Here is a 224,071-nt window from a genome sequence, read left to right as displayed (position 1 = left end):
CATCTTCTTCGAAGCCATGCTCATCCCGATGTACTTCCTCATCGGCGGCTTCGGGGACCGGGCCGACGGCCAGGGCGCGACGGAGAGCGCGGCCCGGCGTTCGTCCGCCGCGGTGAAGTTCCTGCTGTACAACCTCGCCGGCGGTCTGATCATGCTGGCCGCGGTGATCGGCCTGTACGCCGTCACCGCCGACCAGATCGGCACGGGCACCTTCTCGCTCCAGCAGATCGTCGAGGCCCGCGCGGCCGGCGAGCTGACCATGGGCGCGACCACGGAGCGGCTGCTCTTCCTCGGCTTCTTCTTCGCCTTCGCGGTGAAGGCGCCGCTGTGGCCGCTGCACACCTGGCTGCCGGGCGCCATGGGCGAGTCCACCGCACCGGTCGCCGTGCTGATCACCGCGGTGGTCGACAAGGTCGGCACGTTCGCGATGCTCCGCTTCTGCCTCCAGCTCTTCCCCGAGGCCAGCAAGTGGGCGACGCCGGTGATCCTCGTACTGGCGCTGGTCAGCATTCTGTACGGCGCGCTGCTCGCGGTCGCCCAGAAGGACATCAAGCGCCTGGTCGCGTACGCCTCCATCTCCCATTTCGGCTTCATCATCCTGGGCATCTTCGCGATGACGAGCCAGGGCCAGGGCGGCGCGACGCTCTACATGGTCAACCACGGCATCTCCACCGCCGCGCTGATGCTGGTCGCCGGCTTCCTGATCTCCCGCCGCGGCTCCCGGATCATCGGTGACTACGGCGGTGTGCAGAAGGTCGCCCCGGTGCTGGCCGGCACGTTCCTGATCGGCGGCCTCGCCACCCTCTCGCTGCCCGGCCTCGCGCCGTTCGTCAGCGAGTTCCTGGTCCTGGTCGGCACGTTCAGCCGGTATCCCGTCATCGGCATCATCGCCACGGCGGGCATCGTGCTGGCCGCGCTGTACGTCCTCGTGCTCTACCAGCGCACGATGACCGGGCCGGTCAAGGCCGAGGTGCGGGGCATGCCCGACCTCAAGGCCCGGGAACTGGTGGTGGTGGCGCCGCTGATCGCGCTGCTGCTCTTCCTCGGCGTCTACCCGAAGCCGCTGACCGACCTGGTGAACCCCGCGGTGGACCACACCCTGTCCGTCGTGGACCAGCAGGACCCCAAGCCCGACGTCCGGGTCAACGCCGAGCCGCGTGAGGCCGGTACCGATCGAGATGCGGAGGCCGCGAAGTGACATCCGTGGCAGCGGTCCACAGTCTGTGGACGATGGCGGAAGGGGCGGCCGGCTCCCCCTTCGCCCCCGACGGCCCGGGGCGGATCCCGGCGCCGCACATCGAGTACGCCCAGCTGGCGCCCACCCTCATCGTGCTCGGCGCGGCGGTGCTCGGCGTGGTGATCGAGGCATTCTGGGCGCGCCGCGGCCGGTACCACGCGCAGGTGCTGCTGACGGTGGTGGCGCTGGCCGCCGCGTTCGCCGCGGTCATCGGCCTCGCGGCGGGCGGCTTCGGCACGACGAAGGCACATGTCGCCGCGATGGGCGCGCTCGCGGTGGACGGCCCGGCACTCTTCCTGCAGGGCACGATCCTGCTGGTCTCGCTGGTCGCGGTCTTCACCTTCGCCGAGCGCCGGCTCGACCCCGCGGCGCACGGCCGGCCGGTGGACTCCTTCGCGCCCCAGGGCGCGGCGGTGCCCGGCGGCGAGGCCGAGAAGGCGGCCATGAAGGCCGGGTTCACCACGACCGAGGTCTTCCCGCTCGCCCTCTTCGCGATCGGCGGCATGCTGGTCTTCCCGTCGGCCAACGACCTGCTGACGCTCTTCATCGCGCTGGAGGTCTTCTCCCTCCCGCTGTACATCCTGTGCGCGCTGGCCCGCCGCCAGCGGCTGCTCTCGCAGGAGTCGGCGGTGAAGTACTTCCTGCTCGGCGCGTTCTCCTCGGCGTTCCTGCTGTTCGGCGTCGCCCTGCTGTACGGCTACGCGGGCACGGTGACGTACGCGGGCATCGCCGAGGTGGTCAGCGACGGCGCCAAGCAGATCGACCCGGCGCTCGCCGACACCATGGGCAACGACGCGCTGCTGCTGATCGGCGGCGCGCTGGTGGTCATGGGCCTGCTGTTCAAGGTCGGCGCCGTGCCGTTCCACATGTGGACGCCGGACGTGTACCAGGGCGCGCCCACTCCGGTGACCGGCTTCATGGCCGCCGCCACGAAGGTCGCCGCGTTCGGCGCGCTGCTGCGGCTGCTGTACGTCGCGCTGCCGGGCCTGCGCTGGGACTGGCGCCCGGTGATGTGGGGCGTGGCGATCCTGACGATGCTGGCCGGTGCGGTGATCGCGGTCACCCAGACCGATGTGAAGCGGCTGCTGGCGTACTCCTCCATCGCGCATGCCGGGTTCATCCTGGCCGGTGTGATCGCCGCCAGCGAGGACGGCATCTCCTCGGTCCTCTTCTACCTGCTCGCGTACTCCTTCGTGACGCTCGGCGCGTTCGCGGTGGTCACGCTGGTGCGGGACGCGGGCGGCGAGGCGACCCAGCTGGCCAAGTGGGCGGGGCTGGGCCGGCGGTCGCCGCTGGTGGCCGCGGTCTTCGCGGTGTTCCTGCTGGCCTTCGCCGGTATCCCGCTGACCTCGGGTTTCGCGGGCAAGTTCGCGGTGTTCAAGGCGGCGGCGGAGAGCGGCGCTGGCTGGCTGGTCGTGATCGGCGTGCTCTCGTCCGCGATCGCCGCGTTCTTCTACATCCGGGTGATCGTCCTGATGTTCTTCAACGAGCCGAAGGCGGACGGCCCGACGGTGGCGGTGCCCAGCCCGCTGACCATGACGGCCATCGCGGTCGGCGTGGTCGTGACCCTGGTGCTGGGGCTGGCGCCGCAGTACTTCCTCGACCTGGCGGGGCAGGCGGGCGTGTTCGTCCGCTGACGGCCGGTTCCGGTACGTACGCCGCTGCCCGGCGCTCCCGTGAGGAGGGCCGGGCAGCGGCGTACGTATGCAGGACGGCAGGGCAGGTCAGCTGTTCTGCCGGAAGCCGTCGAGCGACGAGGGATCGATGGACGGGAGGTCCGTCGTGCCTTCGGTACGGATGAAGACGTCCTCCTTGCCGGAGGTCCAGGTGACGGTGAGCTTCTTGCCCGTCAGGCTCTTCACCGTGCCCCCGGTGTGCTCGGAGTCGCCGTCCGCGCACTGGAAGGCGAGCTTCAGCGGCGTGCCGTCGACGACCTTGCCGCCGCAGGACTCCTTGCCGATCAGCACCGCCTTGTGGCCCGAGATGGACAGGATCATCAGGCCCTTGTCGGCGTGCGACGCGTCGGTGGTCCAGCCGCCCTCCAGGGCCGCCACGGTGACCCCGCCATCCTCGCCGCCGGGCGTCGGAGCGGCTGACGAGGCGGACGGCGACGGCGACTCCGTACCCTTCCCGCCACCGCCGTCGTCGCTGCCGCCGCATCCGGCGAGCAGTACCGCGGCCACCGCGGCCGCCGCTGCGGACTGAATGCCCTTGCGCACGTTGATCTCCTCGGGGAAGACGCTCAGTTGGCGCCGGTCGGCAGGTCCGGCTTCGGGATCTCCACCTTGCCCTCGGCCTTGGTGAACTCCTCCGTGGGGCCGTTCTCCCAGCTGACGGTCAGCTTCTCACCGTTCTGCTGCACGTTGCCCATCGAACGGGTGTCGTCGCCGTCGCTGCACTTCAGCGCGAGCATGGTGGTGCCCATGTCCTGGACCTTGCCCTGGCAGGCGGTCCGGCCGGCGGACAGGGTCGCCGACTCGCCGATGATGGCGAGGGTGGTGACCGTGCCGTTCGCGGACTTCGCCTGCCAGGCACCGTCGATGCCGGTCGCGGCCTTGTCCGCGCCGCCCGCCGATGCCGACGGGCTCGGCGTGCTCTCCTTGCCGCCCCCGCTGCTGCCGCAACCGCTGAGCAACAGCGCGGCGATGGCGGCCGCCCCGGCGATCTGCGCTGCCTTGCGCACGTACGTCTCCTCCGTTGTGGGACAGGATTCGAGAGGCTAGCAGTCACGCGCATGACAACCGCCCCAGCGGCCCCGCGGTATGCCTCCGGTCCACCCCGCCACACGTACCCATTTGGCACCACCTTTCCGAGACGTACCTAAAGAGTTGGCAATGTCCGGAAATGGATTGGCGGGCTGCCCACTGGGGTTCTAGCGTCCTTACGAGGCGCGGCCGGGGTGGGGCTGTGGCCGTAGGGGGGACACGTGGCTCATGCCAGCACGCGGTTCACGGTCGACCGGACCGTGCCAGGGCTGATTGTGAAAATCGGTGATTATCCGCTGCACCACGGCGGGGTGGGGGCGATCCGCAGCCTGGGACGGCTGGGCGTGCCCATGTACGCGATCACGGAGGACAGATACACGCCGGCGGCGGCGTCGCGGTACCTCCACGGCCGGTTCGTCTGGCCGACCACCGGCCGGGAGAACCCGGAGCGGCTGGTCGACGGCCTGCTGCGGATCGGCCGCCGGATCGGCCGGCCGGCCGTCCTCGTGCCGACCGACGAGGAGGCCGCCGTACTGATCGCCGAGCACGCCGGCGTCCTGGGCGACCGCTTCCTCTTCCCGCGCACGCCCCCCGGGCTGTCCCGCAGAGTGGCCAGCAAGCAGGGCCTGCACGAGCTGTGCACCGAACACGGCATCCCGTCCCCCCGGGCGGTCTTCCCGCAGACACAGGCGGACATCGAGGACTTCGCCGAGCACGCCCGCTTCCCGGTCGTCGCCAAGAACCGCGAGGCCTTCCAGCGCCGCAGCCGGCCCGCCGTGAACGGCACCACGCGCATCGCGGACGCCGCTCACCTCCGGCACCTCGCCAAGGACTGGGGCCCGCGCCCCGGCGTGATCCTCCAGGAGTACCTCCCGCGCGAGGACGCCGAGGACTGGATCGTGCACGCGTACTTCGACGCGGACAGCGCGGCACTGACGATGTTCACCGGGGTGAAGGTCCGCTCCTGGCCGCCGCACGCCGGGATGACCGCCTGCGCGTACGTCGTGGGCAACCCCGAACTCGCCGAGATGTCGGCGCAGTTCGTCAAGCGCATCGGCTTCAGCGGCATCGTCGACCTGGACTGGCGCTACGACCGCCGGGACCGCCGCTACAAGCTGCTGGACTTCAATCCGCGGATGGGCGCGCAGTTCCGGCTCTTCGAGAACGAGGCCGGGGTGGACGTGGTCCGCGCCCAGCACCTGGACCTGACCGGACGCGCGGTGCCCGAGGCCGAACAGCGCGACGGCCACCGCTTCGTCGTGGAGAACATCGACCTGCCCGCCTGGCTGGCCTACCGCCGCAGCGGCTACACCACGCCGCACGTGCCGGACCGCCCGGCGAGCACGGAGCTGGCCTGGCTGGCCGCGGACGACATGAAGCCGTTCTTCACGATGCTCGCGCGGTTCGTCCGCCCGGGCGCCAAGCACCTCTGGCAGATGTGGCGCGGCCGGGCGGGCCGGCACCACGACCGCTGACGCCCCGCGGCGCCCCGCCGGACCGCAGGGCCGCCGCTCCGATTCCACCGCACACGGCTGCCGGGCAGCGCGGCCCCGGGCCGTGTCCGGCACGCAGTACACAGCACGACGCATCAGCAGCACCCTGGGGAGGGAAACCCGAGTGAACACTCCGGTAGCAGTCATCGGTGCAGGCCCCTTCGGCCTGTCCACCGCCGCTCATCTCCGCGCACGCGGCATACCCGTACGGACCTTCGGCCGCCCGATGGTGAGCTGGAGCGAGCACATGCCGGCCGGGATGCTGCTCAAGTCCACGCCGGCGGCGTCCAGCATCGACACCCCGCAGCCCGGCCACACGCTCGTCGACTACTGCGCGGCCGCGGGGGAGCGGCGGTACGAGTCGGACTGGGACATCATCCCGGTGGAGACCTTCGTACGGTACGGGCAGTGGTTCCAGCAGCGGCTGGTGCCGGACCTGGAGGAGGTCCGGGTGGTCTCCGTCGACCGGCAGCGCGACGGCTTCGAGCTGAAGCTGGACAGCGGCGAGCAGTTCAGCGCCCGTGCGGTGGTCGTGGCCACGGGACTCACCGGCTTCGCACACGTCCCCGCGGAGCTGGCCGACGCGGTACCGGATGGACCGTCCCCCACTGGGCCCATCTCGCACAGCTCACAGCACGCCGACCTGTCCGGCTTCGCCGGCCGGGAGGTCGTGGTCGTGGGCGCCGGGCAGTCGGCGCTGGAGAGCGCGGTGCTGCTCGCGGAGGCCGGCGCCTCGGTGCGGGTGCTGGCCCGGGGCCGGCAGGCCGTCGGCTTCGGCGCGCCGCCGGACCGGCAGCCGAAGCTGCGCCCCGAGACCCCGTTCGGCAACGCCTGGTCGCTGTACGCCTTCTCGTACCACGCGGACGGCTTCCGCCATCTGCCGGCGCCGGCCCGAAAGTTCCTGGTCAAGCGGGTGCTGGGGCCGCTGGGCGCATGGTGGCTGCGGGACCGGTTCGTGGGCCGGGTGCAGGTGAGCGCCGGGCGGCGGATCGTGCGGGCCCGGGTGGAGGACGGCCGCCCCGTGCTGTCGCTGCGCGGCGACGACGGGTACGGCGGTGAGCTGGCCGCCGACCACGTGCTGGCGGCCACCGGCTACCGCGTCGACCTGGGCGCGCTGGACTTCCTGGGGCAGGGGCTGCGGACGGAGCTGGCGGTGGGCGCGGGCGGGCCGCGGCTGGGTGCCGGTTTCGAGTCGTCCGTGCCGGGCCTGTACTTCACGGGGCTGCCGGCGGCGGCCAGCTACGGCCCGGTGATGCGCTTCGTGTGCGGCACGGAGTTCGCCTCCCCGCGGTTGGCCGCCTCGCTGGCCGGCAAGCGGTAACGCTCCGCCGGGGCGGCTTCCGTGGGGCGGCTTCCATGAGCCGGCGGCTGCGGGCCGCAGGTGGCTGGTCGCGCGGTTCCCCGCGCCCCTGAGCGGGCGGGCCTCGTACGGCACTTGCTGCCGTACGAGGCCCGCCCGCTCTTCGGGCTCACACCGCCGTGCGGGGAATGCGGCGCTCCCAGCTGCGGCGGAAGATCTCTTCCTCGCCGTCGTGGCACACGACCTCGTTGCGCGTGACGAAGTCGCCGCCGTCCGTGGTGATCTCCGAGCGGGTCTCGACGCGGGCGTCCCAGCCGAGCTCCGGCCGGTGCAGCCGGATCGACCAGTCCGACCGGGTCGCCGCGCTCTCCGGGTCGGCGCTGTCGATGCGGTACGTCTCCAGCGCGTCCTCGGTGAACTCCAGCCCGTCCGGGTAGATCCGGGTGCCGCCGTACCGGGGGTCCACCTCCAGCGTCCAGGTGCCCGCCGCGACGTCCCGGATCACCTTGCGCTCGGGGCGCTGGTCGCCGCCGTCGGGGAAGACCACGCCCAGCGGCTCGGACTGTTCGGGCTCCGCGAAGGTGATCTCCGGTTCGTCGGCGCGCGGGGTGCGGACCGGCAGTTCGACCGTGCTGGCGGCCGGGTCGACGGTCCAGCCCGCCTCGCTGCCCGCGTGCGGCCAGATCCACGGCCAGTACGCGGAGGAGAGCGCGACGCGGATGCGGTGCCCGGCGGGGAAGGCGTGTCCGATGCCGTTCAGCTCGAAGGTCACGTCCTCCGTCGTGCCCGGCATCCACTCCACGGCCCGGTCCCGGCCGTGCCGCGTGAGCAGGTTGAGCACGCCGCGGGTGACCAGCGTGGACGAGCCGTCGGGGGCCACGTCGCAGATGCGGGCGATGACCTGGCCGCGCGGCACCTCGGAGGTCAGCCGCAGGGTCACCCGGGGGCGGCCCAGGATCTCCACCCGCTCGGTCAGCTCCGGCAGGTCGAAGCAGACCGAGCGGCCGTCCTCCTCACGCTGGTCCGGCGGCAGGTCGGCGTCGTTGCCGAACGGGAAGTAGCGGCCCGCGTCGACGCCGGTGTGCTGCGGGGAGCGGACCAGCAGCGGCCGGTCGCCGGGCAGGGCGTACGCCGTCGGCGTCACGTGCGGGGACGGCCAGGCCGGATCGGCGACCCAGCGGCCCGGCAGCTCGTCGTAGACGGTGGCCGGCGGGTGCGACTCGCTGATCCAGGAGCGCAGCAGCGGGTCGTCCTCGACGCCGGTGTCCTCGCCCTTGAGGTAGTGGTCCCACCAGCGCAGGGTCTCCTGGAGGAAGCCGATCGCGGGGCCGGGCGGCAGGCCGCGGTCGGGGTACTGGTGCGACCAGGGCCCGATGAGACCGCGTACGGGCGCGTCGAGGTGTTCGACCAGCCGCAGGACGGTGTCGCGGTACGGGTCGTGCCAGCCGCCGACGGCGAGCACCGCCGCCTTGATCGCCGAGTAGTCCTCGCAGACGCTGCCGTGCCGCCAGTACGCGTCCCGGGACTGATGGCCCAGCCAGGTGTGGAGGAACGGGTCGACCGCTTCGAGGCGGTCCGTCCACTGCTTGCGCCAGCCGTCGCCGACCTGCGCCGGGTCCGGCGGCCGGGAGACGAAGGCGAGCATCGTGGCGGCCCAGGCATGCATGTCGACGGCGAGCAGCGACCCGCCGGTGTAGTGCACGTCGTTGTCGAACCGGTCGTCGGCCGAGCAGACCGTGACGATCGCCTTCAGCGCCTCGGGTGCGCGCGCCGCGAGCTGGAGGCTGTTGAAGCCGCCCCAGGAGATGCCGAACATGCCGACCTTCCCGGAGCACCAGGGCTGCGAGGCCAGCCACTCGATGACGGCGACGCCGTCGGCGAGCTCGGTCTCGGAGTACTCGTCGGTCGGCAGCCCCTCGGAGTTGCCGTGGCCGCGGACGTCGACGCGTACGGAGGCGTAGCCGTGGCCCGCGTAGTACGGGTGGCGCTGGGCGTCGCGCGGCGCGGTCCAGTCGCTGAGCCGGTAGGGCAGGTATTCGAGCAGGGCGGGGACGGGCTCCGTGCCGTACGGGCGCCAGATGCGGGCGTAGAGCTGGGTGCCGTCCGGGAGGGGGATGCGGACGTCCTCCTGGAACGTCCGGTGCGGGAGGTCGGTCCGGATGTGCATGGGGGCAGGTCCAATGAGCGTTAGTGGACGGGGTGCATGGTGCGGCGCAGCCACGGGCCCGCGGCGATCACCGCGAGGCCCACGACGACCGCGAAGGCGCCGTTGAGACCGAAGTACAGGTCGTTGGGGATCTCGCCGAAGAACTTCACGGCCTGCGCCTGGATGCCGTTGGCCAGGGCGAGCGAGAGGAACCACAGGGTCATCGTCTGGCTGGCGAAGGCGGCGGGCGCCAGCTTGGTCGTCGCGGACATGCCGGTGGTCTCCAGCAGGATGTCGCCGAGGCCGAGCAGCACGTAGGAGAGCAGGATCCACCAGGCGGCCATCTTCCAGTCGCCGCTCTGCCCGTGCGTGGCGGGGACCATGACGAGGAAGGACAGGCCGCCCAGGAGCACGCCGTACGCGATCTTGTGGGAGGCGTGCGGCTGGCGCCTGCCGAGCTTGACCCAGACGGCCGCGACGACCGGCGCGAGCAGCACCTCGGCACCGCCGAGCACCGAGTTGTACCAGGTGGAAGGGAACTCCCAGCCGAGGATCGCGGTGTCCGCATGGCTGGCGGCCAACAGCGTCATGGTCGAGTACGACTGGAAGAGGACGAAGTTGAAGACCACCGACGCGGCGAAGAGCACGAGGTACGGGCGGAGCCGGCCGCGCTCCTCGGTACCGACCCGCGGGCTGCGGAACATCACCACGAAGTAGGCGACGGGCGCGAGCACCGAGAGCACCGTCAGGACGTCCACGGTGCGGTCCAGGGTCAGCCACCCGGTCGGCGTGAGGGCCGTGGCGACGACGGCGACCAGCACGCAGCCGCCGGCGATCAGCCAGGTCGCGCGGCGCATCGCCGCCTGCGGCAGGGCGTACTCGGCGCTGTGCTTGCGGCCCGCGAGCCCCTTGCGCCCCGCGACGTACTGGATCAGGCCCAGCGTCATGCCGACCGCGGCGGCGGAGAAGCCCCAGTGCCAGCCCTGCTTCTGGCCCAGCCAGCCGATGACCAGCGGCGCGAGGAAGGCGCCGATGTTGATGCCCATGTAGTACAGCGCGAAGCCGGCGTCCCGGCGCTCGTCCTCGGTGGCGTAGAGCTTGCCGACCATGGTCGAGACGTTCGGCTTCAGCAGGCCCGTACCGGCGATGATCAGGCCCAGGCCCACCCACGTCATGGCCGCGGTGGGCACGGCCATGCAGTAGTGGCCGCAGGCGATGAGGACGCCGCCCCACAGGACGGCGCGGTAGGAGCCGAGCATCCGGTCCGCGAGCCAGCCGCCGGCGACCGAGACGAGGTAGACCAGGGTGCCGTAGGCGGCGGTGACGGACGCCGCGGTGTTCTCGGCCATGCCCAGACCGCCGTGCGCGACCTGATCGGCGAAGTACAGGACCAGGATGGCCTGCATGCCGAGGAAGGAGAACCGTTCCCAGACCTCCAGGCCCGAGAGCGTCAGCAGTCCTCGTGGGTGGCCGAGGAAGGAACGGTCGTCGCTGGGGTGCGGTGGTCCGGACACGAGTGTGGCTCCTGGGGCCGGCGGGAATCAACTTGCTTCTGCTGTCCGTTCCTCCGAGTGCAAAACCCATGACGTCGGGTGATCAAGAACATACCGGGCCGGGTGCGGGGCGGCCCGTCGGCCGCCGGGACGGGGGAGACGGGCAGGCGCTCACGGTGATCGAACTGGGACCGGATACGCTGGCCAATGGTGGAGACAGCGACAGATCGACAATCCGTTTGATCGTCAGCAGACAGGAGTAACCCTCGTGACCGTCGTCGGGCCCTTCGGGCTGAGCGTGCGGGACCAGGCTCTTGAGGCCGATGTCCAGGCCGGGTTGGCGGCTGTCGAGGAGGGCCTGCTGGAGGCCACCAAGAGCGACGTGCCGTTCATCACCGACGCCGCACAGCACCTCGTCCGCGCAGGTGGCAAGCGCTTCCGGCCGCTGCTGGTGACGCTGGCGGCCCAGTTCGGCGACCCGCACGCGCCCGGCATCATCCCCTCGGCCGTGGTCGTGGAGCTGACGCACCTGGCGACGCTGTACCACGACGACGTCATGGACGAGGCCGACGTACGCCGCGGGGTGGCCAGCGCGAACGCCCGCTGGGGCAACTCCGTCGCCGTCCTGACCGGTGACTTCCTCTTCGCGCGCGCCTCGCACATCCTGGCCGACCTGGGCCCGGAGGCGGTCCGCATCCAGGCCGAGGCGTTCGAACGCCTGGTCACCGGCCAGATCCTGGAGACCGCGGGGCCGCGCGACGGCCGCGACCCGATCGAGCATTACCTCGACGTGATCGCGGGCAAGACCGGCTCGCTGATCGCCGTCGCGGGCCGCTTCGGCGCGATGATGTCCGGCGCCGACGAGGCCACCGTCGACATCCTCACGCAGTACGGCGAACGCCTGGGCACCGCCTTCCAGCTCGCCGACGACGTACTGGACATCGCCAGCGACTCCCACGAGTCCGGCAAGACCCCCGGCACCGACCTGCGCGAAGGCATCCCGACACTGCCGGTCCTGCACCTCCGGGCGCTCGCCGCCTCGGACACCGCGACCGACGCCGACCGCGCGCTGGCCGACCTCCTGGCGCAGGACCTCACCGACGACGCCCGGCACGCCGAGGCGCTGGCCGGACTGCGTGCCCACCCCGCCCTCGAACAGGCCCGGCGCGACACGGTCCGGTACGCCCAGGAGGCCCGCGCGACGCTGGCGCCGCTGCCGGAGTGCACGGCGAAGACGGCGCTGCAGGAGCTGTGCGACGCGGTGGTGCACCGGGCGGGCTGAGGGCCCGTTGTCCGAGCCGGCCGGGCGGCCCTCCTCAGGGGCGGTCTCATCCTTCAGCAGTACACGGTTCCAGCCCCCGGGCTGACGCTTCGCGATGGCGGATTTGGTGGCATTGACACCACCACGCCACGGCGGACCGGGCCACAATGAGCCCGAGGTGTGGACGAGTGCGTTGCGTTGAGACCGCCGCCGACGACGGAGGTAGAGCACATGCCACGGAACGAATCGACACGGATCACCGGCGAATGGGACGACGAAGGAAAGCGGTCAGGACGGCGCAAGGCTGTCCGGTACGGCGTTCCGGTCGTGGTGGCGGGGGTGGCGGCGGCGACGATCGGGCTGGTCCCGGCGTTCGCCGGCCCCGGTGATCCCGACCTGCCCGGGATATCCGCCCAGGACCTGATCGCGAAGGTGGCCGCGTCGGACGTGCGGCAGCTGTCCGGCACGGTGCGGATCAGCACCGACCTCGGCCTGCCGGAGCTGCCCGGCGGCATGAGCGCCGACGCGTTCGGCGGCTCGGGCCGGGGCGAGGACGGCGGAGCCGCCGATCCCAAGGACAAGCTCATGGAGCTGGCCTCCGGCACGCACACGCTGCGGGTGGCCGCCGACGGCGCCGACCGGCAGCGGGTGTCCGTCATCGACAAGGCCGCCGAGTACAGCCTGGTCCGCAACGGCGACAAGGTATGGGCGTACGACAGCGGCAGCAACACCGCCTTCCGCGCCACCGGCCCGGAGGCCGGGAAGCACGCGGCGCCTCGGTCGATGGGGGACATGACCCCGCAGACCCTTGCCGAGCGGGCGCTCGAGGCGGCCGGTGACACCACGTCGGTCACCGTCGACGGCACCGCGAAGATCGCCGGGCGGGACGCCTACCAGCTGCTGGTCAAGCCCAAGCAGGCCGGCTCGACCGTCGGTTCCGTCCGTATCGCGGTGGACGCGGAGAACGGCGTGCCGCTGCGGTTCACGCTGACGCCGAAGAGCGGTGGCGCCCCGGCCGTCGAGGCGGCCTTCGCCTCGGTCGACTTCGACAAGCCGGAGGCGAGCACGTTCGCCTTCACCCCGCCGAAGGGCGCGAAGATCATCGACGGCGACGAGGTCCGTACGCAGCACGAGGGCAAGCCCGGTGAATTCCCGAAGAAGCTGCCCGGCGGGCTGCCGCAGGAACTGAACGAGGCACGGTCCGGGGACGCGGGCGGCATGGACGTCATCGGCCACGGCTGGACCGCGATCGCGAAGATCGACGGCGGCGGCGAGGGGCTGGACGGGAAGGCGGCCGAGGGGCGGAAGCCGGGCGCTCCCGAGGCCGCGAAGTTCCTGGACTCGATGGGCGAGAAGGTGACCGGCAGCTTCGGCTCCGGGCACGTCTTCAGCACGCGCCTGGTCAACGCCCTGATGACGGACGACGGCACGGTCTACGTCGGCGCCGTCGACCGGCAGACCCTGATCAGGACGGCGAACACGGCGAAGTGATCAATTGATCGCGGCGAGGTGACCGAGGCGCAGTGACTGCGGCGAAAGTGACTGCGGCGAAGTGACCGTGGTGGTGGCGCCCGGCCGCCGTCACCGGCGATCTCGGCAGACGGCCGACCGGGCGCGGTCGCCGCTTCGCGCGCGCCGCGCCCGCGGCCCGGCTCACAGTGGGGGAATGCATGGCGCCACCGTCGTCGGACGGGGATCGTGGAGCAGGCCTCGAAGGCGGCGCGGCCGGTCCGCCCGTCATCGAGACGCGCGGGCTGACCAAGTCGTACGGGAGCGGACGGCCGGCCGTCCAAGGGCTCGACCTGTCCGTACCGCCCGGCAGCGTCTTCGGCTTCCTCGGCCCCAACGGCTCCGGCAAGACCACCACCATCCGCATGCTGATGGGGCTGATCCGGCCGACGGCGGGCGGCGCCCGGCTGCTCGGCGAGCCGATGCCCGCCGCCGCGCGCCGGGTGCTGCCCCGGGTCGGCGCGCTCATCGAGGGCCCGGCTCTCTACGGCTTCCTCACCGGGCGGGCCAACCTGCTGCGGTACGACGCCGCCGACCCGACCGCCGACCCCCGCACCCGGTCCGCACGGGTCGCCGCCGCGCTGGACCGGGTGGGCCTGGCCGCGGCCGCCGGCAAGAAGGCACGCGCGTACTCACTCGGCATGAAGCAGCGGCTCGGGCTGGCCGCCACCCTGCTGCGCCCCCGTGACCTGCTGATCCTGGACGAACCGACCAACGGCCTGGACCCGCAGGGCATGCGCGAGATCCGCGGCCTGGTGCGCGAACTGGCCGCCGACGGCACGACCGTCTTCCTCTCCTCCCATCTCCTGGACGAGATCGAACAGGTCTGTACGCACGCCGCCGTGATGTCCCGCGGCCGGCTGATCACGCAGGGCACGGTCGCCGGGCTCGCGGCCGGGACGCGCGGCCGGCTGGCCGTCACCACGCCGGACACCGCGGACGCGGCCCGGGTGCTCAAGGAACACGGCCTGTCCGATCTCGTGGTCGCCGAGGACCGGGTGACGGGAGAGCTGCCGGAGGGCCCGGATCCGGCCGTACTGAACGCCGCGCTCGTCACGGCCGGCGTACGCGTCCGCGGCTTCGGGACCGAACGGGCCTCCCTGGAGGACGTCTTCGTGGCACTGACGGGAGAGGGCTTCGATGTCGCGGACTGAGACGGCGGCGCAGGCGCGGCAGCGGGCGCAGGCGCGTACGGCGGACGGCGCGCCGGACGTACGCTCCCCGAACCCCCTGTGGACGCTCGGCCTGCTGCGCAACGAGATCGGTACGACGTTCCGGCGCCGCCGCACCCTCGTCCTGCTCGCCGTGCTGGCCTGCGTACCGGTACTGGTCGGGATCGCCGTACGCGTCCAGACCTCGGACGGCGGCGGGCACGGCCCGGCCTTCATCTCGCTGGTGACCAACAACGGGCTGTTCCTGGTCTTCACCTCCCTCGCGGCCACCCTCCCGGTGTTCCTGCCGATGGCGCTGGGGGTGGTCGCCGGGGACGCGATCGCGGGCGAGGCGGGCGCCGGGACGCTGCGGTACCTGCTGGTCGTCCCCGCGGGCCGGACCCGTCTGCTGCTCGTCAAATACGTCACCGCGCTGGTGTTCTCCCTGGTGGCGACCCTGGTGGTGGCGGCCTCCGCGCTGGCCGTCGGCGCGCTGCTGTTCCGGCTGGGGGAGGTCACGCTGCTGTCGGGGACGACCGTGCCGTTCACCGAGGGCCTGCTGCGGGCGCTGGCGGTCGCGGGTGTGGTCGCGCTCTCGCTCACCGGCGTGGCGGCGCTGGGGCTGTTCGTCTCCACGCTCACCGGGAGCGGCATCGCGGCGATGGCGGCGACGGTCGGACTGGTGATCACCGCCCAGATCCTGGACACGATCCCGCAGCTGGCGGCCGTGCAGCCGTACCTCTTCCCGCACTACTGGCTGAGCTTCGCCGATCTGCTGCGGGACCCGGTCTACTGGGACGACATCCGCACCAACCTCGGCCTCCAGGTGGTCTACGCACTGGTCTTCGGCTCGGCGGCCTGGGCCCGCTTCACGACACGGGACATCACGGCCTGAGGCGCGGGGCCCGGGCGCACGGGCCGGTCAGGAATGCAGGTGGCCGGTCACGGCTTGGCCGACGTGGCGGCCGGTCCGGTGGTGGGTCCGGCGGGCTCGGGTGCGGGGCCGGCGGCCTCCGCCACGGTCTCCGGTCCGGCGCCCTCCGCCACCGCCTCGGCGGCGGAGGCGCGGGCGGCGGCCAGCGCGGCCCGGGACGACCGCGCCGTACGCAGCGCGTCCCAGGTCAGCACGGCCAGAGCCAGCCACACGAGGACGAAGCCCGCCCAGCGCTCGGGCGGCATGGCCTCGTGGAAGACGGTGAGACCCAGCACGAACTGGAAGGTCGGCGCGAGGTACTGGAGCATGCCGAGCACCGACAGCGGCAGCCGGACCGCGGCAGCGCCGAAGGCGATCAGCGGCAGGGCGGTCGCGAGGCCGCTGCCCGCGAGCAGCAGGGCCTGGCCGGTGCCGCCGTCGAGGAAGCCGGACTCGCCCCGGACGCCGAGCAGGACGAGACAGGCCAGCGCGGGCAGGAACTGGACCACCGTCTCCATGCCGAAGCCCTCGACACCGCCGAGCTTGATGCCCTTCTTGACCAGGCTGTACGTCGCGAAGGAGAAGGCGAGCGCGAGGGCGACCCACGGCACCCGGCCGTAGGCGACGGCCATGACCAGCACCGCCAGCGTGCCGACGCCCACCGCGGTCCACTGCAGCGGTCGCAGCCGCTCGCGCAGGAAGATCACGCCGAAGGCGATGCTGACCAGCGGGTTGATGAAGTAGCCGAGGGACGCCTCCAGCACATGGCCGGCGTTGACCGCCCAGATGTAGAGGTACCAGTTGACCGAGATGACGGCGGCCGCGACCACGACCAGGCCGAGCCGCCTGGGCTGCCGCAGCAGCGGACGTATCCAGGACCAGCGGCGCAGCGCGGCCAGCATGAGGAAGGCCACCGGCAGTGACCAGGCCATGCGGCTGGCCAGGATCTCGGTGGGGGAGGCGGCGGACAGCAGGTGCCAGTAGAGGGGGAGGAAGCCCCACAGGCCGTACGCGGCGAAGCCGAAGGCCAGGCCGGTGCGCTGCTCGGACGGGGATGACACGGGTTCCTCCTGGGCGGGACGGACGCGGCGGGGGCGCGCGGCTCTCCGAAGGTAACGCCGCTCGTCCCGCCTGTCATGCCCGTATCTTGAGCACGGTCGTTACAGATCCGGATTCGGGCAGACGCGCCGCGGGTGGGGGCGGGGGCCGGTGGGGGCACACGCACGGCTGCCCGGGACCGGATCACGGGCCGGTCCCGGGCAGCCGGGCGGAAAGCGGCGGCCGACGGCCGCCCGGGGCGTCAGCCGACGACCGTCCAGGTGTCGTTGCCGGCGAGCAGGGTGGCGAGGTCGCCCTTGCCCTTCTGCTCGATGGCGGCGTCCAGCTGGTCGCTCATCTCCGTGTCGTAGACCGGCCGGTCCACGCTGCGCAGCACGCCGATGGGGGTGTGGTGCAGGGTGTCCGCGTCGGCGAGCCGGGAGAGGGCGAAGGCCGTGGTGGGGGAGGGGCTGTGCGCGTCGTGCACGAGCACGCCGGCGGTGCCCTCCTGGGTGACGTCGATGACCCGCAGATCACCGGTGGCCGGGTCGCGGACGACGCCCTTGGAGCCGAGGCCGTCCTCTGCGGGGGCGCCGAACCGGATCGGCTGCCCGTGCTCCAGCCGGATCACGGCCTCCTCGGCCTTCTCCTTGTCCTTGAGCACCTCGAACGCGCCGTCGTTGAAGATGTTGCAGTTCTGGTAGATCTCCACCAGTGCCGTGCCGGGGTGGGCCGCGGCCTGGCGGAGCACCGAGGTGAGGTGCTTGCGGTCGGAGTCGACGGTGCGCGCGACGAAGGACGCCTCGGCGCCGATTGCGAGGGAGACCGGGTTGAAGGGCGCGTCCAGGGAGCCCATCGGCGTCGACTTGGTGATCTTGCCGACCTCGGAGGTGGGCGAGTACTGGCCCTTGGTCAGGCCGTAGATCCGGTTGTTGAACAGCAGGATCTTGAGGTTGACGTTCCGTCGCAGGGCGTGGATGAGGTGGTTGCCGCCGATGGAGAGCGCGTCGCCGTCACCGGTGACCACCCACACCGACAGGTCCCGCCGGGAGGAGGCCAGGCCCGTGGCGATGGCCGGGGCGCGGCCGTGGATGGAGTGCATCCCGTAGGTGTTCATGTAGTACGGGAAGCGGGAGGAGCAGCCGATGCCGGAGACGAAGACGATGTTCTCCTTCGCCAGGCCGAGCTCGGGCATGAAGCCCTGCACGGCGGCGAGGATGGCGTAGTCGCCGCAGCCGGGGCACCAGCGCACTTCCTGATCGGACTTGAAGTCCTTCATGGACTGCTTGGCCTCGGCCTTGGGCACCAGGGAAAGCGCCTCGATCTGAGCCGCTCCCTCCGAGATCGTCTCAGTCATTGATGGCCTCCTTCGGGCCCTGCTTCATTACCTCTGTGAGGTGGGCGGCGAGCTGCTCTGCCTTGAAGGGCATCCCGCTGACCTGGGTGTGCGACTGCGCGTCCACGAGGAACTTCGCCCGCAGCAGCGTGGCGAGCTGGCCGAGGTTCATCTCGGGGACCACTACCTTGTCGTAACGCCCCAGCACCGCACCGAGATTCCCCGGGAAGGGGTTGAGGTGGCGCAGATGCGCCTGGGCGATCTGCCCGCCCGCGCGGCGCACCCGGCGCACCGCCGCGGTGATCGGGCCGTACGTCGAACCCCAGCCGATGACCAGGGTGTCGGCGTCGCCTGAGGGGTCGTCGACCTCCACGTCCGGCACCTCGATGCCGTCGATCTTGGCCTGCCGGGTGCGGACCATGAAGTCGTGGTTGGCCGGGTCGTAGGAGATGTTGCCCGTGCCGTCCTGCTTCTCGATGCCGCCGATGCGGTGCTCCAGGCCCGGGGTGCCGGGCACCGCCCAGGGGCGGGCCAGGGTCTGCGGGTCGCGCTTGTACGGCCAGAAGACCTCGGTGCCGTCCGCCAGCTCGTGGTTGGCCGAGGTGGCGAACTGCACCCGCAGGTCGGGCAGTTCATCGACCTCCGGGATGCGCCAGGGCTCGGAGCCGTTGGCCAGGTAGCCGTCGGAGAGCAGGAACACCGGGGTGCGGTAGGTCAGCGCGATCCGGGCCGCGTCCAGCGCCGCATCGAAGCAGTCCGCCGGCGTGCGCGGCGCCACGATCGGCACCGGCGCCTCGCCGTTGCGCCCGTACATCGCCTGCAGCAGGTCGGCCTGCTCGGTCTTGGTCGGCAGCCCCGTCGAGGGGCCGCCGCGCTGGATGTCCACGATCAGCAGCGGCAGCTCCAGGGAGACCGCCAGGCCGATCGTCTCCGACTTCAGCGCGACACCGGGGCCGGAGGTGGTGGTCACCGCCAGCGAGCCGCCGAACGCCGCGCCCAGCGCCGCGCCGATGCCCGCGATCTCGTCCTCCGCCTGGAACGTCCGCACGCCGAAGTTCTTGTGCTTGGACAGCTCGTGCAGGATGTCGGAGGCCGGGGTGATCGGGTACGAGCCGAGGTAGAGCGGCAGATCCGCCTGGCGGCCCGCGGCGACCAGGCCGTAGGACAGCGCCAGATTGCCGGAGATGTTCCGGTACGTGCCCGTCGGGAACGCCTTCGTCGCCGGCGCGACCTCGTAGGAGACCGCGAAGTCCTCGGTGGTCTCACCGAAGTTCCAGCCCGCCCGGAACGCGGCGACGTTGGCCTCCGCGATCTCCGGCTTCTTGGCGAACTTCTGCCGCAGGAACGCCTCGGTGGACTCCGTCGGCCGGTGGTACATCCACGACAGCAGGCCCAGCGCGAACATGTTCTTGCTCCGCTCGGCCTCCTTCCGGGACAGGCCGAAGTCCTTCAGCGCCTCGATCGTCAGCGTCGTCAGCGGCACCGGATGGACGTTCCACGCCTCCAGCGAGCCGTCCTCCAGCGGACTGGTGGCATACCCCACCTTCGCCATCGGGCGCTTGGTGAACTCATCGGTGTTCACGATGATGTCCGCGCCGCGCGGCACGTCCGCGAGGTTGGCCTTCAGCGCCGCCGGGTTCATCGCGACCAGGACGTTCGGCGCGTCACCGGGCGTGAGGATGTCGTGATCGGCGAAGTGCAGCTGGAAGCTGGACACGCCCGGCAGCGTGCCGGCGGGTGCCCGGATCTCGGCGGGGAAGTTCGGCAGGGTCGACAGGTCGTTGCCGAACGAGGCCGTCTCGGAAGTGAACCGGTCGCCCGTGAGCTGCATACCGTCACCGGAGTCGCCCGCGAACCGGATGATCACCCGGTCCAGCCGGCGGACCTCCTTACCGGCGCCGTTCTCCGTCGCGGGGGTACACGACTCCCCCGCAAGTGCACCGTCGGTCTTGTCGGCTGGGCTACTGACCTGGCTGGTCACTGCTTCGGACCTCCCTCGGGGCCTGGGGTGTCCCCGCCGTGGGCGGGAAATCCGGGACGCAACGTGCGGACCTGTCGTCCCATGGCCATCGTACGTGGGTAAGGGTCGCCTTCCCTGAGGCGATCACATGCTGGACGTGAATATGAGACGCCGCGCTCACATGCTGGACGCGCGAGCATGGTGCCACTCTGTCGTAATTCGCCATGAATCATCCGCCCCCCGCGGCTCTTTCTGTAGGACGCTCCGTGCTTCAACGCTGGTTCAGCGCTCCGTACTCCGCGCCGGAGTGACGCCCCGCACCGGCGTCCTCGGCTGAAAGGGTGTCAGGTGATCAGGAGTTGAGGTAGGTGAGCACTGCAAGTACACGTCGGTGATCCCCGTCACTCGGGGCCAGGCCGAGCTTCAGAAAGATGTTGCTGACGTGCTTCTCCACCGCACCGTCGCTCACCACCAGCTGCCGGGCTATCGCGGAGTTCGTCCGACCCTCGGCCATCAGTCCCAGCACCTCACGCTCCCGCGGCGTGAGACCGGCCAGCACGTCCTGCTTACGGCTGCGGCCCAGCAGCTGGGCGACGACCTCCGGGTCGAGCGCCGTGCCGCCCTCCGCCACCCGCACCACCGCGTCGACGAACTCACGCACTTCTGCTACCCGGTCCTTGAGCAGATAGCCGACGCCTCGGCTCGAACCGGCCAGCAGCTCCGTCGCGTACTGCTCCTCGACGTACTGCGACAGCACCAGCACGCCCAGATCCGGATGGTCCCGGCGGAGCCGGATCGCGGCGCGCACCCCCTCGTCCGTGTGCGTCGGCGGCATCCGGACGTCCGCCACGACCACGTCCGGCAGCGCCCCGTCGTCCGCCAGCTCCCCGATGACCTTGATCAATGCCTCCGCGTCGCCCACCCCCGCGACGACCTCATGCCCCCGGTCGGTCAGCAGCCGCGTCAGACCCTCTCTCAGCAGCACCGAATCCTCGGCGATGACCACCCGCACGCTGTTTCCCACGATCTTCGGCTCCCCCACCCGTTCTCGGCTCGACGCTCTTCAGCATCCCAGGATTCGGACGCGCGCGTCGGATCACCGTGCGGGTTGTGGATAACTCGGAATGGCCGGTTGTGGACGGCCGCGCGAACGGGCGGGGAGCCGTACGATCACCGGCTCGCGAGCGCGGTACGCCGGACGGCGGAGGCGCGCGTGGCCACGCCTCCGCCGTCCGGTCCGCGCTGCGTCGACCACCGTCACGCCGGCTCCTGCGCCGGTCCTCCCGGCGCACCGGTCTCCCACCGCGCCGGGCCCGCGCCGGGCGGCGTGCTTCTGCCGGGCCTCGTGCTTCTGCCGTACCGGCCCCGCGCCGTGCGGCATGCTTCCGCCGTGCCGGACTCCCGGCGCATCGGCCCCCCGCCGAGGCCTCGTGCTTCCGCCGTACCGGCCCCGCGCCGTGCGGCATGCTTCCGTCGTGCCGGTCTCTCGCCGCGCCGGGCCCCGGTCGGGCCGCGTGCTTCCGCCGCGCCGACCCCGCGCCGGGCCGCGTGCTTCCGCCGCGCCGACCCCGCGCCGGGCCATGTGCTTCTGCCGCGCCGCATGGTCCCGCCGGGCGGCATGCTTCCGCCGTGCCGAACGGCGCCCGCCGGGTGTCAGTCGCGCCAGGGCAGCTCCGCCGTGACCGCCGTCGGGCCGCCTGCCGGCGAGTCGACGACCAGCAGCCCGTCCACCGCGTCCAGCCGCTCGGCCAGCCCCGACAGGCCGCTGCCCGTCCCGGTGTGGGCACCGCCCCGGCCGTCATCGGTGACCAGCACCATCAGCCGGTCCTCGGCCCGCCACACGTCGACCGAGGCGCCGGTCGCGCCGGAGTGCTTGGAGACGTTCTGCAGCAGCTCGGAGACCGTGAAGTACGCGATGCCCTCGATCGCCGCCGCGGGGCGCGACATCATATCCACGTCGAGCTGCACCGGCACCGTGCACCGTGCGGCGAGCGCCGAGAGCGCGGGGCCCAGGCCGCGGTCGGTGAGGATCGCCGGGTGGATGCCGCGGGCCAGGTCGCGCAGCTCCTGCAGCGCGGTCTTCACCTCGCCGTGCGCCTCGTCCACCATGCGGGCCGCGGCCTCCGGGTCCTCCTGCAGCTTCTCCTTGGCCAGCCCGAGGTCCATGGCGAGCGCCACGAGGCGGGCCTGCGCCCCGTCGTGCAGGTCGCGCTCGATGCGCCGCAGGTCGGCCGCCGCGGTCTCGGACACCGCCGTACGGTCCGACTCCAGCTCCGTCACCCGGTCGGCCAGCCGGGACGGACCGAGCAGCCCGTGCACCAGCAGCCGGTCCACCTGGGACAGGCCGCGCACCGTCCCGCCCCAGACCAGCACGAGCAGCAGGCCCACGGCGCTGGCCACGGCGATCTCGAAGGGGGTGTCCAGGTAGATGCCGTGCGTCCCGTCGCCGTACAGCTGGATGCCGTCCTGGCCGAGGTACATCGGGAAGGTCCAGCGCCACAGCGGGTACGTGAGCAGGCCCCAGCCGGCCGACCACAGCGCCACCGAGAGGGAGAAGGCGAAGACGGCCCACGGGAAGTGCAGCAGGCAGTAGAGGAAGTGCCGCCAGGACGCGCCGCTCTTCAGTACGCCGCCCACCCAGCCCATCAGGCCCGGCCTGGCGGTCCGCACGGGCTCGGGGGCGCGCACCTCCAGGCCGAGCAGGGCGTGCGCCCGTACCCGCTCCAGCGCGCCGAAGCCGCGGCAGCCGACGAGGCCGGCGGCCAGCACCGGTATGCCGAGGAAGGTGATCAGCAGCCCCGCACCGAGCGACAGCATCGTGACGGCGTAGGTGAACATCACGACGGCGAGCGGCAGCCCGAGCAGGAGATGGAGGAACTCCCGCCAGGTACGGCCGGAGAAGGGGGCGCGCAGCGCGATGGGGATGCGGGCCGGGCCGCGCCCTCCGGGGGCGTGCGGCGCGTGGGATGACGGACCGTATGCGGTGTCCATGGCGTCTCGTCCTTCTGCGGGTGCGGAGCGCTACCGGATGCCGCGGGGCGGGCGGCGCTCGCTTCGAGGGCGCCGGGCGCTTCGGTTGGTCACGTACGTCCAGCCTGTCCCTTTCCGGCCGGCCGCGACATGGAGCCGGTCGGCGTCTTGGGCCTCGGGTTTTCCCCACCCTCCCCGGGTGGAGCGCCCGCTACGGCGCGCTGCGCCACGGCAGCTCGGCCGTGACCAGCGTCGGCCCGCCCGCCGGCGAGTCGAGGACGAACAGCCCGTCGACCGAGCCGAGCCGCTCGGCCAGCCCGGCCAGCCCGCTCCCGCCGTCCGGCCGCGCGCCTCCGCGCCCGTCGTCGCGCACCTGGAGCAGCAGCCGGTCCTCGGCCCGCCACACCTCCACCGAGGCGCCGGTCGCGCCGGAGTGCTTGGAGACGTTCTGCAGCAGCTCGGAGACCGTGAAGTACGCGATGCCCTCGATGGCCGGCGCGGGCCGCGTCCCGATGTCCACCGAGACGGTGACCGGCACCGTGCAGCGCGCGGCGAGCGCCGAGAGGGCCGGGCCCAGGCCGCGGTCGGTGAGGATCGCCGGGTGGATGCCGCGGGCCAGGTCGCGCAGCTCCTGAAGGGCCAGCTTCACCTCACCGTGCGCCTCGTCCACCATGCGCGCCGCCGCGTCCGGGTCCTCCAGCAGCTTCTCCTTGGCCAGACCCAGCCCCATGGCCAGCGCCACGAGGCGGGCCTGCGCCCCGTCGTGCAGGTCCCGCTCGATGCGCCGCAGGTCGGCCGCCGCGGTGTCCACGACCACGCCCCGGCCCGACTCCAGCTCCGCGATCCGCCGCTCCAGTTCGTCCGAGGGCGACAGCAGCCCCCGTACCAGCGCCCGGTCCACGTTCGTCAGCCAGCGCGCCAGCCACGGCAGTGCCGGCCACACCACGAACAGCGACACGAAGGCGAGCGCGAAGGTGAGGACGCCCCAGGGCAGCCGCACGAAGACGTAGAGCGCGTGGCGCCAGCCGACCGGGTCCTTCAGGCGCGCCCACAGCCAGGGGAAGAAGCCCGGCTCCCGGGCGAACGGCGGACTCGGTTCGTCGACGCGCACCCCGAGGAGCGCGCGTGCCCTCGCCCGCTCCAGCTTCCCGTACCACCGGCAGCCCGACAGCACCAGGGCGAGCAGCGGCAGCCCGACGACCGTGACCGACAGCCCCAGGCCTGCCGCGAGGCAGGACACCAGCAGCCCGAAGGACACCAGTGCCAGCGGGAGGTTGCCCAGCAGGTGCGCGATCTCACGCCAGGTGCCCGCGCTCAGCGGCGCGCGGGGCGGGGGCGGAACCGGGGCGGAATCGTCACCGCCACCGTCGGGGAAGCGCGTGCCCGGGTCGTAAGTCACCGTCATACGGGCCAGCTTGCCGGGCAGCGCGCCCCGGTGCCATGGGGTGGATAGGTGGGGCGAAGTGGGGATATCCCCACCTTCCCGCAGATGGGACTGCTCGCCCCGACCCGCGCAGGGCCTAGACTCCCGTGCGTACAGATCGTCGAAAATTTTCGTCGAAAGCGGTTGCAGGGGAGTGGCCCGGCGCCTACGGCGCACAAGAGGCGGCCCGCTGCACACGAGCAGTCAGGGAGCGAGGGGCGGACGTGCCGGACACGACCGTACGCACCATCAGCGCCGCGGACTACTTCCAGGGCTATTCGGCCGTCGGGCTCATCGCCGTGATCGGTGTGCTCTTCGTGGCCGTCGCCTTCGGGGCGGGCCGGCTGATGCGTCCAGTGGTGCCCACACCCGAGAAACTGCTCACGTACGAATGCGGAGTGGACCCCGTGGGGGAGGGCTGGGCGCACACCCAGGTCCGCTATTACGTGTACGCGTTCCTGTACGTCATCTTCGCCGTCGACTCGATCTTCCTGTTCCCCTGGGCGACGGTCTTCGCCGCACCTGGTTTCGGCGGCATCACGCTGGTGGAGATGTTCATCTTCCTCGGCTTCCTCGCTGTCGGCCTGCTCTACGCATGGAAGAAGGGCGTCCTGGAATGGACGTGACCCCCGCCTCCGCGGCCAACGGAGCCTCGCCGGGCCCCGAGCTCCTGCCCGAGCCGCGCCGCCTCGGCCCGCTGGCCCGCCTCGCCCCCGAACCGATGAAGGTGGTCCTGAACTGGGGCCGCCGCTACAGCCTGTGGGTCTTCAACTTCGGGCTCGCCTGCTGCGCGATCGAGTTCATCGCCGCCTCCATGGCGCGCCATGACTTCATCCGGCTCGGCGTGATCCCCTTCGCGCCCGGCCCGCGCCAGGCCGACCTGATGGTCGTGTCGGGCACGGTCACGGACAAGATGGCGCCCGCGGTCAAGCGGCTCTACGAACAGATGCCCGAGCCGAAGTACGTGATCTCCTTCGGGGCCTGCTCCAACTGCGGCGGCCCGTACTGGGACTCGTACTCCGTCACGAAGGGCGTCGACCAGATCATCCCGGTGGACGTGTACGTACCGGGCTGCCCGCCGCGCCCCGAAGCGCTGCTCCAGGGCATCCTCAAGCTCCAGGAGAAGATCGCCCGGGAGTCGCTGGACGAGCGTTACGGCCCCAGCGGCAAGGCCGGCGGGGCCGGCAAGGGCGCGGGCCGGCCGTCCGCCGACGCGCTGCGCAGCGGGCTGGTGGCCCCGCCGGCACCGCCCGCCGCGTCCGGTCGGCCGTCGGGCGGGCAACCGCCCACCGAACAGCCGACCACCGGCCGGCCGGCCACCACCGAGCAGTCGCCGTCCGAGAAGACCGGGGAGGACACCCGATGACGGCCCAGCCGCCGACGCCGGGTACGCCCGAGGAGCCCACGGGCGCGGCACCCGAGAAGGCGAAGAGCGCGGCCCCTGAGGGGGCGTCGGGCGCGGCGTCTGAGGGGGCGAAGAGCGCGGCCCCTGAAGGCGCGACGGGCGCGGCCCCTGAAGGGGCGGCCGCGGAGGCCGCGCAGGGTACGGAGACCGCCGAGGCCCCGCCCGCGGCCCCCGTGGGGTGGCTGCCGGAGCCGGCCGAGCGGATCTTCGGGGCCGGGGCCACGGCCGAGGAGGCGTACGGCCTGCTCACCGTCGACGTACCGGCCACCGCCTGGACCGACGCGCTGACCGCCGCCCGGGACGTCCTGGGCTGTACGTTTTTCGACTGGCTGAGCGCCGTCGACGAACCCGGCACCGGCTTCCGCGTCTGCGCGCACGTCGCCGACGTGACCCGTCCGGGGGACGTGCGGCGGCTCCTCGTACGGACGACCGTGCCGCACGAGAAGGCCGTGCTGCCCACGGCCGTCGCCGTGTACGCGGGCGCCGGCTGGCACGAGCGCGAGACGCACGAGATGTTCGGCGTGGAGTTCACCGGTCACCCGGGCCTCACGCCGCTGCTGCTGCCCGAGGGTTTCGAAGGGCACCCCCTGCGCAAGGACTTCGTCCTGGCCGCGCGGGTCGCCAAGGCGTGGCCGGGTGCGAAGGAGCCGGGCGAGTCCGAGCACGGCGGCCCCAAGCGCCGCCAGATGCTGCCGCCCGGCGTGCCCGACCCGAACGAATGGGGCCCGCTCAAGGGCCAGCTGCCGCCCGCTCCGGCCCGTCCGGCGCGCGGGGCCGCCCGGGGCGCCCGAGCGGCCGGTGCGGCGGGACGTGCCGCCGGTGCCGGCCGGGCGGCCGGTGCGGGCCGGGACGCAGCGGCTGGAGCGGCGGGCGCGGCCGGGGAGCGTCCGGCCCGCCGGACGCGCAGCGCGAGCGCCGGTTCGGCGAGCCAGCAGGCCGCCGCGGCCACCGAGAAGCCCGAGTCCAAGGGCGTCGAGCCGCCGAAGGACACGGAGGCCCCGAAGGCCGCCGACGCCGCCAAGGAAGCGGCGGCGGACCCGGCTCGTACGAAGGAGACCGGTACGCCCGCGTCCGCCCCGCGGACCGCCGCACGCTCCTCGGACGCGCCGTGGCACCATGCGCGTCCCGCGTTCGACGGCGAACCGTCACCGGAGGGCTCCGGGGACAAGCCGTCCCCCGAGCCCGCCCCGGAAGCCGAGGACGGCGCCCGTAGGGACGCACCGGCCGACGGCACGGGAGGTACCGACGGCGCCGACCGTCCCCGCGACACCGACCGTCCCCGCGACACCGACCACACCGACGACGAGACAGGAGGCGGCACCGCATGAGTGACACGCTCGCGATCGTCCTCCGCGTCCTCGCCGTCTTCGTGATCTTCCTGGTCTTCCCGCTCGTCATCGGGCAGACCGAGCACAAGGTCATGGCGCACATGCAGGGCCGCCTCGGCCCGATGTACGCGGGCGGCTTCCACGGGTGGGCGCAGCTGGTCGCCGACGGTGTGAAGTTCGCGCAGAAGGAGGACGTCGTCCCGGCCGGCGCCGACCGGCGGATCTTCCAGCTCGCGCCGGCCGTCGCCCTGCTGCCGTACCTCCTCGTCCTGATCGCCATCCCGGTCGGCCCCGGCAACGCGGTCGGCCAGGCACTCGACGCGGGCGTCTTCTTCGTACTCGCGGTGATGGGCGTCGGCGTCCTCGGCTCCCTGATGGCGGGCTGGGCCTCGGCGAACAAGTTCTCGCTGCTCGGTGGTCTCCGTACGGCCGCGCAGCTGCTGTCGTACGAACTGCCGATGCTGCTCGCCGCCGCGTCCGTCGCGATGGCCGCCGGCACGCTCTCGCTGCCCGGCATCCTCGACGCCTTCCACTGGTGGTGGGTGCCGTGGCAGATCGTCGGCGGGCTGGTGTTCTTCACGGCCGGACTCGCCGAGCTCCAGCGGCCGCCGTTCGACATGCCGGTGGCCGACTCGGAGATCATCTTCGGTGCGTACACCGAGTACACCGGACTGCGCTTCGCGCTGTTCCTGCTCGCGGAGTACGCCGGCATCGTGGTCCTCTGCGCGCTGACCGCGGTCCTCTTCCTGGGCGGCTGGCACGGTCCCTTCGGTGCCGACGGCCTCGGCTGGCTCTGGATGCTGCTGAAGACCGTCGTCCTGGCCTTCGGCGTCATCTGGCTGCGGGTCACCTATCCCCGGCTCCGTGAGGACCAGCTGCAGAAGCTCGCCTGGACCTGCCTCATCCCGCTCGCTCTCGCCCAGATCGCCCTCACCGGCGTCGTCAAGGTGGTGATCCAGTAATGGGCATCCCCGGCAGTGGCCTCGCCAAGGGCCTCGCCGTGACCCTCCGCACGATGACCAAGCGCACGGTCACCGAGCAGTACCCCGACGTCCAGCCCGAGCTGGCGCCGCGCACCCGTGGTGTCATCGGGCTGTTCGAGGAGAACTGCACGGTCTGCATGCTGTGCGCCCGTGAGTGCCCGGACTGGTGCATCTACATCGACTCCCACAAGGAGACGGTGCCGCCGGCCGCCCCCGGAGGCCGCGAGCGCAGCCGTAACGTGCTGGACCGCTTCGCCATCGACTTCTCGCTGTGCATGTACTGCGGTATCTGCATCGAGGTGTGTCCGTTCGACGCCCTCTTCTGGTCGCCGGAGTTCGAGTACGCCGAGACCGACATCCATGACCTGACCCACGAGCGCGACAAGCTGCGCGAGTGGATGTGGACCGTGCCCGAGCCGCCCGCGCTCGATCCGGGCGCGGAGCAGCCCAAGGAGATCGCCGCCGCACAGAAGGCCGCCGACAAGCTGGCCGCACAGCAGGCCAAGGAGGCCGAAGAGGCCGAGGCCGCCCGCCAGGCCGAAGCAGCGCAGGCCGCCGCGGCGGACCAGCAGGCCGAGGACGCAGGGGAGGAAGCGTGACGCTCGCCGCCGCAAGCCACGGCTTCCTGACGACCAGCGGCGTGGAGATCGCGTTCCTCCTCGTCGGCCTGGTCACGCTCGGCGCGGCCGTGGTCACCGTCACCACCAAGCAGCTGGTGCACGCCGCCCTGTGGCTGGTGGTCGCCCTCGGCGGGATCGCCGTGGAGTACCTCCTGCTCACCGCGGAGTTCATCGCCTGGGTGCAGGTGCTCATCTACGTCGGTTCCGTGGTCGTCCTCCTCCTCTTCGGACTGATGCTGACCAAGGCGCCCATCGGCCGGTCCCCGGACGCCGACTCCGGCAACCGCTGGGCCGCGCTCCTGGTGGCCGTGGCCTCCGCCGCGGTCCTCGTCTGGGTCGTCGTGGACGCCTTCCGGGCGTCCTGGATCGACCTCGACGGCGCCGTCCAGGGCTCCACCGAAGTCTCCGGGCGCAGCCTCTTCCAGCACTGGGTGCTGCCCTTCGAGGCGCTGTCCGTCCTTCTGCTGGCCGCCCTCGTCGGTGCGATCGTCCTCTCCCGCAAGCACGGGGAGGACGCGCCGACCGGCCGGGCCGTACCGGACGCCGCCGCGGGCACCGTCCCCGACTCCGCACGCCGAGAGGGACAGCGCTGATGCATCTCGCCTACCCCGCCGTCCTCGCCGTCCTCCTCTTCTGCGTCGGCCTCTACGGCGTCCTCGCCCGGCGCAACGCGATCCTGGTCCTGATGTCCGTCGAGCTGATGCTCAACGCCGTCAACCTCAACCTCGTCGCCTTCGACGTCTGGCTGCGCGACGCCCTGCACGCCGGCCAGGCGCTGACCCTCTTCACGATCGCCATCGCCGCCGCCGAGATCGGCATCGGCCTCGCGATCGTCCTGCTCGTCTACCGCAACCGCGGCAGCTCCGACGTCGACAAGCTCACCGACCTCGCCGAGCGCCCCGCCGGGGACGGCGCGGACGAGCACGCGCACCACCAGCCCGACCAGCAGGCGGAGGCCGCCGCGTGACGACCACGACCACCGCCGTCCTCGTCCCCCTCCTGCCCTTCCTCGGCGCCGCCTTCGGCCTCCTCCTGGGACGGCGCGCGCCCGGATTCGTCCGGCCGCTGGCCGTCCTGCCGACCCTCGCCGCGGCCGTGCTGGCCGTCGTCGTGGCCGCCCGGCAGGGCGGGGGAGCGGCCGTCGACGCCGCGACGGAGCTGACCCCGACCGGCTCGGTCCCCATCGAGCTGGCCCTGCACATCGACGGCTTCGCCGCCCTGGTGGCGGTACTCGTCGGCGTCGTCGCCACGTGCGTGCAGATCTACTCCACCGGCTACCTGCGCGACGACCCGCGCTACGCCTCCTACGCCGCGCTGGTCTCCCTCTTCACCTCCGCGATGCTGCTCGTCGTCTACTCCGGCGACCTGATGGTGCTGCTGGTCGGCTGGGAGATCATGGGCATCTGCTCGTACTTCCTCGTCGGCCACTACTGGGAGACCGAGGCCGCCCGGTCCGCCTCCCTCAAGGCCTTCCTGGTCACCAAGCTCGGCGACGTCCCCTTCCTGTTCGGTCTCTTCGCGCTCGCCGCGGACGCCGGCACCTTCCGCATCACCGGCGTCCTGAACGCCGTCACCAGCGGCGACCTGCACCACCCGACGCTGATCGCGCTGCTGCTGCTCGCCGGTGTCGCGGGCAAGTCCGCGCAGTTCCCGCTGCACACCTGGCTGCCCGACGCGATGGCCGGCCCGACGCCGGTCTCCGCGCTCATCCACGCCGCCACGATGGTCGCGGCCGGTGTCTACTTCATCGCCCGGCTCCTCCCGGTCTTCGCGGCCTCCGCCGCCGCGCTGGTCGTGCTCGCGGTCATGGCCGCCGTGACCATGGTCGGCTCGGCGCTCGCGGCCCTCGCCCAGGACGACATCAAGCGCGTCCTGGCGTACTCCACGGTCGGCCAGCTCGGTTACATGACCGGCGCGCTGGCCGTCGGCGACCGCGGCGCGGCCGTCTTCCACCTCCTCTCGCACGGCGCCTTCAAGGCGCTCCTCTTCCTCGGCGCCGGCGTGATCATCCACGCCGCCGGCACCAACTCGCTCGCCGCCATGTCGCGGATGCGCGGCCTGTCCAAGCGCATCCCCGACGCCTTCTGGACGGTGACCGTGGCGCTGCTCGCGCTCGCCGCGATCCCGCCCTTCGCGGGCTTCTTCTCCAAGGAAGCCGTCCTCGGCGCCGCCGAGCACGCCGCCGTCGGCGAGGCCCACCTCACCCTCGGCGGAGCCCACGGCGACCTCGGCTCCGTGCCGGCCGCCGCCGGCTGGACCGTCCTGATCGCCGGCCTGCTCACCGCCCTCCTCACGGCCGCCTACGCGACCCGCCTGTGGCTGCTCGCCTTCTTCGGCCGCGGCCCCCAGGAGGCCCCCGACCACGGCAAGCAGCCGCTCGTCATGAACGCCGTGCTGTGGGTGCTCTTCGTCCCCACCGCCGCGTTCGGCATCGCCGCGCCCGTCCTCCCGGACTGGTTCGACGGCAACGAACTGACGCCGACCCTGGTCACCTCCGTCCTCGGCACCGGCCTCGCCCTGGCCGGCGCGCTGATCATGTACGGCGCCTGGCGCCATACGACGGCCGTCGCGGCCCGCCGCCCGATCGGCGCCGTCGCGGTGGACCCGGAGGCCGCCCCCGCGGTCTCCGAGGAGGAGGCCATCGCCACGCACGCCGCGGCCTACGGCGACAACGCCGGAGCACCGGACCCGGCCGACCCGGGCCGCCTTCTGCTCGGCCCGCTGCACGCCCCCGCGACCTGCGGCTTCCACCTCGACGCCGGGTACACCGCGCTCTTCGTCCGGCCCGTACGCGCCGCCGCCCGGCTCGTCCGCTTCCTCGACCGCGAGGTCGTCGACACGTACGTGCACGGCGCCGGCACCGGAGCCCGCTGGCTGGGCTCGGCCGTCCGCCGGGCGCAGACCGGCAACGTGCAGACCTATCTCGGCGCGCTGCTCGCGGGCTCACTCGTGCTGGCCGTCGCCGCCGTCCTCGTCGCTACGGGCACGGGAGCCTGACCGATGAATCACACCGTCATGCAGATCCTTCTCGCGGGCGTCGTCGTACTCCCGCTGATCGGCGCTCTCGCGGCGCTGCTCCCGGCCCCGCCCGGCCTGAAGGGACGCAACCCGGACCAGGCCGTGCTGCGGCACGGCGTGACCGTCACCGGTGTCGTCCTGGCCGCGTCCGTCGCGCTCGCGGCCGGCTTCGACCACGGGCACCCCGCCCGGATGCAGGCTCAGACGGATATCAGCTGGATCCCGGCGCTGGGCATCCGTATCCACCTCGGCATCGACGGCATCTCGCTCCCCCTCCTGGTCCTGACCGCGCTGCTGACCTTCCTCTGCGCGCTCTACAGCTACTTCAAGATGCCTGCGGGCCCGTCTCCCAAGGCATTCGTCGCGCTGATCCTCGTGCTGGAGTCCGGCACCCTGGCGACCTTCGCCGTGCTGGACCTGATGCTCTTCTTCCTCGCCTTCGAGATGGTCCTCATCCCGATGTACTTCCTGATCAACCGCTGGGGCGGCGAGAACAGGGCGTACGCGGCCTGGAAGTTCATCCTCTACACGCTGCTCGGCTCGGTCGTGATGCTGCTGGGCCTCCTCCTCGTCGGCCTGAAGTCCGGCACGTTCGACATGGTGGCACTCGCCACTGACAACGGCCCGAAATCCCAGCTCAGCCACACCGTTCAGCTGCTGGCCGTGCTCGCGATCGGCATCGGCCTGGCGGTCAAGGCGCCGATGTGGCCGCTGCACAGCTGGCTGCCCGACGCCCACACCGCCGCCCCCACCGTCGGCTCGGTCCTGCTGGCCGGCGTGCTGCTGAAGATGGGTACGTACGGGTTCGTCCGTATCGCGCTGCCGATCGCGCCGGACGGCATGCACACCTTCGCGCCGTACCTCGCCGCCTTCGCCGCGGTCGGGATCGTCTACGGCTCCCTCGCCTGCCTGGCACTGGCCCGCCGCGGCGCGAAGGGCGACCTCAAGCGCCTGATCGCGTACAGCTCGGTCGGCCACATGGGCTTCGTCCTGCTCGGCATCGCCTCCATGACGCCCACCGGGATCAACGGCGCGCTCTTCGCCAACATCGCCCACGGCCTCATCACCGGCCTCCTCTTCTTCCTGGTCGGCGCGCTCAAGGACCGGTACGGGACCACCGACCTGGACCGGCTCGCGGGCCGCACCGGCGCCGCGCTCTACGGCCGCGCGCCCCGCTTCGGCGGGCTGCTCGCCTTCGGCGCGATCGCCTCGCTCGGCCTGCCGGGCCTGGCCGGCTTCTGGGGCGAGATGCTCGCGATGTTCGGCGCGTTCGAGCCCGCCGACGGGCTCAGCCGCCCCGCCTTCCTCACCTTCATGGCCCTGGCGGGCCTGGGCACCCTGCTCACCGCCGCGTACCTGCTGATCGTCGTCCGCCGGGTCTGCATGGGCAGCAAGGAGACCGCCGAGCAGGAGGCGCTGGCCGCCGCCACCGGCGAGGGCGCGACCGCCGGAGTCACCCCGGGCCCGGCCGGCGCGACCACCGCCGCCACGGCCCCCACCGCGGTCAAGGAGAAGGCCCCGGCCGTCCCCGACGTCGCCCCCTACGAGTACGTGGCCTGGACCCCGCTGGCCGCCCTCACCGTCCTCGCCGGTCTCTGGCCCGCGGCCCTGCTGGGCCTCACCGACCCGGCCGTGCAGAACCTCCTCGGAGGCGGTAGCTGATGATGACTGTCCTCGCCGCGAGCGCCGGGGGCGCAGCAGCCGACGGGACCGCCGCGCAGGCCGCGGGCGGCGTCGCGAGCCTCGTCCAGTCCGTCGACTGGCTCGCCATCGCCCCGCCGACCCTGACCGCCCTCTTCGCGCTGATCGTGCTCGTCGCCGATCTCTTCCTTCCCGAGCGCCGCAAGCCGGTCCTCGGCTGGATCAGCGTCGTCGGCCTGGTCCTGGCCGGGCTGTCGCTGCTGCCGCTCCTCAAGGGCGACCGCACCACCTTCTGCCTGACCGGGCGCCCGGAGGTGTGCTCCTACGCCGCCGACCACTTCGCGATCGTCATCCAGCTGCTCGTCCTGGGCGGCGCCCTGCTCACCGCCCTGCTGTCGGTCAACCAGGTGAAGGACCAGAAGCTGCCCGGCGGTGAGTTCTGGTTCCTGCTGCTGTCCTCCGCGGCCGGCGCGGCCCTGCTCCCGGCCTCCCGGGACCTCGCCACGCTGGTCATCGCCCTCGAAGTGGCCTCGCTCCCCGCGTTCGCCCTCGTGGGCATCAGGCGCGACGACCGGCTCTCCTCCGAGGCGGCGCTGAAGTTCTTCCTCTCCTCGGTCACCGCCACCGCCGTCATGCTGCTCGGCGTCAGCTTCGTGTACGCCGCCACCGGCAGCCTGCACCTCGCCCAGGTGGCGGAGGCCCTCACGCATCCGGACCCGCAGCTGGACGTGCTGGCCAAGGCCGGCGTCGCGCTCACCCTCGTGGGCTTCGCCTTCAAGACGGCCGCCGCACCCTTCCACTTCTGGGTGCCCGACACCTACGTGGGCGCGCCGCTCCCGGTCGCCGCGTACCTCTCCGTGGTCGGCAAGGCCGTGGGCTTCTCCGGTCTGATCGTCGTCACCGTCGAGGCGTTCCCCTCGTACGGCGACGTGTGGGGCCCCGTCCTCGCCGTACTGGCCGCGCTCACGATGACGGTCGGCAACGTGGCCGCGCTGCGCCAGCGCCCCGAGCGTGCGCACAGCGCCGTACGCCTGCTCGCCTGGTCCTCCGTGGGCCAGGCGGGGTACCTCCTGGTGCCGATCGCGTCCGCCGCGTACGCCGACGACGCCGCACACGCCGTCGGCTCGACGGTGGCGTACGCCCTGATGTACGCGGCGGTGAACCTCGGGGCCTTCGCGGTGGCCGCCCTCGTGGCCCGTACGCACCCGCGGAACCGCATCGCCGACTACCGGGGGCTGTACCACGCCCGCCCCGTGTACGCCCTCGCCCTCGGCTTCTTCCTGCTGTGCCTGGCGGGACTGCCGCCAGGCATCATCGGGCTGTTCGCCAAGGTCACGGTCTTCTCCGCGGCCGTGGACGCGGGCCTGGCCTGGCTGGCCGTCGTGATGGCCGTCAACGTCGTGATCGCGCTCTACTACTACCTGCAGTGGACCGCCGTCCTCTTCCGTGCGCCGGAGGAGGCCCCCGAGGGCGAGGCGGCACCCACTGCCCGGCCGCGCATCCCGGCCCCGCTCGCCACCGCCGTCGGCCTCACCGCGGTCGTCGGCATCGCGCTCTCCGGGGCGCCGCAGCTCGTCCTGCGCTTCGCCTCAGGGGCGCTGCTCTGACGCCCTGAGGAGGCGCCCCCCGAACGGACGAACGCCCTCTCCAGGGGTGCAGGGAACCACGCTCCGCCGTCTGGCGTTGACCAGAAACGGAGGGTCCACTGAAAAGTGGACACGTAATCGCAAAGGGTTCCCCTGCCGCACCACCTGGAGGGCGTACCGTGCACCGCCGGCACAACGGGCTCAGGACCGCAGTTCTCCTCGGGGGACTGTCCGCGCTCATCATCGTCATCGGCAGTATGTTCGGCCGCATGGGCCTGGTCGTCGCGGTCCTCGTCGCGCTGGGTACCAACGCGTACGCGTACTGGAACAGCGACAAGCTCGCCCTGCGCGCCATGCGGGCCCGCCCCGTCAGCGAGTTCCAGGCGCCCCAGCTGTACCGCATGGTCCGCGAGCTCTCCACGGCCGCCCGCCAGCCCATGCCGCGCCTGTACATCTCGCCCACGCAGGCCCCCAACGCCTTCGCCACGGGGCGCAACCCCCGCAACGCCGCGGTCTGCTGCACCGAGGGCATCCTGCAGCTGCTGGACGAGCGCGAGCTGCGCGGCGTCATCGGACACGAGCTCAGCCACGTCTACAACCGCGACATCCTGATCTCCTCGGTCGCCGGCGCGCTCGCCTCCGTGGTGATGTTCCTGGTGAACTTCGCCTGGCTGATCCCGATCGGCAGGTCCGACGACGACGAGGGCCCAGGGCTGTTCGGCATGCTGCTGATCATGATCCTCGGGCCGGTCGCCGCGTCCCTCATCCAGCTCGCCGTCAGCCGCTCCAGGGAGTACGAGGCGGACGCCTCGGGCGCCCGGCTGACCGGCGACCCGCTCGCCCTCGCCTCGGCCCTGCGGAAGCTGGAGTACGGCACCCAGCAGCTTCCGCTGCCGCCCGAGCCGCGGCTGGAGACCGCGAGTCACATGATGATCGCCAACCCGTTCCGGGCCGGTGAAGGGCTCTCCAAGCTCTTCTCGACACACCCGCCCATGCGGGAGCGCATCAGCCGTCTGGAGGAACTGGCAGGGTACCGACCGTGAAAACCATCCTGAACGTCATCTGGCTCGTCCTCTCCGGCTTCTGGCTGTTCCTCGGGTACGCCCTGGCCGGCGTGATCATGTGCATCCTGATCGTCACGATCCCCTGGGGCATAGCCTCCTTCCGGATCGGCGTGTACGCCCTCTGGCCGTTCGGCCGCACGACGGTCGACCGGCGCGACGCGGGTGCCGCCTCCTGCCTGGGCAACGGCGTCTGGCTGCTGCTCGCGGGCTGGTGGCTGGCCCTCGGGCACATCGTCACCGGCATCGCCCTGTGCGTGACGATCATCGGCATCCCCTTCGGGATCGCCAACTTCAAGCTGATCCCGGTCTCCCTGCTGCCCCTGGGCCGCGAGATCGTCCCCACGGACCAGCCCTTCGCCGCGCGCTGAGGCGGCCCGGACGGTGCGCCGCCGGGCTCAGTGCCCGGCGGGCCGCCGTCCCGCCCACGTACGCCGAGGGGGCGGCACGCCGTGTGCGTGCCGCCCCGTCCGGTGCGTCCGTCGCCCGTAGGCGCAGTGCCTACCGGTAGTTCACGAACTGGAGGGCGAAGTCCAGGTCCTTGCCCTTCAGGAGCTGCTGGACGGCCTGGAGGTCGTCGCGGCTCTTGGAGGAGACGCGCAGCTCGTCACCCTGGACCTGGGCCTTGACGCCCTTGGGGCCCTCATCGCGGATGATCTTGGCGACCTTCTTCGCGTTCTCCTGGGAGATGCCTTCCTGGAGCGAGGCGAAGATCTTGTACTCCTTGCCGGAGGGCTGGGGCTCGCCCGCGTCCAGCGCCTTCAGCGAGATCCCGCGCTTGACCAGCTTGGACTGGAAGATGTCGAGGACAGCCTTCACCCGCTCCTCGGCGTTGGCGCGCATCTCGATCTTCTCGCCGGACCAGGCGATCGAAGCGTCGACGCCCTTGAAGTCGTACCGCTGCGAGATCTCCTTGGCGGCCTGGTTGAGGGCGTTGTCGACCTCCTGCCGCTCGACCTTCGAGACGATGTCGAAACTGGAGTCGGCCATGTTGAGTTGGCTCCTCGTACGTAGATCCTTCAGGGACACGGCCCGTCCCGGACCGTCCCGCAAGCCTAGCTACCTGGGCGGCGGGCCCGGCCATGATCAGGGCGCGCGGAACCGAGTGGCGGACCACCCCCCGCCATCAGGTATGGTTTACGTCGTTGCCACGGAGCACCGCCCAGGCGGGACTCCCGGCAGCGATCCCAGGCGGTGTGCCCGAGCGGCCAAAGGGAGCAGACTGTAAATCTGCCGGCTCAGCCTTCCCAGGTTCGAATCCTGGCGCCGCCACAGGAGAGCGAAAGGCCCCCACGAGAGTGGGGGCCTTTCGCGTTCCCTAGCGACACGGCTCGGTACGGCGTCAGTGCGGCCTGGTGCGGCCGTGGAGGCCTCCGGCGGGTGGCCGCCGGAGGGGCCGGCCGGGTCAGGCCTCCGCAGCGTTCCGTACGGCCTCCTCGACCGGGGTGTCGCCGCCGATCAGCTCCAGCGTCCGGCCGGCCGTCCGCGGCTCGTCCAGCAGGGCCGCCAGCACCGCCGCCACGTCGTCCCGGGTGACGTCGCTCCGCCCCGTCGACACGTCCAGCGTCACCCGGCCCGTGCCCGGGTCGTCGGTCAGCCGCCCCGGGCGCAGGATCGTCCAGTCCAGGCTCTTCCGGGCCCGTACGTCCGCGTCGGCCGCCCCCTTCGCCCGCAGGTAGGCGGCGAACACCGGGTCCGTGCCGGGCGGCGGCTCGCGGTCGGCGCCCATGGACGAGACCACCAGGAACCGCCGTACGCCGACCGCCTCGGCCGCGTTCGCGAAGAGCGTGGCGGCACCCCGGTCCACGGTCTCCTTGCGGTCCTCGCCGCTGCCGGGGCCGGCGCCCGCGGCGAAGACCGCGGCGTCCGCGCCCTCCAGATGCCGCGCGACCTCGTCGACCGAGGCCTTCTCCAGGTCGCACACGACCGGTTCGGCGCCGGCGGCCAGCAGATCCCCGGCCTGCTCGGGCCGCCGGATGATGCCCGCTACCTCGTCCCCGCGCGCGGCGAGCAGACGCTCCAGCCGCAGCGCGATCTGACCATGTCCTCCTGCGATGACAATGCGCATGATCCCGACCGTACGCCCGCGCGCCACGTGCCGGGCGCCGGAGCCGCGCACACGCCGTCGGGCGAGTGCGTTCCACGCCATCCGGCGCACAGCGGGCCCCTGGCACATGGCCGGACACCGAGGTCCGGCGGCGTCTCCGTACGCGCCGTACGCCCGCTCTCAGCGCTGCGACTGCCGCGGCAGCTCCAGTGCCACGGTCGCCTCCGAGTCGCAGTACTCACGGACCGCGCTCGTACGGGCCACCACCCGCCCCCGGTGGACCACGATCCGGCTGTACGCCAGGGACAGCGCGGCCGCTACAGAGGTGCCGCGCACGGCCAGCAGTTCGGCCGGGAAACCCGCCTCCACCCGCACCTCAGGGAGGCCCAGCGTCTCCCGCGCCGCCGCGCTCACCGCGTCGTACGCGCCGTCGGGGCCCGCCTCGCCGCGCGCCGCCAGCAGGTAGGCGGCCTCCAGCGGGTCGCCCCGGCCGACCGGGTTCGCCGCGTCCCGGAGCGCGCCGCTGCCCGCCGTGACCCGCACCCCGGCCGCCCGCAGCAGCCGCACCGGCGCGGGACCCGTCACCTGCGAGGAGGGCCGCTCCAGGCCCGCGCAGTCGCCCTGCGGCAGACAGACGACCGTGACACCGGCCGCCGCGAGCTGTTCGGCGGCGCGCGCGGCCACCCGCCACGGCATCCGGCCCAGCCCCGCGCACGGACCGATCGCCACGCCGGGCCGCAGCCCGCCGGCCATCGCGGCCAGCCGCCCCAGCCGGGCCGGGTCGTCGCCGTCGGTGTGCAGGTCGACGGCGCAGCCGTGTTCGGCGGCCAGGTCCAGGACCGTTTCCGCGTAGCCCGCCGGATCGGGGTCCAGGTCGGGGCAGCCGCCGAGGACGGTGGCGCCCGTCTTCACCGCGTCCCGCAGCATCGCCAGCCCGTCCGCGCCCGCGGCGCCGGTCAGCAGCCGAGGCACGGCCACCGCGGTGAGGTCCACGAGGCCGTGCAGCGTCCTGCGGGCCTGCAGGACGGCCTCCAGGGAGCGCAGCCCGGAGACGTCACCGATCCGTACGTGCGTGCGCAGCGCCGTCGAGCCGTGCCCGAGGTGCAGCAGCGCCGACTCCGTGGTGCGGCGCTGCACGTCGTCCGGGTCGTCGGAGGCGGGGCCGCCGCAGTCGGCGGTCAGCGCCGTGTCGCAGTGCGCGTGCGGTTCGGCCGGGGCCGGCAGCAGCAGGTAGCCGTGCAGGTCGATGCGGGGCCCCCGGGTGTCGAGCCGGCCGGCCGTGCCGACCGCCTCGATGCGCCCGCCGCCGAGCCGCACGTCCACCGTCCGGCCGTCCGCCAGCCGGGCGCCGCACAGCGTCAGAGAGCCCGCCTCGGCCCGCTCGGAACGGCCGGCCCCGTGCGGCTTCCCCGGATTCGGCTGCTGACTGCTGTCGGCCATCGCGCTCCTAGGGGCGTGTCCGATGGGTCTCCGCGGCGTCGCGACGCCTGGCACGCACGCTCGCGGCGTTGTCGTCAGTCACCGACTCCCCCAAGGCCTTAAGGGCCAGGGAGGCACCCCCTCGCGTCGGCTCCCTCCTCCGCCTTGCGATCGCACGCACCGGACGCCGCTCCTGTCTCCACGGCGTCCCGTCGGACGCGCCCTGGAGGGTGCAAGATCACGCAGCGTGGTCCGAGCCTAGGCCGCGGTACGGGCGCCTTCGAGCAGGCGCGGAATAGTCGTACCGGTGTGGTGCACGAGGCAGATGTGGCGACGAGCCGATACGGATTTCACGTTTGGCTGTCGGCCGTGTAATGTCTTCATCGCTCGCCCCAATAGCTCAGTCGGCAGAGCGTCTCCATGGTAAGGAGAAGGTCAACGGTTCGATTCCGTTTTGGGGCTCTGGTGTGTGAGGTACTCACCTTCGGGTGAGTCCCACATGCATCACAGCGGTGTAGCTCAGTCGGTAGAGCAAGCGGCTCATAATCGCTGTGTCACCGGTTCAAGTCCGGTCACCGCTACACACAGTAGCCGATTGTGGGGTCGGTCCTCCGATCGGCTACTCTTTATGCGTTAATCCGTCCATCTTGTTCGTCAAGGAGCACTCACGTGGCTGCCACCGACGTCCGCCCGAAGATCACGCTGGCCTGCGTGGAGTGCAAGGAGCGGAACTACATCACCAAGAAGAACCGGCGTAACAACCCGGACCGTCTTGAGATGAAGAAGCACTGCCCGCGTTGCAACTCGCACACCGCGCACCGCGAGACGCGATAACGAAGGCACTGCACTGAAGCAGTAACTACGAGGCCGCCCCCACACCCGGGGGCGGCCTCGTAGCGTTGGAGCCTGCGTGACACCCCAGGAGGTTGCGAGCCATGGCGCTCGACCAGTCCTTTGTCGGACGGACCTATCCGCCCACCGAGCCGTACGAAGTGGGCCGCGAGAAGATCCGGGAATTCGCCGAGGCGATCGGTGACCCGAACCCGGTCTACACGGACACCGAAGCCGCCAAGGCGCTCGGTCACCCCGATGTGATCGCCCCGCCGACTTTTGTGTTCGCGATCACTTTCAAGGCCGCGGGACAGGTGGTCGAGGACCCGCAGCTGGGTCTGGATTACAGCCGGGTGGTGCACGGCGACCAGAAATTCACGTACACCCGTCCGGTGCGCGCCGGTGACCGGCTCACCGTCACCTCCACCATCGAGACGATCAAATCCCTCGCGGGCAACGACATCCTCGATGTCCGCGGCGAGGTGTACGACGAAGCCGGCGAGCACGTGGTGACGGCCGTCACCAAGCTGGTGGCCCGCGCGGCCGACGAGGAGGCCTGACAGCGATGACGGCGAAGATCTCTTACGACGACGTCGAGGTCGGCACCGAACTGCCCGCGCAGTCCTTCCCCGTGACGCGCGCCACGCTCGTCCGGTACGCGGGCGCCTCCGGCGACTTCAATCCGATCCACTGGAACGAGAAGTTCGCCAAGGAGGTGGGCCTCCCGGACGTCATCGCGCACGGCATGTTCACCATGGCCGAGGCGGCCCGTGTGGTGACCGACTGGGCGGGCGACCCGGCCGCGGTGGCCGAGTACGGCGTGCGCTTCACCAAGCCGGTGGTCGTGCCCAACGACGACCAGGGCGCGGTGATCGAGGTGTCCGGGAAGGTCGCGGCGAAGCTGGACGACGAGGCGCGGACGGTGCGGGTCGACCTGACCGCGACGAGCGCCGGCCAGAAGGTGCTCGGCATGTCGCGGGCGGTCGTACGGCTCGCCTGAGGCGCCCGGTACGCGAGGGGGCGCTCCCGGCCGGTGCTGGGGACGCCCCCGTACTCTTGAGGGGTGCAGGAACTTCACGACGCCCCTCTCGCCCCCCTGACCACCTTCCGGCTCGGAGGGCCCGCCGCGCGGCTCGTCACGGCCACGACCGACGACGAGGTGATCGCCGCCGTCCGCGCGGCCGACGCGAGCGGCACGCCGCTGCTGCTCATCGGCGGCGGCTCCAATCTGGTGATCGGCGACAAGGGCTTCGAGGGCACCGCGCTGCGCATCGCGACCCGCGGCTTCGAGCTGGACGGCACGGCGCTGACCCTCGCGGCCGGCGAGAACTGGTCCGAGGCCGTGGCCCGTACGGTCGAGGCGGGCCTGGCGGGCGTCGAGTGCCTGGCCGGCATCCCCGGCTCGGCGGGCGCCACGCCCATCCAGAACGTGGGCGCGTACGGCCAGGAGGTGTCGTCCACCATCACCGAAGTGATCGCGTTCGACCGCCAGGCGGACGAGACGGTGACGCTGACGAACGCCGAGTGCGACTTCTCGTACCGGCACAGCCGCTTCAAGGAGCACCCCGACCGGTACGTCGTGCTGCGCGTCCGCTTCGCCCTGGAGGACGCCGGCGGCCTGTCCGCGCCCATCAAGTACCCCGAGACCGCCCGCGTGCTCGGCGTCGAGGCCGGGGACCGGGTGCCCGCCGCGGCCGCCCGCGAGACGGTGCTCAAGCTGCGCGCCGGCAAGGGCATGGTCCTGGACCCGGAAGACCACGACACCTGGTCGGCGGGTTCGTTCTTCACCAACCCGGTCCTCTCGGCGGAGGAGTACAAGGAGTTCGTCACCAAGGTGCACGAACGTCTCGGCGACGACGTCATGCCGCCCGCCTTCCCCACCGAGGACGGGCGCACCAAGACCTCGGCCGCCTGGGTCATCGACAAGGCCGGCTTCACCAAGGGTTACGGCGACGGGCCGGCCCGCATCTCCACCAAGCACACGCTCGCGCTCACCAATCGGGGGGCGGCGACGACGGAGGACCTGCTCTCCCTGGCGCGCGAGGTGCGCGACGGGGTGCGCGCGGCCTTCGGAGTGACGCTGGTGAACGAGCCGGTGATGGTGGGTGTCGGGCTCTGAGGAGAGCCGCGTGGCCTGAGGGCGCCCGCGTGACCTAGTAGGCCACGCCCACGCCCCGCTTCACGGTGGTCGGGTCGCCGATCATCGCGAGCATCGCGTGGGCCACGTCGGCACGGGAGACGGTGCGGCCGCTGCGCGGCCCGGTGCCGACCGCCGTACGGTACGTGCCGGTCAGCGGGCCGTCGGTCAGCTTCGGCGGGCGTACGGCGGTCCAGTCCGTCGCGGAGCGGGCCAGCTCGGCCTCCATGGCGGTGAGGTCGGTGTAGACGTCCTTCAGGAGCGCGCTGATCACCGCCCGTACGGCGCGGTCGAGGAGCGGATCGCCCTCGGGGGCCGGGCCCACGGGTGCCGCGCTCACCACCAGGAGGCGCCGCACACCCTCCGCCTCCATGGCGCGCAGTACGGGAACCGTCACCCGGGTGGCGGCCCCCGCCACCGCCTCCTTACGGGAGCGCGCGCCCAGCCCGGAGAGGACCGCGTCCCGCCCCGCCACCGCCGGGCGCAGCGTCTCCGGGTCCGCGAGGTCCGCCCGGAACACCTCCAGACCGGGCCCCGAGGCCGTCAGCCGCGCGGGGTCGCGCACCACGGCCGTCACTTCGTGACCCGCCGCCAGGCCCTGCTTGACGATCTCCTGTCCGATGCCGCCGGTCGCGCCGAAGACCGTGAGCCGAAGTGTCATGACGTACCTCCTGAGGCAGGTGGGTAAGTACTCACTCACCCTTAGGGTGAGTGAATGCCCACCCCGAAGTCAACGCCCGCCAGGATCCTCGACGCGGCCCACGAACTCCTGCGCACCGCCGGGCTCGCCCGCACCACGACCAAAGAGATCGCGCGCGCCGCCGGCTGCTCCGAGGCCGCGCTCTACAAGCACTTCGCGAACAAGGAAGAGATTTTCGTGCGGGTGCTGAAGGAACGGCTCCCGAGTGTCGGCCCGCTCCTGGAGGAGCTCACCGCCGACCCGGGGGAGCGAACCGTCGAGGAGTGCCTGACCGCCGTCGCCCGCCGGGCCCTGGACCTGTATACGCAGACCCTGCCGATCGCCGGCTCACTCTTCGCCGAACCCGCGCTGCTGCGGCGGCACCAGGAAGGCCTGGCGGAGCTCGGCACGGGGCCGCGCGAACCACGCGACCAGCTCGCCCGTTACCTGCGCCGCGAACGGGACCGCGGCCGCATCCGCGCCGACGCCGACCCCGAGGCCGCCGCCGCGCTGCTGCTCGGCGCCTGCTTCCAGCGCGTCTTCTTCACGGCCTTCGCGCAGGCGGAAGCGGGCGCGGGCGAGGAGGCGGGCGACTTCGCGGCGGAAGTGGCCCGTACGGTCCTCACGGGCATCGGCTGAAGGCCCGTACGCCGGGGGCCGGCGGGGTGCGCGGCGCTCAGGCCGCCAGCCAGGCGTCGATGTCCGCCAGCATCCGCCGCTGCTCGTCCAGCGGCGCGCGGGAGCCGCGTACCGACTGCCGGGCCAGCTCGGCCAGTTCGGCGTCCGAGAAGCCGTGGTGCTCGCGGGCGATCTCGTACTGCGCCGCCAGCCGGGCCCCGAACAGCAGCGGGTCGTCCGCGCCCAGCGCCATCGGCACGCCCGCGTCGAAGAGCGTCCGCAGGGGCACGTCCTCGGGCTTCTCGTACACGCCCAGCGCCACGTTCGAGGCCGGGCACACCTCACAGGTCACGCCGGAGTCCGCCAGCCGCTTCACCAGGTACGGGTCCTCGGCGGCCCGTACGCCGTGCCCGACCCGGCCGGCGTGCAGGTCGTCCAGGCAGTCCCGGACGCTGGCGGGGCCCGACAGCTCACCGCCGTGCGGCGCGGCCAGCAGCCCGCCGTGCCGGGCGATCGCGAACGCCCGGTCGAAGTCGCGCGCGAAACCGCGCCGTTCGTCGTTGGAGAGGCCGAAACCCACCACCCCGTGGTCGGCGTAGCGCACCGCGAGCCGGGCCAGCGTGCGGGCGTCCAGGGGGTGCTTCATGCGGTTCGCGGCGACCAGGACGCGCATCCCGAGGCCGGTCTCGCGGGAGGCGTCCGCCACCGCGTCGAGGATGATCTCCAGCGCCGGGATCAGTCCGCCCAGCCGGGGCGCGTACGAGGTGGGATCGACCTGGATCTCCAGCCAGCGGGAGCCGTCCCGGACGTCCTCCTCGGCCGTCTCGCGCACCAGCCGCCGGATGTCCTCGGGCGATCTCAGACAGGACCGCGCGATGTCGTACAGCCGCTGGAATCTGAACCAGCCGCGCTCGTCGGTCGCCCGCAGCTTCGGCGGCTCACCCCCGCTCAGCGCCTCCGGCAGGTGGACGCCGTACTTCTCGGCGAGCTCCAGCAGGGTCGAGGACCGCATCGAGCCGGTGAAGTGCAGATGCAGATGGGCCTTGGGCAGCAGACGGAGATCTCGGACACGCTCCATTCCAGGATCTTGCCGCACACAACCGCCGATCCGGTAGGCCTCTCCCCGAACGGAGGGTTCCGAGAACAAGCGAGCGGCGGATCCCGGACAACTTCGGGATCCGCCGCCTCACGAGCCCGCCCAGGAACGTTCCTAGGCGCGTCTCACAGGTCACCTACGGTTGTCCGTAGGTGAGGATTCACTCCGCCTCGGCCAGCAGCTTCTGGATGCGCGACACGCCCTCGACGAGGTCCTCGTCACCCAGCGCGTACGAGAGGCGCAGGTAGCCCGGCGTACCGAAGGCCTCGCCCGGGACGACCGCGACCTCGGCCTCCTCCAGGATGACCTCGGCCAGCTCCACGCTGGTCTCCGGCCGCTTGCCCCGGATCTCCTTGCCGAGCAGCCCCTTCACCGAGGGGTACGCGTAGAACGCGCCCTCGGGCTCGGGGCACACGATGCCGTCGATCTCGTTGAGCATCTGGACGATCTTCTTGCGGCGGCGGTCGAAGGCGACCTTCATCTCGTCGACGGCCTTCAGGTCGCCGGAGACGGCCGCGATGGCGGCGGCCTGCGCGACGTTGGAGACGTTCGACGTGGCGTGCGACTGCAGGTTGGTCGCGGCCTTGATGACGTCCTTCGGGCCGATGACCCAGCCCACCCGCCAGCCGGTCATGGCGTACGTCTTGGCGACGCCGTTGACGACGATGCACTTCTCGCGCAGCTCCGGGACGACGACCGGCAGCGAGGAGAACTCCGCGTCGCCGTAGACGAGGTGCTCGTAGATCTCGTCCGTCATGACCCACAGGCCGTGCTCGGCGGCCCAGCGGCCGATCGCCTCGACCTGCTCGCGGCTGTAGACCGCGCCGGTCGGGTTGGACGGCGACACGAAGAGCACCATCTTGGTGTTCTCCGTACGGGCCGCCTCCAGCTGCTCCACGCTCACGCGGTAACCGGTGGTCTCGTCGGCCACGACCGGGACCGGGACACCGCCCGCGAGCTGGATCGACTCGGGGTAGGTGGTCCAGTACGGGGCCGGGACGATGACCTCGTCGCCCGGGTCGAGGACGGCCGCGAACGCCTCGTAGATGGCCTGCTTGCCGCCGTTGGTCACCAGGATGTTGGCGGCCTCGACCTCGTACCCCGAGTCGCGCAGCGTCTTCGCGGCGATCGCGGACTTCAGCTCCGGGAGGCCGCCGGCCGGCGTGTAGCGGTGGAACTTGGGGTTGCGGCAGGCTTCGACGGCGGCCTCGACGATGTAGTCGGGGGTCGGGAAGTCGGGCTCACCGGCGCCGAAGCCGATCACCGGGCGCCCGGCGGCCTTGAGGGCCTTCGCCTTGGCGTCCACGGCCAGCGTGGCGGACTCGGAGATCGCGCCGACACGGGCCGACACACGACGCTCGGTAGGGGACTGTGCGGGAGGAGTAGCAGCACTCATACCTGCATCGTCGCAGACCGGCCAGGCACCCGGTACACGGGTTTGTCCGGGCCGCCCCGGGGGTTTCCGTTCGACGCCCGGCCGCGGAACACGTACACTCGACCACCGTTGGCTCCCCGACGGGTCGTCGTCGGCCGCGCACACAGTGCACCGGTCGCATGCTGTAGGTTGGGGGAACCACAAAGGGTCGTAGCTCAATTGGTAGAGCACTGGTCTCCAAAACCAGCGGTTGGGGGTTCAAGTCCCTCCGGCCCTGCTACACGCACTTCATCACCAGGGTGCGTGCACGCGTACGTAAGGCAATGCACCGCCGTGCGGGCTCTACCGGGCGCGGCACGGCCACGACCCGGATTCAGGTGAGGACGAGTGACGGACGCCCTGGGCTCCATCGACATGCCTGAGCGTGGCCGTTCGGACGACGACGCGACCGAGTCGAAGAAGAAGCCCCGCCGCGGCGGCAAGCGCGGCAAGAAGGGCCCTCTCGCCCGGCTCGCACTGTTCTACCGCCAGATCATCGCGGAGCTCCGCAAGGTCGTCTGGCCGACGCGGAACCAGCTTTCGACGTACACCACCGTGGTGATCGTCTTCGTAGTCATCGTCATCGGTCTCGTAACCGTGATTGACTTGGGAATCAAGGAAGTCGTCGATTACGTCTTCGCCTGATCCCGCGATGGGCGCCTGAAGCGGGCGCCCGTTCGCATGTTCAACCCCTTGTAGCCAGGAAGAAGCAGCCACAGTGTCTGACCCGAACCTGAACGAGCCCGCCGAGCCCGTCGCGGCGGCAGCGGCCGACGTCGACGCGGCGGCTACGGCCGAGGTCGAGGGCGACGACACCCCGCAGGAGATCGTCGAGGGCGCCGACGCCGTCGACGAGCTCGACGCGGAGGACGCTGCCGCCGGCGAGCCGGCCGAGGAAGCCGCGGTGCGCACCGAGGACGACGAGGCCACCGCCGAGGCCGCCGAGGACGCGGCCGAGGAGGAGCCCGTCGACCCGATCGCGGCGCTCCGCGAGGAGCTGCGCGGCCTGCCCGGCGAGTGGTACGTCATCCACACCTACGCGGGCTACGAGAAGCGCGTGAAGGCCAACCTGGAGCAGCGCGCCGTCTCGCTCAACGTCGAGGACTTCATCTACCAGGCCGAGGTCCCCGAGGAAGAGATCGTCCAGATCAAGAACGGCGAGCGGAAGAACGTCCGTCAGAACAAGCTCCCGGGCTACGTGCTCGTGCGCATGGACCTGACGAACGAGTCCTGGGGCGTCGTCCGCAACACGCCGGGTGTCACCGGATTCGTCGGCAACGCCTACGACCCGTACCCGCTCACGCTCGACGAGATCGTCAAGATGCTCGCCCCGGAGGCCGAGGAGAAGGCCGCCAAGGAGGCCGCCGAGGCCGAGGGCAAGCCGGCGCCGCAGCGCAAGGTCGAGGTCCAGGTGCTGGACTTCGAGGTGGGCGACTCGGTCACCGTTACCGACGGTCCGTTCGCCACGCTGCAGGCCACGATCAACGAGATCAACGCCGACTCGAAGAAGGTCAAGGGCCTCGTCGAGATCTTCGGCCGCGAGACCCCGGTCGAGCTGAGCTTCGACCAGATCCAGAAGAACTGACCCCTTCTGGAACACGCACTTCCGAGCAGGTCAGGCGGGTCATCGCGACCGGCCTGACCTGCTCGGTTTTTGGCCGCACCTCTATACCCGTTATCGTTGTGCGGTATGCCTCCATCCGGATGACCGGATGGTGGCGAAACACCTCTCACATGCCGCGTGAGCCGAAGGTCGACGCAGGATTCGAGCGGCCGGACGCGAGCGCGGGTTAACAGGACCCGGAGAGAGCATGCCTCCCAAGAAGAAGAAGGTCACGGGGCTCATCAAGCTCCAGATCCAGGCCGGTGCCGCGAACCCGGCCCCGCCGGTCGGCCCCGCGCTGGGTCAGCACGGCGTGAACATCATGGAGTTCTGCAAGGCCTACAACGCCGCGACCGAGTCGCAGCGCGGTTGGGTCATCCCGGTGGAGATCACGGTCTACGAGGACCGTTCCTTCACCTTCATCACGAAGACCCCGCCGGCCTCCAAGATGATCCTGAAGGCCGCGGGCGTGGAGAAGGGCTCCGGCGAGCCGCACAAGACCAAGGTCGCCAAGATCACGGCTGACCAGGTCCGCGAGATCGCCACCACCAAGATGCCCGACCTGAACGCCAACGACCTGGACGCCGCGTCGAAGATCATCGCCGGCACCGCCCGTTCCATGGGCATCACGGTCGAAGGCTGATCGAGCCTCGTCGCACCAACGTGGCAGGGCCAGGCGCTGGCCCGGACCACGACTCCACCTGCCAGGCGGCACGAGCCGCATGGCGTAACTGCATTCAGGAGCAGCAGTGAAGCGCAGCAAGACTCTTCGCAACGCGGACGCGAAGATCGACAAGGAGCGTCTGTACGCCCCCCTCGAGGCCGTCCGTCTCGCCAAGGACACCTCGTCCGTCAAGTTCGACGCGACCGTCGAGGTCGCCATGCGTCTGGGTGTCGACCCGCGCAAGGCCGACCAGATGGTCCGTGGCACCGTGAACCTCCCGCACGGCACCGGTAAGACCGCCCGGGTCCTGGTCTTCGCGACCGGTGACCGTGCTGCGGCCGCGGAAGCCGCCGGCGCCGACATCGTCGGCGCGGACGAGCTGATCGACGAGGTCTCCAAGGGCCGCCTGGACTTCGACGCCGTCGTCGCCACCCCGGACCTCATGGGCAAGGTCGGCCGCCTCGGCCGCGTGCTCGGTCCCCGTGGCCTGATGCCGAACCCGAAGACCGGCACCGTCACCCCGGATGTCGCCAAGGCTGTCACCGACATCAAGGGCGGCAAGATCGAGTTCCGCGTGGACAAGCACGCGAACCTCCACTTCATCATCGGCAAGGTGTCCTTCGACGACGCCAAGCTGGTGGAGAACTACGCCGCGGCGCTCGAGGAGATCAACCGCCTCAAGCCGTCCGCCGCCAAGGGCCGCTACATCAAGAAGGCCACCATCACCACCACGATGGGCCCCGGCGTTCCGGTGGACGCCAACCGCACCCGTAACCTCCTCGTCGAGGAGGACCCGGCCGCGGTCTGAGCCGTTTGCGCGCGTAGCGCGTTTGTGCCTTGTGGCCGGGCCTCGCACCGTTCGTCGGTGCGGGGCCCGGCCCTTTTGCGCACCGGCGGCGGTACGGCGCTGTACAGGCCTGTGGGAGCACTTCCGAGGGCGCGTCGGGCCTGGGGCTTCGTTGTCCGGCTGACGCCGGTGGTCGTCCGCTGTGCCAGCCCGTCCCGCGGGGTGCGGGCCGGATTTGCTATGGCCTAGGCCGTTCGCGTACCGTACTGGGGAAGCCAAAGACCGCTGGTTGTCCCTGTGCGCCCATTCGGGTGTGCGGTGGCCGAAGGATCCGCTAGCTGCGGACGGCCTGCGCAGGTGACGAAGGAAGAACTCCCGGATACGTATGTCTCCGGTCGAGTCTGCCCCGTGCGCCTGCGCCGGGGCGTTTGTTTTGCCCAGCCCCTTCTGCGCGGTCCTCATCACCCGGAAGGAGGCCGAGGCTCATGGCAAGTCCTGACAAGGTCGATGCTGTCGAGGAGATCACGGACAAGTTCCGTAACTCCAACGCCGCAGTCGTCACCGCGTACACCGGACTTTCTGTCGCGCAGCTCAAGCAGCTGCGTCGTTCGCTCGGTGACAACGCTCAGTACCGTGTGGTGAAGAACACGCTGACCAAGATCGCGGCCCAGGAGGCCGGGATCTCCGTGCTGGACGAGCACCTCGTGGGCTCGACGGCCGTCGCCTTCGTGACCGGTGACCCGGTCGAGGCGGCGAAGGGTCTTCGTGACTTCGCCAAGGAGAACCAGAACCTCGTCATCAAGGGCGGTGTCTTCGAAGGGAAGGCACTCTCCGCTGACGACATCAAGAAGCTTGCGGACCTCGAGTCCCGCGAGGTTCTGCTCGCCAAGCTGGCGGGTGGCATGAAGGCGTCCATGGCCAAGGCCGCGGCGACCTTCCAGGCCCCGCTCACGAAGTTCGCCCGCACCGCGGACGCGCTTCGCAGCAAGGCCGAGCAGGGCGGTGCCGAGTAATTCGGCTCGCACATTGACCGCTGCCTGAAGGCAGTGGTCACAGCGGGCCAGACGTACGCCCGCCGACATGTACATCCGGCACCAGCCGATTTAGTGGAAGGACCGCCACCATGGCGAAGCTCAGCCAGGAAGACCTGCTCGCGCAGTTCGAGGAGATGACCCTCATCGAGCTCTCCGAGTTCGTGAAGGCGTTCGAGGAGAAGTTCGACGTCGAGGCCGCCGCCCCGGCCGCCGTCGTTGCCGCTGCCCCGGGTCAGGGTGGTGGCGAAGCCGCCGCCGCCGAGGAGCAGGACGAGTTCGACGTCATCCTCACCGGTGCGGGCGACAAGAAGATCCAGGTCATCAAGGTCGTGCGTGAACTGACCTCCCTGGGTCTGAAGGAGGCCAAGGACCTCGTGGACGGCACCCCGAAGCCGGTCCTCGAGAAGGTCGCCAAGGACGCCGCCGACAAGGCCAAGGAGGCCCTCGAGGGCGCCGGCGCCTCCGTCGAGGTCAAGTGACCTCTGTCAGTCGCTGACTGAACACCTCCGGGATCCGGGTTCTCGCCTGGTCCCGTGCCAAGGGCGATCACCCATCAGGGTGGTCGCCCTTCGGCGTTCCGATGTCCTTGCCGGGTTGCCGCGCACTCCCGTGCGAGTATGGTGATCTTCGTTGTCCGGCCCGTGCGTCCCGTGACGATCTCGCAGGGGTGGGGGGCCTTGACGAACAGCACGCGGCGCGCAATTCTCAGGGACGCGACGTCGGAAGCGATCCGGAGTCCGAGGCATGGATCGCCGACGAAGAGGGCAGTATCGATGTGCGCCCAGGGGCGCACGGTATGCAGCAGGCGCTGAGCGTGAAGAACTACAACGAGGGGTATCCCTCTTAGAGGGAGTCACCTTCCGGAGGAGAGATTGGGTGCAGAGCCGGTCTCCGAAAACCCGGGCTGGACATCAGTGTGGTCAGTGGCTACACTGACCCTTTGCGCTGCCTGTTAGCTGCTCCCTGCCCGTCACCAGGGGCATACCCACATCTCAGCACTGCGGTTCAGACCTCCCTGACCAGGGATTTCTTCCCGCTTGTGCGGACGTGGGACCGGTACGCGCGTAGTGAGTCCGAGCCCTCGGAAGGACCCCCTCTTGGCCGCCTCGCGCAACGCCTCGACTGCCAATACGAACAACGGCGACAGCACCGCCCCGCTGCGCATCTCTTTTGCGAAGATCAAGGAGCCCCTCGGGGTTCCGAACCTCCTTGCGCTGCAGACCGAAAGCTTCGACTGGCTGCTCGGCAACGCCGCATGGAAGGGTCGCGTCGAGGCTGCGCTGGAGTCCGGTCAGGACGTCCCCACCAAGTCCGGTCTGGAGGAGATCTTCGAAGAGATCTCCCCGATCGAGGACTTCTCCGGGTCGATGTCGCTGACGTTCCGCGACCACCGCTTCGAGCCCCCGAAGAACAGCATCGACGAGTGCAAGGAGCGCGACTTCACGTACGCGGCTCCGCTCTTCGTCACCGCCGAATTCACCAACAACGAGACCGGCGAGATCAAGTCCCAGACGGTCTTCATGGGCGACTTTCCGCTCATGACCAACAAGGGCACCTTCTGCATCAACGGCACCGAGCGTGTCGTCGTCTCGCAGCTGGTCCGCTCGCCGGGCGTCTACTTCGACAGCCAGATCGACAAGACGTCCGACAAGGACATCTTCTCCGCCAAGATCATCCCGTCCCGGGGTGCCTGGCTGGAGATGGAGATCGACAAGCGCGACATGGTCGGCGTGCGCATCGACCGCAAGCGCAAGCAGTCGGTGACCGTCCTCCTCAAGGCCCTCGGCTGGACGACCGAGCAGATCCTGGAGGAGTTCGGCGAGTACGAGTCGATGCGCGCCACCCTGGAGAAGGACCACACCCAGGGCCAGGACGACGCGCTGCTCGACATCTACCGCAAGCTGCGTCCGGGCGAGCCGCCGACGCGTGAGGCCGCGCAGACGCTGCTGGAGAACCTCTACTTCAACCCGAAGCGCTACGACCTCGCCAAGGTCGGCCGCTACAAGGTCAACAAGAAGCTCGGCGGCGACGAGCCGCTGGACGCCGGCGTCCTCACCACCGACGACATCATCGCCACGATCAAGTACCTGGTGAAGCTGCACGCCGGTGAGACCGAGACGATCGGTGAGAACGGCACGGAGATCGTCGTCGAGACCGACGACATCGACCACTTCGGCAACCGCCGTCTGCGCAACGTCGGCGAGCTGATCCAGAACCAGGTCCGTACGGGTCTCGCCCGTATGGAGCGCGTCGTGCGCGAGCGCATGACCACCCAGGACGTCGAGGCGATCACGCCGCAGACCCTGATCAACATCCGGCCGGTCGTCGCCTCCATCAAGGAGTTCTTCGGCACCAGCCAGCTGTCCCAGTTCATGGACCAGACCAACCCGCTGTCGGGTCTGACCCACAAGCGTCGTCTCTCGGCGCTGGGCCCGGGTGGTCTCTCCCGTGAGCGGGCCGGCCTGGACGTCCGTGACGTGCACCCGTCGCACTACGGCCGTATGTGCCCGATCGAGACCCCTGAGGGTCCCAACATCGGTCTGATCGGTTCGCTCGCGTCCTACGGCCGGGTCAACGTCTTCGGCTTCATCGAGACCCCGTACCGCAAGGTCATCGACGGTCAGGTCACCGAAGAGGTCAAGTACCTCACGGCCGACGAGGAAGACCGCTACATCATCGCCCAGGCGAACGCCCCGCTGACCGAGGACATGCGCTTCGCCGAGCAGCGTGTGCTGGTCCGCCGGCGCGGCGGCGAGGCGGACCTCGTCAACGCCGAAGAGGTCGACTTCATGGACGTCTCGCCGCGCCAGATGGTGTCGGCCGCGACCGCCATGATCCCGTTCCTCGAGCACGACGACGCCAACCGCGCGCTCATGGGCTCGAACATGATGCGCCAGGCCGTACCGCTGATCAAGGCCGAGGCGCCGCTGGTCGGTACCGGCATGGAGTACCGCTGCGCGGTCGACGCCGGCGACGTCATCAAGGCCGAGAAGGACGGTGTGGTCCAGGAGGTCTCCGCGGACTACATCACCGTCGCCAACGACGACGGCACGTACACCACGTACCGCGTCGCCAAGTTCACCCGCTCGAACCAGGGCACGTCCTTCAACCAGAAGGTCGTCGTGGACGAGGGCGCGCGGGTCATCGAGGGCCAGGTCCTCGCCGACGGTCCGTCCACGGACGAGGGCGAGATGGCGCTCGGCAAGAACCTGCTCGTGGCGTTCATGCCGTGGGAGGGTCACAACTACGAGGACGCGATCATCCTGTCGCAGCGCCTCGTGCAGGACGACGTCCTCTCCTCGATCCACATCGAGGAGCACGAGGTCGACGCCCGTGACACCAAGCTGGGCCCCGAGGAGATCACCCGGGACATCCCGAACGTCTCCGAGGAGGTCCTCGCCGACCTCGACGAGCGCGGCATCATCCGCATCGGTGCCGAGGTCGTCGCCGGCGACATCCTGGTCGGCAAGGTCACCCCGAAGGGTGAGACCGAGCTGACCCCGGAGGAGCGCCTGCTCCGCGCGATCTTCGGTGAGAAGGCCCGTGAGGTCCGTGACACCTCGCTGAAGGTGCCGCACGGTGAGACCGGCAAGGTCATCGGCGTGCGCGTCTTCGACCGCGAGGAGGGCGACGAGCTGCCCCCGGGCGTGAACCAGCTGGTCCGCGTCTACGTCGCGCAGAAGCGCAAGATCACCGACGGTGACAAGCTCGCCGGCCGCCACGGCAACAAGGGCGTCATCTCGAAGATCCTGCCGGTCGAGGACATGCCGTTCCTGGAGGACGGCACCCCGGTCGACATCATCCTCAACCCGCTGGGTGTCCCGTCCCGAATGAACCCGGGACAGGTCCTGGAGATCCACCTCGGCTGGCTCGCCAGCCAGGGCTGGAAGGTCGAGGGTTCCGAGGAGTGGCAGCAGCGGCTGCAGGCCATCGGCGCCGACGACGTCGCGCCGCGGACCAACGTCGCCACGCCGGTCTTCGACGGTGCGCGCCAGGACGAGCTGCAGGGTCTGTTCGACTCCACGCTCCCCAACCGCGACGGCGAGCGCATGGTGAAGAGCTCCGGCAAGGCCCGGCTCTTCGACGGCCGCTCCGGCGAGCCGTTCCCGGACCCGATCTCGGTCGGGTACATGTACATCCTCAAGCTGCACCACCTGGTCGACGACAAGCTCCACGCCCGCTCGACCGGTCCGTACTCGATGATCACCCAGCAGCCGCTGGGTGGTAAGGCCCAGTTCGGTGGCCAGCGCTTCGGTGAGATGGAGGTGTGGGCGCTGGAGGCGTACGGCGCCGCTTACGCACTCCAGGAGCTGCTGACGATCAAGTCCGACGACGTGACCGGCCGCGTGAAGGTCTACGAGGCCATCGTCAAGGGCGAGAACATCCCCGAGCCCGGCATTCCCGAGTCCTTCAAGGTGCTCATCAAGGAAATGCAGTCGCTGTGCCTGAACGTGGAGGTGCTGTCCTCGGACGGCATGTCCATCGAGATGCGCGACACCGACGAGGACGTCTTCCGCGCGGCGGAGGAGCTCGGTATCGACCTGTCCCGGCGCGAGCCGAGCAGCGTCGAAGAGGTCTGACGGGTCTGGCCGGGGCCTCCCAGCGAGGTCCCGGCCCCACCCCGGACCCCCTCAGACCATGATTGAGACTCGACCCTGAAAGAGGGATTGACGACAGTGCTCGACGTCAACTTCTTCGACGAGCTGCGGATCGGCCTCGCCACCGCTGACGACATCCGTCAGTGGTCCCACGGCGAGGTCAAGAAGCCGGAGACCATCAACTACCGCACCCTCAAGCCCGAGAAGGACGGCCTCTTCTGCGAGAAGATCTTCGGCCCCACCCGGGACTGGGAGTGCTACTGCGGTAAGTACAAGCGCGTCCGCTTCAAGGGCATCATCTGCGAGCGCTGCGGCGTGGAGGTCACCCGCGCCAAGGTGCGCCGTGAGCGGATGGGCCACATCGAGCTGGCCGCCCCCGTCACGCACATCTGGTACTTCAAGGGCGTCCCGAGCCGGCTGGGATACCTGCTCGACCTGGCCCCGAAGGACCTCGAGAAGGTCATCTACTTCGCCGCCTACATGATCACGTGGGTGGACGAGGAGCGCCGTACGCGCGACCTGCCCTCGCTGGAGGCGCACGTCTCCGTCGAGCGCCAGCAGATCGAGCAGCGCCGCGACGCCGACCTGGAGGCCCGCGCCAAGAAGCTCGAGACCGACCTGGCCGAGCTGGAGGCCGAGGGTGCCAAGGCCGACGTGCGCCGCAAGGTGCGCGAGGGTGCCGAGCGTGAGATGAAGCAGCTGCGCGACCGCGCGCAGCGCGAGATCGACCGCCTGGACGAGGTCTGGAACCGCTTCAAGAACCTCAAGGTCCAGGACCTCGAGGGCGACGAGCTGCTCTACCGCGAGCTGCGTGACCGCTTCGGCACGTACTTCATGGGCGGCATGGGTGCCGCGGCGCTGCAGAAGCGCCTGGAGTCCTTCGACCTCGACGAGGAGGCCGAGAAGCTCCGCGAGATCATCCGGACCGGCAAGGGCCAGAAGAAGACCCGTGCGCTGAAGCGCCTGAAGGTCGTCTCCGCGTTCCTGCAGACCCGCAACAGCCCCAACGGCATGGTGCTGGACTGCATCCCGGTCATCCCGCCGGACCTGCGTCCGATGGTGCAGCTGGACGGTGGCCGCTTCGCGACCTCCGACCTGAACGACCTGTACCGCCGTGTGATCAACCGCAACAACCGCCTCAAGCGTCTCCTTGACCTCGGTGCCCCCGAGATCATCGTGAACAACGAGAAGCGGATGCTGCAGGAGGCCGTCGACGCGCTGTTCGACAACGGCCGCCGCGGTCGCCCGGTCACCGGTCCCGGTAACCGCCCGCTGAAGTCCCTCAGCGACATGCTGAAGGGTAAGCAGGGCCGGTTCCGTCAGAACCTGCTCGGTAAGCGTGTGGACTACTCCGCGCGTTCCGTCATCGTCGTCGGCCCGCAGCTCAAGCTGCACCAGTGCGGTCTGCCGAAGGCCATGGCGCTGGAGCTCTTCAAGCCGTTCGTGATGAAGCGCCTGGTCGACCTGAACCACGCGCAGAACATCAAGTCGGCGAAGCGGATGGTCGAGCGCGGCCGCACGGTCGTGTACGACGTCCTCGAAGAGGTCATCGCCGAGCACCCGGTTCTGCTGAACCGTGCGCCCACGCTGCACCGCCTCGGTATCCAGGCGTTCGAGCCGCAGCTGGTCGAGGGCAAGGCCATTCAGATCCACCCGCTCGTCTGCACCGCGTTCAACGCGGACTTCGACGGTGACCAGATGGCCGTCCACCTGCCGCTCTCCGCGGAGGCGCAGGCCGAGGCCCGCATCCTGATGCTGTCCTCGAACAACATCCTCAAGCCGGCCGACGGCCGTCCGGTCACCATGCCGACCCAGGACATGGTGCTGGGCCTGTTCTTCCTCACCACCGACGAGGAGGAGCGCAAGGTCATCGGTGAGGGCCGGGCCTTCGGCTCGGTCGCCGAGGCGATCATGGCGTTCGACGCCAAGGAGCTCTCGCTCCAGGCGAAGGTCGACATCCGCTTCCCGATCGGCACGGTTCCGCCCCGCGGCTGGACCCCGCCGGCTCCGGAGGAGGGCGAGCCCGAGTGGCAGCCCGGTGACAGCTTCCGCCTGCGGACCACCCTGGGCCGCGCGCTCTTCAACGAGCTGCTGCCCGAGGACTACCCGTTCGTCGACTACTCGGTGGGCAAGAAGCAGCTCTCCGCGATCGTCAACGACCTGGCCGAGCGGTACCCGAAGGTCATCGTCGCGGCGACCCTGGACAACCTGAAGGCGGCCGGTTTCCACTGGGCCACCCGCTCCGGTGTCACCGTCGCCGTCTCCGACATCGTCGTGCCGGAGGCCAAGAAGGAGATCGTCGCGGGCTACGAGGCCCAGGACGAGAAGGTCCAGAAGCAGTACGAGCGCGGTCTGATCACCAAGGACGAGCGCACTCAGGAACTGATCAACATCTGGACCAAGGCGACCAACGAGGTCGCCGAGGCGATGAACGACAACTTCCCCAAGACCAACCCCATCTTCATGATGGTTGACTCGGGTGCCCGAGGAAACATGATGCAGATGCGGCAGATCGCCGGTATGCGTGGTCTGGTGTCGAACGCGAAGAACGAGACCATCCCGCGACCCATCAAGGCGTCGTTCCGCGAGGGTCTCTCCGTGCTGGAGTACTTCATCTCCACGCACGGTGCCCGTAAGGGTCTCGCCGACACCGCCCTCCGTACCGCCGACTCGGGTTACCTCACCCGTCGTCTCGTGGACGTCTCCCAGGACGTCATCATCCGCGAGGAGGACTGCGGCACCGAGCGCGGCCTCAAGCTGCGGATCGCGAGCAAGGGCGCGGACGGCGTCCTGCGCAAGGCGGACGACGTCGAGTCCTCCGTGTACGCGCGGATGCTCGCCGAGGACGTCGTGGTGGACGGCAAGGTCATCGCGTCGGCCAACGTCGACCTCGGTGACGTGCTCATCGACCAGCTGGTCGCGCACGGCGTCGAGGAGGTCAAGACCCGCTCGGTCCTGACCTGTGAGTCCGCGGTCGGCACCTGCGCCTACTGCTACGGCCGTTCGCTGGCCACCGGCAAGCTGGTCGACATCGGTGAGGCCGTCGGCATCATCGCCGCCCAGTCCATCGGTGAGCCCGGTACCCAGCTGACGATGCGTACCTTCCACACCGGTGGTGTGGCCGGTGACGACATCACCCTGGGTCTGCCGCGAGTCGTCGAGCTCTTCGAGGCCCGTACGCCCAAGGGTGTCGCCCCGATCTCCGAGGCCGCCGGCCGCGTGCGGATCGAGGAGACCGAGAAGACCAAGAAGGTCGTCGTCACGCCGGACGACGGCAGCGACGAGACGTCCTACGGCGTCTCCAAGCGTGCCCGTCTGCTGGTGAGCGAGGGCGACCACGTCACGGTCGGCCAGCCGCTGACCGTCGGTGCGATCAACCCGCACGACGTGCTGCGCATCCTCGGCCAGCGTGCGGTCCAGGTCCACCTGGTCGGCGAGGTCCAGAAGGTCTACAACAGCCAGGGCGTGGCGATCCACGACAAGCACATCGAGATCATCATCCGGCAGATGCTGCGCCGCGTGACGATCATCGAGTCCGGCGACGCGGAGCTGCTGCCGGGCGAGCTGGTGGAGCGCTCGAAGTTCGAGGGCGAGAACCGTCGCGTCGTGGCGGAGGGTGGCCACCCGGCCTCCGGCCGTCCGCAGCTGATGGGTATCACCAAGGCCTCGCTGGCGACGGAGTCCTGGCTGTCGGCCGCCTCCTTCCAGGAGACGACCCGAGTCCTGACGGACGCGGCGATCAACGCCAAGTCCGACAGCCTCATCGGCCTCAAGGAGAACGTCATCATCGGTAAGCTCATCCCGGCCGGTACGGGCCTGTCCCGCTACCGCAACATCCGGGTCGAGCCGACCGAGGAGGCCAAGGCCGCGATGTACTCGGCCGTCGGCTACGACGACATCGACTACTCGCCGTTCGGCACCGGCTCCGGCCAGGCCGTCCCGCTGGAGGACTACGACTACGGTCCGTACAACCAGTAAGCGGTACGGCGGCGGCCGGCTCCGCACGGGCACAACACGAGAACGCAGCCACAGGGCGGTCATCCTCATGTCGGGTGACCGCCCTGCGGTGTCTGGGGGATGATGGAGCGGTCAGCGCTCCGGCCGGGGGGAGGTCTCAGAGGTGGCGTTCGAACCGTGGCAGGGTGGCCGGCCGGCCTACCCGCCTCGTCAGGTGCCCGCCATGCGTGCTTCGCACGCGGACCGGGAGCGGGCGGTCGATGTGCTGAAGGCGGGATTCGCCGAGGGGCGGCTCTCGCAGGACGAGTACGAGCAGCGGGTGGCGCGTGCCTACCAGTCGCTGACCTACGCCGATCTGCAGTTACTGGTCGGGGACCTGCCGCAGGGGCCGGTGCCGCAGCAGCCGATGGTGCTGCCGCCGATGGTCCCGCCGACGTTCCTGCCGGTGCCGCCGCAGCGGACCAATCCGTCCGCGACCGGGGCCATGGTCTGTGGTCTGCTCACCCCGCTGACCTGGGGCGTCACCGCGGTTCCCGCGGTGATCCTGGGGCACAAGGCACGGACGGAGATCCGCCGGACGGGCGAGCGGGGCGACGGCATGGCGCTGACCGGGGTGGTGCTCGGCTGGCTGGCGATCGGGGGCTGGTGCCTGGTGATGCTGGTCACGCTGCTGGCGCTGCTCCCGAAGACCTGAGCGGGCCGCGGGCGGGCGCCCGGGCCTGTCGCAGCGGGGCCGGAGACGTCCTTCCGTAGGCCGCGTGAGCCCACTACGGTGGCGGCAGCGCCGTAGGAGTCCGGCGTGTCCTACGCGTGTGCATTTGTTTTGACCGCAGCCCATGCGGTAGGTACGCTCTGACCTTGTGCCTGGGGTGTCCCTGGCCTGCCGTGCGCGCATCTCCTCAGCCTCCGGGCGAGCGGTGCCGGTGCGTACGAAGCCGGGTCTCGACACCGTAATCCGCCGCTCCTCGTTCCAGCGAGGAAATCTGCGGTATTCGACACACCCGACCTCGTGGGTCGGCGAAGTTCCAGGTTAGCTTTACCGAGACTGGCACACAGAAACCGGAGAAACGGTGCCTACGATCCAGCAGCTGGTCCGCAAGGGCCGGCAGGACAAGGTCGAGAAGAACAAGACGCCCGCACTCGAGGGTTCGCCCCAGCGTCGCGGCGTCTGCACGCGTGTTTTCACCACCACCCCGAAGAAGCCGAACTCGGCCCTGCGTAAGGTCGCGCGTGTGCGTCTGACCAGCGGCATCGAGGTCACCGCTTACATTCCGGGTGAGGGCCACAACCTGCAGGAGCACTCGATCGTGCTCGTGCGTGGCGGTCGTGTGAAGGACCTGCCGGGTGTTCGGTACAAGATCATCCGCGGCTCCCTCGACACGCAGGGCGTCAAGAACCGCAAGCAGGCTCGCAGCCGCTACGGCGCCAAGAAGGAGAAGTAAGAATGCCTCGTAAGGGCCCCGCCCCGAAGCGCCCGGTCATCATCGACCCGGTCTACAACTCTCCTCTGGTGACCTCCCTCATCAACAAGGTGCTGCTGAACGGCAAGCGCTCCACCGCCGAGCGCATCGTCTACGGCGCCATGGAGGGCCTGCGTGAGAAGACCGGCAACGACCCGGTCATCACGCTGAAGCGCGCGCTGGAGAACATCAAGCCGACCCTCGAGGTCAAGTCCCGCCGTGTCGGTGGCGCGACCTACCAGGTTCCAGTCGAGGTCAAGCCGGGTCGCGCGTCGACCCTGGCGCTGCGCTGGCTCGTCGGTTACTCGCGCGCCCGCCGCGAGAAGACCATGACCGAGCGCCTCATGAACGAGCTGCTGGACGCCTCGAACGGCCTCGGCGCTTCGGTCAAGAAGCGCGAGGACACGCACAAGATGGCCGAGTCCAACAAGGCCTTCGCGCACTACCGCTGGTAGTCGCTACCCACATCGAGACCGAGAGAAGACGAAAGCCTTATGGCTACCACTTCACTTGACCTGGCCAAGGTCCGCAATATCGGGATCATGGCCCACATCGACGCGGGCAAGACGACGACCACCGAGCGGATCCTGTTCTACACCGGTGTTTCGTACAAGATCGGTGAGGTCCACGACGGCGCTGCCACCATGGACTGGATGGAGCAGGAGCAGGAGCGTGGCATCACGATCACCTCTGCTGCCACCACCTGCCACTGGCCGCTGGAGAACGTCGACCACACCATCAACATCATCGACACCCCGGGTCACGTCGACTTCACCGTCGAGGTGGAGCGCTCGCTGCGCGTGCTCGACGGTGCCGTGACGGTGTTCGACGGCGTTGCCGGCGTTGAGCCCCAGTCCGAGACGGTGTGGCGTCAGGCGGACCGCTACGGCGTTCCCCGTATCTGCTTCGTCAACAAGCTCGACCGCACCGGCGCCGAGTTCCACCGCTGCGTCGACATGATCACGGAGCGCCTCGGCGCGACCCCGATCGTGATGCAGCTGCCGATCGGCACCGAGGCGGACTTCAAGGGCGTCGTCGACCTCGTCAGCATGAAGGCCCTGCTGTGGTCCGCCGAGGCCGCCAAGGGCGAGATGTACGACACCGTCGACATCCCGGACACCCACATCGAGGCTGCCGAGGAATGGCGCGGCAAGCTCCTCGAGACGGTCGCCGAGAACGACGAAGAGCTCATGGAGCTGTACCTGGAGGGCCAGGAGCCCACCGTGGAGCAGCTGTACGCGGCCATCCGCCGTATCACCATCAGCTCCGGCAAGGCGGAGAACACCACCGTCACGCCCGTGTTCTGCGGCACCGCCTTCAAGAACAAGGGTGTCCAGCCGCTGCTGGACGCGGTCGTGCGCTACCTGCCGTCGCCGCTGGACGTCGAGGCGATCGAGGGCCACGCGGTCAACGACCCCGACGAGGTCATCAAGCGCCGCCCCTCCGAGGAGGAGCCGCTGGCCGCGCTCGCGTTCAAGATCGCGAGCGACCCGCACCTCGGCAAGCTCACCTTCATCCGGGTCTACTCGGGTCGCCTGGAGTCCGGCACGCAGGTGCTGAACTCCGTCAAGGGCAAGAAGGAGCGCATCGGCAAGATCTACCGCATGCACGCGAACAAGCGTGAGGAGATCGAGTCGGTGGGCGCCGGTGACATCGTCGCCGTCATGGGTCTGAAGCAGACCACCACCGGTGAGACCCTGTGTGACTCCTCCAACCAGGTGATCCTGGAGTCGATGGAGTTCCCGGCCCCGGTCATCCAGGTCGCCATCGAGCCCAAGTCCAAGGGCGACCAGGAGAAGCTGGGTGTCGCCATCCAGCGCCTCGCCGAGGAGGACCCGAGCTTCCAGGTCCACACCGACGAGGAGACCGGCCAGACCATCATCGCGGGTATGGGCGAGCTGCACCTCGACGTGCTGGTCGACCGTATGAAGCGTGAGTTCCGGGTCGAGGCCAACGTCGGTAAGCCGCAGGTCGCGTACCGCGAGACGCTGCGGAAGGCCGTCGAGCGCGTCGACTACACGCACAAGAAGCAGACTGGTGGTTCCGGCCAGTTCGCGAAGGTGCAGATCGGGGTCGAGCCCCTCGAGGGCGACGGCTACGAGTTCGAGAACAAGGTCACCGGTGGCCGCATCCCGCGGGAGTACATCCCGTCCGTGGACGCCGGTTGCCAGGAGGCCATGGAGTTCGGTGTTCTCGCCGGCTACCCGCTGACCGGCGTCAGGGTGACGCTGTTCGACGGCGCCTTCCACGAGGTCGACTCCTCCGAGATGGCCTTCAAGATCGCCGGTTCGATGGCCTTCAAGGAGGCCGCGCGCAAGGCCTCCCCGGCCCTGCTCGAGCCGATGATGAAGGTCGAGGTCACCACGCCCGAGGACTACATGGGCGACGTGATCGGCGACATCAACTCCCGCCGTGGACAGATCCAGTCCATGGAGGACCGCCACGGTGCCAAGCTCGTCACGGGCCTGGTTCCGCTCTCGGAGATGTTCGGCTACGTCGGAGACCTCCGCAGCAAGACGTCGGGTCGCGCGAGCTACTCGATGCAGTTCGACTCCTACGCCGAGGTTCCGCGGAACGTCGCCGAGGAGATCATCGCGAAGGCCAAGGGCGAGTAAGACCCGTCTCGTCAGAGTCGGACCCCGACACGCTTTAGGCTTGACACCGACTGACGGGGCAATCCCCGCGTTCCGTGAGGATTGCCCCCGTCAGCCGGCACCCCAGCAAAGATCACCTGGCGCCGATGAGTAAGGCGTACAGAACCACTCCACAGGAGGACCCCAGTGGCGAAGGCGAAGTTCGAGCGGACTAAGCCGCACGTCAACATCGGCACCATCGGTCACATCGACCACGGTAAGACGACCCTTACCGCGGCGATCACCAAGGTGCTGCACGACGCGTTCCCGGACCTGAACGAGGCCTCGGCCTTCGAGAACATCGACAAGGCTCCTGAGGAGCGCCAGCGCGGTATCACCATCTCCATCGCGCACGTCGAGTACCAGACGGAGAACCGTCACTACGCCCACGTCGACTGCCCGGGTCACGCGGACTACATCAAGAACATGATCACCGGTGCCGCCCAGATGGACGGCGCGATCCTCGTGGTCGCCGCGACCGACGGTCCGATGCCGCAGACCAAGGAGCACGTGCTCCTGGCCCGCCAGGTCGGCGTTCCCTACATCGTTGTCGCCCTGAACAAGGCCGACATGGTGGACGACGAGGAGATCCTGGAGCTCGTCGAGCTCGAGGTCCGTGAGCTCCTCTCCGAGTACGAGTTCCCCGGCGACGAGGTTCCGGTCGTCAAGGTCTCGGCGCTCAAGGCGCTCGAGGGCGACAAGGAGTGGGGCGACTCCGTCCTCAAGCTCATGGCCGCCGTCGACGAGGCGATCCCGGAGCCGGAGCGCGACACCGACAAGCCGTTCCTGATGCCGATCGAGGACGTCTTCACGATCACCGGTCGTGGCACCGTCGTCACCGGCCGCATCGAGCGTGGTGTCCTGAAGGTCAACGAGAACGTTGACATCATCGGCATCAAGCAGGAGAAGACCTCCACCACGGTTACCGGCATCGAGATGTTCCGGAAGCTGCTGGACGAGGGTCAGGCCGGTGAGAACGTCGGTCTGCTGCTCCGCGGCATCAAGCGCGAGGACGTCGAGCGCGGCCAGGTCATCATCAAGCCGGGCTCGGTCACCCCGCACACCGAGTTCGAGGCCCAGGCCTACATCCTGTCGAAGGACGAGGGTGGCCGCCACACCCCGTTCTTCAACAACTACCGCCCGCAGTTCTACTTCCGTACCACGGACGTGACCGGCGTCGTGACCCTCCCCGAGGGCACCGAGATGGTCATGCCGGGCGACAACACCTCCATGTCCGTCCAGCTGATCCAGCCGGTCGCCATGGAGGAGGGCCTGAAGTTCGCCATCCGTGAGGGTGGCCGGACCGTCGGCGCCGGCCAGGTCACCAAGATCGTCAAGTAAGACCTCTTACTGACGGTCGGGGAGACCCGGCGCTCCTAGGAGCACCGAGCCTCGGCTCATGAGAAGTGCCCGTACGACTTCGGTCGTACGGGCACTTCTGCGTTGTCCGGGGTACCGGGCGGGGACGGCTAGTGCGCAGCGGCCTCGTCGGTGAAGAGGACCTGCGCGCTGGACGCGGTGACCGCACGGTCGAACCAGCGGTCGAGGACGTCCGGGACGGCGCACCCCGTGATCCGCTCCCTGGCGGCTTCCGGTACGGGGACGCCGCGCGCGGCCAGCAGGCTCAGGACCGCGTGCGCCTTGGCCTTGGCGATCCCTTCGGCGACGCCGGCGGCATGGCCCACGGCCCTGCCCTCCAGCCGGCCTTCCGCCCGCCCCTCCGCCCGTCCGGCGGCCTTCCCCTCAAGGAACTTCTCCTCGACGAGAGTCCCGCGACCGGGGAAGAAGGAACCGTTCACCGTCATCATTTCCCTCCAGACGGACCGGGCCGGGGTGTCGCCGAGGCCGATGTCCAGCAGTTCGGTGCAGTAATCGGCGGCTTCGGGGGCCGCCGGTCCCAGAGCCGACGCCAGCGCTTCCAGCGCGGGGGCGACGTCGTGGCTCCGGGAGTGGGTGAGGGCGCTCAACGCGGCCATCGCGGGGTCCTGGCCGGCCTCGGCCGTGTCGGTGACGACCGGGACGTTGTGCGGCCCCAGGACGAGTGGGTGCATCGTGAGGCCCGTCCAGCCGGTGACGCCGGTCGTGAAGGGCCCCGCTGCCCAGGTCGCCGTCGCTTCGTCCGGGCAGACGACCAGCAGCAGGACCGGGCAGCCGTGCTCCGCGCGCAGCCGTGCGAGGTAGTACATCCAGCGCGCCGCCTTCGCCGGGTCGCGCCGGCCCTGGGCCTCGACGGCGAGCAGGAAGGCCTCGCCTTCGGCCGGAACGACGCGCAGCACGCTGTCCACGCAGCGCCCCGACGGCCGCGACCCGGTGTCGCCGGTGTCGTCCACGGAGAGCACCTCGACGGACACCTTGTCCGGCAGCGGCACGCCGAGCACCCGGAACACCGGCGCCAGCAGCGCCGGCCGTTCTCGGAGGGCCTGGTGCGCGGCTTCATGCGATGAAGTGACCATGTGCGCGAACGTAGGGCCGCGGTGACCCGGGTGAACGTTCCTGTGGCATATGACCACCCGATCGAGTGGGGGTGCCCGAGCCGGTGTCAGCCGTGTCGTCAACGACGGACAGGCGTTCCCATCCTTTCGGGCGGTGCCGGGGCCGGGAGGGCCACTACCGTGGGTACACGGTCCAGGATCTCGTCCATGGGAGGAATCATGACCGCCGAACCGCAGCACACCTGGCCGGTGCCGCCGCCGGACGGCTACACCGTGGACGACCTGTTCGCTCTGCCCGATCTCCCGCCGCACACCGAGTTGATCGACGGGAGCCTGGTCTTCGTGAGTCCGCAGCGGATGTTTCACATGGCGACGCTGTATCTGCTCGAGAGTGGCCTGCGGCGGATGGCGCCGGATCATTACCTGGTCGGCCGGGAGATGACCGTAGTGCTGGGGCCGCGGAACGCTCCGGAGCCGGATCTCTTCGTCGTCCGCAGAGAGGCCAAGCGGGATCAGCGCCAGACCCGTTTCGACGCCGCCGACGTCGTGCTCGCCGTCGAGGTGGTCTCGCCGGATTCCGAGGCGCGGGACCGGGACACCAAGCCCCGGCGGTACGCGGAGGCCGGTATCGAGCACTTCTGGCTGGTCGAGATGGCGGGGGAGAAGGACCACCCGGCGGTGCACACGTACGAGCTGGACCCGGTCACCAAGGCGTACGGGCTCACGGGCATCCACCACGAGCGGCTGAAGCTGACCGTGCCGTTCACGATCGACATCGACCTCACCGAGGTCGACCACCTCTAGTGAGGTGCGCCTCACCCTTTGCCGCCCCGGCGGCGCCGCCTAGCATGGCCGCGTCGGCGCGCACCTCGTCCAGAGGGCGCGACCTTTTCCCATGGGAGTGACGCCATGCTGCGCACCATGTTCAAGTCCAAGATCCACCGGGCCACCGTGACCCAGGCCGACCTGCACTACGTGGGATCGGTGACGGTCGACGCGGAGCTGATGGAGGCGGCCGATCTGCTGCCCGGCGAGCTGGTCCACATCGTCGACATCGACAACGGGGCCCGGCTGGAGACGTACGTGATCGAGGGGGAGCGGGGGAGCGGCGTCATCGGGATCAACGGTGCGGCGGCGCATCTCGTACACCCCGGTGACCTTGTGATTCTCATCAGTTACGCGCAGGTCGAGGACGCCGAGGCGCGGTCCCTGAAGCCCAGGGTCGTCCATGTGGACGCCGGGAACCGGATCGTGGCGCTGGGGGCCGACGCCTCCGCTCCCGTGCCGGGGAGCGGGCAGGAGCGCAGCCCGCAGGCGGTCGTACCGGCCGGCTGAGGAGGGTCCGCCGGGCCCGTTCGGTGGCGTTTCGGGCGGGCCCGAGGATTCGCGCGGTGTGGCGTGGGGTACTCTCTCCCCTTCGGTTGGCCAGCCGTGTGCCCCATATGGCACACTAGCCAAGTTGCTCGGTTGAGTGCCGATGCTGCGCGCCTCCCGCCGGGAGGACCGGAAGCGAGTCCTAGGTATTCGTCGCCTCTCATCAGGGGCGGAAGTACGGGAATCTTCCGGGAAGCGTCAGCGGGGTGCCTCAGCCAGGCGCCCGGTGGGTGTCCACGACCCCACGTTCTCCTTCTCGAAGGATCTCCCCTGCGGAGATGTGCGGGAAGGGATGCGACACGCCCGACCGCGTGGGTCGGACGGGGAGCGGGACGTGACCGTGGGCGCGTGTCTCCGACAGGCACAAGCGCACCGGGTCCCAGAGCGTTACGAGAGACAGGACTACGAAGTAGCCATGGCGGGACAGAAGATCCGCATCCGGCTCAAGGCCTACGACCACGAGGTCATCGACAGCTCGGCGAAGAAGATCGTCGAGACGGTGACCCGCACTGGTGCGTCGGTCGCGGGCCCGGTGCCGCTGCCCACTGAAAAGAACGTGTACTGCGTCATCAAGTCGCCGCACAAGTACAAGGACTCGCGCGAGCACTTCGAGATGCGGACGCACAAGCGCCTGATCGACATTCTCGACCCGACGCCGAAGACCGTTGACTCCCTGATGCGACTCGACCTTCCGGCCGGTGTCGACATCGAGATCAAGCTCTGAGGCGGGTGATCTGAGAATGGCTAAGCAGATCAAGGGCCTCCTGGGCGAGAAGCTCGGCATGACCCAGGTCTGGGACGACAACAACCGCGTTGTCCCGGTCACCGTGGTCAAGGCCGGCCCCTGTGTCGTTACCCAGGTGCGCACCGCAGACCAGGACGGCTACGACTCCGTCCAGATCGCCTTCGGCGAGATCGACCCGCGCAAGGTGAACAAGCCCCTCAAGGGCCACTTCGCCAAGGCCGACGTCACCCCCCGCCGTCACCTCGTCGAGGTCCGTACCGCCGACGCCGGCGAGTACACCCTCGGCCAGGAGATCAACGCCGAGGTCTTCGACTCCGGCGTCAAGGTGGACGTGACCGGCAAGACCAAGGGCAAGGGCACCGCCGGTGTCATGAAGCGTCACGGCTTCCACGGCGGCAAGGCCTCCCACGGTGCGCACCGCGTGCACCGCAAGCCGGGCTCCATCGGTGGCTGCGCCACCCCGGGCCGCGTGTTCAAGGGCATGCGGATGGCCGGCCGTATGGGCAACGAGCGGGTCACCACCCAGAACCTGACCGTCCACGCCGTTGACGCGGAGAAGGGTCTGCTGCTCATCAAGGGCGCAGTTCCTGGTCCGAACGGCGGCCTCGTCCTGGTCCGTACCGCGGCCAAGGGGGCCTGAGGTAACCGATGAGCACCATTGACATCCTTTCGCCGGCAGGCGACAAGGCCGGGACCGTCGAGCTCCCCGCGGAGATCTTCGACGCGAAGGTCAGCGTTCCGCTGATCCACCAGGTCGTCGTCGCACAGCTGGCCGCGGCCCGTCAGGGCACGCACAAGACCAAGACCCGTGGCGAGGTCCGCGGCGGTGGCAAGAAGCCGTACCGCCAGAAGGGCACCGGCCGCGCGCGTCAGGGTTCGACCCGTGCGCCGCAGTTCGCCGGCGGTGGCATCGTCCACGGCCCCGTGCCGCGTGACTACTCGCAGCGGACCCCGAAGAAGATGAAGGCCGCCGCCCTGCGCGGTGCCCTCACCGACCGGGCCCGCAACTCCCGTGTCCACGTCGTTTCCGGCGTGGTCGAGGGTGCGATCTCCACCAAGGCCGCCAAGGCTCTCCTCGGCAAGATCAGCGAGCGCAAGAACGTGCTCCTGGTCGCCGAGCGCAGCGACGAGGCCGCGTGGCTGTCCGCCCGCAACCTGCCCCAGGTTCACATCCTGGAGCCGGGCCAGCTGAACACGTACGACGTGCTCGTCTCCGACGACGTGGTCTTCACCAAGGCCGCTCTCGAGTCCTTCGTGTCTGGCCCCAAGGCCGTTGAGACCGAAGGGAGCGACGCCTGATGAGTGAGGCCGTCGTCACCAGCAAGACCTTCACGGACCCCCGCGACGTGCTCGTGAAGCCCGTCGTCTCCGAGAAGAGCTACGCGCTGCTGGACGAGAACAAGTACACGTTCATCGTCGACCCGCGTGCCAACAAGACCCAGATCAAGCAGGCCGTCGAGGCGGTCTTCTCGGTCAAGGTCACCGGGGTGAACACGATCAACCGGCAGGGCAAGCGCAAGCGCACCCGCACCGGTTTCGGCAAGCGCGCTGACACCAAGCGCGCCATCGTGACCCTCGCCGAGGGCGACCGCATCGACATCTTCGGCGGTCCGACCGCCTAAGGGCGGTCTGGATCGTCCGGAATCGGACGAGGACTGAGAAATGGGTATCCGCAAGTACAAGCCGACGACCCCGGGCCGTCGTGGCTCCAGCGTCGCCGACTTTGTCGAGATCACGCGGTCCACGCCGGAGAAGTCGCTGGTTCGCCCGCTGCACAGCAAGGGCGGCCGTAACAACGCCGGTCGTGTGACCGTTCGCCACCAGGGCGGTGGCCACAAGCGCGCCTACCGCGTGATCGACTTCCGTCGTCACGACAAGGACGGCGTGCCGGCCAAGGTCGCGCACATCGAGTACGACCCGAACCGCACCGCGCGCATCGCGCTCCTGCACTACGCGGACGGCGAGAAGCGCTACATCATCGCCCCCCGCGGTCTGTCGCAGGGCGACCGGGTCGAGAACGGCCCGGGCGCGGACATCAAGCCGGGCAACAACCTGGCGCTGCGCAACATCCCGGTGGGTACGACCATCCACGCCATCGAGCTGCGGCCCGGCGGCGGCGCGAAGTTCGCCCGCTCCGCGGGTGCCTCCGTGCAGCTGCTGGCGAAGGAGGGCACCATGGCCCACCTTCGTATGCCGTCCGGTGAGATCCGCCTGGTCGACGTCCGCTGCCGCGCCACCATCGGCGAGGTCGGCAACGCCGAGCAGTCGAACATCAACTGGGGCAAGGCCGGCCGCATGCGCTGGAAGGGCGTCCGCCCGACCGTGCGTGGTGTCGTGATGAACCCCGTCGACCACCCGCACGGTGGTGGTGAGGGCAAGACCTCCGGTGGTCGCCACCCGGTCTCGCCGTGGGGTCAGAAGGAGGGTCGTACGCGTTCGCCGAAGAAGGCTTCGAACAAGTACATCGTCCGCCGCCGCAAGACGAACAAGAAGCGCTAGGAGCGGGTTTAGATGCCGCGCAGTCTCAAGAAGGGGCCCTTCGTCGACGACCACCTGATCAAGAAGGTGGACGCCCAGAACGAAGCCGGCACCAAGAACGTCATCAAGACCTGGTCCCGTCGCTCCATGATCGTGCCGGCCATGCTCGGCCACACGCTGGCGGTGCACAACGGCAAGACCCACGTCCCGGTGTTCGTCACCGAGTCGATGGTCGGCCACAAGCTCGGCGAGTTTGCGCCGACCCGCACCTTCCGCGGCCACGAGAAGGACGACCGCAAGTCGCGTCGTCGCTGATCTGCGGAATAGCGAAGACCAATGACTGACACCGAAGGGACAACCATGGAAGCCAGGGCCCAGGCGCGCTACGTGCGTGTCACGCCCATGAAGGCCCGCCGCGTGGTGGACCTTGTCCGTGGCATGGATGCCACGGAGGCTCAGGCGGTCCTGCGTTTCGCCCCGCAGGCCGCGAGCGTGCCGGTGGGCAAGGTGCTGGACAGCGCCATTGCCAACGCCGCGCACAACTACGACCACACGGACGCCTCCCAGCTGTTCATCAGCGAGGCGTACGTCGACGAGGGCCCGACCCTGAAGCGCTTCCGTCCGCGCGCTCAGGGCCGTGCCTACCGGATCCGCAAGCGGACCAGCCACATCACTGTGGTCGTCAGCAGCAAGGAAGGAACCCGGTAATGGGCCAGAAGGTAAACCCGCACGGGTTCCGGCTCGGCATCACCACCGACTTCAAGTCGCGCTGGTACGCCGACAAGCTGTACAAGGACTACGTCAAGGAAGACGTCGCCATTCGTCGCATGATGACGAAGGGCATGGAGCGCGCCGGTATCTCCAAGGTGGAGATCGAGCGCACCCGTGAGCGCGTCCGCGTTGACATCCACACCGCCCGTCCGGGCATCGTCATCGGCCGCCGCGGCGCCGAGGCCGACCGCATCCGCGGTGAGCTGGAGAAGCTCACCGGCAAGCAGGTCCAGCTGAACATCCTCGAGGTCAAGAACCCCGAGACGGATGCCCAGCTGGTCGCGCAGGCCGTCGCGGAGCAGCTGTCCTCGCGCGTCTCCTTCCGTCGCGCCATGCGTAAGAGCATGCAGTCGACGATGAAGGCCGGCGCCAAGGGCATCAAGATCCAGTGCGGCGGTCGTCTCGGCGGCGCCGAGATGTCCCGCTCGGAGTTCTACCGCGAGGGCCGTGTGCCCCTGCACACGCTCCGGGCCAACGTCGACTACGGCTTCTTCGAGGCCCGTACGACCTTCGGCCGCATCGGCGTGAAGGTCTGGATCTACAAGGGCGACGTCAAGAACATCGCCGAGGTTCGCGCCGAGAACGCCGCTGCCCGTGCGGGTAACCGCCCGGCCCGCGGCGGGAACGACCGTCCGCGCCGCGGTGGCGAGCGTGGCGGCCGTGGCCGCAAGCCGCAGCAGCAGGCTCCCTCCGCCGAGGCCGCGAAGGCCGAGGCTCCGGCCGGTGCCGCCGCTGAGCCCAGCGCTGCCGGAAAGGAGAGCTGACCCATGCTGATCCCTCGTAGGGTCAAGCACCGCAAGCAGCACCACCCCAAGCGGAACGGCATGGCCAAGGGTGGCACCGAGCTGGCGTTCGGTGAGTACGGCATCCAGGCCGTCACCCCGGCCTACGTGACGAACCGGCAGATCGAGTCCGCTCGTATCGCCATGACCCGTCACATCAAGCGTGGCGGCAAGGTGTGGATCAACATCTACCCCGACCGTCCGCTGACGAAGAAGCCGGCCGAGACCCGCATGGGTTCCGGTAAGGGTTCTCCGGAGTGGTGGGTCGCGAACGTCAAGCCCGGCCGGGTGATGTTCGAGCTGTCCTTCCCGAACGAAAAGGTTGCCAAGGAGGCGCTGACCCGCGCCGCCCACAAGCTTCCGATGAAGTGCCGCATCGTGCGGCGCGAGGCAGGTGAGTCGTGATGGCGGCCGGTACCAAGGCGACCGAGCTGCGCGAGCTGAACAACGAGGACCTCGTTGCCAAGCTTCGTGAGGCCAAGGAGGAGCTGTTCAACCTCCGCTTCCAGGCGGCGACCGGACAGCTTGAGAACCACGGCCGGCTGAAGGCCGTCCGCAAGGACATCGCCCGGATCTACACCCTGATGCGCGAGCGCGAGCTCGGCATCGAGACGGTGGAGAGCGCCTGATGAGCGAGACGAATGTGACTGAGAAGAAGCAGGAGCGCGGCTTCCGCAAGACCCGCGAGGGTCTGGTCGTCAGCGACAAGATGGACAAGACCGTCGTCGTCGCCGTCGAGGACCGCGTCAAGCACGCGCTGTACGGCAAGGTCATCCGTCGTACCAACAAGCTCAAGGCGCACGACGAGCAGAACGCCGCGGGTGTCGGCGACCGCGTCCTCCTCATGGAGACCCGGCCGCAGTCCGCGACGAAGCGCTGGCGCGTCGTCGAGATCCTCGAGAAGGCCAAGTAATTCCCTGCCGGGAATTCAACGGCAAGCACATCCCCCCGAGGGGGATTCCCTCGGAAAAGTTCCGCCAGGCTCGGCAGGGACGCCCCAGTAGGCGCGTCCCTGCCGGGAACCGGCAGACGATCAGGAGATAGACGTGATCCAGCAGGAGTCTCGGCTTCGCGTCGCCGACAACACGGGTGCGAAGGAAATCCTCACCATCCGTGTTCTCGGTGGCTCGGGCCGACGCTACGCGGGCATCGGTGACGTCATCGTCGCCACCGTGAAGGATGCGATCCCCGGTGGCAACGTGAAGAAGGGTGACGTCGTCAAGGCGGTCATCGTGCGCACCGTGAAGGAGCGCCGCCGTCCCGACGGTTCGTACATCCGCTTCGACGAGAACGCGGCCGTCATCCTCAAGAACGATGGCGACCCCCGCGGCACCCGTATCTTCGGCCCCGTGGGCCGTGAGCTGCGCGAGAAGAAGTTCATGAAGATCATCTCGCTCGCGCCGGAGGTGCTGTAACCGATGAAGATCAAGAAGGGCGACCTGGTCCAGGTCATCACCGGTAAGGACAAGGGCAAGCAGGGCAAGGTCATCCAGGCCTTCCCCCGCGAGGACCGTGTCCTGGTCGAGGGTGTCAACCGGGTCAAGAAGCACACCAAGGCCGGCCAGACCGCTCGTGGTTCGAAGACCGGCGGCATCGTGACGACCGAGGCCCCGATCCACGTGAGCAACGTGCAGCTCGTGGTGGAGAAGGACGGCCAGAAGGTCGTCACCCGCGTCGGGTACCGCTTCGACGACGAGGGCAACAAGATCCGCGTTGCCAAGCGGACCGGTGAGGACATCTGATGACTGCCACCACCAACGCACCGCGCCTCAAGCAGCGGTACCGCGAAGAGATCGCCGGGAAGCTGAAGGACGAGTTCTCGTACGAGAACGTCATGCAGATCCCCGGCCTGACCAAGATCGTGGTCAACATGGGTGTGGGCGACGCCGCCCGCGACTCCAAGCTGATCGAGGGCGCCATCCGCGACCTCACCACGATCACCGGCCAGAAGCCGGCCGTGACCAAGGCCCGGAAGTCCATCGCGCAGTTCAAGCTGCGTGAGGGCCAGCCGATCGGTGCCCACGTCACCCTCCGCGGTGACCGCATGTGGGAGTTCCTGGACCGCCTGCTGTCGCTGGCGCTGCCGCGCATCCGCGACTTCCGCGGTCTGTCGCCGAAGCAGTTCGACGGCCGGGGCAACTACACCTTCGGTCTCACGGAGCAGGTCATGTTCCACGAGATCGACCAGGACAAGATCGACCGTACCCGGGGTATGGACATCACCGTGGTCACCACGGCGACCAACGACGACGAGGGCCGCGCCCTCCTCCGTCACCTCGGCTTCCCGTTCAAGGAGGCGTGAGCGAGATGGCGAAGAAGGCTCTCATCGCGAAGGCTGCTCGCAAGCCCAAGTTCGGCGTGCGCGCGTACACCCGCTGCCAGCGCTGCGGTCGTCCGCACTCCGTCTACCGCAAGTTCGGCCTGTGCCGCGTGTGCCTCCGTGAGATGGCTCACCGTGGCGAGCTGCCGGGCGTGACCAAGAGCTCCTGGTAGTTCCCCACTTGGGAATTACCGGAGGCTCTCGGTAAGCGTTCGGTCGGCGGGGGCCCGGTCCTTCATCACCTAGAGTGGAAGGGTTGGGCGCCCGCCGCCTGAGACCGACCGCGGGCCACCGTGCCCGCTCAAAGTCGCTTACTACGCCGTAGGTCCCCGTGCCGCACCCGTCCCGCCAAGGAGTGGGGAGAGGGATGGCGCATATAGGAAACCCCGGCGAGAGAGGCCGAAGGCCAATTCATGACCATGACTGACCCCATCGCAGACATGCTGACCCGTCTGCGGAACGCGAACTCGGCATACCACGACACCGTGTCGATGCCGCACAGCAAGATCAAGTCGCACATCGCGGAGATCCTCCAGCAGGAGGGTTACATCACCGGCTGGAAGGTCGAGGACGCGGAGGTCGGCAAGAACCTCGTCCTGGAGCTGAAGTTCGGCCCGAACCGCGAGCGCTCGATCGCCGGCATCAAGCGGATTTCGAAGCCGGGCCTGCGGGTCTACGCAAAGTCCACCAACCTGCCGAAGGTCCTCGGCGGCCTGGGCGTGGCGATCATCTCCACGTCCCACGGTCTCCTGACCGGTCAGCAGGCCAGCAAGAAGGGTGTAGGCGGAGAAGTTCTCGCCTACGTCTGGTAACCAGGGAACGGAGGAATAGCTAATGTCGCGCATTGGCAAGCTGCCCATCCAGGTTCCCGCTGGTGTGGACGTCACCATCGATGGCCGGACGGTCTCCGTGAAGGGCCCCAAGGGTTCCCTTCAGCACACCGTCGCCGCGCCCATCGAGGTCGCCAAGGGTGAGGACGGCGCCATCAGCGTCACCCGCCCGAACGACGAGCGTCAGAACAAGGCCCTGCACGGCCTGTCCCGCACGCTGGTGGCGAACATGATCACCGGCGTGACCCAGGGCTACAGCAAGGCGCTCGAGATCAGCGGTGTGGGTTACCGCGTCCAGGCGAAGGGCTCCAACCTGGAGTTCTCGCTGGGCTACAGCCACCCGATCCTGGTCGAGGCCCCCGAGGGCATCTCGTTCAAGGTCGAGTCCCCGACCAAGCTCAGCGTCGAGGGCATCGACAAGCAGAAGGTCGGCGAGGTCGCCGCGAACATCCGCAAGCTGCGTAAGCCCGACCCGTACAAGGCCAAGGGCGTCAAGTACGCCGGCGAGGTCATCCGCCGCAAGGTCGGAAAGGCTGGTAAGTAAGCCATGGCATACGGTGTGAAGATCGCTAAGGGCGACGCCTACAAGCGCGCCGCTGCGAAGCGTCGCCACATCCGCATCCGTAAGCGGATTTCGGGTACCCCGGAGCGTCCTCGTCTGGTCGTGACGCGGTCCAACCGTGGCATCACCGCCCAGGTCATCGACGACATCAAGGGCCACACCCTGGCCTCCGCTTCGACGCTGGACGCGTCGATCCGCGGTGGCGAGGGCGACAAGAGCGCGCAGGCGAAGCAGGTCGGCGCGCTGGTCGCCGAGCGTGCCAAGGCTGCCGGTGTCGAGGCCGTCGTGTTCGACCGTGGTGGCAAGCAGTACGCCGGGCGGATTGCCGCTCTGGCCGACGCCGCCCGCGAAGCCGGGCTGAAGTTCTGAGCCCCGGTTCCGTAGCTAGCGGACGTAACAGAGAGAGGTAATTCCAATGGCTGGACCCCAGCGCCGCGGTGGCGGCGCCGGTGGCGGCGAGCGGCGGGACCGTAAGGACCGGCGGGACGGCGGCGCAGCTGCCGAGAAGACCGCCTACGTCGAGCGTGTTGTCGCCATCAACCGTGTCGCCAAGGTTGTGAAGGGTGGTCGTCGCTTCAGCTTCACCGCGCTGGTCGTGGTGGGCGACGGTGACGGCACCGTGGGTGTCGGTTACGGCAAGGCCAAGGAGGTGCCGGCCGCCATCGCCAAGGGTGTTGAGGAGGCCAAGAAGCACTTCTTCAAGGTCCCCCGTATCGCCGGCACCATCCCGCACCCCATCCAGGGCGAGAAGGCCGCGGGCGTCGTCCTGCTCAAGCCTGCTTCCCCCGGTACCGGTGTGATCGCCGGTGGCCCGGTGCGCGCCGTGCTCGAGTGCGCCGGCATTCACGACGTGCTGAGCAAGTCGCTCGGTTCGTCGAACCCGATCAACATCGTGCACGCCACGGTGGAGGCGCTTCAGGGCCTGCAGCGGCCCGAGGAGATCGCCGCCCGTCGTGGTCTGCCGCTGGAGGACGTTGCTCCCGCCGCTCTGCTGCGGGCGCGTGCCGGGGTGAATGCGTAATGCGCATCAAGATCACCCAGACCAAGTCCTACATCGGTAGCAAGCAGAACCACCGTGACACGCTCCGTACGCTCGGCCTGAAGAAGCTGAACGACAGCGTCGTCCGGGAGGCCCGTCCCGAGGTCGTCGGCATGGTGCACACCGTGCGTCACCTCGTGACGGTCGAGGAGGTCGACTGACATGGCGGAGAACAACCCGCTGAAGGTCCACAACCTCCGTCCTGCCCCGGGTGCCAAGACCGCCAAGACCCGTGTCGGTCGTGGTGAGGCGTCCAAGGGTAAGACCGCTGGTCGTGGTACCAAGGGCACCAAGGCCCGTTACCAGGTTCCGGAGCGCTTCGAGGGTGGGCAGATGCCCCTCCACATGCGTCTCCCGAAGCTGAAGGGCTTCAAGAACCCCGCCCACAAGCAGTTCCAGGTCGTGAACCTGGAGAAGCTGGCCGCGCTGTACCCCGAGGGTGGCGAGGTCACGGTGGCCGACCTGGTCGCCAAGGGCGCGGTGCGCAACAACGAGCTCGTCAAGGTCCTGGGCCAGGGCGAGATCTCCGTGGCGCTGCAGGTGACGGTCGACGCCGTCTCCGGCTCCGCCAAGGAGAAGATCACTGCCGCCGGCGGCAGCGTCACCGAGCTGCTCTGACGCCGCTCTGACGCCGCTCCCGAGCGAGTGAATCAACTGACCGGGGATGCCCACGAATTGGGGCATCCCCGGTTGGTCGTTCCAAGGGGGGCATGGTCGCCGGTAAGGTGGCGTGCACTATTGCTGTACTTTCGCCGGGGGCTGTCGCATCAGGTGACTGATGTGACAGCCCGCGGAGGATACGCCGCGTGGCCGGGGGCCACGCGGTTTTCGGCCGCTCAGTATTCGTAGATCCTCAAGACCGTCACCTCTCGCCCACGAGGCGGGAGGCGCAGGAGGCACCGTGCTCACCGCGTTCGCCCGAGCGTTCAAGACGCCCGACCTGCGCAAGAAGCTGCTGTTCACGCTGGGCATCGTGCTGGTCTATCGGCTCGGGGCGCACGTACCGGTTCCGGGAGTGAACTACTCCAACGTCGAAGCCTGTATGAAGCAGGCCGGCTCCGGTAGTGGGCTTTTCGGCCTGGTGAACATGTTCAGCGGCGGCGCGCTGCTCAAGATCACCCTCTTCGCGCTGGGGATCATGCCGTACATCACGGCGAGCATCATCCTTCAGCTGCTCACCGTGGTGATCCCACGGCTGGAGGCCCTGAAGAAGGAGGGCCAGTCCGGGCAGGCGAAGATCACGCAGTACACCCGGTATCTCACCGTGGCGCTCGCGATCCTGCAGGGCACCGGCCTGGTGGCCACCGCCCGCAGCGGCGCGCTGTTCAGCACCTGCACCCTGCGCAACGAGATCATTCCCGACCCCGCGATCTTCACGACCATCACCATGGTCATCGTCATGACCGCCGGCACCGGCGTCGTCATGTGGCTCGGTGAGCTCATCACCGACCGTGGCATCGGCAACGGCATGTCGATCCTGATGTTCATCTCGATCGCCTCCGGCTTCCCGGCCGCGCTGTGGCAGATCAAGGTCTCCGGCAAGCTGGCCGACGGCTGGATCGAATTCGGTTCCGTCATCGCCATCGGGCTCGTGATGATCGCGCTGGTGGTCTTCGTCGAGCAGGCCCAGCGCCGTATTCCCGTGCAGTACGCCAAGCGGATGATCGGGCGTCGTTCCTACGGAGGAACGTCCACCTATATCCCGCTCAAGGTGAACCAGGCAGGTGTGATTCCTGTCATTTTCGCGTCGTCGCTGCTCTACATTCCTGCGCTGATCGCGCAGTTCAGCGGCTCGAAGGCGGGCTGGGCCACGTGGCTTCAGACACACTTCCAGCGTGGAGATGGCCCGGTTTACATCGTTACGTACTTCCTGCTGATCGTCTTCTTCGCGTTCTTCTACGTCGCCATCTCCTTCAACCCCGAAGAAGTTGCCGACAACATGAAGAAGTATGGTGGCTTCATCCCGGGTATCCGGGCTGGTCGCCCGACGGCCGAGTACCTCAGCTACGTGCTCAACCGGATCACGTGGCCGGGCTCGCTGTACCTGGGTCTCATCGCGCTGGTGCCAACGGTGGCTCTGGTGCTCTTCAACGCGGACCAGAACTTCCCGTTCGGCGGGACGAGCATCCTGATCATCGTGGGTGTGGGTCTGGAGACCGTGAAGCAGATCGAGAGCCAGCTTCAGCAGCGTAACTACGAAGGGTTCCTCCGCTGATGCGAATCGTCCTCGTCGGTCCTCCTGGGGCAGGCAAGGGTACGCAGGCTGCGTACCTCGCCGAGAACCTCGCGATCCCGCACATCTCCACGGGCGACCTGTTCCGAGCCAACATCAGCCAGGGCACGCCCCTCGGGCTCGAGGCCAAGTCGTACATGGACGCGGGGAACCTGGTGCCCGACGAGGTCACCATCGGGATGGCACGCGACCGGATGAACCAGCCCGACGCCGCGAACGGCTTCCTGCTGGACGGCTTCCCGCGGAACGTCTCGCAGGCCGAGGCGCTGGACGAGGCCCTCAAGGACGACAGCGTGCAGCTGGACGCCGTCCTGGACCTGGAGGTCCCCGAGGACGAGGTGGTCAAGCGCATCGCCGGCCGCCGCATCTGCCGCAAGGACTCCGGCCATGTCTTCCACGTGGCCTACAACCCGCCGAAGCAGGAGGGCGTCTGCGACGTCTGCGGCGGCGAGCTGTACCAGCGCGACGACGACCGTGAGGACACCGTCCGCAACCGGCTCGAGGTCTACCACACGCAGACCGAGCCGATCATCGACTACTACCGCGCGCAGGGCCTCGTGACCACCATCTCGGCGATGGGCAAGGTCCAGGACGTCACCGCGCGTGCGATGGCGGCGCTGGACCGCGAGGCCGCGTAACAGCGCACGCACTCTCCGATACGGCCGTGGTCCCCGGCAGGGGCGCCACGGCCGTATCGTATACGGCGGCCTGCCGGGCCGCCATATGTTCGAACGTCGTCGGTTCAGGAAGGCGCAGGCCACCATGGTGGAGATCAAGACCCCCGAGCAGATCGCGAAGATGCGCGAGGCGGGGCTGGTCGTCGCCGCGATCCACGCCGCGACCCGCGAGGTGGCGGTCCCCGGCGCCACCACCAAGGATCTGGACGACGCCGCGCGCAAGGTGCTGGCCGAGCACGGCGCCAAGTCGAACTTCCTCGGCTACGGCGGCTTCCCCGCGACGATCTGCACGTCGGTGAACGACGTGGTCGTGCACGGCATCCCCTCCGCCGACACCGTCCTGCAGAACGGCGACATCATCTCCATCGACTGCGGCGCGATCGTCGACGGCTGGCACGGTGACGCCGCGTACACGGCGTTCGTCGGGTCCGGTCACTCCGCGGAGCTGATCGAGCTCAGCCGGGTGACCGAGGAGTCGATGTGGGCCGGTATCGCCGCGGTCCGCAAGGGCAACCGCCTGGTCGACATCTCCAAGGCCATCGAGGGCTACATCAAGCGCCAGCCGCGCCCCTCGTCCGGCAAGTACGGCATCGTCGAGGACTACGGCGGCCACGGCATCGGGTCGCAGATGCACATGGACCCGCACCTGCTGAACTACGTCGACCGCAAGCGCGGCCGCGGCCCCAAGCTCGTCCCCGGCTTCTGCATCGCCATCGAGCCGATGGTCAACCTCGGCACCGCCAAGACCCACGTCCTCGAGGACGACTGGACCGTGAAGTCGAACGACGGCGGCTGGTCCTCCCACTGGGAGCACTCCGTCGCCCTGACCGAGCAGGGCCCGCTGGTCCTGACCTGCCCCGACGGCGGCAAGGCCAAGCTCGCCGAGTACGGCATCGAGGCCGCGCCGGATCCGCTGGCGTGAGTGCGGTGAAGAGGGGGTGGGTATCGAAACCGTCCCCGCCCCGGCTGCGTAACGATCTACGAGGCTGGGCAATAATCGTGGATTCGTCTTTTCGTGTGCACTGACGTAGACTGACGCGTCGGCTCTCGTGCATCCGCATGCCTGCGTCCCCGGACGTGGGAATCGGGTGAACCCGACGAGAGTTGATCAAGGTAGCCGATTCGAAGGGCGAAGCGTGGCCAAGAAGCAAGGTGCCATCGAGATCGAGGGCACCGTGATCGAGTCCCTGCCGAACGCGATGTTCAAGGTGGAGCTTCAGAACGGTCACCAGGTCCTCGCGCACATCAGCGGAAAGATGCGGATGCACTACATCCGTATCCTCCCGGATGACCGGGTCGTCGTGGAGCTTTCCCCGTACGACCTGACGCGTGGGCGGATCGTCTACCGCTACAAGTAGATCTTGCCGCTGCCCCGCTCCCGTGGGGCTTACGGCACTGACCCGGAGAACCTCACATCCCATGAAGGTCAAGCCGAGCGTCAAGAAGATCTGCGACAAGTGCAAGGTGATCCGCCGCCACGGCCGGGTCATGGTCATCTGCGACAACCTGCGCCACAAGCAGCGCCAGGGCTGACGCACGCCACCTGCATTTCCGCAGTTCTTCGCGCGACGCGAGCAACAGTTCATACGCAGAGCCCGTCCGGCCATGACGGCTGACGACACCTCCGGCGGGGGCCGGAGACCTGGCCGTACCACTGCTCCTCCGGGAGTGGTCGGCGGTCACGGAGCGGTTCTGTGGAAGACCCCCGATTCAACACAGGAGCCATTCGATGGCACGCGTTTCAGGTGTTGACATCCCGCGCGAAAAGCGCGTGGAGGTCGCCCTCACCTACGTCTTCGGCATCGGCCGCACGCTGGCGAAGCAGACCCTCGCCGCTGCCGGTGTCGACCCGAACACCCGCGTTCGTGACCTTCCCGAAGAGGACCTGGTCAAGATCCGCGAGTACGTGGACGCCAACCTCCAGACCGAGGGTGACCTCCGTCGCGAGATCCAGGCCGACATCCGCCGCAAGGTCGAGATCGGCTGCTACCAGGGTCTCCGTCACCGTCGCGGTCTGCCCGTCCACGGTCAGCGCACCAGCACGAACGCTCGCACCCGCAAGGGCCCGCGTCGCGCGATCGCCGGCAAGAAGAAGCCGGGCAAGAAGTAGTCCTCAGCGGACGCACTGCGGCTGACCGGGGGCGACTCCGGAAATCCGCAGAAGTTAGCGGTCTTCGCTGTAGGACCGACCACCTCCACGGGAGTAATTCATGCCTCCGAAGGGCCGTACGGCCGGCGCCAAGAAGGTGCGCCGCAAGGAGAAGAAGAACGTCGCCCACGGGCACGCTCACATCAAGAGCACGTTCAACAACACGATCGTTTCGATCACCGACCCCACCGGCAACGTGATTTCCTGGGCCTCGGCCGGTCACGTGGGCTTCAAGGGCTCGCGTAAGTCGACGCCGTTCGCCGCGCAGATGGCCGCCGAGTCGGCTGCCCGTCGCGCGCAGGAGCACGGCATGCGCAAGGTCGACGTCTTCGTCAAGGGTCCCGGCTCCGGCCGTGAGACCGCGATCCGCTCCCTCCAGGCCACCGGCCTCGAGGTCGGCTCGATCCAGGACGTCACGCCGACCCCGCACAACGGCTGCCGCCCGCCGAAGCGCCGCCGCGTCTGACGATCAGCTGAACTAGGAGACAACTAGACAATGGCGCGTTACACCGGGGCCGACTGCAAGCGTTGCCGTCGGGAGAAGCAGAAGCTCTTCCTCAAGGGGAGCAAGTGCGAGAGCGCGAAGTGCCCGATCGAGATCCGTCCTTACCCCCCGGGTGAGCACGGTCGCGGGCGCACCAAGGACAGCGAGTACCTGCTGCAGCTGCGGGAGAAGCAGAAGTGCAGCCGTATCTACGGTGTCCTTGAGAAGCAGTTCCTCGGGTACTACAAGGAAGCGAACCAGAAGACCGGCAAGACCGGTGAGAACCTGCTTCGCATCCTTGAGACCCGTCTGGACAACGTGGTCTACCGCGCGGGCTTCGCGAAGTCCCGCGACCACGCACGTCAGCTGGTCCGTCACGGACACATCAACGTGAACGGCCGCAAGACCGACATCCCGTCGGCCCGCGTCGCCGTGAACGACATCATCGAGGTCCGCGAGGGCTCCCGGAACCTGACCCCCTTCCAGGTGGCTCAGGCCGAGGCCGGCGAGAAGACCGTCCCGGCGTGGCTGGAGGCGATCCCCTCGAAGCTGCGGATCCTCGTGCACTCGCTGCCCGAGCGCCCGGTCATCGACACCCAGGTGCAGGAGCAGCTGATCGTCGAGCTCTACTCCAAGTAAGAGCTCGCCGCGGCCGGGTCCCCGTGGCCCGGCCCAGGGTGCTGTGGGCCGTACGACATGCGATTCCCTCGGATTCGTGGTCGTACGGCCCGTACCCTTGTCAGTACCGCGGGCGTCAAATAGCGGGCGCCCCAAACTGAAGGAACGAACACATGCTGATCGCTCAGCGTCCCTCGTTGACCGAAGAGGTCGTCGACGAGTACCGCTCCCGGTTCGTCATCGAGCCGCTGGAGCCGGGCTTCGGCTACACCCTCGGCAACTCCCTGCGTCGTACGCTCCTCTCCTCGATCCCGGGTGCGGCGGTCACGTCCATCCGCATCGACGGTGTCCTGCACGAGTTCACCACCGTGCCGGGCGTCAAGGAGGACGTCACCGACCTCATCCTGAACATCAAGCAGCTGGTCGTCTCCTCGGAGCACGACGAGCCGGTCGTGATGTACCTGCGCAAGCAGGGCCCCGGCCTGGTCACCGCCGCGGACATCGCGCCGCCGGCCGGTGTCGAGGTGCACAACCCCGACCTGGTCCTCGCCACGCTGAACGGCAAGGGCAAGCTGGAGATGGAGCTGACCGTCGAGCGCGGTCGCGGCTACGTCTCCGCGGTGCAGAACAAGCAGGTGGGCCAGGAGATCGGCCGTATCCCGGTCGACTCCATCTACAGCCCCGTGCTCAAGGTCACCTACAAGGTCGAGGCGACCCGTGTCGAGCAGCGCACCGACTTCGACAAGCTGATCGTCGACGTCGAGACCAAGCAGGCCATGCGCCCGCGCGACGCCATGGCGTCCGCCGGCAAGACCCTGGTCGAGCTGTTCGGTCTGGCCCGTGAGCTCAACATCGACGCCGAGGGCATCGACATGGGCCCGTCCCCGACGGACGCCGCCCTGGCCGCCGACCTGGCGCTGCCGATCGAGGAGCTGGAGCTCACGGTCCGCTCCTACAACTGCCTCAAGCGCGAGGGCATCCACTCCGTGGGTGAGCTCGTCGCCCGCTCCGAGGCCGACCTGCTCGACATCCGCAACTTCGGTGCGAAGTCGATCGACGAGGTCAAGGCGAAGCTGGCCGGCATGGGCCTGGCCCTGAAGGACTCGCCCCCCGGGTTCGACCCGACCGCCGCGGCGGACGCCTTCGGCGCCGACGACGACGCGGACGCCGGGTTCGTCGAGACCGAGCAGTACTGAGCCGACCGGCTCAGCGACACTTCCGGCGGGCGTCCGCTCGTCGGTAACTGACACCGGTACCTGACACGGCCGGTGCAGACAGAAGGAGAAACACCATGCCGCGTCCCGCCAAGGGAGCCCGTCTGGGCGGCAGCGCTTCGCACGAGCGTCTGATGCTGGCGAACCTCGCGACCGCGCTCTTCGAGCACGGCCGCATCACCACGACCGAGGCCAAGGCCCGCCGCCTGCGCCCGGTCGCGGAGAAGCTGGTCACCAAGGCGAAGAAGGGCGACCTTCACAACCGCCGTCTGGTGCTCCAGACCATCCGTGACAAGAGCGTCGTGCACACGCTCTTCACGGAGATCGCGCCGCGCTTCGCGGAGCGTCCGGGTGGCTACACCCGCATCACCAAGATCGGCAACCGTCGTGGCGACAACGCCCCGATGGCGGTCATCGAGCTGGTCGAGGGCGAGATCGCCAAGAAGGCCACCGTTGCCGAGGCCGAGGCCGCGACCAAGCGCGCGGTGAAGGAGGCCGACGAGGCCGCCAAGGCCGAGGACACCAAGGACGAGGCCGCCGAGGCCCCGGCCGAGGAGTCCAAGGACGCCTGAGCCTGACCAAGGCCGTTGAACGGGCCCGTTCCCCTCGGGGAGCGGGCCCGTTCTCCTTGAGAGGATGGTCGCGTGAGCGATGAGGTGGAGCCCGGGTACGTACGGGTGCGGCTGGATCTTTCGTACGACGGAAAAGACTTCTCCGGGTGGGCCAAGCAGCGGGAGCGGCGGACGGTCCAGGGGGAGATCGAGGACGCGCTGCGGACGGTGATGCGCGCTTCGGAGACGTACGAGCTGACCGTGGCCGGCCGGACGGACGCCGGGGTGCATGCCCGGGGCCAGGTGGCCCATGTCGACCTGCCGCAGGAGCTGTGGGCCGAGCACGGCGACAAGCTGCGGCGGCGGCTCGCCGGGCGGCTGCCGAAGGACGTACGCGTCTGGCGCGTGAGCGAGGCGCCCGCAGGCTTCAACGCGCGGTTCTCGGCGATCTGGCGCCGGTACGCGTACCGGGTCACCGACCACCCCGGCGGCGTCGACCCGCTGCTGCGCGGGCACGTGCTCTGGCACGACTGGGACCTGGACGTCGCGGCGATGAACGCGGCGTCGGAGCCGCTGCTGGGCGAGCACGACTTCGCGGCGTACTGCAAGCGGCGCGAGGGCGCGACGACCATCCGTACGCTGCAGGAGCTGAGCTGGGAGCGGGGCGCCGACGGGATCGTCACGGCGACCGTGCGCGCCGACGCGTTCTGCCACAACATGGTGCGGTCGCTGGTGGGCGCGCTGCTGTTCGTCGGGGACGGGCACCGGCCCGTGGAGTGGCCGGGCAAGGTGCTCGCGGCGGGGGTGCGGGACTCGGCGGTGCACGTCGTACGGCCGCACGGGCTGACCCTGGAGGAGGTCGGCTACCCGGCCGACGAACTGCTGGCCGCCCGCAACAAGGAGGCACGCAACAGGCGGACCCTGCCGGGCGCCGGCTGCTGCTGAGACGCGGCGGGAAGCGGGCGGGGCCGGGCGCCCCGCCCGCCGCCGCTCAGTTCTGCAGCTGCTTCTTCGCGGCCGCGTCGGCCTGGTCGCGGCCGCGCTGCATGATGCGGCCCCAGGCGTAGGCGGCGCCGTCCCGGCCGGCCTGGAGGGCCTGGGTCTCGCTCGTGGTGACGGCCTTGCCGTTGAGGTAGCCGGAGATCGTGAAGTACGCGTACCGGCCGGTCGCGTTGACCGAGGTCCGGCAGGCGGTGGCCTGGCAGAACGGGGCGACCTTGCCGCCGGCGAGCGCCGCGAGGTTGGGCTTGTACTCCTCCTTCACCGCGGCCGCGGCGGCCTTGGTGTCGAACCGGGCGACGCCGACGGTCACCGCCACGCCGTCCCGGGAGAAGGTGGCGCGCAGCAGTTTCTCGCAACCGTGCTTCTTCAGCACCGGGCCGAGGCCGCCCTGGGCGACGCTCGTGCAGCTGTCGGTGGAGCTGGTCGTGGCCTTCGGGTAGGTCCGGCCGCCGGCCGTCAGCTGCTTATCGGGGAAGAGCGAGGCGGCGGTGAGCGGCGCGGTGTCCTTCTTGGCGTCGCTGATGTACTCCATCGGGTCCGGCGGCGGCGGGACCGAGACGTCGGAGAAGGTCGGCTTGGGGTCGGCCGGTTCGTCGGGGAGCTTCTCGGGCGAGGGCAGCGCGGACGGTGTGCCGCTGCCGTTACTGGTGATCACCGCGGTGGCGACGATGCCGGCCACCGCGAGGGTGGCCAGGGCGCCACCGCCGATCAGGAGCCAGCGCTTGCGCTTGCTGCGCGCCTCGCTCTCTTCCGCCAGCGCGGCCCAGTCCGGAGTGGACGACGGACCGGATCCCCCGGGGCCGTACGGCCCCCCATCCCCAAAGCTCATGGCGCGCATCCTAGTGCGCACAGGTCACAGAAGGACTTCGGGTGCCGGGCCGGGCGGTGCCCGGGAAACCCGTTTGTCCCGTGTGGTGCCGCGGGCCGAGAATTTCCCGCATGGGACATGTGGAGGCGGGACATCTGGAGTACTACCTGCCCGACGGGCGGGTGCTGCTGGGCGATGTGTCCTTCCGGGTGGGGGAAGGCGCCACGGTCGCGCTGGTCGGGGCGAACGGGGCGGGCAAGACGACGCTGCTGCGGCTGATCGCGGGCGAGCTGAAGCCCGACGGGGGATCGGTCACGGTCGGTGGCGGCCTCGGTGTGATGCCGCAGTTCGTGGGCTCGGTGCGGGACGAGCGGACGGTCCGGGACCTGCTGGTGTCGGTGGCCCGGCCCGAGATCCGTACCGCCGCCGAGGCCGTGGACCGGGCCGAGCTGGCGGTCATGGAGCGGGACGACGAGGCGGCGCAGCTCCAGTACGCGCAGGCGCTCTCCGACTGGGCCGAGGTGCGGGGGTACGAGGCCGAGACGCTCTGGGACATGTGCACCATGGCCGCGCTGGGCGTGCCGTACGAGAAGGCGCAGTGGCGCCAGGTGCGGACCCTCTCGGGCGGCGAGCAGAAGCGGCTCGTGCTGGAGTCGCTGCTCCGGGGCACCGACGAGGTGCTGCTGCTGGACGAGCCGGACAACTACCTGGACGTGCCCGGCAAGCGCTGGCTGGAGGAGCAGCTGCGCGAGACGAAGAAGACGGTGCTGTTCATCTCGCACGACCGGGAGCTGCTGGCCCGTTCGGCGGAGAAGATCGTCAGCGTCGAGCCGGGGGTCGCCGGGAGCGACGTGTGGGTGCACGGCGGGGGCTTCGCGACGTACCACGAGGCCCGCAAGGAGCGGTTCGCGCGCTTCGAGGAGCTGCGGCGGCGCTGGGACGAGGAGCTCGCCAAGCTCAAGCGGCTGGTGCACATGTACAAACAGAAGGCGGCCTTCAACTCCGACATGGCCTCCCGGCTCCAGGCGGCCAGGACGCGGCTGCAGAAGTTCGAGGAGGCGGGCCCGCCGATGGAGCCGCCGCGCGAGCAGGACATCCGGATGCGGCTGCGCGGCGGGCGTACCGGCGTACGGGCCGTGACCTGCGAAAACCTTGAGCTGACCGGTCTGATGAAGCCCTTCTCGCTGGAGGTCTTCTACGGCGAGCGGGTGGCGGTACTGGGCTCCAACGGCTCGGGCAAGTCGCACTTCCTGCGGCTGCTGGCGGGGGACTCCGAGAAGCCCGTGGCGCACACGGGCACGTGGAAGCTGGGCGCCCGCGTCGTCCCCGGCCACTTCGCGCAGAACCATGCGCACCCGGAGCTGGAGGGCCGCACGCTCCTGGACATCCTGTGGAAGGAGCACGCCAAGGACCGCGGGCAGGCGATGAGCGCGCTGCGCCGGTACGAGCTGGAGCGCCAGGCCGAGCAGCGCTTCGACCGGCTCTCCGGCGGCCAGCAGGCCCGCCTGCAGATCCTGCTGCTGGAGCTGGCGGGCGCGACGGCGCTGCTGCTGGACGAGCCGACGGACAACCTGGACCTGGAGAGCGCGGAGGCGCTGCAGGAGGGGCTGGAGGCGTACGAGGGGACGGTGCTGGCGGTGACGCACGACCGCTGGTTCGCCCGCTCCTTCGACCGGTACCTGGTCTTCGGCGCGGACGGCCGGGTACGGGAGACGGCGGAGCCGGTGTGGGACGAGCGGCGGGTCGAGCGGAAGCGGTGACCCGGGGGTTCTAGGGTGGCCGCGTGGCAGCGGCGGACGAAGCGGGGCGAACGGGACAGTCACCCCGGGTGGCGTGGCTGCTGCGGCCCGCTCCCTGGCCGCTGCGGGCCGTCGCCGCCGGGCTGACGGCCGCGGTGGTCGTGGCGACCGTCCGGCGCGGCGGCCACCTCGGCATGGACAACGCCTTCGCGGTGAAGGCGGCGCGGGCGCTGCTGGACGGCGGTGCTCCGTACGCCGACGAGCGGTTCCTCTACCTGCCGGGTGCGGTGCTCGCCGCGGTGCCCGAGGCGCTGCTGCCCGGGCGGTGGCTGCCGTGGCTGGTGCCGGCGGCCGGGGTCGGCCTCGTCCTGCTGGGCTGGGTCCTGAGCCTGCGGCTCTTCGGCGTCCGGGCGGACAGCCGGCTCGCGGTGCTGGCCGTGGCCGCGCTGCCGTTCTTCCAGCCGTTCCGCAATCTCGTGACGCTGGGTAACTGGACGCTCTCCTCCGTGGTCGCGCTGCCCCTCGCGCTGCTGCTGGTCCGCCGTGCGCGGTGGGCGGCGGCGGGTGCGGTCATCGGGTGCGCGCTGGCCGTGAAGCCGATGCTGCTGCCCGTCCTGCTGCTGTTCGTCCTCGCCCGCCGCTGGGGCGCGCTGGCCGCCGCGCTCGCCGTGCCGCTGGCCGCCTCCGTGGCGGCGGCGCTGATGATGCCGCGGCCCGGCATGTTCCTCACCCGTACGCTGCCGTTCCTCCTCCGCGGCCAGGACGCCTTCGCGCGGCCGTACGACGCCTCGCTCGGGGCGGTGCTGACCAGGCTCGGCGTGCCGGCCGCCACGGCCTTCGGGCTGGCGGCGGTGGCGGCCGCCGCCGGTGCGGTCTGCGCGTACCTGCGCTGGCGGCGCGGGGACGACGGGCCGCTCCGGCTCGTCGAGACCGCGGCGATGCTGCTGCTCGCGGCCTTCCTGGTGTCCCGGCCGGCCTTCGACCACTACCTGCTGGTGGTGCTGGGGCCGCTGCTCGCCTCGGCCGTGCTGCCCGGCTCCGTGCCCCGTACGGTGTGGTTCTGGGCCGCTCTCGTGCCGCAGGTCGCCGGGCTGGACTGGCCGTACCTGGAGGACGTCCGGCGGCGGGCCTTCAAGGACGCGGCGATGCTGTGGACGCTCGCCGCCGTGGTCGCCTCTGCCTGTCTGCGCCGTCCGGGCGGGCGTGGCGCGGACCGGTCCCCGGTGCCCGGCGCGTTTTGACCCGCCTGGGGGAGGCCCGGTATTCTGCCAGTTCGTTATGCGTATTGGTCTGCTCTATCTCACGTGAGGGGCCCTTACGCCGGTCCACCGGGCCGATGACCGGCGGCGTGCTCCGGGTTGCGTCACCCGTGAAGCGTCCATGCCGGTCCGTCGACCGTGGTGGCCTTGTACAAGGACCCGTCTCCCTGTGCCCTCGCGGGCCCGGGGTGACCCACGACTGAAGAAGCGAAGGCTAAGACGTGCGTACGTTCAGCCCCAAGCCCGGCGACGTCCAGCGCCAGTGGCACATCATTGACGCGCAGGACGTTGTCCTGGGCCGTCTGGCATCTCAGGCCGCGTCCCTCCTGCGGGGCAAGCACAAGCCGGTCTACGCCCCTCACGTTGACACCGGTGACTTCGTCATCATCATCAACGCCGACAAGGTGCACCTGTCCGGCAACAAGCGCTCGCAGAAGATGGCGTACCGCCACTCCGGCTTCCCGGGTGGTCTGCGCTCCGTCCGCTACGACGAGCTGCTCGACAAGAACCCCGAGAAGGCTGTCGAGAAGGCCATCAAGGGCATGCTCCCCAAGAACACCCTGGGCCGTCAGATGCTCTCGAAGCTGAAGGTCTACGCGGGCGCCGAGCACCCGCACGCTGCTCAGCAGCCGGTCCCGTTCGAGATCACCCAGGTCGCGCAGTAAGTCCGGCCACCCCCTAAGACGAAGAGAATCTGAGGAGCATCGTGGCTGAGACCACCGCCGAGACCCCGCTCGAGGTCGAGGAGTACACCACCGAGACCGAGGCGCCGCTGGAGGGTGAGTACACCTCCGAGTCCCTCGCCTCCCGCTTCGGTGACCCGCAGCCGGCCGCCGGCCTGGGCCGCCGCAAGAACGCCATCGCCCGCGTCCGGATCATCCCGGGCACCGGCCAGTGGAAGATCAACGGTCGCACCCTCGAGGGTTACTTCCCGAACAAGGTGCACCAGCAGGAAGTCAACGAGCCCTTCAAGGTGCTCGAGCTCGACAACCGCTACGACGTTGTCGCCCGCATCTCCGGCGGCGGCATCTCCGGCCAGGCCGGCGCGCTGCGCCTGGGCGTGGCCCGTGCGCTGAACGAGGCGGACGTCGAGAACAACCGCGGCCCGCTGAAGAAGGCCGGCTTCCTGAAGCGCGACGACCGTGCGGTCGAGCGCAAGAAGGCCGGTCTCAAGAAGGCCCGCAAGGCGCCGCAGTACAGCAAGCGCTAATTGCCGCTTGCTGCGATGCGCAGCCGCTTGGAACGCCCCGGTGGCACTTCTCGTGCCGCCGGGGCGTTCGGCTATCCGGGACCAGATAGGCGTATACCTGTACGTAACCGGTCATAACGGTCTGGTCCAAGCGAAATGACTCGGAGGACACCAGTGGGACGACTCTTCGGCACGGACGGGGTGCGCGGTGTCGCCAATGCGGACCTGACGGCGGAGCTGGCGCTCGGGCTGTCGGTCGCTGCGGCGCATGTTCTGGCGGAAGCTGGGACCTTTGACGATCATCGGCCGGTGGCCGTGGTCGGGCGCGATCCGCGGGCGTCGGGGGAGTTCCTGGAGTCCGCCGTGGTGGCGGGGCTGGCCAGCGCGGGCGTCGACGTGCTGCGGGTGGGCGTGCTGCCGACCCCGGCGGTGGCGTACCTCACCGGCGCGCTCGGCGCCGACCTGGGCGTGATGCTCTCCGCCAGCCACAACCCGATGCCTGACAACGGCATCAAGTTCTTCGCGCGGGGCGGGCACAAGCTCGCCGACGAGCTGGAGGACCGGATCGAGAGCAGGTACCGCGGGCACGCCTCCGGTGAGCCGTGGGACCGGCCGACCGGCGCGGGCGTGGGCCGGGTCAGGGACTACGCCGAGGGCTTCGACAACTACGTCGCGCACCTGGTCGGCGTGCTGCCGAACCGGCTGGACGGCCTGAAGATCGTCATCGACGGGGCGCACGGCGCCGCCGCCCGGGTCTCGCCCGAGGCGTTCGCGCGGGCCGGCGCCGAGGTCGTCACGATCGGCACCGACCCCGACGGCCTGAACATCAACGACGGCTGCGGCTCCACCCACCTGGACAAGCTGCGGGCCGCCGTCGTCGAGCACGGCGCGGACCTGGGTGTCGCGCACGACGGCGACGCGGACCGCTGCCTGGCCGTGGACCACGAGGGCAACGAGGTCGACGGCGACCAGATCCTCGCCGTGCTCGCGCTGGGCATGCGGGACGCGGGCACGCTGCGGCAGAACACCGTGGTCGCCACCGTCATGTCCAATCTGGGCTTCAAGCTGGCGCTGGAGCGCGAGGGCATCGAGCTGGTGCGTACCGCGGTCGGCGACCGGTACGTCCTGGAGGAGATGAAGGCCCGCGGCTTCGCGCTGGGCGGCGAGCAGTCCGGGCACGTCATCGTGCTGGACCACGCCACGACCGGCGACGGCACGCTGACCGGCCTGATGCTGGCGGCGCGGGTCGCGGCGACCGGCCGGACGCTGGCCGAGCTGGCGGGCGTCATGGAGCGGCTGCCGCAGGTCCTGATCAACGTCCCGGACGTGGACAAGTCCCGGGTGACGACCTCCGCCGAACTGTCGGCCGCGGTGACCGACGCGGAGCGGGAGCTGGGCGCGACCGGCCGGGTGCTGCTGCGCTCCTCCGGTACGGAGCCGCTGGTGCGGGTCATGGTCGAGGCCGCCGACCTGGAGCAGGCGCGCGCCGTCGCGGGCCGGCTGGCCGACGTGGTGAAGTCGGCGCTGGGCTGACCCGGGGCCGTCAGGCCTGCCGGCCGGCGCGCCGGCGCTGCCTGGCCCAGAAGTACCTCTGGGCCAGCAGCGTCAGCGTGCCGGCCACGACGATGCCGAGGAGGTTCAGCAGCAGCTGCTTGCTGGAGCCCCAGGTCTGGCCGTAGTCGCGGTAGAGGAAGGCCACCGCGGCGTTGGCGGCCGCCGGTACGGTCGTCACCGAGATCGCGACGCCGACCAGCGCGCCGGACTTCGCCGAGGTCAGCGAGAGCGTGCCGGCGATGCCCGCGAGGAACGCCACCACGAAGGACATCGGGTCCGGCTGCCAGATGAAGGACGTGTTGGGCCGGTCGGCCTCGACCTGGTGGAAGCTGAAGAGGCCCATCTGATCCATCAGGTAGCTGAAGCCGACGGTGAGGATCATCGCCAGCGCGAAGCCCGCGATCAGCGCGTACAGCGACCGCCAGACGAGCCGCGGGGCGCGCTGCACCAGCGCCGTGCAGACCCCGGCGAGCGGGCCGAACTCCGGCCCGACCGCCATCGCGCCCACGATGAGCACCGCGTTGTCCAGCACCACGCCGCACGCCGCGAGCATCGTCGCCAGCGCCAGGAAGGCGACGTAGGTGACGGTGAGGGTGGACTCCTCGTGCGTGACGCCCCGCAGCTGTTCCCACAGGACCGCGTCCGCGCCCTCGCCCGGCGCGTCCTCCTCGGCCCGCGCCGCGCGGGTGGACAGCGACAGGTCGATGTCCTCGACGGTGATCGCCCCGCACTGATCGATGCCGCGCTCGCGCAGCGCCGCCAGTACCTCGTCGCCGGCCTCCCGGGCGACGTCGCAGGTGATGACGTCGCCGGCCGGGTCGCGGGCGGCGCCGGCCAGGACGACCAGGTGGGTGGTGCCGACCGTGCGTGCGAGCAGGTCGGTCACCTCGTCCGTACGGCCGGCCGGGACGATCAGGCGCAGGTGCAGCACGGTGGTATCCCTCGGGAGCGTCAGAGTTTGCGCAGCGAGAGCCGCTGCACCTTGTGGTCGGGACCCTTGCGGAGCACGAGGTTCGCGCGCCCGCGGGTCGGTGCCACATTCTGCTCCAGGTTCGGCTGGTTGATGTTGCGCCAGTTCTTCCGCGCGTACTCCATCGCCTCCTCCTCCGGCACCTGGGCGTACTTGCGGAAGAAGGAGAACGGGTTCTGGAACGCGGTCTCCCGCAGCTTCCGGAACCGGCGGTAGTACCACTGCTCGATGTCCTCGGTGCGGGCGTCCACGTACACCGAGAAGTCGAAGAAGTCGGCGAGGCCGAGCCGGGTGCGGCCGTCCTTGCCGGGCAGCGCGGGCTGCAGCACGTTCAGGCCCTCGACGATGAGGATGTCGGGGCGGTGCACGGTCAGCCGCTCGCCGGGGACGATGTCGTAGATGAGGTGGGAGTAGACCGGGGCCGTGACCTCGGCCTTGCCGGACTTCACGTTGGCCACGAAGCGGGTCAGGGCGCGCCGGTCGTAGGACTCGGGGAAGCCCTTCCGGGACATCAGGCCGCGCCGGTGCAGCTCGGCGTTGGGCAGCAGGAAACCGTCGGTGGTCACCAGCTCCACCCGCGGGTGGTCGGGCCAGCGGGCCAGCAGCGCCTGGAGGAGGCGGGCCGTGGTGGACTTGCCGACCGCGACGCTGCCCGCGACGCCGATCACGAACGGGGTGCCCTCCTGGGCGCCGTGGCCCTCCCGGTCGCCGAGGAAGGTGTTCAGGGCGCCGCGGAGGTTGCTGGTGGCCCCGAAGTAGAGGTTCAGGAGCCGGGAGAGCGGCAGGTAGACGTCGCGTACCTCGTCCAGGTCGATGACGTCGCCCAGACCGCGCAGCCGCTCGACCTCTTCGGCGCTCAGCGGGAGGGGGGTCTTCTCGCGCAGGGCGCTCCACTCCGCGCGGGTCATGTCGACGTACGGCGTGGCGTCGGCGCGGCGTCGTTGCTGCGGCTGCTCTGTCGTCATGGGCACGTCGCCCATTGTCCGCAGCCGTCCGCCGCGGCTCATCCCGGGGGGTGGCGGAATACCGCATGTCTATACCAATCAGATATTCCCCGGTACCGTCCGAAGGCGGGGGAACGCGTCAGTTTCCGCGTCGCGAGGAAATGGGGGTGAGCAGGGTGACACGCCTGCTCGATTACGTACGGCAGCGCCAGCGGAGAGCCGGCGCGGACGAGGTGTGGATCCCGGAACAGGGCGGGCACGCCGGTCTCGTACAGAGCGAACTGGCCGCCGAACTGCCCGAGGAGGACCTGGGGGAGGAGCTGACGGACTGCCTGGTCCTGTACGAGATGGGCAGCAAACCGCGTTGCGAGGAGGTGGAATTCCTCGATCTGGTCCAGGAGGCCATCGACCGCGTCGAGCGCGGGCATTGACGCGTACGGTACGCAGGCAATGATCTCCGTGCGCCGTAGGCTGCCTCCATGTGCGGAATCGTGGGATACGTGGGCGGGCAGTCGGCCCTGGACGTCGTACTGGCCGGACTGAAGCGGCTGGAGTACCGCGGCTACGACTCGGCCGGCGTGGCCGTTCTGGCCGACGGCGGCCTGGCGGCGGCGAAGAAGGCCGGCAAGCTCGCCAACCTGGAGAAGGAACTGGCCGCGCGCCCGCTGCCGGCCGGCAGCACGGGCATCGGGCACACCCGGTGGGCCACGCACGGCGGCCCCACCGACGCCAACGCCCATCCTCACCTGGACAACGCCGGGCGGGTCTCGGTCGTGCACAACGGCATCATCGAGAACTTCGCCGCGCTGCGCGCCGAACTGACCGACCGCGGCCACGAGCTGGCCTCCGAGACGGACACCGAGGTGGTCGCCCACCTGCTGGCGGAGTCCTTCTCCTCCTGCGGCGACCTCGCCGAAGCGATGCGGCAGGTCTGCCGCCGGCTGGAGGGGGCCTTCACCCTCGTGGCGGTGCACGCCGACGCGCCGGACGTGGTGGTCGGCGCGCGCCGGAACTCCCCGCTGGTCGTCGGCCTCGGCGAGGACGAGGCGTTCCTCGCCTCCGACGTGGCCGCCTTCATCGCGCACACCCGGGAGGCCGTCGAGCTGGGCCAGGACCAGGTCGTCGAGGTACGCCGGGACGGCGTCCAGGTCACCGACTTCGAGGGCCGCCCGGCGGAGGTGCGCCCGTACCACGTGGACTGGGACGCCTCGGCCGCCGAGAAGGGCGGCTACGACTACTTCATGCTCAAGGAGATCGCCGAGCAGCCCAAGGCCGTCGCGGACACCCTCCTCGGGCGGATCGGCGCGGACGGGCGGCTCTCGCTGGACGAGGTGCGCATCCCGGACGGGGTGCTGCGGGAGGCGCAGAAGGTCGTCATCGTGGCGTGCGGCACGGCCTTCCACGCGGGTCTGATCGCCAAGTACGCCATCGAGCACTGGACGCGCATCCCGTGCGAGGTGGAGCTGGCGAGCGAGTTCCGTTACCGCGACCCGATCCTGGACCACCGCACGCTCGTCGTCGCGATCTCCCAGTCCGGCGAGACGATGGACACCCTGATGGCGCTGCGGCACGCCCGTGAGCAGGGCGCGAAGGTGCTCGCCATCTGCAACACCAACGGCTCGACCATCCCGCGCGAGTCCGACGCGGTGCTCTACACGCACGCCGGGCCCGAGGTGGCCGTCGCCTCCACCAAGGCGTTCCTCACCCAGCTGGTCGCCTGCTACCTGGTCGCGCTGTACCTGGGCCAGGTGCGCGGCACGAAGTGGGGCGACGAGATCCAGGCCGTGGTGAAGGAGCTGGCCGAGATCGGCACCCAGGTGGACGAGGTGCTGGGCACGATGGAGCCGGTACGGGAGCTGGCCCGCGGCCTCGCGGACAAGAACACCGTGCTCTTCCTCGGCCGCCACGTGGGCCACCCGGTGGCCCTGGAGGGCGCGCTGAAGCTCAAGGAGCTGGCGTACATGCACGCCGAGGGGTTCGCGGCGGGCGAGCTGAAGCACGGGCCGATCGCGCTGATCGAGGAGGACCTGCCGGTGGTGGTGATCGTGCCGTCGCCGCGCGGGCGGTCCGTCCTGCACGACAAGATCGTCTCCAACATCCAGGAGATCCGGGCCCGCGGCGCCCGCACCATCGTCATCGCCGAGGAGGGCGACGAGACGGTCGTGCCGTACGCCGACCACCTGGTCCGCATCCCCGTGACGCCGACCCTGCTCCAGCCGCTGGTGGCCACCGTGCCGCTCCAGGTCTTCGCCTGCGAGCTGGCCACGGCCCGCGGCAACGAGGTCGACCAGCCCCGCAACCTCGCCAAGTCGGTGACCGTCGAATGATCATCGGGGTCGGCATCGACGTCGCCGAGATCGACCGGTTCGCCGCGGCCCTGGAGCGCACGCCCCAGATGCTGGACCGGCTCTTCGTCGACAGCGAGCGGTACCTGCCCGGCGGCGAGCCGCGCGGCGTCGCCTCCCTCGCGGCCCGATTCGCCGCGAAGGAGGCACTGGCCAAGGCGCTGGGCGCGCCGCGCGGCCTGCACTGGACGGACGCCGAGGTGTACGTCGAGGAGAGCGGGCAGCCCCGGCTCCGGGTGTCCGGCACCGTGGCGGCGGCCGCCCAGGAGCGGGGTGTGCAGTCCTGGCACGTCTCGCTCAGCCATGACGCGGGCGTGGCCTCGGCGGTGGTGATCGCGGAGGGGTGAGCCACCCCTCCGCTGAGGGGCGGGGCGGAGCGCGCCGCGGGGGGCGCGCCCGGTGGTCTTCCGCAGGCGCGTCGTGGCTGGTCGCGCCCGCGGGGCGGAGCCGCATATCGACACGCCCCGCGCCCCTGACGGGGCGCTGCCGTCGGTCAGCCGTCAGGCGGAGGCTACCGACCGCCACGTCTCGGGCAGCGCCGCCGCCACGTCGCACGCGGTCAGTGGCGTACCCGCGGACGCCGCCTGACGCGCCGCCAGGCCGTGCAGGTACGCGCCCGCCGACGCCGCGTCCCGGGGCGCCAGGCCGGTCGCCAGCAGCGCACCGGCCACCCCCGAGAGCACGTCCCCGCTGCCCGCCGTGGCCAGCCAGCCCGTACCGGTCGGGTTGACGCGGACGGCCGCCCCCTCGGGGTCGGCGACCAGCGTCGAGGAGCCCTTCAGCAGGACCGTCGCGCCGTACCGGGCGGCCAGCTCCCGTACGGAGCGCAGCCGGGCCGACTCCACCTCCTCGCGGGCCGCGCCGAGCAGCGCGGCGGCCTCGCCCGCGTGCGGGGTGAGCAGCGTCGGCGCCGTACGGGACCGCACCCGTGCCGGGTCCAGATGGTGCAGCCCGTCCGCATCCACCAGTACCGGCACGTCGGAGTCCAGGACGTCCGCCATCGCCTCCTCGTTGTCGCCGAGCCCGGGGCCGATCACCCACGCCTGCACCCGCCCCGCCTTCGAGGGCGGGCCCGCGTGCACCAGCGTCTCCGGATGCGCCGCGATCACCGCGTCGGCACCGGGGCCCACGTACCGGACCGCGCCCGCGCCGCCGCGCAGCGCACCCGACACCGACAGCACCGCAGCGCCCGGATAGCGCGCCGAGCCCGCCACGACGCCCACCACGCCGCGCCGGTACTTGTCGCTGTCCGCCGCCGGGACGGGCAGCAGATCCGCCACGTCCGCGTGCTGCAGCGCCTCGACGTCCGGGGCCGGCAGCTCCAGACCGATGTCCACCAGGCGCAGCGCGCCCACGTACTCGCGCGCCGGATCGATCAGCAGCCCCGGCTTGTACGCGCCGAAGGTCACCGTCGCGTCGGCCCGTACGGCCGTCCCGTCGACCTCTCCGGTGTCCGCGTTCACGCCGCTCGGCAGGTCCACCGCGAGCACGGTCGTGCCGCGTGCCGCCTCGGCCAGCTCCGCCGCCTCCGGGCGCAGCCCGCCCTTGCCGCCGATGCCGACGATGCCGTCCACGACGAGGTCCGCGCGGGCGATGTCGGCACGCGGGTCGGCCGACACCCGGCCACCCGCCGCCCGGAGGGCCGCCAGACCGCCCTGGTGGGCCCGCTCCGGGGACAGCAGCACCGCGCGCACCCCGGCGCCCCGGCGGGCCAGCCGGGCGCCCGCGTACAGGGCGTCGCCGCCGTTGTCGCCGCTGCCCGCCAGCAGCACCACCCGGGACCCGTACACCCGGCCCAGGAGGTCCGCACAGGCCACCGCCAGGCCGGCGGCGGCCCGCTGCATCAGGGCGCCGTCCGGCAGCCGCGCCATCAGGTCCCGCTCCGCCGCCCGCACCTTCTCCACGCTGTAAGCAGTCCTCATGCCCCCAGTCTCACCCGACGGGCCGCGGCCACGCCGTCCGGCGCCGCCGCGCACGGCGGGAGCCCCCGCCCGGCCGAAAATCCCGCTCGCCAGGGCGAACCTGGCCCCCGCCGCGGGGCGCGGGACCCCGGCCACGGCACACGTACCCTCATGAACCGTTACTTCTCCACCCTCCTGGCCACGGCCACGGGCACCGCCACCCTGCTGGGCCTCGCGGCCGTCCCCGGGGCCGCCGCCGGTGACCCCGAGCCGCAGAAGCCGCACGTCTACACCGTGTCCGAGCTCGTCCCCGGCGTCCCCAACAGCGCGCAGCCGAAGGACACGCCCGACCAGACGTACGAGTCGATGCCGTCGGCCACCGGGAAGCCCGCCGCGGCCCCGCCCGGCGCACCGGAGGCCGACGGCCCCCGTGCCGACACCGGTGACGTGTCGGTGGAGTACGTGCCGCCCGCCGAGGTCCTGCGTGCCCCGGCCGGTACCCAGGCCGCCGCGCCGGCGGACCCGGCCTGCACCACCTCCACCGGCCCCTTCCAGAAGCAGGTGGAGCGGTACCTGAAGCGGCCGGTGGACGGCAAGCAGTCGCCGGCGGACTGCAAGGCCATCAGCGCCTTCCAGAAGAAGGAGAACATCAGTCCGGCCAACGGCTTCACCGGCCCGGCCACCTGGGGCACCATCCGGCTCCTCCAGGCCAAGGCCGATCCCAACAAGGAGGGCCGCTGTCCCGTGCCCCGGATGCGCAAGCAGGGCGAGCACTGGGCACCCCGTGTGGCCTGCGTCGACCTGCCGCGCCAGATCATGTGGGTGCAGAACCACGACAAGGTGATCTTCGGGCCGGTCGCCGTCCGCAGCGGACGCGCCGGTTACCCCACCCGTCCCGGAGCGCACAAGGTCTACCTGCGCAACCGCCACCACCACTCCACGATCTACAACTCCCCGATGCCGTACTCCCAGTTCTTCGACGGCGGCCAGGCGTTCCACGGCATCTCCGGCAACATCTACAGCCCGCCCGGCTCGTACGGCTGCGTGAACATGCGGATGCCGCACGCGGCGAAGCTGTGGAAGACCCTCAGGAACGGCGACGGCGTCTTCGTCTGGGGCCGCAAACCGGCCGCGTGACCTCGCATCAGGCGGCCGGAAACGGCCCGGCACGGCGGCCGGACGGGCTCCGCCCGCCGCACCTGCGACACTGATGACGATGAACGAGAGAGCACTGCGCGCCCGCGCCACCATCGACCTCGACGCACTGAGGTCGAACGTGCGTGCCCTGAAGGCGCACGCTCCCGGTGCCCGGCTGATGGCCGTGGTCAAGTCCGACGGGTACGGACACGGCGCGGTGGAGTGCGCCGCCGCGGCCCGCGAGGCCGGCGCCGAATGGCTGGGGACCGCGCTCCCCGAGGAAGCCTTCGCGCTGCGCGAGGCGGGCGACACCGGCCCCCTCATGGCGTGGCTGTGGACGCCCGGCGGCCCGTGGCGCAAGGCCGTGCTGCTCGGCATCGACGTCTCGGTGAGCGGCATGTGGGCGCTGCGCGAGGTGTGCCACGCGGCGCGCGCCGCCGGCCGCCCGGCCCGCGTCCAGCTGAAGATCGACACCGGTCTCGGCCGCAACGGCTGCCAGCCCGCCGAATGGGCGGAGCTGACCGAGGCGGCCCGCGCCGCCGAGACCGAGGGCCTCCTCCAGGTCACCGGCGTCTGGTCGCACTTCGCCTGCGCCGACGAGCCGGGCCACCCCTCGGTCGACGCGCAGCTCACCGTCTTCCGCGAGGCGCTGGCGACCGCGGAGGCGGCGGGCCTGGCCCCCGAGGTGCGGCACATCTGCAACACCCCGGGCCTGCTCACCCGCCCCGACGCGCACTTCGACCTCGTCCGCGCCGGCATCGGCGTCTACGGCATCTCGCCGAGCCCCGAGGTCGGCACGCCCGCCGACTTCGGGCTGCGCCCGGTGATGACGCTCTCCGCCTCCCTGGCGTCGGTCAAGCCCGTACCGGGCGGCCACGGCGTCTCGTACGGCCACCACTACACGACCCCCGGCGACACCACGCTCGCACTGGTCCCGCTCGGCTACGCCGACGGCATCCCGCGGCACGCCTCCGGCACCGGCCCGGTGCTGATCGCCGGCAAGCGGCGGACGATCGCCGGACGGGTCGCCATGGACCAGTTCGTCGTCGACCTCGGCGGGGAAACCGCCTCTGTGGGGGACGAGGCCGTGCTCTTCGGCCCTGGCGACCGCGGGGAGCCGACCGCCGAGGACTGGGCGCAGGCCACGGGAACCATCGCCTACGAGATCGTCACCCGGATCGGAAGCCGGGTGCCACGCGTCTATGTCTCCGAACACGGAACTGTCCCTGAGCACGACGGAACGGGGGAAGGGACATGAGTGAGGGCACACACGGCGTCGTCCCGGACGTGGCCGGGGCCGCCGCCGACGCGGCGGAGACGGTGGGCAGCTGGGCACGGGCCGGACGGCACGCGGGCGTCGCGGGCGCCGCGATCGGCATGGTCGCGGCCGGCGCCGCCGCGGGGGTCGCGCTGGAGCGGCTGACGGTCGGCCGCGGGATGCGCCGCAAGGCACGGATGGCGCTGGACTCGGCGGGCCCGTACGGCACGCTGCGCGGCACACCGGGCACCGCGTACTCCGAGGACGGCACCGAGCTGTACTACGAGATCGACGAGCCGGAGGAGCGGCCGGACGGCGAGGCGCAGCGGGCCCGCCGCAAGCGCCTGCTGGGGGCCCTGGGGCGACGCTCCGCGGCCCCCACGGTCGTCTTCTGCCACGGTTACTGCCTCAGCCAGGACGCCTGGCACTTCCAGCGGGCCGCGCTGCGCGGCAGCGTCCGCACGGTCCACTGGGACCAGCGCAGCCACGGGCGCTCGGCCCGCGGCCACGCCCAGATCGAGGGCACCGCACCGGTCACCATCGACATGCTGGGCCGGGACCTGAAGGCGGTGCTGGACGCCGCGGTGCCGGACGGGCCGATCGTGCTGGTCGGGCACTCCATGGGCGGCATGACGGTGATGGCGCTCGCGGACCACTTCCCGGAGTACGTCGCCGAGCGGGTGGTCGGCGTCGGCCTGATCGGCACGTCGGCCGGGCGGCTGAGCGAGATCGCCTCCTTCGGTCTGCCGTCGCTCGGCGTGAAGGCGCTGCACCGGTTCGCGCCGGGCGTGCTGAAGGCGCTGGGCGCGCAGAGCGAGCTGGTCGAGAAGGGCCGGCGGGCGACGGCCGACCTCTTCGCGGGGCTGGTGAAGCGGTACTCCTTCGGCGCGCCGAAGGACGTGGACCCGGGGGTCGCGCGGTTCGCCGAGCGGCTGATCGAGGCGACGCCGATCGACGTCGTCGCGGAGTTCTTCCCGGCGTTCGCGGTGCACGACAAGACGGCGGCGCTGGCGGCCTACGACGGCGTACCGGCGCTCGTACTGGCCGGCGACCGCGACCTGATCACACCGCCGGAGCACAGCCGCGCGATCGGCGACCTGCTCCCGGCCGCCGAGCTGGTCTGCGTACCGGACGGCGGCCACCTGGTCATGCTGGAACACCCCGAACTGGTCAACGGCCACCTGACGACCCTGGTCGAGCGCGCCGCGACGGAATCCCGGGCCTGGCGCCCGGCACGGGCCTAGCAGGGGCGGCGCCGGCCGAGTGCCGGCCGGGCGGAGGCGGGGCGCCGCCGCCGTGGCGCGCGGTGTACGCGCGGCCTCGTACCATCGGCGGCATGAGCACCACCGACGCCATCACGCAGGTAACCGTCAAGTCTCCGGACCGGATGCAGGAGTTGGGCCGGCGGCTCGCCGGCCTGCTGCGCCCGGGGGATCTGGTGCTGCTGACCGGGGAGCTCGGCGCGGGCAAGACGACGCTGACCCGGGGCCTGGGCGAGGGCCTGGGCGTACGCGGCGCCGTCACCTCGCCGACCTTCGTCATCGCCCGGGTGCATCCCTCGCTGCACGTCGGCCCGCCCCTGGTGCACGTCGACGCCTACCGGCTCGGCGGCGGCCTGGAGGAGATGGAGGACCTGGACCTGGACGTCTCGCTGCCGGAGTCCGTGGTCGTCGTGGAGTGGGGCGAGGGCAAGGTCGAGGAGCTGTCCGAGGACCGGCTGCACGTCGTCATCGCGCGTGCGGTGGGCGCCGAGGCGGCCGCGTCGGGTGACGAGGACGACGTCCGCGAGGTGACGGTCACGGGCGTCGGCGCGCGCTGGGCGGGCTGCGACCTGAGCGTGCTGCAGGAGCTCTGAGCAGGGCGGGCCCGCGGCCCTTTCCGGGGCGGCGGGCTCCGTAGTTTCCGACAAGCCGTCGGGAAGATGTTGCGTCGGCGGTGCCGGGCGTGGTCACATGGAGGGAGAGAGCCGGTTAGGTCTACCTAACCATGCCCGCTCGCCCCAGGATTCCCGGGAGGCATCCATGTCGGCCCACCAGTCCCTCGCCGCGGCGGCCCGCCGCGACGACAGCGAACCGTCTCCGTTCCGGCGCGAGGACGGCCCCCGGCCGACGATGAACGAGCTCCTGGCGTCCTGTGCCGCCGCCAGCGCGGTCTCCACGCCCCCGGGCGCCCCCGAGGCCACGGCCGGCGCCGAGGACCGCGGCGAGGGCCGTGCCGACGGCTGTATCGAGCCCCAGGGCGAGGACGCCCGCCTGCCGGGCAGCGGCCGCGACGCGGCCTAACGGCCGCCGGGACCGTCGGGACCGCTCAGCGGTCCGGCGCCCGCGCTCCGGCGTGAGCCGTCCACTCGCGACCGCGACGATCCGTAGTCCGTACGGGTGAAACATCAGTTCGCGGCGGCGCCCTGCGCCGTACGGGTGCCGCCGCGGAGCGGCTACGGGACGACGACGACCTTCGTGCCGACCGTGGCGAACTTCCACATCGCCGCGCCGTCGGCGCGCTTCTCGCGGACGCCGCCCGTCTTCTTCTGCTGCGCGTCCGGCTGCGGCATCGACCCGTCGACCGCCGCGCTGAAGCCGACCACCACGTTGTCGACCGTGGCGAACCGCACGACGTTCTCGATCGGGATCCCGTCGGAACCGGTCACGCTCGCCGAGCGCGTGGTCACCGAGTACGCCCCGGGCGCCGGGCTGACCGTGCTCGGGACGACCTCGTACGTGCGCAGGACCTGCTCCTTCGGACCGATCAGCCACACCCGCCGGGAGTCCAGCGCGTACACCACGCGCTTCCCCGTACCGGAGTGCGCCGGCACCGCGGTCTCCCGCTTCTCCTTCTCCGCCGCCGACTCCTCGGGCTTCTGCTGCCCCGACGGCGTGGGCGACGCCGAGACGCCCTTGGCGGAGCGGACCGGCTTCAGCGGGTCGGAGGCGTCGGCCGAGGCCTGGAAGGCCAGGAAGCCGACCGCGGCCAGTGCCATCACGGTGAGAGCCGTCACGATCGAGCTGCTCCTAGCGGCCACCGCCGTGCCACCTTTCCGTACGGGTCCGTACGCGTCCGAGGTCCGAAAGCCGGCACGCGACGTGCCGGAGTCCCAGCACGCAGCGTACCGGCGAGCGCAGCACCCGGCAGGGCGGTGTCCGCCGCGCCGTAGTCTTGAGGACGTGCTGCTGCTTGCCCTTGACACCGCAACCCCCGCCGTCTCCGCCGCGCTGCTCAGCTGCGACCCCGCCCCGGACGGCGGTACGGCCGCCCCGCGCGTGCTCGCCGAGGCCCGCGAGGTGGACGCCCGCCGCCACGGTGAACTGCTGCTGCCCGCCGTCGACCGGGTGCTCGGCGAGGCCGGAGTGAAGCTCGACGCGGTCACCGACATCGCCGTGGGCGTCGGTCCCGGCCCGTACACCGGGCTGCGCGTCGGCCTGGTCACCGCCGCCACCTTCGGCGCGGCCCTGGACGTGCCCGTGCACGGCCTGTGCTCGCTGGACGGCATCGCGTACGCCTCCGGGCTCACGGAACCCTTCGTGGTGGCGACGGACGCGCGCCGCAAGGAGGTCTACTGGGCCCGCTACGGCGACTTCCGTACCCGGCTGACCGAGCCCGCCGTCGACCGCCCGGCCGACATCGCCGAGCAGGTCGCCGGGGTGCCGGCGGTGGGCGCCGGCGCCGTGCTGTACGACGGCACCTTCGACGGCGTACGGGCGGACGGACCCGAGCACCAGTCGGCGGCGGCGCTCGGCGCGCTCGCCGCCGAGAAGCTGGCCCGGGGCGAGACACTGCTGCCCCCGCGGCCGCTGTACCTGCGGCGGCCGGACGCGCAGGTCCCCGCCAACTACAAGGTGGTCACCCCCAAGTGACCGCCCACGCCGACCAGCCCGCCGCCGTGCTGCGCGAGATGCGCTGGTGGGACATCGAGCCGGTGCTGGCGCTGGAGGAGGAGCTGTTCCCCGAGGACGCCTGGTCGCGCGGGATGTTCTGGTCCGAGCTGGCACACGCCCGCGGGCCCGGCGCGAACCGCCACTACACCGTCGCCGAGCGGGACGGCCGGCTCGTCGGCTACGCCGGACTCGCCGCCGTCGACGGCACCGGCGACGTCCAGACCATCGCCACCGCCCGCGACCAGTGGGGCTCCGGGCTCGGCGGCCGGCTCCTCGCCGACCTGCTCACCGCCGCCACCGCCTTCGAGTGCCACGAAGTCCTCCTCGAAGTGCGCGTCGACAACCTCCGTGCCCAGCGGCTGTACGAACGCTTCGGCTTCGAGCCCATCGGCTTCCGCCGCGGCTACTACCAGCCGGGCAACGTCGATGCCCTGGTCATGCGCTACACCTCCGAATCCCTCGTACAAGGAACACCGATCAATGGCTGACGAACCGCTCGTCCTCGGCATCGAGACCTCCTGCGACGAAACCGGTGTCGGCATCGTCCGCGGTCACACCCTGCTGGCCGACGCCATCGCCTCCAGCGTCGACGAACACGCCCGCTTCGGCGGCGTCGTCCCCGAGGTCGCCTCCCGCGCGCACCTGGAGGCGATGGTGCCCACCATCCAGCGCGCCCTGAAGGAGGCCGGCGTCGCCGCCTCCGACCTGGACGGCATCGCGGTCACGGCGGGGCCAGGACTCGCCGGCGCCCTGCTCGTCGGCACCTCGGCGGCCAAGGCGTACGCGTACGCGCTGGGCAAGCCGCTGTACGGCGTCAACCACCTCGCCTCGCACATCTGCGTCGACCAGCTCGAACACGGCGCGCTGCCCGAGCCGACGATGGCGCTGCTGGTCTCCGGCGGCCACTCCTCGCTGCTGCTCGCGCCGGACATCACCTCCGACGTACGGCCGCTGGGCTCGACGATCGACGACGCGGCGGGCGAGGCGTTCGACAAGGTCGCCCGCGTGCTGAACCTCGGCTTCCCCGGCGGCCCGGTCATCGACCGGATGGCCCGCGAGGGCGACCCGGAGGCCATCGCGTTCCCGCGCGGCCTGACCGGCTCCCGCGACCCGAAGTACGACTTCTCCTTCTCCGGCCTGAAGACCGCCGTGGCCCGCTGGATCGAGGCCAAGCGGGCAGCGGGCGAGGAGGTGCCGGTGGCGGACGTCTCCGCGTCCTTCCAGGAGGCCGTCGTGGACGTGCTGACCCGGAAGGCCGTCCGGGCCTGCAAGGACCACGGTGTGGACCACCTGATGATCGGCGGCGGCGTGGCGGCCAACTCCCGGCTGCGCGCGATGGCCGAGCGGCGCTGCGAGGACGCGGGCATCACGCTGCGCGTGCCGCGCCCGAAGCTGTGCACGGACAACGGTGCGATGGTCGCGGCCCTCGGCGCCGAGATGGTCGCCCGGAACCGCCCGCACTCCGCCTGGGAGCTGTCCGCCGACTCCTCCCTCCCGGTCACCGAGCCGCACGTCCCGGCCCCGGGCCACGAGCACCGGCACGGCGTCCCGCACTCCCACCACGGCCACGGGCACAGCCACGATCACGTGCACGAGGTCAGCAAGGACAACCTGTACTCGTGATCAGTCTGTACCTGTGATCGGCCGGTACTCGTGATCAGCCGTCGACGGGCTTCGCGGGCTGCCCGACGAGCATCGTCGGGGCGCCCGCGACGCGGGTGAGGAGCACCGTGGCCGCGTTCGGGCCGCGCAGCTTGACCTTGCGGCGGATCTCCTCCGGTTCGACGGCGGAGCCGCGCTTCTTGACCGTCAGCACGCCGATCTCGCGTTCCCGGAGGAGTGCCTTGAGCTTCTTCAGGTTGAAGGGCAGCTCGTCGGTGATCTCGTAGGCGGCGGCGTACGGGGTGGGGCGCAGCTCGTCGGCGGTGACGTACGCGATGGTCTCGTCGATCAGGCCGCCGTCGAGCTCGGCCGCGGCCTCCGCGACCAGGTGCGCGCGGATGACAGCGCCGTCCGGTTCGTACACATAGCGGCCCACGGGGCGTACGGGCGGGTCGGGGAGCGGGGCCGTGGTGCGGAGCGCGGCGCCCGAGGGCAGCAGGGTCGCCCGCATCTCGCCCGGCTCCGTGCCGAACCAGAGCACCGCCTCCTTCACGTCGCCGCCGTCCGAGATCCACTCCGCGGCGGCGTCCTCGGGGATCGCCTCGTGGGGGATGCCGGGCGCGATCTTCAGCGCGGCGCGCGGGGCCTTGCGGGCCGCCTCGATCGCCCAGGAGAGGGGCGGGGAGTACGCCTCGGGGTCGAAGACGCGGCCGCGGCCGCCACGCCGCGCCGGGTCCACGAAGACGGCGTCGTACGGGCTCGTGTCGATCTCCGTGACGTCCGCGCAGCGCACCTCGATGAGGTCGGACAGGCCGAGCGCCTCGGCGTTGGCGCGGGCCACCTCCGCCGTGAGCGGGTCGTGGTCCACCGCCAGGGCGCTGATGCCCGCCCGGGCGTACGCGATCGCGTCGCCGCCGATGCCGCAGCACAGGTCGGCGACGCTGCGTACGCCCAGCTCCGCGAGGCGGGCCGCGCGGTGCACGGCGACGGTGCGGCGGGTGGACTGCTCGACGCCGTTCGGGGTGAAGAACATCCGGTACGCGTCCTCGGCGCCGAACTTCGCGACCGCCCGCTGCCGCAGCCGGGCCTGGCCCAGGGCCGCCGACACCAGGCCGGCGGGGTGCTCGCGGCGCAGCCGGGTGGCGGTGGCGAGCTCCTGGGCGGGGTCGTGGTCGCGGAGGCCGGCCAGCAGGGTCCGGCCTTCATCGGTGAGCAGCGCGGAGAAGGCGTCGAGAGGGTTCACCCGTCCCATTCTGGGGCAGGTCGTGGATCTCTTTGCGAGCCACGTTGGCACTCCGCTTGACCGAGTGCTAACCGCGTCATAGTCTCGGCGCTGGCACTCACCACTGGAGAGTGCCAAACACAGCGACGGGCAGGTCCGGCACCCGCGACGACGGATCCACCTGGTCGCCACCTCAGACAGTTAACCCCGTGAGATCTCCGAAGGGGGAGGTCGGATCGTGACGACCGCCAGCTCCAAGGTTGCCATCAAGCCGCTCGAGGACCGCATCGTGGTCCAGCCGCTCGACGCCGAGCAGACCACGGCTTCGGGCCTGGTCATTCCGGACACCGCCAAGGAGAAGCCCCAGGAGGGCGTCGTCCTGGCCGTGGGCCCGGGCCGCTTCGAGGACGGCAACCGTCTTCCGCTCGACGTTTCCGTCGGCGACGTCGTGCTCTACAGCAAGTACGGCGGCACCGAGGTGAAGTACAACGGCGAGGAGTACCTCGTCCTCTCGGCTCGCGACGTTCTCGCGATCGTCGAGAAGTAAGCCGGGACCTGGGTTTCCCCAGGCCGACGCTTCACCCCAGCTGTTCTGATCTGCGCCCCTGGTTCCCGCGTCTCACCACCCGGGGCAGGGGCGCATTTCGTTGAGAGTACGACTAAGGACACGTAACTCATGGCGAAGATTCTGAAGTTCGACGAGGACGCCCGTCGCGCCCTCGAGCGCGGCGTCAACAAGCTTGCCGACACGGTCAAGGTGACGATCGGCCCCAAGGGCCGCAACGTCGTCATCGACAAGAAGTTCGGCGCCCCCACCATCACCAACGACGGTGTCACCATCGCCCGTGAGGTCGAGGTCGACGACCCGTACGAGAACCTCGGCGCCCAGCTGGTGAAGGAGGTGGCGACCAAGACCAACGACATCGCTGGTGACGGCACCACCACCGCCACCGTCCTGGCCCAGGCGCTGGTCCGCGAGGGTCTGCGCAACGTCGCCGCCGGTGCCTCCCCGGCCGCCCTGAAGAAGGGCATCGACGCCGCCGTCAAGGCCGTGTCCGACGACCTGCTCTCGACGGCCCGCCCGATCGACGAGAAGTCCGACATCGCCGCCGTCGCCGGCCTGTCCGCCCAGGACAAGCAGGTCGGCGAGCTCATCGCCGAGGCGATGGACAAGGTCGGCAAGGACGGTGTCATCACCGTCGAGGAGTCCAACACCTTCGGCCTGGAGCTCGACTTCACCGAGGGCATGGCCTTCGACAAGGGCTACCTCTCCCCGTACATGGTCACCGACCAGGAGCGGATGGAGGCCGTCCTCGAGGACCCGTACATCCTCATCCACCAGGGCAAGATCTCCTCGATCCAGGACCTGCTGCCGCTGCTGGAGAAGGTCATCCAGGCCGGCTCCTCCAAGCCGCTGCTGATCATCGCCGAGGACGTCGAGGGCGAGGCCCTGTCGACCCTCGTCGTCAACAAGATCCGCGGCACTTTCAACGCCGTCGCCGTGAAGGCCCCCGGCTTCGGTGACCGCCGCAAGGCGATGCTCGGCGACATGGCCACCCTCACCGGTGCCACCGTCATCGCCGAGGAGGTCGGCCTCAAGCTCGACCAGGCCGGTCTGGACGTGCTGGGCACCGCCCGCCGCGTGACCGTCACCAAGGACGACACCACCATCGTCGACGGTGGCGGCAAGGCCGAGGACGTGGCCGGCCGCGTCGCGCAGATCAAGGCCGAGATCGAGACCACCGACTCGGACTGGGACCGCGAGAAGCTCCAGGAGCGCCTCGCCAAGCTCGCCGGTGGCGTCTGCGTCATCCGCGTGGGTGCGGCCACCGAGGTCGAGCTCAAGGAGAAGAAGCACCGTCTGGAGGACGCCATCTCCGCGACCCGCGCCGCGGTCGAGGAGGGCATCGTCTCCGGTGGTGGCTCCGCCCTGGTCCACGCCGTCAAGGTGCTCGAGGGCAACCTCGGCAAGGAGGGCGACGAGGCCACCGGTGTCGCCGTCGTCCGCCGCGCCGCCGTCGAGCCGCTGCGCTGGATCGCCGAGAACGCCGGCCTGGAGGGCTACGTCATCACCTCCAAGGTGGCCGAGCTCGACAAGGGCAACGGCTTCAACGCCGCCACCGGCGAGTACGGCGACCTGGTGAAGGCCGGCGTCATCGACCCGGTCAAGGTCACCCGCTCCGCCCTGGAGAACGCCGCCTCCATCGCCTCCCTGCTGCTCACGACCGAGACCCTGGTCGTCGAGAAGAAGGAAGAGGAGGAGGCCGAGGCCGGTCACGGTCACGGCCACGCGCACTGAGTGAGCTGACTCCACAACGAGGCCCGGCCCCCGATGGGGAGCCGGGCCTCGGGCTTTCCGGTACCCGACCGGCTACTGCGGCCCGTACTTCCGCCCCGTCCGGGACGTGACGCCGCCCAGGAGGTTGCGCGGGGCGAGCTTCACGACGCCCATCAGGGCCTTGTACCGCGGGTCGGGGATGGAGAGGGAACGGCCGCGGGCCAGGTCCTTCATCGCGGCGTCCACCAGATTGTCCGCGTCCAGCCACATCCAGCCGGGGATGTTGTCGGTGCCCATCCCGGCGCGCTCGTGGAATTCGGTACGGACGAAGCCCGGGCACAGGGCCATCAGCCGCACCCCGCTGCCCGCCAGATCGCGCGCCGCGCCCTGGGTGAACTGCACGACCCACGCCTTGCTCGCGCCGTACGTCCCGCGCGGTACGAAGGCCGCGACCGAGGCGACGTTGACGACCCCGCCGCGCCGCCGCTCGCGCATCCCCTTCACCGCCGCCGAGGTCAGCCGGAGCACCGCCTCGCAGTGCACCTTCAGCATCGCCAGCTCGTCGGCCATCGGGACGTCCAGGAACTCGCCCTTGTTGCCGAAGCCCGCGTTGTTGACCAGCAGGTCCACCGGGTGCTTGCGGTCGTCGAGCCGCTTCTCGACGGCCTCGATGCCCTCCTCCGTCGCCAGGTCGGCGGTCAGCACACCGACCTCGACGCCGTGCCGGTCGTGCAGTTCGGCCGCGTGCTCGCGCAGCTTCTCTTCGTTACGGGCCACCAGCACCAGGTTGTGTCCGTCGGCCGCCAGCCGGCGCGCGAACGCCGCTCCGATGCCCGCCGTCGCTCCCGTGACCAATGCAGTCGTCATAAGAGAACGCTATCTGTCCGGCGGGGCCCCGCCGGGCCCGGCACCCGCCGTGCGGGTGACCGACCCACCGTCAGTTGCCCTGCCCCGCCCGCCACTTCCCTGCCGCGTACCGTACGTATCCAGCCCAGTAGCGGTCGTCTTCGCGCCGAAAAGTCCACCCGTGCGGCCCGCCCGGCACGGATCGTGGCGCTCCAAAGCGGTGACCGATAATTCCGGCTCCGCCCCAAGTAGTGCTTATGCTTGAGGAATGATCGAGGCCCGTCATCTCCGCGTGCTGCGCGCCGTCGCCCGGACCGGCTCCTTCTCCGCCGCCGCACGGGAGCTCGGCTGCACCCAGCCCGCCGTCTCCCAGCAGATCAAGGCGCTCGAACACGCGGCGGGTACGCCACTGATCATCCGTGCCGGCCGCGAGATGCGCCTCACCGAGGCGGGCGAGGCCCTCGTACGGCACGCCGTCGGCATCCTCGCCGGGCTCACCGCGGCCGAGGAGGAGGTCGCGGCGATCGCCGGGCTGCGCGCCGGACGGGTGCGGCTGGTGTCCTTCCCCTCCGGCAGCTCGACCCTGGTGCCCACCGCGCTGGCCGCGATGCGGGCCGCGCACCCGGGTACGGCGGTCTCGCTGGACGAGGCGGAGCCGCCGCGCTCCATCGAGATGCTGCGCGGCGGGGACTGCGAGATCGCGCTGGCCTTCCGCTACCCCGAGGTGCCGGGCGCCGACCCGGCCGCCGAGTCCGAGTGGGACGACCTGATCGTCCGCCGGGTGCTCACGGACCGGCTGGTGGGGCTCGTACCGGAGCGGCACCGGTTCGCCGAAGTGGGCCGGGCCGGCTTCGCCGAGCTGGCCGAGGAGCCGTGGATCGCGGGCTGCCCGCGCTGCCGCCGCCACCTGGTCTCGGTCTGCGAGAGCGCCGGTTTCACGCCCCGCATCGACTTCGCGACCGACGACTACCCGGCGGTGATCGGCCTGGTCGGCGCGGGGCTGGGTGTCGCCGCGCTGCCGGAGCTGGCGCTGGCCTCCGTACGCCCCAAGGGCGCGCGGACGGTCCTGCTGGAGCCGGTCGTGCAGCGCGAGATCGTGGCACTCACCCTGCCGGACCTGGCCCAGGTCCCGGCGGTGACGGCCATGCTCGACCAGCTGGCCGCCGCGGGCGGCCGCTGATCCGGCCCCGTACCGCCCTGCACCGTACCGTTCTCCCGCCGGTACGGGTGCAGAAACGTTTCGTCTGTTCGGGTGTCCTTACGGAGCGTCAGCCTCTGTGCATCATCGCCGGACCGGAGCCGCCCGCCGGCACCAGGCGATGCCGGGCCCGGCCCATCAGCTCTTCCCTCTCGTCCTCGGTCAGGCCGCCCCACACGCCGTACGGCTCGCGGACGGCCAGGGCGTGGGCTGCGCATTCCGCGCGTACCGGACAGCGCATGCAGACCTCCTTCGCCGACGTCTCGCGTGCGCTACGGGCCGCACCGCGCTCACCCTCGGGATGGAAGAAGAGTGAACTGTCCACGCCGCGGCAGGCGGCGAGCAGCTGCCAGTCCCAGAGGTCCGCGTTCGGGCCCGGAAGGCGGGAGAAATCTGCCATTGCTAGTCCCCTCGAAGCGTGGCGGTATCGGGCTCCTGCTCATGACCGTACATCTACCTTCTAAGTAGATGTAAATATGACTCTTCTCGAATCTTGCCTCAGACAATGTCCAAACGGAAAAAAAGCACCGAACAGGGCAAAGCGGACAGGTTGCGGAAAGTGGAGTGCCGAGGGGCGCGGGTCTTGCTGCTGCGTGTCCGGCCCCTCACATAGAGTGTCGAAAACGGCCCCTCAGCCCGTAACTCTTTCGGGTGACCGTCGTTGAGAGTGCGGAAGCGGTTGACAGAGGGACTCCCCGGGCAGGTGTCCGAGGCCGTCAATCGCACAGGTGACGATACGTACCAGCCTGGAGGCACAACGTGACGCGCATCAGCTGCGGAGGACGGCCATGACTTCCGTCCTCGTCTGCGACGACTCCCCGCTTGCCCGAGAGGCGCTCCGTCGGGCGGTTGCGACCGTCCCCGGTGTCGAGCGCGTGACGACCGCGGCCAACGGCGAGGAAGTCCTCCGCCGCTGGGGTGCCGATCGCTCGGACCTGATTCTGATGGACGTACGGATGCCCGGCCTCGGCGGTGTCGAGACCGTGCGCCGGCTGCTGTCCGCCGACCCGGGCGCCCGGATCATCATGCTCACCGTCGCCGAGGACCTCGACGGCGTGGCGCTCGCCGTCGCCGCCGGCGCCCGCGGCTATCTGCACAAGGACGCCTCGCGCGCCGAGCTGCGCGCGACGGTGACCCAGGCGCTCGCCGACCCGACGTGGCGGCTCGCCCCGCGCCGGCTGCGGTCCGCCGAGATGGGCGCGGCGCCGACGCTCACCGCGCGGGAGATCCAGGTGCTGGAAGGCATGAGCCACGGGCGGTCCAACGCCGAGATCGGGCGCGAGCTGTTCCTCTCCGAGGACACGGTCAAGACGCACGCCCGCCGGCTCTTCAAGAAGCTCGGCGCCTCCGACCGCGCACACGCGGTGGCGCTCGGCTTCCGCTGGGGCCTGGTCCGCTGAGCCGTTCGTCGGCGAGGGCACAGCGGGGCCGCGTCGCGCGCCGTTCCGGAAGGGTGGCGCGTGCCACGGCCCCGCTGTGCCGCCGTCCGGCGCCGAAACCTCACGCGATGCCGCATGCTTGAGGTGTGACTCCTCCCCGGCTCCAGGGCCGGGGCTTCTCACTCGGCCAGAAGAGACCTCATGACGGACATGCCCCTCACGGTGCCACGCGGCACCGGTGAACGCCGTGGGCGACGTCTCGGGTCCGGCATGGGCAACACCCGAAAGGGGGAGGCGTGGGACGTGAGTGCTGGCACACCGACGCATAACACTTCGGTGCACAACTACGGGGGCGATGCCGCGAACCGTGCGGCGTCAAGGCACCATGGACCGATGCGCGAGGACGGGACCCAGGAGATCGGCGGGCTCGTCGCACGTGCCGTCGAGGGGGACCGGCAGGCGACGCACGACCTCCTCGCGCATGTGCACCCGCTCGCCCTGCGCTACTGCCGTACGCGGCTGTCCAGGCTGCCGGGTGACGCTCGCCACTTCGTCGAGGACCTCGCGCAGGAGGTCTGCGTGGCGGTGCTCTGCGCGCTGCCGCGCTACCGGGACACCGGCAAGCCGTTCGAGGCGTTCGTCTTCGCCATCGCCGCCCACAAGGTCGCCGACCTGCAGCGAGCCGCGATGCGCGGCCCGGGCAGCACGGCCGTGCCCTCGGACGAGATGCCGGAGCAGCCGGACGACTCGCTCGGTCCCGAGGAGCGGGCGCTGCTCAGCAGTGACGCGGAGTGGGCCAAGAAGCTGCTGGCCAACCTGCCGGAGAACCAGCGGGAGCTGGTGCTGCTGCGGGTGGCGGTCGGGCTGACGGCGGAGGAGACCGGGCAGATGCTGGGGATGTCGCCGGGAGCGGTCCGGGTCGCGCAGCACCGCGCGCTCAGCCGGCTCCGGGCGCTCGCCGAGCAGTAGGCGCCGCCGTCCCCGCGTACGGAGCGGGGTGGCCTGCCGAACGCCCTGATCCGTACGTGTGAACGTACAAAGAACATGGGTGATCTTGCTCGTGGAATGAGCCACCGGTCATTCCCGTTAGCATGGACATCCGCACTGATCAAGGCCATTGGGAAGGTGTCATGACCAACGTCGACGGAGTCCCCGGAAAATTCGCGACACTCGGGCTGACCTACGACGATGTGCTGCTGCTGCCGGGCGCCTCCGACATGTCGCCCGACCAGATCGACACCTCCTCGTACATCTCGAAGAACGTCCGGGTGAACGTCCCGCTGCTGTCCGCGGCGATGGACAAGGTCACCGAGGCCCGGATGGCCATTGCCATGGCGCGTCAGGGCGGCGTCGGCGTGCTGCACCGCAACCTCTCCATCGAGGAGCAGGCCAACCAGGTCGACCTGGTCAAGCGCTCCGAGTCCGGCATGGTCACGGACCCGATCACGGTGCACCCCGACGCGACCCTGGCCGAGGCCGACGACCTGTGCGCACGCTTCCGTATCAGCGGTGTGCCGGTGACCGACGCGGCGGGCAAGCTGCTCGGCATCGTGACCAACCGCGACATGGCCTTCGAGACCGACCGCGGCCGTCAGGTCCGTGCCGTCATGACCCCGATGCCGCTGGTCACGGGCAAGGTCGGGATCTCCGGCGTGGACGCCATGGAGCTGCTGCGCCGCCACAAGATCGAGAAGCTGCCGCTGGTCGACGACGCGGGTGTCCTCAAGGGCCTGATCACGGTCAAGGACTTCGTCAAGGCCGAGCAGTACCCGAACGCCGCCAAGGACTCCGAGGGCCGGCTGCTGGTCGGCGCGGCCGTCGGCGTGGCGGGCGACGCGTACGAGCGGGCCCAGGCGCTGATCGAGTCCGGTGTGGACTTCATCGTCGTGGACACCGCGCACGGCCACTCCCGGCTGGTCGGCGACATGGTCGCCAAGATCAAGTCGAACTCCTCCGTCGACGTCGTCGGCGGCAACGTCGCCACCCGCGAGGGCGCCCAGGCGCTGATCGACTCCGGCGTGGACGGCATCAAGGTCGGCGTCGGCCCCGGCTCCATCTGCACCACCCGCGTCGTCGCCGGCATCGGCGTCCCGCAGGTCACCGCGATCTACGAGGCCTCGCTCGCCGCCAAGGAGGCCGGCGTCCCGGTCATCGGCGACGGCGGCCTGCAGTACTCCGGTGACATCGCGAAGGCCCTCGTCGCGGGCGCCGACACGGTGATGCTCGGCTCGCTGCTGGCGGGCTGCGAGGAGTCGCCGGGCGAGCTGATGTTCATCAACGGCAAGCAGTTCAAGTCCTACCGCGGCATGGGTTCGCTCGGCGCGATGCAGACCCGCGGCGACCGCAAGTCCTTCTCCAAGGACCGGTACTTCCAGGAGGGCGTCGCCTCCGACGAGAAGCTGGTGCCCGAGGGCATCGAGGGCCAGGTGCCCTACCGCGGCCCGCTCTCCTCGGTCGTCCACCAGCTCGCCGGCGGCCTGCGCCAGTCGATGTTCTACGTCGGCGGCCGCACGGTCCCGGAGCTGCAGGAGAAGGGCCGCTTCGTGCGGATCACCTCGGCGGGCCTCAAGGAGAGCCACCCGCACGACATCCAGATGACGGTCGAGGCACCGAACTACAACGCCCGCTGAGCGGGTAGGCCCGGTTCCGGAACCACGGCTTGAGGGGGAGCCCGCGGACAGCCGTCCGCGGGCTCCGGCATGTCAGGGATACTGGAACGGCAGACACAGAGGAAAGGCCACACAGTGACTGAGATCGAGATCGGGCGCGGCAAGCGCGGCCGCCGGGCGTACGCCTTCGACGACATCGCCGTCGTACCGAGTCGGCGGACCCGCGACCCGAAGGAGGTCTCGATCGCCTGGCAGATCGACGCCTACCGTTTCGACCTGCCCTTCCTGGCCGCTCCGATGGACTCCGTGGTCTCCCCGGAGACCGCCATCCGCATCGGTGAGCTGGGTGGCCTGGGCGTCCTCAACCTCGAAGGCCTGTGGACCCGGTACGAGGACCCGGAGCCGCTGCTCGCGGAGATCGCCGAGCTGGACGAGTCCGCCGCGACCCGCCGCCTCCAGGAGATCTACGCGGCCCCGATCAAGGAAGAGCTGATCGGCCAGCGCATCAAGGAGGTGCGCGACTCCGGTGTGGTCACCGCCGCCGCGCTCTCCCCGCAGCGCACCGCCCAGTTCTCCAAGGCGGTCGTGGACGCGGGCGTGGACATCTTCGTGATCCGCGGCACCACCGTCTCCGCCGAGCACGTCTCCTCCGCCGCCGAGCCGCTGAACCTCAAGCAGTTCATCTACGAGCTGGACGTCCCGGTCATCGTCGGCGGCTGCGCGACCTACACCGCGGCCCTGCACCTGATGCGTACCGGCGCGGCCGGCGTGCTGGTGGGCTTCGGCGGCGGCGCCGCGCACACCACCCGTAACGTCCTGGGCATCCAGGTCCCGATGGCCACCGCCGTCGCGGACGTCGCGGCGGCCCGCCGGGACTACATGGACGAGTCCGGCGGCCGGTACGTGCACGTCATCGCCGACGGCGGCGTGGGCTGGTCCGGCGACCTGCCCAAGGCCATCGCCTGCGGCGCGGACGCCGTGATGATGGGCTCCCCGCTGGCCCGCGCCACCGACGCGCCGGGCCGGGGCCACCACTGGGGCATGGAGGCCGTCCACGAGGACGTGCCGCGCGGCAAGCGGATGGACCTCGGTGCGGTCGGCACGACCGAGGAGGTCCTGCTCGGCCCGTCGCACACCCCGGACGGTTCGATGAACTTCTTCGGCGCGCTGCGCCGTGCGATGGCCACGACCGGCTACTCCGACCTGAAGGAGTTCCAGCGGGTCGAGGTGACCGTGCGCGCGTAATCCGCGTACTTCGTGTGCAAGGGGCCCTGCCGGCGCGGCGGGGCCCCTTTGCATGACAGGCGTCACAGCCGGTGGGCTGCCCCTGTCGGTGTCGCCCCGCGGGTGTCCAGCAGGAGCTGGGCCTTCACGGCCAGGCCCTGGAGGTCGTACGTGCGGTGGTGCTGCAGGAGCAGGGTGAGGTCGGCGCCGGCGGCGGCCTCGTAGAGGGAGTCCGCGCGGGGGACGGGGCGGCCGAGCACCTGCCACTGGGGGACGTACGGGTCGTGGTACGTCAGGTGGGCGCCCAGCTCCAGCAGCCGGGCGGCGATCTCGCGGGCCGGTGAGCCCTCCTGGTCGGCGATGTCCGGCTTGTAGGTGACGCCGAGGAGCAGGACGCGGGCGCCGCGCGCGGACTTGCCGTGCTCGTTCAGGAGCGTGGCGCAGCGCTGGATGACGTACCGGGGCATCCGCCCGTTGACCTCCTGGGCGAGTTCGACCATGCGGAGCGGGTGGCCGGGCGGGCGGCCCTTGCCGGCGAGGTGGTTGGGGTCGACGGGGGCCGCGTGGCCGCCGACGCCGGGCCCGGGGCGGAAGGCCTGGAAGCCGAAGGGCTTGGTCTCGGCGCAGCGGATGACGTCCCAGAGGTCCACGTCGATGTCGTGGCAGAGGACGGCCATCTCGTTCATCAGGGCGATGTTGACGTGCCGGTAGTTGGTCTCCAGGAGCCCCGCGGTCTCGGCCTCCTTGGGGCCGCGGGCGCGGACGACCTTGTCGGTGAGCCGGCCGTAGAAGGCGGCGGCGGCCTCGGTGCAGGCGGGGGTGAGGCCGCCGATGACCTTCGGGGTGTTGGCGTGCCCGTAGCGGCGGTTGCCGGGGTCGTACCGGGCGGGGGAGCAGGCGAGGTGGAAGTCGCGTCCCGCGGTGAGTCCGGAGCCCTGTTCCAGGAGCGGCCGGAGGAATTCCTCGGTCGTACCGGGGTACCCCGCCGACTCGAGGATCACCGTGGTGTGGGGGCGCAGATGTGCGGCGAGGGTGCGGGCGGCGTCGGCCACCGCGCGCAGATCCAGGGCGCCGTCCTCGCCGAGCGGGGTGGGGGCGCAGATGACGGCCGTGCGGACCCGGCCGAGCGCCGCGGGGTCGGTGGTGGTGCGGAAGCCGGCGGTGAGCAGCCGGCGTACTTCGGTGGGGGAGAGGGGGCCGTCGGCGCCGAGCGCCGCGGCGGTGGGTGGTCCGGAGGTGTAGCCGATGGTGCCGAGGCCGGCGGCGACGGCGGCCTCGGCGAGGGGGAGGCCGATGTGGCCGAGTCCGATGACGGCGAGGTCTGCGGGCATGCTGGCCGTCCTTCCCGAGCGATTCCAGGTGGCGCATAAGTAGACTAAGCGGACATTTGACCCAGAATGGGGATTGGCGGATCAAGGGTGCGGAGTGGCGCCTTCCCACCCAGTCAGCGCGCGGAGGGTGGCTGGCCCCGCCGCCTCCGGACAGAATCGACAACGGGGTGTGGCAGCGATCACAGCACCGACCGAAGCGGGAGGCAGTGGTGAGGACAGCGACACTGGGACCGGCCGAGCGCGCCGGAGCACTGGCACGGATGGCGGAACGCGAGCTGGACGTGCTGGTGATCGGCGGCGGAGTCGTCGGCGCGGGCACCGCACTGGACGCGGTGACGCGCGGACTGTCCACCGGCCTGGTCGAGGCGCGGGACTGGGCCTCGGGCACGTCATCGCGCTCCAGCAAGCTGATCCACGGCGGGCTGCGCTATCTGGAGATGCTGGACTTCGCGCTGGTGCGCGAGGCACTGAAGGAGCGCGGGCTGCTGCTGGAGCGGATCGCGCCGCATCTGGTGAAGCCGGTGCCCTTCCTCTACCCGCTCCAGCACAAGGGCTGGGAGCGCTGGTACGCCGGTACGGGCGTGGCGATGTACGACGCGATGTCGATCTCCTCCGGGCACGGCCGCGGGCTGCCGGCCCACCGCCACCTCTCCCGTTCGCGCGCGCTGCGTGTCGCGCCCTGCCTGAAGAAGGACGCCCTGGTCGGCGCCCTGCAGTACTACGACGCCCAGATGGACGACGCCCGGTACGTCGCCACCATCGTGCGTACGGCGTCCGCGTACGGTGCCGCGGTCGCCAACCGGGCCCGGGTGATCGGCTTCCTCCGTGAGGGCGAACGGGTGGTCGGTGCGCGGGTGCAGGACGTGGAGGCCGGCGGTGAGTACGAGGTCCGCGCCCGGCAGATCGTCAACGCCACCGGCGTGTGGACCGACGACACCCAGGGGCTGATCAACGAGCGCGGCCAGTTCCACGTCCGCGCCTCCAAGGGCATCCACCTGGTCGTGCCCAAGGACCGCATCCACTCCACCACCGGGCTGATCCTCCGCACGGAGAAGAGCGTGCTCTTCGTCATCCCCTGGGGACGGCACTGGATCATCGGCACCACCGACACCGACTGGGACCTGGACAAGGCGCACCCCGCCGCCTCCAGCGCCGACATCGACTACCTCCTGGAACATGTGAACGCGGTCCTCGCGACCCCGCTGACCAGGGACGACGTCGAAGGCGTCTACGCGGGGCTGCGGCCGCTGCTGGCGGGCGAGTCGGACGCGACCAGCAAGCTGTCCCGCGAGCACACCGTCGCGCACCCGGTGCCGGGTCTGGTCGTGGTCGCGGGCGGCAAGTACACGACGTACCGGGTCATGGCCAAGGACGCGGTGGACGAGGCGGTGCACGGGCTGGACCAGCGGGTGGCCGAGTGCGTCACCGAGGACATCCCGCTGGTCGGCGCGGAGGGGTACAAGGCGCTGTGGAACGCGCGGGCGCACATCGCGGCGCGCACCGGCCTGCACGTCGCCCGCATAGAGCATCTGCTGAACCGCTACGGCTCGCTCGCCGAGGAGGTACTGGCGCTGATCACCGACGATCCGTCACTCGGCGCCCCGCTGGCCGCCGCCGACGACTACCTCCGCGCCGAGGTCGTCTACGCCTGCACGCACGAGGGCGCCCGCCACCTGGACGACGTGCTGACCCGGCGCACCCGCATCTCCATCGAGACCTTCGACCGGGGCACCCGCAGCGCCCGCGAGGTCGCCGAGCTGATGGCCCCGGCGCTGGGCTGGGACCAGGACCAGATCGACCGGGAGGTCGAGCACTACGAGAAGCGGGTCGAGGCCGAGCGGGAGTCCCAGCGGCAGCCCGACGACCTGACGGCGGACGCGGCCCGGCTGGGGGCGCCGGACATCGTGCCGCGGTGAGCCGCTGACCGGCCCGGCGTCCCCGGCCGCTGCCGACGGGCAGCCGCCGGGGACGCCGGCGTACCGGGATGCTCCCGGAGGCGCGTCAGGTCCGCGGGCAGAACTCCGCCGTCAGCAGGGCCTGGACGCGCCGGGACGGGTCCGGCCGGTCCGTGTTCAGCCGGAACGTCAGCACGTGCCGGCCGTCCTCGGTGGCGGCCGTCCGCGCGTACGAGCCGTTGATGTCGCCGTCGTGGCCCCAGACCGTCACGCCGCACGGCAGCCGGGTCCCGTAGAGGCCCAGGCCGTACATCCCGTTCGTGTCCTTCTGGTCCCGCATCTGCGTGAGCTGACGGGACGGCAGCAGCCGGCCGCCGAGCAGCGCCGCGAAGAACCGGTTCAGGTCGCCGAGGGTCGTGACCAGCTCGCCCGCGGCGCCCGCCCGGCTGGGATCCAGCGTCGTACTGTCCACCCGCTCCGAGCCCACCTGTGAGTAGCCGCGCCCGTACGGCCGCGGCAGGCTCGGGTCGGTCCCGGGGAAGGACGTCCCCGACAGCCCGAGCGGCCCGATGATCCGGCGCTCCGCCTCCTGGGCGTACGGGTGTCCGGTGACCGCCTCGATGATCTGCCCCAGTACGAGGTAGTTGGTGTTGGAGTAGGCGTACCGGTCGCCGGGTGCGGCCTCGGGCGGATGCTCCAGCGCGGTCCGCAGCAGCTCGTCCGGGGTGTAGGTGTCGTAACGGTGGGCGGTGAAGCCGGGCCCGTGCAGCTCCCGCGACAGCTCCGGGTCGGCGGTGTAGTTGTACAGGCCGCTGGTGTGGTCCAGCAGTTCGCGGACGGTGACCCCGCGCGGGTCCGTGGCGCCGGGGGCAAGGCCGGGCAGCAGCCGGCCCACGGTGTCGTCGAGGGAGAGCCGGTGCTCGGCGGTCAGCTGGAGCACGACCGTGGCGATGAACGTCTTCGTGAGGCTGCCGGCGCGGAAGTGGTCGGCGGGCGTGATGGGCCGCTCGGTCCGTACGTCGGCCACGCCGGCGGTAGTGAAACGGGAGGCGTACGCCCGGCCGTCACGGGTCGTCAGCGCCGCGGCGCCCGGCGTCCCGCCCTCGGCCAGCGCGCGGACGGCCCGTGCCGTCGCCGGCTTCGGCGGCCGTGCCGTGTGCTTCGGCGTACTCGGTGCACCGGGAGCGGGCCGGGTACGCGGCGGCGCGGTCCGGTCGGGCGCCGGCTCCTTCGGTCCGGGGCGCTGCGTACGGGAGGCGGGCGGTGGCGTACCCGAAGCGGGGCTCGGGGAACCCGAGACGGAGCTGCGCGCGCCGGGCGCATCCCCGGCCGCGAAGCGCGCCGGGGCACGGTCGTGTCCGGTGCATCCGGCCGTGAGCAGCACGCCGAAGGCAGCCGTCAGCGCCGCCGCGCGGCTAAAATTCACGGATCGCAAGGTCAATCAGGGCTCCCGGTCGTCGGGCCCATCATGACGGGTGCCCAGTGCGTACTCCTGCTGGACCCGGGCCTTCCCCACCGCCACGGATGAGGGAGAATGAAGGCTCTGCCAGGGTGGGTTGTCCGAGTTGGGGCAGTTTGGTGTTGCGGTTGCCAACTCGGCTGGATTGCAGAGGGGATTCAGTGGGCGACGAGGACGCCAAGGACGGCGAGACGGGCAGGCTGCTCGCCGGCCGTTACCGGCTGGGCGATGTCCTCGGCCGGGGCGGCATGGGCACGGTCTGGCGGGCGCGGGACGAGGTCCTGGGCCGCACGGTCGCGGTCAAGGAACTGCGCTTCCCGGGCGGGGTCGAGGAGGACGAGAAGCGCCGCCTGATCACCCGTACGCTGCGCGAGGCGAAGGCGATCGCCAGGATCCGCAACAACGGCGCGGTCACGGTCTACGACGTGGTCGACGAGGACGACCGCCCGTGGATCGTCATGGAGCTGGTCGAGGGCCGCTCCCTCGCCGAGGTCATCCGCGACGACGGCGCCCTCACCCCGCGGCGCGCCGCCGAGGTCGGCCTCGCCGTCCTGGACGTGCTGCGCGCCGCCCACCGCGAGGGCATCCTGCACCGCGACGTGAAGCCGTCCAACGTCCTGATCTCGGACGACGGCCGGGTCGTGCTCACCGACTTCGGCATCGCCCAGGTCGAGGGCGACCCCTCGGTCACCTCCACCGGCATGCTCGTCGGCGCGCCTTCGTACATCGCGCCGGAGCGTGCCCGCGGCCAGAAGCCCGGCCCGCCGTCCGACCTGTGGTCGCTGGGCGGACTGCTGTACGCCTGCGTCGAGGGCGTGCCCCCGTACGACAAGGGCTCCGCGATCGCCACCCTGACCGCGGTGATGACCGAGCCGGTGGACCCGCCCAAGAACGCCGGCGTGCTCGAAGAGGTCATCTACGGCCTGCTCGTGAAGGACCCGGCGCGGCGGCTGTCGGACGAGGCCGCCCGCGCGCTGCTGACCGACGCCGTCAACGCCCCCGAGGACACCGGCCCGAAGCCGCCCGAGAAGCCCGCCGAGTCGACGCGCATGATGGCGCTGCCGCCGAAACCCCCGGCACCGCCAAGACCCGCGGCCGCATCGGTGGGCGCGGCCGCCGAGCCCGCCAGGGAGCGGATGCGCGGCGCGCTGAAGTCCGTACGCAACGCCGCGACGGCCGCTTCGGCCGCCCGTTCCGCGTCGGCGCCGGGCGGCGAGCCGGCGTCCGGCCGGACACCGGCGGGCGCGACCAGGGCCTCGCTGACCGACGTCGTGCCGAAGCGCACACTCGTCATCGTCGCGGTCGTCGCCGTCCTCGCGGTGCTCGGCGCGGTGCTGGCCTTCGCGCTGAGCGGCGGGGACGACACCAAGGGCAAGGCCGGGGACAAGCAGAGCGCCGAGGCGGCCCCCGCGTCCGACGAGCCGAAGGACGACGGCAAGGCGAGCCCGCGGACCAGCAGCGCGTCGCCGGACGGTGCGGCGAGCGACCAGCCGGCCAAGGGCGAGGACGAGCCGGACGAGGACGAGAACGAGCCCGACGAGAACGAGAGCGACGGCCAGGACGTCCCGCAGGGCTTCAAGAAGATCTCCAACGGCCAGTTCCACTTCTCGATGGCGATGCCGGCGGGCTGGAAGAAGATCGCCACGGCGGGGCAGAACTCGGGCGCCATATACAGCGGGTCCGGCGGGTTCCCGCGCATTCAGGTCGATTACAACGCCAAGCCGTCGAACGACGCGGCGGCGGCCTGGCGGAGCCTGGAGCCCGCCGTGCGCGGCAACAGCTCCGGCTACCACCTCATCGGCATCAAGCAGACCGACTGGCGGGACTACCCCACCGTCGCGGACTGGTCGTTCACCCGTGAGCAGCACGGACAGAAGGTGCGCGTACTGAACCGCGGCTTCAAGGCCGACGCCGACCACGGCTACGCGATCATGATCACCTGCAAGGCCGGCAGCTGGTCGGACAAGCAGTGCCGGCAGCTCCGCGAGACCGCCTTCCGCACGTTCGAGGTGAAGGACTGACTTTCCGAGGTGGGAAAAAGATCCCCTTCGGCGAGAAGAACTGCCCCCTCCTGAGAGGGACTGTTTCTTCCGTTTCTCGTGAGGCGCCGCGCCCGTCACCCGCTCCGTTGGCAGAAAGCCGCCGGGGCGGGTGAGGACTGTTGCGCCGAGCGGTCCCCAGGCGCACTCGGGACACGTATCGTGGCACCGCATAGACCGTAGGCAGCCGTATATCGGCAGTATTGCGACCGGAACTGACCACGGACCGCTCTGCCGGGGGGTATGAACGGTTCGTCAGGGGGCTGCGGGCAGCGCGCGCACTGGGGAGGCGTCGTGGACGAGTACGCGGGGCGAGTGCTCGCCGGACGCTACCGCCTTCCGGTGCCGCCGGACGCGCCCGAACCGGCCCTGGCCCGCGCGCTGGACACCTACAGCGGGCAGGAAGTGCTGATCCGTCAGGTCCCGCTGCCGGAGGTCGTGGAAGCGGAGCTGGTCGACGAGTACGGCATGGGCGGCGGACCCGCGCGGGGATACGGCGACGGGGGCCGGGCACGGCGTACGGGACCCGGTGCGGGTGCCGGGTACGGCGACGGGGATGCGCCGGCCGACCGTGATCCGTCCGACCCCGTGGTGCGGCGCGCGCTGGAGGCCGCGACGGCCGCCGCGCGCATCCCGGACCACCCCCGGCTCGACCAGGTCTTCGACGTCTTCGCCCAGGACGGCAGCCTCTGGATCGTCAGTGAACTGGTTCCCGCGCGTCCGCTGGCCGCGCTGCTCGCCGACCGGACGCTGTCCCCGCACCGCGCGGCGGAGATCGCCGCCGACATCCTCACCGCCCTGCACGCCCTGCACGCGCACGGCTGGACGCACCGCAACATCACCCCGCGTACGGTCCTGGTCTGCGACGACGGCCGCGTCGTCCTCACCGGCCTGGCCGCCGGCGCCGCGGAGGAGGCGCTGTGCGGCTACGACCCGGTCCCGCGCGAAGCGGCTCCGCCCCCTGGCGCCGTCCGCCCGGGCGTCGTACGCGAGTGGCGAGCCGGGGGGCCTGGCCCGAACGCGACCGGCCCGAACGCGACCGGCTCGGGTTCGAACGCGACCGGCCCGGGCTCGAACGCGACCGGCCCGGGAGCGGCTTCGGGGGCGGGGGCGTCCGTTCCTGGTGTCGCCTCCGCTCCTGCCTCCGCTTCCGCTCCCACCTCCGCCTCCGCTCCTGCCTCCGCTTTCGGTGCCGGACAGCAGGTGGGGCCCGGGGCCGGTGGATCGCACGGGCCGGGGCCGGCCGGATCCGGGCCGGGTGGTTCGGGGGCCGGCGGGGCCGAGGACGATCCCCGGCGGGCACGCGCGGGGGCGATCGCCGCTTACCGGGCCGGGGCCAGGGCCGCGGCGGCCCGCACCGCCCACGACGCGCACGCCTCTGACAGGGGCGGCGCCGCTCCCGAGGGCGGCCGCCTGCACGACCAGGAGCAGCGGCAGGGACAGGGGCCGGGTCAGGGGCCGGGGCGCGAGCAGGGGCAGCAGTTCAGCCCGTACCGGGACCACGTCGGCCCGGCGAACCGTTCCGCCGCGCCCCCGGGTTCCCCCGCCATGCCGCCGGGTCCCCCCGGCGTCCCGCAGCGTCGGCCCGGGGCGCCTCAGGGGCAGCCCGCCGTGCCGCAGGGCCGTCCCGCCGTGCCGCCGCCTGGCGGGCAGGGCGTGCCGCCCGGCCCGCCGGGTGTCCCGCAGCGTCCGCCCGGAGGTGCCCCGCGTCAGGGGCCAGGCGCGCCGCCCGTGCCCCGGCAGCCGGCCCGGCCGGGCAGTGCCACGTACGGTGGCGGGCTGCCGGGCCCGGTACGCCGCCCGCAGGGCGGTACGCACGCGCTGCCGCCCGGCCCGGCGGTGCCGGGCGCCCGCCAGGCCGGCCCGCCCCCGGCGCGTACGGGGGCAGGCACGGTGCCGGCGCCCCGCACAGGCGGACCGGCAGGCGTGCCCCCCGGTCCGGACACCGGCGCGTACCCCGGCGCGGCACCCGGGAACGCTCTGGCGGCCGAGCGGGCGCGCCAGGCGCGGATCACGATGGTCGGCGCGGTCACCGAACGCTGGGCCCCCGAACAGGCCGGCCCCGTCCACGCCAACTGGCAGCTCGCGCCGCCCGTGGGCCCGGCCGCCGACCTCTGGGCCCTCGGCGCCCTGCTCTTCCGCAGCGTGCAGGGCCACGCCCCGTACCCCGAGGACAGCGCCGCCGAACTGGTCCAGCTGGTGTGCTCACGCGCGCCCGCACAGGCGGAGGAGCTCGGCGCGCTGCGCCCCGTGGTGGAGTCCCTGCTGCGCCAGGACCCGACGGACCGCCCGGACTCCGAGGAGCTGCGCGGCTGGCTGCGCTCCCTGGTCCGTACGGCACCGGAGCCGGACGCGGGCCATGCGGTGGTGACCGTGCCGGCCCTGGGGCGGAGCGGCGATCCGCGCCGGCTGCCGATCGTGCGGCGCCGCGGCGAACTCGTACGCCGCGGCCGGCACAAGAAGCCGCGCCCGGGCCGGGAACGCCCGCACAGGCCCGCGGCGCGCCCGGACCCCGCGGCACGCACCGTCCACCCCGCCCCGGCACCTCCCGCCCGTCCCGTACCGCCGCCGCACCACCATGACGGTTTCCGGGACCAGGCCTCGGTGACGGGCCGCGAGGACGCCTTCCACGACCTCGACGGCGCCCACGATGGCATCCGTGACCGCGAGCGGCGGCGGGAGCCGCGGCGGGACGTCGGTGGCCGAGCGCCCCGCGGCGGGCCCCGGCGGCTGGGCACGCTGCTGCTCGGCCTGGTACTGCTGCTGGTCGTCGCGGCGGTGCTGGTCGCCGTGCTGTTCCTGCCCGGCACCGGTGCGGACCAGGGCGGCGCCGGGAACCAGCGGAGCGCCGTCCCCAGCGGCAGCGTGACCGACGCGCCCGAGCCCGGCCCGGAGGGCTCGCAACCGGGTGGCGGGGAGGTCGGCAGCAGCCACTCCCGGACGACGGCCCCGGCCGGCCTCGCCGAGGGCTTCGAGATGCGCGACGACCCGGAGGGCTTCCGGATCGCCGTGCGCAAGGGCTGGCAGCGGCACGGCAAGAACGCCCAGGGCCAGGTGCGGTACACCAAGGGCGACTTCACGCTGCTGGTGGTGCCGGGCCGGGACACCGCGAAGCGCTTCGGGTCCGACCCGATGGCGTACCAGCAGGACAAGGAGGCGGAGCTGGCGCCGTTCCGGGACGCGAGCTGGACCTCGTCCTCGGGGCTGCGGCGTACCGACGTCGGCCGCACGGCCACGGCCGAGGGCACCTTCACCTGGGGTGAGGACAGTAATTCCGCGACGTACGCGCGCAATCGGGCGCTGCTGGACCGGGGCCGTTACCACGTCGTCCTGGTCATCGGCCCGGACCGGAACCGCGCCGACGTGGACCGCTTCTACGAGCAGGCGTCCGCGTCCTACCGCCCCTGAGACGCGGCGCCCCCGGCGTACGAAGGGGCCCGACGCCCCGCCGCGCCGAGCGCGGACCGGGCGCGCAGCTCGCCCTTGAGTACCTTGCGCAGCGTCGCCCCCCGAGGAAGCGCGTCCACCACCTCCACCCGATCGGGCAGCTCGTGCGGGACCGGCCCGCGCTCCCGTAGCCATGCGCCCAGCGACTCCCGTGTCACCGGGCCGGCCCCGTCCCGCCGTTCCACCACCGCGCACACCAGTTCCCCGCGCGCGGTGTCCGGCAGCCCGACGACGGCGGAGCCCAGGAGGTCCGGATGGCGGTGGAGCAGGTTCTCGATCTCCTGTGCCGAGATGTTCTCGCCCTTGCGGATGATGATGTCCTTCAGCCGCCCGGTGACGACGAGACGGCCTTCCGCTGTCCGTCGGTCCCGATGCGGATCTCCATGCCGGCCGGTGGCCGGCCGTCGGCTCCGGCCAGGTGCGCGTCGCTGTCCAGCGGGTCGCCCATGGTGACCATCGGGGCCTCGGTGAGCGCGTACCCGTGAGGGCGCACACCCCAGTTCGCGGACGACCTCGTAGTACAGCCCGGGCGGTTCGGGCGCGCCGCCGCCCGCCGACAGGCGCAGCGCGGGAAGCAGCGGCCCGGCGCTCGCCTGCCGTCGCTGTTCGGTGCGGAAGAGCGGGCAGAAAGCCGTGGAGCCGCCGGCGACGGTGACGCCGTGCCGCCGGTGGGCGGCCAGCGCCCCGGGCAGCGCGAAGTGCTCGAAGAGGACGGCGGGGATGCCGTACCGCAGCGGCAGGACGGTGTGATCGGGGCCCGCGACATGGGCGTACGGGAAGGCCGTCGAGCCGACGTCCCTCGTGGTGACGCGCAGCGCGTGCGACGCGGCGGCTCCGGCCGTGCTGCGGGAACATCCGGCCGACTGCGACGAGGTGATCGTGGTGGGGGTGGACACCGCCCGCCGGTGCGCGCCCGAGGAGCTGCCGACGGCGGTGGTGCGCTCGGTCGACCCGCTCACCCGCTGGTCCGGGTACGCGGCGGCCCGCCCGGCGAGCCGTACCCGGTGATCGTGCCCCGGCTCCGCCGTGAGGCCGTGCTGCTGACCGCCGCGCAGCAGCTGGGCGGGGCGGTGCGCGCCCTGGAGGCGGCGGTGGCGTACGCGCGGCAGCGGGAACAGTTCGGCGCGCCGATCGGCTCCTTCCAGGCGGTCAAGCACCTGTGCGCGGAAATGCTGGTACGGGTGGAGATCGCCCGAAGCGCCGTGTACGCGGCGTCCGTCACCGGGAACCCGGCCGAGGTGGCCGGCGCGAAGCTGCTCGCCGACGAGGCCGCCGAGGGCAACGCCCGGGACTGCCTTCAGGTGCACGGCGGGGCGGGATTCACCTGGGAGGCGGACGTGCGCCTCGCCCTGAAGCGGGCCCGGCTGCGCGCACAGGCCTGGCAGAGGGCGGCCGGCGGGGCGGAGGTGCTGGCCGACGGTCATATCGCTCTGTGACCGGCGTTGAGCGGAATGTCGGACTCCGCACGCATGAGCGGTCACACAGCGTCGATATCGGGTTGTGTCCTTCGCGTGACTCGTTACGCCCAGGAGTCGGTGCAGGGCTCAGGTACGCTCGCTCAGGTGCGAGTGGTTCTGAGGCGCAACCACCCCGGCGTTGCCTACGAGGCACCTCCGGGGTACGGGATGCGTACCGTTCGCACCGGGCGGGGGCCCGCGAAACCCCCGCGTTCGACTCCCCGCACTGCGCGTCGCACAGTATGCAGCACGCATACTCCCTTCCGCTGGAATATGCCTGAAGCGCTTGTTGGGGTGACTGAACGTCAACCATGCTGTGCTTCGCCGGGGTCACGCACCGTGATCCCGTGGAGGCGCGAGGCGATGTTTCCGCCGGTTCGGATGGTGTGAGCGGTGCAGGTGCTTCAGGTGCAATTGGAAGTGCGGCCCGACCCCGCTGAAGTGGGGCGGGCCCGCAGGTGGGCCCGGTCGCGGCTGGCCGGGTCGGGCATAGGCGCCGACGAGCCGCTGGCGGAGACGCTGATCCTGCTGGTCTCCGAGCTCGTCACCAACGCCGTGGTGCACGCCGGCTCGCACGCCGAGCTGCGGCTCCGCTTCTCCGGTGCCGGGCCCGTGGTCGGGACCGTACGGCTGGAGGTCGCGGACGGCAGCGCCCGGCCGCCGCGGCCGCGCCGCGCGGAGGGTGACGACACCAACGGCCGGGGCCTGGAGCTGGTCGACGGCCTGGCCGACCGCTGGGGCTGGCAGCCCGAGGGTCCGGGGAAGCGCATCTGGTGCGAGGTGGACCGCGGCCGGCCGCTGCTGATGGGGGCAGGCACCGAGCCGGGCGCGAGGGGCGCCTACGAGCAGCCGTGCGCCGCCACGCACCGGGTGTGAACAGAAAAAGTCCAGACCAGGTGTTGACGTGCCGTGGCGACTTGATCACGCTTGTGGTCAGCGATTCGCCGCGAGGGGACGCCGAGGGTACGGGGGAGACGCCCCCTTGGCGAGTGCGGGTCGCGCCCGGAGCCGGGTGGCGGTCCGCTGTGCCGCGCTCGGGGTGCGCATGAGCGCACCGTCACCCAGGCCGGTCCGGCGCCCGCGCGGAGCCCGGCCGGCCGGCTCCCGCTGGAGCACCGCCACCGGGGCTACCAGCATCCCGGTGCCGCCGGTGAACGGCTCGGCCACCGCCGAGAGCAGGAAGGCGTACCGCCCCCCGGCCGCGCAGACCGCCGACAGCTCCTCCAGGTTCCAGTTCTGGCCCTGTGGCGTCCCCGTCTCGACCAGGTGCAGCGCGTGCACGGGCAGCCACAGATCCTCGATCTCCGGCGGGAAGATCTTGAAGGTGCGGGTGTCGTTGGCGACCGCGGCGACGTCGCGGGCGTGGAACCCTCCGGAGCGCGGACCGACAGCCCCGGTGACGGGAACGCGTACCCCTGCTTGTCGCCCGCCAGATAGCGCCGCAGCTGCCCGGTGCGTACGAGGCCAAGGGCCACGTCACCGGCGTGTACGGCCGTGCCGGCCGGCTCCTCCGCCGCTTCCGGGTCGTCCGGGGTGACGGCGTGCGCGCGTCCAGCGGCCGGTCGCCGCCGCCGTACCGTACGCGCGCCACGTCCAGCAGCACGCCGCGTGCCACGACCGGCGGCAGCTTCTCGATGCCGAGCGCGGTCGCGCCGGCGTGGGCGGTGACCGCGGTGACCGCGGTGGCCGGGCGGCCGTTGTAGAGCCGCCCCGAGTGCGGGACGTGGGTGAGGCCGTCCCGGTGGGTGGCCGCCTGCAGGCCCATGGTCACCACGTCATCGCTGGTCGCGACCGTGCCGGGGCCGAACATCGTCGTTGACGGCGACCATCGTGCGCAGCGGGGCGACCCGCCCCGGGATGGCGCCGGTCTGCACGCCGTCCTGCTGGAGCGGCAGCGCGAGTGGGACGCGGAGGCCGCTGCGTACGGTCGCGGCGGCGGCGCGCACCGCCTCCGGGGTGATCAGGTTCAGCGTGCTGATCTCGTCGTCGGGGCCCCACCGCCCCCAGTTGTTCACACGTCCGGCGATGTCGTGGAACTCCTGCGGCAGGACCACGCGCGCTCCTCGGGTGATCGGCCGTGGGGCTTGTCTTCGTACCGCGTCTGCTCAAAAACCTAACGACCCGCCAGAAACTGCGGGAAGGGGCGCGGCAGGGGGAACTTCTTGACCGGCAAGGTCCTCGATGTACCTGGACAAGTCGGTCCTGGGCTGCCGGTACGGCTCGTCGCGGCCGCAGCGGGACATCGCGCGCCACGCCGCCCTGTACCGCGCGGGGCGGCTGCTGCTGGACGAACCGGTGACGCGGACGTATCCGGTGGAGGACTTCGCCGAGACGGTGCCGGACGCGGAACGGGGGCGGGTGGCACGGGGGGTGCTGCTCTTCGGGCCTCCGGACCGGCGGCCTCCTGAGGCGCGCGCCCGCCTCCTGTGGTCGCGCGCCTGCCTCCTGGGACGGGCGCTGGCCCGATCCTGATGAACAGTGGCCATCTGGCCACTCGATGATGTCGGCCCGGCGCCCGAAGCTGGTCGGGTGACGCAGACTCCCGAACTCCGAGAAGCCGTTCCGGTGCCGGTACCTCCCACCCGGCGCCGCCGCCCGCACCGCGCCTGGTCCGTCGCCGCGGTCACCTTCCTCACCCTCGTCGGCGCCGCCGGCTTCGCCTCGCTGCCGGGCCTGCTGATCGAACCGCTGCACGCGGAGTTCCACTGGTCGCGCGGCACCATCGGGTTCGCGGTCTCGGTCAACCTCGCGCTGTACGGCCTCACCGCCCCCTTCGCCGCCGCGCTCATGGACCGCTTCGGCGTCCGGCGGGTCGTCGCCACGGCGCTCGCCGTGATCGCGGCCGGTGCCGGGCTCACGGTATGGATGACCGCTTCCTGGCAGCTGACCCTCTACTGGGGTGTCCTCGTCGGCCTGGGCAGCGGCTCCATGGCGCTGGCCTTCGCCGCGACCGTCACCGGCCACTGGTTCGTCGCCCGCCGCGGTCTGGTGACCGGCATCCTCACCGCCGGCGGCGCCTCCGGTCAGCTCGTCTTCCTCCCGCTGCTGTCCTGGACGGTGGAGGACCACGGCTGGCGTCCCGCGGCCGTCACGGTGGCGCTGACCGCGCTGGCCGTCGTACCGCTGGTCTGGCTGCTGCTGCGCGACCACCCCGCGGACGTGGGCGTGGCCCCGTACGGCGCACGCGAGTTCGTGCCCCGGCCCGCGCCCCGGCGAGGCGCTGCCCGGCGTGCGCTGAAGGCGCTCGCCGACGCCGCGCGCACCGGCCCCTTCTGGCTCCTCGCCGGTACCTTCGCGATCTGCGGCGCCACCACGAACGGCCTGGTCAAGACGCATTTCGTGCCCGCGGCACACGATCACCACATGCCGATGACGCTGGCCGCCTCGCTGCTCGCGGTCATCGGGATCTTCGACATCCTCGGGACGATCGCCTCCGGCTGGTTCACCGACCGCTTCGACAGCCGACGGCTCCTCGCCGTGTACTACGGGCTGCGCGGCGTGTCGCTGATGTTCCTGCCGGCGCTGCTCTCGGACGCCGTGCACCCGCCGATGCTCTTCTTCATCGTCTTCTACGGGCTGGACTGGGTCGCGACGGTGCCGCCCACGATTGCGCTCTGCCGCGAGCACTACGGGGAGGACGCCGCGATCGTCTTCGGGTGGGTGCTGGCCTCCCACCAGGTGGGCGCGGCACTCATCGCCTTCGTGGCCGGCCTGGTCCGCGACGCCCTGGGGCGGTACGACCCGGTCTGGTACGGCTCCGGAGCGCTGTGCGCCCTGGCGGTCCTGATGGTGCTGGTGATCCGGCGCCGTGCCAGTCCCGCACTGTCCTGAACTCCCCGAACTCCCCGCGGTGGAAGAGCAGCGGCCCCGCGGCGGCGGCAGCCCCGTCCGTGCCGAGCGCGTCCACCCGGCCCACGACGACGAGGTGGTCACCGCCCGTGTGGACGGCCTGGACGGTGCAGTCGAGCCAGGCTGGTACGCCCGCCAGCAGCGGTGATCCTCACCGGCGCCGACGTGTGGCGCACCCCGGCGCACTTGTCGGCGCCGCTGACCGCGAGGCCGCGGCACAGCTCGCTCCGGCCGGCGCCCAGGATGTTCACGCAGCACGCCCCGGCCCGGGCGATCCGCGGCCAGGTCGTCGGCGTACGCGCCACCATGAAGGTCGCCAGGGGCGGATCCAGCGACAGCGAGGCGAACGACTGGCAGGCGAAGCCGGCGGGCGCGGGGCCGGCCGCGTCGCCGGGTGCCGTGACGACGGTGACGCCGCTCGCGAAATGGCCCAGCACGCGCCGGAATCCGTCCCGGTCGCCGGGGGTCCGCTCGTCCTCGCGTACGGCCCGCAGAACGGGCCTGACGGCCGCTGCCGGGCCGTCGGGCGGGACGGGCCCGGGGATCGAGGGGGCCGAGGTCTCGGCGCCGACCGAACGCAGATGGCGCACCGCCGTGGCCGCCATGCCGGCATGTCCCATCCTGCTGCGCTCCCTTCCACCCTTCCACCCTCTATTGGACCTGATTGGCCGTCAGGTAGAAAGTGCGGAGGCGCGCGGGGACAGGTGGGCCACGCGGGCGGCGCCGGATGGCGGATCACCGGCGGATCGAATGATTGTCGGTATTCGGCCGGTTGGCGGCGGATCATGCCGGGTATCTCCCTCACGGCCGCACCTGTATCGGATTCGGGGAGAGTTCCACCTCATGGCCGATGCGCTGCCGTCGTCTCCCTTTCCGTCGCCGTCCTTCGACGACGTCTTCTCCGGGTTGCTGCCGCGGCTCTACCGGCGCGCCGTGCTGCTGGCGGGGTCCCGGCAGTCGGCGGAGGACATCGTGCACGAGACGTACCTGAAGCTCGCCGCGCGCCCGTACCGCTTCCTGGCCCACCCGGAGCCGTACGCCCGCGCCTTCACGGCCCTGCTGAGCGTCGCCCGGGAGGCGCACCGCAGGGAGCGGCGGCAGGCGCTGATCGGCGAGGGCGGACCGGAGGACGGGCCCGGCAGCGGTGCGCTGATGCGCGAGCTGCCCGGCGCCGGCTGGGACGGCAGACGGGAGCGCCGCCAGGCCGAGCTGGAGGCGGTGCGGCTGCTGAGCCGGCTCACGCACCGCCAGGCCGGCCTGGTCATCCTCGTCGACCTGGACGGCTACACCCTCGGGAAGGCCGCCAAGATCATGAAGGTGCAGCGGTGCACGGCGGCGCGGCACCGGACGCGCGCCCTGGAGCGGTTACGGGAGCACTTCGCCGCTTCGCCGTACGACCTCACGGGGAGGTGAGCACATCGTGGAGCGGAACGACACGGGGAGCACGCACGTGGACCCCGGTAACGGCCCCGTGGGCCCGGAGGACGGGCCGGGGAACCCGGTGAACGGGCAGGGCGGGCCCGGGGGCGGCCGTGGCGGCGCACCGGGAGGCGGGCGGCGGAGCCGCCGGACCGGTTACCGGAACGGCCGGGGGCGGCGCGCTGCTGAAACGATATTGCGCGAGCGTCTCCGTGCGGCCGACGAGGAAATCCAGCCACCTCCCGGCCTGTGGACCCGCATCGCGGAGTCCGCGCCGGCTCCGGGTGCGCCGCGCAGCCCCCTGTCGTACCTGCGCAGGCGGCCGCAGTTGATGACCACGCTGTTCGTCGTGGCGGCGCTCGCGCTGGCCCTCGGTGTGTGGCGGCTGGTGGGGGCGGGCGGCGAGCGCCCCGCGCCGCCGGGGCCCGGCACGGGCCTGGAGCTCACGGCCCACAACAGTGACCCGGCGTGCGAGAAGGCCCGCACCGAACGGTGCGCGCTCCGGCTGGCCCGGGACCCGCACCAGGCGTACTCCGCGCCGGGCAACGCCGCGGGCCGGGTCTGGAACAGCGACCGGCTGGCCACGGAGTGCGTCATCACCGACGGCCGCCGCGTACGGGACAGGACGGGCGCGATCTCCGTCCGCTGGTACCGGGTCACGTCCTTGGACGGTGCCGAGGGCTGGCTGCCGGGCGTCCACACCCGCAACGTCGAGCAGGTACCGCTCTGCCCGAGCGGCGAGTGACCGCGCGGTCCACGCGGAGCTGCGCGCGGGTCAGCGGCCGCGGTACTCGGGTGCGCGGCGCGCCACGAAGGCCGCCACCCCCTCCTGCGCGTCCGCGGTCGTCATGTTGATCTCCTGAGTGGCCGCCTCGGCGGCGAACGCCGCGCCCCGGTCGGCCTCCAGCGAGGCGTTGACCAGCTGCTTGGTGAGGGCCAGGGCGCGCGTCGGGCCGGCCGCGAGTGAGTGGTGAGGGTGCCATGAGTGGATCCCGGCATCGTTACGCCGCTCCCGTCTGACCCGATAGGCACCTGACGCCCAGCCAGGTGGTGGGTAATTGACGGCCCGTCAGGGGTGCCGCGTACTGCTGTACCCCGCGAGGGGGATCCCGCCCCGCCCCTTGCGCCCGGTCGTGCATCCGCCGAACTGGCGACGCCAACTGACAGCCCGTCAGTTATGGCCCTCGCGAACGGGAAGGCGCGATGCCGGACGATCTGCCTCGGCGGGCCCGAAGGGGGCGCCGTGCTCCGTATCGGCCTGGGGATGTGGTGGCTGGAGAGCTGGCGCCAGAAGGACGGGAAGGCCTGGTCCGAGCGCGGCACGGGCATCGCCTGGGCTGCCGACGTGGCGGACAAGCACCGCTGGGCCGCCGTGCGCCGCGGCTTCGACGTGGTCGTACGGCCAGCCCGAAGGATGGCGTACGTGGTCGTGCACGCCGAACTCGCCCTCGGGGCCGGTCTCGTCGTCGGCTTCCTCCTGCCGGTCGCGCTGGTCGCCGGGCTACTGCTCAACCTCCTCCCTCTCGTGCTGATGATCCACGACTGCCCCGAGCCGGGGCTGCGGAGCGGCATGGCGCTGCGGGCGGTCTTCCGCGCCGACCGCGAGGGCGGGCCCGCCGTACCGGTCTTCCGCCCGCGTGACCGCTGACCCCGTCGCCGGGCCCGCCCGCGCGCGACGGTAATCCGGTGGCGTCGCGCGGCGGCGGGAGGCACCCTGGGCGGGTGCTGATCAGAGAAGCCGTAACCGAGGACTGGGACGCCGTCTGGCCGTTCTTCCACCGGATCGTGGCCGCCGGGGAGACGTACACCTACCCGCGCGACCTCGACAAGGAAGGGGGCCGCGCGCTGTGGATGCTGAGCCCGCCGGGCCACACGGTCGTGGCGGTCGACGAGGAGGGCACGGTCCTGGGCTCGGCCAAGATGAACCCCAACCACATGGGCGCCGCCGCCCACATCGCCGGGGCGAGCTTCATGGTCGACCCGGCGCACGGCGGCAAGGGCGTCGGCCGGGCACTGGGCGAGTACGCACTGCGCTGGGCCCGCGCCGAGGGGTACCGCGCGATGCAGTTCAACGCCGTCGTGGAGACCAACAAGGGCGCGGTGGCCCTGTGGCAGTCACTCGGCTTCGAGATCATGACGACCCTGCCGGAGGGCTTCCTGCATCCCGAGAAGGGCTACGTCGGGCTGCACATCATGTACCAGCGGTTCTGAGCGCCCCGGCCGGCCCGGGGCGTCACGGCCACAGCAGTACCCGCTGCCACCCGTCGTCCGCCCGCCGGTAGCACAGCCGTACGTGCCGGCGGCGGTCGTCGCCCTGGAAGAACTCGACCTCCTCGGGGCGCAGCACGTACGCCGTCCAGCTCGGCACCGCGGCGTCCGGTTCGCGCTGTGCCCGCTCCCAGGACTCGTCGGCGGCCCGCTCCAGCTCCGCGAAGGAGCCCAGGACCTCGCTCTGGTGACCCACGAGCGCGGCGGCCAGCGCGCCCGGCGACCGGCGGCGCAGGTCGGCGGCGCTCTCCTCGGGGCCGGCCGCCGTGACCGCGCCGCGGACCCGGACCTGACGTCCGACCAGCGGCCAGTAGAAGCACAGCGCGGCGCTCGGGCGGGCGGCCAGCTCGCGGCCCTTGCGGCTGCCGCGGTGCGAGGCGAAGTGCCAGCCGTTCTCGTCGGCGTCGTGCAGCATCACGATGCGGGCGGACGGGTCGCCCGCCGCGTCCGCGGTCGCCAGCGACATCGTGTGCGGCTCCGGTACGCCCGCGGCGGCCGCCTCGCCCAGCCACTGCCGGAACAGGGGCAGTGGCGCCTCAGGGGCCGTGTCCGGGTCGAAGTCCGGCAGCTCGCCCGTCCAGACCCGCAGGCTGCGCAGCAGGTCGCGGAAGGCGCGGGCTTCGGGGGTGTCGTCCGTCGTGGTCATGCCGGGCAGCGTACGTCCGCACGGCGGCCGCCCGCGTCCCGCGCGCCCCCGTCGGCAATTCGGTTGCGGTGACCGGGGCGGCGGCCGACGCTGGTGCCATGTCCGCGACCGAAACCGGGACGGCCCTCGCCGTGCCCCCGCCCGCCCGGCTCGGGGCCGTCCGGCTGGCCGACGGCCGACGGCTGGCGTGGGGGGAATGGGGGCCCGAGGACGGCGTGCCGGTGCTGCTGTGCCCCGGTGCGGCCACGTCCCGGCGGCTCGGTCTCGGCGCCGGGGCGGCCGAGGAGCTGGGCGTACGGCTGATCTCCGTGGACCGCCCCGGGCTGGGCGGCTCCGACCCGTTCCCCGGCCGTACGCTCACCGGCTGGGCCGAGGACGTCCGGGAGTTCGCCGCGCGGCGCGGGCTCGCCGGTGTGCGCGGCGTCGGCTTCTCGCAGGGCGCCCCGTTCGCGCTGGCCTGCGCGGCGGCGGGGGTGCTGACCCGGCTCGCGGTGGTCTCCGGTACGGACGAGCTGGCCGCGCCCGCTTTCGACGCGCTGCTGCCGGACGAGGTGCGGTACCTCGTCGGCCGGGCCGCGGCCGACCCGGTGGCCGCCGAGCGGTCGTTCGCCGGTTTCGGGAGCCCGGAGACGCTCTACGAACTGATCGTGGCGGGCAGTGGTGGGCGCGACCGCGCGCTCCTGGCGGAGCCGGCGTTCGCCGCGGCCTTCCGGGAGGCGATGGCCGAGGGCTTCGCGCCGGGACCGGCCGGGTACGCCCGGGACACGCTGCTGACCATGAGCCGCTGGCCGTTCGACCCGGCAGTGGTCCGGATCCCGGTCGACCTCTGGTACGGCGCGCAGGACACCGCGCCCACCCACTCGCCGGACCACGGCGCCCGGCTCGCCTCCCGGCTGCCGGCCGCGCGGCGGCGTCTCGTCCCGGACGCGGGCGGCATGCTCCTGTGGACGCACGCCGCGCCGGTCCTGCGGGCCCTGCTCGACGACGCCGGGTAGCGGCGGACCGCCCGCGCGCGCCGTCAGCGGACCTCGTACGCCGTGCGGCGGTAGGTGGAGCGCCGGTCGTCGATGTCGGCCCAGCGGTCGCCGTGGACGGTCTCCAGGATTCCCGGCTCCCGCAGGAACTGGTGCGGGAAGCCGAGCGGCACCGCACTCACCTCGTCCAGCCGGGCCACCGCGTCGGCGTCCAGCGTCACGTCGACCGCGGCGAGGTTGTCCTGAAGCTGGCTCTCCTTCGTGGCGCCGACGATCGGGATGATGTTGCCGGGCCGCTGCCGCAACCAGGCCAGCGCCACCTGGGCCGGACTCCAGCCGCCCTGCTCGGCGATCTCCAGGACCGCGGTGAGCACCGCCTCCTCGTTGTGGTCGGCGCGGTTGTCCCAGTCGTGGGTGTTCAGGCGGCCGGCCTCGCCGCGGCGGTACTTCCCGGTGAGCTTGCCGGCCGCCAGCGGCGCCCACGCGAGGACGGCCAGGTCGTACGCGCGGGCTTGCGGCAGCAGTTCGCGCTCCGGCGTGCGCTCCAGCAGGTTGTACCGCAGCTGCGACCCGGCGAAGGCGGTCCAGCCGCGCAGCTCGGCGAGGGTGTTGGCCTGCGCGATCTCCCAGGCCGGCCAGTCGGACACCCCGACGTACAGGACCTTGCCGGCCCGCACGATGTCGTCCAGTGCCCGCATGACCTCCTCGACCGGCGTGAAGTTGTCGCGCGCGTGCACCCAGAGGACGTCCAGGCGGTCGGTCCGCAGCCGCTCCAGGCTCGCCTCGACCGACTGCACCAGGTTCTTGCGGTGGCTGCCGCCCGCGTTCACGTCGCCCTTGCGGGTGGCGCAGGTGTACTTGCTCGCCAGGACGAACCGGTCGCGGCGGCCGGCGAGCAGATCGCCGATGATCCGCTCGGAGCTGCCGTCGGTGTAGTTGTTCGCCGTGTCGATGAAGTTGCCGCCCGCGTCGGCGTACACGTCGAGGATGCGCCGGCTGGCGTCCTCGGTGGTGCCCCAGCCCCAGTCCTCGCCGAACGTCATGGTGCCGAGGCTCAGCTCGCTCACCCGGAGACCGGTCCTGCCGAACAGCGTGTAACGCATGGCTTCCCCTCAGGTCGCGTGGTGCTCCGGACGTTACGAGCTGGAGCGCGCTCCAACGCAACCCGCGTGCGCCGCGGAGCACTTCTTATGCGCCGCCGTTCCGCAGGGCTCTCACCGGTGCCGAGCACCACCGTCCCGGAGGAACAGAACCAGCCGCCGGTGCCCGAGGCGACCGCGAGCCGGGGCGGGCGGCCGCCGCCGTCGGTGTTCGTCGGCAGCGCGCCGTCCCGGAGCAGCCGCCCCTTCGCCACGAAGGCGCCGCCCTCGCCCTTCGCACAGAAGCCGAGGTCCTCCAGCGTCACCAGCGTCATGTACGTGAACGTGTCGTAGATCTGCGCGAGCTCGATGTCGTCCGGGCGCACGCCCGCCCGAAGGCCAGCCGCCCCGAGACGGCCGCGGGGGAGACGGTGAAGTCGACCCACTCCGACATCGCGGTGTGCGAGACGGCGGTGCCCGGACCGAGGCCCCGGACCGGCGGCCGGACCAGGTCCGGTACGCGGTCCTCGGCGACCATCGGCCCGGACAGCACGTCGTCGGTGGTGATCGGGTCCCGGTACATGGCGTCCGGGTTCCGGGTTGGCCGCCGCGTCGGCGCGGGCCCGGACGGCGACCTCGGCGAGCTGCTCCAGCGTGGTGCCGTACTGGTGCATGTGGCGGCCCGCGGCCGTCGCGTACTTGGCTGTCAGGGTGTTGGCCGTACGGCACTTCGAACTGCAGCGGGCTGCGGGCCCCGAAGATGAGGTCGGCGGTGCGCCGCCGCGCCTTGAGGTCGGCGCGGGCGGTCGAGCCGTACACCAGGAGCACCGCGTCGGCGTGCCCGGCGGCGATCGCGTCGGCGGCGTGCGCGGCCATCACCTTCCAGGTGGCGCCGCCGACAGAGGTCGAGTCGACCCACGTGGGACGCAGGCACAGGTACTCGGCGACCTCGATCGGGGTGAGAGTGCCGAGCCCGGTGGAGGCGGACCCGTCGACGGCCGAGCGGTCCAGCCCGGAGTCGGCCGGCGCACGGTGGGCTGCCTGGGCGTGCAGGGCGTAGGGGGTGGCGTCGTCGACGCGGCCGCAGTCGGCCAGCGCCACTCCGGCGCCGGCGACCTGGCGGTGACGTGCGGGAGTCCCGGTCCCTGGAGTCATGAATCTGACGGCGCATCAGGTCGGGCCGGGCGGGCAGGGCCGGTGCGCGGCGCAAGGGGGTGGGAATGTGCACGGCCGCTCCCTGCCGTGACGGCCCGTCAGGTCCGACAGGCGCGACCGTACGGCCGGGAGGAGCCCGCCGATGGATGCCGTGTCCGCCGAGGAGCAGGACGAGGACCTCCGTGGCTTGAGCGCACTGCTGCGCGCTCACCACCACGGCCCGGACGGGCCCGGAGCCGCCGGACGCGCTCCGAGAGGCCACCACGAGGGCCTGTGGCGGCTCCTCGCCCGGAAGTGCGGGCTGCCCGGCACCTGCGAGGAGGCCGGCCGCGTACTGCTCACCTCGACCGGCGCGTGGAGCGGGCAGCGGCGGCGTACTCCGCTCGCGTACATGCCGGAGCCGGGCGGCGGCTGGATCCTGGTCGGCGGCAACTTCGGCCGGTCCGGCCGTCCGGCCTGGACCGCGCACCTGCTCAAGTGCCCGGACCTCGAGTTCAGTTGGGGCGGCCGGGACGTCCCCGTACGGACCGTGCCGCTCACGGGGGGGGAGCGGGCGGCGGCGTGGCGCGCTGTGCCGGCCTTCTGGCCGCCGTACGCCGCGTACCAGTCACGGGTGACGCGCGAGATCCGGCTGTTCCGCCTCGTGCGCCGCTGAACCGGCAGCCGGCGCCGTACGCGGCTGGTGCGGCGTACGGAGGCGCGTCGGCCGCCGCGTACCGGAACGGCTGCGTATCCGGTACCGCACACAGATACGCGTCGGGCACCGTCCGGCTCTCGGGGAGAGTCCGGGCGGTGCCCGACGCGGTGTGCAGGTATGGCAGGACGAAGGACGGACCGGTGGGGACACGACGGCGGCAGGGCGTGCCGTGGCCTGTCGTCGCGTCGTACCCGGGGGCGGCGGTCGCACGCCGCTCCCCGGCTACTTGGCGGGCTTCTTGCCCGTGACGCCGAGGTGGACGAGCATCGCGAGGTTCGGCTTGAGCTCGGCCTGCTTGACGCCCCAGCTGGTGAAGCCCTTCTGGTGGCCGGCGACCGCGGCGAGCATGGCGACCAGCGAGCCGGCCATCGCCGCCGGGCTGACCTCCTTGTCGACCTTGTTCTTGGCCTGGAGCTCCTTGATGGAGTCCGTAAGGGAGTTGGTGACGGCGTTCAGGATCTTCATGCGGATCTTGTAGAACCGCTTGTCACCCTCCGCGGCGCCGAGGTCGACGACGCGCAGGATCGCGTCGTGCTTCCGCCAGAAGGAGAGGAAGCCGTCGACCAGTTCCTCGGCCGTCTGCCGGCCGGACTTGCCGCCCAGGAGCGTCCGGCGACCAGTTCGGTCAGGCTCGCGCCCTCCTTGGCCATCTCCTCGGCGATCTCGAGGACGGCGCCTTCGACGTCGGGGAAGTACTGGTAGAACGTCGCGGGCGAGGTGCCCGCCTTGCGCGCGACGTCGATGACCTTGACGTCCCGGTAGGGGGACGAACTGAGCATCTCGCTGAGGCAGTCGAGGAGCTTCTGCCGGGTCGCCTGCCCGCGGCGGCCGGCGACTCTGCCGTCGACGGTACGAACTTGTCCTGTCATGCCGTCAGCTTACCGAGGGGTGATCGGAGCGCGATTTGGCTGCCTGCAAATGGGGATGGGGCGAAGCGGGCTCCGAATATGCTGCTGCCGCTTGACTTCGGGGCCGCGCATCCGGCCCGGCCGCTTTGGCCTGAACAAGTGAATCGACTTATCAACAGCCTGTGGACAATCGCGGTGGACAACCTCCCGGGGGTATCAGGGAGGCGCTTATCCAGAGGGCGCCGCTCGGAATTCCCGGTTAGTTTGTCCGTATGACGGCTTTTGTGGAAGGTGCTCCCTGCTGGGCGGACGCGATGCTGCCCGACCTGGAAGCGGGCAAGCGCTTCTACGGCGAGCTGTTCGGCTGGTCCTTCGTGGACGGCGGTCCCGAGCTCGGCGGCTACGCCACCGCCCTGCTCGACGGGCGGAAGGCCGCGGGCCTGCTGCCCAAGAGGGACGGCCGGATGCCCACCGTATGGGGCGTCTACTTCGCGACCTCCGACATCGCCGCGACCGTCGCCGGGGTACGGGAGGCGGGCGGCTCGGTGATCACGGGTAGCACGCCGATCGGTGACCTGGGCGCGATGATGCTGGGCGTCGACCCCGGGGGCGCGGTCTTCGGTGCCTGGCAGGCCGGCCGGCACGAGGGCTTCGAGGCGCAGGCCGAGCCCGGTGCGTACGTATGGATGGGCCTGAGCACGCGCGCCCCGGAGGCGGTCGACGCCTTCTACGGGGACGTCTTCGGCTTCGAAGGCGTGACCGACGGTGCGGGGGCCACCGCCTCGTTCCTGCCGTGGCGGGTCGCGGGACAGGAGCGCGAGATCGGCTGCCGGATCGTGCTGGACGCCCGGGCGCCGGCCGAGCTGCCCGCGCACTTCACCGTCTTCTTCCTGGCCGAGGAGATGGGGGCGGCCCTGCGGACGGTGGTCCGGCAGGGCGGCAAGGTGCTCAGTGAGCCGCAGGGGACTCCCGGCGGCCACCTCGCCCTGGTCGTCGACAATCAGGGCGCGGCCTTCGGGCTGATGGCCCCTGAGTAGCCGTGGGAGCGGCCGGCGGCCGCCTTGCCCGTTCCGTACCACCCATCCCACCCGCCTCTCCCGTCTCACATGCAGAAACATCGGCCGCATCGGTCGAGGCGCATAACCCACCAGCTCCGTACAAAATGCCATGCCCCTTGCCAAGTGTGCGTGCCCGTCCGGCAATTAGTTCGTGGTCATGGCCCCCGAACGGCTTTCGGCACAGCAGAATTGGAGGCCGGTGGCAGCTCCCGTTGCCGGGCCGCGGGCGGCGCGGTCCGGCAACGGGTCCGCAGGCTCGGCGGCAGGCCCGTGAGCACGCGGGGCGAACAGTACGTACGGGGATGGGAATGGCGACGACGGACCGCACACCGGTGCCCGGACCGGCACCCGGGGAGGACCGGCCGGGGCGTACGGCCGTGACGTCGGCCACCTGGTGGTCACCGGACATATGTGCGGCCGGAGCATGAACGGGACCCGGCGGGCTCCCGCACGAGGGGTGTAACGGCAGGTAACGACCCCTGTGCGCACCGCTCGGCGGGACACGGGACACGACGGGAAGCCCCCGGGTTCGCAACCGTCGGCTTCGCCAGGAAGAATCAGCATGCGTACGGCCGAATCGGCCAGGCGGTGAGACGCTGCTCGGGGCAGTGGCTCTCGGCGGCTCTTGGCTTTTGAGAGTCTCTTTGACGCCCCACGGGGAGGTGGCAGGCAAGTGGTGGAGCAGCTGACGCAGCACGATCCCCGGCGGATCGGCCCGTTCGAGGTGCTCGGCCGTCTCGGTGCCGGCGGTATGGGGCTGGTGTACCTCGCGCGCTCGGCGTCCGGCCGGCGCGTGGCGATCAAGACGGTCCGTACCGAGCTCGCCGAGGACCAGCTGTTCCGGGTCCGCTTCACGCGCGAGGTCGAGGCGGCGCGCGCGGTCAGCGGCTTCTACACCGCGGCGGTCGTCGACGCCGATCCGCGCGCGGCGGTGCCCTGGCTGGCGACCGCGTACGTCCCCGCCCCCTCGCTGGAGGAAATAGTCAATGAGTGCGGGCCGCTGCCGGCCCAGGCGGTGCGCTGGCTGGCGGCCGGCGTCGCCGAGGCCCTGCAGTCCATCCACGGCGCGGGCCTGGTCCACCGCGACCTGAAGCCGTCGAACGTACTGGTCGTGGAGGACGGCCCCCGAGTGATCGACTTCGGTATCGCCAGCGGGGTGTCGAACACCCGGCTGACGATGACGAACGTCGCCGTCGGTACGCCCGCGTACATGTCACCCGAACAGGCGCGCGACTCACGCAGCGTCACGGGTGCCAGCGACATCTTCTCGCTCGGCTCCACCCTGGTCTTCGCCGCCACCGGACACGCGCCCTTCCACGGCGCCAACCCGGTCGAGACGGTCTTCATGCTGCTGCGCGAGGGGCCGGACCTGGAGGGCCTGCCGGACGAGCTGCGGCCGCTGATCGAGTCGACGATGCAGATGGAGGCCTCGGCCCGCCCCACCCCGGCCGACCTGCAGTCCCAGCTCGCGCCGCACCTCTTCGGCTCCGGTACGGACGACAGCGGTACGGCCTCGGCCTGGCTGCCCGGTAACGCCGTCGGCCTGATCGAGAGCCGGCGCGGCGGCCGGGTCGCGGCCGCCCGGCGCGCCGCCTCCGCGGGACGCGGCGCCTACTCCGCCCAGCAGGAGCGGCCGCCCGCGCAGCCCCCGGGGCCGCCCGCGTCCCGGCCGGCCCCGCAGCGCCAGGAGAGCGCGCCGATGCCCGCGGCCACGGGCGACCCCGGCTGGGCCGCTTCCGCGGCGGTCGGCCCGGGTGCACGCCGGATGGGCGACCCGCGCAGCAGCGCGCCGCTCGCGCAGGCGGCGCCCACCGGCCCGGTCGCGCCCGCCCCGCCGCCGCCCCCGGAGACGGAGGGCCCGGACGGCTCCGTGCGGCTCGGCGGTGCCGTGTCACCGATAGGGCCGGGCCCCCGGGCGGACGTCACGGCCGCCCCGCCGTCCCCGCAGGCGCAGCCCGGACAGGCGACCAACTGGGTGCGGCCGCCGACCGGCGTGCAGGCTCCTCCCGGGCCCGCGGGGCCGCCGCCGGCGGTTCCCCCGCAGCCCGCACCGGGCCCGCAGGGCGGTCACGGCGCGCCCGCGCCGGGGCGGCCGGGCGATCCCGCGGCACAGGGCGGCGGCCGCTGGCGCCCCTGGCGCTTCCGCATGTCGAACGACGTGTGGGGCACCCCGGTGGTCTCCGGTGACCTGCTGTACGTCACGTCCTTCGAGGTGCACGCCCTGGACGTGGCGAGCGGGCGGCGCCAGTTCAAGACGCGCGAGGTCGCCTGGGCGATGGCGGTCTCGGACGGCCGGATCCACGCCTCGGACGGCCCGAGCCTGTACGCGCTGGACGCCACCGACGGCTCCGAGCTGTGGCGGCTGAACACCGAGGGCTGGGTCTACAGCCTGGGCGTCGACCGCGGCACGGTCGTGACCGGCACCCGCGGCGGCGGCGTGCAGGCCTGGGAGGCGGCCAACGGCGAGCTGCTGTGGGAGATCGGCGGCGCGCAGACCGACTTCGAGACCGCCGAGTCCGGCCCGGTCGTGCACGAGGGCACGGTCTACGTCTGGGCCGACGCGCGGCTGAAGGCCCTGGAGGCCCGTACGGGCGCCGAACGCTGGTCGTACCCCGTCGGGGGACGCGGCGTCCTGCGGCGGCGTGCCGGTGCGGCTGCTGGCCGCCCCGGACGGCGTGGCGTACGTCGTCGCCGGCACGCGCGTCCTGGCCGTCGACATCAACCGCGGCGACGTCCGCTGGCACTTCGAGGCGCCGGCGGTCTTCCTGTCGCCGCCCGCGTTCGCCCCCGGACCCGCCGTCACCGGCGGCGGGATCTACCTCGCCGACTACCTCGGCACGGTCTACGCCCTGGACGCCACCGACGGCCGGGACCGCTGGCGGATCGCCACCGAGGCCCGCCAGTCGACCGAGCCGGTCCTGGTCGCCGACGGCGCGGTGCATCTGGGCAGCGGCAACGCCCTGTACACGCTGGACGCGGTGACGGGCACGCCCCGCTGGCGCTTCCAGGCGGGCGGAGAGGTCATCGGCGCTCCCGTGGCCGCGGACGGCCGGGTGCACTTCGGCTCCGCCGACCACTGTCTGTACACGCTCGACGCCATGGGCGGCCAGCTGCGCTGGAAGCTCGCGACCGGCGGCGAGATCACCGGCACCCCGGTGGCCGCTGCGGGCGTCGTCTACGCCTGCAGCAAGGACCGCTGCGTGTACGCACTGGACGCGGCGAAGGGCACGGGGCAGGCGCGGCGCTCCTAGGAGGCGCGGCGCTCCTAGCGCTCTTCGGGCGGGCGGTCGTGGCCCTGCTGCCGGTCGCCCAGGACGCGCGGCAGCGGCTGTGTGGGCTCGGCGGGCCGGGCGCGCTGCCCGCCGTCACCGTACGGCTCCTGAGGCGCGACCGTCGGCGTACCGGCCGGCGGGGTCGTGCCGTCGTGCGTCGGCGGCCACGGCTCCCGTGACGCGCCGCCGCCGAGCGGCCCCGGGCCGCCGTAAGGGACGTCCGGGTGCCCGGTGTGCGGGCCCGGTCCCGGCTGCTCCCCGTAGGCGTAGGGACCGCCCTGGGGCGCGCCCTCGTACGGGTACGGGGCGTCGCCTTCATAGGCGTACCGGCCGTCGCCCTCGTAGGCGTACGGGCCGTCGGGCTCTCCTCCGTAGGGCGCCGCTTCGTACTCCCGCTCCTGCGCCCGGCGGCGCTTACGGGCACGTACGCCGCGCCGCCCGCTCATCATCAGGGCGCCCAGCAACAGCAGGATGCCGCCGCCCAGTGCCGCGGCGACGCCCACGCCCAGCCCCCTGCCACCGTTCCCCGCGGTGAGGCTGCCGGCCGCCTGGCCCTGCCGCACCATCCACAGGACGGTGAAGCCCAGCACGACCAGTCCGGCGAGCGTGACCAGGAGACGGGACCGCAGCACCACGCCGATCAGCGTGACCAAAGCCGCGACCAGCATGGGCAGCAGGAGCGAGCGCATGACGTCGGCGCCCGTGCCGAGGGTCCCGCTGAAGAGATCCGCGACGCGGAAGTCCTCGCCGTGACGGCCGTCGTACCAAGGACGGAAGGGGCTCCATACGGCGGCCGCCGCTCCGATGAGGGCGATCAGGGAGCCGATCACGTTGCGAATCACCGGCGTCGCCTCGCTTCGCTTCGTCGCTTCGCGTTGTCCCGCTCTTCCTGGTTCCCTCCAGAACCGACGCTACGCCGTGCCGCCGTGCCCCGCCACGGCAATGCGGTCCCGGTATCGTGACGCGTCCACTTCAGCAACTCGGGGGAATTCCTATGACACGCCGCCACCTGCGGCTCACGGCCGTCGTGGCCGTCGTCCTGCTCTCACTCACCGGCTTCCGGCCGCACGGCGGAAGCCGTGGCGGTGACGGCGGCGGCGGAGGCTGCAGCGCGCACTCCAGCAGCAGCGGCTCCCACGGCAGCAGCAACCACTACGACGATGACGACGACTACGACGATGACGACTACGGCAGCGGCGGCCCGGACAGCAGCCCGAGTGCCACCGCGAAAACCCGGGGCAGGGTCGTGGAATGCGTGCCCGAGCACCCGAAGGCGGCCCGGCCGGGCGCGAAGGTCCGGCTGACGGACGACGGCCTGTACGACGAGGTGACGATCACGGTCGAGTTCCGCGGCGCGGACGGCTCGGTGGTGGACACCGGGGAGCGGAAGGTCGACCCCATCCTGGACGACGAGGACGACGCGGCCGGAGACCCGCTCTTCAGCGTCCCTATGGCCCACCCCGACCGGGCCGGCAAGGTCACCCGCTGCGCGGTCCGCAGCGTCGTCTGACCCCGCGCCCGGCCCCGTGGTCCGCCCTCGTGGCGGGTCACCGCACCCGAAGGGGCGCCCCCCCCGTGCGCCGCTCCTCGAAGAGGTGCGCCGCGACGGTCTCGGCCACGGATCAAGGACATGTTCGTCGTCGGCGGGTTCAACGCCTACCCGGCCGAGATCGAGCAACTGCTGCTCCGGCACCCGGACATCGCCGACGCGGCCGTGATCGGGACCCCCGACGCCCGGCTGGGCGAGGTCGGCCGGGCGTACGTGGTGCGGCGTCCCGGCGCGACCGTGACGGGGGACGAGGTGATCGTCCGGTCACGCCGGGAGGAGGCCGACTACAAGGTGCCCAGGAGGCGATGTTCCTGCCCGAGTTGCCGCGCAACGCCGGCGCAAGGTCCTGAAGGCGGAGCTCCGTACGGTCAGCGGCGGGCGAGGCGGACCGGGAGGGACTGCAGGCCGTTCCCGATGAACGAGCCGGTGGCCCGCAGTTCGCCCGGGGAAACGGCCAGCTCGATGTCCGGGAAGCGCGCGAAGAGCGCGGGCAGGGCGGTACGCGCCTCCATACGGGCCAGCGGCGCGCCCAGGCAGTAGTGCACCCCGTGGCCGAACGCCAGGTGCTCGCGGTCGGCACGGCTCAGCTCGAAGGAGTCGGCGTCCGGCCCGTGCCGCTCGGGGTCCCGGCCGGCCGCGGCGTAGGCGGCGAGGATCGGTTCGCCCCGCCGGATGACGGTGCCGTCCTCCAGGGGGATGTCCTCGACCGCGTAGCGCAGCGGCAGGTTGGCGATGCTGGGGGCCCAGCGCAGCGTCTCCTCGATGACGTCGTCCCAGCCGGCCCGCCCGTCGGCCAGCAGGGCACGTTGCTCGGGGTGGGTGAGCAGGGCGTGGACGGCGTTGCCGATGAGGTTGACGGTGGTCTCGTAGCCGGCGCCGATGACCAGCAGGAGGGTGTCGAGCAGCTCCCGCTCCTCCAGGCGGGAGCCGTCGTCGTCACGGGTGGAGACCAGGACGCTGGTCATGTCGTCGCCGGGCTCGCGCCGCTTCAGGGAGATCAGGTCACCCAGTACGGCGGTGATCTTCGCGGCGGTGGCGGAGGCCTGCTCCGGGGTGGCGGAGGTGTCCATGACCTCGTCGATGACCGAGCCGACCTCGACCCGGGACTCCTCGGGAATGCCGAAGAGTTCGCAGATCATCCGCATCGGAAGGGGGAGCGCGTAGGAGGAGATCAGATCGACCGGTTCGCCGGCGGGTACCGCCTCCAGGTCCGCCAGCAGCTCCTTGGTGATCCGCTCGACGCGGGGTGCCATGGCCTCGGTGCGCCGGCCGGTGAACGCGGGCGCCACGAGCTTGCGGAGCCGGCGGTGATCGGCGCCGTAGGCGGTGAACATGTTCTCGACGCCGACCCAGGACTGCAGCCAGCTGTCGTGGTGCTCGCCGTTCCGCCAGGCGGGCCAGTGCTGCCGCGGGTCCTTGCTCACCCGGTCGTCGGCGAGCAGCCGCTTGAGCAGGCCGTGCCCGCCCACCGACCAGGCGTTGATGCCGCCGGGCAGCTCGACGAGCGCCGCTGGGCCTATCGCGCGGAGGCGGGCGGCCTCGCCGGGGAGGTCGGTGCCGGCCGGGTCGATGGCGACGGGCTGCTGTCCCATGGGGTAGCTCCTGCCTGATCGGGGGTGAGGGGGGAGAAGCGGGCCGGGAGCGCGGTCAGGGCGCGGTGGAAGGCGCCGACCCGCCACTCCAGCTGATCGAAGGGCACGGTGAGTTCGATGTCGGAGAGCCAGGCGGTGAGCCGCTCGATGGCGGTGGTCGCGATGAGCAGCGCGGTGGGGCGTACGGGACAGGCGTGCGGCCCGGCGGCCCAGGACAGGTGTGCGCCGCCGCCCGCGCGGGGCTGCTCCAGCGGGGTGGTACCGAACTGCGCGTTGGCCGCGGCGTACGAGACCAGGGTGAGCTGGTTCGCGCGGATCCAGGTGCCGTGGAAGAAGACGTCCCGGCGGGGGAAGTGCGCGGAGTAGTTGCCGAGCGGCGGGTCGTTCCACAGCACGTCGTTGATGGCGTCGCGGGCGGTCAGCGCGCCGCCGGACAGGGTGCTGTAGTAACGGTCGTCGGAGAGCATGCGGGCGAGCGCGTTGCCGATGAGGTTGGTGGTCGGCTCGTGCCCGGCGCCCATGGTGATGACGATCTGGTGGATCAGCTCCTCGTCGGTCAGCCCGGCGGGGTGGTCCATGAACCAGGAGGTGAGGTCGGGGCCGCGGCGCTCCTTCTTGGCGGCGACCAGCTCCATGATGTAGCGGGTGAAGTTCTCGTTGGCCTGCGCGGCCTGTTCGGGGCTGGCGCCCTCCAGCATGTCGGCGAGCGCGGAGATCAGCCGGTCGCTGTAGGAGTCGGGGAGCCCGAAGACCCGGTTGAAGATCATCAGGGGCAGGACGCGCGCGTACTGGGAGATCAGGTCGGCCCGGCCCTCGGCGCCGAACCGGCTGATCAGCTGGTCGGCCGCGCCGTGCACGTAGGAGCGCAGCTCGTGCGGCTCGATCAGCGCGAAGCTGTCGGTGATCACCTTGCGGTAGCGGTCGTGCGCCTCGCCGTCGCTGAAGAACACGTTGGGGCGCCAGGCGAGCATCGGCATGACCTGCGAGTCCGCCGGTACGGTCGGCATCCAGGGCCGGGAGTCCTTGGACCAGGTGGCTTCGTCGTGCAGCAGTTCCAGGGCGGCGCGGTAGTCGGTGACCAGCATCGCGGTCACGTCCGGCGCGATCTCGACCTGGGCGACCGGTCCCTGCCGCCGCAGCAGGTCGTAGATGCCGTGCGGATCGGCGGCGAAGTCCGGCCCGTACAGCCGCACGACGTCCTGTGCGGGGTCGTAGGGCGCGGCGTGTGCGGCCTGCGGCGGGAACGGCGCGGACGCTCCGGTCCCGCCGCCGTGTGCGGCCGTTCCGCCGTGTGCGGGGCAGCCCGGGGGCGGTGTCGCCCCGCCCGGGGCAGCGGGGGACTCGGGCGGCAGCGCCCCGTACTCGTGGGGGGTGGTCATGCGGGGTCTCCGGGCGTGTGGTCCAGGACGTGCCCGACCAGGGCGATCAACGCGTCGAGCGACTGGTCACGGTCGCGGGCGTCGCACACCACCAGCGGGGTGTCCTCGTGCAGGTCGAGGTGGTCGCGCAGGGTCTCGACGGGGTGGGCGGGGGCGTCGGGGAAGGCGTTGACGGCCACCGCGTACCGCAGCCCGGCCTCCTCGATGATGTCCATGACCTCGAAGGAGTCGGCCAGCCGCCGGGTGTCGGCCAGTACCAGCGCGCCGACGGCGCCGCGCGCGATGTCCTGCCACAGCGGCCGGAACCGCTTCTGGCCCGGCGTGCCGAAGAGGTACAGCACGAGGTCGCCGGCGAGCGTGATCCGCCCGAAGTCGATGGCGACGGTGGTCGTGGTCTTGTCGCGGACCCCGGCCAGGTTGTCGACGAACGCGCCGGTCTGCGTCATCACCTCTTCGGTGTGCAGCGGCGGGGTCTCCGACAGCGCCCGGATGAAGGTGGTCTTGCCGACCCCGAAGGGGCCGGCGACCAGCAGCTTCACCAGGGTCTGGTCGGTACCGGACAGGTACATGGCGCCATGGCCGGCGCCCTCGGCGGCGCTGTCGGCGCCGCCCGCTGCGCTAGGACTTGAGAGTGCGGAGTCCATCGAGGACCCTCTCCAGAATCTGCCGGTCGATCTGTTCGGCTTCGGGGATGGGGGATCGGGCGTGCAGGTGGCCGGCGTCGACGAGATCGGCCACCAGGACCTTCACGACGCTGACCGGCAGCCGCAGGTGCGAGGCGGTCTCGGCGACGGTCAGCGCGCCCGGCCGCAGCAGCTCCAGGAGCCGCAGCGCCTCGGGACGCAGCCCCGCGGGCGCCGTGACGGTGGCGCCGTACAGCACGGTGAGCCGGTCCAGGGTGTTGCGGCTGGGGCGGGCGCGGCCGCCGGTCGCCAGATAGGCCGGTACGAGACGCCGGTTGCTCTGGCGGGGCGTCATGCGGCCGGACCCGTTTCCCGGGGCGGCGAGCTCATCGCCTTCGCGCCGAGGGTGGCGACCTGGACCTGCATCTGGTGGGAGACGACGCCCATGTTGACGTCGGGGCCGGCGAAGACCGCGAGGCAGGTGTTCTCGCCGGCCGGGATGGCGAGCACCCAGCCCTCCTCGGACTCCACGACGGTCTGCCGCAGCCGGGCGTCGTCCTGGCCGGTGAACGCGGCGGTCACCGCGCGGCCCGCGCCCTGGAGCGCCGACATCATGGCGGCCACGCCCTCGGCGGCCTCCCGGGCGAGTCCGGGCGAGGAACCTTCGATGAAGCCGTCGCCGGAGATGACGGCCGCGTGCAGGACGTGCGGCAGCTCCAGCAGCGGGGCCAGCACCCAGGACTGGTCCTGCGTGACACGACGGCGGACAGGGGTGCTCATGCTCGGTCGTTCCCTTCGGGGCGCGGAATGCGGTTGTCGGCTTCGGCCCGCCCGGAGAGAGTGCCGCGCTGCAGGGCGGCCCAGCGGGTGGCGGACTCCTGCGGGCTGCGCTCGGCGACGGGTTCCGTGCGGGGGAGGGCGGGTTCGGGTTCGGTGGTGGGCCGGCGCCGGCGGCGGCGCGGCAGTTCGTTCGCCGTGTCGGGCTCGGACCCCGGCGTGTGCGCCGGCCCGTGCTCGGGCGCAGGCGCGGGCGTGGGCTCCGGCGCGGGCGTGGGCTCCGGTGCGCGGGCGGCCGGGGCCTCCGGCGCGTACGCGGGCTCGGATTCGGGCGCGCGAGTGGGCGTGCGCTGCACGGAAGCCTCCGGGGTGCGGGCGGACGTGTGTTCCGCCGAGGCCACCGGCGCGGCCCCTGCCGCGGGTGCCGGCAGCGGGGCGGCCTGCGGCGGCGCCAGCGGCGTCGAGTGCGCCCGCATCATCTGCGGCGGCAGCGGGGCCATGACCGACATCGGCTGGGTGTCCTCGTCCATCAGCGTCAGCAGCGGGTCGCCCGGGATGTAGACGACGGCGCGCACGCCGCCGTACGGCGAGGACTCGACGTGCACCGTGAAGGCGTACTGCCGCACCAGCTGGCCCACGGCCGCGAAGCCGGACCGCGGCGGGTCGCCGAGCTCCGTGAGCAGGACCCGCTCTCCGCCGCTCAGCAGGCGCATCGCGTGCTCGATCTCGTCCGGGTGCATGCCGATGCCGTAGTCGTCGACGATGACGGAGGCACCGCGGTTGCCCTGCTGGAGCGTGACGGCCACGGGCAGTTCGTGGTGGGAGTGGTGCAGCGCGTTGGCGAGCAGTTCGGTGAGGGCGACGGCGACCGGCTCGACGGCGCGGGCGACCACGCCCACCGGGTCCCGCAGCAGGTTGCTGACCTGGACGCGTTCGTAGCCGCGCAGCCGGGACATCGCGCCGACCACGAGGTCGGCGAGGTGCGAGTCGTCGCGGGTCAGGCCCGGCCAGGCGCCGCAGACGACGCCGGTGGTCTGCACCCGGCGCAGCGCCTGTTCGTTGAGGAAGTCCGCCTGCAGCAGATCCTGGGCGACGGCCTGGTCGTCGTAGCGGTGCTGCATCTCCTGCAGCAGCGTCTGGAGGCGGTAGAGCAGCGCCTGGATGGTCGTGGTGGCGCCGCGCATCGCGGCCTGCGCCGCCTCGTCGACCCGGGCCCGCTCCTTGGTGACCGCCTGCGTGAGCTGGTCCATGGCCGCGGTCAGCGCCCGGTCCACGTCGGTTCCCGTGAAGCGGGGGTCGTTCAGCCCGCGGACGGCGACGTGCGGATGGGCCAGTGAGGTGGCGAGGTCGGGCAGCCGGGCCTCGGCGAGGTGACGGAGTTCGGCCTCGGTCGCGCGGAGCTGCGCGGCGAGCTCGGTGTGCCCGCGCTCGGCCGCGGAGGCGCGGGCCTCTGCCGTGTCCAGGTGCCGGCGCAGGGCCTGGGTCCGCTGCCTGCTGCGGACCAGGAAGAAGATCATCACCACCGCGGCGGCCGTGCCTGCGGCCAGGCACCAGAACAGTGTCGCCGGTATGGAAGTCATCGGGGTCCTCGTGTGGGGGGCGGCTTGGCGACGGCAGACGAACACCTGATCGCCGCCGCGATGTTACCCACCAAGTGACCTTTCGCACGGCGAAGTGGGAAAGCGGCATTCCGTGTGGACAAGATCACTCCGTTTTACCGGTGATCACGCCGGAAACACCCGGAATGTTCTCTACCACTTATCAACCGGCGCTAGTCGTCGGCGCGTTCGCGCGCGTACCGTACCCGCAGCTCACTCTTGAGCACCTTGCCCAGCGGGCCGCCGCGCGGCAGCGCCATCGCGATCTCCAGCTGCTCCGGCAGCTTCTGCGTCATCAGGCCGGCCCGCCGCAGATGGTCCGTCAGTTCCGTCGGCGCGAGAAGCGGTCCGGCCGGGCCCGCGAGCGTGACCACCGCGCACACCCGCTCGCCGCGCTCCCGGTCCGGCAGCCCGATGACCGCCGCCTCCGCCACCGCCGGACGGCCGTGCACGAGCTCCTCGATGCACGGCCCCCAGCCGGGCCGGCGCGCGCGAGGCGAGGGCGTGCTCACCCGGATCGGCAGCTGCCACGCCAGCCGCGTCCTGGACCCGGCGCCCAGCTCCCGGAAGCCCGCCGCCGCGCGCAGCGCCTGCTCCCGCGCCTCCCCGAAGGTGACGGTGCGCCCGTCCGGCTCGTAGAACTTCACCGCGTCCGCCGAAGCGGCGGCCCGGTGCTCGACCAGCTCCCAGAGCGTGCGTATCCGACCGGACTCATGCACGGCGCGCCTCCCGGCAACGGACGGGACGGTACGGGACATGGCGCGACTGCAGCACCGTACCTGACGGCCCGTCAACTCATGCGCACGCCCGTGGGTCCCCGCGTCCGGCCCCGGACACGCCGCAGGGACCGGCCCCGACGGCATCCCCTCCTTGCCGTCGAAACCGGCCCCTGCGATCCCCCGGATGGTGGTTCAGCGGGCCGTGCGCCGGATCAGTGCTCCAACTTCGGCTCGGCGATCGGCCGGTGGCTGTCCTGCGGCGCGGCGATCGCGGTGTCGGCCGCGACCGGACGCTGGCCCTCCTGCGCGGCCAGGACCTCTTCACCGATGATCGGACGGTGGCTGTCCCCCATGGTGACGACCTCGTCGCCGATGATGGGACGGTGGCTGTCGAGCGGCTTGACGACGTCCTTCTCGCCGGCCCGTGGGGCCTTCTTCTCGGTGCTCACAGTGATCAACTCCTGTGTGTGGGCGCTTGCGGTCCACCGGCCCGGCGACTCCCCCGTGGGTCGCCGGACGGGTGAACCAGGGCCGAACACCTTGCGGTGGGGCCTCGTCACCGAGCCGCTTGCCCCCCGAGGCGGCGGTTCGGTACGTAGAAGAGTGACGCGCGGCGATGAACGATCGATAAACGGCGGCGATTACCTCACCGAGCTGCGCCGATGCCCGGTCAGGCGACGGCGGCGGGGGAGAGCAGCTGCTGCACCTGCGCGCTCTCCGCCGCACCCAGCCGCTCGTAGACGGTCAGCGCCTCCTGCCAGCACACCCGGGCCCGCCCGGTGTGCCCGACCTGGCTCAGCGCCCGCCCCAACGTGGTCAGCGCGTTGGCGCGCCAGAGCTCACCGCCGACACCGCGCAGCGCGGTCAGGGCCTGCTCGGCGTAGTTGGCGGCGCGCGCGGGCCGCTGGGCCGCGAGGTCGACCTCGGCCAGCCGGAAGTACGTCATGCCCTCCCAGAACGGCTGCCGGCTGTCCTGGAAGATGGTCAGCGCGGCGTTGAGCTGCTGCCCGGCGTCGTCCAGCCGCCCGGCGGCGGTGAAGGCGAGCGCCAGCGCGTACATGCCGTTGGCCAGCCGGCGGGTCGCGCCGATTCTGCGGTAGATCGCGACGCCCTCCTCGGCGAGCTCGATGGCGCTGTCCACCCGGCCGGTGTCCAGGTGTACTCGCGAGAGGTTGCACAGCGCGCTGGCCTCGGACTGCTGGTTGCGGTCTTCACGGAACGCGATCAGCGCCTGGCTGAGGTAGGCCTCGGCGTCGTCGTGCCGGCCCTGCGCGCCCGCGATGATCCCGCGGTCGTTGGGCGCGTAGGACGAGGAGATCGGGTCCTCCGTCGCCAGACCGAGGAGCATCGCTGCCTTGGCGTGGTCGTCCGCGTCGTCCAGCCGCCCGGCCAGCGTACGGATGTAGGCGAGCGAGGTGTGGATACGGGCCTCGGCGTGCTGGTCACCCAGCGCGCGGGCGGCCGCGAGCACGGTCATGTTGGCCTGGTCGTGCTGGCGCGCGTCGGCACCGGACTCGGCCAGGTCCTTGGTGAGCAGCAGCAGATCGGCGGCGCGCCGCACCGTGTCCGCGCCGGTGGACTGCTGCGCGCAGGCCAGCAGACACCCCGCCTCGCTGAACAGCCACTCCAGCGCCACCGCGCGGTCCTCGAAGGCCAGCCCCGGATACCGGGTGCTCTCCATGTGGTCGACGAGCCGGTCGCCGGGGCGCTCCAGGGCGTACATACGGGCCGCCGAGGCCAGGTAGAAGTCCAGCAGCCGGGAGAGGGCTGCGGCCCGCTCGGAGGGCGGGTGCTCGTCGCGCTCGGCGCAGCTGCGCGCGTAGAGGCGGACCAGGTCGTGGAAGCGGTAGCGGCCCGGGGCCGCCGATTCGAGGAGCGAGGCGTCGACCAGGGACTCGATCAGTTCCTCGGCCGCGTCGACGTCCATGTCCAGCAGGGCCGCCGCGGCGGCGAGCGAGATGTCGGGCCCGTCGGCCAGCCCCAGCAGCCGGAACGCGCGCGCCTGTACCGGTTCCAGCTGCCCGTACCCCAGCTCGAAGGTGGCCTTGACGGCCAGGTCGCCCGCGCGCAGTTCGTCCAGGCGGCGCCGCTCGTCGGCGAGCTTGCGGGCGAGTACGGAGACGGTCCACGTACGGCGCGAGGCGAGCCGGGAGGCGGCGATGCGGATGGCCAGCGGCAGGAAGCCGCAGGCACCCACCACGTCCATGGCGGCCTTGCGTTCGGCGCCGACCCGCTCCTCCCCGACGATGCGGGTGAAGAGGGTCAGGGCTTCCTCGGGACTCATCACGTCGAGGTCGATGAGGTGCGCGCCGGCCAGGTCGATCATGCGGGCGCGGCTGGTGATCAGCGCGGCGCAGCCCTCCGTACCGGGCAGCAGGGGCCGTACCTGGGCGGCGTCCCGCGCGTTGTCCAGCAGCGCCAGGACGCGGCGCCCGGCGAGCGTGGAGCGGTACAGCGCCGCGCGTTCGGCCACGCCGTCGGGGATGGAGGAGTCCGGTGTGCCGAGCGCACGGAGGAAGGCGCCGAGGACGGCCTCCGGTTCGGCAGGGGTGTGGCCGGCGCCCTGCAGGTCGACGTAGAGCTGGCCGTCGGGGAAGTGCTCGCGGGCCGCGTGCGCGACGTGGACGGCCAGCGTGGTCTTGCCGACGCCGCCGATGCCGGTGAGCGCGGAGACCGCCATCACGCTGCCCTCGGCCGTGGCGAGCTGGTCGCTCAGCTCCGCGACGAAGGAGACGCGGCCGGTGAAGTCCGCGACGGTGGCCGGGAGCTGTTGGGGGCGCAGGGGGGCGGGGCCCGCGCCGGTCTGCTCCTCCGGCGGCGGGCTGGGCGCGTCCAGGCCGGCGTCGGCCCGCAGGATGCGCTGGTGCAGCTCAGCAAGGGAGGCGCAGGGCTCGACGCCCAGCTCGGCGTCGAGCAGACGGCGGGTATCGGCATAGACGGCCAGCGCCTCGGCCTGCCGTCCAGAGCGGTACAGCGCGAGCATGAGGAGTTCGCGGAGCCGTTCGCGCAGCGGGTGGGCGGCCGTGAGCGCGGTCAGTTCGGACACCGCCTCGGCGTGGTTGCCCAGCTCCAGGTCCAGGTCGAGCCGGGCCTCGGTGAGGGAGAGCCGCCATTCCTCCAGGCGGGTGCGCTGATTCTCCGCGTACGGGCCGGGAACGCTCGCGAGCGGTTCGCCGTTCCAGAGGGTGAGGGCGGAGTCCAGCAGGTCACGGGCGCGGCAGCGGTCGCCGCTCGCACGGGCCTTCTCGGCCTCGGCCGCGAAGGCTTCGGCGCGGTCCAGGTCCAGGTCGAGCGCGCCCGGCCGGCCGGGCTGGAGTGCGTAGCCGCCGGACTCGCTGACCAGCGCGTCGGCGTCCGCGCCGAGCGCCTTGCGCAGCCGGGAGGCATAGGTCCGCAGCGCCGCGAGCGCGGCGTGCGGGGGCTCGTCGCCCCAGATGGCGTCGACCAGTTCGGCGGCGGTGGCGGTGCGGCCGCCGCGCAGCAGCAGAGCGGCGAGCAGGGCGCGCTGCTGCGGGGTGCCGGCTGCGAGCGGCGTGCCGCCCCGCCAGGCCCGTACGGGACCGAGCACGGTGAAGCGGAGCTGCTGCTGCCCCTGCCCCGGACTCTCGTCCATGGTCTCCCCCTGCCTGTGCATCTCGTTCGCATCGGCCAGTCTGCCTTGTCCGCGGCCCCTGCGTCAGTAGGGGTCGGGTCTGTGCACAATCCCTCCTCTTGTGATCCACCGGGCCGGAAGACGGCCGGGCGCCGGCCGACGCCGTACCGCCGGAGGGGAATCGTCCGTTTCCCCGTAGTTGACGGCTCGTCAGGGCACCGCTGCTGTGAGGCGCATGGCGATGCACGCGGAGACCTCGGAGGCCTCGGAGACCTCGAAGGCCTCGGAGGCCCCGGAGACCTTCCCCAGGATCATCTCGGTGGACGACCACACGGTGGAGCCGCCGCACGTCTGGCGGGACCGGCTGCCCGCGACGTACCACGACGCCGGCCCGCACCAGCGAGGACGCCGAAGGCCTCGTCCTCGCCCCCGGATTCGTCGACCCGCACACGCACTACGACGCACAGCTCTTCTGCGACCCGTACGCCACCCCCTCCATGCCGTGCAGATGCTCACCGACGACCCGGCACGCCTCTTCGGACTGCGCGACCGCGGCCGGGTCGCCGAGGGGTACCACGCCGACCTGGTCCTCCCCGACCCGGAACGCGTCGACGCCGGGCCCGCCACGTTCGTCCACGACCCGCCCGGCGACAGCCCCCGCCTCGACTCGCGCGCGCCGGCCGAGGCCGGAGCGCCGCCCGGCGTGGTGAACGTGGTGACCGGCTCGCGCCCCGAAGTGGGCGAGGCCGCGGTCGACGCGCCGGACGTGGACATGGTCAGCTTCACCGGCAGCACGGCGGTCGGCCGGGCCATCGCCGAGGTGTGTGGCCGCGGCAGGAAAACGGCAGCTGATGGAACTGGGCGGCAAGGGCGCCGCGCTCGTCTTCGACGACGCCGACCTGCCGGCGGCCGTGGCCGGCATCGGCACCGCCTTCTCCTTCTGCAGCGGCCAGACCTGTACCGCGCCCACCCGGGTGCTCGCCCAGCGCGGCGTGTGCGAGCGGCTGGCCGACGGGCTCGCGCGGTACGCCGGCGCCCTGAGGGTGGGCGACCCGCGCGAGCGGGACACGGTCGTCGGCCCGGTCATCCCCGCGGCACACCGCGACCGCGTCGAGGCGTACGTCGAGCTCGGCCGCAAGGAAGGCGCCCGGCTGGTCACGGGCGGCGAGCGCCCGGCGCGGGACCGCGGCTGGTAGGGCGCCCCCACCCTCTTCGCCGACTGCGCCCCGGGATGCGCATCGTCGGGGAGGAGATCTTCGGGCCGGTGGTCGCCGCCCTCCCCTTCGGCGAGGAGGAGGTCGTCGCGCTCGCCGGCGACGAGGAGGAGCACGTCGCGCTCGCCGGCGACAGCGACTACGGGCTGATCGACTACGTCCGGTCCGGCGATGTCGCGCGGGCCTTCCGGGTAGCCGGCCGGCTGCGCGCCGGCGGGGGCGGCATCGACACGGTGGGCCGCAACATGGAGGCCCCGTTCGGCGGCTTCCAGCAGAGCGGCGTGGGCCGTGACGTCGGGGCGTACGCCCTCCGTGCGTACAGCGAACTGCAGGCGCTCGTCTGGCCGGGGTGAGTACGGTGCGCTGTCCGTTGTTCACCCGGACGGAGGCGTCGAGTCCGGATAACGGACAGCCATGGGAAATTTTTGAACCCCAACAAAACGGACAGGGCTGCGGTTCCCGTAATTCCGTTCTCAACAATTGGACCTTGCTGTTACCTGGCTATGAGCTTCTGTCGCCCGCTGATTAACAGGCGTTAGCGCCAACTTCCCTTCACATGCAAGGTTCAGTCGCCGGAGTTCGATCATCCGGATACGAATACAGCAGCGCTTAACGTCCTGTTCATGGTTCAGGTAGACCCTCGGCCTCCGGCCGGAGACACGGTAACGGGCGTCAACGGCGACGCATCGGGCGAAACCCGCAGCAAAGGCCTCAGCGGCAACTCCGTCGGCCTGCTCGGCAGTGCCGTCATCGGACTGTCCACCGTCGGCCCCGTCTACTGCCTGACCTCCACCCTCGGTCCCACCGTCGGCGAGGTCGGCCTCCAGATGCCCGCCGTCTTCCTCGCGGGCTTCCTGCCGATGCTGCTGGTCGCCTTCGCGTACCGCGAGCTGAACAACGCCGTCCCCGACTGCGGCACCTCCTTCACCTGGACGGTGAAGGCCTTCGGGCCCCGCATCGGCTGGATGTGCGGCTGGGGCCTCGTGATCGCGACGATCATCGTGCTGTCGAACCTCGCCGGCGTCGCCACCTCCTTCTTCTACCTCCTCCTCGGCCAGCTCACGGGCAGCGACTCCGTCGCCGCCCTGGACGGCAACAAGCCCGTCCACGTCCTGACCTGCCTGGCCTTCGTCGCCATCGCCACCGCGATCAGCTACCGCGGCGTGACCACCACCAAAGGCCTGCAGTACGCGCTCGTCGGCCTGCAGCTCGTCGTGCTCGTCGTCTTCGTCGCCATGGCGATCGGGAAGGCCCGCTCCGGCGACCTCACCGGCTCCATCGACTTCCAGTGGTCCTGGCTGAACCCCTTCGAGGTGAAGTCCTTCGCGTCCTTCACCGCCGGACTCTCCCTCTCGATCTTCATGTTCTGGGGCTGGGACACCTGCCTCACGGTGAACGAGGAGACCACGGGCAGCGAGAAGACCCCTGGCCGCGCCGCGATGCTCGCCATGGTCGTGCTCATCGGCTCCTACCTGACCACCGCGGTGGCCGCGCAGATGTTCTCCGGCGTCGGCACCAAGGGCCTGGGCCTCGGCAACCCCGACACCTCGGACAACGTCTTCGCCGCCCTCGCCGGTCCGGTCATGGGCTCCGCCCTCGGCGTACTGCTCTTCGTCGCCGTGCTCGCCTCGGCCGCCGCCTCGCTGCAGACCACCTTCATCCCGGTCGCCCGCACGGTCCTGGCGATGTCCACGTACGAGGCGCTGCCCGCCTCCTTCGCCCGCATCCACCCCCGGTTCCGGTCGCCGGGCCGGGCCACCGTCGCGGCCGGCATCGCCACCGGCGTCTTCTACGCCGTGATGACCTTCCTCAGCGAGAACGTCCTCGTCGACACGATCTACGCCCTCGGCCTCATGATCTGCTTCTACTACGCGATCACGGCCTTCGCCTGCGCCTGGTACTTCCGCGCCGACCTGCGCAAGTCCGCCCGCGACCTGATGCTCAAGGGCGTCTTCCCGGCGCTCGGCGGGCTACTGCTGACCGGCGTCTTCGTGAAGACCCTCATCGACATCTGGGACCCGGCCTACGGCACCGGCAGCTCCGTTCTCGGTGTCGGCTCGGTCTTCGTCATCGGCGTCGGCCTGCTCGTGCTCGGCTTCGTGCTCATGCTGATCATGCAGCGCCGCAGCCCGGCCTTCTTCCGCGGCGAGGTCCTCACCCGGAGCACTCCGGCGCTGGTGGTGGAGGACTGAGAGAGGGGCGGGAGCGGGGGCTGCTGGGTTCTTACGGGCGGGGCAGGGGTCGGGGATCGGGGTTCCGGCGGGCGTATCGGGGACTGGGGTTCCGGCGGGCGTATCGGGGTCCGGGGTTCCGGCAGGCGTAAGGGGGGCTGGCGCTTCCGGCCCCTTTGTCCCTTTCACCCTTCCCCTTCTCGCCCCTCCCCGGGGGGCCTCCCCCTCCCGCCCCCCCGCCCCACCCCCTCCACTCCCAGCCCCCAATCGTTCTCACAGGCGCTCTCGGGTCACCCTCGCTCCACGAAGACAGGGTTGGTCATCGCTGCCATCGGGCCCGGCAGGCCCGGTGTGGTCGCGGGGTGACGGACCTCGGCGCGTATGTAGGCGGCGTTGTCGGCCGTGGTCCGCCAGCTGACCGTGCCGGAGCCGGACTCCGGCAGCGGCTCGGAGTACCGCAGACCCTGGTCGGTGAGGTACGAGACCGTGCAGCCGGGGGCGCCGCTCACCTCCAGCCGAGCGGTCACCGAGGACGTACCGGTCACCCGCAGCCGTTCTCCGATGCCCGCGTGTTCTCCGCGCTCGCCGGTGACGGAGAAGGAGAGGCCGATCTTCGCGGACTCGGCGATCCAGACACGGCCCGCCCGTATGCCGTCCTGAACGGCCTGCCGGGAGAGGTCGTCGGCCAGTACGACCGTCTGGGGGAGGCCGACGACGTCCGGGTCGCGGTGCGCATCGCTGTGGCCGACCGCCGGGAGCCAGTCGCCGCGGCCCTGCGCGTGGGCGACGAGGGTGTTGTCCCACTCGGCGAGCGTGACCTCGTCGTCAGGTGTGTACGGGCCGTTCCAGACCTCCACCGCGTCCGCCTCGTTCAGCCCGAACTTCCAGTTGCAGCCGATGCAGGTGGCGTGCGGATGGGCAGGGATGACCAGGCCGCCCGCCCGGCGGACGGCGCGGGCGAACTTCCCGAAGGCGTTGTCGCGGGCCCGGTAGCGCCAGTCGATGAAGACACCCGGGTCGGTGCCCATCGCCACGACGTGGCCGTTACGGGTGGTGATCTCCTCGCCGGTGAGGATCAGGAGGTCGTCGCCCCACAGGCCCTCCCACACGCGGTGGGAGGAGGTGGTGTTGTGCTCGGTGGTGGTGAGGAAGTCCAGTCCCGCGGCGCGGGCGAGCGCGGCGATCTGCGCGGGGGTGCGCTTCCCGTCGGAGTGGACGCTGTGCAGGTGGCTGTCGCCGCGGTACCAGGCGCGGCCGCGGCCCTTGGCGCGCTGCGGCGGGTACACCGGCTTCGGCGTCTCGCCGGCGGCGCCGTACCGCAGGGTCACGGTGATCTCGTAGTCCAGGCCCTGGGGCGCGACGGTGTACGGGCCGAGCGCGATGTGCCAGGTCCCGGGCCGGATCGGGCCGGGCAGATAGCCGGGGGTCGCGTCGTCGGCGCGCAGGAAGAACTCCGTGCGGGCACCACCCGACCAGCCGCGGAAGCCCGCGCCGCCCAGCTCGGTGCCGCGCTGGTCGAAGATGCCGATGTCGCAGGCGTTGCCGTTGGTGCCGGCGGGGACGGACGGCTTGTCGTACCGGTAGGAGACGGCGATCTCGCGGACACCGCGCGGGACTTCCACCGGGACGTACACGAAGTCGGGAGCGCCGGTCGGGAGGTGGCCGGAGACGGTCCGGGTCTCCTCGGCCGGTCCGGCAGGTCTGCCGGACCCGTCCGTGGGGCCGCCGGATCCGTCCGTGCGCCCCTCGGCGCCTGCGAAGTTCACGGGGCTGAGCGTAAGGGCTCCGGTGGCGCCCGCGACGGCACCGATTCTCAGGATGTCGCGCCGGTCCATCGCAGCTTCTCCGTCGGTTCTCCCGGGTCTCTCCCGCGTCGTGTGAAAACTGTTGTACGCGTGTGTGACACGGACGGAAAGGCCTGTGGATAAGTCGGCGACGGTGCGGCAACATGCGCTCACCACACCCCTGAACAGGACGGCCGACGCGGAGGCGACACATGCGGATCGCGACCACGATCTTCCTGACCGACGAGACGATCCGGCCGGTGCGGCTGGCCCGTGAGCTGGAGCAGCGCGGGTTCGCCGGGCTGTACCTGCCCGAGCACACCCACATCCCGGTCTCCCGCGACACCCCTGCGCCGATGGGTGAACCGCTGCCGCGCGAGTACGGCCGCACCCTCGACCCGTTCGTCGCGCTCGGCCAGGCGGCGGCCGTCACCGAGCGGCTGACGCTGGGCACGGGCATCACGCTGGTCGCCCAGCACGATCCGGTCGGTCTGGCGAAGCAGGTGGCGACGCTGGACTTCCTCTCCGGAGGGCGGTTCACGCTGGGCGTCGGCTTCGGCTGGAACGTGGAGGAGGCCGCCGACCACGGGGTGGAGTGGTCCTCGCGGCGGGCGCTCGCCCGGGACCGGGTCGCGCTGATGCGCGCCCTGTGGGCGGACGAACCGACCGCGTACGAGGGAACCTTCGGGTCCGTCCGGGCGAGCCACGCGTATCCGAAACCGGTGAAGGGTGCCCCGCGCGTCCTGGTCGGCGGCGGGGCGGGCCCGACGCTGTTCGCACACATCGCGGAGTACGCGGACGGCTGGCTGCCGATCGGCGGGCGGGGGCTGGCCGAGGCGGTGCCGGAACTGCGCAGGGTGTGGGCCGAGGCCGGACGTGAGGGGGAGCCGGTGGTGGTCCCGTACGGGGTGCGGCCCTCGGCCGGGAAGCTGGCGCGCTTTCAGGAGCTCGGCGTGGACGAGGTGGTGGTCCAGCTGCCGCCGGCGGGTGAGGGCGAGGTGCTGCGCGCGCTGGATGCGTACGCGGAGTACCTGTGAGGCGGCGCGGCGCGGGGGCGGCGGGCGCCTGCCCGGCCGACGACCGGAGGGAACCTCCGTCTTACGTGATCATCGGCACACGAAACGGCCGCCACGGCCCCTCGGCCGCCTGCCGCCCGCTCGTATCCTCGAAGGATGACTTCCAGCCCGCAGGGACCCGAGCAGCTTCCGCAGGCGTCCGACCAGCCGACGCAGGAAAACCCGCGCCCCGCGCCCACCGCGAACGCCATGCGCCGGGCGCTGAGGCGCGCGCGGGACGGCGTGGCGCTGGACGCGGCCGAGGCGGCCGTGCTCCTCCAGGCGCGCGGTGAGGACCTGGACGACCTGTGCGCCTCCGCCTCCCGGGTGCGGGACGCGGGGCTCGACGCCGCGGGCCGCCCCGGCGTCATCACGTACTCCAAGAGCGTCTTCATCCCGCTCACCCGCCTGTGCCGCGACAAGTGCCACTACTGCACGTTCGCCACCGTGCCCGGCAAGCTGCGCCGCGAGGGGCACGGGATGTTCATGTCCCCGGACGAGGTCCTGGACATCGCCCGCCGCGGCGCCGAACTGGGCTGCAAGGAAGCCCTGATCACCCTCGGGGACAAGCCCGAGGACCGCTGGCCCGAGGCGCGCGAGTGGCTGGAGGCCGAGGGGTACGACGACACGCTCGCCTACGTACGGGCGATGGCGATCCGCATCCTGGAGGAGACCGGGCTGCTGCCGCACCTGAACCCGGGCGTCATGTCCTGGACGGACTTCCAGCGGCTCAAGCCGGTCGCGCCCTCGATGGGCATGATGCTGGAGACCACCTCCGAGCGGCTGTGGAGCGAGCCGGGCAACCCGCACTACGGCTCGCCCGACAAGGAGCCCGCGGTGCGGCTGCGCGTCCTGGAGGACGCCGGGCGCAGCTCCGTGCCGTTCACCAGCGGCCTGCTGATCGGTATCGGGGAGACCTACGAGGAGCGCGCCGAGTCGCTGTTCGCGCTGCGCCGGGTCTCCCGCGCGTACCACGGCATCCAGGAGTTGATCATCCAGAACTTCCGCGCCAAGCCGGACACCGCGATGCGCGGCATGCCGGACGCGGAGCTGGACGACCTGGTCGCCACCGTGGCCGTCGCGCGGCACATCATGGGGCCGTCCGCGTGCCTTCAGGCGCCGCCCAACCTGGTGGACGCGGAGTACGGGCGGCTCATCGGGGCCGGCATCGACGACTGGGGCGGCGTCTCACCGCTCACCCCGGACCACGTCAACCCCGAGCGCCCCTGGCCCCAGATCGAGGAGCTGGCCGCGCGGTCGGCGGAGAGCGGCTTCGCGCTCAAGGAACGCCTCGCCGTCTACCCGGAGTTCGTGCTGCGCGGCGAGCCCTGGCTGGACCCGCGGCTGCTGCCGCACGTACGGGCGCTGGCCGACCCGGAGACGGGCCTCGCGCGCCCGGACGCGGTGGTCGAGGGGCACCCCTGGCAGGAGCCGGACGAGGAGTTCTCGCTGCACGGTTCGGGCCGTACGGACCTGCACCGCACCATCGACACCGAAGGCCGCACCGGTGACCGCCGGAACGACTTCGACGAGGTGTACGGCGACTGGGAGGCGCTGCGCGAGGCCGCGGCGCCCGGGATGGTGCCGCAGCGCATCGACACCGACGTGCGGGCCGCCCTGAAGCAGGCAGCGGACGATCCGACGAAGCTCACGGACGACGAGGCGCTGGCCCTGCTGCACGCCGACGGGCCGGCTCTCGATGCGCTCTGCGGCATCGCCGACGACCTCCGTAAGGCGACGGTCGGCGACGACGTGACGTACATCGTCACGCGCAACATCAACTTCACCAACGTCTGCTACACCGGCTGCCGGTTCTGCGCCTTCGCGCAGCGCCGTACGGACGCCGACGCGTACACGCTCTCCCTGGAGCAGGTCGCCGACCGCGCCCAGCAGGCGTGGGACGTGGGCGCGACCGAGGTGTGCATGCAGGGCGGCATCCACCCGGACCTGCCGGGTACCGCGTACTTCGACATCGCGCGGGCGGTGAAGGAGCGCGTCCCGGGGATGCACGTCCACGCGTACTCGCCCATGGAGGTCGTCAACGGCGCGACCCGTACGGGGATGTCCATCCGGGAGTGGCTGACCGCCGCCAAGGAGGCGGGGCTCGACACGATCCCCGGTACGGCCGCCGAGATCCTCGACGACGAGGTGCGCTGGGTGCTGACCAAGGGGAAGCTGCCCACGGCCACCTGGGTCGAGGTCATCAAGACCGCGCACGAACTGGGCATCCGCTCGTCCTCGACGATGATGTACGGGCACGTGGACCAGCCCCGGCACTGGCTGGGTCACTTCCGGCTGCTGGCCGACATCCAGCGGTCCGCGCGGGAGAAGGGCGTCGAGGGCTTCACGGAGTTCGTGACCCTGCCGTTCATCCACACCAACGCGCCGGTCTACCTGGCGGGCATCGCCCGCCCCGGGCCCACCTCGCGCGACAACCGTGCGGTGACCGCGATGGCACGGGTGTTGCTGCACCCGCACATCCCCAATATCCAGACCAGCTGGGTCAAGCTCGGCACCCAGGGCGCGGCCGAAATGCTGCGCTCGGGCGCCAACGACCTCGGCGGCACGCTGATGGAGGAGACGATCTCCCGGATGGCCGGGTCCAGTTACGGCTCCTACCGGTCGGTGCGGGACCTGGTCGCCATCGCCGAGGAGGCGGGGCGCCCGGCCCGCCCCCGGACGACGACGTACGGCCCGGTGCCCGAGGAGCGCCAGGAGGCGGCCCGGCGGTCCGACGGGCATCTGCCGGAGCTGCTGCCGGTACTGGAGTAGCGGCGCGCGGGGCCCTGGCGGACGGTCCGCCGGGGCCCCGCGCCTCATCCTTCGCCGCTGTGCTCCGTCTCGTGCTGGAGGATGCACTGCTGCCAGCGGGCGAGGGCCTCGGCCCGGTCGCCGCCGGCGTCCTCGGCCGCGGTGATGAGCGCGTCGGCGGCCATCGCTGCCAGCCGTACGGCGATGTGGCAGGTGTCGCGCTGCGGGAGCGGCCGCAGCAGCTCCACCGCGCCCTCGCTGTCCCCGGCCAGCGCGCACGCGACGACGGCCATGGTCGTGCGGTCCCACTCGTACTCGGACATGGTCGGAGCATGCCCACACCTGGGGCAGAGGATGACTCGTGCGCCGATATTGCCCAGGTGAACGGAAAGTTCCGTTAGTGATCAAAAGCCGTTCATTGGTCGCCTCTTCGCATTCCCTTCCTGCCCGCTGGTGGCTGAATCTTTGTCTATTACAGTGCCCTGCGTCAGACGAGCGTCCTAGGGCGTCGGGAGCGGCAGCACGGTCCGGGAGGGCGCAGTGCCGGGAGGGACACAGTGAGCGCGAACGCCATCTGGGGCCGCGCCGAGCAGCAGGACTTCCGCAGCCGGGTACGCGGCTGTCTCCTGGGCGGGGCCATCGGCGACGCCCTCGGGGCGGGCGCGGCGGAGACCTCGCTGGACGCCCTCCGCCAAACACACGGCACGGAGGGGCTGACCGATTACGCCGCCGTCTTCGGGCAGCGCGGCGCCGTCACGGACGCCACCCAGCTCACCCTCTTCACCGTCGACGGCCTCGTACGGGCCCAGGTACGCCGCGACACCGGCGCCTGGCACCCGCCCACCGACCTGTACCGCGCCTACCGCCGCTGGGCCGTCACGCAGCACGACTGGGGCCCGGACGAGCGCCGTGCCGACGACGGCTGGCTGGCCCGCGAGGAGTGGCTGTACGCCCGCCGCGCCCCGGACCGCGACTGTCTCACCGGCCTCGGCGACCAGGTCATGGGCACCCTGGAAGCGCCCCGCAACCCGCAGGCGGACGGCGGCGGCGCCGTGATGCGCTCGGCGCCCTTCGGACTGCTCGTCGGCTGGGAGCCCCAGCTGGTCTTCCAGCTCGCCGTCGAGTGCGCGGCACAGACCCATGGTCATCCGACCGGATACCTGGCGGCCGGCGCGTTCGCCGTCGTCGTCCACTCCCTCGCCCGCGGTGAGGACCTCGACAGCGCCGTCCAGAAGGCCCTGGCGCATCTGGCCACCCGTCCCGGCCACGAGGACACCACGGACGCCCTCAAGCGGGCGCTGGGCGCCGTACGGCAGGGCATGCCCACCGCCGCCCGGGTCGAGTCGCTGGGGGAGTCCGGGGACGCCGCCGGCGCCCTGGCCGTCGCCGTGTACTGCGCGCTGGTCGCCGAGGACATCCGGCACGGGCTGCTGCTCGCGGTCAACCACAGCGGCCCTTCCGACGTCACCGGCGCGCTCTGCGGCAACCTGCTCGGCACGCTGCACGGCGAGACCGCCCTGCCGCCGGTCTGGCTGGTGGAGCTGGAGGGGCGCCCCACCGTCCTCCAGCTCGCCGACGACTTCGCCATGGAGATGACCCAGGGACCCGCGCTCCACGGGCCGGGCAACTCCGCCCCGGGCTGGCTGGCGCGCTACCCGAGGGCGTAGCGCCCGGCCCCGTACGAGGCGGCGTTACACGGGCTTCTTCTGGTCCAGCGGAGCGGCCTGCCCGGGTACGGGCAGTGCCGCCGCGCCCTCGGGGCCGTCGTCGTCCCCGCCGGAGTTGATCCGGGCCAGTACCGCGTCCCGCTCCGGGGTGTCCTCCGGCTTCACCAGCCCGATCAGCACGAACAGCACGAGCGAGACGGCGACCGGCGAGACGATCTGGATCTGCAGCGAGACGTCGGCGATCCCGTAGTTCGTCAGCCAGAAGGCGAACAGCCCCGCCGCCCAGGAAACCAGCGCGGCGACCGGCCCCGACCTGCGGAAGAGCGGCAGCATGCCCAGCAGGAACGGGATCGAGATCGGCCCGACCAGCCCGGCCACCCACTTGATCACGACCGAGATGATGCCGGCGAAGGCCGGCGAGTTCACCTGCGTCGCGATGGCCATCGACAGGCCGAGGAAGGCGAGCGTGGACAGCCGCGCGGCCACCAGCCCCGCCCGGTGCGACCAGTCGCGCGCCTTCGCCGAGACGGCCGGCGCGATGTCCCGGGTGAACACCGCGGCGATGGCGTTGGCGTCCGACGAGCACATCGCCATTGTGTGCGAGAAGAAGCCCACGATGACCAGCCCCAGCAGCCCGTGCGGCAACAGGTGCTCGGTGAGCAGCGCGTACGAGTCCGACGCGTCCGGCTTCTGGGCCTTGACCAGCAGCGGCGCCACCCACATCGGGAAGAACAGCACCGCCGGCCAGACGAACCACAGCGCCGCCGACAACAGTGCCGAGCGCCGCGCCTCACGGGCGCTGCTCGTCGCCATGTAGCGCTGCGCCTGGTTCCACATGCCGCCGCTGTACTCGAAGGTCTTGATGAACAGGTACGCGAGCAGGAAGGTCAGCGTGTACGGGCCGACCGTCGGCTGGGTGTGGGTGTCCGGCAGCCGGTCCCACACCGTCCACAGTGCGCTGACGCCACCGAGCTCGGCCAGCACGGTCACCAGCATCGCCAGGCCCGCCAGCAGCTGGATCACGAACTGCCCCAGCTCGGTGAGCGCGTCCGCCCACAGCCCGCCGACCGTGCAGTAGATCGCCGTGACGACCCCCGTGATCAGGATGCCCTGGTTGAGCGACACACCGGTGAACACGGACAGCAGCGTCGCGATCGCGGCCCACTTGGCGCCGACGTCCACGATCTTCAGCAGCACGCCGGACCAGGCGAGCGCCTGCTGCGTGGGGAGGTTGTACCGGGACTTCAGGTATTCGAGCGGCGAGGCGACGTGCAGCCGGGAGCGCAGCCGGTTGAGCCGGCCGGCGAAGAGCCGCGCCCCGATGGCGATGCCGATCGCGATGGGGAAGGACCAGGTGACGTACGAGGTGATGCCGTACTGGTAGGCGATGCCCGCGTACCCGGTGAACATCACGGCGCTGTACCCGGACATGTGGTGCGAGATGCCGGACAGCCACCAGGGCATCCGGCCGCCCGCGGTGAAGAAGTCGCTCACGTCGTCGACGCGTTTGTGCGACCAGACGCCGATGGCGACCATGACGCCGAAGTATCCGATGAGCACAGTCCAGTCGAGACCGTTCATGCCCCCTCCAAGGGGTCCGCCTTGTGAACGTGCAAGAAAGCAAACGCACTTCGCCTCGGCGGCGCCCCCGCGCGGGAGTGGGGACTTCGGGGATTGAACCGTTGGTACGGGCCTTGGTCAAGAGGGTTGATGAGTCATGGATGTGAACTCGGGTCACCTAACAGAACGATTTTACTGTCTCTTGACCCCACGCCTCGTTGTCGTGCCCACGGCCGCGCCCGCACCATGAGCGGACACTTCGCCAGGCTCCGCGCACGCGGCGGCACCACACGGGAGCGGGATCCCGTGCGGTGCGGAAAGGAGGCCGTTCGTACGGTGCGCCCTTGAGGGCGCCCGGCTGGTCCGGTGCGCCCAGGGGTGCGTCACCGCATCAGCTCACCCGCGTTCACCCGCAACGACTGGCCCGTGGTCGCCCGCGCCCGGTCGGGCGCGAGGAAGACCGCGGCCTCGGCCACGTCGCCGTCCGTGACCAGCTCCGGCAGCGCCATGCGCCCTGCGAGCCGGCCCAGCACCTCCGGCTCCGGCATCCCCTCGGCCGCCGCCGCCATCCGTACCTACGCCTCGGCCTGAGGGCCCCGCATCCAGCCCGGCTGCACGGTGTTCACCCGTATCCGGTCCGGGCCCGGCTCGCGCGCCAGCGAGTACATCGCGGAGACCAGCGCCCCTCTGGACGCCGCGTACGCCACCTACCGCGCCTCGGAGGTCGCGGCCGCCGACGACTGGGTGCCGATCATCACGACCGACCCGCCGCCGCGCGCCCGCATCGACGGCAGGCAGGCCCGCGTCATCCGCAGCATGCCGAAGAGGTTCACGTCCACCACCTGCTGCCAGCCAGCGAAGTCGGCGTCGTCCAACCCGCCGAAGTGCGCGTCCAGTGCGGCCACGTGAACCACCGCGTCCGCCCCGCCGAACCGTTCCTCCGCCAGCCCGGCCGGCGCCGCGCACTGCGCCTCGTCCCCGATGTCGGTCACCCGCCAGGCCGTCCACCCGCCCGCCGGATCGATCCGCTCGGCACACGCCGCGAGCCGCTCCGCCGTGCGCGCGCCCAGCACGACGGACGCCCCGTCCCGTACGCGCGCCTCCGCGACCCGGAACCTCGGCCCTGGCCCGGCCCCCGACCCCCGACCCCCGACACGACGACGGTCTTGCCCTGCAGGGGCATGCGCACCCCCTTGACCACACCTGGCGGCCCGTCAGGGAAGGCGTGCAAGGGCCCGCTGCGGAAGGGCGCTGCCGGTGGTACTCCCGCAGGCGTCCGTCAGCTGCCGGTGGTACTCCCGCAGGCGTCCGTCAGTGGCACCCGCGGTCCCCGCGCGGGCGTCCGCCGACAGTGCGCACCGGCAGGCATCCCGGGAGGCGTCCCGGGAGGCGTGACGGGCCGCCTCGGCGCAGCGCCGCACCCCTCCCCAGCTGACGCCATGTCAGCTGAAGCCGGCTGCCAAGACCGAAGACACCAGGAGCGGGGCGTACGGGGAACCGGCCGCCGACGGGCCGTACGGGGTGCGCCCCGGGCACACGCGCTGATCACCATGGTCGAGCCGCACCCCGGCCAGGAGTACGCCTACAACCGCTGGTACGAGGAAGACCACTTCGTCGCCGGCGCGACGGCCATGCCGTGGATCGTCGCGGGACGCCGCTGGGTCGCCACCCGCGACCCGCAGCTCCTGCGCTACCCGGGCCCGACGGCGGTGGCCCGCCCGGTCACGGCCGGCTGTTACCTCAGCACGTACTGGCCCACCGAAGGGCGCTACGGCGACCACATGCGCTGAACCACCCCTACGCCGGACTGGTCCTGCAGGTGATCGACGCCGAGGAGCCCGGTCAGCGGGCCGGGCTGCTGGAGTGGCTGCGTACCGCAGGTGGCGGGCGTGGACACCGGGCTGACGCTGGTGTGGTTCCTGGAAGCGGGTCCGCGCGACTGCTGGGCGGACACCTTCGCGGGGCTGGACACCGAGGTGGCGGCGTCCGGGCTGGGGGCCGCGCGCTGAAGGGGTGACGGGGCGTCGGCCCGGGCGAGGCCGAGCCCCCTCGGCCGGGACGGCGATCCAGTCGAGAGGGCTCGTTGCGGTGGTGCGGTGTGGTGCTGTGGAGCAATGGAGTTGTGGCTGTGCAGGTTGGACTGTGCAGTTGTGATCGTGCAGTTGTGGCTGTGCGGTTGTCTGTCGTGCGGTTGTGGGAAGTGCAGTGGTGCGGTTATGGAGTTGTGTGGTTGCGCAACGGATCGGGGAGTTGCTGAGGGGCAGTACGCGTGTGGAGGACGCGGACTTGTGAGAGGCGGGTCGACGACCCGCTCAGGCCAGGTCGTACGTACCGGCGCCGACCTCCGCCACGAACGTGCTCCAGGCGGCGGTGTCGAACGTCAGGCGAGGGCCGTCGGGGTCCTTCGAGTCACGGACCGCGATGGCCTCGGCCGCGGGTACGGCGATCTCGACGCAGGCTCCGTTGCCACCGGAGTACGAGGACTTCTTCCAGGAAAAAGCGGAATTGGGCTGGATTGCCATGTTCGCTCCGATTCACTCTGGGTTGCCGCGACTTGGCGCGGATTCGGTATGCATGACGCTACGCGCCAACATCACCGACGCCAGAGGGGTGTCACCCATTCGTATGGCATATTCCTTGATCTCTTTTCAGTGAAAGTGGTGCAGGTGTACCGTGCCCCACTTCCCCTCCGGAAGGCGGCATTCAGCCCTCCGGCAAGTATCTGACAAGCTCTTTCCCACCCAATGACGCCCCTGGACAGGGGCGTCCGGCCGGTTCGTCCGTCCTCACCCCGTGCTGTCGGCGTGCTGCTTGGCGGCCTCGGCGATGAACTCCCGGCTCTGGTCGGCGTTGAGCGCCTGGGCCCGCAGGTGCTCGTACATGATCGTGTACTTGTGCACGTCGTTGGTCTTCTCCAGGTACAGGTCGCTCGTGACGCCCTCGATGTAGACCACACTGGAGTCGGCCGCGTCGTCGAACTCCAGGATCGAGAAGGTGCCGGACATCCCGGCGTGCGCCCCGGTGTCGTACGGCAGCACCTGCACCGTCACGTGCGGCAGCTTGCTGAGCTCCACGAGGTGTTCCAGCTGCTCACGCATGACGAGGTGACTGCCGACGACGCGGCGCAGCGCGCTCTCGTCCAGCACGACCCACAGGCGCAGGGGGTTGTGCGGATCGCTGACCCGCTCCTGGCGCCGCATGCGCACCTGAATGCGCTTCTCCAGCTGGTCCGGCGCCAGTTCCGGCACCGTGCCGGGGATGACCGCCTCCGCGTAACCGGGCGTCTGCAACAGGCCGGGCACGAGCAGTGACTCGTACACCCGCAGCGAGGCCGCCTCCGTCTCCAGGCCGATGTAGACGCTGTACGGGATGTCGCCGAAGGCGTGCCACCAGCCTTGCTGACGGGAGTCCTTCGCCATCTGCATCAGCGAATCGACGATGCGGTGGTCGTCGACTTCGTACACGCCGCAGAGGTCACGGACGTCGCGCTGGCTGATGCTGCGGCGGCCGTTCTCCAGCCTGCTGATCTTCGATTGCGAGACCAGCAGCCGCTCCGCGACCTCCTCCGCGGTCATGCCCTTGAGCTCCCGGAGCCTGCGCAGCTCCTGGCCCAACCGGCGTCGCCTGACGGTGGGATTCACATTGGACGCCACGGGACGTGCACCTCCGGCTCCGGACTGCTGTTTTTTCCTGTTCAGCAGATTGCCACCACTGGTCGGCGCCGCGCTGGGAAATGGCCGGACAAGGTGGGGTGCTGGTATGAGAGGCCCTACGGGAAGCGGTGGGCCGGGCCACGCCGCTGGGACGTACGGGCGGTAACCGGGAGCGCGTACGGACGCGTCGCGGCGCCCGGAAGCCGGTACGCGGGGACGTACGCGGGCGCGTGAGCCCCCGTTCCGTGGGTGAACGGCCCCTACCGGCCCGGACCGTGTGCGGGGCCGGTACGCGGGCGTGCACGCCCGCTCGAGGCGCCCTGGTGCCGGCGGGCCGCCCGCCGGAGGCGCCCGTTCCGACCGCGTACGTTCCGGACACGCACGCGGGGTGGCGGGGCTGCCGTCGTCCAGAACGGCGGGCCCGCCACCCCGCGCTTGTTGCGGCTCCCGAACGGGACCTGGGTGCGGTGCACTCGGTGCTGCGGTTGTTCCGCCGGCCGGTGTCCGTACCGGGTGGGCGGCTCGGCGCCGGGCGCTGGTGCTCACGTTGCCGGTGCTCGGGGTTCGATGCTCAGTGCTCGGTGTTGTCGGTGCTCGCGGTGTTGTCGGGTGGTGTCTCGCGGTGGTGTACGCGGTACTGCGGTGCGGTACTGCCGCGTGCGGCACTGCTGTGCTTCAGTGCGTGCAACGGCACCACTGGTGCTTCGGGCAGCGGTGTCGCGCGGAGGGTGCTGCGCGGTTGCTGCTGCCGTGGACGGGGTCCCGCGCGGGCGGCCGTCGCGCGCTGCTGCCGCGCGAACACCGCTCGTGTCGGTGCCGCCCTGGGGTCGGCGGCGTCCTGCTGTGTCCGTCCGGTCCTGTCCGCCCGGCCCATGGTTCTGCCGTCAGGGGTCCGGAACTGCCGTCAGGGGGCCGGTCCCTGTCGTCCGGAGTTCCTGTTCGCCCAGGATCCTGATCGTCCGGCTAACGGGCGCCGACGCGGGCCATGCTGCCCCGCCGCGGCTGTGCCGGAACGCCTGCTGTTCCGTCCGTCGCCCGGGCTGCCGGCTGGCGCCCGGCCCCGGGGCCCGGCCCCGCTGCCGACGCGCGCCTCGGCTGCGCCGCGACGCCGTTCTGCACGTCCATGACGGCGTGCGCGACCAGCCCGCCCATGGGATCGTGCCGGATGAGGTCCCGGAGGCGGGAGCGCGACGAACGCCCCTCGTTCCCGGGGTAGAGGTGCTTGCCGAGACCGACCGCGTGGGCCAGTGCGGCGAGCGCCGCGGTCCGCGGGTCCGGTGGTACGCCGGTGCGGATCGCGTTGTCCAGCCGGGCCCTGATTTCCCGGCTGATGGCCGTGTCCGTCGCCTGGTAGCGAGTGGTCGGCAGTACCCCGCACATCTGACCCGCCACGGCATGCACCATGCCGCACCGCTCCAGATGCGTGAGGTAGGTCTGGCGCAGCCCCAGCCGGGGCCCGCCGATCCAGTGGACCGCGCGCACCGGGCTGCCGCGGCGTCGCAGCAACTCGAGTGCCGAATCCAGTGTCGGATCTCCAGTCGGCCGTGGCAGCACCACGGCGATACGATCCCCGTCAGGGGCTATCCGTCCCGCCAGAGCCAGCTCCACTAGCTGGGCCCCGGCCAGGCCGAGGTCGAGCGACTGCGGCTGCGCTGTGGTTCCCGTGGCCGGGTCCAAAGCGAGCAGCAGAAGCTCCTCCGGAATTGTTCTGCGGCTCCTGCCCATCCATGCCTCCCCGCGTGGATGAATGACAGGGTGACCCCTCTCACATTCATCTGTCGAGAGTGCGTGGGTGATTCGGTAGGGAACCGGTAGGTATGTCGTTCTCGTCTACTGCGATGGCGACAGCCTCCGAGGGCGGGACGCGGGCCTCGGGCCGCGCGGCGGCGTAGCCGCGCTTCTCGCACACAGGACACTTGGCAACACTGGGCACAGCAGCAGCGCGACGTATGAAGGAGACACCGGTGGCGGGCGAGTCCCCCGACAGGTCGGAGCAGAAGCAGTCGTCGGGGGAGACGGCGGGGAGCGAACGCGATCCGCGGCTCGCGGTCCTCCGCGATGCGCCGACGGATACGGAGACGTCCGCGGAATCGGATTCGGTTGCAGCGGACACGAAGACGGATGGCGCGGAGGCCGACGGCACGTCGCCGGAGGGCGCGAAGTCGGACGGCGAGAAGTCGGCCGGCGGGGAGGCCGGCGGTACGGAGTCGGACTCGGCCGGCGCGAAGCCGGGCGCGGAGGAGCCGGGCGCCGGGAAGGGAGCTCCGGAGAAGGGGGACGCCCGTCTCAAGGCGGCGGTGGCCGCCTGGGTGGCGGGCAAGGACGCCTCGGAGGACGCGGAGGGGGCGGAGAAGGCGGAGACCCCCGAGGGCGCCTCTGAGGGCGCCTCCCGCGCCGCGGAGGAGCCCGCGGGCGACACCGCTGAGGGCGGCGCCGACACGGAGGCCGAGGACGCGGCGACGGACGGTGGCGACGCCGAGCCCGCGCTGCCCGTACGGAAGCCGGGCGGCAAGGGCAAGAAGGCGGCCGGCCAGGTCGATCAGCCGACCGCGGTTTTCGGAACCGTCACCCCGAAGTCGGCCCCGGCCGATGAGGCGACCCGAGTGTTTGCCGCCGTGAATCCGAAGGACGCGAAGAAGGGCGGCGCCGACGCGGAGGAGACTGCGAAGAAGGGCGCGGAGGCGGCTGACGCCGAGTCCGCGAAGGACGCCGAGGGCACCAAGAAGGGCACTGAGGACGCCAAGAAGAGCGCCGAAGCCCGGAAGGCGACCGCGGCGGCCATCCCGAAGCGGTCCGAAACCGCGAAGAAGGCCGCGGCCAAGGGCGAGGAAGCCAAGGCCGAGGAGACCAAGGGCGAGGCTGCCGCCGAGGTGGTCGAGCCGGTCGAGTCCGCCGAGCCGGGCAAGGACGCCGGTAACGGTTCCAAGGGCGCCGACGACTCCCCGAAGGACGGCAGCCCGAAGGAGGGCAAGGCCACCCCGGACAGCGAGACCGGCAGTAAGGCTGACGGAAAGGCCGCTGCCGAGGCCGACGGCAAGAAGGCCGGGGACAAGAAGGCCGGGGACAAGAAGGCCGGCAGCGCGGCTGCCGCTGCTGAGAAGCCGGCTACCGAAAAGCCGGCCACCGAGCCGAAGGCCGATGAGAAGAGCGGCGCCGACAAGAGCGGCGCCGACAAGAGCGACGCCGACAAGGACGGCGCCGCGAAGAAGGCCGCCGAAAAGCCGGCCGGCCAGACGAAGAACGCCGAGAAGAGCGGCACCGACAAGCCGGCCGCCGAGAAGAGCGACACCGACAAGCCGGCCGCTGAGCGGGACGCGGAGCGGACGAGCCAGTTCGTCGCGCTGAAGTCGGCGGACGAGCGGCCGGCCAAGCCGCCGAAGCCCGTCGGCAAGCCGACCGACAAGGCCGACAAGGCCGACAAGGCCCCGGCCGACCCGGCCGCGACCGCCGCGCTCCCGGCCGTCGCCCCGGCGCCCGCGCCCGGCCCGCAGCCGGCGGCCGCCCAGCCGTCGCCCGCCGCCTCCGAGGGCAAGGGCACCCCGGGCCCGCTGCCCGAGTCCGAGCGTACGAAGCAGCAGCCGCTGCCCCCGCTCGACCTCCTGGCGCAGCTCACCAACACCCCGCCGCCGCCGGAGACCCCGATCCGCACGATCGTGCGGCGGTTCAAGATCTGGACCCCGCTGGTCCTGCTGCTCCTGCTGGTCTTCGTGATCGTGCAGGCCGTGCGTCCGCTCCCGGACCCGACGCTGGCGCTGACCTCGGACGCGACGTACTCCTTCGACGGCAGCAAGCCGTCGATGCCCTGGCCGTCCGAGGGGCAGGCGTACGTCGAGATCTCCGGGCTGGGCCCGATCGGCTCGTACGGCGATCAGAAGCCGGTACCGATCGGCAGTGTCGCGAAGACGATGACCGCGTACATCATCATGCGCGATCACCCGTTGAAGCCCGGTAAGACGGGTCCGAAGATCCGGATCGACAAGCAGGCCGAGGAGGACGGCAAGAAGGGCGCCGGTCACGGTGACGAGTCGGTGCTCGACACCGTCAAGGAAGGCGACACGATCACGCAGAAGGACGCGCTGTCCGCTGTCATGATCCCGTCCGCCAACAACATCGCCCGCCTGCTGGCCCGTTGGGACGCCGGTTCCCAGGAGGCGTTCGTCAAGAAGATGAACGCCACCGCCAAGGAACTCGGCATGAAGAACACCACGTACACCGACCCCAGCGGTCTGATCGAGACCACCGTCAGCACCGCCGAGGACCAGGTGAAGCTGGGCAAGAAGGCGATGGAGTTCCCGGCGCTGGTGGACATCACCAAGCTGCCGTCGTGGAAGGACCCCTCCGGCAAGGAGTGGCGCAACTACAACACCCTGCCGCCGTACAACAACGCGATCGGCATCAAGACCGGCTCCACCTCCAAGGCGGGCGGCAACCTGCTCTTCGCGGGCCGGCAGCAGGTCGGCGACACGACGCAGCTGATCGTCGGTGCGGTGCTCGGCCAGCACCGGACGCCGATCATCGACACCGCCAACGCCGTCAGCAAGGAATTGCTGACCACGGCCCAGGGCGCGCTGGAGGACCGTACGGTCGTGAAGAAGGGCGATGTCGTCGGCGTGGTGGACGACGGGCTCGGCGGCACCACGCCGGTCGTGGCGACCGCGGACGTCAAGGCGGTCGGCTGGAGCGGCCTGACGGTCAAGCTGGGGCTGACCGACAAGGGCAAGACCATCCCGCATGCGGCGAAGGCCGGCACGAAGGTCGGCGTGCTGACGGCGGGCAGCGGTCCGGGCCAGGTCAAGGTGCCGGTGGCGCTCCAGAAAGACCTGACGGAACCGGCCTTCGGCGCCAAGCTCACGCGCGTGGGCTGAGTCCACGCGCGTGAGCCGGCCGGCCCGGGGCCCCTTGCCCCGGGCCGTCAGCCGCCAGCCGCCAGCCGTCGGCGGTAGAGGGGCCGCTCGCATCCCGGTGCATTCCGGTGCGGGCGGCCCCTTCCGTGTACGGGTTCCGGCATGCCGGTTCCGCGTGCCGGTTCCGCATGCCGGTTCCGTGTGCGGGGAACAGGCGATTCGTCCCGGTACGGCCGGCGGTAATGTGAAGCGGCGCCTCTGGGCGCGATTCCGAACCCCACCGCCCAGGAGTCCGCCATCGGTACCTCGTCGAACGCCATGCCGGCCACGGGCCTCCCGCGTGCCGAACCGGCGCCCTGGGCGAAGACCGTGGCCGCTCCGTGCGCGCTGACGCTCGTACTGGGCCTGTGGGGCATCCGCCGGCAGGGCAGCATCTGGCGTGACGAGGTCGTCACCTACGACATGGCCCACCGCAGCCTCCCCGAGCTGTGGGACACGCTGCAGAACGCCGATGCCGTACACGGCTTGTACTACCTCTTCATGCACGGCCTCTTCGCCGTGTTCGGCGGCGGCGTGACGACCCTGCGGTTGCCGTCCGCGCTGGCGATGACCGTGGCAGCGGCGGGAGTCGCGCTGCTGGGGGCGCGGGTGGCCGGACGGCGCGCGGGCGTCGCGGCGGGGCTGGTCTTCCCGCTCGTGCCGCTGGTGCAGGAGTACGCACAGGAGGGCCGGTCGTACGCGCTCGTCTGCGCGCTGGTCACCTGGTCCACGTACCTCCTCGTCCGTGCACTCGACGCGAGCGCCGCTCGCCGGCCGGCCGGGCAGGGCGACGCGGGCACCCCCAGCGACGTGGCCGGGGCGCCGACGGCCTCCTGGGCGGGGCTGTTCGGTGTGCCCGGGGCCGCGCGGCGCTGGTGGACCGGCTACGCGCTCATGACGCTGGCCGCCTGCCTGCTGCACGAGTTCGCCGTGCTGGTGCTCACGGCGCACGGCGTGACGGTCGTACTGGCCGGGGTACCGAGCGCCGCCCGCGGGGCGGTCCGCCGCACCTGGCTCGTCGCCGCCGGGGTGGTGGCCGTCGGGCTCGCTCCGCTGGCGCTCTTCAGTGCGGGGCAGTCGGCTCAGCTCAGCTGGATCCTGTGGCCCGACCCCGTGCAGCTGGTGACCTTCGCTGTGCTGGCAGCCGTGGGTACGGCCTGCGCCCGTGTGCCGGTACGGACGCGGGGGCCGGTCCGGCTGCGGCCCCTCGCCGTACCGCTGCTGATCGCGCCGCAGGCCACCCTGCTGCTGTTCTCGCAGTTGCAGCCGATGTACGTCGACCGCTACGTCCTGTACTACGTCGTCGGCTTCGCCCTCTTGGCGGGCGCGGCCCTGGACCGGGTGTTCAGGCCGCTCACGGACGACGACCGCACGCGCGGCCGGGACGACCGCACGCGCGGCCGGGCACTGCGGGTGCGCAGGCGTACGGTGTGGGCGCTGGCGGCCGTACTGATCGCGCTGCTGCCCGTCGCCGTCCATCTGCGCAGTCCGGAGAGCCGGAAGGACGATGCCACCGCCGTCGTCCAGGCCGTACGGGCGGTGGCGGAGCCCGGTGACGGGCTGCTCCTGATGCCGGCCAGGCGGCGGGTGTGGACGCGGTCCGAACCGGAGCGGTTCCGCGGCCTGACCGACCTGGCGCTGTCCCGGCCGGTCGAGTCGTCGGGCTCTTTGTACGGCACGGAGGTGTCCGCCGACCGCATCAGGGAGCGGATGCTCGCCACCGAACGCATCGTCGTACTCGGCGACCCCCGCGACGAGCCGGAGGACGAGACCCCCCGGGAGATCGTCAAGCGCACCACGCTCCGCGACTTCTTCCGCCGCTGCAGCGCCCAGGACGTCACCGGCGCCCGCATCACGCTCTACGCCCGCCCGGGCCACTGCGACGACTGACGCCCGCCCGGGCCACTGCGACGACTGACGCCCGCCCGGGCCACTGCGACACCTGACGCCCGCCCTGCTGAGGCCCGCCGCCGCACGACCGGCCCCCCTCACGGAAGGCCCGGTCCCGCTCACGGAAGGCCCGGCCGCACGCTCCTCCGCTCATCCAAAGGCGCCCTCGCGGTCCTCCTCCGGCGGCGGCTCCTCCATGTCCCAGTCCCAGTGCACATCGGCATCCGGGGCGGTGGGCTTCCCGGCACCTGGGGCGGTGGGCTTCCCAGCGCCCGGAGCAGCGGACTTCTCGGCTCCCGGAGCGTCGGCAGGGCTGCCCGCCGCCGGCCCGTCGGACAGCACCTCGTCGGACAGCACCTCAAGGATGGCCTCGCCGTACTTCGCGAGCTTGTTCTCGCCGACGCCGTTGACCGTGCCCAGCTCGGCCGTGCTGGACGGCCGGGCCGTGGCGATCTCGCGGAGCGTGGCGTCGTGGAAGATCACATACGCGGGGACGCCCTGCTCCTTCGCGGTCTGCCCGCGCCAGGCCCGCAGTGCTTCGAAGACCGGCACCGCCTCCGGTGGCAGGTCGACCGGCGCCCGCTTGGCCTTCGCCGCCTTCGCCTTGGCCGCCCGCGCCGGCTTCTCCGGCTCGCGCCGCAGCGGTACCTGGCGCTCCCCGCGCAGCACCTCGCCGCTCGTCTCGGTCAGCACCAGCGTGCCGTAGTCGCCCTCGACCGCCAGCAGCCGCTGGGCCAGCAACTGCCGTACGACGCCCCGCCAGTCGGCCTCCCGCAGGTCCGCGCCGATCCCGAACACGCTCAGCGCGTCATGGTCGAACTGGATGACCTTGGCGGTCTTGCGGCCCATCAGGATGTCGACGATCTGGCCCGTGCCGAACTTCTGCCCGCGCTCGCGCTGCAACCGGACGACCGTCGACAGCAGCTTCTGGGCCGGCACCGTGCCGTCCCAGGACTGCGGCGGCGCCAGGCACGTGTCGCAGTTGCCGCACGGCGTGCTCTGCTGGCCGAAGTACGCGAGCAGCCGCACCCGCCGGCACTCCACCGTCTCGCAGAGCGCGAGCATCGCGTCGAGGTGCGCGGCCAGCCGCCGCCGGTGCGCCTCGTCGCCCTCGGAGCCGTCGATCATCTTCCGCTGCTGGACGACGTCCTGCAGGCCGTACGCCAGCCAGGCCGTGGACGGCAGGCCGTCCCGCCCGGCGCGGCCGGTCTCCTGGTAGTACCCCTCCACCGACTTCGGCAGGTCCAGGTGGGCCACGAAGCGCACGTCCGGCTTGTCGATGCCCATGCCGAACGCGATCGTGGCGACCACCACGAGCCCGTCCTCGCGCAGGAAGCGCGCCTGGTGGTGCGCGCGGGTCCGCGGGTCCAGCCCGGCGTGGTACGGCACGGCGTCGATACCGTTCTGCACCAGGAACTGGGCGGTCTTCTCCACCGAGGCGCGGGAGAGGCAGTACACGATGCCGGCGTCCCCGGCGTGCTCCGTGCGCAGCAGCTCCAGCAGCTGCTTCTTCGGCTCGCTCTTGGTCGCGATGCGGTACTGGATGTTCGGCCGGTCGAAGCTGGCCACGAAGTGCCGGGCCTGCTCCATCCGCAGCCGCGAGGTGATCTCGCCGTGGGTGGCCTCGGTGGCGGTGGCGGTGAGCGCGATCCGCGGCACCTCGGGCCAGCGCTCGTGCAGCATCGACAGGGCGAGGTAGTCGGGGCGGAAGTCGTGGCCCCACTGGGCGACGCAGTGCGCCTCGTCGATGGCGAAGAGCGAGATCTTGCCCCGGTCCAGCAGGCCGAGCGTCTGCTCCACGCGCAGCCGCTCCGGTGCGAGGTAGAGCAGGTCCAGCTCGCCGGCGAGGAACTCGGCCTCCACCAGGCGACGCTCCTCCAGGTCCTGGGTGGAATTGAGGAATCCCGCGCGCACGCCGACCGCCCGCAGCGCGTCGACCTGGTCCTGCATCAGCGCGATCAGCGGGGAGACGACGACGCCCGTGCCGGGGCGCACGAGCGCGGGGATCTGATAGCAGAGCGACTTGCCGCCGCCGGTCGGCATGAGGACGACGGCGTCGCCGCCGCCGATGACGTGCTCGACGATCTCCTGCTGGCTGCCGCGGAAGGCGTCGTATCCGAAGACCCGGTGCAGGACCTCCAGCGCTTCACCGCCCGGCGCCCCACCGGTCCGCGCACCCTCGCCCGCGCCCGGGCCGGCGCCTGCGCCCGCGCCGCCCGGAGCCTCGTCCAGCCCACCGTCCACGTCGTTCATGTCTGGCAGCTTACGAGCCACGGCCACCCCGCCGCTGAGCCTGTGGACAACTCCCGCCGGTGGGGGAGGGTGTTGCTCCACACCCCGTGAGCGAGGTCATAAACGGACCCTGCCGACGCTCGGCACGGGGCCTCGCCGACGCTCGGCACGGGGTCGCGCCGACGCTCGGCACGGAGCCGCGGACCGTGTCCTGCGACGAGGTGGCGAGGCCCGCGACGAAGGCGTCGTAGGAGCCGCCGAGGTTCTTGCCGCCCGGCTCCCACGCCTGCCGATGGTCGCTCGCGTTGATCACCGCGAAGTACGCCTCCACGGTGGCGGTGGCGTCCCGCACGGACTCCGGTGCCGCCGGCTGCGCGGGTTGCTGCGACGGCGCCCGCTGGGACACGGACGGTGACGTGGTCGGTCCACCCGGCTCGCCCCCGGAGGGTGGCGCGGTCACCGTCGCCGTGCTGGTGACGGTCCTGTTCCCGCTCCTGTCCTGCGGCGCGTCGCCGGAACCGGAGGACGTGCAGCCGCCGATCATTCTGCGCCGGATGTGCCGGTGGCGCCGCCCGTGAAACAGGAGCGCGGGGCGGCGCGGTACAGCCCCCCGCGCCGTACCCCACCACCCCGCGCTCCTCCCCCGGGGAGTCACCGCCGAAGGTGCCGGGTGGCGGCCCACTTGCGGTGCACGACGGTGTAGACGGTCAGGAGGACGAAGGTGCCTATCTGCATCAGGCCCGAGAGGCCGGTGGCCGCGTCGACCGGCAGCAGGTAGATCATCGGGATCCTGAGGACGGACTCGGCCAGCATGCCGATGCCCCATACGCAGGTCATGACCGTGAGCGCGCGCCGGAACGCCGGCTCGGTGGCCCAGCGCTGTTCGAGCGCGGCGCGGGCGCTCGGGGTGCGGCCCTGGGTGCGCCGTACGACCGCGTAGATCATCGGGCGCCGGGCCACCGCCGTACCGAGGAAGATCAGCCCCGCCAGGGCGGTCGGCACCGAGTCCTTGGCCAGTACGAAGCGCGCGTCGCCGCTCATGAAGGACAGCAGCAGGCCGACGCCCCATACGGAGAGCATGAACGCCGCGAACACATCGAAGCGGCGGGGGAGGACCGCCACGTACACGACCCGGAGCGCGGCCGCGACCGTGGCACCGAGCATCGAGACGTACACGCTGGTCCCGAAAGCCCGCAGGAGGTAGTACACGGCGATCGACAGCCCGACGTCCAGGAGGAGCGTCGAGAACATCTCCCCGAGGCCGGTGTACCAGCGCTCGCCTTCACGTGCGACGGCCGTGCCCTCCCTCGTGCCCGTCGCTGCCTCCGTACCGGTGTGTGCCGCTGCCACCATGGCCGGCTGTCCGCCGCTGCCCTCCGGGCGCTCCGCTGCCGTCCTCGGGTCCATGGTCTCCGCCCCCGTCTGCACTGTGTCCGCTCCCTGCTGTCTGTCGTCGTACGTGGTGGTGTTCACCGTCCGGCCTCGTCCCCGTGTCCGTCCCCGGCGTCGTCCGCGATCCAGGAGCCGTGGAAGCCCGCGGGGACCGCACGGGGCAGCCGGACCGAGGCGGCCGGGGCCCCGGTGAGGTCGGTGGCGTCCAGGACGAGGAGTTCGGAGCCGGCGCCCGAGCGGTCGGTGACGATCGACAGCAGCCAGCCCTCGTCCTCGCCACGCGCGTCCCGCGCCGGTACGAAGACCGCTTCGCCGACCGCCCGGTCCGGGCCGGCGTCGTGCACCCGCCGCTCGCCGGTGGTCACGTCGTACCGCACCACCGCACCGCTCGGCTCCTCCGACGCCAGGTACAGGTACCGGTGGGCCCGCCCCACCCGCCCGGAGTGCAGCGTGGGGAACTCGACCGCGAGGTCGTCCAGCTGCGCCTCGCCGACGGCGCCGGTCACCGGGTCCAGCGTCCACCGGTACAGCACCGGCCCCGGAGCGCCCGGCCCGGCCGCCCCGGGTGCCGGCGGCACCCAGGCGGTGCCTGGCTCGCCGCCGATCGTCGTCCACACGCCGTTGAACGTGGCGCGGTCGTACCGCACCGCGTCCAGGACGATCCGCCCCGCCGCGTCCTCCTGGGCGTTGCCCACGTGGAACACGTAGCAGGGCTCGATGCCGAACCACCGCACCGGCGCCTCACCGGACCGGTCCATCACGCCCAGCCGGGCGCCGTACGCGTCGTCCCACCGCAGTGGCATGCCCCTGCCGCGCAGCGTCGCGTCGAAGGTGACCGGAAGGTCGAGCCAGATCACGTACCGCTCGGTGATCGCGAAGTCGTGCATCATCGTCGGCTCCGGCACGTCGATCACGCGGCTGTACTCCAGCTCGCCCGCGGCCGACATCCGGTGGTACGTGACATACGGAGGCGTCGGCGCGTACCCGAAGAAGTGCAGCTCCCCCGTTTCCGGGTCCTCCTTCGGGTGCGCCGTCATCGCGGTACGCAGCCGGCCCCCGAAGTCCTCCGGGCCGAGCGTGCCGAGTCCGGGCGTGACCCGGTACGGCAGGCCGCCCTCGCACAGGGCCAGCAGCCGGCCGCCGTGCTCGATGACGTGCGTGTTGGCCGCGTTGACGGCCAGGTCGCGAGTGCCGTCCGGGCGTGTGGCCGGCGCGCCGGCGAGACGGGTGGTGCGTACCCAGCGGTTGCGGTACCACTTGGCGCGCCCCTCGGCGATCCGTATGCCGTGCAGCATCCCGTGCCCGAGGAACCAGTGCGCGCCGCTCTCCGAAGCTGCCTTCGGGTTGGGGCCGTTACGGAGGTAGCGGCCGCTCAGCTCCGGGGGCAGGGCGCCGCTGACCGGCAGGTCGTACGCGTCGATCTCGTCCGGTACGGGCGCGAGGTGGCCCGAGAGGGCCGTCGGGCGGCCCGCTGTGCCCGAGGGAGCGCTCTCCGCCTCGTGTCCGGTGGTGCCGGCAATCCGTGCCGTTCTGTCGGTCATCGCGTGGTCCCTCCCCCTGAGGAGCCGTCCGTGGATGTCGCCGCCTCGTGGTGCGCGGTTCCGGACGGCTCCGCTGCCCTCAACTTCGACAGGTAGAAAGTGACACGTCGTGGAGCACGTGTCAACTTCTACATGTCGTTGGTCTAGGATGAAACGGGACAAGGAGAAGAGGCGGAGAGACGCGATGTCGCTGCGGTACGCACTGCTGGGGCTGCTGGCCGATGAGGCGGGCAGCGGTTACGAGCTGACCAAGAAGTTCGAGCGGAGCCTGGACCGCTACGCCTGGCACGCCAAGCACAATCAGGTCTACCAAGAGCTCAACCGGCTGGCCTCCGACGGCCTCGCCGAGGTCGTCGAGGAGGGCGCGCGCGGCCGCAAGACGTACGCGATCACCGAGGCGGGCCGTGCGGACCTGCGGCAATGGCTGATCAATCCGCCGCGCAACCCCGTGGTGCGGAACGAGTTCGTGCTGCGGCTCTTCCTGCTCTTCGCGCTGGACCCGAAGGAGGCGCGCGGCGTGCTCGCGGACTACGCGGCGGCCGTCCAGCGTGACCTCGACGCCCTGACGGCCCTGGTGGAGTCAGCGGACGTCGACCTGCACGACGGCGTGCTGCCCGACCCGCTCGCCTTCGGGCACCTCGCGGCCGGCTTCGGCCTTCACATGCTCCCCGCGTCGCGTGACTGGGCCCTGTGGGCCATCACCCAGATCGACAACCGGACGGGCGAGGGCGAGGGCGGAGACGGGGCGCGTGAGGGCGGCCCGGTGGACGGCGCGCGCGAGGTCTGACCGTCAACACCGAGCTGTTTCTGCCCTGTTAGGAGGGTTTACCTGCCAGCTGCATGTAGGTCACGGTCGCCCGGTGACGGCCGATGCAGGATGAGGCCGTTCGTGCCGTCGTCGTCCAGGGCAAGGTGTGCAGTTCATGGCCGTGACCGTCAACGAAGTCGATCTCCCCGCGATCTTCTGTCCCTTGGAGTCCGCCAGGTACCCCCGCGCCCACCTCGTCGACGAGCGGGCCAAGGAGTGGATCCGGCGCAGCCCCATGTGCGCGACCGACGAGGAGCGCACCTGGGTCATCGCCACGTGCAGCACCGACTTCTTCGCCCGGTTCGCGCCCGACGCGGCCGACGACGACCGCCTGCTGTGGACGTCGCTGTGGGTGTACTGGGGCTTCGGTTTCGACGACAACCGGTGCGACAACGGCCCGTTCAGCGCCCGGCCCGCCGCGTTCGCCGCCCTGGCGGGCCGCGTGCAGCGCGCCTTGGAAGCGCCGTCGGCCCGGGACGAGACGGAGGGCTTCATCCCGGCCCTGCAGGAGATCGCGGAGCAGTTCCGGTCGTTCGGCACCCCGCTCCAGATGCGGCGCTTCATCGCCGCCCACCGGGCCTGGCTCTCCGGTGTGACCTGGCAGGTCGGCAACGCCGCGCTCGGCCGCATGCCGGACCTGGACGAGTACCTCGCGATGCGGCTGCTGTCGGCCGGCGGCGAACCGCCGTTCGCCATGCTGGAGATCGCCACGGGGCACGAGGTGCCCGCGGCGGACATGGAGCGGCCTGCCGTCCGTGCGCTCACCGAGATGGCCATCATGGTCGCCGCGCTGGACAACGACCGGCACTCCCTGCGCAAGGAGCTGGTCCGGGGGCAGACCGACCAGAACATCTACAGCGTGCTGATGCGCCACCGGGAACTGCCGCTCCAGGAGGCCGTCGCGGCCGCCACGCGGCTCCGGGACCGGGTGCTGCTGCGCTTCATGGAGGTGCACGACCGGGTGCGCCCGGGGGCCGGGCTGGAGCTGGCCACCTACCTGCAGGGCCTGCGGTACGGCATCCGGGGCAACGCGGAGTGGGGACTCCGGGTGCCGCGCTATCTGAGCCTGGGGCGCGTACCGGACCCCATGGAAGAAGCTCCCCTGGAGTGGGCCGAGTCGCCCGCGGACGACGACCGTTCGGCTCCGCGCGGACTGCCGACGCTGGCGTGGTGGTGGGACGACGCGCTGCTGGGCGTGTGAGGTGCGAGGAGGCCGGTGAGAAGGATGCGAGGGGTACGGGGGACTTCGGGGTCCACGGGCGCGCAGGGAGGGCGGCAGAAGGCACTGGAGGGCCTCCGTCGCGGCTATCGGGTGGCGAGCAGGACCGTCCCCCACGGCCCCTGACGGTCTTCTCCGGTGACGCCCACGCCGGCGTGCTCGTACGCGCACGTGAGCAGGGTCCGGCGGTGTTCGGGGCTCGCCGTCCAGTCGCGTACGACCGTGACGGCGTCCCGCTGCCCCCGGGCGAGGTCCTCGCCGACACGGTTCCAGTGGTACCCGGTGGCCGTGAGCCGGCGGCCCGGACGGCGGCCGGCAACCGGCCTTCACCCGCTCGTCGTTGATCAGCCGCAGGACGGCCGTGGCGGAGCGGGCGCGGTCCGGGAAGGCCGCGGGCCCGGCGGGGGTTCCGCGTGCCGTACGAGCGGCGGCCGGCGCCGGATACGGGAAATCGGACCCTGCGGCCGCCCCCGCGATAATTGCCAGCAGCGCCACCGCGGTCGGCAGCACCGTTCATGCCGCCGCCATGCATTTCCGTACGCGCCGGAGTGGACTTCGCCACCGGACACACACATGATTCCGCAGCGCGTTCTCCTGTCGTTTTCACGAAAAGCGATTTGCGATCGTCAGCTCATCTCCCCGGTGGGTGGACCCCCCTTTGAGGGAAGAAACGCGGAAACCCAGGGAAGCCCGTGAACGCCGACGATGCCGCAATTAAGATTTTGGTGTCCGGCAGATATCCCGCTCCACACAAGGAGAATCCATGTCGTTCCTGCGACGTGCCGCGGCCGCATCCGTCATTGCTGTCGCCCTCGCGACGTGCGGCGCCGTTCCGTCCGCGCTGGCGGCCCCGCCCGCGTCGTCGTCCGCCGACCCTTACGACGAGGGGCCCGACGGCCGCCCGATCAGGATGGGTCCGTTCACGTTCCCGTCCCAGGGGCAGGTCAACGGCGGCTTCGGCTGGAACACGTCGGGCGGCGGCTACTGAGGTACCGGCACGACGCGACGAGGTGGGCCCGGCACTGCTGCCGGGCCCACCTCGTGTCGTACTCGGAACTCACCGCCGCACTCGGGCGCCGCGCCGACCGGGCGCCGCATCCGGGCCGCGCCGCCCGCCGTGCTCACCGCTTGAGCGTGGCCGCACTCGCCAGCAGTACGGCGATCACGCACCCCAGGATCAGCAGCGCGTCCCGTACGAAGATGCCGGTCACCCCGTCGTGCCGGGCGGCCTCGCCGGCGGCCTGTACCGCGTACGTCATCGGCATCACCTTGGCCAGCGCCGACAGTCCGTCGTTCATGTCCTCGCGCGGCACGAACAGGCCGCACACGAGGAACTGCGGCAGCACCCCGGCCGGCAGGAACTGCACCGCCTGGAACTCGTTGCGCGCGAAGGCGCTGACCAAGAGGCCCAGCGCCAGCCCGAGGAGCGCGCCCAGCATCGCGATGATCACGAGCAGGTACGGCGGCCCCTTGATGTCCAGCCCCAGCGGCCCCACGGACAGCACCGTGGCCAGCACCGCCTGGAGCAGGGACAGGAAGCCGAAGGCCAGGCTGTAACCGAGCACGATGTCCAGCCGCTGCACCGGCATGGTCAGCAGCCGCTCGGCGGTGCCCGAGGTGCGCTCCCGCAGCGTCGAGACCGAGGCGACGAGGTACATCACGATGAGCGGGAAGATGCCGAAGACCTGCGGGCCGATGCGCTCGAAGGAGCCGTCCGCGCCGTCGAACATCAGCTTGAGGATCACCATCAGCATGCAGGGAATCGCCAGCATGAGCGCGACGCTGCCGCGGTCGCGGACGATCTGCTGCAGCACCCGTTGCGCGGTGGCGAGGGTGATGCCCGGGGTGAGCGGCAGGGCGCGGGCGGTGCGTACCGCCCGGGCCGGAATTCCCGGCCGGGACTCGGTTCTCACGTTATCGACCTCGGCACTCCGATGCGAAGAATGAAGCATGGGGGTCGGGCAGCATGGCGCCGTCGAACAGCGGCCCGGCCGGCGCAGGCACGGTGTCCTCGGTCTCGGTATCGGAGCCCGTCGGCGTGCGCACGGCTTCCCCGGAGTCGGCGGCAACTTCCTCCGGTGACGCCGGGGGCGCAGCCCCTTCCGGTGCGGCCTGCGCGTGCTCCGGTGCGCAGCGCGCTGTCTCCGGTGCGGAGTTCGCGGCCACTGGTACGGAGCCCGCGGCACCCGGTGCGGAGCCTGCGGCCTCCGGCGCGGGCGGTGGGCCGTCGGGTACCGTTCCCGACTTCGGTCGTACCAGCCGCATGAAGGCGCTCTCCACGCTTCCGCAGCCTGTGTGCGCCAGCAGTTCCGTCCGTTCGCAGGAGGCCAGCAGGCGTCCGTCGCGCATCAGCAGCAGCCGGTCGCAGCGGTCGGCCTCGTCCATCACGTGACTGGAGACGAGCAGGGTGGTGCCCTCGTCGGCCAACCGCCGGAAGACCGTCCACAGTTCCTGCCGGATGAGCGGATCGAGGCCCACCGTCGGCTCGTCCATCACCAGCAGTTCCGGCGAGCCGAGCAGCGCGACGGCCAGCGAGACGCGCGAGTACTGACCGCCGGACAGCCGCCCGACGGGCTGGTCGGCCCAGTCCGCCAGGTCGACCTCCTTGACCACCCGCACCACGGCGTTCTCCCGGCGCCAGCCCCGCAGCCCCAGCGCCGCGGAGAAATAGCGCAGATTCTCCAGAACCGTCAGATCGGCATAGGCGGACGGCGCCTGCGTGACATACCCGACGCGTGTTTCCAGCGCCGCCGCTCCGGCCGGGTGGCCGAGCACCTGGACGTGCCCCGCCACGCTCGACTGAATTCCGACCACGGACCGCAGAAGCGTGGTCTTCCCGCAGCCGCTGGGACCGAGCAGACCGACGATCGACCCACGGGGGACGGCGAAACTGATGTCCGCCAGAATTGCCCGATCCCCGCGCACGACCTGCAGGCCGTACACGCTGACCGCCGGAAGCCCGCCGGCCGCCGCATAATGTGCGTCGATGGTGTGCTGTCTCTGTTCCAAAAATCCGCCGCCCCCCGGCTGGGTCCCGCAATACCGCCAAGAAAGTGGAATGGCCACTGGGGAAAACGGGCGCGGGGCCTTACGGGTTACGTGCGCGCCCCTGCGGATCACGCACGTCGCCGCATTCTCAGTGATCCCGCCGCGTGATCAGCAGCGCGAGGTCGTGCAACTGCCGGTACACGGACGGCACCGGCTCCGCGCGGGCCAGCGCCCGCATCGCGGCGCCCACCTGCCGCCTGGCCTCCACCGCGGTCGCCTCCCGGCCGCCGGCCTGTTCGATCAGCTCGGTGGCCGTCGCGACGTCCGCGGCCGACAGCGGCTCCGTACGGTCGTACAGCTCCGCCAGCCGCCGCCCGGCGGGCCCGGTGTCGGCCAGCGCCACCGCCACCGGCAACGACTTCTTGCGCGCCGCGACGTCCGCGCCCACCGGCTTCCCGCTGCGCCGCGTCGCGCCCCAGATGCCCAGCAGGTCGTCCACGCACTGGAAGGCGATGCCCAAGTGGCGTCCGAAGTCCCGCAGCCCGGCGGTCCGTTCCTCGGACGCGCCGGCCAGCAGCCCTCCCAAGGCGCACGCGCACCCCATCAGGGCGCCCGTCTTCCCCGCCGCCATCTCCAGGTACTCATCGGCGCGCACCCGGGCGGTGCTCTCGAAGGCCACGTCCTGGCTCTGTCCGCGCAGCAAGTCGTCGAGCATGCGGGACAGTTCCCGGGTGGCGGCGCCGGCGTGCGGTACGGCCTCGGCGGCCAGCACGGCGAGCGCACTGACCAGCAGGGCGTCCCCGGCCAGTACCGCGGCGGGTGTGCCGTACCGCCGCCACACGGCGGGCCGGTGGCGGCGCAGCGGGTCGGCGTCGATGACGTCGTCGTGCAGCAGCGAGAAGTCGTGCACCAGCTCGACCGCGACGGCCCCCGGGATCACGCTCTCCGGTGGCGCGCCGACCGCCATCGCCGACAGGAAGACGAGGGCCGGGCGTACGGCCTTCCCGCCGCCCTCGGCGCCAGGCAGCGCGGCTCCGCTCCAGCCGCGGTGGTACCCGGCGACCTCCCGCTGCGGCGCGGGCAGGTCTTCCACGACCCGGCGCAGCGCGGGCGTGACGAGCTCCCTCGCCCACCCGAAGAGGGCCGTGCCGCTGTCGCCGGTATCACCGGGCGGGTGAGGTGATTCCACTCCGCCGGCTACGTCTGTCCCACCGGACGCACCGGCTCCATCGGCTTTCTCGGTGCCTGGTGGGGCCGTCGCGGACGGGTGCACCGAGATCTCGCACACCACCTACATCACCGACAACGGCGTCGTACGCGCTCCCGCGAAAAGTCGCGGACGCGTGAAGAGTTCAGATGCCACGCAGCCCACCTAACAGCGCCCGCCCGCCGGAACCCGCTCGCGGCCCGCCCCCTACCCGCAAGATCACTGGAGCAGCGTAAGAACTCCCGTTCCCGCACGCCGACAAGCGGGACCCGTGGCCTCAACCACCCATAGCTTGCACGGCGGTTGCCAAAACGTTCCGTCCCCGCGCACGCCGAAGGCCCCGACCGGACCGGTCGGGGCCTTCACGCTGATGCCCCCGGCAGGATTCGAACCTGCGACACCCGTTTAGGAGTTCACCCGGCTGGCTGTTGGGGCCTGCGCGTCGTACGTCTTCGGGACCGCGCTGACCCGCTCGCGTCTCCCGTCGTCCGCCACTGTTGATGTCAGTCGCGGATGTCAGACGCGCTGCCCGGCTTGAGTTTGGCTAGCGTTTCGGACTGACCAGGTGCGTACTCAACTGCTGAAGGGACTGCTGCTACATCTAGCGACAACCACGTGACCAGCCAGTCCGCTGAGTGCGGCCTGGGCCGTTCACACAGGGTCGCAGGTGACGAATTGGAGTTCGAGTGTTTCGTCGACCTGGCCGGTTTCACCCGCAGCCAGGTCCGTAGTACTCCAGGAGATAGGGCGCGCGCCAGTGAGCTGAAACTTCCTCACCGTATCGTTCTGCGCGTTCACGTACACCAGGATGATGTCTTCGGCACTGGCTTCGGTCTTGGTCGGATCGCGGGAGTCCATGATCCACTGAGTGAACTTATCGCTCTTGTCCATGCCGCGCGTAAGAGTCAGGGTTCCGAAGAACGCCGGCGCCCCCAAAACCAGGTCGGGTACCGGCTTCCCGTCCGGCGAGTTCTGCGACAGTTCGACGTACTCCTGTTCAATCGTCACACCAGTGACGCTCTTCAGCGTCTCCACACGGCGGTTACCCAGCTCCACCTGCCACTGATGCTTGACTGCGTGGTCTTCCATGCGCACTCCATCTCGGCGGGCCCACTACGGGCGGTCCAACAGCGCCCTGATCATGCCCAAGGGCATGTGGACGAATGCCCACAACACGCCGAAAGTGCCTACGGGCAGGTTCTCGTGGTCCTTGAGGTTCGTTGATCCGGTCGACCGGAGCGAACGACGCCTAGGGCCATATCTGCCGCGCCGGCTTCTTCTTGCCCTGGGTCTTGCTAGTGATCTTGACGACCTGCGTTTTCCCTGGTCTGAGCGCTGATCGCCAATGCCGAGTACGGCGTCATTGGTCGTCGCTAACCGCTGCTGAGCGACCTCGGACGTCCCAGATACCGCCCAAGACTTGCTGTCCGGTCGACCCCGGTTCCCGCGCCGCGCTGTGTCGCCAAACCTCACTTCTTGCGGCGCCGCACCCGCTTCCTGTTCTCCTCCTGACCCCGCTTCGTCCAGTCCCCCTGATGGCGGTAGCAACGGGCCGTGCCCTTCATCGTCTTGTTCTGGCAGCGGCGTCCATTCGCTAAAGGCCAACCGCACTTCCCCTGCTTCCACTCACCCATGTGTCCCCCTAGGGCATTTCACTCAGGACGGGGGACCAGGGTGCGCCTAACCTCGCGGAGCAGGGAGAGCGCACAGCGGGCGACAAGAAACATCCAGGCGCATATGCCGCGCACTGGGCCGCTCGCGCGTTCTCAACTAGTCAGGCCTGTCCAGCACTCCTAGGAGGGAGCAGTCTTCGGCGTCCCACGAACAGTCGGCGCCGCGCCCCTTCACCGGACGATGCGATGCCGAGTGCTCTCTCAACATAGAGGCTTCGTTCCCTGCTCAGCAGGGTGATCGCTTGGCCTATCAGTTTTGGCTCCCAGGACCGCCTCAGTTCTTTCGCGCTCTCAGGCGGAGCCACCAAGGCTTCCAGCGACTTGATTGCCTGGTCGACCGTGCTCTTCCCTTCGAAGAGCGGCAACGCCGCCACCTCAACGCGGGCCCGGCTAATCGGGTCCAAGATGGAGAGGACGTAGGGCTCCCTCTTGTCGTAGTCGGTAACATCGAAGTCGTCTGACCTCACGATGTACCGATTCGCTGCGTCAGCAGCCTGGATCAGGTGGTCCAGAGCGGCAGCGAAGCGAGCCTCGCTCAGCTTGGCTACTTCGAGCCGGGCCTCCCACTGAACCCGGTCACGCGCGACCCCACGCTGAGTCCAACGTGCGACACCAGCAACTATGAGTGCCGCCCCGCTTGTGAAGAGCGGGCCGGCGACGGCTATCGAAGAGAAGCCCATACAGAGCGTGTTGCCGGACTGCCTAGCTCTCAGAAGCCGAAGAAGTGACCCGTTGGTTCCCTGACCAGCGGAGAAGCCATCGCTTGTTCGTCTGACCTGCGGTTGAGTCGTTGTCGCCTGTCATTGTTGGTCAACGTTGAGCACCCCTGCACGGCCCAGAGACGGCCCGGACGGGGGTGCTGGATGTCGCTCGTTGCGAACTACCGGCGTCGCCAAGTCCGCCGGTCTTCGAGTGATCCGGCTGCACGATGCCCGGTATGGATGCGCGACCTTGCCGACTGCGGCCGGAGTTGCTCCGCGCGTCGTGATGGAGATCCTTGGCCACAGTCAGATCAGCATCACGATGGACGTGTGCACGCACGTCGTGCAGGACACGCAGCGCGAGTCCATCAGTCACATGGACCGGCTGCTCAAGAGGCGTCGTACCGCTGACTGATCGCGCCGTTGATGTCAGATGTGGATGTCAAAGACCACCCCTAAACGTTTAGGGGTGGTCTTCACGCTGGTGCCCCCGGCAGGATTCGAACCTGCGACACCCACTTTAGGAGTTCTTCCTGAGGCCTGTGATGTTAGGCTTTCAGTGGACCCGCCTAGTTCGCGAGGTACGCGGAAGTCTCCTGTGGTGCGGCGAAGTGCACCGAGGTTGCCGTCAACGACTGCCGTCAGCCGTTGCCTTCCCAAACCGCCAACCCGGCAGGTCGGCGAGGGCCCGCGCGCGAGCTTCCACTACGGCCATTCGGGCTTCCCGCTCGCCCGCGTGCACATGGGCTGCCTGGCCCGTCACCTGTCCCGGCCACTTCCGGTACAGGAGCCCGGCTTCGCTGTTGAACCATCCGCGACTGACGGCATTCAGGGCTAGCAGAAGCCCCGTATCCTCCGATGCGGGAAGGGCCATCCAGCCGCCCAATGCCAGGAGTAGTTCGCGCCGGACGCACAGAGTCGCCGGGTGGACCTGCGCGCGGTAGTCGTGCGCCTTCCAGAAGTCGAGCACTGCCCCGCACTCAATTACTCCAGGGGCAGGGTCTCCGTCGAACCCCACCGTGGTGCCGTCGGGCAGGAGATCTAGAACACGTGATGTGGTCCACCCGATCTCGTCGTCTCCGAGAGCAGCGATATCGCGCGCCAACGTGCCAGGCGTCAGCATGTCATCGGCATCTAGCACCTTGACGAATTCGCCGCGTGCTCGGGACAGGCCCATGGTCCGAGCCATGGCTGCACGGCCTGCGCGTCCCTGTCCGAAGGTCACCCGATCATCGTCAGGCACGTGAGGTGCGACGGCCTCTGTTTCGCCGTCCTCCTGAATGACCCACTGCCAGTTCCATCCGTGCGGGAGTTCTTGCTCGGTCAGCGATTGGTAAGCCGCCGGCAGGTGCTCGGCCCCAGGGGCATGCACGGCGGTCATGATGGTGATGATGCGGGTCATGCCTCACCACCTGTCCAGCGGAGTGACGAACTTCAGTTCCGTCCGGTCCCCCGGCAGCGTCACGTCAGCTACCTCGACTACTCGGCCGTTGGTGTCGATGCACGTCTTCCGGAGGACCATGACAGCTACACCTGCTGTCAAGCCTAGGTCTTCCGCCTCTTCAGCCGTGGGCGGCCTGGCTGAGACTCGCTCTACTACCCGGTCGACTTCCACGTCGACGCTGTGGAGCTGGCTCTGCGTGCCGCCGGGCCACGGTTCGTTGCCCTCGTCGAGCAGGGCGGGGTTGGCTGCGGCTACGTCGTAGAGGAGCCGGGAGCGGGAGACGTTGAACGGGGCTTCCTCCTCCCGATACCGGGTGCGGTACACGCGCTCCAGTAGGCGCGTGCCGACCGGCACACTGAAGGCTTGGGCCAGATCGTCGTCAGCCTCCGTCTCGCCGTACTCGGCGCTGAACACGAGGTCAGAAGTGGTGAGGCCCGTGTCGAGCTCTGTCGCCCCGGTTTCCTGACGCTTGTCGAGCGACTGTCGCGCCCTGCCCTTCTCCCGCTGGTGCCGTTCGTTGGTCCGGGTCACCAGCTGGCGAGGCTTGCGAACGACGTTGCCGCGTCCATGCTGCTTCTCGATCAGCCCTTCTGCCTGCAACACGCCGAGTGCTTGCCGCACGGTCGGCAGACTCTTGCGGTACTGCTCCACAAGTTTCGTTTCAGCAGGCAGACGTTCGCCAGCCTTGAGTTCACCTGCACGGATGCGTTGCCGGAGATCGTCAGCGATCCGCTCGTATGCCTTCGCCACGTGGTGTTCACCGTCCCTGTCTGGTGGGCCGTCTCAGCATAAGTCCTCAAGAGGTGTTGACGACCTGCGGGAGATCGGCCATGGCCGTGGCAACTCCTAAAGAGGAGCTGAGGACGGGAAGTCCTGGGGTGCTTTATGCCCAGTTCGTCCTGTGAAGTACCGCCCGGAGGGCCTCCGTGAGACGGGCCCGAAGGAAGCGGCTGCGGCTTGAGAACTCAACAGCGAGACAAATGAGCGGGGTGAGAGTCCCCGTCCCCGCAACGGCCCGGGTGATGGCCGCCGGCGGCCACTTAGTGGCAGGTGAACCTGTCCTGTCCGCGTATCAGCTCTGGAGAACAGCCCTGGGGATCATCCCTTCATCACTGGAGGTCAGCCCCTTGGTTGCCACCTGGTATGCGCCGCCCTGCTGGCGTCAGAGCAGTGACGATGACGCACCAACTCAGGCTCGGGACTGAGCGCCGTGGCAACGGTGCCTCAGCGAAGCCCTGCCAATCTTCCGCGGCGCTTCTCTGCTGCGGCCGGTTGCCTCCTCTGCCCGTCCGGCCCTTGCGGTCGTACGGGCGGGGCTGAGGGGAGCCGGATGTACCGCTCCAACGGCGCGCGGCCCCGGGTGGCTAGACCCGGGGCCGCTGTTCGGGCCGTTCACCTGTGAGAGGACCACGACCCATGAAGCACATCGCTGCTGTTCAGGCGGTTGTTACCGCCACCCCGGTCGACGGGGAGCCGTCGGCCGCTGAGCTGGACGCGATCGAGCGCGAGATGCCCGTCATTCAGGCGGAGGTCGAACTGCTGGACGTGCAGATCAGCCTGTTGGACCAGCCGCCCTCCGAGCTGGGCGCGCAGCGTCTGCGCCGGGCCTGCCGCAAGGTGCTGGCCGCCCGTACCGCGCTGGCCAACCAGGCCGGGATGGGGGACGCGGCGTGATCCGCATCGTCACCCGAAACCGTCTCGCCCATCTGGACGCCGCCCGCGCCCGGACCCGCGAGCTGGAGCAGCAGGCCAACACCGCCTACGGCTCCCACATCCGGGAGACGTTCGTACTCACGGCCCGCGCCGAGGCCGCTGAGAAGAAGGCCGAGACCTCCCGTCAGGAGGTCCGGTCGCTCCAGATCACGCTGGAGGACACGGCCGCCGAGCTGGCCGCGGCCCGTACCGAGCTGGCCGACATGGCGAAGCGCCTGGAGGAGTTGAGCCAGACGCCGGCAGACGCGTCCATGGCGCTGCTGCTCCACTACGGAGAGCCCACAGCGTCCCCCCGAACCAGTCGGCCGCCTTCGCCTATGTGGCCACCCTGGGAGTCCCGCTGAGCGATTGGGGCCCGATGGATGAACGCCCCGTGTCGGAGGTCCGGTGGCGGCGCGTGCCGTTCATCTACGACGCCGGCCGTGACCATTTCCTGAGCGTCATCGCACCCGACGTCGAGCGGTCGGGGGGTGCGGGATGAACGGTGTTCAGGTGCGTTCAGCAGTGCGCTGTCGGCCGGCACGTGGCTGATCGTCGGGGGTGGCGCGATGCTCTACTCGATCCTGACCGTCACGCCGCTGATGGCCTCCCACACGCCCGACGGCTGGGTGTGGACGGCCCCGATCCTGCCGCTGGTGGTCGACGCCGCGGTCGTGATCGTAGTCCGTCTGGACTCGGTCCTGGCCCGCCTGGGCGGGCACGGCGGCCGGTGGCCCATCGCCCTGCGGTGGATGACCGGCGCCATGACCCTGGCCCTGAACATCGCCGACTCCGCCCTGAAAGGGCGACCTGGTGGGAGTAGCCGTCCACTCCGTGGCGCCGCTCCTGCTGATCGTCACGGCCGAGACCGGACTTGCCTACCGGCGCGCCATCACCCGCGCGGTGACCGCGCTGGAGGACAAGAAGCAGGCCGAGCGCGAGCGCCGGGAACAGGCCGCCCGGGAGCGGCGGGAGGAGCGGGAGCATGCTGCCGCGCTGGCCCGTGAACAGCGCGAGCACTAGGCCCAGCTCGCCCGTGAACAGGCTGAACGCGAGGAGCGGGCAAGGCGGGAGGAGCGCGAGCGGGAAGAGGCCCGCGAGCGTGCCGAGCGCGAGGAGCGTGAACGCGAGCGCCGGGAGCGTGAACAGCAGCAGCGCGAGCGTGAACGCCGTGAACGTGAGGCCGCCGAGCGCCGGGAGCGCGTCGAGCGTGAACGCCAGCAGCGCGAGGAGCGGGCCGCGCGTGAACGCGAGGCTCTCCTCGCCGCTGGCCCGGCCAAGGAGAAGCAGTCGGAGGACAAGGCCCGGGCCACCGTGCAGGTCGCGTTCGCGGCCGAGCTGCCGGTACGGACCGCGGCCGAGCTGACCGGCTGGTCGGCGGGCTGGGTCTCCTCCCGCTACCAGGAGCTGCGCGACGCGCCCCGCCCGGTCAACGGCGCCGCGCTGGCCGGTAGGCCCTGATGCGGTTCTACGACCCGAACGGCCTGCGCTACGGCATCCCCACTTACCCGTTCCGCCTCGCCCCGGACGGTCTGGCCACTCGGCGGCAGCTCCGCGCCCGCGGGCTACGGCCGGGCGGGCAGGAGGTCGCTGCGCAGATCCTGTGGTGCTCACGTCGCTACCGCGCCGGTCTGCGGGTCGCCTACCTCTACCGCCTTGATCTGGCGATGCCGGTCCGGCCGATGACGCCGGCGAAGTGGGCGGCGCTGGCCAAGGCGAACACCGCCCGCCGCACCTGCCCCGAATGCGGGCGGGATGTGGGCTGCACCATCTCGACCTCACTCGGCATGTGTGTGGCCTGTGCGGATGCCCCCGCCCTGGCCGCCTGATCTGCAGGAGACACCCGTGTTCGCTGAGATCGCGATGCTGCTGTACCTGGCGCATCTGCTGGCCGACTACTGGGTTAACGCGACGAAGGTCGTGTCCACCTTCTCCGGTGTCTCGCTCCCGCAGGGCAGCTGATGCCTCTCGCCCGGCAGAAGGTTCGGGTGTCTGTCTCGGTTGGCGAGCGTCGACGTAGCGTCGCGCGGTTCGTCCCTGCGGGTGACGGCTCTGACATCAGCGCCGGGGCAGGGGGACGACGCCCAGGGCGTCGTCCCCCTGCCCTTGATTCGGGGCCGAAGCGAACGTACTCAGCTCGCGGCGGAGCCGCTGGACCTCGTCGTCCTTGGCCGCCAGAACCGACAGCAGCAGTTGGTGACGTTCCTTGAGCTGCGTGAGCTCGGTGTGGGTGCGGGCGAGTTTGCCGGTGAGCCGCTGGTTGAGATCACGCAGCCGGGCGATGCGGGCCTCGCGCGGGTCAGGCTGCTGTCCGGCTGCCCAGGCGGCTGCCCGCCGCTTCTCGAACTCGTCCTTGAGGTGGCCCCAGGTCCGATAGAGGGATGCGCGGGAGATGCCCGCCTCGCGGGCGAGCGTCTTGACGTCGCAGGCGCCGCCGGGCGAGATCTGCCCGGCCAGCAGCCGGTCGATGGCCGCGCGGATCCGCCGCTCGATCTGGTCGCGCTGCTGGTGGCTCAGTGCCATGTCATCCGGCCTTTCCGGCTGCCGTGTCGATCTCTTCGAGAACCCGCATGGACCGCTCGTGCTCGGCCCGCAGCCGGGCCTTCTCCGCGGGCGGGATGCGAGGGCTGGCCAGCAGGACGACGCCGTTGTCAGCTGTGGTCTGCCAGACGGAACGGTGAACGAGGTGGTGGGTGGCCTGCGGGCAGCGGGAGCTGTCACACAGCCCGGTCAGCGGAGCTGCGGCGGACCTGGTGCCGGCGAGCTTGAGACACATCGCCTTCGCCGGGTCCTCGAACCAGCAGTAGTTCGCCGCGGAAAGGTGCAGGACCGACGCCTTCTTCTTCAGCAGCAGCTCGATCTGCCGGTCGGTGACCACCTTCGCCGGGCCCGGCTCGTGGTCGGCCAGTTCCTTCTCGACAGCGCGGAAGGAAGCCAGCAGCGCGTCGGCTCCCGGGCCGGCGGGCATCTGGCCCTGTTCGAACTGCCGGTATGCCTCGACGGTCCGCTTGAGCTTCTCCTTCGCCTCCTCCGTCTTCCACTCGTGGTGGAAGACGGCCTGGGCGCCGCCCGGCCGGCCGGCGTATCCCTCGCTGGTGGCCACCTGCAGGTGCTTGAAGTGGACCTTGGTGGCCAGCAGTCCCCCCGGGCGGGCGGCCATCTCGACAGACAGCGTCCGCCGCAGGCGGCGGGGGTGCACCGGCTCGTCGGGGATCGGCTCCAGGCCCATGCGTCGCCCGGCGGGCGAGGCGACCCACTGCCGCATCCAGGTCATAGCCCCTCTGGACTCGAAGCCGTTGAACGCGCCGAACAACGGCTGTCCAGGCCCAGCGTCCGTGATCTGCTCGGCCAGAGCGATAACACGTACGACTTCCTCGATGACGACCCACTCGTCGACCTCGCCGCCCCATAGACGCCCTTTGACGACCTTGCTGACCAGGCGGTGCCGGGCCAGGCCGGTGCCGTCGGCGTCGTCCGTGCGGCGGCAGCCGACCGTCAGTTCCATCAGTTCGCTGGACCGCATCCCCGTCAACGCGGCGGTGGCGACCGTGCAGGCGTGCCCGGCGATCCGGATCAAGGCGTTAGAGGACCTGTTCGACAACGGCAACGACCAAGGGATCAACTCGCCGGTGTCCGCGCGAGGGGCGTCGGCCGGGTCGCGACACCACACGTACTCGGTGCCGAGCTCGGCGACCGCCTCCTCCAGCAGCGGCCGGGCCTGGGCGAAGAGAGACTTGTGAATGTCGCGGTGTCCCGTCGGCCGCAGCAGGTGCTGGAAGTTGGCTGTCAGCAACGGATCCTTCGGGTCCCACCCCAGGCGGAGGCGCTTGGTCACCTGGAAGTCCTCGATCCGCGGCAGCGGCTGCCCCGTCCGCAGATGTTCCTCGACCAGCGCGGCAAGCCGGTCGCCGTCCCGCAGATGCCTCGACCACTCGACGTTGCGCCAGGACTCGCGCTCGGCCTGCAGCTGGCTCCGCAAGTCCACGATGTGCGGTCCGAGCACGTCGACCAGGTGCAAACACGCCGTCAGCAACGGCCGCAGGACCTCGTCGCCCAAGGGCTCGGTCTTGATCACCACCTGCGGTCGGGACGGTGCCCCGGTCACGACGCGGGGCGATCGTGCGCCCCAGGGCCGGAAACCGGGCCGGTGCCGGTCGGCCGACAGAAGCTCGCCGTAGTCGGTGATGTCCTGCATGGCGGAGACCACCGTCCGTAGCGAGCCGCCGGCCTTGTTCCGCAGGACAGCGCCGGTCTCCTTGTCCCGGACGACGCCGTACTCGCGCAGGAACGCCTCGCAGTGGTCCTGGGTGACCGCGGTGAGTGTGGAGATCCGGCGCTCGTGCAGCCAGTTCAGCCAGAACGTGAGGTGGTAGACGCGGGCATAGATGGTGCGGGGATGGCGCGGGAGCCGGCGGGCCCGGGGCAAGGCGAGGACTCGCTCGTCCTGGGTGGCGATCCAGGCCAGGGCGAGTTCCTTGGCGACCACGCGCCAGGGCCGGTGGGTGATCCGGTCGAACAGCACGTTCTTCTCCGTCACCTTCATCTGCACCGGTGCATCGGCCCAGCCGACGAACGACCACACGTCGTCCTCAAAGCGCGGCCGCGGGCAGTCGCTCAGCCAGTTCAGGCGGGCAGTGGCGGCGATGTCGGCGCCGGCGAACACCGATCCGAGCGCAGGCTCCGGGGAGACAGGAAGCAGGCTCACGACGTGGTCTCCTCGGCTCGCAGCGGCAGCTCGGCGTCCTCGTCACCGACGCCGCGCTGTGCGGCGGCGAGGGCGGCCTTCTCGAACCGCGGCAGGATGTCCGCCGACAGGCGGCGGGCGTAGGGGGCGAAGACGGCGGCGAACTGCTCGCGCGGCATCTGGCGGAACTGCCGCGCGAAGAAGGCCTTCAGCCGCAGCAGATTCGGCAGGTGACGCGGGGCGAACAGCGCCAGCGGGCAGAGCAGGCAGACCCAGGGCCGGGCCGGACACGGCTTCCCCTTCGGCCCGTGCAGGCTGGCGAAGTGGTCGGCGCAGGTCCCGCTGAACACGTCCCGCTCGCCCGACAGCAACTCAGCCAAGGCGCCCTCGGCCAACCCGAGGCGGCGTGCTTCCTCCGGCAGCTCGGCGACGCTGGCCGCCTCGTCGACGACCATCGGGGCACTCGCGCGCCGCAGCAGGTCGCCCTGCGCGTCCCGGGCGATCTCCTCGACCACCGTCTTCTGCGCCGGGGTCGCGGCCGACAGGTAGTGATCACCCTCGACCTGCGGCGAGTGGTTCGGATCGACCGTCGCCCGCAGGGACCACTGCCGCTGGCCCCGCTGCGCGATGAACGTCGTCCGCAGCCGCCGGCGGTCGATGCGCAACAGATGGCCGTCATCACCGCGCAGATCATGGGCCTTGACCCACCCGCGCATCATGTACTCCTCGAAGGCCGCGCGGGCCAGTCGGCCCTGCCGCGTCACCAACCACACGTGCTCGGCCAGCTCGGCCGGGGCATACCCGCGCAGCAGGGCGCTGTGCTGCAGCCACTGCTCCAGCAGCCGCGACGCCCGCGGCGACAACACCAAGCTCTCGTCCGCCGTGCGGCCCTTGGTGTAGGACAGCAGCGTCGCCTGCCGCCCGGTCCAGCGGATCCCGGACATCTGAAGGCCACTCAGCCCGTCCGGGACGATGCCCGTCCAGGCCGCCAACAGCAGCATGTAGGCAATCGCGTCCTTGTGAGACGGGAACAGCGCCGCCCTGGCGCGCTCGATGCCCCGGTGCCGCCTGGTGAACGCCCTCGGCGTCAAGCCCAGGTGAGCGGCGACCTCCGTCCGGGTCACCGGGCCCATTCGCAGCATCAGCCAGGCCCCGTTCACCTCGCTCCAGCCGCCTACTGCCGGATCCTGGCCGCCCTCGGCGAGCGTGACCATCGCCCGCTGTGCCTCCCCCAGGCGGCGTACCTCTTGCTTGCAGAGGTCGATCAGCCGGTTCCATTCGGCCGGTGAGTAGGGAGGAAGCGGGCCGTTGACAGTGGGGCGTGTGTAGTTCTTGCCGAACACCATCTGCCGCACCGGTTCGGGCAGCACCTGGTGCCGGGTGTCGAAGGCGCGCAGGATCGTGCGGGTGCGGTATTCGATCAAGTAGTGCGAGCGCAGCCAGAACGCCCCGAGCACGGTTCTGGTCAGCTCGGCCGCCGAACCGGTGAAGCCGTCCTCGGTCAGTTCGCGGACCATCCGCCGCAGGGTGTAGATGAAGCTCTTCACCGTGGTCAGCTTGGCGAGCGGTCCGTGGGGATGAATCGAGGCGGCAAGGCCCTCGGCCAGATCGGCCGCCAGCGCCGGGTTGGACAGGTCACCGATGACGATGACCGTTGACGTCTCACCGGGCAGGGACAGCTTGAGCGCGAGCGGATCGCGCAGGACTTCGGCCGGCATCAAAGCTCCTCGGCGAACTCAGCGTCGGCCTCGGCGAGCGCGGCCGCATCAATGACGGCGCGGGTCCGTTCCCAGGCCGCGCGGTAGATCCGGTGGACATCCAGGCGCTTGAGGTAGACCTCCGTGGTGACCACGCTGGAGTGTCCGAGCAGGTCCCGCAGGATCAGCAGCGGATCGGCTTTCAGCAGGTAGAGCGCGAGCCCGGACGTATCTCCGGTCGCCGCCGCGAGCTGAGCGGCCTGCCGGTAGTGGCCCTCCACCAGCTTCTCCAGGGTGGCCATGGCGAAGGTGTGGCGGCACCGGTGCGGCGCGACGTCGGGGAACCGCGGCTCGAAGCGCTCACGGATCCGGCGGGCCGTGCGGCGAAACAGCGTGCCCCAGTCCACAAGCGGCCGCCCGTCGTAGCTCAGTGCCAGCAGCAGCGACCCGCCCTGCGGTCCGATCAGCCGCAGCCGTTCCTCCGGCCGAAGCGCCGCCCAGCGTGTGCGCCGGCCGTTGACCCGGCCGCCGTAGAAGTCCGCCTCCTCCACCACCAGCGGCTTCCTCGGCCGCCACGATCCTTGCGACATCTCCCTGTCCAGGTCGATGTAGGAGTGCACCGCCGCCAGCGAGGCGTAGTCGATCCACGTCGTGCGGAACTTCCGGCCCTTGGCCGCCAGCTCCGGGACCACCCACGGGATCGGCACCTCGGTCGGCTCAGCGGGCAGCGGCGGAACCTCATGAACCAGCAGGTGGCTGAACTCCCGGCTTCGTATCCCGGTGCCCAGCACCAGCCCGCCCATCGCCGCGTTCCGGCCCGGGAACCGGCCGCGGAACGTCGCGTCCTCCAGTCCATCCGGGCCCAGCCCGGCCAGGCCGTAGCGGAATAGATTGGCGAAGTCAGACTCCAGATACTGCACCTTCACGTGCGGCTTCGGCCGCCGCAGCCGGGCCCGGTTGTGCCGGGTCTCCACCAGCCGGCCCTGCACCATCCGCTTGCCCGTGGCCACCGTGAACGGCACCGCCGCGGCCAGGCCCTCGCTCTCGGCCCAGTCGTAGAACCGGCTCAACGCCGTGACCTGCAACTCCCACGACGAGAACTCCAACCGCTCGTCCAACGGCCCCGACAACCGGCGGTCCGCGTACGTAGCGAGCGCGGCCACCAGCTCCTGCCGCGTACCGAACACCTCGACACGGTGCCGGCGCAGATGCGTAAGCCAGTCCCGGGCCGCCAGCGCGTACGCCCGCCACGAATTCGGCGACGGCGCCCCGCTCGACGGCAGCGTACGAAGCCAGGCGTTCACCGCCCGCGTCGCCCTCGGACCGTGCATGTCCTCGAACACAAAGTCGTCGTCGAACAGCACCGGCATCCGCTCAGGGATCAACGGCTCGCCATCGAGCCCCCAGTACTGCCAGCCATCGGCAGAGAAGAAGTGCACCAACACGCGGCGGGACGGTACGTCCGCGACACGTCCGTCATCAACTGCTAACCCCACGCCTGACCAACGGGAGTTGGGGAATGTGAGACACGCCAAGAAAGCAGCGACAAACCCACTCCAGACCGACCACCAGGCCACCTGCAAAGCCAATCCCGGCCGCACCGGCTGGGCTGCCAACCTGGCCCACGCCGCCACCCACGTCCTGATCAGCGGCCTGCTGCTGGCCATCGGCACGGCCGCGCTGGGGTGGCATCTTCCGCCGCTGCCCGCGGCGGTCGCGGTGGTGTGGATCGGTGCCACGCACAGCCTGATTGATCGCCGCTGGCCCATCCAGCGCTGGATGCGACTGGCCCGGCAGTCCAAGTGGGCGGAGCGCGGCGGGGCCGCGCACGTCGATCAGACCGCCCACATCACCGCTCTCGTCGTAGCGGCCCTGTGCCTGGCCGCCTGACCTTCCTCATCACGACGCCCCGGCCTCGCTTCCTAGGGCCCGGCCGGGGCGCCCTGCCCCTCGAAGGGAGCTTCACCATCGTGACGGAAGAGGACTACAGCCCGCTGTCCATCCACACCGGCATCCCCTGGGGCGTGCGCAGCAACGCTGACCAGATCCTGGCCTACCTGCGCGAGCAGTGCGCCCTCCTGGTCGGCCCGACCGGGTCGGGCAAGACGAACCTGGTGCACACCGTGCTGGCCGGGTTCGCCCGCGCCGAGGACGTGCTGACCTGGGTCATCGACCTCAACGCCGGATCCGCCGACCTGCCCTGGGTCCGCCCCGCCCTCACCCCCGACGGCACGGTTGGGGACAAGGTGCGGCCCGGGATTGACTGGCTGGCCGCCACGCCGAAGGAAGCGGGGCGGATGCTGGAGGCGATGGTGCGCATCGCCAAGCACCGCAAGACCGCCTACCAGGAGCTGATGGCCGCCCGGAACACCGACCTGCTGCCCATCAGCCGCAAGATCCCCCAGATCATGCTGGTCATCGACGAGGGCGCGGAGATCCTGGCCAGCAACGACAAGACCATCCGGGAGCTGGCCAAGCTCATCCTGGAAGTCATCCGCATCATGCGCGCCATGGGCGGCCGCACCATCCTCACCGCCCTGGGCGCCACCGGCTCCGTCCTCGGCAACCTCATGATCCGCCGCGAAGCCAAGGTCCGCGTCGCCCTGACCGGCGGGGAGACCGAGGGCATGGACCTGGGGAAGATGTTCCCCGGCCGCCGCGGCCTGAAGGTCGAACAGGCCCCCTACAAGGGGTCGGGGTTCATGGGCACGCCGGAGTCCCCGGCGGGGCTGTTCAAGAACTGGCGGATCCTGCCCAACCAGATCCGCGACATCGTCCACGCCACCAGCGACCGCCACCCCGTCCTCGACGAGATCTCCGCCCGCGCCGCCGGACCGGACTACGCCACCCGCTGGGACGCGGACCGGCTGGCCTGGATGGGCGACACCGGCACCACCGAGACCGCGCCCGTCCAGTCGGCTGGCACGAACACCGGGGCGGGGCTGAACCTCTCCGCCCTGCGCGAGCAGTCCGCCCCGGCCGCCAAGGCGGGAGAGGACGCGGACGCTCTGGCCCGGAAGTTCATGCAGCAGATCGACGAACAGTTCGGCACCACCACCGACTCCGCACCGGTCGAGCAGCCGGCACCGAAGGCCGAGGGGCTGAACCTCTCCGCTCCGCGGCTCGGACAACAGCGGCGGCGGGGAGGAGAGCGGGCCGGAGTGGCTGGCCGAGGCGATCGACGCGATCGAGTCGGCCGGCGCCATGGGCATGAAGCCCTCGGCGGTGGCCGACCTCGTCGGCCGCAGCCGCCTGGCCGTCCGCAAGGCCCTCCAGGCCGCCGTCGAGCGCGGCGAACTGATCTACCGGGACAACGGCCCGCACTCGGTCTACGTCCACCCCGACCACGCCTGAGAACACCCCTCAGGCGACCACAGGGAGCTACTGGTTACTGGCAACTTGCCACTAACCAGTAAAACCCCCTCCAGTGGCCACACAGGGCCTCTCACGAGGGCGGTTGCCAGTAACCAGTAACCACTAACCAGTACGACCACACACCGTGACCAGCATCCGGGCGCCCCTCCACATCGAAGGGGCGCCCGCCGCGTGCTCGGAGGCACTTTGTGGACACCCCCGAACCGCTCACCCCCACCACCATCCAGACCGCCCACCTCACCTCAGCGCAGGAGCTGCGCTACCCGCCGATGCGGCCCGCGGAGATCCCTCCGGGCGTTCAGGCCGTGATCCTCCCCGGCGGTACCCGAGTCCTCGGGTACGCCGAGCCGACCGCATCCCCCGCACCCGCCGCCCCGGCCTCGCAGCCGATCCCGGCCTGGGCCAAGACCACCGCCCTGCTTGCTCCGACCGTCGGCGGTGGCATTGCCTTGGCCGCGGTCGGGCTCTCCTACGCCGCACCGGGACTGATCGCCATGACCGATGCCCTGTGGGCCGCCGTCGCCCTCATCGCCGCTGGGGGCGGGGCCGCGCTGGCCCTGCTCAAGCGCTGCCGCCGCCCCGTTCCGGCTCCTGCTCCGATCACGCAGAACATCACGGCCACCGGCCTGTTCGGCCGGGCCAGCGGAACCATCAACCACCACTGACCAGCCCCAGGGCACACCAAAGGCGACCGCTCAGTCTCGCCAAAGAAGCGCGGTCGCCCTGGTCTCCAGCCCTTCCACAGACATGGAGGACTCCAGCATGACCCAACCCACCCCCTCCCGGCGAGTCTCCGACGGCCGGTGGCGTCTCCTGGACGCTGCTCTGGCCGCAGCCGACCGCGGCTGGCACGTCTTCCCCCTGCGCCCCGGCGAGAAGGCCCCCGCCCTGCACGGCGAAGCCACCTGCCGGCGTACCGGGGATTGCGCGGCCGGGCACCGCAAGTGGGAGCAGCGCGCCACCCTCGACCCGGACCGCATCCGTACGGCGTTCTCTGGGGCGCTGTTCAACGTCGGTATCGCCACCGGCCCCTCCGGGCTGCTGGTCATCGACCTGGACCGACCCAAGAGCAAGAGCGGTTCGGACACGCCTGACGGCGTGGAGACCTTCCAGGCGCTCTGCGAGCGCGCCGGGCAGCCCGTCCCCCACACCTTCACGGTGCGGACCGCGAGCGGAACTGGACGCTCACCCGGGCCGCCCGCGCCCTGGGCCGGTTCGTCGCCTCCGGAGACCTGCCCCGCCAGGTGGTCGAAGAGGCTCTTAAGCAGGCGGGCGAGTCGGCCGGACTGTCCGAGCGCGAGTGCACACCGGTCATCACCAGCGCCCTGAACTGGTCCATCGCCCACAACCCGCAGGGCAAGACCGCATGAGCGCCGGTCGCCCTCCCCGCCTTAAGAGCCTCCCGGCAGCCACGGACCACCCCGGCCCCGCCGAACCGGCCGCCACCCCCGCCGGCAGTGGAGCGCCGAAGGGCGTCGCCCGCAAGGGCGTCCTTTCAGCTCTTCGCCCTGACCCGCAGCCGAACGACCGGCGCCGCCCCGTGGCCTGGCTGCACATCACCGCCCCCGGCCGCGGCGCCATCCCCACCGCCACCTCGATCTGCGAGTGCGGACGCAACCGCAGCGCGGTCGGCCAGCGCAAAGTGCTCGCCCTCATCGAGGAGCACACCGCCCACCGCGACGACTGCCCCCTCCGCGCCGTCAAGGAAGACAGGACCGCCGCATGACCACGACCCCCAAGCCACCCATCGACGGCGCCGCGCTGCTCGATGAGGTCGAAGCCTTCCACCGCCGCTTCAACATCTTCCCGCTGGAAGCCGCCTACGTGGCCGTGACCTTGTGGGACGCGCACGCGCACCTGATGGACTGCTTCGACTACACCCCGCGCATCGCCTTCCTCTCACCCGAACCCGGGTCGGGAAAGTCCCGCGCGCTGGAGGTCATCCAGACCCTCGTACCCAACGACATCCTGGCCGCCCAGGCGTCGGTATCGGCGCTGTTCCGCTCAGTCTCCGACCCCGGCAACCTGCCCACGATCCTCTTCGACGAGATCGACACCATCTTCGGCCCCAAGGCCGGCGACAACGAAGAACTCCGCGGCTTCATCAACGCCGGCCACCGCCGCGGCGTCGGCGTCCTGCGCTGCGTCGGGGAAGGCTCCAAGCAGGACTCGCACCGCTTCGAGACCTTCTGTGCCGTCGCCCTGGCAGGGCTGGGCAACCTACCGGACACGATCATGACGCGCTCGGTCATCATTCGGATGCGCAAGCGCGCCCCCAACGAGAAGGTCGAACCCTTCCGCCAGCGCAAGCACATCCCCGAAGGCAACGCGTTGCGGGACCGGCTCGCCACCTGGGCGAACAGCGTGCGGCACCTGGTCGACGGGGCCTGGCCCGAGCTGCCCGCCGGGGTCAGCGACCGGCCCGCGGACGTCTGGGAGCCTCTGCTTGCGGTCGCCGACGCGGCCGGTGGCTCCTGGCCCGAGCGGGCCCGCGCCGCCTGCATCGAGCTGATCAAGGCCGCTAAGAAGGGCGATAAAGCCTCCCTCGGCGTCCAACTGCTTACCGGCCTGCGCGACCAGGTCTTCCGCGGCGCCGACCGCATGCCCACCGCCGTCATCCTCGAATGCCTCAACGCCATGGAAGAGGCCCCGTGGGGCGACATGGGCGGCCAGCCACTCAACTCCCGCACGCTGGCCAAGATGCTCGGCGAGTACGTCACCGGCGACAACGAGCCCATCAAGCCCCGCAGCATCCGCACCGCCGCCGGCGTCCCCAAGGGCTACTACGCCGCCGACCTCGCCGACGCCTGGATGCGGTACTGCCCCCCACCCCCTGAGGCGTCCGCTACAGCCGCTACATCCGCTACAGCCCAGGTCACAGAAGGTTTTCCTGTAGCGGATGAGAGCCGTGTAGCGGATACGACCGCTACATCACCGCTGTTCGCCGTCCGCTCCGCGTAGCGGCAGCTATCCGCTACATCCCGCCTATCCGCTACACCGAACAGGCCCCTGACCTGCGGTGTAGCGGATGTAGCGGATGTAGCGGACCTCACGGAAGGGGGCCGGCAGGCCCCCTTCGAGCATTCCTCGGGAGACACGCCGCGATGAGCAACACCACGCTGCCGACAACCCAAGAAGCCCTCACCGTCCCTGAGGTCATGACCGCCCTGCGCCTGAGCAAGAGCAAGGTCTACGACCTCATCCGATCCCGTCAGTTGGCGAGCTTCACCGTCGGGCGCGCACGGCGCGTGTCCCCCGACAGTCTGCGCGCCTTCATGCAGGAACGAATCGAGGAGAACGCCGCCTGATGGCAGCCCGAAAGAGGAACCCCAACGGCGCCGGCAGCATCTGGCAGCGCAAGGATGGCCGCTGGGAAGGACGCGTCTACGTCCCGCAGCCCGACGGCACCCGCAAGCGCAAGACCATCTACGGCGTCACATGGGAAGACTGTGACGAGAAGCGCCAGGAACTCGTTCGGCGCGACCGTCAGGGCATCCCGACACCCACCCGGTCCGCCAAGCTCTCCGAATGGCTGCCGTACTGGCTGGAGGAGTACATCAAGCCGCAGCGCAAGCGCACCACGTATGCAAAATACGAGATGCACGTGCGGCTGTACCTCGTCCCACAGTTGGGAACGCGTCGGTTGGAGACGCTGAGTACAGCGAACGTGCGACGGATGGTTTCTGCGGTCACGGAGCAGGCGTCCGCCGCGACCGCGAAGGAATCGCACCGAGTACTCCGGACTGCGCTGACGGCAGCCTGCCGGGAGGAGCTGATCACCCGGAACGTCGCACAGTTGGTTCCGGCGCCGCGGGAGCTACGGCCGTGGACGCTGGACGAAAGCTTGGCGTTTCTGGAGGCCGCGCGGCCCGACCCGCTGTATCCCGCGTTCGTGCTCGCGATCGCGCTCGGACTGCGACGCGGTGAAATCCTCGGCCTGCACTGGCAGGACGTGGATTTTGAACGGCGCACGCTCACCGTTCGGCGACAGCTCCAGCGAGGCACCAAGGAGCTGTACGTGGACACAACTAAGAATCGGCGTGCGAGGACGGTTCCCCTTCCGCTCATGTGCGTTGCCCCGCTGCGGTGGCAGCGTCTGCGCCAGGCCGGGCAGCGAGCCGTTGCCGGGACCGACTGGCACGACGGGGACTACGTGTTCACCACCCGCACGGGGCGGCCCGTCGAACCGCGGAACCTGTACCGGTCCTTCGGACGGATCGCGGTGGCTGCGGGGTTGCCGCGGGTGCGACTGCACGACACCAGGCACGGATGCGCCTCGCTGCTTTTCGCGGCCGGCGTCGCCCCGCGCACCGTCATGGAGATCCTGGGGCACTCCCAGATTGCCGTCACGATGAACGTCTACACGCACGTGAACGACAACCATCGGCGTGAGGCGATGAGTCACATGGACCGGCTGTTCAAGCGCCGGAAGTAGGAACTGCCGTCAACTCCTGCCGTCAAAACGGCCCGGACCATGATCGGTCCGGGCCGTTTTGCCTGGTGCCCCCGGCAGGATTCGAACCTGCGACACCCGCTTTAGGAGAGCGGTGCTCTATCCCCTGAGCTACGGAGGCGGGGCGGTCAGTGGTGGTGCGGTGCCCTGGGTGAGAGGTCACGGCGGGCGGTGTACGCACCATCGGCTGGCCGTGAACAGGGTAGCGGATGGGCTCGCGCCCGGTCTCGCCGCTGGGTGGTCGGGGAGTTCCCGCCCTCGAGGCGGCGCGGCGCGGGCCCTGTACGGGTGCGGGTCAGGCGAAGCTCCAGCTGACCGTGCCGTCGACGGTCACGACGGCGGCCAGGACGATCAGGTCGGCGGCGCCGAGGGTCATGCCGAGGAGAGCGCGGCCGCGTCGGGCGGTGCGCCGGTGGAGGGCGACGGCGCCCAGGATCAGGGACAGCGGGCCGAGTACCAGGTTCATGACCAGCAGGCCCACGAGGCCGAGGACGAAGGAGGCCACGGCCATGCCGTCGGCCTGGCTGCCCTTGCGGCGGGGCGTGGGGGCGGCGCCGGTCGCGGCCGGTCCGGTCCCGGTCCCGCCGGACTCCGTCCGGGTCTCGTCGGGCTCGGTCCTGAGGCGATGGGTCAGGGTGGTCATCGACGGGCCTCCTTCGCGCGGTACTCGCGGATGGCGAAGATCAGTAGCCAGGCGGCGATCGCGGCGGCCGCGGTGAGAGTCGCGGCGAGCGGGAGGTGTGCCGCGGTGCCTATGAGAACTCCCAGGAGGAGCAAGGCTGCGACAAGGAAGATCATTGCTGGCCCTTCCAGGTGAGGTGGGTGGCCTTGATCGTTCAATTCAGTGAACAGTTGGTGTCACAGTCGTTCACTGACTTATCAGTCTAGCGCGGCCCGGGGTGGATCGCGTCGGAGAACGGATGTTTACTGAATGGCATGAGTCACACCACCGGCGTCCGGCAGGCCCAGAAGCAGAAGACCCGACAGGCGCTCCTCGACGCCGGGCTCCGGCTGCTGGCGGAGCAGAGCCTGAGCAGCATCGGGCTGCGCGAGGTGACGCGGATGGTGGGGGTGGCGCCCGCGGCGTTCTACCGGCACTTCCGGGACATCCCCGACCTGGGCGTCGCGCTGGTGGAGGAGTCGCTCGGCAGCCTGCACGGCGTGGTCCGCGCGATCCTCGCGGAGCAGCCCGATGCCGAGGGGCGGATCGACCGTACGGTCGCGGTGGTCGAGCAGTACGTACGTGAGAACCCGGCGCACATCCGCTTCATCGCGCGCGAGCGGCACGGCGGCGTGCGGGCGGTGCGCAGGGCGATAGCCGCCGAGCTGGCGCGGTTCGCCGCCGAGGTGGCGGCGGCGCTCCGGGCACAGCCGGTGTCGGACGGCTGGAGCGACGACGACGTGCTGATGCTCGCGGAGATGTACGTCGATCACCTGGTGATGACCGCGTCGGCAATCCTCGACGCCGCCGACGACGGCGACACGGTCGCGTGCGACCGGATCGCCGAGCGGGCCCGCAGGCAGCTGCGGCTCGTGAGCCTGGGCCGGCGGCATTGGAGGGACTGAGCGCCTGGAGCGGGCGGAGAGGCTGTGTGGGGGCGCCTGAGGGGCTCTGAGGAGCTTCTGAGGAGCTCTGAGGGGTGCGCGGGGGCTGCGGGGGTGCGGGGGCCGTACGCGGCGGCAGGGCGGCAGGGGGGCCGACAGGGGCCGCACATGCGCCGGCAGGGGGCATGCGCCGGCAGGGCTCGCTGCGTCGGCAGGGCTCGCCGCGTCGGGCGTCAGTGGCGCCGCGGGGTGGTGATCCGCACGCGGAAGGCGTCCGTGGCGTCGTGGTCGACGTCGGCCGCCGCCGGGCGGTCCTCGAGGACCTTGACCGTTATGCCGTCGGCGCGGAAGGTCTGGCCGGGGCGGTACGTGGCGTCCGTCAGGCCTGCGCGGACGTTCGGGTCCTTGTGGAAGCACCCGGCGCTCTTCGGGGTGGCGTCGGAGATCCGGATCGGGCCCTTGCCCGACGGGACGTCGGTGGCGACGCGGTAGACCAGGACGCCGGGCCGGCAGGCGGTCGGGTCGAGCGGGCCGGTGCGGCGCGCCTCCACGACGTACGCCCGGTACCGGGAGACCGGGACGACGGCGATCTTCGTGCCGCCGGGGACGGCTGCCGCCGTGAGCCGGTGCGTGGAGACCGACCCGGCGCGGTGCACGCAGTCCACCTGCTTCGGGGCCAGCCAGCCCAGCTTCCACTTGTGCCAGCCCAGGAAGTCGTTCTCCGGGCCCCAGTCCACGTCCATCGGGTCCCAGTGGCCCACGGGGTGCGCATCGGCGCGTCCATCGGTGAAGTAGAGGTCGGGCAGGCCGAAGGAGTGCGCGTTCTCGTGGTTGAGGACCCGGTAGGCGCTCGGCCCGGTCTGCCGGCTCCAGATGAACGACACGTTCTTCAGGGACGTGCCGTCGCCCGTCTTCAGGCCCAGCGGGCCGCCGCTGAAGGTGACGGACCAGACGTTCTCCGTCGCCGGCGGGCCCGCCTCCGGTGTGACCAGCACGTTCACCAGGTCGTAGGTGCGGAAGTCCACCTCGCGGTCGACGGCGCGCACGACCTCCTTGGCCAGCGCGTAATAGCCGTTCTCCGAAGCGGGGTTGAAGGAGGTGCCGCGCTCGATGCGGTACGAGGGCAGCGGCCGCGACATCCGGATCCACTTCAGGACCGGGGTCGAGCGGTAGTCGAGCCTGCCGTGGGAGCTCTCGCGGAAGAAGCGGGGCGCGGCGGGGAAGAACTCGCCGTAGCGTGCGCGGGGGCTGATCCCGGCGCGTACGTCGGGGAAGTCGATGAGCACCGTGAGGGCCCGTACGCGGCCGTTGGCGCGGACGTAGCCGCCGGGGGTGGCGGCCGCCTCGGAGACGCCGGTCGTGGGACCCGGCAGGGCGCAGCGGCCGGAGGGGAAGGCCGCCGAGGCGTCCCGGGAGGACGGGGGAGGGGCTGAGGAGGTGCCGCGGCGGGTGTCCGCCGATCCGGGAGTGTGCGGGCCGTCGGGGGACCTTCGTATGCCGTCGCCGTCCCCCTGTCCCGTGTCGCTGCGCCCCTGTAGGGCCGAGTACCGCTGGGCATCCGGGGCCGGGGAGGCGGCCGGCCGGCTGTCGCCCGGCCGTGTGGTGCCGCCGGGGCGCGACGCCGCGGCGTTGAGGGCCGGTACGACCAGCGTGACCGCGAGGGCCGCGGTGGCGAGCAGGGCGGACGGTATCTGCCTCATGTGCTCACCCTGGGGCGGCGGGCGGCCGTCTGCCCGCCGGGTTACGTCATCCGGTGACGGTCCGGCTCACTCAGGGCGGCGGTTGTGGGGCAGGTCACACGAAGGGCGGGAAATAGCCGGGGAGCTCCTCCCCGTTTAACCGGGCGTCCGTGCGAAACGGGGACCCGCTCCCCGGTTTCGGCCTCCACGGGCCCGCGCACCCGCGCGGTACCGATATGCCGCACGCCCTACCCGAGAGGAGTGAGCCGACGTGACCGTCACCCCCACTGTCGCCGCGACGGCGGACCGGCCCCGTCTGCGGGCCGATGCGCAGCGCAACCGGGAGCGGATCGTCGCGGCGGCTCGCGAGATCATGGTCGAGCACGGGGCCGATGTCCCGCTCGACGAGGTCGCCCGCCGGGCCGGTGTCGGCAACGCCACCCTCTACCGGCACTTCCCGGACCGCGCCGACCTGATCCACCACGTCACGCTCTCCGTCATGAACCGCACGGCGGACCGTGCGGAGGACGCGCTCGCGACGGAGGGCGACGCGTTCCAGGCGCTCCGGGTCTTCGTGCACGCCGCCGTCGAGGAGCGCATCGGAGCGCTCTGCCCGCTCCTCTCCGACGGCGTCGACAAGGACCACCCCGACCTGCTCGCCGCGCGGGACCGCCTGGAACGGGCCGTCGAGGCCCTCATGGGTGCCGCGCGCGAGAGCGGCCAGCTGCGCACCGACATCGCCGTCGGTGACCTGATGGTCGCGATCACCCAGCTCACGCGGCCGCTGCCGGGCAACGGCTGTACCGACTTCGACAGGTTCGTGCACCGCCACCTTCAGCTGTTCCTGGACGGCCTGACGGCTCCGGCGAGGTCCGAACTGCCCGGCGTGGCGGCCACCCTCGACGACCTCCGGCAAGGCCGGTGACGGCGGCGGCCGCCGCACTCGGCGCGTCCTGTCGCCGATGACCCGTTACCGGTGACCCGTCACCGGTGGCCCGTCACCGGTAGGACGGTCCTTCTTGCGGCGCCCGCCTCGTAACACCACGCAGTACTACGCAACGTCACACAACGACACACAACACCCTTAAGCGTCTCACAACCTCTTTTTCGCACTTCTTCGCACCTTAGGCGGACCCATCCATGTCCACAACCGTCCAGAACGTGGATCCCAGGCGCTGGAAAGCGCTCATATTCATCGCCCTCGCCCAGCTCATGGTCGTGCTCGACGCGACGATCGTGAACATCGCGCTGCCCTCCGCCCAGGCGGACCTCGGGATCTCCGACGGGAACCGGCAGTGGGTCATCACCGCGTACGCCCTCGCCTTCGGCGGGCTGCTGCTCTTCGGAGGCCGCGTCGCCGACCTCTGGGGCCGCCGCCGCACCTTCGTCATCGGCCTGGTCGGCTTCGCCCTCGCCTCCGCGCTCGGCGGTGCGGCGGGCAGCTCCGCGATGCTGCTCGGCGCCCGCGCGCTGCAGGGCGTGTTCGGTGCGCTGCTGGCGCCGGCCGCGCTGTCGCTGCTCGCGGTGACCTTCACCGAGGCGCGTGAGCGGGCCAAGGCGTTCGGCATCTTCGGTGCCATCGCGGGTGGCGGCGGCGCCGTCGGCCTGATCCTCGGCGGCGTGCTGACCGAGTACATGGACTGGCGCTGGACGTTCTTCGTGAACATCCCCTTCGCCGTGATCGCGGCGGCCGGCGCGCTGCTCGTCATCCGGGAGCCCGCTGAGGGCCGCAACCCGTCCCGGCTCGACGTCCCCGGCGTCGTCCTCGCCACGGCCGGACTGGTCTCGCTGGTGTACGGGTTCACGCGGGCCGAGTCCGACGGCTGGAGCTCCGGGATGACCGTCGGCCTCTTCGTGGCGGCAGGCGTGCTGCTGGCGGCCTTCGCGGTCGTGGAGTCCCGGGTGAAGGCACCGCTGCTGCCGCTGCGGGTGGTCACCGACCGCAACCGCGGGGGCGTCTACGCCTCGCTCGGCCTCGCCGTGATCGGAATGTTCGGTCTCTTTCTCTTTCTGACCTACTACTTGCAGATCGTGAAGGGATACACGCCGGTCACGACCGGTCTGGCCTTCCTTCCGATGATCGCGGGCATGATCACCGGATCGACGCAGATCGGCGCCCGGCTGATGACCCGGGTCCGGCCGCGGCTGCTGATGGCGCCCGGCTTCCTGCTGGCCTCGATCGGCATGCTGTCGCTGACCCGTATCGATCTGGACAGCTCCTACCCGGCGCTGATCCTGCCCTCGTTCCTGCTGCTGGGCCTCGGCATGGGCACCGCCTTCATGCCGGCCATGTCGCTGGCCACGCACGGTGTGCAGCCGCAGGACGCCGGTGTGGCCTCGGCGATGGTCAACACCTCGCAGCAGGTGGGCGGCGCGATCGGTACGGCGCTGCTGAACACGATCGCGGCCGGTGCGACCACGGCGTACGCGACGGCGCACGCGGCCGGTGCGCGGTCCGCCGACGTCCTCAAGCTGCAGTCGATGGTGCACGGCTACACGACCGCCATCTGGTGGGCGGCGGGCATCCTGCTCCTCGCCGCGGCGATCGCCTTCGTCTTCGTCAACACCGGGCGGCCCGGGGCCGGTACACCGACGGCGAGCTCGGCGGACACCGAGGGCGCGGCCGAGGACGTGCCGGTGCCGGTGATGGCGCACTGACGCGGACGTGAAGAAGGGGCGCCCTCTCGGGGCGCCCCTTTCCTGCGCTCGGTCCACCTGTGCTCGGCGCGCGCTGCCAGTAGGCGGCGTGCGCTTCGCCTTCCGTAGGGCCGCCGGCTTCCCGTAGGGCGGTCAGCGTAGCCAGGGGAGGTCGGCGCCCTGGGGCTGCAGGCCGTCCGCCACGGAGCGGCAGATCTCGGCGAGTTGGCGTACCTGCTCCGGGGACAGCCGGTCGAAGAGCGCGGCCCGTACGGTCGCGACGTGCCCCGGGGCGGCCTCCTGGAGGACCTTCATGCCCTCGTCCGTGAGCACGGCGTTCTGGCCGCGCTTGTCGGACGGGCAGTTCTCCCGGCGGACCCAGCCGTTCTTCTCCAGGCGGGCGATCGCGTGCGAGAGCCGGGACCGGGTGATCTTGGCGTTCTGGGCCAGCTCGGTCATCCGCATGCGCCGTCTTGGCGCCTGGGAGAGCTGGACGAGCAGCCCGTAATAGATGTGCGGCATGCCGGCGTCACGCTGCAGCTGACGGTCGAGGTGGTCTTCCAGGAGGGTGGTGGCGTGCAGGTACGACTGCCAGGCGTACTGCTCCTCGTCGCTGAGCCAGGGCGGCTCACCGGCCATGTCGTTGCTCATACCATCCACTGTCTCATTGCTCAGAGACTTCTTGAAGATTTAACAAGAGGGGAGTGGGAGGGGAGTGGGAGGAGAGCGGGAGACATCGTCAGTCCTTCGGAGGGATGAGGGTGACCGCCTGGTGTGCCGCTCGCAAGGCCTCCGGTCGGCCGGTGGCGGCGGCCACGTCGAGAGCGGTGTCGGTCAGCTTGATCGCATGCGCGTCACCGTGCGCTGCCGCCCGCTCGAAGGCGTCGGCCGAAGCGTCTCCTGGCGTGTCGGTCCCGGACGCGCCGTCCGGGGCGTCCGTGGCGCCCCCAGGGGCGGCGCCCGTCGCGTCCTGCGGGCGGGCCGGGTGGCGCGGCGCGTACGCCGCCGTGACCGCCGCGCTCGCGGCCCAGGCGGCGTGCAGGCTCGGCACCCACAGGTGCTCGGGCAGCGCGGGGAGCGTCCGCAGGACGGCGTTGGGAGCGGTCGCCGCGTGTACCAGCATCACCGGTTCGGCGGCCGCGTCGACCGCGTACCGGGCGGTGGCCGCCGCGACGACCCCGGCCAGCAGTGCGCGGGCGTCGGCGGGCCCGGCGGCGGGCCGCAGCGCCGCCGTGGCGGCCGGCCAGCCCGGCGTCCGCGCCAGCTGGGCCAGCCGCTGCCGGATGCCACCCTCCTGCTCCGGCACCGGCGGTACGTCCCACAGCGCGGCGTCGGGTGTGTTCCGCCCCGCGGGCGCCGCCACGTCACCGAGCGGCAGATGCCGCGCTGCCCAGTAACCGAGCGCGTGGGCGAGCTCCGCCACCCGCGGCTCCTCCTCGCCGTCCGGGGAGAGCGTGCGGACGGCGTGCCCGACGCGGATCACCGGGTGCGTGGCGGCACCGGCGATCCCGGGGAGGAGCCGTGGCCACCACTCCGCGAGCACGTCGCGCCAGGGACGGTCGGCGAGCTGCCGGCTCATGTAGGCGGTCCAGTCGGTGACCCGGCGCGGGTCGCCCAGGGCTTCCCGCCAGTTCGCTTCGGTGACCGCGGTGTCGGCGGGCGGGCGGTCCTCCAGCGTGGTCTCGTAGCGGTCGAGCCAGCGGTGCACGGAGTCGGCCCGGCCGTGCCGGACCAGCGCCTCGACCGCCATCGGGCCGTGGTTGCTGAGGTAGCCGTGAAACTCCGGGCCGCGGGTGTGCAGCCGCTCCAGGGCCTCGTCGAGAGTGCCGCTCGTGGGGTGTGTGGGGCCGCTCGTGGTGTCCATGTGCCGAGGCTAGGGAGCCGGGAGAGCGGGCGTAACGGACCATGGGCCCGATGCCCCTCGAACGGCCGCCCTACGTCCGGCGCCTTACGCCGCCCGCCGTGAGCCGGGGCGTGCGGCCGGTACCGGGCGGGTGGGCGCGGCACGAGGAACAACCCTGTCGCGCGTCTTCGTTGAGCAGTCGCAGAGCAGTTGCCGTCGCACGACGGCATACGGGGCACGCCTGGCCCCGTCCACCGCACATCGACGCCCCAGGAGGCGCAGCGATGCCGCTCACCGTGGAAGAACGTGACCAGTTGCTCGCCGAACCGCACGTCGCCGTGCTGGCCGTGGACTCGGGGAGCGAACGCGCTCCGGTGGCGGTGCCGGTCTGGTACAGCTACCGCCCCGGAGGCGACTTCCTGATCTTCACCGGCCGGACGTCCCGCAAGGCGCGGCTCATCGAGGCGGCGGGCCGGTTCTCGCTGGCCGTGCAGCGCACCGCGCCGACGTACCGCTATGTGACGGCGGAGGGACCGGCCCGGCTGGCACAGGTGACGGCCGAGGAGGTCAAGCAGGTGGCCGAGCGGTACGTGCCTCCGGAGCGGGTCGACGACTACGTCCGGCAGGCTCTCTCGGAGGGCCCGGAGGCGATCGCCGTCCGCCTCACACCGGAGCGCTGGATCTCGGCGGACGTCGGACCGGCCTGAGCCGCCTCACGAGACCAGGGCCTCACGAGACCAGGACCTCGCGGAGACCAGGGGCGGAGGGGGACCGCCCGAAAACGGCCGCGATACCCGACAGGAGATGTCGGGTATCGCCCTCATGGTGGAGCCATGACGAACACGGCGCATCAGGCGCAGCGCGCGCAGGACGAGAAGGCGGTCGGCTGGTCGGAGTTCGCGGGGGCGGAGCCCGTGCTCGCCGAGCGGGTGGAGCGGCGCTTCGGCGCGTACCGGCATCATGTGCTCGCCACCCTGCGGGCGGACGGCTCCCCGCGGCTGACCGGACTGGAGGCCGACTTCCGCCACGGCGAGCTGTGGCTCGGCATGATGCCGGGCTCCCGCAAGGCGCTGGACCTGCGGCGGGACCCGCGGTTCGCGCTGCACGCCAATCCGGGGCCCGGTACGGACATGGCGGACGGGGACACGCGGATCGCGGGGCGGGCCGTCGAGATCACGGACGCGGAGGCGCTGGCACGGTACTCGGCAGAGGTGGAGACGCCGCTGCCGTTCCACCTCTTCCGGGCGGAGCTCACCGAGGTGGTGCGGGTCTCCGTCGACGACCCGCACATCGTGCTGGAGACCTGGCGCCCGGGCGGTCCCGTGCGGACCGTCCGGCGCGGCGACGACGACGTCCCGCCGACCGTGGGCTGAACGGCGCTCGGGGGACCGGCAAAGGCTCCGCCCGCCGGTCCGAGGGCCGGCGGGCGGAGCGTCCGGGACGAGGGGCTAGCGCCGGGTGCCCGGAGAGCCGTGGGTGCGGAAGAGGTACAGGGCGACGACGAGCATGATCGCGCCGAAGAGGGCGCCGAAGCCCGAGGCCTTCAGTGCCGTCGAGGTCTCCGCCAGGCTGTAGAGGAAGCCCATTGTGGCTCCGAAGAGCACGCCGTACGCCAGGGCCCGGACCTCCGTGATCATGCGGTCCTGGACGTGCATCAGGGCCAGCCCGAGGACGACTGTCACCGCGGTGGCGATCAGTCCCAGCAGGAACGCGTGGATGCTGGACGACCCGGTGCTGTGGTCGAGCAGCCCCGCGTAGATTCCGTAGGCGATGCCGCCCACGACGGGGACGCCGGTGGTGACCGCCATGGAATGCCGGCGCGGGGCGGCGGTCGTGGTGGCTGTCCTGCGGGTGCGAGCGTGCGTCTGCATGACGGCTCCTCTCTCTCGCCCTCCCTCCAGGCGACACCCGGCCGTGGCCCCCGTCAACTGGATCAGCCCGGGACCCGACCCCGGCCCCCTGGAGAGCCCACGCCCACGGCGCCTCAGTGGACAGGGGCGGCCTACTGAGAGCCCGTGTCCGCGGTGCCTCAGTGGATCAGGGGCCGGCCCACTGAGAGCCCGTGTCCTCGGTGCCTCAGTGGACCAGGGTCCGGCCCACTGGGAGCCCGCGTCCGCGGCGCCTCAGTGCCCGCCGAGTTCCTTCTCGTACCAGGCCACGTCCCAGTAGCGGCCGAATTTGCGGCCCACCTCCGCGTACGTACCGACGTGCCGGAAGCCGAAGCGGGCGTGGAGTGCGGCCGAGCCGGGGTTGGGCAGTGCGATGCCCGCGTACGCGCGGTGCACGTCCTCGCTCTCCAGGGCCTCGAAGAGCTCCTTGTAGAGCAGCGTGCCGATGCCGCGGCCGGTGGCCTCGGGGGCGAGATAGACCGTGACCTCGACGGAGGTGCGGTACGCGGCCTTGGGGCGGAAGGGGCTGGTGGTCGCGTACCCGAGGAGGGGGCCGGACCGGTCGCCCGCGGTCTCCTGGGCAACCAGAAGACGGTGCGGACCGTCTTGGGGGTGGGAGAGCAGCCACGGACGGCGCTCTTCGGGGGTGAAGGGCTCGGTGTCGAATGTGATGGCCGTCTCACGGACGTAGTGGTTGTAGAGGTCCGTGAGGGCCGCCAGATCCGCTTCGATGCCCGGTCTGACCTGCACTTCCCTGCACTCGGACATGACCTGGCCTCCCTGGGTGGGCCCGCAGGGTACTGCATGATCAGAAAAACGAGGGGGCGTCGTGGGAATTCTGTCCGGTTTCCAGCCGTTGTTTCCATCAGACGGGGGCACTCGGCCCAGCAAACAGCAGGGATCAGGTGTCCCGGCCGCCACCATCCCGCGACCGACTCATCGCTAAGGGAGCACACGCATGGCAACCCGTGCCGTCGCCCGTCGTCAGCCCACCTCGAGCGGTGCTGACGGGGCCAACAGTGTTCGCGCCGTAGGCGGGGAGATCGCCGACCGCGACCTGGTCGGCATGTACCTCGACGAGATCGCGCGTACGCCCCTGCTCGACGCCGCCAAAGAGGTCGAGCTGTCGCAGACCATCGAGGCGGGTGTCTATGCCCGGCAGATCCTGGACGGCGAGGTGACCGACGGCAACGCCGCCGGCGCGACGCCCGAGGAGCTGCAGGCACTGGTCGACGAGGCCGAGAAGGCGAAGGACGTCTTCATCCGTTCCAACCTCCGCCTGGTCGTAGCGGTCGCCCGCCGCTATCCCCGCAGCGGACTGCCGCTGCTGGACCTGATCCAGGAGGGCAACGCCGGTCTGGTCCGCGCGGTCGAGAAGTTCGACTACGCCAAGGGCTTCAAGTTCTCCACGTACGCGACGTGGTGGATCCGTCAGGCGATCACGCGGTCCATCGCCGACCAGTCCCGCACGATCCGGCTGCCCGTCCACCTGGTCGAGGAGCTGGGCCGCATCCGGCGTGTGCAGCGCGAGTTCAACCGCGAGCACGGCCGTGACCCGGAGCACGCGGAGATCGCCGCCGAGCTGGGCGCCAAGCCCGAGCGCGTCAGCGACGTCCTGGACTGGGCCCGCGACCCCGTCAGCCTGAACATGTCCGTGGACGACGAGGGCGAGACGCAGTTCGGTGACCTGCTGGAGGACACCTCGGCCGCCTCGCCCGAGCAGTCCGTGCTCACGCTGCTGCGCAGCGAGGAGCTGGAGGACCTGATCGACCGCCTCGACGGCCGCACCGCCTCGATCATCAAGGCGCGGTACGGCATAGAGGACGGCCGCGAGCGGACCCTGACCGAGGTCGGCAAGCAGCACGGCCTGACCCGTGAGCGGATCCGCCAGATAGAGAAGCACGCCCTGCTGGAGCTGAAGCGCATGGCGCACGACACCGGCTTCGACGCCGCGGCGTAACGCTTCTTCATCCCAAAACGGGACTCCCGTGAGGTGTCCCGCCATATCGGGACCCTTCGCAGGGTCCCCCCGGTACGAGCCCCGGCGCCCTCCCCCGAGCGCCGGGGCTCTTCGCTGCCCGCGTGCCAGGACTCCAGGGGCCCCAGAGCCCCAGAGCTCAGAGCCCCAGGGCCTCAAGACCCCAAGACCCCATGAGTCCCAGGCCCCCAGGCCCCCAGGCCCTCAGGACCCCAAGACCCCGAACCTCGGCATGCCCGTTTGTGTCTGTCGGCTGCCCGAGTCTGTTTACTTTGCGGAAATCCGAGCGTAGCCTGCCGGTGAAACCACACGTTCGGGCATCGTACGGACAGGAACGGAACGGACCCAGGTCGCATGTACGCAGCGGAACGCCAGCAGGAGATCCTGCGCCTCGCCCGGGACAGCGGGCGGGTCGACGTCCTCTCCCTCGCCGAGGAATTCCAGGTCACCGCCGAGACCGTACGGCGTGACCTGAAGGCGCTGGACCGCGCCGGGCTGGTCCGCCGGGTGCACGGCGGCGCGATACCGGCGGGCCGGCTGGACTTCGAGCCCGACCTCGCCGAGCGGGACACCGTCGCCGCCGACGAGAAGGACCGCATCGCCCGGGCCGCGCTGGCCGAGCTGCCCGACGACGGCAGCGTGATCCTCGACGCGGGCACCACCGCGGCCCGGCTGGCAGCGGAATTCCCGCTGGAGTCCGACGTCACCGTCGTGACCCACGGCCTGCCAGTCGCCGCCCGCCTCGCCGACCACCCCGGGCTCACCCTCCACCTCGTCGGCGGCCGTATCCGGCACCGTACGCGGGCCGCCGTCGACGACTGGGCGCTGCGCGCCTACCGCGAGATCAACGCCGACGTCCTCTTCCTCGCGACGAACGGCTTCTCGCTGGAGGGCGGCCTGACCACCCCCGACCTCGCCGAGGCCGCCGTCAAGCGCGCGGTGATCGCCGCCGCCCGGCGGGTCGTGCTGATCGCCGACTCCTCGAAGTTCGGGCAGCAGCACTTCGCCCGCTTCGGCGACCTCTCCGACGTCGACCTCCTGATCACCGACACCGGGCTCAGCCCCGAGAACGCCCTCGCCATCGAGCGCGCGGGCACGGAAGTAGTACGCGCATGATCCTCACCGTCACCCCCAACCCCAGCCTGGACCGTACGTACGAGGTGCCGGCCCTGGAGCGCGGCGCCGTGCTGCGGGCCGGGACCGACCGGGTCGACCCCGGCGGCAAGGGCGTCAACGTCTCCCGGGCGGTCGCCGCCGCCGGGCACGAGACGCTCGCCGTGCTGCCGGTCGGCGGCCCGGCCGGGCAGGCGCTCGCGAACCTGCTGGTGGCCGAGGGGATAGAGGTCGCGCCGGTGCCGGTCGCCGGGGCCACTCGCTCCAACATCGCGGTCGCCGAGCCCGACGGCACCCTCACCAAGATCAATGCGGCCGGCCCCGAGCTGTCGGCGGCGGAGTCCGAAGCGCTGCTGGAGACCGTGCGGGAGCGCTCCTCGGGCGCCGCCTGGATCGCCTGCTGCGGCAGCCTGCCGCGCGGACTGGCCCCCGAGTGGTACGCCGACCTGGTCGCCCGCGCGCACCGGGCCGGGGCCCGGATCGCCCTGGACACCTCGGGCCCGTCGCTGACCGCGGCCCTGCGCGCCCGCCCCGACGTGGTCAAGCCCAACGCCGAGGAGCTGGCGCAGGCCGTCGGCCGCCCGCTCGCCACGATCGGCGACGCGGTCAAGGCGGCGGAGGAGCTGCGCGCGCTGGGTGCCGAAGCGGTGCTCGCCTCGCTCGGCGCGGACGGGCAGCTGCTGGTCGACGCCACCGGCACGTACTACGGCACCGCCGAGGTGGACGCCGTACGCAGCAACGTCGGCGCGGGCGACGCGTCGCTGGCCGGCTTCCTCGCGGCG

General features: G+C 71.2%; 205 protein-coding genes, 5 tRNA genes and 18 pseudogenes (2 of these 228 cut by a window edge). 151 read left to right on the top strand and 77 right to left on the bottom strand.

Annotation, left to right across the window (positions count from 1 at the left end; translation table 11 throughout):
• Nucleotides 1-1,198: the 3' portion of an NADH-quinone oxidoreductase subunit M gene (locus AAC944_RS17350; protein WP_030620087.1), read on the top strand. The gene continues 443 nt to the left of window position 1, outside the view; the window shows 1,198 of its 1,641 coding nt (coding positions 444-1,641); its start codon lies beyond the left edge, outside the window; it ends in the stop codon at nt 1,196-1,198.
• Between the two features lie 32 nt (nt 1,199-1,230).
• On the top strand, nt 1,231-2,874 hold the full coding sequence (gene nuoN / locus AAC944_RS17345; protein ID WP_078888797.1) for an NADH-quinone oxidoreductase subunit NuoN: 1,644 nt from the start codon (nt 1,231-1,233) through the stop codon (nt 2,872-2,874).
• An 87-nt stretch (nt 2,875-2,961) separates the two neighbouring features.
• Here the strand turns inward: nuoN and AAC944_RS17340 are convergent, their stop codons facing one another.
• Nucleotides 2,962-3,456 (bottom strand): hypothetical protein, encoded by a 495-nt coding sequence (locus AAC944_RS17340; protein ID WP_037772837.1) that lies wholly within the window; start codon nt 3,454-3,456, stop codon nt 2,962-2,964.
• Between the two features lie 23 nt (nt 3,457-3,479).
• Nucleotides 3,480-3,920 carry a hypothetical protein gene (locus AAC944_RS17335; RefSeq protein WP_030620082.1) on the bottom strand — a complete coding sequence of 147 codons (441 nt, stop codon included), beginning with the start codon at nt 3,918-3,920 and terminating at the stop codon, nt 3,480-3,482.
• 294 nt (nt 3,921-4,214) lie between these two features.
• On the opposite strand from AAC944_RS17335, the gene AAC944_RS17330 reads away from it, so the two are divergent.
• Both AAC944_RS17330 and AAC944_RS17325 read left to right on the top strand, forming a co-directional pair.
• Entirely contained in the window at nt 4,215-5,417 is a 1,203-nt protein-coding gene (locus tag AAC944_RS17330) for a carboxylate--amine ligase (RefSeq protein ID WP_368397282.1), read from the top strand.
• A 142-nt stretch (nt 5,418-5,559) separates the two neighbouring features.
• The gene (locus AAC944_RS17325) at nt 5,560-6,756 is read left to right on the top strand and encodes an NAD(P)-binding domain-containing protein (RefSeq protein ID WP_368397219.1); all 1,197 of its coding nucleotides are present in this window, start codon (nt 5,560-5,562) and stop codon (nt 6,754-6,756) included.
• Nucleotides 6,757-6,904: 148 nt separating this feature from the next.
• Here AAC944_RS17325 and AAC944_RS17320 read toward each other — a convergent pair whose 3' ends face one another.
• Nucleotides 6,905-8,902: a CocE/NonD family hydrolase gene (locus tag AAC944_RS17320; protein ID WP_030620075.1), complete on the bottom strand. Its 1,998-nt coding sequence runs from the start codon at nt 8,900-8,902 to the stop codon at nt 6,905-6,907.
• 20 nt (nt 8,903-8,922) lie between these two features.
• On the bottom strand, nt 8,923-10,395 hold the full coding sequence (locus AAC944_RS17315) for a peptide MFS transporter (RefSeq protein WP_030620074.1): 1,473 nt from the start codon (nt 10,393-10,395) through the stop codon (nt 8,923-8,925).
• A gap of 247 nt (nt 10,396-10,642) precedes the next feature.
• Here AAC944_RS17315 and AAC944_RS17310 point away from each other — a divergent pair, with 247 nt between their 5' ends.
• The 4 genes from AAC944_RS17310 to AAC944_RS17295 all read left to right on the top strand — a co-directional run bounded on the left by AAC944_RS17310 (nt 10,643) and on the right by AAC944_RS17295 (nt 15,190).
• Nucleotides 10,643-11,656 carry a polyprenyl synthetase family protein gene (locus tag AAC944_RS17310; RefSeq protein ID WP_030620073.1) on the top strand — a complete coding sequence of 338 codons (1,014 nt, stop codon included), beginning with the start codon at nt 10,643-10,645 and terminating at the stop codon, nt 11,654-11,656.
• Nucleotides 11,657-11,866: 210 nt separating this feature from the next.
• A complete protein-coding gene (locus AAC944_RS17305) occupies nt 11,867-13,126 on the top strand; it encodes a LolA family protein (RefSeq protein WP_030620072.1) in 1,260 nt (419 codons plus the stop codon).
• 179 nt (nt 13,127-13,305) lie between these two features.
• Nucleotides 13,306-14,298 (top strand): ABC transporter ATP-binding protein, encoded by a 993-nt coding sequence (locus tag AAC944_RS17300; protein WP_107054206.1) that lies wholly within the window; start codon nt 13,306-13,308, stop codon nt 14,296-14,298.
• Nucleotides 14,285-15,190, top strand: coding sequence for an ABC transporter permease (locus tag AAC944_RS17295; RefSeq protein WP_030620068.1), 906 nt, complete (start codon nt 14,285-14,287; stop codon nt 15,188-15,190). The genes AAC944_RS17300 and AAC944_RS17295 overlap by 14 nt, the downstream gene beginning before the upstream one ends.
• Nucleotides 15,191-15,237: 47 nt before the next feature.
• On the opposite strand, the gene rarD is transcribed toward AAC944_RS17295, so the two are convergent.
• The 6 genes from rarD to AAC944_RS17265 form a co-directional block, all read right to left on the bottom strand.
• On the bottom strand, nt 15,238-16,269 hold the full coding sequence (gene rarD, locus AAC944_RS17290) for an EamA family transporter RarD (protein WP_030620059.1): 1,032 nt from the start codon (nt 16,267-16,269) through the stop codon (nt 15,238-15,240).
• 239 nt (nt 16,270-16,508) lie between these two features.
• Nucleotides 16,509-17,603 (bottom strand): 2-oxoacid:ferredoxin oxidoreductase subunit beta, encoded by a 1,095-nt coding sequence (locus AAC944_RS17285; RefSeq protein ID WP_030620056.1) that lies wholly within the window; start codon nt 17,601-17,603, stop codon nt 16,509-16,511.
• Nucleotides 17,596-19,563: a 2-oxoacid:acceptor oxidoreductase subunit alpha gene (locus AAC944_RS17280; RefSeq protein ID WP_030620053.1), complete on the bottom strand. Its 1,968-nt coding sequence runs from the start codon at nt 19,561-19,563 to the stop codon at nt 17,596-17,598. Before AAC944_RS17280 ends, AAC944_RS17285 begins: the two co-directional genes overlap by 8 nt.
• Nucleotides 19,564-19,894: 331 nt before the next feature.
• Entirely contained in the window at nt 19,895-20,554 is a 660-nt protein-coding gene (locus AAC944_RS17275) for a LuxR C-terminal-related transcriptional regulator (protein WP_030620049.1), read from the bottom strand.
• Between the two features lie 641 nt (nt 20,555-21,195).
• Nucleotides 21,196-22,533, bottom strand: coding sequence for a sensor histidine kinase (locus tag AAC944_RS17270; protein ID WP_030620046.1), 1,338 nt, complete (start codon nt 22,531-22,533; stop codon nt 21,196-21,198).
• A 190-nt stretch (nt 22,534-22,723) separates the two neighbouring features.
• On the bottom strand, nt 22,724-23,917 hold the full coding sequence (locus AAC944_RS17265) for a sensor histidine kinase (protein WP_078888781.1): 1,194 nt from the start codon (nt 23,915-23,917) through the stop codon (nt 22,724-22,726).
• Nucleotides 23,918-24,159: 242 nt separating this feature from the next.
• On the opposite strand from AAC944_RS17265, the gene AAC944_RS17260 reads away from it, so the two are divergent.
• The 12 genes from AAC944_RS17260 (at nt 24,160) to AAC944_RS17205 (ending at nt 35,948) form a co-directional block, all read left to right on the top strand.
• Nucleotides 24,160-24,561 (top strand): NADH-quinone oxidoreductase subunit A, encoded by a 402-nt coding sequence (locus tag AAC944_RS17260; protein WP_030620040.1) that lies wholly within the window; start codon nt 24,160-24,162, stop codon nt 24,559-24,561.
• A complete protein-coding gene (locus AAC944_RS17255) occupies nt 24,552-25,301 on the top strand; it encodes an NADH-quinone oxidoreductase subunit B (protein ID WP_051872114.1) in 750 nt (249 codons plus the stop codon). Before AAC944_RS17260 ends, AAC944_RS17255 begins: the two co-directional genes overlap by 10 nt.
• Entirely contained in the window at nt 25,298-26,668 is a 1,371-nt protein-coding gene (locus AAC944_RS17250) for an NADH-quinone oxidoreductase subunit C (RefSeq protein ID WP_063759996.1), read from the top strand. Before AAC944_RS17255 ends, AAC944_RS17250 begins: the two co-directional genes overlap by 4 nt.
• Complete coding sequence (locus tag AAC944_RS17245; RefSeq protein ID WP_030620032.1) at nt 26,665-27,630, top strand: complex I subunit 1/NuoH family protein; 966 nt, start codon at nt 26,665-26,667, stop codon at nt 27,628-27,630. Before AAC944_RS17250 ends, AAC944_RS17245 begins: the two co-directional genes overlap by 4 nt.
• Nucleotides 27,630-28,250, top strand: a complete 621-nt coding sequence (locus tag AAC944_RS17240; RefSeq protein WP_030620028.1) for a NuoI/complex I 23 kDa subunit family protein — start codon at nt 27,630-27,632, stop codon at nt 28,248-28,250. Before AAC944_RS17245 ends, AAC944_RS17240 begins: the two co-directional genes overlap by 1 nt.
• Nucleotides 28,247-28,864 (top strand): NADH-quinone oxidoreductase subunit J family protein, encoded by a 618-nt coding sequence (locus AAC944_RS17235; RefSeq protein WP_030620025.1) that lies wholly within the window; start codon nt 28,247-28,249, stop codon nt 28,862-28,864. Before AAC944_RS17240 ends, AAC944_RS17235 begins: the two co-directional genes overlap by 4 nt.
• Nucleotides 28,864-29,238, top strand: a complete 375-nt coding sequence (gene nuoK, locus AAC944_RS17230) for an NADH-quinone oxidoreductase subunit NuoK (protein WP_030620022.1) — start codon at nt 28,864-28,866, stop codon at nt 29,236-29,238. The genes AAC944_RS17235 and nuoK overlap by 1 nt, the downstream gene beginning before the upstream one ends.
• Entirely contained in the window at nt 29,235-31,268 is a 2,034-nt protein-coding gene (locus AAC944_RS17225; protein ID WP_030620019.1) for an NADH-quinone oxidoreductase subunit 5 family protein, read from the top strand. Before nuoK ends, AAC944_RS17225 begins: the two co-directional genes overlap by 4 nt.
• A 3-nt stretch (nt 31,269-31,271) precedes the next feature.
• Nucleotides 31,272-32,951: a complex I subunit 4 family protein gene (locus AAC944_RS17220; RefSeq protein WP_030620017.1), complete on the top strand. Its 1,680-nt coding sequence runs from the start codon at nt 31,272-31,274 to the stop codon at nt 32,949-32,951.
• A 2-nt stretch (nt 32,952-32,953) separates the two neighbouring features.
• Complete coding sequence (locus AAC944_RS17215) at nt 32,954-34,537, top strand: NADH-quinone oxidoreductase subunit N (RefSeq protein WP_078888796.1); 1,584 nt, start codon at nt 32,954-32,956, stop codon at nt 34,535-34,537.
• A 158-nt stretch (nt 34,538-34,695) separates the two neighbouring features.
• Complete coding sequence (htpX, locus tag AAC944_RS17210; RefSeq protein ID WP_030620011.1) at nt 34,696-35,559, top strand: zinc metalloprotease HtpX; 864 nt, start codon at nt 34,696-34,698, stop codon at nt 35,557-35,559.
• The gene (locus AAC944_RS17205; RefSeq protein ID WP_030620008.1) at nt 35,556-35,948 is read left to right on the top strand and encodes a YccF domain-containing protein; all 393 of its coding nucleotides are present in this window, start codon (nt 35,556-35,558) and stop codon (nt 35,946-35,948) included. Before htpX ends, AAC944_RS17205 begins: the two co-directional genes overlap by 4 nt.
• Nucleotides 35,949-36,078: 130 nt before the next feature.
• On the opposite strand, the gene AAC944_RS17200 is transcribed toward AAC944_RS17205, so the two are convergent.
• A complete protein-coding gene (locus tag AAC944_RS17200) occupies nt 36,079-36,567 on the bottom strand; it encodes a YajQ family cyclic di-GMP-binding protein (protein ID WP_030620005.1) in 489 nt (162 codons plus the stop codon).
• 200 nt (nt 36,568-36,767) lie between these two features.
• On the opposite strand from AAC944_RS17200, the gene AAC944_RS17195 reads away from it, so the two are divergent.
• Nucleotides 36,768-36,849, top strand: a tRNA-Tyr gene (locus tag AAC944_RS17195).
• 133 nt (nt 36,850-36,982) lie between these two features.
• Here AAC944_RS17195 and AAC944_RS17190 read toward each other — a convergent pair.
• A complete protein-coding gene (locus AAC944_RS17190; protein WP_030620003.1) occupies nt 36,983-37,645 on the bottom strand; it encodes an SDR family oxidoreductase in 663 nt (220 codons plus the stop codon).
• A 159-nt stretch (nt 37,646-37,804) separates the two neighbouring features.
• Nucleotides 37,805-39,064, bottom strand: coding sequence for an amidohydrolase family protein (locus AAC944_RS17185; protein WP_030620001.1), 1,260 nt, complete (start codon nt 39,062-39,064; stop codon nt 37,805-37,807).
• Between the two features lie 368 nt (nt 39,065-39,432).
• Here AAC944_RS17185 and AAC944_RS17180 point away from each other — a divergent pair.
• The 6 genes from AAC944_RS17180 (at nt 39,433) to AAC944_RS17155 (ending at nt 41,993) form a co-directional block, all read left to right on the top strand.
• Nucleotides 39,433-39,505, top strand: a tRNA-Thr gene (locus AAC944_RS17180).
• A gap of 46 nt (nt 39,506-39,551) precedes the next feature.
• A tRNA-Met gene (locus tag AAC944_RS17175) sits at nt 39,552-39,624 on the top strand.
• An 88-nt stretch (nt 39,625-39,712) separates the two neighbouring features.
• The gene (gene rpmG / locus AAC944_RS17170) at nt 39,713-39,877 is read left to right on the top strand and encodes a 50S ribosomal protein L33 (RefSeq protein WP_003956487.1); all 165 of its coding nucleotides are present in this window, start codon (nt 39,713-39,715) and stop codon (nt 39,875-39,877) included.
• 101 nt (nt 39,878-39,978) lie between these two features.
• Nucleotides 39,979-40,434, top strand: a complete 456-nt coding sequence (locus tag AAC944_RS17165; RefSeq protein WP_030619997.1) for an FAS1-like dehydratase domain-containing protein — start codon at nt 39,979-39,981, stop codon at nt 40,432-40,434.
• Between the two features lie 5 nt (nt 40,435-40,439).
• Nucleotides 40,440-40,874 (top strand): MaoC family dehydratase, encoded by a 435-nt coding sequence (locus AAC944_RS17160; RefSeq protein WP_030619994.1) that lies wholly within the window; start codon nt 40,440-40,442, stop codon nt 40,872-40,874.
• A gap of 63 nt (nt 40,875-40,937) precedes the next feature.
• Complete coding sequence (locus tag AAC944_RS17155; RefSeq protein ID WP_030619991.1) at nt 40,938-41,993, top strand: UDP-N-acetylmuramate dehydrogenase; 1,056 nt, start codon at nt 40,938-40,940, stop codon at nt 41,991-41,993.
• Nucleotides 41,994-42,027: 34 nt separating this feature from the next.
• Here AAC944_RS17155 and AAC944_RS17150 read toward each other — a convergent pair whose 3' ends face one another.
• Entirely contained in the window at nt 42,028-42,672 is a 645-nt protein-coding gene (locus tag AAC944_RS17150; protein ID WP_030619988.1) for an NAD(P)-dependent oxidoreductase, read from the bottom strand.
• Between the two features lie 54 nt (nt 42,673-42,726).
• On the opposite strand from AAC944_RS17150, the gene AAC944_RS17145 reads away from it, so the two are divergent.
• Entirely contained in the window at nt 42,727-43,329 is a 603-nt protein-coding gene (locus AAC944_RS17145) for a TetR/AcrR family transcriptional regulator (RefSeq protein WP_030619985.1), read from the top strand.
• A gap of 37 nt (nt 43,330-43,366) precedes the next feature.
• Here AAC944_RS17145 and AAC944_RS17140 read toward each other — a convergent pair whose 3' ends face one another.
• Entirely contained in the window at nt 43,367-44,386 is a 1,020-nt protein-coding gene (locus tag AAC944_RS17140; protein ID WP_030619982.1) for an adenosine deaminase, read from the bottom strand.
• 178 nt (nt 44,387-44,564) lie between these two features.
• Nucleotides 44,565-45,800 (bottom strand): pyridoxal phosphate-dependent aminotransferase, encoded by a 1,236-nt coding sequence (locus AAC944_RS17135; protein WP_030619978.1) that lies wholly within the window; start codon nt 45,798-45,800, stop codon nt 44,565-44,567.
• A 183-nt stretch (nt 45,801-45,983) separates the two neighbouring features.
• Here AAC944_RS17135 and AAC944_RS17130 point away from each other — a divergent pair.
• From AAC944_RS17130 to tuf, 14 genes are all read left to right on the top strand, one after another.
• A tRNA-Trp gene (locus tag AAC944_RS17130) sits at nt 45,984-46,056 on the top strand.
• Nucleotides 46,057-46,166: 110 nt separating this feature from the next.
• Nucleotides 46,167-46,463 carry a preprotein translocase subunit SecE gene (secE, locus tag AAC944_RS17125; RefSeq protein WP_030619976.1) on the top strand — a complete coding sequence of 99 codons (297 nt, stop codon included), beginning with the start codon at nt 46,167-46,169 and terminating at the stop codon, nt 46,461-46,463.
• Nucleotides 46,464-46,536: 73 nt separating this feature from the next.
• Nucleotides 46,537-47,403: a transcription termination/antitermination protein NusG gene (gene nusG, locus AAC944_RS17120; protein WP_030619974.1), complete on the top strand. Its 867-nt coding sequence runs from the start codon at nt 46,537-46,539 to the stop codon at nt 47,401-47,403.
• 226 nt (nt 47,404-47,629) lie between these two features.
• Nucleotides 47,630-48,064: a 50S ribosomal protein L11 gene (gene rplK, locus AAC944_RS17115; protein WP_030262765.1), complete on the top strand. Its 435-nt coding sequence runs from the start codon at nt 47,630-47,632 to the stop codon at nt 48,062-48,064.
• A 106-nt stretch (nt 48,065-48,170) separates the two neighbouring features.
• Nucleotides 48,171-48,893 carry a 50S ribosomal protein L1 gene (rplA, locus tag AAC944_RS17110; RefSeq protein WP_030619971.1) on the top strand — a complete coding sequence of 241 codons (723 nt, stop codon included), beginning with the start codon at nt 48,171-48,173 and terminating at the stop codon, nt 48,891-48,893.
• A 464-nt stretch (nt 48,894-49,357) separates the two neighbouring features.
• Complete coding sequence (rplJ, locus tag AAC944_RS17105; RefSeq protein ID WP_030619968.1) at nt 49,358-49,885, top strand: 50S ribosomal protein L10; 528 nt, start codon at nt 49,358-49,360, stop codon at nt 49,883-49,885.
• A gap of 110 nt (nt 49,886-49,995) precedes the next feature.
• Nucleotides 49,996-50,385 (top strand): 50S ribosomal protein L7/L12, encoded by a 390-nt coding sequence (gene rplL, locus AAC944_RS17100; RefSeq protein ID WP_030619965.1) that lies wholly within the window; start codon nt 49,996-49,998, stop codon nt 50,383-50,385.
• 618 nt (nt 50,386-51,003) lie between these two features.
• Complete coding sequence (gene rpoB / locus AAC944_RS17095; protein WP_030619963.1) at nt 51,004-54,486, top strand: DNA-directed RNA polymerase subunit beta; 3,483 nt, start codon at nt 51,004-51,006, stop codon at nt 54,484-54,486.
• A 96-nt stretch (nt 54,487-54,582) separates the two neighbouring features.
• Nucleotides 54,583-58,482 carry a DNA-directed RNA polymerase subunit beta' gene (locus AAC944_RS17090; RefSeq protein ID WP_030619960.1) on the top strand — a complete coding sequence of 1,300 codons (3,900 nt, stop codon included), beginning with the start codon at nt 54,583-54,585 and terminating at the stop codon, nt 58,480-58,482.
• 202 nt (nt 58,483-58,684) lie between these two features.
• Nucleotides 58,685-59,155: a DUF1707 and DUF4190 domain-containing protein gene (locus AAC944_RS17085; RefSeq protein WP_030619957.1), complete on the top strand. Its 471-nt coding sequence runs from the start codon at nt 58,685-58,687 to the stop codon at nt 59,153-59,155.
• Nucleotides 59,156-59,531: 376 nt separating this feature from the next.
• Nucleotides 59,532-59,903: a 30S ribosomal protein S12 gene (rpsL, locus tag AAC944_RS17080; protein ID WP_003948652.1), complete on the top strand. Its 372-nt coding sequence runs from the start codon at nt 59,532-59,534 to the stop codon at nt 59,901-59,903.
• Nucleotides 59,904-59,905: 2 nt separating this feature from the next.
• On the top strand, nt 59,906-60,376 hold the full coding sequence (gene rpsG / locus AAC944_RS17075) for a 30S ribosomal protein S7 (protein ID WP_030262788.1): 471 nt from the start codon (nt 59,906-59,908) through the stop codon (nt 60,374-60,376).
• A gap of 39 nt (nt 60,377-60,415) precedes the next feature.
• On the top strand, nt 60,416-62,536 hold the full coding sequence (fusA, locus tag AAC944_RS17070; protein ID WP_030619953.1) for an elongation factor G: 2,121 nt from the start codon (nt 60,416-60,418) through the stop codon (nt 62,534-62,536).
• A gap of 165 nt (nt 62,537-62,701) precedes the next feature.
• Nucleotides 62,702-63,895, top strand: a complete 1,194-nt coding sequence (gene tuf, locus AAC944_RS17065) for an elongation factor Tu (RefSeq protein WP_030619950.1) — start codon at nt 62,702-62,704, stop codon at nt 63,893-63,895.
• A 128-nt stretch (nt 63,896-64,023) separates the two neighbouring features.
• On the opposite strand, the gene AAC944_RS17060 is transcribed toward tuf, so the two are convergent.
• Nucleotides 64,024-65,007 carry an RpnC/YadD family protein gene (locus AAC944_RS17060; RefSeq protein ID WP_030619947.1) on the bottom strand — a complete coding sequence of 328 codons (984 nt, stop codon included), beginning with the start codon at nt 65,005-65,007 and terminating at the stop codon, nt 64,024-64,026.
• Between the two features lie 198 nt (nt 65,008-65,205).
• Here AAC944_RS17060 and AAC944_RS17055 point away from each other — a divergent pair, with 198 nt between their 5' ends.
• The 34 genes from AAC944_RS17055 (at nt 65,206) to truA (ending at nt 84,758) form a co-directional block, all read left to right on the top strand.
• Complete coding sequence (locus AAC944_RS17055) at nt 65,206-65,790, top strand: Uma2 family endonuclease (protein WP_368397217.1); 585 nt, start codon at nt 65,206-65,208, stop codon at nt 65,788-65,790.
• A gap of 105 nt (nt 65,791-65,895) precedes the next feature.
• On the top strand, nt 65,896-66,321 hold the full coding sequence (gene panD, locus AAC944_RS17050; RefSeq protein WP_030619941.1) for an aspartate 1-decarboxylase: 426 nt from the start codon (nt 65,896-65,898) through the stop codon (nt 66,319-66,321).
• Between the two features lie 454 nt (nt 66,322-66,775).
• Complete coding sequence (rpsJ, locus tag AAC944_RS17045) at nt 66,776-67,084, top strand: 30S ribosomal protein S10 (protein WP_003948644.1); 309 nt, start codon at nt 66,776-66,778, stop codon at nt 67,082-67,084.
• A gap of 16 nt (nt 67,085-67,100) precedes the next feature.
• Nucleotides 67,101-67,745: a 50S ribosomal protein L3 gene (gene rplC, locus AAC944_RS17040; protein WP_030619939.1), complete on the top strand. Its 645-nt coding sequence runs from the start codon at nt 67,101-67,103 to the stop codon at nt 67,743-67,745.
• An 8-nt stretch (nt 67,746-67,753) separates the two neighbouring features.
• Nucleotides 67,754-68,404, top strand: a complete 651-nt coding sequence (rplD, locus tag AAC944_RS17035; protein ID WP_030619936.1) for a 50S ribosomal protein L4 — start codon at nt 67,754-67,756, stop codon at nt 68,402-68,404.
• Nucleotides 68,404-68,727 (top strand): 50S ribosomal protein L23, encoded by a 324-nt coding sequence (rplW, locus tag AAC944_RS17030; RefSeq protein ID WP_030619932.1) that lies wholly within the window; start codon nt 68,404-68,406, stop codon nt 68,725-68,727. The genes rplD and rplW overlap by 1 nt, the downstream gene beginning before the upstream one ends.
• A gap of 40 nt (nt 68,728-68,767) precedes the next feature.
• A complete protein-coding gene (gene rplB, locus AAC944_RS17025) occupies nt 68,768-69,604 on the top strand; it encodes a 50S ribosomal protein L2 (RefSeq protein WP_030619929.1) in 837 nt (278 codons plus the stop codon).
• Nucleotides 69,605-69,616: 12 nt separating this feature from the next.
• On the top strand, nt 69,617-69,898 hold the full coding sequence (gene rpsS, locus AAC944_RS17020; RefSeq protein ID WP_030619927.1) for a 30S ribosomal protein S19: 282 nt from the start codon (nt 69,617-69,619) through the stop codon (nt 69,896-69,898).
• A 45-nt stretch (nt 69,899-69,943) separates the two neighbouring features.
• Entirely contained in the window at nt 69,944-70,291 is a 348-nt protein-coding gene (gene rplV, locus AAC944_RS17015; RefSeq protein ID WP_037772835.1) for a 50S ribosomal protein L22, read from the top strand.
• On the top strand, nt 70,291-71,118 hold the full coding sequence (gene rpsC / locus AAC944_RS17010; protein ID WP_030619923.1) for a 30S ribosomal protein S3: 828 nt from the start codon (nt 70,291-70,293) through the stop codon (nt 71,116-71,118). Before rplV ends, rpsC begins: the two co-directional genes overlap by 1 nt.
• 3 nt (nt 71,119-71,121) lie before the next feature.
• Complete coding sequence (rplP, locus tag AAC944_RS17005) at nt 71,122-71,541, top strand: 50S ribosomal protein L16 (RefSeq protein ID WP_004571829.1); 420 nt, start codon at nt 71,122-71,124, stop codon at nt 71,539-71,541.
• A complete protein-coding gene (rpmC, locus tag AAC944_RS17000) occupies nt 71,541-71,765 on the top strand; it encodes a 50S ribosomal protein L29 (RefSeq protein ID WP_004950453.1) in 225 nt (74 codons plus the stop codon). Before rplP ends, rpmC begins: the two co-directional genes overlap by 1 nt.
• Complete coding sequence (gene rpsQ, locus AAC944_RS16995) at nt 71,765-72,049, top strand: 30S ribosomal protein S17 (protein WP_030619920.1); 285 nt, start codon at nt 71,765-71,767, stop codon at nt 72,047-72,049. The genes rpmC and rpsQ overlap by 1 nt, the downstream gene beginning before the upstream one ends.
• A gap of 133 nt (nt 72,050-72,182) precedes the next feature.
• Nucleotides 72,183-72,551 (top strand): 50S ribosomal protein L14, encoded by a 369-nt coding sequence (rplN, locus tag AAC944_RS16990; protein ID WP_003974257.1) that lies wholly within the window; start codon nt 72,183-72,185, stop codon nt 72,549-72,551.
• Nucleotides 72,552-72,554: 3 nt separating this feature from the next.
• On the top strand, nt 72,555-72,878 hold the full coding sequence (gene rplX, locus AAC944_RS16985; RefSeq protein ID WP_030413017.1) for a 50S ribosomal protein L24: 324 nt from the start codon (nt 72,555-72,557) through the stop codon (nt 72,876-72,878).
• On the top strand, nt 72,878-73,438 hold the full coding sequence (rplE, locus tag AAC944_RS16980; protein WP_030262823.1) for a 50S ribosomal protein L5: 561 nt from the start codon (nt 72,878-72,880) through the stop codon (nt 73,436-73,438). Before rplX ends, rplE begins: the two co-directional genes overlap by 1 nt.
• A gap of 5 nt (nt 73,439-73,443) precedes the next feature.
• Nucleotides 73,444-73,629: a type Z 30S ribosomal protein S14 gene (locus tag AAC944_RS16975; RefSeq protein WP_003956452.1), complete on the top strand. Its 186-nt coding sequence runs from the start codon at nt 73,444-73,446 to the stop codon at nt 73,627-73,629.
• 240 nt (nt 73,630-73,869) lie between these two features.
• Entirely contained in the window at nt 73,870-74,268 is a 399-nt protein-coding gene (gene rpsH, locus AAC944_RS16970; protein ID WP_030262826.1) for a 30S ribosomal protein S8, read from the top strand.
• 22 nt (nt 74,269-74,290) lie between these two features.
• Complete coding sequence (gene rplF, locus AAC944_RS16965; RefSeq protein WP_030619916.1) at nt 74,291-74,830, top strand: 50S ribosomal protein L6; 540 nt, start codon at nt 74,291-74,293, stop codon at nt 74,828-74,830.
• Nucleotides 74,831-74,833: 3 nt separating this feature from the next.
• A complete protein-coding gene (rplR, locus tag AAC944_RS16960) occupies nt 74,834-75,217 on the top strand; it encodes a 50S ribosomal protein L18 (RefSeq protein WP_030262832.1) in 384 nt (127 codons plus the stop codon).
• A gap of 46 nt (nt 75,218-75,263) precedes the next feature.
• Nucleotides 75,264-75,869 carry a 30S ribosomal protein S5 gene (gene rpsE / locus AAC944_RS16955; protein WP_030619914.1) on the top strand — a complete coding sequence of 202 codons (606 nt, stop codon included), beginning with the start codon at nt 75,264-75,266 and terminating at the stop codon, nt 75,867-75,869.
• Entirely contained in the window at nt 75,869-76,048 is a 180-nt protein-coding gene (gene rpmD, locus AAC944_RS16950) for a 50S ribosomal protein L30 (RefSeq protein WP_030619911.1), read from the top strand. The genes rpsE and rpmD overlap by 1 nt, the downstream gene beginning before the upstream one ends.
• Before the next feature lies 1 nt (nt 76,049).
• Entirely contained in the window at nt 76,050-76,505 is a 456-nt protein-coding gene (gene rplO / locus AAC944_RS16945) for a 50S ribosomal protein L15 (protein WP_030619910.1), read from the top strand.
• Between the two features lie 283 nt (nt 76,506-76,788).
• Nucleotides 76,789-78,102 carry a preprotein translocase subunit SecY gene (gene secY / locus AAC944_RS16940; protein WP_030619907.1) on the top strand — a complete coding sequence of 438 codons (1,314 nt, stop codon included), beginning with the start codon at nt 76,789-76,791 and terminating at the stop codon, nt 78,100-78,102.
• Entirely contained in the window at nt 78,102-78,758 is a 657-nt protein-coding gene (locus AAC944_RS16935) for an adenylate kinase (RefSeq protein ID WP_030262847.1), read from the top strand. Before secY ends, AAC944_RS16935 begins: the two co-directional genes overlap by 1 nt.
• Before the next feature lie 124 nt (nt 78,759-78,882).
• On the top strand, nt 78,883-79,719 hold the full coding sequence (gene map / locus AAC944_RS16930) for a type I methionyl aminopeptidase (RefSeq protein ID WP_030619904.1): 837 nt from the start codon (nt 78,883-78,885) through the stop codon (nt 79,717-79,719).
• A 214-nt stretch (nt 79,720-79,933) separates the two neighbouring features.
• Nucleotides 79,934-80,155, top strand: coding sequence for a translation initiation factor IF-1 (gene infA, locus AAC944_RS16925; RefSeq protein ID WP_030262853.1), 222 nt, complete (start codon nt 79,934-79,936; stop codon nt 80,153-80,155).
• A gap of 61 nt (nt 80,156-80,216) precedes the next feature.
• Nucleotides 80,217-80,330: a 50S ribosomal protein L36 gene (gene rpmJ / locus AAC944_RS16920; protein ID WP_003956441.1), complete on the top strand. Its 114-nt coding sequence runs from the start codon at nt 80,217-80,219 to the stop codon at nt 80,328-80,330.
• Between the two features lie 196 nt (nt 80,331-80,526).
• The gene (gene rpsM, locus AAC944_RS16915; protein ID WP_030262856.1) at nt 80,527-80,907 is read left to right on the top strand and encodes a 30S ribosomal protein S13; all 381 of its coding nucleotides are present in this window, start codon (nt 80,527-80,529) and stop codon (nt 80,905-80,907) included.
• Between the two features lie 100 nt (nt 80,908-81,007).
• A complete protein-coding gene (gene rpsK / locus AAC944_RS16910) occupies nt 81,008-81,412 on the top strand; it encodes a 30S ribosomal protein S11 (RefSeq protein ID WP_004571845.1) in 405 nt (134 codons plus the stop codon).
• A gap of 30 nt (nt 81,413-81,442) precedes the next feature.
• On the top strand, nt 81,443-82,069 hold the full coding sequence (rpsD, locus tag AAC944_RS16905; protein ID WP_030619901.1) for a 30S ribosomal protein S4: 627 nt from the start codon (nt 81,443-81,445) through the stop codon (nt 82,067-82,069).
• Nucleotides 82,070-82,221: 152 nt separating this feature from the next.
• Nucleotides 82,222-83,244, top strand: coding sequence for a DNA-directed RNA polymerase subunit alpha (locus AAC944_RS16900; RefSeq protein WP_003956430.1), 1,023 nt, complete (start codon nt 82,222-82,224; stop codon nt 83,242-83,244).
• Between the two features lie 95 nt (nt 83,245-83,339).
• Nucleotides 83,340-83,834: a 50S ribosomal protein L17 gene (gene rplQ / locus AAC944_RS16895; RefSeq protein ID WP_030619897.1), complete on the top strand. Its 495-nt coding sequence runs from the start codon at nt 83,340-83,342 to the stop codon at nt 83,832-83,834.
• 72 nt (nt 83,835-83,906) lie between these two features.
• The gene (gene truA, locus AAC944_RS16890) at nt 83,907-84,758 is read left to right on the top strand and encodes a tRNA pseudouridine(38-40) synthase TruA (RefSeq protein WP_030619893.1); all 852 of its coding nucleotides are present in this window, start codon (nt 83,907-83,909) and stop codon (nt 84,756-84,758) included.
• Between the two features lie 46 nt (nt 84,759-84,804).
• Here the strand turns inward: truA and AAC944_RS16885 are convergent, their stop codons facing one another.
• Nucleotides 84,805-85,644, bottom strand: coding sequence for a hypothetical protein (locus tag AAC944_RS16885; protein ID WP_030619890.1), 840 nt, complete (start codon nt 85,642-85,644; stop codon nt 84,805-84,807).
• A gap of 110 nt (nt 85,645-85,754) precedes the next feature.
• On the opposite strand from AAC944_RS16885, the gene AAC944_RS16880 reads away from it, so the two are divergent.
• The 5 genes from AAC944_RS16880 to glmM all read left to right on the top strand — a co-directional run bounded on the left by AAC944_RS16880 (nt 85,755) and on the right by glmM (nt 91,343).
• A complete protein-coding gene (locus tag AAC944_RS16880; RefSeq protein ID WP_030619887.1) occupies nt 85,755-87,383 on the top strand; it encodes an ABC-F family ATP-binding cassette domain-containing protein in 1,629 nt (542 codons plus the stop codon).
• A 23-nt stretch (nt 87,384-87,406) separates the two neighbouring features.
• The gene (locus AAC944_RS16875; RefSeq protein ID WP_030619884.1) at nt 87,407-88,603 is read left to right on the top strand and encodes a glycosyltransferase 87 family protein; all 1,197 of its coding nucleotides are present in this window, start codon (nt 87,407-87,409) and stop codon (nt 88,601-88,603) included.
• 239 nt (nt 88,604-88,842) lie between these two features.
• The gene (gene rplM, locus AAC944_RS16870; RefSeq protein ID WP_030619882.1) at nt 88,843-89,286 is read left to right on the top strand and encodes a 50S ribosomal protein L13; all 444 of its coding nucleotides are present in this window, start codon (nt 88,843-88,845) and stop codon (nt 89,284-89,286) included.
• Nucleotides 89,287-89,327: 41 nt separating this feature from the next.
• The gene (rpsI, locus tag AAC944_RS16865) at nt 89,328-89,831 is read left to right on the top strand and encodes a 30S ribosomal protein S9 (protein ID WP_030619879.1); all 504 of its coding nucleotides are present in this window, start codon (nt 89,328-89,330) and stop codon (nt 89,829-89,831) included.
• 153 nt (nt 89,832-89,984) lie between these two features.
• Entirely contained in the window at nt 89,985-91,343 is a 1,359-nt protein-coding gene (gene glmM / locus AAC944_RS16860; protein ID WP_030619875.1) for a phosphoglucosamine mutase, read from the top strand.
• 10 nt (nt 91,344-91,353) lie between these two features.
• On the opposite strand, the gene AAC944_RS16855 is transcribed toward glmM, so the two are convergent.
• The gene (locus AAC944_RS16855) at nt 91,354-92,295 is read right to left on the bottom strand and encodes a DUF389 domain-containing protein (protein WP_030619871.1); all 942 of its coding nucleotides are present in this window, start codon (nt 92,293-92,295) and stop codon (nt 91,354-91,356) included.
• 20 nt (nt 92,296-92,315) lie between these two features.
• Nucleotides 92,316-93,305, bottom strand: a complete 990-nt coding sequence (gene coaA, locus AAC944_RS16850; protein ID WP_030619868.1) for a type I pantothenate kinase — start codon at nt 93,303-93,305, stop codon at nt 92,316-92,318.
• Nucleotides 93,306-93,445: 140 nt separating this feature from the next.
• On the opposite strand from coaA, the gene AAC944_RS16845 reads away from it, so the two are divergent.
• The 3 genes from AAC944_RS16845 to AAC944_RS16835 are packed head-to-tail and all read left to right on the top strand — an operon-like array spanning nt 93,446 to nt 95,970.
• On the top strand, nt 93,446-93,709 hold the full coding sequence (locus tag AAC944_RS16845; RefSeq protein WP_438272811.1) for a hypothetical protein: 264 nt from the start codon (nt 93,446-93,448) through the stop codon (nt 93,707-93,709).
• 48 nt (nt 93,710-93,757) lie between these two features.
• Nucleotides 93,758-95,605, top strand: a complete 1,848-nt coding sequence (gene glmS, locus AAC944_RS16840; RefSeq protein ID WP_030619862.1) for a glutamine--fructose-6-phosphate transaminase (isomerizing) — start codon at nt 93,758-93,760, stop codon at nt 95,603-95,605.
• Nucleotides 95,602-95,970 (top strand): holo-ACP synthase, encoded by a 369-nt coding sequence (locus tag AAC944_RS16835; protein WP_030619858.1) that lies wholly within the window; start codon nt 95,602-95,604, stop codon nt 95,968-95,970. The genes glmS and AAC944_RS16835 overlap by 4 nt, the downstream gene beginning before the upstream one ends.
• A 153-nt stretch (nt 95,971-96,123) precedes the next feature.
• Here AAC944_RS16835 and AAC944_RS16830 read toward each other — a convergent pair whose 3' ends face one another.
• Complete coding sequence (locus AAC944_RS16830; protein ID WP_030619856.1) at nt 96,124-97,545, bottom strand: bifunctional ADP-dependent NAD(P)H-hydrate dehydratase/NAD(P)H-hydrate epimerase; 1,422 nt, start codon at nt 97,543-97,545, stop codon at nt 96,124-96,126.
• Nucleotides 97,546-97,695: 150 nt separating this feature from the next.
• Here AAC944_RS16830 and AAC944_RS16825 point away from each other — a divergent pair, with 150 nt between their 5' ends.
• The 5 genes from AAC944_RS16825 to AAC944_RS16805 all read left to right on the top strand — a co-directional run bounded on the left by AAC944_RS16825 (nt 97,696) and on the right by AAC944_RS16805 (nt 102,201).
• Entirely contained in the window at nt 97,696-98,661 is a 966-nt protein-coding gene (locus AAC944_RS16825; protein ID WP_051872112.1) for a L,D-transpeptidase family protein, read from the top strand.
• A gap of 79 nt (nt 98,662-98,740) precedes the next feature.
• On the top strand, nt 98,741-99,919 hold the full coding sequence (gene alr / locus AAC944_RS16820) for an alanine racemase (protein ID WP_030619854.1): 1,179 nt from the start codon (nt 98,741-98,743) through the stop codon (nt 99,917-99,919).
• On the top strand, nt 99,916-101,163 hold the full coding sequence (locus tag AAC944_RS16815; RefSeq protein ID WP_030619853.1) for an alpha/beta fold hydrolase: 1,248 nt from the start codon (nt 99,916-99,918) through the stop codon (nt 101,161-101,163). The genes alr and AAC944_RS16815 overlap by 4 nt, the downstream gene beginning before the upstream one ends.
• A gap of 92 nt (nt 101,164-101,255) precedes the next feature.
• Nucleotides 101,256-101,774, top strand: a complete 519-nt coding sequence (tsaE, locus tag AAC944_RS16810; RefSeq protein WP_030619852.1) for a tRNA (adenosine(37)-N6)-threonylcarbamoyltransferase complex ATPase subunit type 1 TsaE — start codon at nt 101,256-101,258, stop codon at nt 101,772-101,774.
• Between the two features lie 166 nt (nt 101,775-101,940).
• Nucleotides 101,941-102,201, top strand: a complete 261-nt coding sequence (locus tag AAC944_RS16805) for a hypothetical protein (RefSeq protein WP_030619851.1) — start codon at nt 101,941-101,943, stop codon at nt 102,199-102,201.
• A 152-nt stretch (nt 102,202-102,353) separates the two neighbouring features.
• Here the strand turns inward: AAC944_RS16805 and AAC944_RS16800 are convergent, their stop codons facing one another.
• Nucleotides 102,354-102,938 (bottom strand): hypothetical protein, encoded by a 585-nt coding sequence (locus tag AAC944_RS16800; protein WP_030619850.1) that lies wholly within the window; start codon nt 102,936-102,938, stop codon nt 102,354-102,356.
• Between the two features lie 142 nt (nt 102,939-103,080).
• On the opposite strand from AAC944_RS16800, the gene tsaB reads away from it, so the two are divergent.
• From tsaB to tsaD, 3 genes are read left to right on the top strand one after another with little or no spacing between them, the layout of a single operon-like run.
• The gene (gene tsaB / locus AAC944_RS16795) at nt 103,081-103,770 is read left to right on the top strand and encodes a tRNA (adenosine(37)-N6)-threonylcarbamoyltransferase complex dimerization subunit type 1 TsaB (protein WP_030619849.1); all 690 of its coding nucleotides are present in this window, start codon (nt 103,081-103,083) and stop codon (nt 103,768-103,770) included.
• 38 nt (nt 103,771-103,808) lie between these two features.
• A complete protein-coding gene (gene rimI / locus AAC944_RS16790; protein WP_051872136.1) occupies nt 103,809-104,279 on the top strand; it encodes a ribosomal protein S18-alanine N-acetyltransferase in 471 nt (156 codons plus the stop codon).
• Nucleotides 104,272-105,414: a tRNA (adenosine(37)-N6)-threonylcarbamoyltransferase complex transferase subunit TsaD gene (gene tsaD, locus AAC944_RS16785; RefSeq protein WP_030619847.1), complete on the top strand. Its 1,143-nt coding sequence runs from the start codon at nt 104,272-104,274 to the stop codon at nt 105,412-105,414. The genes rimI and tsaD overlap by 8 nt, the downstream gene beginning before the upstream one ends.
• A 34-nt stretch (nt 105,415-105,448) precedes the next feature.
• Here tsaD and AAC944_RS16780 read toward each other — a convergent pair whose 3' ends face one another.
• Nucleotides 105,449-106,645, bottom strand: coding sequence for a THUMP-like domain-containing protein (locus tag AAC944_RS16780; RefSeq protein ID WP_030619844.1), 1,197 nt, complete (start codon nt 106,643-106,645; stop codon nt 105,449-105,451).
• A gap of 208 nt (nt 106,646-106,853) precedes the next feature.
• Between AAC944_RS16780 and groES the strand changes: the two genes are divergently transcribed.
• On the top strand, nt 106,854-107,162 hold the full coding sequence (gene groES / locus AAC944_RS16775) for a co-chaperone GroES (protein ID WP_019329594.1): 309 nt from the start codon (nt 106,854-106,856) through the stop codon (nt 107,160-107,162).
• Nucleotides 107,163-107,291: 129 nt separating this feature from the next.
• The gene (gene groL, locus AAC944_RS16770; RefSeq protein ID WP_030619840.1) at nt 107,292-108,914 is read left to right on the top strand and encodes a chaperonin GroEL; all 1,623 of its coding nucleotides are present in this window, start codon (nt 107,292-107,294) and stop codon (nt 108,912-108,914) included.
• 72 nt (nt 108,915-108,986) lie between these two features.
• Here groL and AAC944_RS16765 read toward each other — a convergent pair whose 3' ends face one another.
• Nucleotides 108,987-109,760, bottom strand: a complete 774-nt coding sequence (locus tag AAC944_RS16765; protein WP_030619838.1) for an SDR family NAD(P)-dependent oxidoreductase — start codon at nt 109,758-109,760, stop codon at nt 108,987-108,989.
• A gap of 247 nt (nt 109,761-110,007) precedes the next feature.
• Here AAC944_RS16765 and AAC944_RS16760 point away from each other — a divergent pair, with 247 nt between their 5' ends.
• Nucleotides 110,008-110,919, top strand: coding sequence for a LysR family transcriptional regulator (locus AAC944_RS16760; RefSeq protein ID WP_030619836.1), 912 nt, complete (start codon nt 110,008-110,010; stop codon nt 110,917-110,919).
• A gap of 88 nt (nt 110,920-111,007) precedes the next feature.
• Here the strand turns inward: AAC944_RS16760 and AAC944_RS16755 are convergent, their stop codons facing one another.
• On the bottom strand, nt 111,008-111,337 hold the full coding sequence (locus AAC944_RS16755; protein WP_030619834.1) for a WhiB family transcriptional regulator: 330 nt from the start codon (nt 111,335-111,337) through the stop codon (nt 111,008-111,010).
• Between the two features lie 388 nt (nt 111,338-111,725).
• Between AAC944_RS16755 and AAC944_RS16750 the strand changes: the two genes are divergently transcribed.
• The 4 genes from AAC944_RS16750 (at nt 111,726) to AAC944_RS16735 (ending at nt 116,170) form a co-directional block, all read left to right on the top strand.
• Nucleotides 111,726-112,337, top strand: a complete 612-nt coding sequence (locus AAC944_RS16750; protein ID WP_003948568.1) for a response regulator transcription factor — start codon at nt 111,726-111,728, stop codon at nt 112,335-112,337.
• Between the two features lie 372 nt (nt 112,338-112,709).
• The gene (locus AAC944_RS16745) at nt 112,710-113,285 is read left to right on the top strand and encodes a sigma-70 family RNA polymerase sigma factor (protein ID WP_030619831.1); all 576 of its coding nucleotides are present in this window, start codon (nt 112,710-112,712) and stop codon (nt 113,283-113,285) included.
• Nucleotides 113,286-113,446: 161 nt separating this feature from the next.
• The gene (gene guaB / locus AAC944_RS16740; protein WP_030619829.1) at nt 113,447-114,946 is read left to right on the top strand and encodes an IMP dehydrogenase; all 1,500 of its coding nucleotides are present in this window, start codon (nt 113,447-113,449) and stop codon (nt 114,944-114,946) included.
• Nucleotides 114,947-115,060: 114 nt separating this feature from the next.
• Nucleotides 115,061-116,170: a GuaB3 family IMP dehydrogenase-related protein gene (locus tag AAC944_RS16735; RefSeq protein WP_030619826.1), complete on the top strand. Its 1,110-nt coding sequence runs from the start codon at nt 115,061-115,063 to the stop codon at nt 116,168-116,170.
• Between the two features lie 62 nt (nt 116,171-116,232).
• Here AAC944_RS16735 and AAC944_RS16730 read toward each other — a convergent pair whose 3' ends face one another.
• Entirely contained in the window at nt 116,233-117,480 is a 1,248-nt protein-coding gene (locus tag AAC944_RS16730; RefSeq protein ID WP_030619822.1) for a nucleotide sugar dehydrogenase, read from the bottom strand.
• Nucleotides 117,481-117,689: 209 nt separating this feature from the next.
• On the opposite strand from AAC944_RS16730, the gene AAC944_RS16725 reads away from it, so the two are divergent.
• Nucleotides 117,690-119,396: a glycerol-3-phosphate dehydrogenase/oxidase gene (locus AAC944_RS16725; protein ID WP_078888779.1), complete on the top strand. Its 1,707-nt coding sequence runs from the start codon at nt 117,690-117,692 to the stop codon at nt 119,394-119,396.
• A gap of 85 nt (nt 119,397-119,481) precedes the next feature.
• Here the strand turns inward: AAC944_RS16725 and AAC944_RS16720 are convergent, their stop codons facing one another.
• Complete coding sequence (locus AAC944_RS16720; RefSeq protein WP_368397214.1) at nt 119,482-120,801, bottom strand: serine hydrolase domain-containing protein; 1,320 nt, start codon at nt 120,799-120,801, stop codon at nt 119,482-119,484.
• Between the two features lie 194 nt (nt 120,802-120,995).
• On the opposite strand from AAC944_RS16720, the gene AAC944_RS16715 reads away from it, so the two are divergent.
• Entirely contained in the window at nt 120,996-122,855 is a 1,860-nt protein-coding gene (locus AAC944_RS16715) for a serine/threonine-protein kinase (protein WP_030619811.1), read from the top strand.
• Between the two features lie 312 nt (nt 122,856-123,167).
• Nucleotides 123,168-126,281, top strand: a complete 3,114-nt coding sequence (locus tag AAC944_RS16710; RefSeq protein WP_030619808.1) for a serine/threonine kinase C-terminal domain-containing protein — start codon at nt 123,168-123,170, stop codon at nt 126,279-126,281.
• Here AAC944_RS16710 and AAC944_RS16705 read toward each other — a convergent pair.
• Nucleotides 126,269-127,156 (bottom strand): annotated as a pseudogene (locus AAC944_RS16705) (class I adenylate-forming enzyme family protein); the annotation flags it as partial. The gene AAC944_RS16710 and the pseudogene AAC944_RS16705 overlap by 13 nt on opposite strands.
• A 174-nt stretch (nt 127,157-127,330) precedes the next feature.
• Here AAC944_RS16705 and AAC944_RS16700 point away from each other — a divergent pair.
• Both AAC944_RS16700 and AAC944_RS16695 read left to right on the top strand, forming a co-directional pair.
• A complete protein-coding gene (locus AAC944_RS16700) occupies nt 127,331-127,756 on the top strand; it encodes an acyl-CoA dehydrogenase family protein (protein ID WP_438272810.1) in 426 nt (141 codons plus the stop codon).
• A gap of 414 nt (nt 127,757-128,170) precedes the next feature.
• Complete coding sequence (locus AAC944_RS16695) at nt 128,171-128,653, top strand: ATP-binding protein (protein WP_078888776.1); 483 nt, start codon at nt 128,171-128,173, stop codon at nt 128,651-128,653.
• 234 nt (nt 128,654-128,887) lie between these two features.
• On the opposite strand, the pseudogene AAC944_RS16690 reads toward AAC944_RS16695, so the two are convergent.
• Nucleotides 128,888-129,831 (bottom strand): annotated as a pseudogene (locus AAC944_RS16690) (cyclase family protein); the annotation flags it as partial.
• 121 nt (nt 129,832-129,952) lie between these two features.
• Here AAC944_RS16690 and AAC944_RS16685 point away from each other — a divergent pair.
• Together AAC944_RS16685 and AAC944_RS16680 are read left to right on the top strand one after the other, a co-directional pair.
• A pseudogene (locus tag AAC944_RS16685) lies at nt 129,953-130,249 on the top strand (hypothetical protein); the annotation flags it as partial.
• A 57-nt stretch (nt 130,250-130,306) separates the two neighbouring features.
• On the top strand, nt 130,307-131,608 hold the full coding sequence (locus tag AAC944_RS16680; protein WP_037772831.1) for an MFS transporter: 1,302 nt from the start codon (nt 130,307-130,309) through the stop codon (nt 131,606-131,608).
• Here AAC944_RS16680 and AAC944_RS16675 read toward each other — a convergent pair.
• Nucleotides 131,607-132,231 (bottom strand): annotated as a pseudogene (locus AAC944_RS16675) (flavin reductase family protein); the annotation flags it as partial. The gene AAC944_RS16680 and the pseudogene AAC944_RS16675 overlap by 2 nt on opposite strands.
• Nucleotides 132,232-132,469: 238 nt before the next feature.
• Here AAC944_RS16675 and AAC944_RS16670 point away from each other — a divergent pair.
• Nucleotides 132,470-133,039: an RNA polymerase sigma factor gene (locus AAC944_RS16670; protein ID WP_368397212.1), complete on the top strand. Its 570-nt coding sequence runs from the start codon at nt 132,470-132,472 to the stop codon at nt 133,037-133,039.
• A gap of 337 nt (nt 133,040-133,376) precedes the next feature.
• On the top strand, nt 133,377-133,790 hold the full coding sequence (locus AAC944_RS16665; protein WP_196943161.1) for a hypothetical protein: 414 nt from the start codon (nt 133,377-133,379) through the stop codon (nt 133,788-133,790).
• Nucleotides 133,791-133,820: 30 nt separating this feature from the next.
• Here AAC944_RS16665 and AAC944_RS16660 read toward each other — a convergent pair.
• Nucleotides 133,821-134,009 (bottom strand): annotated as a pseudogene (locus AAC944_RS16660) (enoyl-CoA hydratase/isomerase family protein); the annotation flags it as partial.
• Nucleotides 134,010-134,222: 213 nt separating this feature from the next.
• Between AAC944_RS16660 and AAC944_RS16655 the strand changes: the two are divergent.
• A complete protein-coding gene (locus tag AAC944_RS16655; protein ID WP_051872101.1) occupies nt 134,223-134,693 on the top strand; it encodes a PhlB family protein in 471 nt (156 codons plus the stop codon).
• 74 nt (nt 134,694-134,767) lie between these two features.
• Nucleotides 134,768-135,256 (top strand): GNAT family N-acetyltransferase, encoded by a 489-nt coding sequence (locus tag AAC944_RS16650; RefSeq protein ID WP_030619788.1) that lies wholly within the window; start codon nt 134,768-134,770, stop codon nt 135,254-135,256.
• A gap of 22 nt (nt 135,257-135,278) precedes the next feature.
• Here the strand turns inward: AAC944_RS16650 and AAC944_RS16645 are convergent, their stop codons facing one another.
• Entirely contained in the window at nt 135,279-135,959 is a 681-nt protein-coding gene (locus AAC944_RS16645; protein ID WP_030619785.1) for a pyridoxine/pyridoxamine 5'-phosphate oxidase, read from the bottom strand.
• A gap of 98 nt (nt 135,960-136,057) precedes the next feature.
• Between AAC944_RS16645 and AAC944_RS16640 the strand changes: the two genes are divergently transcribed.
• Nucleotides 136,058-136,954, top strand: coding sequence for an alpha/beta fold hydrolase (locus AAC944_RS16640; protein WP_030619782.1), 897 nt, complete (start codon nt 136,058-136,060; stop codon nt 136,952-136,954).
• A 23-nt stretch (nt 136,955-136,977) separates the two neighbouring features.
• On the opposite strand, the gene AAC944_RS16635 is transcribed toward AAC944_RS16640, so the two are convergent.
• Nucleotides 136,978-138,036 (bottom strand): aldo/keto reductase, encoded by a 1,059-nt coding sequence (locus AAC944_RS16635; RefSeq protein ID WP_030619779.1) that lies wholly within the window; start codon nt 138,034-138,036, stop codon nt 136,978-136,980.
• Nucleotides 137,997-139,167: pseudogene (locus AAC944_RS16630) on the bottom strand (thiolase C-terminal domain-containing protein). The gene AAC944_RS16635 and the pseudogene AAC944_RS16630 overlap by 40 nt, the downstream one beginning before the upstream one ends.
• A gap of 142 nt (nt 139,168-139,309) precedes the next feature.
• Between AAC944_RS16630 and AAC944_RS16625 the strand changes: the two are divergent.
• A complete protein-coding gene (locus tag AAC944_RS16625; protein WP_368397211.1) occupies nt 139,310-139,822 on the top strand; it encodes a nitroreductase family deazaflavin-dependent oxidoreductase in 513 nt (170 codons plus the stop codon).
• 264 nt (nt 139,823-140,086) lie between these two features.
• On the opposite strand, the pseudogene AAC944_RS16620 reads toward AAC944_RS16625, so the two are convergent.
• Nucleotides 140,087-140,733: pseudogene (locus AAC944_RS16620) on the bottom strand (TetR family transcriptional regulator).
• 251 nt (nt 140,734-140,984) lie between these two features.
• Between AAC944_RS16620 and AAC944_RS16615 the strand changes: the two are divergent.
• Nucleotides 140,985-141,749, top strand: coding sequence for a VOC family protein (locus tag AAC944_RS16615; RefSeq protein WP_030619773.1), 765 nt, complete (start codon nt 140,985-140,987; stop codon nt 141,747-141,749).
• A 694-nt stretch (nt 141,750-142,443) separates the two neighbouring features.
• A pseudogene (gene afsK, locus AAC944_RS16610) lies at nt 142,444-145,021 on the top strand (protein serine/threonine kinase AfsK).
• Between the two features lie 14 nt (nt 145,022-145,035).
• Here afsK and AAC944_RS16605 read toward each other — a convergent pair.
• On the bottom strand, nt 145,036-145,884 hold the full coding sequence (locus AAC944_RS16605; RefSeq protein WP_078888775.1) for a hypothetical protein: 849 nt from the start codon (nt 145,882-145,884) through the stop codon (nt 145,036-145,038).
• 152 nt (nt 145,885-146,036) lie between these two features.
• Between AAC944_RS16605 and AAC944_RS16600 the strand changes: the two genes are divergently transcribed.
• The gene (locus tag AAC944_RS16600; RefSeq protein ID WP_051872100.1) at nt 146,037-146,552 is read left to right on the top strand and encodes a hypothetical protein; all 516 of its coding nucleotides are present in this window, start codon (nt 146,037-146,039) and stop codon (nt 146,550-146,552) included.
• Between the two features lie 96 nt (nt 146,553-146,648).
• A pseudogene (locus tag AAC944_RS16595) lies at nt 146,649-147,009 on the top strand (AMP-binding enzyme); the annotation flags it as partial.
• On the opposite strand, the gene AAC944_RS16590 reads toward AAC944_RS16595, so the two are convergent.
• The 10 genes and pseudogenes from AAC944_RS16590 to AAC944_RS16545 all read right to left on the bottom strand — a co-directional run bounded on the left by AAC944_RS16590 (nt 146,960) and on the right by AAC944_RS16545 (nt 157,204).
• Complete coding sequence (locus AAC944_RS16590; protein WP_030619764.1) at nt 146,960-148,183, bottom strand: cytochrome P450 family protein; 1,224 nt, start codon at nt 148,181-148,183, stop codon at nt 146,960-146,962. The pseudogene AAC944_RS16595 and the gene AAC944_RS16590 overlap by 50 nt on opposite strands.
• Nucleotides 148,108-149,562, bottom strand: a complete 1,455-nt coding sequence (locus AAC944_RS16585; protein ID WP_030619761.1) for a cytochrome P450 — start codon at nt 149,560-149,562, stop codon at nt 148,108-148,110. The genes AAC944_RS16590 and AAC944_RS16585 overlap by 76 nt, the downstream gene beginning before the upstream one ends.
• A complete protein-coding gene (locus tag AAC944_RS16580) occupies nt 149,559-150,131 on the bottom strand; it encodes a GTP-binding protein (RefSeq protein WP_030619759.1) in 573 nt (190 codons plus the stop codon). The genes AAC944_RS16585 and AAC944_RS16580 overlap by 4 nt, the downstream gene beginning before the upstream one ends.
• 49 nt (nt 150,132-150,180) lie before the next feature.
• Nucleotides 150,181-150,540: a DUF742 domain-containing protein gene (locus tag AAC944_RS16575; protein ID WP_030619755.1), complete on the bottom strand. Its 360-nt coding sequence runs from the start codon at nt 150,538-150,540 to the stop codon at nt 150,181-150,183.
• A complete protein-coding gene (locus tag AAC944_RS16570) occupies nt 150,537-150,965 on the bottom strand; it encodes a roadblock/LC7 domain-containing protein (RefSeq protein ID WP_030619752.1) in 429 nt (142 codons plus the stop codon). Before AAC944_RS16570 ends, AAC944_RS16575 begins: the two co-directional genes overlap by 4 nt.
• A complete protein-coding gene (locus AAC944_RS16565; RefSeq protein WP_030619749.1) occupies nt 150,962-152,542 on the bottom strand; it encodes an ATP-binding protein in 1,581 nt (526 codons plus the stop codon). Before AAC944_RS16565 ends, AAC944_RS16570 begins: the two co-directional genes overlap by 4 nt.
• Nucleotides 152,543-152,733: 191 nt before the next feature.
• Nucleotides 152,734-153,024, bottom strand: a pseudogene (locus tag AAC944_RS16560) (AMP-binding enzyme); the annotation flags it as partial.
• A 467-nt stretch (nt 153,025-153,491) separates the two neighbouring features.
• A complete protein-coding gene (locus AAC944_RS16555) occupies nt 153,492-153,728 on the bottom strand; it encodes a hypothetical protein (RefSeq protein WP_030619743.1) in 237 nt (78 codons plus the stop codon).
• Between the two features lie 221 nt (nt 153,729-153,949).
• Nucleotides 153,950-156,913 carry an SARP-family global regulator AfsR gene (gene afsR / locus AAC944_RS16550; RefSeq protein ID WP_051872097.1) on the bottom strand — a complete coding sequence of 988 codons (2,964 nt, stop codon included), beginning with the start codon at nt 156,911-156,913 and terminating at the stop codon, nt 153,950-153,952.
• Between the two features lie 168 nt (nt 156,914-157,081).
• Nucleotides 157,082-157,204: a hypothetical protein gene (locus AAC944_RS16545; protein ID WP_368397361.1), complete on the bottom strand. Its 123-nt coding sequence runs from the start codon at nt 157,202-157,204 to the stop codon at nt 157,082-157,084.
• A 166-nt stretch (nt 157,205-157,370) separates the two neighbouring features.
• On the opposite strand from AAC944_RS16545, the pseudogene AAC944_RS36535 reads away from it, so the two are divergent.
• The 4 genes and pseudogenes from AAC944_RS36535 to AAC944_RS16530 all read left to right on the top strand — a co-directional run.
• Nucleotides 157,371-157,694 (top strand): annotated as a pseudogene (locus AAC944_RS36535) (aldehyde dehydrogenase family protein); the annotation flags it as partial.
• Nucleotides 157,695-157,722: 28 nt separating this feature from the next.
• Nucleotides 157,723-158,067 (top strand): aldehyde dehydrogenase family protein, encoded by a 345-nt coding sequence (locus AAC944_RS36530; protein ID WP_438272809.1) that lies wholly within the window; start codon nt 157,723-157,725, stop codon nt 158,065-158,067.
• A 35-nt stretch (nt 158,068-158,102) separates the two neighbouring features.
• A complete protein-coding gene (locus AAC944_RS36525; RefSeq protein WP_438272830.1) occupies nt 158,103-158,438 on the top strand; it encodes an aldehyde dehydrogenase family protein in 336 nt (111 codons plus the stop codon).
• A gap of 270 nt (nt 158,439-158,708) precedes the next feature.
• The gene (locus tag AAC944_RS16530) at nt 158,709-160,277 is read left to right on the top strand and encodes an APC family permease (RefSeq protein ID WP_030619738.1); all 1,569 of its coding nucleotides are present in this window, start codon (nt 158,709-158,711) and stop codon (nt 160,275-160,277) included.
• A gap of 269 nt (nt 160,278-160,546) precedes the next feature.
• Here the strand turns inward: AAC944_RS16530 and AAC944_RS16525 are convergent, their stop codons facing one another.
• Nucleotides 160,547-162,091: a CehA/McbA family metallohydrolase gene (locus AAC944_RS16525; protein ID WP_030617014.1), complete on the bottom strand. Its 1,545-nt coding sequence runs from the start codon at nt 162,089-162,091 to the stop codon at nt 160,547-160,549.
• Nucleotides 162,092-162,252: 161 nt separating this feature from the next.
• Here AAC944_RS16525 and AAC944_RS16520 point away from each other — a divergent pair, with 161 nt between their 5' ends.
• Nucleotides 162,253-163,077, top strand: coding sequence for a TIGR03619 family F420-dependent LLM class oxidoreductase (locus tag AAC944_RS16520; protein WP_030617016.1), 825 nt, complete (start codon nt 162,253-162,255; stop codon nt 163,075-163,077).
• Nucleotides 163,078-163,212: 135 nt separating this feature from the next.
• On the top strand, nt 163,213-165,867 hold the full coding sequence (locus AAC944_RS16515) for a bifunctional FO biosynthesis protein CofGH (protein WP_078888649.1): 2,655 nt from the start codon (nt 163,213-163,215) through the stop codon (nt 165,865-165,867).
• Between the two features lie 44 nt (nt 165,868-165,911).
• On the opposite strand, the gene AAC944_RS16510 is transcribed toward AAC944_RS16515, so the two are convergent.
• The gene (locus AAC944_RS16510; RefSeq protein ID WP_030261803.1) at nt 165,912-166,169 is read right to left on the bottom strand and encodes a hypothetical protein; all 258 of its coding nucleotides are present in this window, start codon (nt 166,167-166,169) and stop codon (nt 165,912-165,914) included.
• Between the two features lie 234 nt (nt 166,170-166,403).
• On the opposite strand from AAC944_RS16510, the gene AAC944_RS16505 reads away from it, so the two are divergent.
• Nucleotides 166,404-167,513 carry an ADP-ribosylglycohydrolase family protein gene (locus tag AAC944_RS16505; RefSeq protein WP_030617020.1) on the top strand — a complete coding sequence of 370 codons (1,110 nt, stop codon included), beginning with the start codon at nt 166,404-166,406 and terminating at the stop codon, nt 167,511-167,513.
• A 24-nt stretch (nt 167,514-167,537) separates the two neighbouring features.
• Here the strand turns inward: AAC944_RS16505 and AAC944_RS16500 are convergent, their stop codons facing one another.
• Nucleotides 167,538-169,094, bottom strand: a complete 1,557-nt coding sequence (locus tag AAC944_RS16500; protein WP_030617023.1) for a sodium:solute symporter family protein — start codon at nt 169,092-169,094, stop codon at nt 167,538-167,540.
• Nucleotides 169,095-169,456: 362 nt separating this feature from the next.
• Nucleotides 169,457-170,256, bottom strand: a pseudogene (locus AAC944_RS16495) (SDR family oxidoreductase).
• A gap of 263 nt (nt 170,257-170,519) precedes the next feature.
• On the opposite strand from AAC944_RS16495, the pseudogene AAC944_RS16490 reads away from it, so the two are divergent.
• Nucleotides 170,520-171,082 (top strand): annotated as a pseudogene (locus tag AAC944_RS16490) (hypothetical protein).
• Nucleotides 171,083-171,385: 303 nt separating this feature from the next.
• Here the strand turns inward: AAC944_RS16490 and AAC944_RS16485 are convergent.
• From AAC944_RS16485 to AAC944_RS16470, 4 genes are all read right to left on the bottom strand, one after another.
• A complete protein-coding gene (locus tag AAC944_RS16485; RefSeq protein ID WP_030617024.1) occupies nt 171,386-171,595 on the bottom strand; it encodes a DUF397 domain-containing protein in 210 nt (69 codons plus the stop codon).
• Between the two features lie 264 nt (nt 171,596-171,859).
• Nucleotides 171,860-172,726: a helix-turn-helix domain-containing protein gene (locus tag AAC944_RS16480; protein ID WP_030617026.1), complete on the bottom strand. Its 867-nt coding sequence runs from the start codon at nt 172,724-172,726 to the stop codon at nt 171,860-171,862.
• Nucleotides 172,727-173,297: 571 nt separating this feature from the next.
• On the bottom strand, nt 173,298-173,420 hold the full coding sequence (locus AAC944_RS16475) for a hypothetical protein (RefSeq protein ID WP_368397210.1): 123 nt from the start codon (nt 173,418-173,420) through the stop codon (nt 173,298-173,300).
• A gap of 269 nt (nt 173,421-173,689) precedes the next feature.
• Nucleotides 173,690-174,451: a GOLPH3/VPS74 family protein gene (locus AAC944_RS16470; RefSeq protein WP_030617028.1), complete on the bottom strand. Its 762-nt coding sequence runs from the start codon at nt 174,449-174,451 to the stop codon at nt 173,690-173,692.
• A gap of 224 nt (nt 174,452-174,675) precedes the next feature.
• On the opposite strand from AAC944_RS16470, the gene AAC944_RS16465 reads away from it, so the two are divergent.
• Together AAC944_RS16465 and AAC944_RS16460 are read left to right on the top strand one after the other, a co-directional pair.
• Complete coding sequence (locus AAC944_RS16465) at nt 174,676-177,591, top strand: D-alanyl-D-alanine carboxypeptidase family protein (protein WP_368397209.1); 2,916 nt, start codon at nt 174,676-174,678, stop codon at nt 177,589-177,591.
• A gap of 297 nt (nt 177,592-177,888) precedes the next feature.
• A complete protein-coding gene (locus AAC944_RS16460) occupies nt 177,889-179,499 on the top strand; it encodes a glycosyltransferase family 39 protein (protein ID WP_030617033.1) in 1,611 nt (536 codons plus the stop codon).
• A 150-nt stretch (nt 179,500-179,649) separates the two neighbouring features.
• Here the strand turns inward: AAC944_RS16460 and recQ are convergent, their stop codons facing one another.
• Entirely contained in the window at nt 179,650-181,752 is a 2,103-nt protein-coding gene (gene recQ, locus AAC944_RS16455; RefSeq protein ID WP_078888650.1) for a DNA helicase RecQ, read from the bottom strand.
• Nucleotides 181,753-182,036: 284 nt separating this feature from the next.
• Between recQ and AAC944_RS16450 the strand changes: the two genes are divergently transcribed.
• Nucleotides 182,037-182,309: a hypothetical protein gene (locus tag AAC944_RS16450; protein ID WP_030617040.1), complete on the top strand. Its 273-nt coding sequence runs from the start codon at nt 182,037-182,039 to the stop codon at nt 182,307-182,309.
• A gap of 73 nt (nt 182,310-182,382) precedes the next feature.
• Here the strand turns inward: AAC944_RS16450 and AAC944_RS16445 are convergent, their stop codons facing one another.
• Both AAC944_RS16445 and AAC944_RS16440 read right to left on the bottom strand, forming a co-directional pair.
• The gene (locus AAC944_RS16445; RefSeq protein ID WP_051871905.1) at nt 182,383-183,204 is read right to left on the bottom strand and encodes a VC0807 family protein; all 822 of its coding nucleotides are present in this window, start codon (nt 183,202-183,204) and stop codon (nt 182,383-182,385) included.
• Nucleotides 183,201-184,664: a carotenoid oxygenase family protein gene (locus AAC944_RS16440; protein WP_078888651.1), complete on the bottom strand. Its 1,464-nt coding sequence runs from the start codon at nt 184,662-184,664 to the stop codon at nt 183,201-183,203. Before AAC944_RS16440 ends, AAC944_RS16445 begins: the two co-directional genes overlap by 4 nt.
• A 184-nt stretch (nt 184,665-184,848) precedes the next feature.
• Between AAC944_RS16440 and AAC944_RS16435 the strand changes: the two genes are divergently transcribed.
• A complete protein-coding gene (locus AAC944_RS16435) occupies nt 184,849-185,451 on the top strand; it encodes a PadR family transcriptional regulator (protein WP_063759964.1) in 603 nt (200 codons plus the stop codon).
• Nucleotides 185,452-185,587: 136 nt separating this feature from the next.
• On the top strand, nt 185,588-186,673 hold the full coding sequence (locus AAC944_RS16430; RefSeq protein ID WP_030617047.1) for a terpene synthase family protein: 1,086 nt from the start codon (nt 185,588-185,590) through the stop codon (nt 186,671-186,673).
• A gap of 104 nt (nt 186,674-186,777) precedes the next feature.
• Here AAC944_RS16430 and AAC944_RS16425 read toward each other — a convergent pair.
• A pseudogene (locus AAC944_RS16425) lies at nt 186,778-186,984 on the bottom strand (CAP domain-containing protein); the annotation flags it as partial.
• A 470-nt stretch (nt 186,985-187,454) separates the two neighbouring features.
• Here AAC944_RS16425 and AAC944_RS16420 point away from each other — a divergent pair.
• Nucleotides 187,455-187,679, top strand: a complete 225-nt coding sequence (locus tag AAC944_RS16420) for a hypothetical protein (protein WP_030617049.1) — start codon at nt 187,455-187,457, stop codon at nt 187,677-187,679.
• A 133-nt stretch (nt 187,680-187,812) separates the two neighbouring features.
• On the opposite strand, the gene AAC944_RS16415 is transcribed toward AAC944_RS16420, so the two are convergent.
• The 5 genes and pseudogenes from AAC944_RS16415 to AAC944_RS16395 all read right to left on the bottom strand — a co-directional run bounded on the left by AAC944_RS16415 (nt 187,813) and on the right by AAC944_RS16395 (nt 193,239).
• Entirely contained in the window at nt 187,813-188,604 is a 792-nt protein-coding gene (locus tag AAC944_RS16415; protein WP_037772492.1) for an ABC transporter permease, read from the bottom strand.
• 325 nt (nt 188,605-188,929) lie between these two features.
• A pseudogene (locus tag AAC944_RS16410) lies at nt 188,930-189,700 on the bottom strand (ABC transporter ATP-binding protein); the annotation flags it as partial.
• Between the two features lie 127 nt (nt 189,701-189,827).
• Nucleotides 189,828-190,868 carry a polyprenyl synthetase family protein gene (locus AAC944_RS16405; RefSeq protein WP_037772493.1) on the bottom strand — a complete coding sequence of 347 codons (1,041 nt, stop codon included), beginning with the start codon at nt 190,866-190,868 and terminating at the stop codon, nt 189,828-189,830.
• Nucleotides 190,869-191,537: 669 nt separating this feature from the next.
• The gene (locus tag AAC944_RS16400) at nt 191,538-191,975 is read right to left on the bottom strand and encodes a phage tail protein (RefSeq protein WP_030617057.1); all 438 of its coding nucleotides are present in this window, start codon (nt 191,973-191,975) and stop codon (nt 191,538-191,540) included.
• A 685-nt stretch (nt 191,976-192,660) separates the two neighbouring features.
• Complete coding sequence (locus tag AAC944_RS16395; RefSeq protein WP_030617059.1) at nt 192,661-193,239, bottom strand: hypothetical protein; 579 nt, start codon at nt 193,237-193,239, stop codon at nt 192,661-192,663.
• 202 nt (nt 193,240-193,441) lie between these two features.
• Between AAC944_RS16395 and AAC944_RS16390 the strand changes: the two are divergent.
• A pseudogene (locus AAC944_RS16390) lies at nt 193,442-193,675 on the top strand (site-specific integrase); the annotation flags it as partial.
• A 213-nt stretch (nt 193,676-193,888) separates the two neighbouring features.
• Here the strand turns inward: AAC944_RS16390 and AAC944_RS16385 are convergent.
• The gene (locus tag AAC944_RS16385) at nt 193,889-194,662 is read right to left on the bottom strand and encodes a glycosyltransferase (protein ID WP_030617066.1); all 774 of its coding nucleotides are present in this window, start codon (nt 194,660-194,662) and stop codon (nt 193,889-193,891) included.
• Nucleotides 194,663-194,665: 3 nt separating this feature from the next.
• Nucleotides 194,666-195,454, bottom strand: coding sequence for a GntR family transcriptional regulator (locus AAC944_RS16380; protein WP_030617069.1), 789 nt, complete (start codon nt 195,452-195,454; stop codon nt 194,666-194,668).
• Between the two features lie 666 nt (nt 195,455-196,120).
• On the opposite strand from AAC944_RS16380, the gene AAC944_RS16375 reads away from it, so the two are divergent.
• The 4 genes and pseudogenes from AAC944_RS16375 (at nt 196,121) to AAC944_RS16360 (ending at nt 198,225) form a co-directional block, all read left to right on the top strand.
• Entirely contained in the window at nt 196,121-196,378 is a 258-nt protein-coding gene (locus tag AAC944_RS16375) for a DUF6284 family protein (RefSeq protein WP_030617073.1), read from the top strand.
• The gene (locus AAC944_RS16370) at nt 196,375-196,761 is read left to right on the top strand and encodes a hypothetical protein (protein WP_030617076.1); all 387 of its coding nucleotides are present in this window, start codon (nt 196,375-196,377) and stop codon (nt 196,759-196,761) included. The genes AAC944_RS16375 and AAC944_RS16370 overlap by 4 nt, the downstream gene beginning before the upstream one ends.
• 133 nt (nt 196,762-196,894) lie before the next feature.
• A pseudogene (locus AAC944_RS16365) lies at nt 196,895-197,857 on the top strand (DUF2637 domain-containing protein).
• The gene (locus AAC944_RS16360) at nt 197,857-198,225 is read left to right on the top strand and encodes an RRQRL motif-containing zinc-binding protein (protein WP_030617079.1); all 369 of its coding nucleotides are present in this window, start codon (nt 197,857-197,859) and stop codon (nt 198,223-198,225) included. The pseudogene AAC944_RS16365 and the gene AAC944_RS16360 overlap by 1 nt, the downstream one beginning before the upstream one ends.
• Nucleotides 198,226-198,454: 229 nt before the next feature.
• Here the strand turns inward: AAC944_RS16360 and AAC944_RS16355 are convergent, their stop codons facing one another.
• From AAC944_RS16355 to AAC944_RS16340, 4 genes are read right to left on the bottom strand one after another with little or no spacing between them, the layout of a single operon-like run.
• On the bottom strand, nt 198,455-198,919 hold the full coding sequence (locus AAC944_RS16355) for a hypothetical protein (RefSeq protein ID WP_051871907.1): 465 nt from the start codon (nt 198,917-198,919) through the stop codon (nt 198,455-198,457).
• Nucleotide 198,920: 1 nt separating this feature from the next.
• The gene (locus AAC944_RS16350; RefSeq protein WP_030617083.1) at nt 198,921-201,101 is read right to left on the bottom strand and encodes a hypothetical protein; all 2,181 of its coding nucleotides are present in this window, start codon (nt 201,099-201,101) and stop codon (nt 198,921-198,923) included.
• The gene (locus AAC944_RS16345; RefSeq protein WP_030617086.1) at nt 201,098-202,798 is read right to left on the bottom strand and encodes a hypothetical protein; all 1,701 of its coding nucleotides are present in this window, start codon (nt 202,796-202,798) and stop codon (nt 201,098-201,100) included. Before AAC944_RS16345 ends, AAC944_RS16350 begins: the two co-directional genes overlap by 4 nt.
• Nucleotides 202,798-204,216 (bottom strand): site-specific integrase, encoded by a 1,419-nt coding sequence (locus tag AAC944_RS16340; protein ID WP_490368266.1) that lies wholly within the window; start codon nt 204,214-204,216, stop codon nt 202,798-202,800. Before AAC944_RS16340 ends, AAC944_RS16345 begins: the two co-directional genes overlap by 1 nt.
• A gap of 82 nt (nt 204,217-204,298) precedes the next feature.
• On the opposite strand from AAC944_RS16340, the gene AAC944_RS16335 reads away from it, so the two are divergent.
• The 8 genes and pseudogenes from AAC944_RS16335 (at nt 204,299) to AAC944_RS16300 (ending at nt 210,587) form a co-directional block, all read left to right on the top strand.
• Nucleotides 204,299-204,667: a DUF3307 domain-containing protein gene (locus AAC944_RS16335; protein WP_030617089.1), complete on the top strand. Its 369-nt coding sequence runs from the start codon at nt 204,299-204,301 to the stop codon at nt 204,665-204,667.
• Between the two features lie 80 nt (nt 204,668-204,747).
• Nucleotides 204,748-206,193, top strand: a complete 1,446-nt coding sequence (locus AAC944_RS16330; RefSeq protein ID WP_438272808.1) for an MDR/zinc-dependent alcohol dehydrogenase-like family protein — start codon at nt 204,748-204,750, stop codon at nt 206,191-206,193.
• Between the two features lie 147 nt (nt 206,194-206,340).
• Nucleotides 206,341-206,817, top strand: coding sequence for a hypothetical protein (locus tag AAC944_RS16325; protein WP_030617095.1), 477 nt, complete (start codon nt 206,341-206,343; stop codon nt 206,815-206,817).
• Nucleotides 206,818-206,914: 97 nt separating this feature from the next.
• A pseudogene (locus AAC944_RS16320) lies at nt 206,915-207,522 on the top strand (bifunctional DNA primase/polymerase).
• Nucleotides 207,519-207,878, top strand: a complete 360-nt coding sequence (locus AAC944_RS16315; RefSeq protein WP_030617097.1) for a hypothetical protein — start codon at nt 207,519-207,521, stop codon at nt 207,876-207,878. Before AAC944_RS16320 ends, AAC944_RS16315 begins: the two are co-directional and overlap by 4 nt.
• On the top strand, nt 207,875-209,113 hold the full coding sequence (locus AAC944_RS16310) for a DUF3631 domain-containing protein (protein ID WP_030617100.1): 1,239 nt from the start codon (nt 207,875-207,877) through the stop codon (nt 209,111-209,113). Before AAC944_RS16315 ends, AAC944_RS16310 begins: the two co-directional genes overlap by 4 nt.
• A 143-nt stretch (nt 209,114-209,256) precedes the next feature.
• Nucleotides 209,257-209,460 carry a helix-turn-helix domain-containing protein gene (locus AAC944_RS16305; RefSeq protein ID WP_030617104.1) on the top strand — a complete coding sequence of 68 codons (204 nt, stop codon included), beginning with the start codon at nt 209,257-209,259 and terminating at the stop codon, nt 209,458-209,460.
• Complete coding sequence (locus tag AAC944_RS16300; RefSeq protein ID WP_030617107.1) at nt 209,460-210,587, top strand: site-specific integrase; 1,128 nt, start codon at nt 209,460-209,462, stop codon at nt 210,585-210,587. The genes AAC944_RS16305 and AAC944_RS16300 overlap by 1 nt, the downstream gene beginning before the upstream one ends.
• 63 nt (nt 210,588-210,650) lie before the next feature.
• On the opposite strand, the gene AAC944_RS16295 is transcribed toward AAC944_RS16300, so the two are convergent.
• From AAC944_RS16295 to AAC944_RS16285, 3 genes are all read right to left on the bottom strand, one after another.
• A tRNA-Arg gene (locus AAC944_RS16295) sits at nt 210,651-210,726 on the bottom strand.
• Between the two features lie 174 nt (nt 210,727-210,900).
• Nucleotides 210,901-211,248: a DUF4190 domain-containing protein gene (locus tag AAC944_RS16290; RefSeq protein ID WP_030617110.1), complete on the bottom strand. Its 348-nt coding sequence runs from the start codon at nt 211,246-211,248 to the stop codon at nt 210,901-210,903.
• Nucleotides 211,245-211,403 carry a hypothetical protein gene (locus AAC944_RS16285; protein ID WP_196943061.1) on the bottom strand — a complete coding sequence of 53 codons (159 nt, stop codon included), beginning with the start codon at nt 211,401-211,403 and terminating at the stop codon, nt 211,245-211,247. The genes AAC944_RS16290 and AAC944_RS16285 overlap by 4 nt, the downstream gene beginning before the upstream one ends.
• Before the next feature lie 138 nt (nt 211,404-211,541).
• On the opposite strand from AAC944_RS16285, the gene AAC944_RS16280 reads away from it, so the two are divergent.
• Nucleotides 211,542-212,171 (top strand): TetR family transcriptional regulator, encoded by a 630-nt coding sequence (locus AAC944_RS16280; protein ID WP_030617114.1) that lies wholly within the window; start codon nt 211,542-211,544, stop codon nt 212,169-212,171.
• 212 nt (nt 212,172-212,383) lie between these two features.
• Here AAC944_RS16280 and AAC944_RS16275 read toward each other — a convergent pair whose 3' ends face one another.
• Nucleotides 212,384-213,850 carry a M6 family metalloprotease domain-containing protein gene (locus tag AAC944_RS16275; protein WP_051871908.1) on the bottom strand — a complete coding sequence of 489 codons (1,467 nt, stop codon included), beginning with the start codon at nt 213,848-213,850 and terminating at the stop codon, nt 212,384-212,386.
• Between the two features lie 250 nt (nt 213,851-214,100).
• Here AAC944_RS16275 and AAC944_RS16270 point away from each other — a divergent pair, with 250 nt between their 5' ends.
• Both AAC944_RS16270 and AAC944_RS16265 read left to right on the top strand, forming a co-directional pair.
• Nucleotides 214,101-214,754 carry a TetR/AcrR family transcriptional regulator gene (locus AAC944_RS16270; RefSeq protein ID WP_030617124.1) on the top strand — a complete coding sequence of 218 codons (654 nt, stop codon included), beginning with the start codon at nt 214,101-214,103 and terminating at the stop codon, nt 214,752-214,754.
• Between the two features lie 215 nt (nt 214,755-214,969).
• Nucleotides 214,970-216,487 (top strand): MFS transporter, encoded by a 1,518-nt coding sequence (locus AAC944_RS16265; protein ID WP_030617127.1) that lies wholly within the window; start codon nt 214,970-214,972, stop codon nt 216,485-216,487.
• Nucleotides 216,488-216,619: 132 nt separating this feature from the next.
• Here the strand turns inward: AAC944_RS16265 and AAC944_RS16260 are convergent, their stop codons facing one another.
• Together AAC944_RS16260 and AAC944_RS16255 are read right to left on the bottom strand one after the other, a co-directional pair.
• A complete protein-coding gene (locus tag AAC944_RS16260) occupies nt 216,620-217,117 on the bottom strand; it encodes a MarR family winged helix-turn-helix transcriptional regulator (RefSeq protein ID WP_030617129.1) in 498 nt (165 codons plus the stop codon).
• 88 nt (nt 217,118-217,205) lie between these two features.
• On the bottom strand, nt 217,206-218,330 hold the full coding sequence (locus tag AAC944_RS16255; protein WP_030617131.1) for a questin oxidase family protein: 1,125 nt from the start codon (nt 218,328-218,330) through the stop codon (nt 217,206-217,208).
• A gap of 263 nt (nt 218,331-218,593) precedes the next feature.
• On the opposite strand from AAC944_RS16255, the gene AAC944_RS16250 reads away from it, so the two are divergent.
• Entirely contained in the window at nt 218,594-219,016 is a 423-nt protein-coding gene (locus tag AAC944_RS16250; RefSeq protein WP_030617132.1) for a pyridoxamine 5'-phosphate oxidase family protein, read from the top strand.
• 126 nt (nt 219,017-219,142) lie between these two features.
• Entirely contained in the window at nt 219,143-219,682 is a 540-nt protein-coding gene (locus tag AAC944_RS16245) for a pyridoxamine 5'-phosphate oxidase family protein (protein WP_051871909.1), read from the top strand.
• Between the two features lie 75 nt (nt 219,683-219,757).
• Here the strand turns inward: AAC944_RS16245 and AAC944_RS16240 are convergent, their stop codons facing one another.
• Together AAC944_RS16240 and AAC944_RS16235 are read right to left on the bottom strand one after the other, a co-directional pair.
• A complete protein-coding gene (locus tag AAC944_RS16240) occupies nt 219,758-220,180 on the bottom strand; it encodes a hypothetical protein (protein ID WP_196943063.1) in 423 nt (140 codons plus the stop codon).
• Between the two features lie 252 nt (nt 220,181-220,432).
• On the bottom strand, nt 220,433-220,966 hold the full coding sequence (locus AAC944_RS16235; protein ID WP_030617141.1) for a GNAT family N-acetyltransferase: 534 nt from the start codon (nt 220,964-220,966) through the stop codon (nt 220,433-220,435).
• A 190-nt stretch (nt 220,967-221,156) separates the two neighbouring features.
• Between AAC944_RS16235 and AAC944_RS16230 the strand changes: the two genes are divergently transcribed.
• The 3 genes from AAC944_RS16230 to pfkB form a co-directional block, all read left to right on the top strand.
• Nucleotides 221,157-222,158: a sigma-70 family RNA polymerase sigma factor gene (locus tag AAC944_RS16230; RefSeq protein ID WP_030617143.1), complete on the top strand. Its 1,002-nt coding sequence runs from the start codon at nt 221,157-221,159 to the stop codon at nt 222,156-222,158.
• Between the two features lie 372 nt (nt 222,159-222,530).
• Nucleotides 222,531-223,292: a DeoR/GlpR family DNA-binding transcription regulator gene (locus AAC944_RS16225; protein WP_030617144.1), complete on the top strand. Its 762-nt coding sequence runs from the start codon at nt 222,531-222,533 to the stop codon at nt 223,290-223,292.
• Nucleotides 223,289-224,071 carry the 5' portion of a 1-phosphofructokinase gene (gene pfkB, locus AAC944_RS16220; protein WP_030617145.1) on the top strand. It continues 165 nt past the right edge of the window, so 783 of the gene's 948 nt are visible here — the first part of the coding sequence; the start codon lies at nt 223,289-223,291; the stop codon falls past the right edge of the window. Before AAC944_RS16225 ends, pfkB begins: the two co-directional genes overlap by 4 nt.

The sequence above is a fragment of the Streptomyces sclerotialus genome (genome assembly GCF_040907265.1).
Classification (GTDB): Bacteria; Actinomycetota; Actinomycetes; order Streptomycetales; family Streptomycetaceae; genus Streptomyces; species Streptomyces sclerotialus.
The sequence above is the reverse complement of the archived record's forward strand: the minus strand, read 5'-3'. Positions and strand labels throughout refer to the sequence as shown.

What these genes read in the sequence shown, in the direction of transcription:
- nuoN (WP_078888797.1), top strand. Translation starts at nt 1,231, where the DNA reads ATGGCGGAAGGGGCGGCCGGCTCCCCCTTCGCCCCCGACGGCCCGGGG.
- AAC944_RS17320 (WP_030620075.1), bottom strand. Translation starts at nt 8,902, where the DNA reads ATGCACATCCGGACCGACCTCCCGCACCGGACGTTCCAGGAGGACGTC.
- AAC944_RS17305 (WP_030620072.1), top strand. Translation starts at nt 11,867, where the DNA reads ATGCCACGGAACGAATCGACACGGATCACCGGCGAATGGGACGACGAA.
- AAC944_RS17300 (WP_107054206.1), top strand. Translation starts at nt 13,306, where the DNA reads ATGGCGCCACCGTCGTCGGACGGGGATCGTGGAGCAGGCCTCGAAGGC.
- AAC944_RS17295 (WP_030620068.1), top strand. Translation starts at nt 14,285, where the DNA reads ATGTCGCGGACTGAGACGGCGGCGCAGGCGCGGCAGCGGGCGCAGGCG.
- AAC944_RS17285 (WP_030620056.1), bottom strand. Translation starts at nt 17,603, where the DNA reads ATGACTGAGACGATCTCGGAGGGAGCGGCTCAGATCGAGGCGCTTTCC.
- AAC944_RS17270 (WP_030620046.1), bottom strand. Translation starts at nt 22,533, where the DNA reads ATGGACACCGCATACGGTCCGTCATCCCACGCGCCGCACGCCCCCGGA.
- AAC944_RS17265 (WP_078888781.1), bottom strand. Translation starts at nt 23,917, where the DNA reads ATGACGGTGACTTACGACCCGGGCACGCGCTTCCCCGACGGTGGCGGT.
- AAC944_RS17255 (WP_051872114.1), top strand. Translation starts at nt 24,552, where the DNA reads ATGGACGTGACCCCCGCCTCCGCGGCCAACGGAGCCTCGCCGGGCCCC.
- AAC944_RS17250 (WP_063759996.1), top strand. Translation starts at nt 25,298, where the DNA reads ATGACGGCCCAGCCGCCGACGCCGGGTACGCCCGAGGAGCCCACGGGC.
- AAC944_RS17245 (WP_030620032.1), top strand. Translation starts at nt 26,665, where the DNA reads ATGAGTGACACGCTCGCGATCGTCCTCCGCGTCCTCGCCGTCTTCGTG.
- AAC944_RS17240 (WP_030620028.1), top strand. Translation starts at nt 27,630, where the DNA reads ATGGGCATCCCCGGCAGTGGCCTCGCCAAGGGCCTCGCCGTGACCCTC.
- nuoK (WP_030620022.1), top strand. Translation starts at nt 28,864, where the DNA reads ATGCATCTCGCCTACCCCGCCGTCCTCGCCGTCCTCCTCTTCTGCGTC.
- AAC944_RS17220 (WP_030620017.1), top strand. Translation starts at nt 31,272, where the DNA reads ATGAATCACACCGTCATGCAGATCCTTCTCGCGGGCGTCGTCGTACTC.
- AAC944_RS17215 (WP_078888796.1), top strand. Translation starts at nt 32,954, where the DNA reads ATGACTGTCCTCGCCGCGAGCGCCGGGGGCGCAGCAGCCGACGGGACC.
- AAC944_RS17200 (WP_030620005.1), bottom strand. Translation starts at nt 36,567, where the DNA reads ATGGCCGACTCCAGTTTCGACATCGTCTCGAAGGTCGAGCGGCAGGAG.
- AAC944_RS17190 (WP_030620003.1), bottom strand. Translation starts at nt 37,645, where the DNA reads ATGCGCATTGTCATCGCAGGAGGACATGGTCAGATCGCGCTGCGGCTG.
- AAC944_RS17185 (WP_030620001.1), bottom strand. Translation starts at nt 39,064, where the DNA reads ATGGCCGACAGCAGTCAGCAGCCGAATCCGGGGAAGCCGCACGGGGCC.
- AAC944_RS17165 (WP_030619997.1), top strand. Translation starts at nt 39,979, where the DNA reads ATGGCGCTCGACCAGTCCTTTGTCGGACGGACCTATCCGCCCACCGAG.
- AAC944_RS17160 (WP_030619994.1), top strand. Translation starts at nt 40,440, where the DNA reads ATGACGGCGAAGATCTCTTACGACGACGTCGAGGTCGGCACCGAACTG.
- AAC944_RS17150 (WP_030619988.1), bottom strand. Translation starts at nt 42,672, where the DNA reads ATGACACTTCGGCTCACGGTCTTCGGCGCGACCGGCGGCATCGGACAG.
- AAC944_RS17145 (WP_030619985.1), top strand. Translation starts at nt 42,727, where the DNA reads ATGCCCACCCCGAAGTCAACGCCCGCCAGGATCCTCGACGCGGCCCAC.
- AAC944_RS17140 (WP_030619982.1), bottom strand. Translation starts at nt 44,386, where the DNA reads ATGGAGCGTGTCCGAGATCTCCGTCTGCTGCCCAAGGCCCATCTGCAT.
- AAC944_RS17135 (WP_030619978.1), bottom strand. Translation starts at nt 45,800, where the DNA reads ATGAGTGCTGCTACTCCTCCCGCACAGTCCCCTACCGAGCGTCGTGTG.
- rplK (WP_030262765.1), top strand. Translation starts at nt 47,630, where the DNA reads ATGCCTCCCAAGAAGAAGAAGGTCACGGGGCTCATCAAGCTCCAGATC.
- rplJ (WP_030619968.1), top strand. Translation starts at nt 49,358, where the DNA reads ATGGCAAGTCCTGACAAGGTCGATGCTGTCGAGGAGATCACGGACAAG.
- rplL (WP_030619965.1), top strand. Translation starts at nt 49,996, where the DNA reads ATGGCGAAGCTCAGCCAGGAAGACCTGCTCGCGCAGTTCGAGGAGATG.
- AAC944_RS17085 (WP_030619957.1), top strand. Translation starts at nt 58,685, where the DNA reads ATGCGTGCTTCGCACGCGGACCGGGAGCGGGCGGTCGATGTGCTGAAG.
- rpsG (WP_030262788.1), top strand. Translation starts at nt 59,906, where the DNA reads ATGCCTCGTAAGGGCCCCGCCCCGAAGCGCCCGGTCATCATCGACCCG.
- fusA (WP_030619953.1), top strand. Translation starts at nt 60,416, where the DNA reads ATGGCTACCACTTCACTTGACCTGGCCAAGGTCCGCAATATCGGGATC.
- AAC944_RS17060 (WP_030619947.1), bottom strand. Translation starts at nt 65,007, where the DNA reads ATGGTCACTTCATCGCATGAAGCCGCGCACCAGGCCCTCCGAGAACGG.
- AAC944_RS17055 (WP_368397217.1), top strand. Translation starts at nt 65,206, where the DNA reads ATGACCGCCGAACCGCAGCACACCTGGCCGGTGCCGCCGCCGGACGGC.
- panD (WP_030619941.1), top strand. Translation starts at nt 65,896, where the DNA reads ATGCTGCGCACCATGTTCAAGTCCAAGATCCACCGGGCCACCGTGACC.
- rpsJ (WP_003948644.1), top strand. Translation starts at nt 66,776, where the DNA reads ATGGCGGGACAGAAGATCCGCATCCGGCTCAAGGCCTACGACCACGAG.
- rplC (WP_030619939.1), top strand. Translation starts at nt 67,101, where the DNA reads ATGGCTAAGCAGATCAAGGGCCTCCTGGGCGAGAAGCTCGGCATGACC.
- rplD (WP_030619936.1), top strand. Translation starts at nt 67,754, where the DNA reads ATGAGCACCATTGACATCCTTTCGCCGGCAGGCGACAAGGCCGGGACC.
- rplW (WP_030619932.1), top strand. Translation starts at nt 68,404, where the DNA reads ATGAGTGAGGCCGTCGTCACCAGCAAGACCTTCACGGACCCCCGCGAC.
- rplB (WP_030619929.1), top strand. Translation starts at nt 68,768, where the DNA reads ATGGGTATCCGCAAGTACAAGCCGACGACCCCGGGCCGTCGTGGCTCC.
- rpsS (WP_030619927.1), top strand. Translation starts at nt 69,617, where the DNA reads ATGCCGCGCAGTCTCAAGAAGGGGCCCTTCGTCGACGACCACCTGATC.
- rplV (WP_037772835.1), top strand. Translation starts at nt 69,944, where the DNA reads ATGGAAGCCAGGGCCCAGGCGCGCTACGTGCGTGTCACGCCCATGAAG.
- rpsC (WP_030619923.1), top strand. Translation starts at nt 70,291, where the DNA reads ATGGGCCAGAAGGTAAACCCGCACGGGTTCCGGCTCGGCATCACCACC.
- rplP (WP_004571829.1), top strand. Translation starts at nt 71,122, where the DNA reads ATGCTGATCCCTCGTAGGGTCAAGCACCGCAAGCAGCACCACCCCAAG.
- rpmC (WP_004950453.1), top strand. Translation starts at nt 71,541, where the DNA reads ATGGCGGCCGGTACCAAGGCGACCGAGCTGCGCGAGCTGAACAACGAG.
- rpsQ (WP_030619920.1), top strand. Translation starts at nt 71,765, where the DNA reads ATGAGCGAGACGAATGTGACTGAGAAGAAGCAGGAGCGCGGCTTCCGC.
- rplX (WP_030413017.1), top strand. Translation starts at nt 72,555, where the DNA reads ATGAAGATCAAGAAGGGCGACCTGGTCCAGGTCATCACCGGTAAGGAC.
- rplE (WP_030262823.1), top strand. Translation starts at nt 72,878, where the DNA reads ATGACTGCCACCACCAACGCACCGCGCCTCAAGCAGCGGTACCGCGAA.
- AAC944_RS16975 (WP_003956452.1), top strand. Translation starts at nt 73,444, where the DNA reads ATGGCGAAGAAGGCTCTCATCGCGAAGGCTGCTCGCAAGCCCAAGTTC.
- rpsH (WP_030262826.1), top strand. Translation starts at nt 73,870, where the DNA reads ATGACCATGACTGACCCCATCGCAGACATGCTGACCCGTCTGCGGAAC.
- rplF (WP_030619916.1), top strand. Translation starts at nt 74,291, where the DNA reads ATGTCGCGCATTGGCAAGCTGCCCATCCAGGTTCCCGCTGGTGTGGAC.
- rplR (WP_030262832.1), top strand. Translation starts at nt 74,834, where the DNA reads ATGGCATACGGTGTGAAGATCGCTAAGGGCGACGCCTACAAGCGCGCC.
- rpsE (WP_030619914.1), top strand. Translation starts at nt 75,264, where the DNA reads ATGGCTGGACCCCAGCGCCGCGGTGGCGGCGCCGGTGGCGGCGAGCGG.
- rpmD (WP_030619911.1), top strand. Translation starts at nt 75,869, where the DNA reads ATGCGCATCAAGATCACCCAGACCAAGTCCTACATCGGTAGCAAGCAG.
- rplO (WP_030619910.1), top strand. Translation starts at nt 76,050, where the DNA reads ATGGCGGAGAACAACCCGCTGAAGGTCCACAACCTCCGTCCTGCCCCG.
- AAC944_RS16935 (WP_030262847.1), top strand. Translation starts at nt 78,102, where the DNA reads ATGCGAATCGTCCTCGTCGGTCCTCCTGGGGCAGGCAAGGGTACGCAG.
- map (WP_030619904.1), top strand. Translation starts at nt 78,883, where the DNA reads ATGGTGGAGATCAAGACCCCCGAGCAGATCGCGAAGATGCGCGAGGCG.
- rpmJ (WP_003956441.1), top strand. Translation starts at nt 80,217, where the DNA reads ATGAAGGTCAAGCCGAGCGTCAAGAAGATCTGCGACAAGTGCAAGGTG.
- rpsM (WP_030262856.1), top strand. Translation starts at nt 80,527, where the DNA reads ATGGCACGCGTTTCAGGTGTTGACATCCCGCGCGAAAAGCGCGTGGAG.
- rpsK (WP_004571845.1), top strand. Translation starts at nt 81,008, where the DNA reads ATGCCTCCGAAGGGCCGTACGGCCGGCGCCAAGAAGGTGCGCCGCAAG.
- rpsD (WP_030619901.1), top strand. Translation starts at nt 81,443, where the DNA reads ATGGCGCGTTACACCGGGGCCGACTGCAAGCGTTGCCGTCGGGAGAAG.
- AAC944_RS16900 (WP_003956430.1), top strand. Translation starts at nt 82,222, where the DNA reads ATGCTGATCGCTCAGCGTCCCTCGTTGACCGAAGAGGTCGTCGACGAG.
- rplQ (WP_030619897.1), top strand. Translation starts at nt 83,340, where the DNA reads ATGCCGCGTCCCGCCAAGGGAGCCCGTCTGGGCGGCAGCGCTTCGCAC.
- AAC944_RS16885 (WP_030619890.1), bottom strand. Translation starts at nt 85,644, where the DNA reads ATGAGCTTTGGGGATGGGGGGCCGTACGGCCCCGGGGGATCCGGTCCG.
- AAC944_RS16880 (WP_030619887.1), top strand. Translation starts at nt 85,755, where the DNA reads ATGGGACATGTGGAGGCGGGACATCTGGAGTACTACCTGCCCGACGGG.
- glmS (WP_030619862.1), top strand. Translation starts at nt 93,758, where the DNA reads ATGTGCGGAATCGTGGGATACGTGGGCGGGCAGTCGGCCCTGGACGTC.
- AAC944_RS16835 (WP_030619858.1), top strand. Translation starts at nt 95,602, where the DNA reads ATGATCATCGGGGTCGGCATCGACGTCGCCGAGATCGACCGGTTCGCC.
- AAC944_RS16830 (WP_030619856.1), bottom strand. Translation starts at nt 97,545, where the DNA reads ATGAGGACTGCTTACAGCGTGGAGAAGGTGCGGGCGGCGGAGCGGGAC.
- AAC944_RS16825 (WP_051872112.1), top strand. Translation starts at nt 97,696, where the DNA reads ATGAACCGTTACTTCTCCACCCTCCTGGCCACGGCCACGGGCACCGCC.
- alr (WP_030619854.1), top strand. Translation starts at nt 98,741, where the DNA reads ATGAACGAGAGAGCACTGCGCGCCCGCGCCACCATCGACCTCGACGCA.
- AAC944_RS16815 (WP_030619853.1), top strand. Translation starts at nt 99,916, where the DNA reads ATGAGTGAGGGCACACACGGCGTCGTCCCGGACGTGGCCGGGGCCGCC.
- tsaE (WP_030619852.1), top strand. Translation starts at nt 101,256, where the DNA reads ATGAGCACCACCGACGCCATCACGCAGGTAACCGTCAAGTCTCCGGAC.
- AAC944_RS16805 (WP_030619851.1), top strand. Translation starts at nt 101,941, where the DNA reads ATGTCGGCCCACCAGTCCCTCGCCGCGGCGGCCCGCCGCGACGACAGC.
- rimI (WP_051872136.1), top strand. Translation starts at nt 103,809, where the DNA reads ATGCGCTGGTGGGACATCGAGCCGGTGCTGGCGCTGGAGGAGGAGCTG.
- tsaD (WP_030619847.1), top strand. Translation starts at nt 104,272, where the DNA reads ATGGCTGACGAACCGCTCGTCCTCGGCATCGAGACCTCCTGCGACGAA.
- AAC944_RS16780 (WP_030619844.1), bottom strand. Translation starts at nt 106,645, where the DNA reads ATGGGACGGGTGAACCCTCTCGACGCCTTCTCCGCGCTGCTCACCGAT.
- groL (WP_030619840.1), top strand. Translation starts at nt 107,292, where the DNA reads ATGGCGAAGATTCTGAAGTTCGACGAGGACGCCCGTCGCGCCCTCGAG.
- AAC944_RS16765 (WP_030619838.1), bottom strand. Translation starts at nt 109,760, where the DNA reads ATGACGACTGCATTGGTCACGGGAGCGACGGCGGGCATCGGAGCGGCG.
- AAC944_RS16760 (WP_030619836.1), top strand. Translation starts at nt 110,008, where the DNA reads ATGATCGAGGCCCGTCATCTCCGCGTGCTGCGCGCCGTCGCCCGGACC.
- AAC944_RS16755 (WP_030619834.1), bottom strand. Translation starts at nt 111,337, where the DNA reads ATGGCAGATTTCTCCCGCCTTCCGGGCCCGAACGCGGACCTCTGGGAC.
- AAC944_RS16750 (WP_003948568.1), top strand. Translation starts at nt 111,726, where the DNA reads ATGACTTCCGTCCTCGTCTGCGACGACTCCCCGCTTGCCCGAGAGGCG.
- AAC944_RS16745 (WP_030619831.1), top strand. Translation starts at nt 112,710, where the DNA reads ATGCGCGAGGACGGGACCCAGGAGATCGGCGGGCTCGTCGCACGTGCC.
- guaB (WP_030619829.1), top strand. Translation starts at nt 113,447, where the DNA reads ATGACCAACGTCGACGGAGTCCCCGGAAAATTCGCGACACTCGGGCTG.
- AAC944_RS16730 (WP_030619822.1), bottom strand. Translation starts at nt 117,480, where the DNA reads ATGCCCGCAGACCTCGCCGTCATCGGACTCGGCCACATCGGCCTCCCC.
- AAC944_RS16670 (WP_368397212.1), top strand. Translation starts at nt 132,470, where the DNA reads ATGGCCGATGCGCTGCCGTCGTCTCCCTTTCCGTCGCCGTCCTTCGAC.
- AAC944_RS16665 (WP_196943161.1), top strand. Translation starts at nt 133,377, where the DNA reads ATGACCACGCTGTTCGTCGTGGCGGCGCTCGCGCTGGCCCTCGGTGTG.
- AAC944_RS16655 (WP_051872101.1), top strand. Translation starts at nt 134,223, where the DNA reads ATGGCCCTCGCGAACGGGAAGGCGCGATGCCGGACGATCTGCCTCGGC.
- AAC944_RS16645 (WP_030619785.1), bottom strand. Translation starts at nt 135,959, where the DNA reads ATGACCACGACGGACGACACCCCCGAAGCCCGCGCCTTCCGCGACCTG.
- AAC944_RS16640 (WP_030619782.1), top strand. Translation starts at nt 136,058, where the DNA reads ATGTCCGCGACCGAAACCGGGACGGCCCTCGCCGTGCCCCCGCCCGCC.
- AAC944_RS16635 (WP_030619779.1), bottom strand. Translation starts at nt 138,036, where the DNA reads ATGCGTTACACGCTGTTCGGCAGGACCGGTCTCCGGGTGAGCGAGCTG.
- AAC944_RS16625 (WP_368397211.1), top strand. Translation starts at nt 139,310, where the DNA reads ATGGATGCCGTGTCCGCCGAGGAGCAGGACGAGGACCTCCGTGGCTTG.
- AAC944_RS16615 (WP_030619773.1), top strand. Translation starts at nt 140,985, where the DNA reads ATGACGGCTTTTGTGGAAGGTGCTCCCTGCTGGGCGGACGCGATGCTG.
- AAC944_RS16600 (WP_051872100.1), top strand. Translation starts at nt 146,037, where the DNA reads ATGACACGCCGCCACCTGCGGCTCACGGCCGTCGTGGCCGTCGTCCTG.
- AAC944_RS16590 (WP_030619764.1), bottom strand. Translation starts at nt 148,183, where the DNA reads ATGGGACAGCAGCCCGTCGCCATCGACCCGGCCGGCACCGACCTCCCC.
- AAC944_RS16585 (WP_030619761.1), bottom strand. Translation starts at nt 149,562, where the DNA reads ATGACCACCCCCCACGAGTACGGGGCGCTGCCGCCCGAGTCCCCCGCT.
- AAC944_RS16580 (WP_030619759.1), bottom strand. Translation starts at nt 150,131, where the DNA reads ATGTACCTGTCCGGTACCGACCAGACCCTGGTGAAGCTGCTGGTCGCC.
- AAC944_RS16575 (WP_030619755.1), bottom strand. Translation starts at nt 150,540, where the DNA reads ATGACGCCCCGCCAGAGCAACCGGCGTCTCGTACCGGCCTATCTGGCG.
- AAC944_RS16570 (WP_030619752.1), bottom strand. Translation starts at nt 150,965, where the DNA reads ATGAGCACCCCTGTCCGCCGTCGTGTCACGCAGGACCAGTCCTGGGTG.
- AAC944_RS16565 (WP_030619749.1), bottom strand. Translation starts at nt 152,542, where the DNA reads ATGACTTCCATACCGGCGACACTGTTCTGGTGCCTGGCCGCAGGCACG.
- afsR (WP_051872097.1), bottom strand. Translation starts at nt 156,913, where the DNA reads ATGCACAGGCAGGGGGAGACCATGGACGAGAGTCCGGGGCAGGGGCAG.
- AAC944_RS36530 (WP_438272809.1), top strand. Translation starts at nt 157,723, where the DNA reads ATGGAACTGGGCGGCAAGGGCGCCGCGCTCGTCTTCGACGACGCCGAC.
- AAC944_RS36525 (WP_438272830.1), top strand. Translation starts at nt 158,103, where the DNA reads ATGCGCATCGTCGGGGAGGAGATCTTCGGGCCGGTGGTCGCCGCCCTC.
- AAC944_RS16530 (WP_030619738.1), top strand. Translation starts at nt 158,709, where the DNA reads ATGGTTCAGGTAGACCCTCGGCCTCCGGCCGGAGACACGGTAACGGGC.
- AAC944_RS16525 (WP_030617014.1), bottom strand. Translation starts at nt 162,091, where the DNA reads ATGGACCGGCGCGACATCCTGAGAATCGGTGCCGTCGCGGGCGCCACC.
- AAC944_RS16520 (WP_030617016.1), top strand. Translation starts at nt 162,253, where the DNA reads ATGCGGATCGCGACCACGATCTTCCTGACCGACGAGACGATCCGGCCG.
- AAC944_RS16515 (WP_078888649.1), top strand. Translation starts at nt 163,213, where the DNA reads ATGACTTCCAGCCCGCAGGGACCCGAGCAGCTTCCGCAGGCGTCCGAC.
- AAC944_RS16510 (WP_030261803.1), bottom strand. Translation starts at nt 166,169, where the DNA reads ATGTCCGAGTACGAGTGGGACCGCACGACCATGGCCGTCGTCGCGTGC.
- AAC944_RS16500 (WP_030617023.1), bottom strand. Translation starts at nt 169,094, where the DNA reads ATGAACGGTCTCGACTGGACTGTGCTCATCGGATACTTCGGCGTCATG.
- AAC944_RS16485 (WP_030617024.1), bottom strand. Translation starts at nt 171,595, where the DNA reads ATGGCAATCCAGCCCAATTCCGCTTTTTCCTGGAAGAAGTCCTCGTAC.
- AAC944_RS16470 (WP_030617028.1), bottom strand. Translation starts at nt 174,451, where the DNA reads ATGGGCAGGAGCCGCAGAACAATTCCGGAGGAGCTTCTGCTGCTCGCT.
- AAC944_RS16465 (WP_368397209.1), top strand. Translation starts at nt 174,676, where the DNA reads ATGAAGGAGACACCGGTGGCGGGCGAGTCCCCCGACAGGTCGGAGCAG.
- AAC944_RS16460 (WP_030617033.1), top strand. Translation starts at nt 177,889, where the DNA reads ATGCCGGCCACGGGCCTCCCGCGTGCCGAACCGGCGCCCTGGGCGAAG.
- recQ (WP_078888650.1), bottom strand. Translation starts at nt 181,752, where the DNA reads ATGAACGACGTGGACGGTGGGCTGGACGAGGCTCCGGGCGGCGCGGGC.
- AAC944_RS16440 (WP_078888651.1), bottom strand. Translation starts at nt 184,664, where the DNA reads ATGACCGACAGAACGGCACGGATTGCCGGCACCACCGGACACGAGGCG.
- AAC944_RS16435 (WP_063759964.1), top strand. Translation starts at nt 184,849, where the DNA reads ATGTCGCTGCGGTACGCACTGCTGGGGCTGCTGGCCGATGAGGCGGGC.
- AAC944_RS16430 (WP_030617047.1), top strand. Translation starts at nt 185,588, where the DNA reads ATGGCCGTGACCGTCAACGAAGTCGATCTCCCCGCGATCTTCTGTCCC.
- AAC944_RS16420 (WP_030617049.1), top strand. Translation starts at nt 187,455, where the DNA reads ATGTCGTTCCTGCGACGTGCCGCGGCCGCATCCGTCATTGCTGTCGCC.
- AAC944_RS16400 (WP_030617057.1), bottom strand. Translation starts at nt 191,975, where the DNA reads ATGGAAGACCACGCAGTCAAGCATCAGTGGCAGGTGGAGCTGGGTAAC.
- AAC944_RS16395 (WP_030617059.1), bottom strand. Translation starts at nt 193,239, where the DNA reads ATGGGCTTCTCTTCGATAGCCGTCGCCGGCCCGCTCTTCACAAGCGGG.
- AAC944_RS16385 (WP_030617066.1), bottom strand. Translation starts at nt 194,662, where the DNA reads ATGACCCGCATCATCACCATCATGACCGCCGTGCATGCCCCTGGGGCC.
- AAC944_RS16375 (WP_030617073.1), top strand. Translation starts at nt 196,121, where the DNA reads ATGAAGCACATCGCTGCTGTTCAGGCGGTTGTTACCGCCACCCCGGTC.
- AAC944_RS16360 (WP_030617079.1), top strand. Translation starts at nt 197,857, where the DNA reads ATGCGGTTCTACGACCCGAACGGCCTGCGCTACGGCATCCCCACTTAC.
- AAC944_RS16355 (WP_051871907.1), bottom strand. Translation starts at nt 198,919, where the DNA reads ATGGCACTGAGCCACCAGCAGCGCGACCAGATCGAGCGGCGGATCCGC.
- AAC944_RS16345 (WP_030617086.1), bottom strand. Translation starts at nt 202,798, where the DNA reads ATGCCGGCCGAAGTCCTGCGCGATCCGCTCGCGCTCAAGCTGTCCCTG.
- AAC944_RS16315 (WP_030617097.1), top strand. Translation starts at nt 207,519, where the DNA reads ATGAGCGCCGGTCGCCCTCCCCGCCTTAAGAGCCTCCCGGCAGCCACG.
- AAC944_RS16310 (WP_030617100.1), top strand. Translation starts at nt 207,875, where the DNA reads ATGACCACGACCCCCAAGCCACCCATCGACGGCGCCGCGCTGCTCGAT.
- AAC944_RS16305 (WP_030617104.1), top strand. Translation starts at nt 209,257, where the DNA reads ATGAGCAACACCACGCTGCCGACAACCCAAGAAGCCCTCACCGTCCCT.
- AAC944_RS16300 (WP_030617107.1), top strand. Translation starts at nt 209,460, where the DNA reads ATGGCAGCCCGAAAGAGGAACCCCAACGGCGCCGGCAGCATCTGGCAG.
- AAC944_RS16290 (WP_030617110.1), bottom strand. Translation starts at nt 211,248, where the DNA reads ATGACCACCCTGACCCATCGCCTCAGGACCGAGCCCGACGAGACCCGG.
- AAC944_RS16285 (WP_196943061.1), bottom strand. Translation starts at nt 211,403, where the DNA reads ATGATCTTCCTTGTCGCAGCCTTGCTCCTCCTGGGAGTTCTCATAGGC.
- AAC944_RS16280 (WP_030617114.1), top strand. Translation starts at nt 211,542, where the DNA reads ATGAGTCACACCACCGGCGTCCGGCAGGCCCAGAAGCAGAAGACCCGA.
- AAC944_RS16275 (WP_051871908.1), bottom strand. Translation starts at nt 213,850, where the DNA reads ATGAGGCAGATACCGTCCGCCCTGCTCGCCACCGCGGCCCTCGCGGTC.
- AAC944_RS16265 (WP_030617127.1), top strand. Translation starts at nt 214,970, where the DNA reads ATGTCCACAACCGTCCAGAACGTGGATCCCAGGCGCTGGAAAGCGCTC.
- AAC944_RS16260 (WP_030617129.1), bottom strand. Translation starts at nt 217,117, where the DNA reads ATGAGCAACGACATGGCCGGTGAGCCGCCCTGGCTCAGCGACGAGGAG.
- AAC944_RS16255 (WP_030617131.1), bottom strand. Translation starts at nt 218,330, where the DNA reads ATGGACACCACGAGCGGCCCCACACACCCCACGAGCGGCACTCTCGAC.
- AAC944_RS16250 (WP_030617132.1), top strand. Translation starts at nt 218,594, where the DNA reads ATGCCGCTCACCGTGGAAGAACGTGACCAGTTGCTCGCCGAACCGCAC.
- AAC944_RS16245 (WP_051871909.1), top strand. Translation starts at nt 219,143, where the DNA reads ATGACGAACACGGCGCATCAGGCGCAGCGCGCGCAGGACGAGAAGGCG.
- AAC944_RS16240 (WP_196943063.1), bottom strand. Translation starts at nt 220,180, where the DNA reads ATGCAGACGCACGCTCGCACCCGCAGGACAGCCACCACGACCGCCGCC.
- AAC944_RS16235 (WP_030617141.1), bottom strand. Translation starts at nt 220,966, where the DNA reads ATGTCCGAGTGCAGGGAAGTGCAGGTCAGACCGGGCATCGAAGCGGAT.
- AAC944_RS16230 (WP_030617143.1), top strand. Translation starts at nt 221,157, where the DNA reads ATGGCAACCCGTGCCGTCGCCCGTCGTCAGCCCACCTCGAGCGGTGCT.
- AAC944_RS16225 (WP_030617144.1), top strand. Translation starts at nt 222,531, where the DNA reads ATGTACGCAGCGGAACGCCAGCAGGAGATCCTGCGCCTCGCCCGGGAC.